Consider the following 167,127-nt stretch of genomic DNA (forward strand, 5'->3'; position numbering starts at 1 on the left):
CTATGCAGAAGCTATTTACCAATTGGCTGGTGAATAGTACCAGTGAATTTAAGCTCCACCTCCTTGGAATTCTCCAGAGAGGTGGAGCTTTTTTAGTTAGGTTGGGGTGTTTTCGGCCATAAGGAGAGAAAGTAGAGTGCTCATGGCTGTTTGGATAAGCGTGTTCGGCCACGAGGCAGGAAATTCAGACTCTCATGGCCGACAGCTCGGGCATATCCGTCCATGAAGGGGCATCTAAAACAGCTGATGGCCGAAAAGCAGTTGATTTTTGCTTGATCTATAAGAGGGAAAGACAATTACCCAAAAGCATCTTCACTAAAGATTTTTATACGCTAAATCTCATTTCATTTGCGTATCTTATAGATGAAGATAGTTAAATTTGTGAGGTGCTGGGATGATCAATAAAAAGAGGGGAAAGCCGTATGATTTACTAGTGTTAGAGGCGCTCAAGAAGCGAATGACTTTAGAACAAAAATATCACGTCCGCTATATGAATTTGTCAAAAGGGTATGGTGGTGAATGTTGTTTAGACGGCATAACGGATAAAATGAAACATTGCATAGTGCTTAAAGATTTGTCCTTCACAATTGGAGGCGTTGATGTTCAATTAGATACGATGATCATCACCAGCAAAACGGTTGTTTTATGTGAGGTGAAAAATTATGAAGGAGAGTATCTTTATAGAGAAGAGTGCCTATACAAACTAGATTCTAAAATAGAAATTTATAACCCCCTGCTGAGACTTCCGCGCAGCAAACTATTACTGAAACAGTTGTTCAAAGAACTCAATTTTGGTCATATACCGGTTGAAGCTGTTCTTGTATATGTAAATCCAAGTTTTTCTTTGTATGAAGCTCCTTACTTTTCTCATCTTGTTTTACCGACAAATATAAAGAGCTACTTCGAACAAGTAGAAAAAAATTTAGAACCGTTGACTCATGCGCATACGATACTCGCAAATAAACTATACAGTTTAAACCAACCTAAAAAGTACGAAGACAACTTGCCTCAGTACCGATACGAAAAGTTGAAAAAAGGAATGATTTGTTTAAACTGCAATTCATTTATTGAGTCGTTGGCACCTAGACATCAATCGATCTGCTGTGAGCAGTGCGGACACAAAGAAAGGGTTCAAGAAGCAATCAAGCGTCATGTGAAAGAGTATCAAATCTTGTTTCCCGAACGTAAAGTAGCTGTTTCTGCTATAAAAGTATGGTGTGGTGGGATGATTCCGGAAAAGAGAATACGACAAGTCTTAAAAAATAAATGACTTAAAATTGACGACTTTTGAAAAGAATATCGGAAAAAGATCAAGCTGAAAGCAGGCTCACAAATCGCCTGCTTTCAGCTTGATCTTTTTAATGTGGTTTATATTGAAGAGCAGGCCGTTTTTCAGCCATGAAGAGAGTAAATAAAGTGCTGATGGCCGAAGTGAACTAGCCTTTCAGCCATGAGCCAACAAAATAACTGGCTCATGGCACATTAATGTTGGTTTTCGGTCATGAGCAGACCAACTACCATGCTCCTGGCTGAAAATTAATACGACACCATCAAAAAAGCCCTCCAATAAGTGGAGGGCTCCCAAAAAACTTAGTCGTTCATAACTTCTTCCAATGCTTCTAAACCAACTTTTCTTAAAGTTTCAGCGGAGTGAGACATTTTGTTTAGTTCAGAGCCGTTTAATGGAATTTCTACGACTTTACGGATTCCTTGACGGTTGATGATGGCTGGAACACCGATGTAAACATCTGATTGGCCATACTCGCCGTCTAAATAAGCAGAAACCGGCAATACGGCGTTCTCATTGTCCAAAATAGCTTTAGTGATACGCGTCATCGCTACGGCAATACCATAGAATGTGGCTCCTTTTTTCTCGATAATGTCGTAAGCTGCGTCACGAACTTTGAAGAACACATCTACTAAAGCTTGTTCGTCTACGCCAGGATTTTCTTTGATCCATTCGTAAATCTGTAAGCCGGCAACGTTAGCATGTGACCAAACAGGAAACTCAGTGTCTCCGTGTTCGCCTAAGATATAGCCATGAACGTTACGCGCATCAACGTCCAGTAGAGTAGCGATCTCTTGACGGAAACGAGCACTGTCTAGAGATGTACCAGTTCCAATAACGCGGTGCTTTGGAAGACCTGAGAATTTCCATGTTGCATAAGTCAAGATGTCTACTGGGTTTGTAGCCACTAAGAAAATACCGTCAAATCCGCTGTCCATGATTTGGCCGATGATGTCTTTAAAAATGCGCATATTTTTCTTTACTAAGTCCAGACGAGTTTCGCCGGGTTTTTGTGCTGCTCCTGCAGTGATGACGACGATATCTGCATCGTGGCAGTCGCTGTAGCTAGCAGAGTAGATTTTTTTTGGAGAAGTAAAAGCTAAAGCATGAGATAAGTCTAATGCGTCACCTTCCGTTTTTGCTTTGTCGATGTCGATAATCCCTAATTCTTGAGCAATATTTTGTGTGACCAGAGCAAATGCGTAACTAGAACCTACTGCTCCGTCTCCCACCAAAATAATTTTTTGATTGTCGTTGTTTTTTTTAGTCTCCATGTTCAATTCCCCCATAATCTTTGTAAGTATGTTAGATCCTCTTTGAACTACTTTCAGTATACTTGAAAAGAAATCTTTTTTACAGAGTTAACTATTAATTAAAACGCTATCATGTGAAAAGTTTCATAAACTTTTTAAATCAAGCATTCTATTCCTTTTGTGATTTGAATTGTGCTATACTAGTTGAAAGTAAAAAAAGAGTGGTACTGGGCGGAAGTTGTTTCGTGCAGCGCTTTTTTGCGTCCATTAACTATCAAATTGGAGAGTGCACAATGAAGATGATTGTAGGCCTAGGGAACCCTGGGAAAAAATATCAAGACACAAAACACAATATTGGTTTTATTACATTAGATGAATTAGCTTATCAACACAAATTCACTTTTAACAAATCAAAATTTGAAGCAGATATAGCAGAAGGCTGGGTGTGCAGAGAAAAAACCTTGTTCATTAAACCACAAACTTTCATGAATGAATCTGGAAGAGCTGTTCGACCCTTAATGGATTATTACAATGTAGATGTAGAAGATTTACTAGTGATCTATGATGATTTAGATTTGCCGGTCGGAAAAGTTCGCTTGCGTCAAAAAGGAAGTGCTGGCGGACACAACGGAATCAAGAGCATCATCCAACACATTGGAACGCAAAATTTCAACCGTATCCGAATCGGAATCGATCGTCCGTATCCTAATCAAACAGTGGTTCAGCATGTGTTGAGCGGATTTTCAAAAGAAGTGCACGAAGACATGTTGAATGCTGTCAGAAAAAGTGCTGAAGCAACGAACTATTGGCTGGAAGGTCATGAATTTATTGATACGATGAATCATTTTAACTAATGCAGAAGATGCAAACGGAGGAAATTTAATATGGGAGATGTAGTACAGTTACTGGCTGGTATGGATAATGTCAAAGCAGTCATCGATCCTATTGGTAAGAAGCAATCACAACTGATTACCGGTTTGTCTGGTTCAGCGAGAACTTTAGTTATAGCTGCCATCTTAGAGCAAAAGCAAAAGCCGATCGTTGTGATCGCGCATAATTTATTTCATGCCAATCAATTGATGGAAGATTTCAGCGGAATGGTTGATGAAAATCAGTTGCACATTTTCCCGGTAGATGAAATGGTGTATGCAGAAATGGCCATTGCATCACCAGAAGCCCGCAGCGAACGTATTGCGGCTATGGATTTTTTGTTGTCAGGAAAACCCGGGATCGTACTAGTTCCAGTAGCAGGTGTGCGCAAATTATTACCGTCTGTGGAATTATGGAAAGAGAATTCATTTGAAGTAGAAATGGGCGGCGAACTAGACCCTGGTCAGCTGGCACAGAAGCTGGTCGATATGGGGTATGTGCGCCAGCAATTAGTCGGAAATCATGGAGAGTTCAGTATTCGTGGAGGAATTATCGACATTTATCCTCTAACGGAAGAGAATCCGGTTCGTATTGACTTATTTGATACCGAGGTCGATTCGATGCGGTTCTTTGATGTCGGTTCGCAGCGTTCTGTGAACTCGATCGAATCCATCAAAATCTTGCCGGCGAGCGATACGATTTATACGAAAGAGCTGCTGCAGCAAAATGCTGGTGCTTTCAACGATGCGGTAGAACGCAATAAAAGCTTGATCACAGATGATGCCGATAAACAGTTGTTTGCTAAGAACCTGGCACCGATTTTGGATGCTTTCAATTATGGAGAGCCAATCAATGAATTGGTGATGTACACTGATTATATTTACAACGAAAAAAATAGTATCTTAGATTACATGTCTAGAGACAGTGTGATCATTATGGACGATTACCCGCGTATTTTGGAAGCGGAACGCCATGCAGAAACGGAAGAAGCCGAGTGGGTCGTTAACAAATTAGGCGCTCGTCAAATTTTGCAGAACCAAAAGTTTTCGCATGATTTTAAAACTGTTATTAAAGAAACGGAGACAGACCGCTTGTATTTCGTCTTGTTCCAAAAAGGTATGGGGAACGTGCGATTTGATGCGATACATGCTTTCCAATACCGCAACATGCAGCAATTCTTCGGTCAAATGCCGTTGTTGAAAACAGAGATGACACGTTGGGAAAAACAGCACCATACGGTTTTAGTGACCGTTCCGACCAACGAACGAGCGCAAAAAGTGCATCAGACATTTGAAGACTTTGAGATCCATAGTAAGATCGTCGATGCAGATGCTGTAGAAACCGGACAAGTCCAAATCGTGATCGGAAATTTCCGTAATGGATTTGAGCTGCCGACAGAGAAATTTGTCTTGCTGACAGAGCGCGAATTGTTCAATAAAGTAGCGAAGAAAAAGCCGACTCGCCGTCAAACAATGACCAACGCGGAACGGATCAAAAGCTACAGCGAGCTGAACCCTGGCGACTTTGTTGTTCACGTAAACCATGGTATCGGGAAATATGTCGGAATGGAAACTTTGGAGATCAATGGGGTCCATCAAGATTACATGTCCATCATCTATAAAGACGATGCCAAATTGTTCATCCCGGTCACGCAGTTGAATTTGCTGCAAAAATACGTATCTTCTGAATCTAAGAAACCTAAAGTCAACAAACTTGGCGGAACAGAATGGACTAAAACGAAGAATAAAGTAGCCAGTAAAGTAGAAGATATTGCTGATGAATTGATCCAGCTGTATGCAGCACGCGATCAAGAAGTTGGGTATGCATTTGGGCCAGACACGGAATACCAAAAAGAATTCGAAGATGCCTTCCCTTATTCAGAAACGGAAGACCAGTTGAGAAGTACGGAAGAGATCAAACGCGACATGGAACGGAAAAAACCGATGGATCGCTTATTGGTCGGAGACGTTGGGTACGGTAAAACGGAAGTCGCTCTAAGAGCTGTCTTTAAAGCCGTTCAAGAAGGCAAGCAAGCCGCCTTTTTAGTGCCGACAACGATCTTAGCGCAGCAACATTACGAAACAATGGTGGAACGATTTGCTGATTTTCCGGTCAACGTTTCGATCATGAGTCGTTTCCGAACTAAAAAACAACAAGCGGAAACAATGAAAGGCATCAAAAATGGGCAGATAGATGTGGTCGTGGGAACACACCGCTTGCTGTCGAATGACTTGGAGTTCAGTGATCTGGGGCTATTGATCATTGATGAAGAGCAGCGATTTGGTGTAAAACACAAAGAAAAATTGAAAGCTCTAAAAGAACAAGTCGATGTATTGACATTGACAGCTACGCCTATCCCGAGAACATTGCATATGTCGATGCTGGGAGTGCGTGACTTGTCAGTTATCGAGACTCCGCCGTCCAGTCGTTACCCTGTCCAAACGTATGTCATGGAACAAAATCCAGGTGCCATAAGAGAAGCTGTCGAGCGTGAAATGGCTCGTGGCGGGCAAGCATTCTATCTTTACAACCGAGTAGAAACGATTGAAAGACGAGTGAGTGAACTGGAAGCGTTGATTCCAGACGCGCGTATCGCTTATGCGCATGGGCAAATGACAGAATCTCAACTGGAAAACGTGTTGTATGAATTTGTAGATGGCCAACATGATGTGCTGGTCACTACGACGATCATTGAGACTGGGGTAGATATGCCGAATGTCAACACGCTGTTTGTCGAAAACGCGGACCACATGGGCTTATCGCAGTTGTATCAATTGAGAGGGCGAGTGGGCCGAAGCAACCGAGTGGCTTATGCTTACTTGATGTACCAGCAAGATAAAGTCTTGAATGAAGTCAGCGAAAAACGTCTGCAAGCAATCAAAGACTTTACAGAGTTAGGTTCAGGATTCAAGATCGCGATGCGCGACTTGTCGATCCGTGGAGCCGGAAACTTGCTTGGGAAACAACAGCATGGATTTATCGATTCAGTCGGATTTGATTTGTACTCTGAAATGCTGAGCGAAGCTGTTGTGCGTAAACGCGGCATAGAAGAAAAAGAGAAGAAAACCAAGGTGGAAATCGACTTGGGCATCAATGCATACTTGCCGAATGAATACATCTCGGATCAACGTCAAAAAATCGAGATCTACAAACGGATTCGCGAGCTGGACAGTCACGAGGAATATGTGCAGCTGCAAGATGACTTGATCGACCGCTTCGGCAACTTCCCTGATGAAGTAGCGGATCTGTTGACGATCGGTCTCATCAAATACTACGGAGAATATGCGCTGGTCGAAAACATCCGACGCAAAGACGACGAAGTGGAGATCACCTTCTCAAAAGAAGGCACGAAGACTCTTCCAGGAGAAGAAACGTTCCGTGCGTTAAGCGAAGTACCGTTGAAAGCTAATGTAGCAGCTGCAAAAGATCAGCTGAAAGTAACTTTGCGCTTAGAAAAAGATTACCTCAAATCCATTTACAAATGGCTAGGGCACATTGAGAAATTTGTGCAGCAGATTGCGGAATATCGCATCAAAGAAAAAGAGAAAAATAACTAATCTAACGAGAAAGCGGGAAATGTATGGGAAACCAGCAGCTGAAAAAAACGATGAATGGTGCGGTCATTTTAACGATCGCTGCTTTTATAGCAAAAGTCCTTAGTGCCGTTTATCGAGTCCCCTTCCAAAATTTGGTCGGCAATACGGGCTTTTACGTCTACCAACAAATTTACCCGCTGTATGGGTTAGGGATGACGCTGGCTCTGAACGGTTTGCCGGTCTTCTTGTCCAAAATCATTGCAGAAACTCCTGCAAGTCTGCAGCAAAAAATCCAACAACGGTTGTTTATCCTGTTAGCGGGTTTTTCCCTTGGGATCTTTCTAGCCTTGTATCTTGGCGCAGGCAGGATCGCAGACGGGATGGGAGACCGTCAACTCAGCGGCATCATCCAAGCCGTGTCATGGCAATTTCTGCTGGTGCCTTTCTTATCGGTGTCCCGCGGTTATTTCCAAGGCACTTTTCAAATGATTCCTACTGCAGTCTCTCAAGTCGTTGAACAAGTGGTGCGAGTAGCCGTGATTTTACTGGTGGCGTATACTTATACAACCAGCAAAGATTCCGTTTATCAAATGGGCGCTGATGCCATGAGCAGCGCATGGATCGCAGGGATGGCTGCAACGGTGACGATGGTGGCGTTTATGGCATCTCATCACAGAAAGAGTCCATTTTCTGGTGTCATGTATACAGACTCAATTCCCATACCGACATACCGAACACTATTGAAACGATTGGGAACAGAAGGATTAGTGCTGTGCTTATTGAGTGCGATGCTGATCTTGCTGCAATTGATCGACTCGTTCACGTTGTATAACGGATTAGTCCAATCGGGAATCAGCCCAGCTGCTGCGCGGAGCATCAAAGGGGTTTACGACAGAGGGCAGCCGCTTGTTCAATTAGGGATGGTCGTAGCCACAGCCTTTTCTTCTAGTTTACTGCCGACATTAACGACCAGTGTGATCGAACGAAAGACGAACGACTTTAACCATATCGCGAAGTCTTTCTTGCGCATCACGACTACGATCGCTGCAGCTGCAACTGTCGGGATGATCGTTTTGACGCCTTACTTGAACCACACGCTGTTTGGTGATAAAGAAGGCAATGTAACGATCGCTATTTATGTAGTGTCTGTATTTGCAGCCTCTTTGATTGGAGCAGTGAACGCTATTTTCCAAAGCCGCAATCAGCACCGCTTGGCTTTTGTTGGTTTGCTGCTGGGGCTAGTGGTCAAAAGCGTCCTCAACACTCCATTAGTGGTATTATTAGGAACAGCAGGTTCTAGTCTGGGAACCGTTTTGGCGCTGTTGTCTACGTTGGCTTTCAGCTGGTGGAAACTGACGGACTCAATCAAAATAGCGGTCTTTGCAAAAGGATTCGGCTGGAAGTTAGCCGCCAGTTCGTTCATTATGGGAGCAGCTGTTCTAGCGACTGTTAGTCTAGTCAGCTTAACTGGTTTGAACGCTGACCGTCTGGGTTCGTTTGTATTCGTTCTGTTGGGAGTAGCGGCAGGTGCGGCAGTTTTCGTTAAAGCCATTATTTCATTCAAACTCTTGACGCTGCGGGAATGGTTATCACTCCCATTTGGCAAAAGAGTATTGAGAAAGTAGGGAAGCATATGAAATTATCTGTACTAGAAGCTGTTTTTACGGCAGTTGAACAAGATGCCTCAGCTGGATTTCAGTGGATTCCGGTGAACAAGCTGGACGGTGACCAAGTTGTTTTGGGCCAATCCGTGATCATTGACGGTATCTATGAAGTACCGGCGCTAGGATTAGTGGCGTCTATCCTGGACAAAAAGTACCCTTCGACTCACCGGATAGCTTTTGTTGAAAACCCCGGAACCGAAGAAGAACACGTAGAATGGTTCGCATTGAATGAAGAACCCTCTTTCCAAATGTATTCCAACTCAGGCGTGTTGTTTATACCGGCCTTAAAGCAAGACGAGCGCACTAAGTCGTTTCAAACGCTGCAATTTTATTTGGATGAGATCACCGGAGAAGGCGGCGACATCTGGATCAAGCAGCAGACACATGAAACGCTGATCCCGTTCTTGCATGAGGAAGTGGACGAGTTCGTAGAAGCCATCTACAACAATGATTCTCGCAATATGGCGGAGGAATTGGGCGACTTATTGTGCCACATCTTATATCAAACGAGTTACGCAGAATCAAAAGGAACTTTTACTTTGGAAGATGTTCTAGAAGCCATCAATACCAAATTACGGCGCCGGCATCCGCATGTATTTGACGGGGTCGAAGCCAACACAGTTGAAGAAGTAGATGCCATCTGGCAAAAAATCAAAGCAAAAGAAAAGGAGCTAGGTTTATGAGATTAGATAAATTCCTAAAAGTTTCTCGCATCATCAAACGCCGTACCGTTGCTAAAGAAGTTGCCGACAAAGGCCGCATCCAAATCAATGGAGCTGTTGCAAAATCATCTTCTACAGTCAAAGAAGGCGACGAGTTAACGATTGCTTTCGGAAACCGCACACTTGTCATCCGCATCGACAAGCTGGTCGAAACGACTAAAAAAGATGAAGCAGCCGAAATGTATACTATCTTAAGCAATACAGAAAAATAACCGGTTCTCTACATTATGACATTGGTACAGAAATTTCTTCCAGAAATGTTAAAAGTTAGTATTAGCCTAGCCATTTAGATTTTAACCATAGCTAGATGGTGTAGAACAAAAAAATTGTATGCTTAGGGGAGCGCTCTGATAAAGTGCGCTCCTTTTTTAGTCTCTAAATCTTTAAAAGTGCGCGCAAATTTAATCAAGATACTTTTCGTACCCGAAAAGCTGAAATCCTATTAAATAAAAGAAGGCTTGAAGGTTTTTAATGAGGATGCAGTTGGGTAATAAGTGTTTCGATGTCTGCTGGTGAGCAGAAAACTGCTGAAAAGGCCATGAGCTCGAAGCAATTCCTCTTCATGGCCGAACAACTTCAAGTAAACAGCCATGAACGGGGAAATGACGAAGCTCATGGACCAAACATGCTTGTAAATCGGCCATGAGCAACCAAAACCAACATCTCAAGGCAGAAAGGATACTTTTCGTACCCGAAAAGCTGAAATCCTCATTAGACAAAAGAAAGCTTGAAGGTTTTTAATGAGGATGCAGTTGGGTAATAAGTGTTTCGGTGTCTGCTGGTGAACAGAAAAACTGCTGAAAAGGCCATGAGCTCGAAGCAATTCCTCTTCATGGCCGAGCCGCTTCAAGTAAACAGCCATGAACGGAGAAATAACAAAGCTCATGGATCAAACATGCTCGCAACTCGGCCATGAGCAACAAAAACCAACAGCCCAAGGCAGAAAGGATACTTTTCGTACCCGAAAAGCTGAAATCCTCATTAGATAAAAGAAAGCTTAAAGGTTTTAATGAGGATGCACTTGAGTAATAAGTGTTTAGATGTCTGCTGGTGAGCAGAAAAACTGCTGAAAAAGCCATAAGCTCGAATTCAAAACTCTTCATGGCCGAACCGCTTCAAGTAAACAGCCATGAACGGAGAAATAACGAAGCTCATGGACCAAACATGCTCGCAACTCGGCCATGAGCAACCAAAACCAAACGTTCAAGGCAGAAAGGATACTTTTCGTGCCCGAAAAGCTGAAACCTTATTAAGTAAAAGAAGGGTTCAAGGTTTTAATGAGGGTGCAGTTGGGTAATAAGTGTTTCGGTGTCTGCTTCTGAGCAGAAAAACTGCTAAAAAGTCCATGAGCTCATAATAACTCATCTTCATGGCCGAACGGCTTCAAGTAAACAGCCATGAGCGAGGAAGAGACCGAGCTCATGGACCAACCACGACCGCAACTCAGCCATGAGCAGACAAACGACCGAGCTTATGGCCGAAAAAAGCACCCAATAATCATACGTAAGCAAAAAAAGACTATCCATAGACAAAATATGCTGAAAATTTTTGAAAACCTGATAGAAATGTAAAGGCATACTTGGTATAATGTTGGCAGGATCAGATGGGTGGCGGTATCAGTCTTTTTCATGGCTTATCAGCTTTTTAGAGAATGAAGACGAAATCCATTTGCAGATAGAAAATACAATGTTGTTCAAAAAATCGTCTAACGAGATAAAAATAGCAAAAATTGTTACACTTAAAGAGTATGGTCAATCAGCCGATAAAAAATAATCGCGTATTGAGGTGTAAGGGATGAAAGAGAGAAAAAGAAGCAAGGTAACACAGTTAAGAAACGAGTATACTAAAACTAAAACGGTTCAAGCTCATCGTGAAAATAAGTTTAGAAAACAGCGGAAGCGACGTATAGCTAGTATCGCAGTCATAAGCGGCTTGTTTATCGCAGGCTTGTCTATGAATTTAGTGAAAAATACGAAGCTGATTTCCGACTTGGATGCACAAAAAGTAACAGCAGCTGAAGAGCTGGATCAAGTGGAGGCAACTCAAGAAAATCTTCAAAATGAAGTCAAAAAGCTTCAAGATGATGAATACATAGCTAAATTAGCTAGAAGCCAATATTACTTATCCAAGGAAGGCGAGATTATATTTAGTTTCCCTGAAGATAACGCGGCTAAAACTCAAAAAGAGGAAACACAAGAAGAGTCTGATTCCGCTAAAAGCGATGAAACAACAGAAACAGCTGATCAGAACTAAGATAGTTCATTTGCTGCAAAAAGCGGCAATAGCAACTGCTGCAGCAGTGAGTAAGAATAAAAAAGCTTTATGTGTAAACGAAGTCATGCTATAATGACGGTACTAGTATTCAAGGAGGAAATGAATTTTATATGTCAATTGAAGTCGGTAGTAAAGTTCCTGGAAAAGTAACAGGAATTACAAATTTTGGTGCGTTTATTGATTTGGGTAATGGAAAAACAGGGTTGGTTCATATTAGTGAGATATCTGACAGTTTCGTAAAAGATATCCATGATGTATTAAGTGTTGGAGATGAAGTAACGGTTAAAGTGTTAACAATCGGTACTGATGGTAAAATTGGTCTATCTATTCGTAAAGCAGTTGATCAACCAGAAACAGCAGCGCCAACAAGTGCACCAAGCGCAGCTACAAGCTCTAGACCAAGTTCAAGTTCAAGACCAAGCAGTAATTATCAACGAAGCAACGATAGAGGAAGTTCTCCTTCAAGAGGACAAGGTTACCAAAAAACGAATCGTTCTTCTTACGCACAAAAAGATAAGAGAGAAGACTTTGATACATTGATGAGTTCATTCTTAAAAGACAGTGACGATCGTCTGACGTCATTGAAACGCAACACTGAAGGCAAACGCGGCGGACGCGGCGGACGTCGTAACTAATTATTGCGTCATGCATTCATAGATAAATCTATAAACAAAAGAGGCTGGAAAATATTCCAGCCTCTTTTTTAAACTAGTACTACTTTTATCTGTGCGATCGGAAAACGAGCGTAAAGGTTATATACATTTTCCGGATTTTCTTCCGCATATCGTGCTAGATCCGGCTGGTTCAAGCAATCAAACAGCTGGACCGCTTTTTTGATCAGCCCCGGTTCAGAAAGATCTCCTATTTTAGTCATACACACTTCTTTACGAATCAGTGTGATCCCCCACAGGATAGGACATTCCAACATAATATTTGCTGCTTCCAATATATTTAAGTAAGTCAAAGCCTGCTCATACTTCTTATCCATCATCAACAAGTTAGTCACATGCAGCAAAAAGCTGTTGCGCAAAGTGACGGCCTCATCAAAATCTTTATATTTTGAAAGGATCTTCACCGCTCGGTCAGTAAATGCGACAGCAGTTTCACTATCAAATAAATATAAGATACTGTTGATGACATGCAATTCTGCTAAGTACCAGTTGTCCAGTGTTGCCATTCGTTCCCAAACTTTTTCAGCGTATTCTTTCGCTTTTTTTAAATCGTGTTCTTCCAGAAGTACTTTGTATCCCCGGCTGGCATTCAAAATATCCAACACTAGTTGGTCGTACCTCTCTCTAACCAGAGTCTCCCCTTTTTCAATAATCTCATCCAATAGCTCATGAGAAGGACATTCTTCCAATTTTTTAAACAAATGCAAAATGTGTTCTTTTTCTCCTAAACGATAATCATGCAAAATATACATGAACTCTTCGTGCGAAATATCCATATGGTCTATGATGGCTAGGTATTTAGGCAGAGTAGGACTGATGATGTCATTTTCAAATTTGGTGTAAGTCGATCGAGCCATCTTTTCGTCTGAGATTTGTTTTTGTGTATATCCCTTATTTTCTCGGATTTTTTTTAATGTTGTGCCAATTGGAATCGGTTGGTAGGACATATAGATTGCTCCTTTAATGTATTGTAGTTACTATTGTCACATTTTGTTCAGGTGATGATGCCAATAGGTATACTACTATATGAAGTGCTTATTATTCGACTCTAAAAATGTGGAAAGTTAATAAGATTTGGCAGATAAGAGTTTTTATAAGAAGGTAGGCGAATAACGATGTTAAGTGAACAGCAGCAAGGTACTACAGATAACTCGCAGCAGAAGTATTATTTTTACGTCATTATCGGTCAACATGAAACCATTCGCTTAAACGTAGACAATAGAGATGTCATTGTAAATGCGGACGGGATATTAGACTGCCCTTTTGATACGGTCTTACGAAAGAATCAGTACACTTTTGAACACTTGAACACTATCTTAGCTAGAGAAATCCAATTTATTGAGGTGACTGGGGACAAAGAGGCAATTTTACAGTCCATACCCTTAGATATGAATCTCTAAATAAGTTCAAGTTATTGTAGCACGAAACCGGATGAAAAAGAATATCCCAAAGATAAAAAAATAAAGTGCAAAAAGCACAGCAAAAATTGAGCTTGATCACACGCAGCAAAAGACTTCCTTTAATGAAGAGGAAGTCTTTTTTATGGACGCCAGCTCTTTTTTAAATAAAAGAACATGGTATACTGAAGTCAAACGAATTCAAAGGAGTCTCTATATGAAAGTAGCCATTATCGGTGCTTCATTTGCTGGCGTAACGGCAGCTTTAGAAGTGCGTAAACACCACCCGAACGCTGAGATCAGCTTGTTGGAGAAGCAGACTAAATTAGGCTACATCCCTAATGGACTGCATTTGTATTTGGATAAAAAAATCGACTCGCTGTCGCAAGCTTATTTCATTAAAGAAGCTGACTTGGAACAAAGACGTATCAAGATTTTGTTGGAGTCAACCGTCGAAAAAGTCGATACCGTGAACAAACACCTGACATACCGCTGTGATAATGAAGCTGTTACTATGGCTTATGACAAATTGATCATCGCGACCGGTTCGAGCCAGCTGTCGCACAAAATCGAAGGAAGCGGCTCAGACCGCGTACTGAAATACAAACGTCTAAAAGGGGCGGAAGATGCTCTGGAAAAATTACAAGCCAGCCAGCACGTTACCATCATCGGCGGCGGGCAGATCGGCGTAGAAGCAGCTGACTTGCTGACAAAAAACGGCAAGCAAGTGGCGTTAGTCGAAAATATGGACTATGTCTTGTTCAAATACTTCGACAAAGACATGATCCAGCCGATCCAAGAAGAAATGCAAGAAGCCGGTGTGGCGCTGTACATGAATCAAACAGTTTCTTCTATTAAAGAAGCAGGAGACAAACTGGAAATTCAATTGGGCAGCGGAAACATTGAAAGCGATACAGCCATTTTAGCGGTCAATGTCAGACCAGACTTGAGCTTTTTAGACGGTCAGATCGACTTGCACATGGACCACACGATCGCGGTAGACGAATACTTGCGGACTTCACATCCTGATGTACTGGCGGTAGGAGACTGTATCCAATTGCCTTCTTGTATGGGAGAAGAAGCGATGTACATTCCCCTAGTGAACAATGCCGTACGGACAGGAATCGTCGCGGCAGCTAATCTCGTCAGACCAGTGATGCCGTTCAAAGGATCATTGCGCACGATCGGCACGTCGGCGTTTGGCTACCATATCGCAAGCACAGGGATGACCGAATCTGACAGCTTATTTTCTGATCAGTCTATTGGTGTCAAACGACAGATCGTTCCTGCCAACAGTCTGCCATTTGCAGAAGAGGTACTGATCAAATACGTATATAATGAAGAAACGCGAGAGCTGTTGGGCGCTCAACTGGTCTCTAAAGCGGATGTACTGGAAAAAATCAACACACTTGCTCTTGCTATCCAGACAAATCAAACGTTGGAGGATCTAAGTCAAAAAGAATTCTTTTTCCATCCAACCTTTACCAATACTATTGAAACGACAAACTTAGTTGCTTGGCCAAACATAAGGCGGGATACGGATGAAAGTTGAAAATTTTCTTGAGAAGCATGAAATCAGAGAAGTGAATTTGATGAAAAAACTCGTGTTGAGCGGAGGAGAAGTCAGCCACAACGACATGGTCGACTATCTAGAAGTTTCTCGAGCTTCTTTAGACAAAGACTTGGCATCGTTGGCTTATCGCTTGGAGCCTTTCAAAGAAAGCGTCCGAGTGGATTTTGATGGACCGATGATCACCTTGTTCATGAGCAGCGAATTTTCTCTTGCTCAGATCTATCAAGTCTACTTAAAAGAATCGGTCAAAGTGAAAATCATCAGCTACTTGTATCGGCATCAAGAATTTTCAATCGTGCAATTGACGCAAAAACTCATGATCAGCGAATCTTCCCTGTTTCGAAAAATCAAAGAACTGAACGACTACTTAAAAGAGTTCCGCATCAAAATCCGAAATGGACGGTTGCAAGGAGAAGAGCTGCAGATTCGCCATTTCTACTATCAGTTTTACTTGTATGTCTCAGACAAAGAAATCAGTTCAGCGAAGAAAAACGACGAACAAGTCTCCAAATTGCTGCAAGCAACTACCAACTTTTTGGGCATCGACTTGGAGCCGGAAGGCAAAGAACGATTGAAAGTGTGGCTTCATATCAGCAAAAACCGCGTAAACAGCAAAAAGAAAGGTTACAAAGAGTTGCGCCGATTGATGGAACCCTATATGGAAGACCACTTTTATCAAAAAATGCGCTCGATGGTCTTGCGCTACTTCAGTCGGTACTCAATCGAAGTAGACGAAGAAGAAGCTATGCTGCATTTCGTTTTTATGTTGGCTTTTCCAGTATTGACCGAACACGATTTCCATGAATATACGTTGCTGCGGGCCAGACGCGCGCCAATTGCTACGATCGATACGTATGTAGTGGAGACGATCATCATCCATTACAACTTCCGCAGACTCCCTTATATGTTGGAAAGAGAGATGTTTTACTACTTATCTCAGATCCATGCGAAAATGTATTTCTTAAAAGGCGCTATCGAAGTGTACGAATATGACGCTATTTTATCGAAAGAAAAACAGTTCACCGGAAAAGACTTAATCTCATTCGCGGAACAACTGCGCATGATCAGTATGGGCAAATTCGAGATCGAAGAATCAATGGAAGACAGCTTGTTGAAAATGGAGCTGTTAAAATACGTCAGTTTATTATCCATCGTGACGTTTAATATGACAAAGATCAAAAAAGTCGGCATTGATCTGAAAATGGAAACCATCTACACAGAAGCTTTGAATCAACTGCTGATCTTGAATATGCGGCACATCAACGGCATTCATGTAGAGAAGTATCAGCCGAAAAAAGACTACGACTTGGTACTGACTAATGCGCCTGTCAAAGATAATTCGTCTTACGGAAAAGCCGAAGTCTATGTGCTATCCGAAATATTATCGTCTTTCGACATGAAAAACATCCAAAACATCATTCAAAATCTGACACTTTAAAAAGATGCTTTTCCAAAAAGGATGGCGTCTTTTTTGTGTGGTTAGTTTAATAGAAGTTTTAACAATTAAAATCATGTGAGTTGAGTGTATTCTTGTGAGATAGGAAGGCTTTAACTCACAAAAAGGATTGGATTTTTAGTAATCTTGTTAGTGAGGAGACTTCTCACTAACAAAACTAGTCAATATACCGCTATTCTTTTGAGACAGAACACTTCTCACTAACAAAACCGACCCTATTACTTCTATTCTTATGAGTGATAAGAGCTCTTATGCACAAAACGCATTCATCTTACTCTACTTTCATTAGTAAGTACTCATTCAAGTAAATTGTTCTAAACCCCCACAACCGCCACAATTATTCAAGACCAATCATTTGAATAAATATTGTAATCATTGTTGTATTAAGGTTAACAAAACAAAATCTATCTATACCAAACGCTGTTTTATTTGTAAGGGTATCCAAAAATGCCATTTATTTTGCTTATCCGCCAAAAACATGACATTTTTTTCGTGTGAAAACGTATTACAATAAATACATCAAGAAGGAATCGTTTGCATACACAAGGAGGAACTATTAAAATGACTGAGAAAAAATATATCATGTCTATTGACCAAGGAACAACTAGTTCAAGAGCTATCATCTTTGATAAAAAAGCTAACAACGTTGGAAGTTCACAAAAAGAGTTTACTCAGATTTTTCCTGAAAGCGGTTGGGTAGAACACAACCCTAACGAAATCTGGAATTCAGTGCAGTCTGTAATCGCAGGGGCATTTATCGAATCTGGTATCAAACCTGCTGAAATCGCAGGTATCGGAATCACAAACCAACGTGAAACAACTATCGTTTGGGAGAAAAAAACAGGACGTCCTATCTACAACGCTATCGTATGGCAATCACGCCAATCTGCACCAATCGCTGCTAAATTAGCCGAAGACGGACATGCAGATATGATCCACAAGAAAACAGGATTGATCATTGACTCATACTTCTCAGCAACTAAAATCCGTTGGATCTTAGACCACGTTGAAGGTGCTCAAGAACGCGCTGAAAAAGGCGAATTGTTATTCGGTACTGTTGACACTTGGTTGACTTGGAAATTAACTGGAGGAGACTCATTTGTAACAGACTACTCTAACGCAAGTCGTACAATGTTGTTCAACATCCATGAATTAGACTGGGATCAAGAAATCTTAGACCTATTGAACATTCCGCGCGCAATGATGCCGGAAGTAAAATCGAATTCTGAAGTTTACGGACACACAACTAACTACCACTTCTACGGAGCTTCAATTCCAATCGCTGGAATGGCAGGAGACCAACAAGCTGCTTTATTCGGCCAAATGGCATTCGAACCAGGAATGGTTAAAAACACTTACGGTACAGGCTCATTCATGGTAATGAACACTGGTGAAACACCACAATTATCAGATAATAACTTGTTGACGACAATTGGTTACGGAATCAACGGTAAAATCTACTACGCATTAGAAGGAAGTATCTTCGTAGCTGGATCAGCTGTTCAATGGTTGCGTGACGGATTGAAAATGTTAGAACACTCTTCTGACTCAGAAGACCTGGCAAAATCATCAGACAACAACAACGAAGTATTTGTTGTACCAGCCTTTACAGGACTAGGCGCACCTTACTGGGATTCTGAAGCACGTGGAGCAGTATTCGGCTTGACTCGCGGAACAACCAGAGAAGATTTCGTCAAAGCAACTTTACAAGCAATTGCTTACCAAGCACGCGACGTTATTGATACAATGAAGACAGACGCAGGAATCGACATTCCTCTATTAAAAGTAGACGGTGGAGCAGCTAACAATGACTGGTTATTGCAATTCCAAGCAGACATCATTGGAACAAAAGTACAACGCGCTCACAACTTAGAAACAACAGCACTAGGAGTGGCTTACATGGCTGGACTAGCAGTTGGATTCTGGGAAAGCATCGAAGAAATCAAAGACATGTACGAAGAAGGCGGCACATTCGAACCACAAATGACCGACGAAGAACGCGAAAAATTATACCAAAACTGGAAACTAGCCGTAAAAGCAACACAAGTATTCAAACCGTAGAAACAAACAGAGAGTGGAGCGTAGCGTCTAGCCTACCGGTTATAAGAAAATATCAACAGACAGGCGCTTTTTGCCTGGCAGTTGATATTGGCTTATAGACCGTGTAGGCTGCTACGCGCAACTCGTTTTAAAAGCAGAAACCAAATTAATGACCGTAGCCTCACGGCTACAAAAACTTATCAACAGGCTGCTATGTGCAGCTCGTTTAAAAGCACAAACCCTAAAACATTTTTAACCAACAAACACTAAATCCTTAAAGGGGGAAAAGAGTCATGGTTTTTTCAATTAAAAGAAGACAACAAGACATCAAAGCATTAAAAGAAGAAACGCTAGACGTCTTAATTATCGGTGGTGGAATCACAGGAGCCGGTACAGCGTTACAAGCTGCTGCTTCAGGTTTGAAGACTGGTCTTGTGGAAATGCAGGACTTTGCAGAAGGAACTTCTTCTCGTTCAACAAAATTGGTTCACGGTGGTTTACGCTACTTGAAGAACTTTGACGTAGAAGTTGTTGCTGATACCGTTCAAGAACGTGCTGTTGTTCAAGGTATCGCGCCTCACATCCCTAAAGCAGATCCAATGATTTTGCCAGTCTATGACGAACCTGGTTCTACTTTCTCAATGTTCTCATTAAAAGTAGCTATGGACTTGTATGACCGATTAGCTAATGTTACAGGAACAAAATACGAAAACTACACGTTGTCAAAAGACGAAGTTCTGGAACGCGAACCGCAACTGAAAAGCGAAGGCTTACAAGGTGCTGGAGTATACTTGGACTACCGTAACAACGATGCTCGTTTAGTAATCGAAAACATCAAACGTGCTGCTGAAGATGGTGGACACATGGTCAGCCGTACGAAAGTTGTCGGTATCTTACACGATGAAAATAATAAAGTATGCGGAGCAACTGTTGAAGACTTATTAACAGGCGAAACATATGATATCAAAGCTCGTATTGTATTAAACACAACCGGTCCTTGGTCTGACACGATCCGTCAAATGGATGCTAAATCAGACGCCGCTCCTCAAATGCGCCCAACAAAAGGGGTTCACTTGGTAGTAGACCGTGAAAAATTACAAGTTCCACAACCAACTTACTTCGACACAGGCAAAAACGACGGCCGTATGGTATTCGTGATTCCTCGTGAAGAAAAAACATACTTTGGAACAACGGATACAGATTACAAAGGCGATTTCTCAAAACCAAAAGTAGAACAAGAAGATGTAGACTACTTGTTGGAAGTTGTAAACAACCGTTACCCATCAGCTGGAATTACAATCAACGATATCGAATCTAGCTGGGCAGGATTACGTCCATTGATTTCTACAAATGGCGGATCTGACTACAATGGTGGAAACAGCCAACCAATTACAGATGAAAGTTTTGACAATGTAATCTCTACGATTGAAAAATACCAACAAGGTGAAGTAGATCGTATTACTGTAGAAGACGCATTAAAAGACATTCAAACTAGCAACTCTGAATCAGAAGCTAACCCTTCAGCGATTTCTCGTGGAAGTGCATTAGACATTGACGAAGATGGATTGATCACTATAGCTGGTGGTAAGATTACGGATTACCGTAAAATGGCTCTTGGAGCAATGAGAACTGTTGTTGAAATCTTGAAAAACGACTTCAACAAAACTTACGAGTTGATCGACTCTTCTAAATACCCTGTATCAGGTGGAGACATCAACGCGCAAGAAGTAGAAGAAGAAACTGAAAAATTAGCCCAAATGGGTGTTGAAAAAGGATTGAGCCAATCTGAAGCTTTATACTTGGCAAATCTTTACGGTTCAAATGCTCCTAAAGTGTTTGCTTTACTAGATGAAGTACAACAAATTGAGGGATTGACGTTAGCTGACTCATTGAGCTTGCGTTATGCGATGGACGAAGAAATGGCGTTGACGCCAAACGACTTTTTAATTCGCCGTACGAACCATATGTTATTCATGCGTGACACACTGGATGGTATTATTGAACCAGTAATCGCAGAAATGGCTCGTTACTATGATTGGACAGATGAAGCAAAAGCAAATTATACTAAACAATTAGAAACTGCGATTGCAGAATCTGATCTAAAAGAATTAAAAGGAGAGTAAACAAATGAGTGGAGATACACTAACGATTTTTAGTGAGTTCTTAGGAACAATGATTTTGGTATTATTGGGAGACGGCGTATGTGCTGCCGTCAACTTGAAGAAAAGTAAAGCAGAAGCAGCTGGTTGGGTTGCAATTGCTCTTGGATGGGGAGCTGCAGTAACAATTGCTGTTTACGTTTCAGGATTTATGGGACCAGCTCACTTAAACCCAGCTGTAACAGTTGGTATGGCGATGATTGGTAATATTGAATGGAGTTTAGTACTTCCATTTATCATAGCACAAGTTGCTGGAGGTATCGTAGGAGCTGTATTAGTATGGTTGACTTACTTGCCGCACTTCAAAGTAACAGAAGACCAAGGATTCATCTTAGGTACTTTTGCAACAGGACCAGCTATCCGCAACAACGTCAGCAACGTGATGACAGAAACAATCGGTACTTTTGTATTGGTATTTGCTTTAATGATGTTCGGACAAAACAGTTTTGCTGAAGGATTGAATCCTTTAGTAGTAGGAGTATTGATTCTTTCAATCGGTCTATCTTTAGGTGGATCAACTGGATACGCGATCAACCCTGCACGTGACTTAGGTCCGCGTATTGCTCACCAAGTTTTGCCAATTGCAAACAAAGGAAACTCTGAATGGGATTACTCTTGGATTCCAGTAGTAGGACCAATCTTAGGGGCAGTACTTGCAGCAGTGCTGTATATGGTGATTTTATAGAAAACAACCTAAGATTTATGAATTGAACCTCATGTTCGTGCTAGCCCTCTAGTACGAACATGAGGTTTTTTTTGATTTGTAAAAGCATAACAATGGGCTTTTCGATGCTTATTACACGAAGGATAGTTATATCGAATAAAATGCTTAATTTAACATTTTATTCATATTATAATGTTTAAAGTATGTTATAGTAAAGACGAATGTTGTTAAAATCTGGTGTAAATTGTAATAACATTTAAGAGACCTTGGCTGCTTAGCCATATAGGAGGAAACCATGGAAGAAGTAATTAGTTTAGTTGAGTTTTTTGAAATCATGAAAAAACGGATGAGTATGATTGTGAGTCTTGGTTTAGTTGGATTAATTATGGCCTCAGCTTTCACCTTTTTCATTGCCACCCCACAGTATAGTGCAACCACTCAGATACTTGTCAACCACACTCAAACAGGCGAAGTCATTCAGCAAAGTGATATCAATACAAATGTACAATTAATTAATACATATAAGGATATTATTAAAGGACCTGTAATTCTAGATGATGTTCGTGAAACCTTAAAGTTTGATATATCACACGGTCAACTATCTAACAAGATCCAAATTGGAAGTCAAGATAACTCACAAGTTTTTTCATTAACAGTCACAGACGATAGTCCATTTGATGCAGCTGCAATTGCTAATACTGTAGCCGTTACATTCCAAGAAAATATTGGAGAAATAATGAATGTAGACAACGTGACCATTATTTCAGAAGCGGTAGCTAATATTAGTCCTGTTTCGCCAAATACAATATTGAATTTAATTGTCGGATTGTTAATAGGGCTTTTAATAGGCATGATTTTATCTTTTATTTATGATTACATGGACAACACTGTTAAGGATGAAAAATTTATTATCGAAGAATTAGGATGGACAAACCTTGGAAAAGTATCAGAAATGTCCGAAGAAGAACTGAAATCAGAACAATATGGTTCTGAACACCACACAGAATCGCGTAGCGCGCGAAGCCGTGTGTAAGGAGGAGAAAAAAATGTTTGGATTGAAAAAGAAGTCCCCAATAACGAAAGATCGTCCAGGGCTAATTGTTGCAAGTAAACCCAATTCAGTAATTTCAGAACAATTCCGTACTATTCGAACAAATATCCAATTTTCAATGGTAGATGAGAATCTAAAAAGTATTGTTATAACTTCAGCGGGACCTGGTTCGGGAAAATCAATTATTTCAGCAAATTTAGCAGCAACAATTGCATCAGAAGAAAAGCGTGTTCTTTTAGTGGACGCAGATTTACGTAAGCCGACAGTGCATAAAACTTTCCGTGTTCGGAACAATGATGGGTTAACGACATTGTTAACTGATAGGGGAGCCCGAATAGAAGATCTGATTTACCGTACTCATGTTGAAGGTCTATATGCTTTGACGAGTGGAGCTATTCCTCCAAACCCTGCAGAATTACTAGCGTCTAAACGAATGAACGAGTTGATGCAAGAAATTGAAGAGAGATTTGACTTGGTTGTCTATGATATGCCACCAATTATTGCAGTAACGGATGCACAAATTATGGCTAGTAAAGTAGATGGAACTATTTTTGTATTACCCAAAGGGCAAGCATCCAAAGAAGAAGTACTCAAATCTAAAGAATTGTTAGAAATGGTTAATGCTAATGTTCTAGGAGCAGTCTTTAACCGTGTTGAAAAAGCTAGTGACAGTTACTACTATTACTATGGCGAAGAAGAGCAATAAGACTCTACTAGTGGTGGACAATTAATTGATAGTGTTTCCAATTGGATTTTTTAATGAAGGGAGAAACTTAATGATAAACCGCAAAACTAAGCGGAGAATTCTTCTGGGGTTTGATGTATTCGCTGTACTTATGTCTAGTACTCTTTCTTACGTATTTTTAAGCCCTTATGTTTCTTTACCCAGAAATGATTTTTTGACTGCAGTTGGATTTAGTGTTCTTTTTTATCTATTATTTGCACTCAGATTTCAATTGTTTTTTAAAATTAATCGCTATACAAGTATTCGTGAAACAATAGTACATATGGGAGCTGTCACATTAGCTTTCCTAGGATCCTCTGTTTTAACTGTGTTGATTGTGGGAGCCGTCAGTTTCCGTTTTATGTTATTAACTTATTTGTTTTCTGTAGTCATTATCCCAGGGAGCCGAATCATATGGCGAATTTATCACGAACATCACCAAAAGCTGAAAGAATTATCTGAAAATGGGACTATCGCTATAAAAGTCCGCACTCTAATTATTGGTGCTGGCGCAGGCGGAAGTCTATTTGTTAAAAGTTTGCAACGCCATGACTTTGAAGTTGAGTTAATTGGTATTATAGATGATGATCCTGCTAAACAACGTATGACTCTTTTTGGAGTGCCAGTTATTGGTAGAGTTGAAGATATTCCAGAGTTGGTGAAATTGCATGCTATTGAACAAATCACAGTTGCAATCCCATCTTTACCTGCTAAAGAACTAGGGGAAATTGTAGAACTATGTGCAAACACAAGTGCTAAAATTAACCAAATGCCTTCTGTGGAAGAAGTAGTCTTAGGGAAATATCAAGTTAATAAATTTAAAGAAATTGAAGTTGTAGATTTATTAGGTCGAGAAGAAGTGAAACTCGATATGGAACAAATTGCTGAACAACTTTCAGGACAAACGGTTCTAGTCAGTGGAGCAGGTGGTTCTATAGGTTCAGAAGTCTGTCGGCAAATAATTCGCTTCTCTCCAGAACGTATTTTATTGTTAGGCCATGGGGAAAACTCTATCTATTTAATTAATAAAGAATTAAATAATTTGAATACTGACACAGAAATTGTTCCTATTGTTGCTGATATTCAAGATCGCGAGCGAATCTTCAATGTTATGGAACAATATAAACCTGATCGCGTTTACCACGCGGCAGCGCATAAACATGTTCCGCTAATGGAATACAATCCAACGGAAGCAGTGAAAAACAACATTTATGGTACGAAAAATATGGCGGAAGCTGCAAAAGCAGCTGATGTCCAGAGCTTTGTTATGATTTCTACGGATAAAGCAGTTAATCCGCCGAATGTCATGGGAGCTACGAAACGTGTAGCAGAAATGATTGTGACCGGTTTGAACGAAAAAGGGAAAACAAATTTTGTAGCGGTTCGTTTTGGAAATGTATTAGGAAGCCGGGGAAGCGTAATTCCACTATTTAAAGAACAAATTCAAAAAGGTGGACCTGTTACTGTAACCGATTTTCGAATGACACGTTATTTCATGACTATTCCTGAAGCTAGTCGTTTGGTTCTTCAAGCAGGTGCGCTTGCTCAAGGTGGAGAAATTTTTGTACTAGATATGGGTAAACCAGTTAGAATTTTAGATTTAGCTAAAAAAATGGTGAAATTATCTGGGTACACGGAAAAAGAAATTCCAATTGAGGAATCCGGTATACGTCCAGGTGAAAAGCTGTATGAAGAATTGATTGCTTCTAGTGAACATACCAATCGGAAAGTGTATGATAAAATTTTCGTTGGTAAAGTGAATAATGAACCCATCGAAGATGTCATGAATTTTATTCATAAAGTCGAACAGTATACAAATGAAGATTTAAAATCTGCTCTGGTGTCATTTGCCGGTGGCCAACAAAACAAGCCAAAGACTAATGACTCTGTTGTAGAAAAAGTAATCCCAAAAGATTCTAATATTGCTTTTACTAATGGGTAAAAAAATAATTTACAGGGCTTTGAAGAGGCTCTTCTCTTCAAGGCCCCTATTTTCATCATTATCCCTAATTTTTAAATCTGAACTAATCGATAAAACATACTAATCTTAGTTAGAAGTTATTTGTATGTTTTATTACACAGGAGGAGTTATAGATATGGTTTATATGAAAATCAAGAGGTTAATTGATATAGTACTATCTTTAGTGGGACTTGTTATCTTATCTCCTATCTTCTTGGTACTTATTATTGCCATCAAATTAGATTCTAAAGGGCCGGTGTTTTTCAAACAGAAACGTGTAGGACTTCATAAGAGTCATTTTAATATTTTGAAGTTCAGAACTATGAATATAGATACACCAAATGATATGCCGACACATCTTCTTAAAGATCCGGATCAATGGATTACAAGAGTTGGTAAGTTCTTAAGAAAAACCTCGCTAGATGAACTGCCTCAAATTATTAATATCTTTAAAGGTGAGATGAGTACTATTGGTCCGAGACCAGCCCTATGGAATCAATATGATCTTATTGAAGAACGAGATAAATATGGTGCTAATGATGTGCCAGCTGGTATTACTGGGTGGGCACAAATCAATGGTAGAGATGAGTTAGAAATTGAATTTAAAGCTAAATTGGATGGAGAATATGTAGAAAAAATTGGATTCTTAATGGACACTAAATGTTTCTTTGGCACTATTGTTAGTGTATTAAGATCAGATGGCGTTGTTGAAGGTGGTACTGGATCAAATGCTGATGACAAGAAAAGTTCTAAGGAGACCGTCACGAGATGAAAAATGTATTAATCACAGGTAAAAATAGTTACATAGGGACGTCTCTAAAAAATTGGCTTGCGATAGAACCAGGGAAATATAAAGTAGATACTATTAGTGTTAGAGGCAATTCATGGAAAAATAAGGACTTTAGCAAATATGACACTATAGTTCATGTTGCTGGGATTGCTCATCAAGATACGAAAGCTAGTCACGAAGAGTTGTATTTTAAAGTTAACAAGGATTTAACCATTGAAGTTGCAACTAAGGCAAAAAAAGATGGAGTAAAACAATTCATTTTTCTGAGCAGCATGATTGTGTATGGTGTTAGTGGGAAAATAGGACAAGAAAAAATGATTACTATGGATACAATTCCTAATCCTGCTAATTTTTATGGTAGAAGCAAGCTAGAAGCAGAGGAGGGAATAAAACTGTTGCAAGATGCTCATTTCAATGTTGCTGTCATACGTCCACCTATGATTTATGGAAAAGGCTCTAAAGGTAATTATCCTCTTTTGGCTAAATTTGCAAAGGTATCACCAGTATTTCCAAATATCAAAAATAAAAGAAGTATGTTATATATCGAAAATTTGACACAGTTTATCAAATTAATTATTACTAATAATGACTTTGGTATATTTTGCCCACAAAATGAAGAGTATGTTTCTACTTCTCAAATGGTCAAAACAATCAGACAAGTTTACAAAAAAAAGATGTATTTAACACCTATATTTAATTTTATGCTTGTTAGAGCAAATTCTAAAGTAAATGTTATTAACAAGATATTTGGAGATTCTTGTTATGATCGAAAGATGAGTAAATACAAGCAAAGCTACAATATATACAGTTTCGAGGAATCAATTATAAAAACAGAAGACTCTACAATACGATAATTTGGTCTGGAGGTGAATGGTATGAGTAGTTCTTATGAAAAATACACAGAATGGTTAACTTATGATGAAGATACTAAAATCGAACTGTCGGAAATCGATAGTGAAAAAGAAATTGAAGATCGATTTTATCAGGAATTAACATTTGGTACTGGGGGACTAAGAGGTCTGATGGGTGCTGGAACAAATCGATTGAATCAGTACACGATTAAGAAAACAAGTTACGGCGTAGGTAAGATGCTAGTAGATAAAAAAGAAAATCCTAAAATAGCCATAGCATATGACACTCGTAACGGGTCACTTGAATTTGCCAATTACGCAGCAGATGTCTTTACTTTTTTAGGAATAAAAACATTTCTTTTTGAAGAATGCATGCCTACTCCGATTTTGTCTTTTGCTGTTCGCTTGCTAGAGTGTGACGCGGGAATAGTCATTACTGCAAGTCACAATCCTAAAGAATACAATGGATATAAAGTTTATAATAACCAAGGTGGACAATTAGTTCCAGAAGAAGCAGCAGAAGTTATGAACTATATGAAATTGTATCCTGACTTTGACCTAATCAAAAACATTCAAAGAGATGAAAGCCTATTTGAATCCATTGGCAATCAAATGGTCGATCAATTTATCCAAGCTATACCAAGAAAAAGCAGTAAAGAAAGTAAGCTGAAAGTTGTTTACTCAGCCTTACATGGGACTGGTGGCAAGCCAATCCACAAAATATTAGAATCATTTGATGTTTTTGTAGTTGAAGAACAAGAATTGCCAGATGGTGATTTTAGTACAGTGTCTTCTCCGAATCCAGAAAATCGAGAATCTTTAAGCTTGGCAATTAGAAAAGCTAAAGAAGTAGATGCTGATGTGGTATTAGCAACAGATCCCGACTGTGACCGCCTAGGCGTAGCAGTGAAACATCGTGGGAAGTATGAAATTTTAACAGGAAATCAATTAGGAGCGTTATTCGTTGATTATCTTACTGCTAACCATTCGCTAGGTCCTGCCAAGATGATTATAAAAACTATTGTTACTAGTGAATTAGGCGCAAATATTGCTAAAAAACGTGATTTTCATAGTATGGATACATTAACAGGATTTAAATACATTGGCGAAAAAATCAATCTTCTTGAGAAAGAAAGCCGAGAGAATAAATTTTTGTTTGGCTATGAAGAGAGTTACGGCTTTTTGTTTGGAACACATACACGTGATAAAGATGCCGTTTCAGCTGCATGGCTGTTCTGTGAAATAGCAGCACTTTATGCTGAAAAAGGGTTAACTATGTTAGATCAATTAAACGAACTTTATAATGAATTTGGTTTTTATCTAGATGATTTAGATTCTATAACTATTCAGGGAAAAGAAGGCGTAAGCCAAATTTATTCTCTAATGGAGAAAGCCAGAACTTGGGGCAATGAATTAGTATCTGAGATTGATGAAGTGAAAGACTATCTGCTTGGAATGGATAAACTCCCTAGCGAGAACGTTTTGAAATTTATTTTGAAGGATGGTTCTTGGTTTGCAATACGACCATCGGGAACCGAGCCAAAAGTGAAATTTTATTATTCCATACAGGCAATAAATCAAAATGCAGCGTCAGTGAAATTAGATAAATTGAAAAAAGAATTGGAAGTTCAGTTGAATATTCAATTACCAAATCAAGCGTAAGGTAGGTGTTTTTATGAAGATTGTATTGTTATCTGGAGGATCAGGCCAGCGATTATGGCCATTATCGAATGATGTCCGATCAAAACAGTTTCTAAAACTTCTTAGAAATGAAAATCAAGAACCAGAATCAATGGTTCAAAGAGTATACAGACAACTGAGACAATCGGGTGTGGATTCAGAAATTGTGATTGCTACAGGTAAGAACCAAGAAAATTCCATTCGCAATCATTTAGGAAATTTAGTAGATGTTGTTCTTGAGCCGGAGAGAAGGGATACTTTTCCCGCAATAGCATTGGCAACATCTTATCTTTATTACGTAAAAAATGCCCAACTTGATGAAACAATTGCTATTATGCCAGTTGATTCATTTGCAGACGTATCTTTTTTCAGGAAGTTATTCGATTTAGACGAGATGATACAAAGTAATGAAGCTAATCTTGGTTTATTAGGTATTAAACCAACTTATGCTTCCGCAAAATATGGGTACATATTGAAAAATAAGAATCAAGTAACAGGGTTTGTAGAGAAGCCGTCAGAGTCTGTAGCTTCTGAGATTATAGCAGAAGGAGCTATGTGGAATGGTGGTATTTTTGTCTTTAAACCGAGATATATATTAGATATTTTGAGAAAATATATTGACGTTTCTTCGTTTGAAGATGTTGTAAGTCAGTATTCGATTCTTCCTAAGAATAGTTTTGACTATGAAGTTACTGAAAAAGAAACTAAGATAGCTATGGTAGAATATGATGGATTTTGGAAAGATTTAGGCACTTGGAATACACTTACTGAAGTGATGGATAACAACAATATCGGTAAAGTAATTACTTCAGATAATACAGTAAACACTCATGTAATCAATGAATTGGATGTTCCAATAACGGTTATCGGAGCAAGTAACATGGTTGTAGTAGCAAGTCCGGATGGGATTCTTGTCTCAGACAAAATCCAAAGTTCAAATTTAAAAGAATATATAGGCGGACTATCCAGACTACCTAGGTATGAAGAAACATCGTGGGGTCATTCAAAAATTTTAGAATATAGTCAAAGTGACGATAATAGCGTTTCTGTAACAAGAAGCATCTTTTTAAACAAAGGAAAGTCACTGGATTACGAAAGTCATACGCTTCGGGATGAAACGATGACCATTATTTCTGGATCAGGTTGTCTAGTAATAGAAAATGAAAGAAGAAGTATTGAAAAAGGAGATGTAGTCCATATAAAAAGAGGGGAAAAACACTCTTTACTGGCTCTAACAGACCTTAAATTAATTGAAGTTGGAATTGGGGAAGAAATATCTTCTGACGATGTCCAAAAATTTGATTATATTGATAAATCAGATAGAAAACAAAAAGGTTATATAAAAGAACAATGATTTGATACTATGACGGTTAAAATAGCTAGCTATTAATAATTCTAAATTGTGGTTTTCTATAAATGTTTATTTCGTATAAATAGTAACTATTTTTATTAAAAATATTAATTTTAGTTAGTTCTAAAATAAAGTATAAGTAACCTTTAAAGGAGATCATGATGTTGAATGATACATGCTTAATTTCAATAGTTATTACAACTTGCAATAGGAGTCTATTACTTGATAGAGCGATTAAGAGCATTATATCTCAAAATTATCAAAAGATTGAGATAATTGTTATTGACGATAATTCATCAGACAATACAAGAAATATTTTAATGAGATATCAAAAAGAATCGTTGGTACCATTTCAATATATTATTAATGATAGTAATAAAGGACCTAGCATAAATAGAAAGGTAGGCTTAAATTTAGCAAAAGGCAAATATATAGTTTTTATGGATGATGATGATTATTACTGCAACTCAGAGTCGTTTAAAAATGCTATAGCTATATTTGGGAAATATAAGAATCTTTCTTTTGTCTCTGGAAACTCGTACATACAGTTTGAAGAAAGCAATCAACTTGAGTTCAATAAATTAAACGTACAAGGATATATTTCATCAAATGATTATTTAAAAGAAATGCAGATAACATTAGATAAACCTTTTTCGACATATAGTACTATTTTTTTACGAGAAAAGCTTTTTGAGTCTGAAGCAGATAGAATGGAGATGTTTAATGATTCTTCAATTTATTTGAGAGCATTGTTAGTCGGGGACGCGTATGTTGATCAAAATATATGGGGAGTTTATTACATACACGAGAATAATATCTCCAAAAGTATATCTTGTAGTTTTATTGTCCAAAATTTAGAAGAAAAGAATAAAATATATTTATTATTGGCTAAAAAGAATGTTATTTCTTCAAAATGGTTGATTGCTCATTTTAAAATGACAATTAAATATTTCTTTAGTGGAGATAATGTAAGAGATTTAGATTTATTATTTTCGTGGATTAAGAAAAAGGATGATATCCAATTAAGGATTTTAATGAATTGCATATTAAGAAAAGAGTTACTAAAAAGAAAAATTAAAAATAAAGTTAGCTGGCGATTGGATGGCTAAGTATACTGTTGGAAAATATAAGAGAAAAGTTTTTTTTAATATGTCCAGCGGGATAATAACTCAAGTTATTATGATGATTTTAGGATTAGTTTATCCCAGATTATTTATCGAACAATTCGGGTCAAATGTAAATGGATTTGTATCAAGTATTAATCAGATGTATTCTTATTTGATATTACTTGAATCTGGTGTGGGTATTGCCTCTCTGCAGGCTTTATATAGTCCGGTGAAGGACAACGATACTAATAAAATAAATGGCATTTTAGCTGCATCTAATAACTTTTATAAAAGTAGTAGTAAGTTTTATTTAATTGCTGTAATAGTTGTGTCAGTAGTGTATCCTTTAACGGTAGGTGGGGAGTTACCTTTAACACAAAAAGCTTATTTGACTTTAATTACTGGTTTAACAGGATTGTTAAGATTTAGGATCAGTCCAGTTAGAATAAATTTAATAAAAGCAGAAGGTAAAGAATATATTGTCAGCTATTTCACTAGTGTGACAACAATCTTAATACTAGTTGTTAAAATTATCTTGCTTAATTTCAACTTGAACATAATGATTATACAATCTACAGAGTTTTTTATAACATTGATACAATTAATAGCATTAATGATTTTTTTTAAGAGGAGATATAAAGCAATAAGCTTTAAATCTAAGCCATTACTAGAATCATTAAGTCAAAAAAACTCAGTATTGGTACATCAAATTTCAAGCTTAATATTTAGTAGCACTGATATACTTGTATTAACATATTTCACAAACTTTACAGTTGTTAGTGTGTATGCAATTTTTAATACTATTTCAAATTCAGTTACTTTAATTAACACTCAAATTTCAAATGCTTTTACTTTTATATTAGGTCAAAGTATTGATGATAAAGGAAATAACATTTCTAAAATCTATGATTTGTATGAACAAATATTTGTGAGTTTTTCTTTTGCGATAACTATAACGATGTATTTATTGTTTTTACCATTTTTAGAACTCTATACTATAAATTTTGAGAACAACGCAATGTATCTAGATAATAGTTTTGCACTCCTCTTTTCTATTAAATTAGCATTAATTGTAGGAAGAACTCCGGCAAGACAATTAATTGATACTGCTGGTTTTTTTAGAGGTACTCAAAGACAATCAGTTGTTGAATCAGTTGTTAATATAATTTCTTCATTAATATTTGTTAATATATATGGTGCGTACGGTGTTTTATTAGGTACAATTATTGCTTTAGTTTATAGAACTACAGATATGATAATTTTTAGCAATAAACAAATATTAAAGAGAAGTCCAGTTAAGCATTTAATAAAATGGGGAATACATTTAGCGGTTTTTACTATTATAGTTGTGGTACAAGAATCCTTAAATGTTTTTACTATAAGTATAGATAATATTATAGAATTCTTTATATATGCATTTGTTATTTTTATTTCCTTATTTCTTTTAAATGTACTTGTAGATTATGTGTTTTTTCCAAAGTATATTTTAGAACTAAAGAGATATATCAAACAATTTTTTTGATTTTTATGTAACAACTTTAAGCTGTTTTGTGAGAAGTTAAATTTTTAAAGTGTAAGATATTTCGAATAGAACTGTAATTATTTTTAAATATAAACTAGAGGAGATTTGATGATGAAGAAAGCTCTCATATATTCTTCGGTAGCCTCCATGATAGATCAATTTAATAGAGAAAATATTCAAATTTTAAAAAAATTAGGATATCAGGTTGAAGTCGCATGCAATTTTGAAAAAGGGAATACGATTAGTAGGGAACAAATTAATAAATTAAAAAGAGATTTAGAAAATTCTGGGGTAAAGTGGCACCATATTTCAATTCCTCGAAATTTAAATTCTTTAAAAGAGATTTTGGGTTCTTATTCTTTGTCAAAAAAAATTATAAATGATGGTAATTTTGATCTTATTCATTTTCATTCTCCAATTGGTGCGGCTATTGGAAGGATGGCAGCACGGAAGTGTCGAAAAAAAGGAACAAAATTAATATATACAGCTCATGGTTTTCATTTCTTTAAAGGTAGTTCAATTATTAATTGGTTGATGTATTATCCTCTAGAATTCTGGTTATCTAGGTACACGGATGCTTTGATTACAATCAATCAAGAAGACTATCAACGTGCAAAATCATTTAAAGCTAAAAAAGTTAATTATGTTCCTGGTATTGGGATTGATACCAAGAAAATTAGACAGGTAGAAGTTAGTACAAATAAGAAACGAAGCGAGCTTGGGATTCAAAATGAACTTCTTCTTTTATCTATCGGGGAACTAAATGAAAATAAAAATCACAAAATGGTCTTATCTGCATTATCCTCCATAAACCAACCATTTAGATATGTAATTTGTGGGCAAGGAGCTGAACTTTCTAATTTAACTGCCTTAGCTCAAAAACTTAATCTGAGAGATAAGGTCCAGTTTCTTGGGTATCGAAAAGATGTCGAAGAGATATTAAAAATTGCAGATATTTATTGTTTTCCTTCTAAAAGAGAAGGACTGTCCGTTGCATTGATGGAAGCGATGGCTGCCGGGTTGCCATGCTTAGTGAGTAACATACGAGGGAATAAGGATTTAATTGATGAAAAGGGAGGTCTTTTATTTGATTTAGATAGTCAAACAAAAATAGAACAAGACCTTGTTCATTTAATGAAAGATGAAAGTGAAAGAAAAGCAATGGGCGAATACAATATGAAAAAAATTGAGAACTTTGATAAAGAAATAGTCAATAAAGAAATGGAACGAATATACTCTCTCACTTAACTAATAGAATGGAGTAAGTATGTATGAAGAAAGTTTGTTTAATCAATTACACTGGAAGTAAAGGTGGGGGAGCGCAGTATACGTATGAACTGACTTTAGGTTTAGTCAACCAAGGAGTTCCTACAGTTGCCGTTATTTCAGCTTTAAATGAAGATTTAAATCAATGGAAAAAGATGAAATTAGAAAAACTGATTATCTTGGACACGTATGCTAATTCCAGAGAACTCATCATAAACTCTCTCTGGTGGAGTAAGCATCGTAAGCAAATCAAAGCAGAACTGACCGGTTATGAAGTAACTCAGATTATTGTTCCAATGATTACTTTTTGGACAAAAAGAATTAACCGACTATTTAGAGACGCTCAAAAGATCGTTGCATTGCATGATCCAATTGCTCATAGTGGAGATAAAAACAAGAGAGCTCTTCAATTATTCGGAGAGACATCTATTTTGAATAACGCGGATTACATAATTGTTTTAAGCAACATGTTTATTGATTTTGTTGAGCAAAAATACAATAAAAATGGGAAAGTGATACATATTCCTATGGGCACCACTAACATCTATACTGATTTGCCGAACAAAATTAATACCCTTATTTACGATGAATCAAAAATCAATTTTCTGTTTTTCGGAACGATTTCTAAGTATAAAGGGATAGAAGTTCTTGCTGACGCTTATCGTATGGTTACTGAAAAGGTGCAAAATGTTACTTTAACCATAGCTGGTTCGGGAGATTTTTCTCTCTATACTAAAGCTTTTGAAAATTTACCTCATGTAGAAGTTCACAATCGTTGGATCGTAAACGAAGAGGTAGAAAGTTTCTTCAACAATGAAACGGTAGTTGCGGTCTTGCCGTATCTAGATGCTACGCAATCAGGTGTCATACCTGTCTGCGTTTCATATGGGGTCCCCATTATTGCTTCTAATGCAGGTGGAATCATGGAGCAATTGAATGACTATGATACTGGGGTTTTAATTGAGACAGGGAATGCAACAGCATTAGCAGATGCTATGTTGCGGTTGGTGGAAGATACCAAGCTACGAAAAAAACAAAGACAAAGCGCTAATGAGAATGCTAAAAAATTTAATTGGAATAATATTGCTAAGAAATTTCTTTCTCTGTTTAATTAGTGAAGAGGAGATTAACCATGTATAACTTAACTATAGTAACACCTACTTATAATAGAGCAGAATTTTTAACCCGCGTGTATCAATCCTTAAGTAATCAGACTACACAAACTTTTCAGTGGCTGATTATTGATGATGGAAGCACCGATGAAACAGAATTAATAGTATCTGATTTACGAAAAAAGCACACAGCTCCCTTTAAAATTACCTATCAAAAGAAAAGTAATGGTGGCAAACACTCTGCTCTTAATCATTCACATCCATTTATTGAGTCAAATTATATTGTTGTACTGGACAGTGATGATTATATGCAAAAAGATGGTGTTCAACACATTATTGAAGCATATAAAAAAATAAATGCAACAGATCAAATTGGATGGATAGCATTTTTAAGAGGATTTTCAGACGATTTAACTAAGGATCCTTTGTATAAAAAAAATGGAGAAGTAACCAATTATATTCAATATTTGAATGAGGGAAGAAAAGGGGAATCTTGTGATGTATACGTAACGGAAGTATTCAAAGCTTTTCCGTACCCTGAAATTTCTGGTGAGAGATTTGTATCAGAAAGTTATCTTAATATTCAAGCTGCTGTTTATGGAAAACATAATATGATGACAATTAACCAGATTATTCAAATAACAGAATATTTAGATGAAGGACTAACTAGCCAAGGAAGAAGTCTGCAGCTTAAAAACCCTAAAGGACATGCAGAACTTTGGCGACATGTAGCGAAACCTCCCTTTACTTTGAAATTAAGATTAAAAGGTACATGGCTTTACATAGCATATTCTTTTTTTGCAAAAAAAAACACAAGTACTATAGTTAATAATAGTCTCGGAAAAGCCTTTACTTTTTTTAATATCCCCTTTGGCTATGCTATTTATAATATTTGGAAAAAAAAATATTTATAAAAGAATTGTGAGATGGAAAATGGAAAAAATCTTAAATGTTATTGGTAGTTTAAATATTGGCGGAGCAGAGATTAATGCAATGAATATTCTAAGAAATATTGATCTTAAAAAATATCAATATGAATTTTTAGTATTTGATCAAGACCCAGGAGATTTCGAAGGAGAAGCAATACGTTTAGGAGCAAAGATTGTTCGGATACAAGAACCTAAATTGGATTATAAAAAATTTTTAGCAACATTTGATACCTTATTAAATGTTGAAAAGTATGATGTTATACATGTGAATACACTTTGGAATAGTGGTCTATTGTTGAAAATAGCTAAGAAAAATGGAATTTCAGTTCGGATTTGCCACTCTCATAGTACGGAGAGTAGTGTACATGAAAATCTTAAATACAAGATATACAAACGTTTCATGCGATATTTTATTTTATCTAACGCGACTCATTATATCGGTTGTGGTCAGGATGCAGGAAATTATTTATATGGACAAAAAAAATTCCAACAAAAAGGAGAAATAATCTACAATGGAATCAACATTGAAGACTTTCGGTTTAACCCAGATGTGAGAAAAAGAGTGAGAGATAGTTTGAATATTGCCTCTGAAGAAGTGGTAATCGGACATATTGGACGCTTAGCTCCTGTAAAGAACCATTCATTTATGATAGAGCTTTTAGAGCAACTCATAACAGAGGCAAAAGCAAAAAATGTTAAAATGATTTTTGTTGGAGATGGCCCAGATTATGAAAAAATTCAACAAGAATTAGTAAAGAGAAGTTTAGAAAAAAAATGTATTTTATTGGGTAGTAGAAAAGACGTCAATGAAATTTTACAAGCCTTTGATATTTTACTATTTCCGTCATTTTTTGAAGGATTTCCTGTCAGTCTCGTTGAAGCTCAAGCAAGTGGATTACCTTGTATTATATCAGCCAATGTTACAGAAGAAACAATATTAACTGACTATTGTACTCGAATTAACTTAGAGGAAGAAGATAGTTGGAAAAAACGGATATTAGAATATATTTCTATGCTAGTTGATAGAAGTTTAGTAAATATAGAATTAATAGAAAGAAATTTTGATAGTAAGTATACTGCTAAAAAATGGGAAAAAATTTATGGTAGCTCTACTACAAGTAAATGATTATTATAAATTTATAAATTAATTTAGTAGAAAGAATTATCTGTAATTAATTAGATACAGACAATAGCAGCTAAATAAAAAAACAGACTTTTAAGTATTTAACTAAGTTAGGTGGTAGGTCAAGTGCATATTGTTTATAAAATTTTATATAAAGTGATTGGTCTAAAACTTCCAGTTTCTGATGGTAAATTTTCTTTTGGTGCAAAAAAAATTAGAGCCTTTTTAGCTAAAGGAATATTAGCGTCAGCTGGAAAAAATATAAATATTGAAAAAGGAGCAACTTTTGATTCCACAGTTGAAATTGGTAATAATTCTGGGATAGGCATAAATTGTAAACTATATGGAAAAATTACTATCGGTGATAATGTAATGATGGGACCAGATGTTAATATTTATACAACCAATCATAATTTTAAAGATATTACAGTTCCAATGCGAGAACAAGGATTTGAAAAAGAGAGACCGGTTATAATTGGTAACGATGTTTGGATAGGTAGCAGAGTAACTATTTTACCAGGAGTGAAAATTGGTAATAGTTCCATTATAGGAACAGGTGCAGTAGTGACTAAAGATGTTGCTGATTATAATATTGTGGGTGGAAATCCTGCAAAAGTGATTAGTAACAGAATAAAGTATTAAGTTGTGATGTAAGAAAAAATTATAGTATCTATTAAGTAACGGAGAGTTGAAAATGATAAAAATAAACCATAAATATGCTTTAATCACTTGTGTATATACATTAATTAGTCTTATCCTCTACTTTTGTCTGAATATTGTTAGTAAAATGGAATATCAAACAGCGATTGAAGTAATTGGTTATTTTGTTATTTTCCAAGTGTTGCTTACTTTTGTAGCTTATAGATTAACAAAAATTGAAATGTTCAGTTTGTCTGGTGCGTTTACATGGTTAAACTACTTATTTCATTTAGGACAACCTGTGATTAAAGCATTAACATCAAATTATCAGTTTGATTATGACGTTTCTTTAATTATAGTTTCTGATGCTTTCATGGAATCCCTAATATTTTCTTATCTAATGATAGTAATGGTATCTGCAGGAATTTTATTGACAAAATCGGTTGAAAGAGAAAAAGTCATACACAAAAAACGTAAGTTTTCTGAAATAAGTGCAAAGAATCTATTCAAAATTGGAAGTATTATTACAGTTTTAACATTTCCAATTGAAATGTACATTCAAATCACTAAAATTTTTGTTGCTCGTAACAGTGGTTACTTAGCGACTTTTGATGTGGAAGTAAGTGGCGTAATTGGGTTCATTTCTACGTTTAGTTTAGTTGGAGTAATTATCATGATTTTGGGATCAAAAAATCATTTTAAAAGAGGAACTATTATTCTTGGGCTGTATTCTGTTTTTTATGTTATCACAATGTTCTCTGGAGGAAGAATGTGGCAAGTAATTAAGCTGCTTCTTGTCCTCTATTATTATATAAAAACATACGATATAAAAATAACTAAAAAAAATATTGTGATTCTATTATTACTTGCTTATTTTGGTGCAGGATTTATGAGTGCAGTAGCCGATTTCCGTTCTTATGATGTGCAGAGTAATGATTATGTTTTCCAAGTTATTACGGATGTTTTTGTGGAGAATCCAATATTAAAAATAGTTGAAGAGTTTGGAGGTACTATATACACAGTAGGCCTTACTGTTCAGAAGACTCCATTTGTTATTCCATTTTCCATGGGTTCTCAATTCATAACCAACTTTGTAAGTATTCTTCCAAATGTAAATGATTCGATAGCTACGATTAACAATAATTCTAACTTTACATTACTTTTAGATACACCAAATATAGGCGGTTCTTTTGTAGGAGAGATGTATTATAGTTTTCACTATTTTGCTTTTATTCCTGCTATTTTAATTGGTATTCTAGTGCAAATTATTACAAAAAAAATTGAAAATAGTCTTGAAGATGAAAACTATCGTTTTATTATTTATTCACTTATGTTTCAATACTCTTTTATTTCTTGGATAAGAGGCGCCTCGTCAATTCTTTATAGAAACCATATTTTTGCAGTTATTTTTATCTATATTCTTAGTAGCATTTTTATTAGAAAAAAGAATGCTGATGAAGTAAAAACAAACAGACAATACCCTATTATCAACAGAAATTTAAGGAGGAAGAAAAATGGATAAACTAGTTTCAGTTATTGTCCCAGTTTATAACGCAGATAAATATGTTAATGGAACAATAGATTCTATTTTAAATCAAACCTATCCAAACCTTGAATTGATACTAATTGACGATGGTTCCACCGATTGCAGCTTGGAAATTTGTAGAAAAAAAGAAAAACTAGATAAAAGAATAAAGGTTATCCAAAAAACAAATGCTGGTGTTTCAGTAGCCCGTAATACAGGAATTAATATTGCAAAAGGGGAATTTATTCTCTTTGTTGATAGCGATGATTATGTTGAAATGGATTTAATTGAAATACTGCTAAGCCACTTTAAAAACAAAGATGAGTTAATTATTTATGGTAACTACATACACGATCTAGAGAGCGATAATATAAAAACAGTTAATTCTGGAAAAGAAGGTGATAAAGAATTAACTGTTTTTGAATTAGCTTCTAATTTTTGGCACTATTATGAAACTGGTCTTACAAATCCGCCATGGAATAAATTGTATGTTACTTCTGTTATTAGACAGAATAATATTTACTTTCCTGAGGGAGTACGTATGGGAGAGGATATTCTATTTAATTTAAATTATTTCCGTCAAGTTACTCAATTTAAAATTATTGATAGTAATCTTTATCATTATGTTTTGTATCCTAATCAAGCTACTAGAAAAGCAAACTTAAAAATAAAAGATGACATGGTTTTGTTTTTGAAAGAAGTCGAACAATTTATTCAACGAAATGTTGGGATTGGGCAACCAGAAGAAACCTGGGAGCAGCATAACTATCAAATATATCAGCATTTATTGACAGCATTGAGGATGGCTTATCGAACAGATGAACTCACGGATCAAGAACGATTGAAATACGTTATTCAGACAATTAATATTTTTAAAGAAGTATTTCCGAAGTGTAATTTTTCCTCTCAAAATATATTTGATAAGTTTATGGTTTACTCGCTAAGAACAAATAAATATAAACTAATACATATTACACTTAAGACTATTGAAACATCGAAGCGCCGTGCTAAACTGTTAATAAAACGAACGTGAACTAAGGAGAGAAAGTATGAATATTCTTTTAGATATTTATTTAGAAAAAAATCTAGGTGATGATTTATTTTTAGAATCCATATTAACACGGTACCCTGAACACCATTTTTATATTTTTTCACAATTGGATTATGCTATTTTTGAAAAAAAGTATTTTAATCTTCATATTGTGAAGTTGAATAAATACGTTAATTATTTTCAGGCAAAATTGAACAAAAAAAACACTTTTAAACAGAAATTCATTCAGAAACAAAATATAGAAGCGCTCGTATGTGTGGGTGGATCTATTTTTATTGAATTTGATGGTTGGGAAAAACTTTATTCTGAAAGACTTTCTTTATGGCAATACATGAAAGAACAGCAGAAACAAGTCTTTGTCATTGGCTCTAATTTTGGTCCGTATACTTCAGATACTTTTTTTGAACAATACGACCAAGCTTTTAAATTTGTAGAAGATATTTGTTTTCGAGACACTTATTCATATGATTTATTTAAAAATCGTACGAATGTTCGCCAAGAGGCAGATGTTATTATGAGTTATCAGATAAACTCTTATGTTTCTAACGAAGAAGAAGATTCCGTTGGTATCTCGGTTATAAATCTGGCAAATAGAAAAAAATTAGCTACTTACCAAGGTGAGTACATAAGTAAAATAGTTAGTATTGTAAATGATTTTACTCTCAAAGGGAAAACGGTTCATTTGCTTTCGTTCTGTGAAAGAGAAGGGGATGAAGAAGTTAGTGAATTGATTCTAAATCAGGTAACAGAAAGAAAAGAACAGATTGAAAAGCTGTATTACAAGGGGAATATAGATGAATTTTTGAAGCGATTTGCGACGATTAAACAAATCATTACTTGCAGGTTCCATTCAATAATTTTGTCTGTTCTGTTTGATAAAGAATTTTATTCACTCATTTACAGTGATAAATCATCAAATTTTATAAATGATTATCACCTTAATTCAAACATGAAATCCATTGAGGAAGTAGATTCTTTGACGTCAGAACTGATTACAGAATCTTTTTCTGTAGCAAGAGATAAGAGTGCATTAGTTACTTCGGGTGAAAAACAATATTTTGCATTGGATAAATTTTTATTAAGTTAAAAAAGATGATTGTTTTTGATTTTTAGATACTTCTTATTATCACTAATTGTAAAATTAATTTAAATAAATATGCCTTTCGTTATAAACTCAAAATCTATTTCCGTTTAAAGAAAATATAGAAGCAATCACTAATTAACTGTTGATAATAGAGTCTTACTGCTACCAAAATATAAGGTTGCTAAAATAACTATGTACTTAAAATAATTTCGTACACCAGTTTATACCGTCATTAAATTCCTAAAGTAAGACCATACTACTCTTAATTACTACCAATAGTATAAGAAAAATATGGAATTGTGGAATAGATGCAAAATCGTCTTGCCAAAAGAACAATGGACATAAATCAAAGAAAAAATTCCGCAGGTTAAAAATCATCATGAATCATTGGTTTAGAGCCATTCCGAGGCATTTGTTTAAATCGTATAAGTTTGATTGCAGAAAAATAATTTTTCCAGAAAAATCACTAGTATTGCATAAATATAGTTAAAATGTTCTAGATTTTTTTTGAAAAACTAAAGAAAAAATTCTTACGCAAAGGATGACCATTTCTAAAAAAATTGTGCTTATTTAGCTGATTTTATTACCAGCAGCAATAATATTCTATTGTAGTCATATTGGTATTAAAAGTTCAACCCATTTCTCAGTTGGTTGAAATAGGCGATATTGAAAAAGTTATTTAATTTTGAAAATAGAACGTCTCGTCTTTGTTCTTAACTCAATTAAATAAGTCAATAAACTGGCAATCATGGCTAGATCAATTGATTCATGAGTCCACATTCGCTTCTTGAAAAGAACTTTTTGATAGACATATGTTGTTTAATGTGTTTAAAGAACAGTTCTATTTGCCAATGAGCTTTATACGTCTCTGCAATTTCAGCAGATGAGCATTCAAAAAGATTTGTGATGAATTGAAGTATTTCCCATTTTGATTTTGGATAGTCATTAAGGGAAGACGAGACGTTATATAGTTTTGAGTACCTAATGCGACCATGTGGTCGCTGATAATAAGTTCATCTTTTAATGCCGTTAGTGTTTCCAAAACATGTGTATTTGTATTCTTTTTGATTCTTGTCCAAAAGAAGTAACTATCCCAATGTGATTTTGTCCATTCGTTTAAAGGCTAGATAACCAATACCAAATATATATGTTGTTTCAGGTTGATTAACTAAGGCTACCAACTGACTTGTATCATGTTCAATACTATTTGTTATCGTAAAATCATCAGGTAAAAGTGCTTATTGTCCATAAAGTAGAGCTTTAAGTGAAGCTTGACTCCTGAATTTTTTTACGAAAGTTAGCCATTTGAGAAAGATCTCGATCAAGGGAAAAGCTTGAAAAGTCAATTTGATAAAGACTATTTCGTTTTTCAAAAGACATTTTCTTTTGGGCTTAACTGATAAGCTGACAAAAAATAGCTATAAGAATCTCTGAATCCATTTTGGGAAGAACTCTGGAAAGTTAAAAATAACTGATACTATCAATCCTAATCTCTTTTTGAATTTCTTTAGAAACAAAAGTGGTATCGATATCTCTAAGACTTTCTTTCTCTTCATTGATTGCATGAAGAAACATTTGAAGAGCTTGAAAGAAACTAAGCTTTTTATAGTATTTATCAAAAGTAGAATTTTGTTTATACTTATCCATATGTTGGGTCCTTTTTATTGGTCTTGAATAAGTCGTTTAAGTTCAGCATAAAGGACGTTTTTGTATATTGGAATAGATTTATAATCTTGTGAAACGTAATGTGTTTAACGCAAAACTAATGACTCAAAACATTATATATTGATGATTGCAAAGGAGGAACGAATGAGAAATCGGATAAAGCAGATGGATTTATTAAGAGGAATAGGTATTATATTTGTAGTTTTGATACACATAACAAATTTTTACTTGAATGGGAATTCGTTAGATAACTTTACTGGCGTATTTGTTAATCAATTATCACGAGTAGCGGTCCCCATTTTCTTGATTCTTTCAGGTTTGGGATTAACCATGTCTCATAAGTTAAAAAATGGTTATTTCAAATTTTTGATAAATCAAGTATGGAAGATTATACCGATGTATTTAATTTGGAGTGTAGTTTACTACTTTTATCAATTTATCTTGTTTGGTGATGAAAGTTTTAATGCAATAAAATTACTAACACGCGTATTACTTGGAACAAACAGAACACATTTGTATTATGTTCCCATTACAGTAGCTTTGTATATTATTTACCCGCTTCTTTACTACTTGGCTATACGAAAATTTGGTTTATTAATAGCGTTATTGATAACTTTAATTAGCCAAGGAGTTTACTTTATTACTGGTATCGAATTATTGAATATAGAACAAAATATATTCAGTTGGTTGTTTTACTTCGTCTTTGGTATATGGTTAGCGATTGATTTTGATAATAAACTTAGCATCATTAAACAAAACCAAAAAAAAATAAGTCTTATTCTAATAATTTCGGCTTTAATAGTGGTAACAGAATCGGTTGTTTCAGAGGTTAGTACGTCACTTAGGCCTTCTGTTATTCTATATTCTATAGCATTTTTCACATTTGTACTAAGCTTTAACGTGAAAAATAGTAAATTCCAAAATATAATAATCAAATTAGGAAATTTTTCTTACGGAATATACTTAATACATCCATTAGTTTTAGATGGATATAGATTATTTGCAGGTTATTTATCATTTGGTTCTATACCACTTTTTTATATTTCTTTAGGATTAGTTGTAGTAATGATAATCTCAACTAATATTACTAGATTTTTTATAAAGCCTATATTATAGAAACATATCAATGATGTGAGATACTGTTGAACCAAAGTACGCGTTAAATGAAAATAAAGAAAGCTGCTGATAATCTATAGTTATAAAAAAATTGTGTCTATTTGTTTAAACTGTACCATTTTTTTATTTTTGAAAATTTTATGAATAAAGATTGAATCAATTGAATGGTTCAGTCTTTTTTATTTTCTATTTTATAAAATGAATAGATACAAGATAAACTTAAACAATGAAATAAAACGTATTCATAAAATGCAATGATATGGGGAAGCGAGTATGCGATCAAAAATGATTTATAGTGTGCCTATCGGGGTAACAATGATTATTTTGTACCCTAAAGAATTCGTTATCCGTTATAAGAGTGAACTTTTAAATAGGATATTGTATAAATTTACTACATATAAAGAAACACTAGATGCTTATGAACTTTGTCTGAATTTGATGGAACACTTTAAGACGAAACGGAAGTTTAAGGGTATTGAGATAGCATTCAAAAAAATGATAGAGTTGAAATTGGAAGATTTAAAACATTGATCGTGAGCGCGTGCAAAGTTTGTTAGTATAAGAAAGAAACCGGAGCCTTTATAATAACGTTTGGTTTTTTTGTTCATTTGCGGAGGAGTAAGATGTTTATCCACATGGCGGCAAAGATGCTATTGAACATCTTCAATAGCTCTTCTTAAAGTTCTAACAGTTTAGCACTTGCGGCTACGGTATCAGGCGGATAGCAACAAGCTCCTGAAGTATATGAGTATTTGAAAGTTTCTAATGGGAAGACATATGGACAAGTCAAAAATACTGATCACTTTAAACTGATTACTGTCCAAGAAGCATCAAACTATAGTCTGCTGAAGAGGCTATTGTTAGAATTTTTTTCTGATAAAAAAGTATTTAGTAAGTATTAGCTGTAACAGACAAATTTATTGCAAAGGTTAAATCAGTTGAAAACGGATAAATTTATCCGCCGAGTGAAGTTTGATAAGAAAAAGATGGACTTTAGTCAATCAATTGAAAAAAGCTACATGTTGCGGGTTTGTGCTTGTCGGAAAGAAAGTCATAAATAATTTGAAGTGAAATGTCTCATTATATGTGTATTTATCTAAAAAGTAAACTAAGCTGCTTTGTCTCTAAACTTCCTATAAAAAGAAATTTCAAAAGCTTTTTTACTACTTTTTGTTCTTTGTCGGATTTGTGGGAGTGCAGTATTCTACAAGTGTACAAGGCCTTGTAACACCACTTGAAGGATATGACAAAGATGATAAGAAAATTGACGGAAGACAAGGAACGGGATTTTTTTGATCAGTATTCAGGAATGGTTCATGGAGCGTTGAAACGATTAGGAATGTGGCGTATGCATCCGGATTACGAAGATTTTGTGCAGCAAGGCCTCATAAAATTAGTGGAAGCTTACGAAACATACCCACAAGACTTGGAACAAGAGGAGTATTTGAAGCAATTTGGTGGATATGCTTATCAAAGGGTGTACTGGCATATGATTGACTTGCTGCGTAAGCAGAGACGGAAATGGGAAAGCGAGATGGCTTGGCCGGAAGACTTAGAAGGACAACAGCCAGATCAGCATGCTTCTATTGAGCAGGGATATCAAGAAATAGATCTGCTGGCACAGATGCTGCCGTTATTGACCTTGAAGGAGCAGTCTTATTTAGTCGATGTGGTTGTCAATCGGTTGACAATGACAGAGATTGCACAAAAGCAAGGAGTTAGTCGAAAAACGGTTTATGCATGGAAGAAAAAGGTGGCAGAAAAATTAAAACACTTTTTAGCTATATTGAAAGAGGTGTAGAAATAGAAATAAGCTTATGCCATGAAAGTGGTATAAGCTTTTTTGGCTATTATTTGGAATGTTTATCTTCTTTGTCGTCATTGAATAAATCTGCTCTAGATTCGTCAATGTAAGGATTTTTTTCACCAAATGTTTTTTCCATCCATTCACTGAGGCGATAGTGCGACATAAAATGGGTGAACTCTTTTAGCGTGAAGCATGTGGAAACAAAACCAGGGTCCATCAAGCGCTTTTCTATGATATTCAACTCATCAGCTCGATGAGAGGTTTGAGTATTGTTGAAGAGACTGAATGTTTCAGTTGCTAACTTATACTGCACGTGCGAAAGAGTCGTAGCACGATCAATTTGCTCTTTAAAACTATGAGGCGAAATGTCCAAGAGTAAATCATGATGCTGGCGGAAAAAAACTCTCATCTGGTTAGTCTTTTTTAATTCAACCACATATAAAATATGATGAGCCGCATACCAACTGGTTGAGTTATTTGTGGAGCCTTTTTCAGGAATAAAAATTTCATGTCCAGATACAAAAGGACAGCGTTGATGGAAACCAAAACTCTTTCCAAGGGATTGAATAAATGCATAACATAAAGGCTTCTGATCAAAATAACGTTCCATAACCACTTTTGAAACTTCTCTAGTCACTAAAGGCGGTTCGGTTAAACTAAAGACAATGGTATTAAAAGGAGTATCTTTTCGGTCACGGATATCTTTAACGTAATATGTAGATGAATCAATTAGAATATGGCTCTTTTCTTGACTGATAGATAAGAGGAAAGGCAGGTTATCTTCTTCAATCAGCAACGGTTTTCTTGTATTTGGTTGAAGATGGGCCTCATAAGCATATCTTAGCCCAGGTAATTCGTTGAGAAAATTGTTTGGCAATTCTTTTTGGGCATCGTAACTCTTTTTCCAATTCGTAAAGTATTCTTGATGTTGTTCATGTTCAAAGTCTGATTTCATCCTTTCGTCCTCGTTCCATTAGGGATTAGCAACATTTCGTACACCTCTATTGTAAGCGTTACCAAATAAAAATGCACTAGTTTTTTTTATTTATTTAACGAATAAAAAGAGTATTGGCGTATAATCTCGTCAATACTCTAAATAGCAGCATTAACTCTCATTTGAAAGGATCAAAATCCCTAATAAGAGCTTAATTATCGTGGTACAAGTCTCTCGTGTACACTTTATCTTCAACATCAGCTAGTTCTTCTGTGAAACGATTGGTTACGATCACATCTGAGATTTTCTTGAACTCTTCTAAGTCGCGAATAACTTTTGAACGATAGAACTCGTCTTCTTTTAGAACAGGTTCGTAAACCACTACTTCGATACCTTTAGCTTTGATGCGCTTCATAATTCCTTGAATAGAAGAAGCTCTAAAGTTGTCTGAGTTGGTTTTCATCGTCAAACGATAGATTCCTACTACTTCTGGATCTTTAGCCACAACTTGTCCAGCTAAGAAATCTTTTCTCGTTCTGTTCGCATCCACAATAGCGCCAATAATATTGTTCGGCACCTCTTCATAATTAGCCAGTAATTGTTTTGTATCTTTCGGCAGACAGTATCCGCCATAACCGAATGATGGGTTATTGTAGTGAGTTCCAATACGCGGATCCAATCCAACGCCATCAATAATTGATTTCGTGTCTAATCCTCTAACTTCCGCATAAGTATCTAATTCGTTGATGTAGGCTACACGTAAAGCTAAGTAAGTATTAGAGAACAGTTTAACGGCTTCAGCTTCTGTCGATTTCATAAATAATACATCGATGTTTTCTTTAAGTGCTCCTTGAACCATCAAGTCCGCAAATGATTTAGCTTTATCCGTTTGAGCACCGACAATGATTCTCGACGGGTATAAGTTATCATATAAGGCATTTCCTTCTCGCAGGAATTCTGGAGAGAAGATGATGTTTTCTGTTTGGTATTTTTCATTAGTCGCTTTTGTATACCCAACAGGAATCGTTGATTTGATGATCATTGTAGCATCAGGTGCATAGTTTAGAACGTCTTCAATAACTACTTCTACAGCAGAAGTATCAAAATAGTTCATTTTGTCATCGTAATTTGTAGGTGCAGCGATGACAACTAATTCTGTACCTTCGTATGCGAATGCTTTATCGGTTGTAGCTGTTAAATCTAGTTCTTTTGTAGTTAAGTACTCTTCGATATCTTTGTCTACGATAGGAGATTTTTATTTGTTGATCATGTCCACTTTTTCAGAGACAATTTCTAATGCACGCACACGATTGTGCTGAGCTAAAAGAACGGCATTAGATAAACCAACATACCCCAATCCTACTACTGTAATCTTCATTCAAGTGCACTTCCTCTTTTTTATGTATATAACGTTTTAATCGTATCAAAAAAAGCCCGCTAAAACAATTATTTCTTTGATATACCAATGTTAAATAAAGGGATTTGGTGATTAATCGAGGTGGGGAGGAAATAATTACTAATGCGACACCTGTAAAGATGTAAATAACATCTAATAATAGTAGAAAAGTCTTTCAATAATAAAATAAATTGTGGTTTAACATTCTAGATGAGAAGCTTGATTTTGGTTATCAGATGAATTTCTAATTGACAGATGAATTTCTAATTGACAGCTGGATTTCTTAAAAAATCAAGCCGCTATTTTTCTATTATGGATCATAATTTAAAAAACTACATCCCAAACTATGACAAATTTTCAGATGATGTGCGACAAAAGCTGTTTCGAAAACGATTTCAAAACAGGCTTTTGTCTATGTATAATTAAGGCATCAGGAGGAGATAAAATGTTTCTAGATAAACGCAGTTTAGACATTGTTAAAACTTTGATCAAAAATCCTCAGATAAAAAGCAAAGAGTTGGAAGAATCAATGAATTTAACAAGGAGGCAGATAAATTATTCTATAAAGAAAATCAATGAATCCTTAATAACTCTTGAATTACCTAAAATTGACAGAAGTCGAAATGGACACTTTATAGTAAAAAAGCAAATTATAGATTATCTGACTAAATCAGAACCGTTTGTTAGCAAAAAGACTACTTATTACATTCCTACTGAAAATGAAAGAGTACTCTTTTTGATTTTATATCTTATTGCTAAAACGGAAGATGTTTCCCTAGCTCATATTGCTGAAATACTTGAAGTAAGTAAAAATACTGTGATAAATGATTTAAAGTTGGCAAATGAAATGTTAGAGAATGACAATTTGAAAATCAGTTACTCAAGAATCACTGGATATAACATTGTAGGAATGGAAATCAATGTTCGAAAACTCATTCGAGTCATCATTTCAAAACTATTAAAAGTGTATCAAGGAGACGAAGCGATTTCTCGAATCACAAAAATAAAAATAGATAATGCACATGACAAAATTAAAAGTATAGAAAAACAACTCAATTTATATTATACAGATCAAAGCTTTGAGGCTATGGCATACGTTATTTTATTAAATGAAAGACGTATTGAGCAAGGGCATCTAATTGAAGCTGATTTCCATAATGGTTTCTTGGAAATGAATGGTACAAAAGAATATCGGATTACTTGTGAGATGTTAGAAGAGTACAGTTATTGGCCAAAACAAGAAAAAGAATGGTTAGTACTTCAGTTTCTTACGGCAAGTCTGCAATATACAGAAGTAGAACATATGGAAGATGACACTTTAGTGACTGCAATTAATGAGATGGTCAAATCGTTTGAAGAAAAATCTTATATCACTATTGAAGATAAAAAGTCATTTATCAATAGACTTTTACTTCATTTACGACCAGCTTACTATCGACTCAAATATCATTTAACATTTGACTCTGACACTTATCATAATTTTATCAAAGGAAATGAAAATTATTCGCTGCTGTTTGATTTAGTAAAGGAAACTGTGTATCCAATAGAAAAGTTGATTCATGAAAAAATACCTAAGAATGAACTTAGCTTGATCTCTTTCTTTTTTGGAGCTGAGTTGATGAGGCAAGGGATTGATTTGGATAACAAGATATACGCAGTAGTTGTTTGCACAAATGGAATTTCCATTTCAAAGCTCCTAAGGTTGACGCTAAGTAAGTTGTTTCCTGACTTTATCTTTTTACCAGCTTTGTCTATCCGTGAATTTAAAAAATACCATAAGAAATACGACATTGTTTTTACTACGGTCCCTTTAAATTCAGACAAACCAGTGTTTTTAGTTAATGCGTTGTTAACAGAAAGCGAAAAAAATAGTCTGAGTATTCAAGTATTAAATGAGTTGGGGCTAAGGAGTAACGGCTTTTCGACTGAAGAGGTACTGAAAGTAGTGAGTCATTATGCATCTATTACAGATGAATCAGGGTTAAAACATGCCTTAAGGCAATTGATAGAGAAGGATTCACCTTCGAAGAGTCGTTCAATAAGCAGAGAAGAAGGTTTACCTGGGTTAGACTTTTACCTTTCAGAAAAGACGATTCAAGTAGTAGATGAAGTAAAAGATTGGAAAACTGCTATTCGACTGGCATGCCAACCATTGCTAGAAAAAAAAGCGATCACCCCAGACTATGTCGAAGCGTTGATTGAACAAAATGATACTGAAGAAACGTACAGCTTTTTAGGCTGCAGCATGGCTATCCCTCATGCTTCTTCTGAAAGAGGAGTTATCTCAGATGCATTTGCGATGCTGATTTTAAAACAACCAGTGACTTTCAGAAATAACAAAAAAATAAGTCTGATCACTCCTTTAGCTATTTATAACCAAACCCTTCATTTGAAAGCGGTTAATCAATTGGCGTGTTTAGCGGAGGACAAAGAAAAAATAGCTAAGCTGATGTCTTTGAGTGACCCAGCAGAAGTTTTGCACTGCATTATAAATAAAACTGAGGAGTTGATGAAATGAAAAAGAAAGAATTCCCCAAAGTGACCGTTATCCTGCGAGGATATGATTATGATCAAGTGAATAGTGTGATGGAAGTGTTGGCTGATAAAGGAGAACACTTTGCTGTTGAAGTTACACTAAATTCACCTGATGTTTTTGAAACTATCAAAAGAGTTGCTGATCAATTTGGAGAGTCACTCTTCATAGGAGCAGGTACTGTCTTGGATTTGGAAGATGCGAAAAAAGCTATTGAAGCAGGAGCACAATTTATCTTATCACCTATTATGTTGGAGAAGGAGACTTTTGATTACTGTAAGGAAAGAGGGATTAAGACGATTCCAGCAGGAATGACGCCTACAGAGGTCTATCAACTATTTCAAAATGGAGCAGATATTGTCAAACTTTTTCCAGCAACGTCCATGGAGCTGTCTCATTTCAAAGCTATGAAGGGTCCGTTGGGAGAGTTGCCGCTTATGGCAGTTGGAGGAGTCAACAGCCATAACACAAATGATTTCTTAGATGGCGGAGCAAGTTATGTCGGTATCGCTTCAGGAATCTTTAATAAAGAAGACATCTTATCAAAAAACAAATCAGCATTAACAAAATCTCTGGAAGCATTTGAAGAGAGAGTTTTCCATGATAGAAAGGCGGTTTCTCAATGAGTTTGGATTTGGATTTTAATGAAGAACTGATTTTCGTAGATTTGGTATTCGACGATAAGAAAGAAGTTTTAAACTTTCTGACGGATGAATTGATCCAACGAGGATATGTTCAAAAAGAATTTAAAGAAGCAGTATTAGAAAGAGAAGAGGTTTATCCAACAGGACTACCGTCTATAGGAGCAAAAATTGCTATCCCGCATGCTAATTATCAATTGGTAGAAAAGACGACGATTGCTATTGGTATATTACGAAAGCCAGTTACGTTTTTTTCAATGGAAGATAGCAGCACACCTTTAGATATTGAAATTGTTATTATGTTGGCAATCAGTGAACCACATGGTCAGATTGAAATGCTGCAGCGCGTGGTCTCAATTATTCAAGATGAAAAATTAACTAGAAAAATAGTCGATAGCAAATCTAAATCAGATATTTTGGAAATGGTCATACCATATTTTTATGAACCTCAAAACCAATAAAAAAGGAGATTTTATATTATGAAAAGAGTACTAGTAGCTTGTGGAAATGGAATTGCAACATCAACAGTGGTGGCTTCAAAAATTAGAGATTACGCTGAAGAACAAGGGGTAAGCATTTCAACGAATCAATGTAAATTGATGGAAGTACCTGGAAAAGCAGAAGACTATGATTTGATCGTAACAACAGGTCAATTTGATGGAAACATTGGAACTCCAATTGTTAGAGCATTATCTCTATTAACAGGTATCGGACAAGAAGAAACGTTAGAAGAAATTGTAGGGTATTTAAAATAATTTTTTAAAAGGAGAATAAACTATGTGGGATGTTATCATGACAGCTTTTAATTGGCTGATAGATGCTGGGGCAACCGTTATGTTGCCCGTCATCATTACGGTTATTGGGTTGATTTTTGGTTTAAAACTCTCTAAAGCTTTTAAATCAGGTTTGACATTAGGAATTGGTTTTGCAGGTATTCGCTTGATATTAGATTATATGACATCTAATATTGGTCCGGCTGCTAAAGCAATGGTTGAAAATATCGGAGTTGAATTAGATGTACTTGATGTAGGTTGGGGATCAATCGCAGCTGTTACTTGGTCATCTCCTATCATCGCTATCTTGATTTTCGGTATATTAGCGACAAACATTCTGATGTTGATTTTCAAATGGACTGATACATTAGATGTAGATATTTGGAACTATCATCATATGGCAATCGTAGGAATTATGGTTCATTACATTACAGGGAATGTTGCCTTAGGAATAGCAGCGTCTATTGTTATGGCTATTACAACGTTTAAAATTGCAGATTGGTCTCAACCAATGATTGAAAAGTTCTTTGGGATCCCAGGAGTTTCATTACCAACTGTATCAGCAACATCCTCACTATTAATTGCTTGGCCGCTGAACTGGTTAATGGACAGAATTCCCGGAGTAAATAAAATCAACTTCTCATTGAAAGATACACAGAAATATTTAGGATTCTTCGGAGACCAAATGATTATGGGATTGATCTTAGGATCAGCTATCGGAGCTTTAGCTGGTTATGATCTAACAGCTATTCTTCAATTAGGTGTGAGCATGTCAGCAGTATTAGTATTAATTCCAAAAATGACTTCTATGTTTATGGAAGGGTTGATGCCTATTTCAGGAGCAGCACAAAAATGGAGTCAAAAGAAATTTAAAAACAGAAAACTATTCATTGGCTTGGATGCAGCAGTCGTTGTTGGAAATCAAGATGTTATTACTACAGCTTTGATTATCATCCCATTAACAATCGCTTTAGCAGTTATCTTACCAGGAAACAGAATGTTGCCTTTTGCCGATTTGGCGATTATTCCTTTCCGTGTAGCTTTAGTCGTAGCTTTAACAAAAGGAAATTTATTCAAAAACTTAGTTATTGGTTTAGCAACGACTACTGCATTACTATACGCAGGCTCTATTACAGCACCTGCTCTAACAGCTATCGCTGAAAATGTTGGTATCGATATTGCTATAGCTGGTGGGGCATTATTGATTTCATCATTTGCAGCAACGAGTTTGACTCATAGTTTCTTAGTATTCTTAGCCTTCACAGGAAATCTATTTGTGACGATGCCGATCATGGTAGTTGTCATTGCTGCTTCTTGGTATTACTTTGAAGTGATTAAACCTAAACAACAAGAGCGCAATGCAGCGAACGTTGAAGGTGATACTGGAGATATTTCAGTCGAACAAACCAATTAACACAGCTTGATGTAGAAAAGAATAAAACAGGAGGCACAACATGAAAATCACAGATATAAAAGTATATAAGATAAAGCCAAGATGGATCTTTATCAAGATCAGTACGGACGAAGGTATTGATGGTTGGGGAGAAATGATTTCTGGAACAAAAACAGAAACTGTTGTAGCTGGGGCTTATGAAATGGGAAGACGGATTATTGGACGCAACCCATTTGAAATTGAACGTATTTGGCAAGAGTTGCATCGTTCATTCTTCCGTGGCGGTCCTATAAATAGTACAATTGTTTCAGGAATTGAAATGGCCTTATGGGATATTAAAGGAAAGTTTTTCAATACTCCTGTTTATGAACTTCTAGGTGGGGCTGTTCGAGACAATATCAAAGTCTATTCTTGGATTGGCGGGGACCGTCCAAATGAAGTAGTAGAACAAGCAATGGATAGAAAAAATAGAGGCTTTAATGCGATTAAAATGAATGGGACAGAAGAATTGCATTATATTGACTCATACAAAAAAATTGAAGCCGTTATCGAACGAGTAGGTTCTATTAGAGATAAACTTGGTTTTGACATGGAAATAGCTGTTGATTTCCACGGTCGTGTTCATAAGCCTATGGCCAAAGTGTTAGCAAAAGAACTGGAGCAGTTTAAACCGATGTTCTTAGAAGAAGTGGTATTGCCAGAAAATGAAGAAGCATTCGCAGAGGTTGCCCAACATGTAGCTACACCATTAGCGACAGGGGAACGATTGAATTCGAGATGGCAATTCAAGAATATTTTCAAAGCGGGTGTGATTGATATTATTCAACCTGACGTTGCTCTTGTAGGCGGGATTCTAGAAACGAGAAAAATAGCCGCTATGGCGGAAGCTTATGATATGGCTGTTGCTCCTCATGCGCCATATGGACCTATTGCCTTAGCAGCGACGTTGCAAGTAGATGCTTGTACTCCAAATGTGTTCATTCAAGAACAAAGTCTAGGGATTCATTACAATAAAGGTTTTGATTTATTAGACTTCGTACACAATAAAGAGGTTTTCCAATATAAAGATGGTTTCGTAGATCTGCCAACCAAACCAGGACTAGGTCTTGAATTGAATGAAGAGCTGATTGAAGAAATCTCTCAGGAAGGACTAATTTGGACGAATCCTCAATGGAAAAACTATGATGGAACGATAGCTGAATGGTAAAATAAGCAACTATTTTAAAAGGTAGCATAGAAAAAGCTCTGATTCTCTCCATGTCGAGAGGAATCAGAGCTTTTTTGGTATATATGGGTTATGCGTAATTAGTTAGATAGTAGTTGCTGAAACAGGGCGTTTTTATGTATGGCACCTTTATATGCTTCGATAGGTCGCTAATTCAATAATGTCCTGTTGACTGATTAATTCTTTGATTGAAGGTCGGGTCAGCAAGTCCAGTTCTTCTGTTCTAGGATAAGTATACGACGAACTTGCCAATAAAAACTTGTCTAAAAAAGCAGGGTGGCACATGATCTCGACCGAATTGTGTGTTGCAAATAACTGGTTTAAAGACCCTTCTGATTGTAGAGCAGTTTCCATAGTATACACGAATCCATCTGTAGTTCTTCTTGTTGAATCTTGGTTGTTAAAGTTGTTTCTAACCGGCAAGTTGTATTCGTCAGCCAGCTTGAAATAGATGTCGTTAAAGTTACCAAAAAGGTTCGCATGATGATGCGTATCGAGATGAGTAGGCTGGACACCAGCAGCTAAGATTTTTTCAATTTGTGCTTTCCATTCGTCATAAACTTCTGTCTGATCAATGATGAAAGAGCCTTTGTAATACGCTTGGTTGCGGAAGTTTCCTTCTGTATCTATGATAGTTTTCAAGTGGTGTAAAACTGGAGTGCCTGTAGTCAGGGTCAAGTGAACGCCGATACCAAGGTTAGGGTGCTGCTGTTGTAACTCCAACGCGTGCTCAAATCCGGGCATGTTGGCCATCATAGTGGTAGAAGTGAGGATACCTTCTTTATAGGCCTCAATGATGCCGTAATTTACACCTTTACAATATCCGAAATCGTCAGCGTTGATGATTAGTTTCTTCATAACTAGGTTACAGCTCCTTTTAGATTTTGGTTTTTGAAATAATATTTTATATTTTAAATAATTAAATTGAAATAATATTCCGTTTAAGATATACTCATTTTGAAAGGGGATACATTATCAGTATATCAGAATTTTAAGGAGGATAGAGAGAAGTCATAAAAGAATAATAAATTGTTTACAAGTATCCTTTATTTTAATCTATTTTATTCGAGGAGGAAGAAAATGAAAGTAATAATGGTTTGTTCAGGTGGAATGTCTAGTGCGATTGTCGTAAAAGCTATCAAGGCAGAAGCTGCAAAACAAAATGTTGATTTAGATATGATTGCGGTTGGATCTGGAGCTGTAGAAGATGAATTGAAAAATGGGGACTACAAGTTGCTTTTGGTGGCTCCACAAGTGAAACACCAATTTGATACTTTTAAGCAATATGCAAATGAAAGCGGTGTACCGATAGAGAAAGTTGAGCCGATGGGGTATACCCCGATAGGCGCTCCAAAAACATTGGAAGTTATCAAAAAATATCAGTAATTTTTCACTTAAAAAAGCTTTGGTTTTTACTATTCAATACAAAGGAGAGTAAATATGACGAACTTTTTAAACTGGCTGGAAACAAAATTCATGCCGCCTTTAGCTAAACTTTCAGAACAAAAACATTTAAAAGCTATTCGTGATGGAGTTATTTCGACATTATCTTTAATTATTATCGGTTGTTTCTTTTTAGTAATTGGTAATCCTCCAATTGCCTCTTGGGCAGAGGCGATTGCGCCATACGCTGCTCAAATCGCAATTCCATTTCGTATTACAACAGGATTGATGTCTTTATACGCGGCTTATGGTATGGGATACAGCTTATCTAAATCTTATAAATTGGACGGTGTTACTGGAGGAGTTCTCTCTTTAGCGACATTCTTAATGCTGACGATTCCAGTAAACGTTGATGCAATGCTGCCTGAAGGCGACGCTATTGGATGGGTCTTACCAATGGGAAACCTTGGTGGTGCAGGGATGTTCTCAGCAATCTTAGCGATGATTTTTGCTGTTGAAGTACTGCGTTTATTTAAACAAAAGAACTTAATGATCAAAATGCCAGAGCAAGTACCTGATTCAGTAGCGCGAAGTTTTGAAGCACTGATTCCTGGTACATTTGTTATTGTGGTCGTTTGGATTATTCGAGTTTTGCTTGGGTTTGATATCAATTCAATGTTGATTGGAATCTTCACACCATTAAACAATATTTTAGGAAATAATTTATTAGGCGTTTTACTTCCAGTTATCTTAATCACTTTATTATGGGCAGCTGGAGTACATGGGGTCAGTGTAATTGGATCGATCGTCCGTCCAATGTGGCTAGTCATGTTAGAAGCTAATGGACAGGCAATGGTCAGTGGAGTGCCTGCAAATAAACTTCCTTACATCGCACCGGAACAATTCTATCAATGGTTAGTCTGGGTCGGCGGATCTGGGGCAACCTTATCCTTATGTTTGATGCTGCTGTTTACAAAATCAGCCTATCTAAAACAAGTAGGGCGTTTTTCAATCATCCCTTCAATCTTCAACATCAATGAACCACTAATTTTTGGGGCGCCAATCGTAATGAATCCAATATTGGCGATTCCTTTTGTCGTTGCACCATCTGTGACAACAACAATCAGTTATTTTGCAGTTAAGTTTGGAATGATCAACGGTTTTTCTGTTAATGCTCCTTGGACTTTACCAGCGCCTATAGGGGCGTTCTTATCCGCTGGAAACGACTGGAAAGCAGCTGCTTTAGTACTCATTAATATTACAATCGCAGCATTAATCTATTATCCATTTGTAAAAGTATACGATAAGAAGATGTTAGAGGAAGAACATGCAGAAATGGCAGAAAAAAATAATGTGCAAGCAGACACAGTAGCAGGATAAATCAGATAGGCTGTTTAGTGGATACTATTCAGCCTGTTCTTATTAATTTTTTAAAAGGAGGAAAAAGAAGTGAGACTAGGCATCATATTAGTGCTAATTGTATTTGTGTTAACAGGGGTTAAGTCTGTTGGTTGGCTGCAGAAAAAAGGCATCTTTGTCAATCGTTGGATTTTTGGGTTTTCAGCCTTTTTGATCGTGCTGATTCCAAGTGTTATTTTCCCGACTATCCCGGCAAGTGTTAGCAGTACTTTATACTTACTATCCGGTTTATTTGCTATCATGTTTTTTGAAACAGGTCGTCGAATGATTGAAAAAGGGGAAATCAAAGGGATGGTCCGTGCTGATCAATTTCCTAAAAAGGGAAATAAATAAATCGAACAAGCCATTGAAAATTTTAGGGAGGTAGAAAAGGATTGGAATACCGCAATGTAAAAAAAAATGAGATCGATCAAGTTATAAAAATCAAAGACTATTGCTTTCTAAATGCTTATTCTGGAAAAAGACTTGAGGATTTTAAGTATTGGGCCGAAGTCAGTACGATTATTGGAGCTTTTGATCGAGACGCTTTAGCAGGTCAAATAGTGATTCTTCCTTTAGCGATGAATATACACGGTCAACAGTATCAGATGGGCGGAATCGGATTTGTAGCAACTTATCCGGAATACCGCAATGCAGGTATTGTGAAACAACTAATCAAAATCAGCTTGGAGAGAATGAGGGAACAAAAGCAATGGGTTTCTATATTAGGACCATTCTCTGTCTCATTCTATCGGTATTTTGGATGGGAATTGTTTTTTGATAAAGTACAGTATGAAGTGTCGATGTACCAGCTGCCTTTAAAAGAAGAAAATATAGGACGAGTTCTTCGCTTTGACTATAATGACAAACGTGAATATCTCGATCAAGTCAAAAAGCTTTACCAGGATTATGCTCTCCATACCAATGGTGTGATGCTGAGAGATGAGGCTTGGTGGAAAAGGTTGGAAATGAGAGATCCAGACGCATCATTTGCGATGAGTATAGATTCAAAAGGTAATCTTCAAGGTTATATTCGATATGTAAGAAAAGGACAAAGCTTGATAGTATTGGACCAGGTTACATTAAATGTAGAAGCCGAGCGGTCACTATGGGAGTTTATTAAAACACACCGATCTAATTTTACTACCGTAACAGGTTTAGCAGCGGCTCAAGATTCATTTGGGACATTGTGGGATGAACCGCAATTCAAGCAAGAGCTGCTGCATGATAAGATGATTCGAATCGTAGATGTAGAACAATTCTTAACTATGTATCCCTTCAAAGAACACACTGAAAAACTGTATTTGAATGTAACAGATGTATTTGCACCTTGGAATCAAGGCTTTTATGAGATCAGTTCTCACCGAGTAAAGAAAGTAACTAAAGATAAAATCCCAACTGGAAAGTGTTTGAAAATAGATATTTCAAGTTTGTCTTCTTATTTATCAGGCTATCAGTACCTTAAATGGTATCATTATCATGGAAAAGCTGAAGGTAACGAACAAATACTAAAGGATTGGGATCAAGCAGTTCCAAAAGAACGACCACAATTTTACGAGCATTTTTAATGAAAAGAAATGAGGAAGAAAGATATGAGACGATTAGGTATTTCGGTTTATCCTAACCATAGTTCTGTACAAGAAATTAGAGACTATGTTGATTTAGCAGCTCAATACAACTTTAAACGGGTGTTTACATGTTTATTGTCTGTGGAAGGAGATAAAGACGCAATTGTAAAAGAGTTTACTGAGGTGATCACTCATGCTAAAGAAAAAGGAATGGAAGTGATTGCTGATGTCAGTCCGAAAATTTTTGATGAGTTGGGCATCAGTTACAAGGATCTCACCTTTTTTAAAGATATCGGAGCAGACGGCATTCGTCTGGACATGGGCTTTACTGGAAATGAAGAGTCAATCATGACATTTAACCCCCAAGACTTGAAAATTGAATTGAATATCAGCAGCGGTACAAAATACTTAGACAATATATTCAGTTATCAAGCGAATATGGCTAACTTGATGGGATGTCACAATTTTTATCCGCATCGTTACACTGGATTAAATTACGAGCACTTCATCGAAACAAGCAAGGATTATAAAAAACATGGAATCGTCACAGCGGCATTTGTCAATTCACCATCTGCACACATTGGTCCTTGGCCGGTAAATGAAGGATTGTGCACCCTTGAGATGCACCGCAAGTTGCCGATTGAAGTCCAAGCGAAACACTTGTGGGCAACAGAAGTAATTGATGACGTGATTATTGCGAATGCATTTGCCAGTGAAGAAGAATTGAAAGCTTTAAGTGAGATTAATCCTTACCAGCTGACTTTGAACTGTGAACTAGTAGAGGATATTCCTGAATTGGAAGAAAAAATCGTGATGGAAGAATTCCATTTCAATCGTGGAGATATTTCAGATTATGTCATTCGTTCAACGCAAAGCCGAGTAAAATACAAAGGCCATGAGTTTGTACCCTTCCACACACCAGATATGGAAAAAGGGGATATCATTGTTGAATCTTCCTTGTATGCTCATTATGCTGGGGAGCTGCAAATAGCTCTGCAACCAATGAAAAATTCAGGCAAGTCTAATGTAGTTGGTCGAGTAGTAGAGGAAGAACGCTTTTTACTAGACTACATAAAACCTTGGCAAAAATTTCAGTTTAACTTAAAATAAGCCCTTAAAGGAGTCGAAACGAAATGGAAGAATTGGAAACGATTATATTTGAGATCATTGGTCATGGTGGAAATGCACGAGCTTTGGCATATGAATCGCTTGAAAAAGCGCGTGAAACCGATTATGAAGAGAGTGACCGCTTGTTGGAAGAATGCAAACAAGAAATGAATTTGGCACACAATACACAGACTAAACTAGTTCAAGATGAAATTCGAGGAACAGACATCAAGATTAGTTTATTGCTGATACACGCGCAAGATCAATTGATGACTTCTATGGCAGAACAAGCTTTGATCAAACAAATGATTGAAATGCAGAAAGAATTAAATGCTTTAAAAACTGTTAAAGGGTGATTAGATGACTTTAGCAGTAGGATTAATGTTGGGGACATTTTTAGATGGCGTAGATGCAGCATTGGTGGATATTCAAGAGTCATGATTAGAGACGAGCATACTGGCTAATCAAACGAATGTGTTAAGAAAACCCTCAAGTGTGGACAAAGCAACAAAACCTGATATTTTAGGTAAAATACCGTATTATCATTAGATTGATTTCTAGTCAGAATTCCTGTATCTTTTGATTATACGAGGTGAAAAACATGGTTGGAAATAATATTTTGGGACGAATTAGAAGCGTGCTCGATGACCTTCCTAATTCTGAAAAAAAGATTGGCGAGTATATTCTAACGAATCCTGAAGAGACCATTAAAATGACGACCGCACAACTTGGAGAAGCCGCTGATTCCAATTCAACAGCTGTCATTCGTTTGTGCAACCGCATAGGTATCAATGGATTTACAAAACTAAAAGTTAATTTATCAGCTGAAATCGTTTCAGTAGATGAGGCTGGGTACGCAGAAATCAAGCCAGAGGAAAATACCCATACAATAAAGAATAAATTATTAGGCAATGCGTTTAAGTCAATGGAAGAAACAATGGCTTTGATGGACGAAGATGATATAGAACGAATCACTGAACTGATTTATAATGCAAGTATTGTTTATGTATATGGAGTAGGTGCATCTAGATTAGTAGCCGAAAATATTGTTCAAAAATGGAGTCGAATCGGAAAAATCATGATTTGTCCCACAGATGATCATCAATTAGTGGCTTTGTTAACCGCAGCACCCAAAAATGCATTGTTTTTTAGTATATCTAACTCCGGAGAAACAAAAGAAATTATCACACTGATTAAAATAGCTGAAAAAAACCATGTTAAGACGATTGGTCTGACTCAGTTCGGGCATAACACATTAGCTCAAAAAGTCAGTTATCATTTACAGACAGTAAAAACACAAGATGCATCTGCGAGCAGCATCGTCACTAATTCATTGCATGCCCAAATTATTGCAGTAGATGTCTTGTTTTATACTTACGCTTCAAAAGACTTTGATAATGTCTCAGAGAAAATCAAACGATCTCGAGAAGAGATAGTTCAATATAATAGTAATATTTAGTTAAGAAGGTAAAAAACCACTCATTATAGATAGAGAAATAATCTATCTATAATGAGTGGTTTTTTGAGTTATATTAAATATCTAGGAATGAGCACAATCCAGAAAAGGTTTCAGTCTGGTAAGTTGTGCCCAATACCCATTTTTTAGAAAACGTTTTCTGATAAACTTAACTTAGAAAGGAGATAAAGATGTTAACAAATGAATCGATTTTATTCATACGTTCTTTGTTTGAAAATAACAATAGAGAGGTTTCTCAAATTTCAGGAATACTTCATATTTCAAAGAAAAAATTTTGGCAGGAATTGGAAAAAGTAAATTCAGAGTTTAGATATTTAAAAATTCCTGAAATTATTTTAGATAATGGGAAAATCAGAGTATCTAATGAAACTATTGAAGCTTGGGAAAAAGAATCCAAACTGATTCAAACGAGAGACTTATTACTGCATGATGAAAGAATTTATTTGATTATCCTTTACACTTTTATAAAAAGAGAGCCTATCTCAAATAATCACTATCAAGAAATTTTACAACTTAGCAAAAACTCAGTACTTCTTGACTTGAAAAAAGTTCGTAAGTTGTGTGAGAGCTATAATCTTCAGCTGATTTATACAAGACAAGATGGTTATGATTTTGTTGGACAGGAATATGATGTCAGAAATTTAGCTTCGTATTCTATTGAAAAACTTCTTTCTTTAACCATTGGTGAATGGTTATTAGATTATATTCAGCATCAATGGAAGTTGGATAGCCACCGTGAAAGAATTAGTAAAGAAATTTTAGAAACGTCAAAAGAATTTGGAGTTGCTTTTGCTTATGACAGGCTAAAAGAAGTGATTTTCTTTTTCGACTTTTTAGAAAAAAGAGAAACTTCTCTAAAATTATCGTTGAAAGAAAGAGATAGTGATTATATTGAAAATCATCCGATTTATTTCATGGGAGAGAAAGTTGCCTCTACCTTATCTATTGAAAATAACAAACTAGAAAATTGCTACATTACTATTAGGCTTCTTGGCGTATTACAAGGCAACAAAGAATTCTATAAAGATAAAAAGTTTGAATGGTTGGCAGATCAAATAATTAATAGAGTACAAGCCATTATTGGGGTTCAATTTCAAGATAGAGAATGTTTGAATAATCAGTTATTTGAGCATCTTATCCCAGCGTATTTCAGAATCAAATATGGTATCAGATCTAATAATCCTTACACTAAACAAATAAAAAAAGAATACAATGACCTCTATTACCTCGTGGAAAAAGGCTTACTGCCACTCGAAATAGAGGTAAGGAAACCTATCCCTGTTGATGAAGTTGCTTATTTCACTATCCATTTCGGAGGAAGTCTGGCTACTCAACCCAATGATATAAGCAGTTATAAAGCTTTATCCATTTGTCCAAACGGTGTTAGCTCTTCACTTATTATGCAAGCTCAACTAAAAGATCTTTTCCCAAATATCCATTTTAGTAGTATCCACAGTCTAGTGGAAGCTCAAAAAATTGATTTGAAGGAATATGATATGGTATTTTCCACTACTTATTTCGAAACAGAAAAGCCGGTATTTTTAACTAAACCATTTCTAAATAAAGTTGAAAAAGAGATTTTGACATCTCAAGTAAAAGAAAGTTTTAATATTGAAACGAGTATCCAGCATCAAGAACTTACTAAAATTATTAATGTAATAGATGAATTTACTGTTATAAAAAACAGGAAAGAGCTCTATAATCGAATTTCTGCCATTCTTCATAAAACTGAAGTGGAAGAAAATAATAAAGGAGAAAAGGATTTGACTGATCTACTACAGAAAAAATTTATTCAATTTACAGAAGCAGAGTTGAGTTGGGAAGAGGCTATTAGTCTAGCTGCAAAACCTTTGTTAGAAGAAGATTACATTACCGGGAAGTATATTGCTGCTATGGTGGATACAGTTAAAAAGCTAGGAGCTTATATAGTTTTGGCTCCGCATGTAGCAGTCCCTCATGCTCGTCCAGAAGACGGTGTCAAACAATTAGGAATTAGTTTATTACACAGTAAAAATCCGATTGACTTTAACATTGACGTAAAAGAATCTGATGAAGACAGAGAGGTGCATTTAATTTTTATTTTGGCAGCTATAGATAGTACAGGGCATTTAAAAGCATTACAACAATTAACTCAAATTCTTGAGGAAGAGGAGAACATCGATGAACTAATTCAGACTAAAAGTGAAGAAGAAATATACAACAAAATAAAAAACATTATCCAAGTTTAATAGGAGGAGATCGCTATGTTGAAAGTAATCACTGTTTGTGGAAATGGGATTGGAAGCAGCTTAATGCTGAAAATGAAAGTTGAAGAATTAGCGAAAGAAAATGGGATCTCCATAGATGCTGAATCAATTGATTCTAACGCGGCTGTTGGAAAAGATGCTGATTTATTCGTTACAGTCAAAGAGTTCGCTGGAATTTTTGAGAAAGATCAAAAGGTGGCGATAACAAGGAGCTATATGAATAAGAAAAAAATAAAGGAGGATGTACTGCCGATATTATTAGAATTATCTAAAAACAATTAGAGATGAGGGAATAGTAATGGCTATATTAAACTTTTTTAGAGATATTTTAAGAGAACCTGCGTTTCTTATGGGGTTAATCGCCATGTTTGGGTTAATTGCATTAAAATCTCCGTCCCATAAGATTTTGACGGGAACTTTAGGACCAATATTAGGATATATTATGCTTTCAGCCGGTGCAGACGTCATTTCAAGTAACTTAACACCGTTGTCTCAAATGATAGAGTTTGGATTCAATATCCGTGGCGTAGTGCCTAACAATGAGGCCATAACGTCAGTGGCACAAACCATTTTAGGTGTCGAGACGATGAGTATACTAATTCTAGGTCTTATTTTTAACGTTTTAATTGCTCGATTTACAAGATACAAATACATTTTCTTAACAGGACATCATAGTTTCTTCATGGCTTGTCTTTTGTCAGCGGTTTTAGGGGCTATTGGATTTGAAGGATGGACACTTATTTTGATCGGTGGATTCTTCTTAGGAGCTTGGAGTTCTATTTCTCCTGCAATCGGACAAAAATATACGTTACTAGCAACTGACGGAGATGAAGTTGCTATGGGGCATTTCGGGAGTATAGGTTATTATATTTCAGCAGCAATTGGTAGTTTAGTTGGCAAAAACAGTAAAAGTACTGAAGACATTAAAGTTCCAGAACAATGGAGTTTCTTAAGAAATACTACCATATCTACTGCTTTAACGATGGTCATCTTTTATTTAGTAGCTGCTATTGCAGCAGGACCAGAATTCGTATCGACTTTATCAGCAGATACATCTCCATACATTTATGCAATTATGTCTGGGTTGCGGTTTGCTGTAGGAGTAGCGATTGTTTATGCAGGGGTTCGTATGATTTTAGCAGACTTAATTCCTGCTTTCCAAGGTATTGCAACAAAAATCATTCCTAATGCTGTTCCAGCGGTGGACTGTGCGGTATTCTTCCCGTACGCACCAACAGCGGTTATCATAGGATTTATTAGTAGTTTCGCTGGCGGACTTATCGGGATGTTTGTCCTTGGTTTTGCAGGAAGTATTCTGATTATTCCTGGATTAGTACCTCACTTTTTCTGTGGAGCTACAGCGGGAGTATATGGTAATGCAACAGGCGGAAGAAGAGGAGCGATCATTGGGGCATTTGTTAATGGGTTAGGACTAGCATTCATTCCAGCTTTATTGTTACCAGTACTTGGTGATTTAGGTTTTGGTGATACAACTTTTGGAGATTTGGATTTTGGAGTTATAGGTATTCTTTTAGGTAAGGCCGGTGAGTGGCTAGGTAATATTGGAATTTATATCATTATTGTTGTCCTGGTAGTAGTACTTATCTTGCCAAGTATTTTAAGACCCTCTGCAATAGCGTTGAACAATGTTGAGATGGAAGAGTAATAAAAAAGAAATTAAGGGAGAACTGATAATATGAAGTCTTTATCTATTGATATTTATTCAGATGGTGCCGATATTGGAAAAATGAAAGAATCTTATAAGAGTGGAAAGGTTTCTGGTTTTACAACAAATCCATCATTAATGAAAAAAGCAGGGATCAGTAGTTACACTGAATTTGCTCAAGAAGTAGTAACAGAATTTCCAGACGTACCTATTTCTTTTGAAGTTTTTAGTGACGATTTTGACGTGATGAGGGAAGAAGCGTTAAAAATTTCAAAATATGGAAATAACGTATTTGTAAAGATTCCTATCACAAATACAAAAGGAGAGTCTTCTATCCCCTTGATCCGCGATTTGTCCAAAGAGGGATTGTCTCTAAACGTGACAGCTATTTTGACAATTGATCAAGTAAAAGAAACGGTAGATGTATTTGCAGAAGGAACAACTAATATTGTATCCGTTTTTGCAGGTCGTATTGCGGATACTGGAGTTGACCCTATACCTACAATGAAAGAATCGGTAAAAATTTGTCGAAAAAAAACAGGTACTAAACTACTCTGGGCGAGCTCAAGAGAAGTTCTAAACATTTTTCAAGCAGAGGAAGTAGGCGCTGATATTATTACGTGTACCCCAGATTTGATTGCAAAGCTTAAAAATGTTGGTAAAGACTTAGAAGAACTTTCTCTAGATACAGTAAAAATGTTTAATACAGATATTAAATCGTTAGGATATAGTATTCTTTAAATCTATAGATATAAGCTCATGTTTTTTATTGCTGACTTGTTTAGTCACGATAAAAAACATGAGCCTTTTTATATATTCTATCTATAAGAATCTAAATTTATATAAAAAGAAAGTATTTTTATATAAATTCTTCAGGAAAATAATTATCAAAGTTAGATAAATAAGAATGTGTGAGTTTATCTGGTGGAGAAGCTAATTTTTCTGCAAAGTTCAACATGGTTTTAATTTTGGCAGGTGACGATTCGCAAATCAATACATAGGCAGCAGCGAACTCCTGCTTAGGAACTACGAGGGCAGTTGCATTGGCCATGTTTACGACCCGGACCAATCCTTTTTTACCTAGTCTTTGTTGTAGAGATGCTTCTTCTCCCATATGGCCTATTATCGTATCCCCCAGACCACGGTAATCTATAGGACCTTCTTCAGAAATCAAGAAATCACAATTTGTTAAATGAGAGTTTAAAAAAGAAATCAACGGTTCACGAGGTCCTAATAAATCAGGATGAGTCACTGAAATGATTTCGCCATACTGTATCTTTTCAGCAATTTCATGTCTATTGTTCTGCGTATGTAAATTGAAAATAGTAAGATCATTGTTATTAGAGTCTATGTTCTCCCACTCAGGGAAAGTTGCATATATAGCTTGCTGCATCTCTTTAAATGTACGAGTCATATACCCAATAGAAACGGTAAAAGAGATTTTGTCTGTCGATTGGTTAATAAATTGCTTTACATGATCTTCTTCAATAAGATTACTGATAAAACCAAAAATATTTACTGCCATTGCAGGTGCTAAAACAGAGCCGCCACCATCAGTACCAATGCCTAAATCATTTATGCCAATCAAAACATTGATAGCTGTTCCGCTTGAAGAACCAGTCATTGGTCTTCCGCTAATGGGGTTTTTCAAAGAAATATCAATAGCTCTTCCGCCTAAACTGTAAGCATCAACTGTATGGAGAAGGTAATTTCCATTTTCTTTTAATTTATCTAAAAGAGAACGAGGGATATGTTTTTTATTTTTTACTCCTACATAGTGATAATCAATAGAGTCACTGTCAAAATAACTTATTATTTCTGGAAAAGCTTTAATGACAGAGCGATAAGGATTTTTTAGTGCAATAAAACTTTTTTTTGCTGCATTGATAACTAAATTGTTGTTCATATGATATGCTCCTTTCTAAACTGTAAACTTATATTACCGTTAAAAATAAAATAAGCAATAAAAAAATAAATCTTGTTTCTTTTTATGAAGTCCGTTATACTCTTTCTAAAGAGAACGCTTTCTCTTTCAATATACAAAAAAATGTATATTGAAAAAACGCAAAAGGGGAGATAATGATGAAAAAAATTGTTGTAGGTGGACAAATCGATAAAAAAGAAGTAGCAGAATTAGTAGAAAAATATGGAGACGGAAAGTTTGAGATAGAAACTAAAAGCGACTTAGAAGCAGCAATGGCTTTGAAAAGCGGAGCAGCTGATTACTATCTGGGTGCTTGCAACACAGGTGGCGGAGGCGCACTTGCTATGGCAATTGCCCTAGTGGGAAGAGATGCTACAGTGACTGTCTCTATGCCGGGAAATATAATGCCGGAAGAAAAAATAAGAGAAAACATTCAAAATGGGAAAAAAGCTTTTGGATTTACTGCTCAACACAAAGACACAGTTGTACCAACAATTATGGATGAATTAAAAAAAATAAATTAGGCATTGAGAAGGAGAAAACAAGATGGATATTATTCAATTAGTAGTTGTAGGCGCTTTAGGTGCGCTGGCGGCCATGATGGCCAACAAAGGAATCGCAGTTTTTAATGATGGATTGCGACCTGTTATACCTGAATATTTAGATAAAGTAATTGGGAAGAAAGAACTAGCTGCGACAAGTTTTGCTGTTAGTTTTGGTTTAGTTATTGGTTTCGGCATTCCTGTTTCACTTGGAGCAAGCGTTATTTTAGTACATAGTATTCTTTTGATGACAGACATTATTGGAACATGGACTCCTGAAGGAAAAAAAGGAACGATCATTGCAGGTATTATTGGAGCACTGTGGGGAATCGGAATTACCATAGGGTTACAAGTAGTTGTTGATATGTTTGCATTGATGCCTGTTAACTTCTTAGATGCTTTAGGGTTAGTTGGAACTCCAATTGTAGTTGGCTTTGCTGTTTTCCCAGCATTAGCTATTGCTTATCAACATGGTTTCAAAAAGGGAGCTCTGACTTTAGGTCTTAGTACATTAGCTCTAGTATTAGTTAAAAGATTTGGTACGATTACTTTAGCAAGCGGAACTAGCTTTACATTAAGTGCTGAAGGTATGTCATTACTAGTCGGCATGGTTCTGATGGTTGGTTTTGCGGTACGTGTAAAAGGTGAAGGTACAGATAATCAAAACCTTGTAAGTATTTTTGTTGAACGAGTAACAAGAATCAAAAAGAACGCCGTTTTGTTATCGCTTACTGGTGGATTAGTAGCAGCTGCAACAAGTTTAGTTATCATTGCAGGAGATCCTATTTCATTAAACTTAATGAGTGAAGGGAAATTTGGAGAGGCAGCATTAGCTGCATTTGCACGTGGTATTGGATTCATTCCCTTAGTATTCTCAACTGCTATTGTAACGGGTGTATACAGTCCATCAGGTACAACTTTTGTCTTTGTGATTGGTCTCTTATTACAAGGTCATCCAATCTTTGCTTTCATTGCCGGAGCAGCGGTTATGTTTGTTGAAATCATGTTGTTAAATAGTGCTGCTAAAGGCTTAGACCGTTTCCCAGGAGTAAGAGAAATGGGAGAACACATCCGTACAGCAATGAATCGTGTGCTTGAAATTGCTTTATTGATTGGTGGAGCATTAGCTAGTGAGCAAATTGCCCCTGGAATCGGGTATTTTTGGCTGATTGGAGTTTACTTATTAAATCAAACAGCTAAAAAACCATTAGTAAATATGGCTGTTGGACCTGTAGCAGCAATTGTATTGGGTATCATTGTAAATATCTTATATCTTTTAGGACTTTGGGCACCAGTAGTAGCGGGCTAATGATTTAACAGTGGTGCTAAATTAGGTTCTTAGTTTAGCACCCTTATCTTTGGATGATAAAAGGGAGAGATAGTATGCCTTTAGTAGAAGGAATAACCTATGCTCATGAACATACAACGATTGATTTGTCTTCTTTGAAAAAGACTGATGATACCAATTTAAATTGTTTTGATGAGACGATTGAGGAATATAAAGAATTATATACAAAAGGGGTTCGAAATATAATTGATGTCACAGTTATGGGTATGAATCGAAATCCTGATTATGTAAAAAAAGTTGCTGAGCTGTCAGGTATGAACATCATCCAATCAACTGGGTGGTATCAAGATAAGTTTATTCCTTCTTTTGTAGATGACCACACGATAGAAGAAATGGCGGAAGTCATGATAAGAGACATTACTATCGGTATAGATGGAACAGACAATAGAGCTGAATTAATAGGTGAGATCGCTACAAGTAAAAACCAAATGACTGATCGTGAATATAAAGTATTTAAAGCAGCTGTGATCGCGCATAATCAAACAGGAGTGCCAATAACCACACACACCACCTTAGGCACTTACGGAAAAGAGCAAATACAGTTCTTCAAAGAACATACTATCGATTTATCAAAAGTCGTGATAGGTCATGTTGATCTTACAGGTGATACGGACTATGTACTGTCTTTACTGAGCGAAGGGGTTTATGTGGAATTTGATACTGTAGGAAAAGAAAACTACATGCCGGATGAAAAGCGGTTAGAAATGTTGATGGCTATAGAAGATGCAGGATATACAGACAAAGTTTTCTTATCCATGGATATAACGAGAAAATCTAATTTGAAATATAAAAATGGAATCGGGTACTCCTATTTGCTGGATACATTTGTGCCGATGATTTTAGAAGGCGGCGTTTCAAAAGAATTTGTTGAAAAAATGCTAGTGGAAAATCCCAAACGATTTTATATGTAAAGTACTGATAGAAAAGGTGAAAAAAATGAAAACATATCCTCTTAAAAGTCTCAGTGTAGGAGAGGCAACAAATAAACAATTTGAATTGATTGATGAAATCACTAAGGTTTTTAGAGGCAGTGAGATATTGACTCGAGGAGACCTAGGGGTAGTTCCTGGATTAAATCAACCTAAGACCACCAATAAAGTTGAAAAAGTGCTAGGCAATTACTTTAATGCGGAAGCAGCTATGCTTGTCAGAGGCGCAGGGACAATGGCTATTCGAATGGCTTTACATGCTACAATGAATATCGGAGATACTCTTTTAGTGCATGATGCACCTATTTATCCAACAACAAAAGTATCTATAGATACTATGGGGTTAAAAACAATAGCAACCGATTTTAATCAGTTAGAACTATTGAAAAAAGTATTAGAAAATGAAGATATTGGTGGTGTGTTGGTTCAAATTACCCGACAGAAACCAGATGATTCTTATAGTGCTAAAGAAGTAATAGAAAGTATTCGTCAAGATTTTCCAACTCTTCCAATCATAACAGACGACAACTATGCAGTTTTAAAAACTCCGGAAATTGGATCACAGATGGGAGCAACTCTAGCTTGTTTCTCCACTTTTAAATTACTAGGTCCTGAAGGAATTGGCTGTATTGTAGGAGATAAAAAGGCTATCGATAAATTAAAGAAAGAAAATTATTCCGGTGGTTTACAAGTCCAAGGTCATGAAGCAATTGATGTTTTGAGAGGCATGATATATGCGCCGGTTTCTTTAGCACTTTCAGCACAAGTCTTAGAAGAAGTACAAGAAAGGTTAAATGCTGGAGAAGTGGAAGGTGTAAAAAAAGCTTACATTGCTAATGCGCAATCAAAAGTTATTCTGGTTGAATTAACTGATCCAATTGCCAATGCTGTGTTGGAAGAAGCCGAAAAGTTAGGTGCTGCACCTAATCCAGTTGGTGCAGAGTCACAGTATGAATTTGTACCAATGTTTTATCGTTTGTCAGGCACTTTCAGAGCAGCTGATCCAGATTCAACAAAAACAATGATTCGGATCAACCCAATGCGTGCAGGCAGTGGAACGGTTATAAGAATTTTACAACAGTCCATCGCAGCCGTATCATAAAATATATGTATCAACATGATGGTGAAGGGATTGTAAGTTTATGAAAGAAACATTTTACCAAAAAAAAGGGTTAGCTATTGAACTGATAGCAGCAGAATTATTTTTATTATCAAAAAATGACAAACTACCTATTATCAGCGAGCTGCAAGAAAAATATGAATTATCCAGAGGAACTGTACAGAATGCACTTTCGTTTCTTAAGGAAGTAAAGGCTATTGAAACAGAGAGCAAGGGGCATCTAGGAACCTATATAAAAGAAATAGATTATCAAGTACTACAGTCTTATGTTGTGAAAAATCAATTGACTGCAACAATGCCTTTACCGTATTCAAAACTATATGAAGGTTTTGCTACAGGACTTTATTTAGCTTTTAAAGAAGGCGATATTAAACTCAATATGGTTTACATTCGTGGTTCAGAAGACCGAATCGATGCTGTTAAAAAAGGTTTATACGATATGGCTGTTGTATCTAGATTTGCTGCAGAACACGAGATCAAAATAAATAAAACAATTGATATTGCTTTAAAATTCGGACCAAAATCTTATCTTTCAGAGCATGTGTTATTGCTGGCTTCAAAAGAACATGAGTCTATTACCGATGGTATGAGAGTTGGGATCGATAGGGACTCATTAGATCATTTGATGCTGACAAATGAGCACATTAAAGGGAAAAAAGTTGAATTAGTTGAAGTTCCTGCTAACCAATTGATTTATGCCCTGCGTGAAAATCAAATTGATGCTGGTATATGGAACTACGATGAAATCGTAGATAAAAATTATGAAGATTTAAATGTTCAGTTTATACCTTTGAAAGAAGAACACAAAGCTATGAATGAAGCAGTTATAATATGTCGAAAAGAAAATTTGGTTATTGAATCCATTTGTAAAAAAAATATCGTTATTCAAAAAATGCTGGATATTCAAAATAAAATTAAAAATGGTCAAATGACCCCTCGTTACTAAAAGGAGAGAACTCTGTGATTCAAGAAAAATTAATGATTTTAAAAGAGAATAATGTGATCACTGATGTAGTGTACGACTACACACAAGAAGTACTGTTATATCTAAAAGATCAAAATATTGTTAAAACTGAAGATCAAGCAGATGTCTTTATCACTCATTTGGCAATGGCTACGGCAAGACAATACACCGATGAAAATGTTAATTCAGTAGACCCATTGATTTATGATGAAATTAAAGCAAATGTGAGATATGAAGAGGCTGTTCATTATTGGAAGAACATTTCTGCGTTGGCACCTATTACGTTTCGAGAGAATGAAACGGGATATTTTTATCTTCATTTGGTAGCCCTATTAAATAATGAATAAAGGTTTAGGAGGAAATAAATATGTTTATGGAAAGTGTAAAACAAAGAAATCCTAAACTTATCCAAGCATCCATAGAACTGCACCAGTCTGGAAGTATTCTTCCGGATACATACGTGCTTGATTTAGATACAATCAAAGAAAATGCTATAAAAATAGCAGAAGAAGCAGAGAAAAATCAGATTGAATTATTTTTTATGTTGAAACAAATTGGCAGAAATCCAGCAGTAGCAAAAATGCTGATTGAATCAGGAATAAAACAAGCTGTAGTAGTTGATTTTAAAGAAGCGCAAGTGATGATGGACAATAATGTTCCACTGGGAAATGTTGGGCATCTCGTGCAAGTTCCTGAATCGTTATTGAAAAAAATTATGGTCTATGGCTCAAAATATATGACTGTTTATACAGTAGAAAAACTGCAATCTATCAATGCGATTGCAAAAGAATTAGGCATAAAACAAAAAGTATTATTACGAATAGTAGATGAAGAGGATGAGCTTTATCCTGGACAATACGGAGGGTTTACCATCGATGAATTACCTTCGTTGATGTGTCATTTTAAAAAGCTGGAAAACATCGAAATATCAGGAATTACTTCTTTTCCTTGTTTTTTATATGACTCTAAAGAAGGATGTCTAAAGCCAACGCATAATGTTGAAACGGTTCACGAAGCTAAAAAGATGCTGGAACGAGAAGGATTCCCAATAAAAGAATTAAATATGCCTTCTGCCACTTCCGTTTATACGCTTCCTTTTCTAAAAGAAATTGGCGGCACTCAAGGCGAACCTGGGCATGCTTTGACAGGAACGACACCCATGCATGCAAAAGAAAATTTAGCTGAAAAGCCTGCAATGCTTTATGTAAGTGAAGTTTCTCATAATTTCAAAGAAAAAGCATATGTATATGGTGGAGGTTTTTATAGAAGGGGACATTTAGAGAATGTTTTAATTGATCAGAATGGGAAACAAACTGAGTCCAGAATTAATCCGTTAGCTGATGAAAATATTGACTATTATTTAGAAGCAGACATGACTTTACCAGTTGGTGCTACTGCTGTAATGGCTTTTCGGACACAAGTTTTTGTTACAAGGAGCGAAGTTGCTCTTGTAAGTGGTATCCAGGATGGGGTGCCAAAATTAGAAGGTATATATGACAGTCAAGGAAAGTACTTGAGAGGGTGAAAGAATGGGGAAATTTATCGTCATCGTATTGGACAGCTTTGGTGTAGGGTACATGAATGACGTAGCCGAAGTTCGACCTGAAGATATTGGAAGCAATACAGCTTATCATATCATTGAGAGAATACCAAAAATTCAGTTAAAAAACTTAGTAGGAATGGGATTAATGAATGCTATAGGAAAAGAAACAGAAGCATTGAAATTCTCACAAAAAGCTAATTGGGGAGTTTCTAATTTGGCTCATCAAGGAGCAGATTCATTTCTTGGACACCAAGAAATCATGGGAACAACACCTCCTATTCCATTTAATATGCCTTTTAATAAAGTAATCGATGAAGTTGAGGAACACCTGAAACAAAAAGGGTATGCCGTTCGGCGTGAAGGAAAAGAAACGGAGCCTCAAATCCTAGTTATCAATGAATGCGCCACGGTTGGCGATAATTTAGAAACCGATTTGGGACAAGTATATAATGTATCTTCTTGTTTAGACCTTATGCCTTTTCAAGATGTAAAAGCGTTAGGAAGAGCAGTACGTGAAGTTGTAAAAGTATCTCGTGTTATCACCTTTGGCGGAGAAAATATTGTGTTAAACAATTTGTTGAATGCTCGAAAAGTAAAAGAAGGCAAGTTCGCTGGCGTAGATGCTCCTGAATCAGGAGTATACGATAAAGGATACCAAGTGATTCATTTGGGATATGGAATAGATCCAGAAGTACAAATTCCAACAATATTAGATCATCATGATATTCCAGTCGCATTAATCGGTAAAGCAGCTGATATTATTCAAACATCCAGCACACGTCTGTATCCTGGTGTAGATACTCAGCAATTGTTCAATCACTTGCTGAAAGAAGTTAAAGACATGGATAACGGGTTTATCTGTCTAAATATTCAAGAAACGGATCTAGCTGGACATGGGGAAGATGTTGAGAAGTATGGGGACAGATTAGAAGTGAGTGATGAAAACATTGGGCATGTCATCGAATTGTTAAATGAAGAAGATATCCTAATCGTAATGGCGGATCATGGGAATGATCCTACTATTGGTCATAGTCAACATACAAGAGAGCAAGTGCCTTTACTAATCTATCGAAAAGGGCTAGAAGGAAAAGAAATAGGCGAAAGAGATACAATGGCGGACATTGCAGCAACAGCTGCAGAGTATTTTGACGTTGAAACTCCTCAACATGGGCAATCTTTTCTTGAGAAAATCAGAATAAGGTAATCAACAACTATAAGATAAAGACATCTGTAGAAAAGGGGATCTCATCCTTTTTAATACAGATGTCTTTTTGTAATATTCTCTACCAAAAAAATATGATCTTCAATAATCTGTTTATTCTTCGGAACCATTTAGAAGTGAGATGTAAGACAATATAAATACTATGTCTTATTCTTTTTAATTTTTATTCATCTACTACTAACCCTTTTTTAAGAGAATAAATAAATCAAACAGAAAAGTAAATCGTCATTAAAATCATGTGCGGAGCTTCGAAAATTCCCCAGGAGTAATACCTTCCTGTTTTTTAAAGGTCCGAATAAAGGAATTAACATTTTTATAGCCGACTAAGTTACTAACTTCAGAAACATTGTAACGGCCTTCTAATAGTAGTTTTTTTGCTTGGCTGATTTTCAGGTCGTTTATATAGGGTTTAAAGTGAATGTTTGCTTTTTTCGTAAGCAATTTGCTGACATAGCTTTCCGTTAAATTAAACTGTTCTGCGATATCTGTCAATGAGATATCTTGAGTATAATTGGATTTGATGTAATTAATGATATTTAATATTAATGGATTATATGAATCGTTATTCTGGGGCATAACAGTATCATATAAATATTTAAATATTTCCGTTAGAAGCCTATATACTTCTTGTGAGTCATTACTTTCTAATTGTTTGAAGATTTTGCTGTGCTGCTGAGAAAACTCTTTAAAGGATTTATTGTAGTAGTTTAAAACTCTTTTGATAGTGTTCAATATAACGTATTTAAATTTTATGATATTTACGACATCCAGATTCATTTGATGAAGATTTTTTGTTAAAATCTCATCTACGTTTTGTTCAGCTTTTTTTCGATCATTATCGATAATGGCATTCATTAAAAACCGTTCATTATCTAACGAATAGGAATAATGATCATCATGCACGATTGGAAGGCTGGTAGGTAGAATGATCTGAGTATCCAGATAGGCGTACTTCTTCTTATTTAATAAAAGAGCTTCATTAAAAGCAACAGGAAAATCAAATATAGAGTGAACAGGGGCAGACACAGAAAAAGTCAGATCAATAGACAATTCCAATTCGACATATGAACTCATCTTGCTTAATTGATCATAGATGGTATCTCGATTTTTTTCAGAAAAAATAAAGCAAAATTTATTATAATCTAAAGGAAACTGGATAAAAAAGAGATCATTATCGAGATTGATAATGGTTCTTAAAATCTTACTACGCATAATCAATAAATTGTTTTCTGAAAATTCTTCTTCTTCCTTAGAAATTCCTTCAGTAGATAATATAACGATAGTACCTCCAGACTCTAATTCAGTAATCTTCAGCTCCTGCAATTTAGACGCAATGTCTGCTTTACTTAGATCGCCATATAGAACGGATACAATAAACTCATTTTGCAGTGCGTCTAAAGAGTCATCCATTCTTTTTTGTAATTCTTGGTTTTTTATGGTCATGTGATCTATATTATCGAGAATATAATCCAGTTCACTATACTGTTTTAGTTCTTGAGGGCTTGGAAATGCATGTACGTTATGATTATTTATACTGAGAAGAATATTTTCTATTGGGTTGTAACTTTTTTTAGTGGAATAATAAATGATAATACCGCCTACAATGAGCAGTGGGAACAGGTAAAAGAATGAAGCGGTCAAATAATTTAATAAATAAGGTGCAAAACTACTTTTTTTTACCGAATAGAGGTACTGAATATTTTTAAACGTTAATGAAGGATGTGCGTATACATTGGTATCAGTATTCGTATGTAATATGGATATATTTGTGTAGTACTCGCTTTGTGTTTTTTCTACGTCTAAATAATCAGAAATTAAATGGATTGAACGGTTTTTAGGAAAATGAGAAATAGCAGTATCACCTATTATAGAAAAATCACCATTGTTAACGAGGTTTGTTTGCGGCAATAAGCTTTCGTTTGGAAAAGTAATCATTACTAATAGATACTGATCAATCTCCGGATAGTATTGCTTACTAATAAAAGTGGTCTTGTCTTTATTAATTTTATCTTTATCTTCTATAAAGTAAAGGTTATTCATTTCATCTTCTGCAAAAAGTGACGATGAATCCAAAAAATCTGGGTCAATACCTAAGTAATCAAGGTAATCAGTAAACAAAAAATATCCATCCTGAGAAACAATTGTGTTATCGGATAGTTTCTTGATACCGATAGCTAAATCCATCTGGTCCATTGAGGTCAAACCGCTGACAATATCATCATAGATATCAGGATAAAAGAATAGTGGTTTTTTTGTGCTGTTCAAATACTCTTGAATACTATTATTTTCAGTGATGAGAGAAGAATACTGGACAGCAGCGTTCAGTTTATGGTCGATTGTCTGACTGGATTCTTCTAGAAAGATTTGATTGTTGTAGTTTGTTTCTTCTGTTGTTTTAGTGTAGTTGAAGAAGGAGAGGATAAAAATAATTACAGTAGTGTATAACGCTACTACAGTCAAAGAAATAAAGAAATATTTTTTCAATATACTTTTTTTCATGCTTATTAAAGGCTCCTTTCAGCGAGAACACTTTTGAATACGCTATCAAATGTATAGATAAGAGTCTTTCTTGTTTTATTCATCATAGCATAGTTTAGATATTCAAAATAGGTTTTCTTCTACAAAATCAGTTCAAAAGACTAGAAAAAGTAGATGAGTGCAGATTTTGGTGATAGTTTTATATAAATGTAAGCGCTATATTTAATTTGTAAAAGAAATGGTGTTAACGAATTAAGTTTTATGCTTGGTGGTTAGAATGTTAATTAAATGAATCCAGCGGGAAGGAGGATTTTAAACTCGCCATTTATATATTAGAAATACTTTACGAGATTATTTTATAAATTTTTATCAATTTGAGAGGAATGATGATATGAAAAAGAGAAGTATTTTTGCAGCAACGTTATTTTTTAGTGCTTTAATTTTAGGGTCATGTGGAACAGAAGGCGAAGATGGGCAGGCAACTGATTCAAATGGTTCTGAAGGAGATAAAACGCCTATTGAGATTACTTGGCGCGGTACTGGTGAGTCAGATAATATTAGACGGTATTTAGAAGGGTTTGAAACTGATTTTGAGAGTGACAATCCAGATATTGATATTGTTCTTGCACCTATTATGGCTAGTGAAGGAGATTACTTTTCTAAAGTTGCTCTAACCATGCAGTCTCCTGATACAGCTCCGGATATTGTTTCTGAAGATACCTTTATGTTGAGTTCAGATGCTAACGCAGGCTATTTAGCTTCATTAGATGAGTACGTTGAATCTTGGGAAGACTGGGACATGTTTATTGAAAATATCAAAACAGGTACGACTGGTGAAGACGGAAGTATATATGGAATTCCGACCACTACTGATTCCCGTGGTATTTGGTACAATAAACAAGTTTTCGCTGATGCTGGATTACCTGAAGATTGGCAACCAAGCAGCTGGGAAGATGTTTATGCAGCTGGGGAAGCTATAAAAAATTCCGGTTCTGATGCTGTTCCTTTTTCAATGAACGTAGCTAAGGCAAATGGTGAAGCCGTATCCATGCAGACCTTTGAAATGCTTCTTTATGGTACAGGGGAAACATTGTATGACAGTGATACACAGAAGTGGAATGTAAATGGGCAAGGCTTGGTTGATTCTTTAGAATTTGTAGATGAAATCATGAACCAGCGAGAATTAGGTCCTTCATTATCTATTGCTTTAAATTCCAGTTATGGATCAGTTATGACTCAAGACTTACTCCCAAATGGTGGAGTTGGCATGGTCTTGGATGGAAACTGGAACATTGGTAATTATTTAGAAGGTGGAGCTGCTCCACTGGATAATGTAGATGAGATTCTTGGATTTGCTACATTCCCGACACAAAATGGTGAAGATCCAGGCTTTGTAACGATGGCAGGAGGCTGGTCATGGGCAATTCCAGAAAACGCTCAAAATCAAGAAGCCTCATGGAGAGTCATAGAAGCTATGAGTTCAAAAGAATCACAGGCAGATCGTGCTGTTATTGAAGGAACTTTAACGGTTCGGAAAGATTCAGCTGAAGATTCAAGATATTTAGAACGTCCATTAATTGAACCAGCTACTAAGGCTTTAGAAAATGCTCAATTCAGACCAAAAAACGATCTTTACCCAAATGTCTCTATCGAAATTCAAAATGCAGTAGAGGCAGTTGCCAGTGGATCAATGACACCAGAGGAAGCTGCAGCTAGTTATAAAGAAGCAGTCACTGGAATCGTAGGAGAAGAGAATACGTATTAACCTGTCGAAATAAGAGAAGATTAAGAAATGAGGATTGAAATTAGTCATTCTTCATTTCTTAATGCTTTTAGGAGGAAAAGCATGGAAAATAGTAATTTAATAACTGACACTTCAAAAAAGAAAAAAATATCCGACAACGTCAAATCATCTATCTTTCTATCGCCAGCATGGATACTGTTATTGGTTTTCTTCCTTACGCCAATGGTATTAACAATCGTTTTTTCATTTACGAATTTAGCACTTACAGGAGCACAGGCACAAAATCTTAGTTTTATAGGATTTGATAACTTTATCAAAATGTTCAATGATGTCAGCCTGTATAACAGTATAGCTAAAACATTAATTTTTGTTTTATTTTCTGCTATCTTAGGTCAATGCTTTTTAGGGTTTTTAATCGCTTTTTTAATGAAAGGAAAAAACGCGACATTCCGCAGAATTATTGGCATCGCCGTCATAGCAGCTTGGGTAACCCCAGAAGTTGTTGTGGCTTTTAGCTGGGTCGCTTTTTTGGGAGACAGCGGGACGTTAAATAGTATGATCACTTCCATTTCAGGAGTAGAACCGATTGCATTTCTCTTTGAATATCCTATGGTCAGTGTGGTAGTTGCCAATATCTGGAGAGGAACAGCATTTTCTATGATGGCTTTTCAGACTGCACTTGATGATATACCTGTAGAGGTTGAAGAAGCCGCTATTATGGATGGGGCAACGAGATGGAAAATTATCAGGAATATTACCATCCCTATGGTTAAAGGGACGATAACAACCAATCTGATGCTGGTAACCTTGCAGACTTTAGGGGTATTTACTTTAATTTATACAATGACAGGTGGAGGGCCAGGGAATGATACGATGACTTTACCGGTTTATATGTATCAGCAAGCCTTTGTCAGTTATCAATTGGGTTACGGTACTGCTATTTCATTAGTTATTTTAACTATTGGGGCAATCTTTAGTATTCTGTATATGAAGTTTTTAAAAGTTAAAGTATAAGAGAGGAGAATAAACACATGAAAATTGGAAGAACTGAGAAATTTGTCCATCACGCGATTTTAAGTTTTATGGCAATTTTGTTTGTTTTGCCTCTATTATGGATGTTAGTGGCTTCTGTAGATACATCAGCTATTCAATCATTAAAAATTCCAGAAGCACTTACTTTAGACAATTACAGATCGGTTCTGGCAGATCCTTCGATTATTCGTTCCTTTGTAGTAGGTCTCTTTTTATCAGGGGGGCAAGCTATTATCGTCGTTTTCGTCAGTGTATTAGCAGCATATCCATTATCAAGGTATAGAGCTACGTATAAAAAACCATTTTTATATACCATTTTATTTTTAACGTCATTGCCAATGACAGCTGTTATCGTACCTGTATTTCAACTGTTTTTACTACTTAACTTTGTGGACAGCTTGTGGGCAGTCATGCTGTTCTTATCAGGAACATCCTTACCGTATGCAATATGGATGATGAAAAACTTTATGGATTCAGTTCCAGTCGAATTGGAAGAATCAGCATGGATTGATGGGGCTTCTGTTTGGCAAGGCATCCAGAAAGTAGTTTCTCCTTTAATGATTCCTGGCATATTTACTGTATTGATCTTTACGTATACGGGAAGCTGGGGGAATTTCTTTGTCCCATATATATTGATTCAATCTCCAGATAAAATGCCTGCTTCTGTAACAATCTTCCAGTTTTTTGGTAATTATGGATTAGTCAACTATGGTCAATTGGCTGCATTTTCTGTGCTTTATTCAGCTCCTGTTGTCTTGCTGTATTACTTGTCACAAAGATATATGTCAAAAGGCTTCAGCTTTGGTGGAGCATCAAAAGGGTAACATAAAATAAGGATAATGAAACGGAGAGGTGTATATGAAGTTCTTTACTGAAGAAAAATTGGAAATTCGCATTGACCAGTTACAAGAGTTAAGATATATCAACCGACAAGAAATTAAAGACTGGAGAATAAAAGAAGATAGTACTAAAGAAGAAAAATACCCATCAGCTAGTGACGAATCATGGAATGCGATTGAAAAAGGAACCTCTTGGGAAGGGAGAGATCGTTATTTTTGGTTGGTAACAGACGTTACAGTTCCAAATCTTGATAATCAATACGAAAGTGTTCTTCTATTTAAATTTGGCAAATCAGTTCCTGGGAATACTTCTGGATTTGAAGCCTTATGTTTTATCAATGGAGAACCATACCAAGGAGTAGATGGAAACCATACGGAGGTATTTATTGATAAGAAATATCAAGGACAAACTATAACGGTCGCTTTAAAATTGTGGGGCGGACTAGAAGGTGGAGGAGCTGCAACTGAGATCTTCCATCAATTTAAATATGCCGATTTAGCCACACTATCTGAAGATACAGATGATATCTACTATACTTCAAAAGTTATGCTGGAGACAGTGAAAGTGTTAGGAGAAAATGATCCTACTAAGTACAACTTGTTAAATGCATTGAATAAAGCCTTTAAGCTGCTAGACTGGTCTTATCCTGGAAGCAAGTTGTTTTATGATAGCGTTCATAATTCCAGAACATTATTAAATATAGAAGTAGATACATTTGAAAAAAACACACCAGTTACGGTCACGGCCATCGGGCATACTCACATCGATGTTGCCTGGCTATGGCGCTTGAAGCATACCAGAGAGAAATCAGTTCGTTCCTTTTCAACAGTACTACGTTTAATGGAGGAATACCCTGAATATGTGTTTTTACAAACGCAACCGCAATTGTATGAATACATCAAAAATGATTATCCTGAGCTGTTTAACCGAATCAAGGAAAAAGTAGCTGAAGGAAGATGGGAAGTAGATGGAGCGATGTGGCTAGAGTCAGATGCCAATCTACCTTCAGGAGAGTCTTTGGTCAGACAAATCTTATTTGGCAGCCGTTTTATCAAAGAAGAGTTCAATGAGGATATTCATTACTTATGGTTACCTGATGTCTTTGGTTATTCTTGGGCATTACCGCAAATCCTTAAAAAGTCTGGCATTGATATGTTTATGACAACAAAAATCAGCTGGAACCAATTCAACAGAATGCCTAATGACACGTTTAAATGGAAAGGGATAGATGGGAGTGAAGTACTCACGCATTTTATCACTACTCCGGATCCAAATAATGAACAAGGACCTTTCTTTTATACGTATAATGGCTTACTTGAACCCTACACAGTCAAAGGTATTTACGATGGATACCAAGACAAAGACATCAATAACAATCTGCTATTAGCATACGGTTATGGCGATGGAGGCGGGGGAGTCAATAGAGAGATGCTGGAAAAAGGGCGAAGAATCAAGAAAATGCCTGGACTACCGAATCTAAAAATGGGTCGAGCTAGAGAATTTTTTGAAGAACTAAAAGGAACCATCAACGAAACAGAAAATTATGTTCACACTTGGGACGGCGAATTGTATTTAGAATACCATAGAGGAACCTATACTTCTCAAGCAAAAAATAAGAAAGACAATCGGGAGCTTGAATTGGCTTATCGCGAAAGTGAATTTTTACATTCATGGATGATGAAAATTGCTGACTTATCTTATCCATCTGAACAAATAAATGAAGGATGGAAAATTATTTTACGCAACCAGTTTCACGATATTATTCCAGGATCTTCGATAAAAGAAGTTTACGAAGACTCAGATGCGGAATATTCTGAAGCTAGAGATATTATTAATGGACTAAATGAGACTCTTAAATCACGTATTACGGTGAATGATAACGTATGGACTATTTTCAATAGTGCAGGATGGGAAAGAAATGAATTAGTTCATATTTATAGATCAAATAATATACCAGGATATTTTCTAGATGAATTTGGGAAAGAACTGAAGTCAGAAAAAGTAGATTATGGCTATGTAGTTCAAGTTACAGCTATACCTGCATTAGGAAATAAACAAATTAAATTTGTAGAAGAAGACAGCAATAAAAATGATTCTCCATTTGAAGTAACAGATAATAGTGTGGAAACTCCGTATTATAAAATTTTGTGGGATTCTAATGGCAAATTAAATCAGATCTTAGACAAGAAAGCTCAGCGAAATGTTTTAAAAGAAGGTGGATTTGGAAATGTTCTTCAATTGTTTGAAGATAAACCAATGAATTGGGACGCTTGGGATATCGATATTTTTTATAATGAAAAGAAAAAAGAACTGGCGGCAACAAAGATAGAAGTCATCGAGGTGAATTCTTTATTTGCAGCAGTCCAATTTGTATATGAATTTGGAAAATCAACCGTAACTCAAATCATGACAGTGTACAGTGATTCTAAAAGAATTGATTTTAAGACAACTGTGAATTGGCAAGAAAGACAACAATTATTGAAAGCAGCATTTGAAGTGGATATTCGATCAACTGAAGCTAGATATGATATTCAATATGGAAATGTTAAACGTCCGACCCATTGGAATACAAGTTGGGATATGGCACGATTTGAATCAGTCGGTCATCAATGGGCAGATTTATCAGAAACAGGATATGGTGTAAGTCTATTAAATGACAGCAAATATGGATATGACATTAAAGACAACACCATGCGTATTTCACTTCTTAAAGGTGCGGTTTATCCTGATCCAGAAGCAGATATGGGCGAACATGAATTTACGTATAGCTTGTTGCCTCATGAAGGAGATTTTTTAGAAGGTAAAACGGCAGAAGAGGCATGGAGCCTGAATAACCCAATAAAAGCTTTTGAAGGGAACTTAAATGGAGATAGAGAATTTATCAAAGTTGAGAGTTTATCTAATGTCATGATTGATGCAGTTAAAAAGGCTGAGGACGGTGAAGGCTTAATCATCCGACTACATGATCACACTGGCGGCAAGAGAAATATCACTCTGAAACCTCAATTCAACTGTACAGAGTGGATAGAAACAAACCTGATGGAAAAAGAACTTACAAATGAATATAGTCCAATTTCAGAAGGCATTCAATTTGAATTAAACCCCTTTGAGATTAAGACATTCTTGATCAAATAGAAAAAAATGAAATAATAAACTCGTGAAGCTAAATAAAATGGGCAATAAAGCCAACAATTAGTAAAGAATTGGATACGAAGTATAAGCTTAATGCGTATTAACGTGTTGATTTTAGTACTAAATCGAATAATCAATCCAGAAAATAAAAGTGATTAAGAAAGAACTTATGTTTAATGATATGACAATATTCTGTAATAAAAGTTGCTCCTTGTAATGAACAAGGAGCAACTTTTTAATTCAAGTTTCTATATTTCATAATAGATTAAAAGAACAGCAATTATATATATACTTTTGTTTTTAAAAAGATGAGTCAAATAAAGTTTTCTATTCTTTTTTAATCTTGACTGTGCTATATTTATATCCAATAAAAGCAATTCATCAGTTCGCTTTCTTCTATTATCACCAATGAATTCCCACTAAAGAATTCTCTTCATAGATTGAACATATTCTTCACGTCCCACCACCATGATTGTCATCTATTTTTCTAATTTGAACTAATCCATTAAAATAATTACTGTAAATGCGGTAACACATAATTGACCACGATTTTTAGGGGGGGAACGGCATGATAAAAGTGTTGTTTTTTGTGTATTCACTGGACGGCGGCGGGGCTGAGAAAGCATTGATCGATCTGGTAGAAAATCTGGACAAAAGCAAATACGATATCACGATATACGCTTTTAAAGATGAAGGCATCTATAGGGACTCGATTCCGGATGGAGTGAAGTATCGGTCTTTGCTGCGGTTTAAACACTCGTTTTCCAGAAAAGTTACTAGCAAGCTGTTGATTAAATTGATTCATCCAGAGTTGATTTATCGATTAGCTGTAAGAGAGCACTATGATTGTGAGGTGGCATTTGTAGAGGGGATCGCAACACGGATCATCGCAAATTCAATCAATCCAAACTCCAAAAAAATTGCTTGGGTGCATTGCGACATGAGCCAACTGACGTATGCGCTGAAGGATTATAATGACGCCAAAGAACAAATCGGGGCTTATAAGCGGTTTGATCAGGTTGTGACGGTGTCTGATAATGCGGTGGAAGGATTCAAAAAAGGAGTCGCGCCTGAATTTGATCCAATAGTCGTTCCTAATTTGCTGAATGTCTCAAAGATACGACAAGCTGGCTTAGAACCAGCAGATGTACTTACGGATAACGACACGGTGGAATTGGTGACTGTTGGTAGATTGGAAGAAAGCAAAGGTTTTGACGTGTTGCTGCGAGTGGTTAAGCGATTGCGAGATGATGGGCTTAAGGTTCATTTGTCGATCATTGGCGAGGGAACTGAAAGGAGGAGTCTTGAAGACTACGTCACACATCATCACTTGAACAACGATGTAGCGCTTTTAGGGTTCCAAAAGAATCCTTACAAATTCGTGAGTAAAGCGGACATCTTCGTCTGTTCTTCATTGTCAGAAGGGTATAGTTTGGCGGTCGCAGAAGCGTTGATTTTTGGAAAAGCGATCGTGAGTACTCGGTGCGCTGGACCTGTAGAATTGCTGAAGAATGGGGAATACGGGATGCTGGTCGATATCAATGAAGAGGAGTTGTATCGAGGAGTAAAGAAAATGATCGTGGAAACCCACACCAGAGAATACTTTGCCTGCAAAGCCCATGAGCGGAGCCGGATATTTGATTTAGAATTGCAACTGAAAGAAGTAGAACAACTATTGGTCCCGCCTGTATTTGAGGAAGTCGTGAATGAATTGAACGTCAAATCGTAAACGTGGTTTTCGGGGGACTTGTTACGCCAGCTTTTCACTCTATGGATAAGAGGAAGTCGAACTTTATGGAAAATAAAACTGTTTCAATCATTATGCCGATTTACAATGCAGAAAGATATTTGGAACAAGGGATCCAGTCGATTATCAAGCAGACGTACAAACAGCTGGAAATCATTTTAGTCGATGATGGGTCAACAGATAAATCAAGAGAGCTCATAGAGGCATCAGAACAGAAAGATTCGCGAATCAGCTCTATTTTCCAAGCGCAGCAAGGAGCACCAACAGCTAGAAATGCCGGGTGTGAAGCATCTGTTGGAGAGTTCCTTTATTTCATGGATTCAGATGACTATTTGCCTGAAACGGCCATCGAAAAAATGGTATCAGCGAGTCTGCGGTACGACAGCGATTTAGTCATCGGACAATACCAGTTTATAAGTGAGGCAGGAAAATGGATCGGTGAGAGCAGTTTTATTGAGGAATTGAGTATTTCTTTGGATGGTAAAGCTACTAAGCAACAGTTATCATTGATCCCGCCTTTTCCAGGGAATAAACTGTATCGAGCAAGTATAATTAAGGGAAATGGAATCCAATTTGCGGATGTGAGAGTGGCTCAAGACTTGAATTTTTACTTAAAAGCGCTGCTTTTTGCGGCGAATCCGATCGTGGTTAAAGATTGGGCCTATTACTATCGGGTGCGTTCTGGAAGCATCAGCCACTCTTATGGTTCAAAAATGCTGGATGTGATAATAAGTCTGGAAGATGCCGAAATGTTCTACCAGCAAAATGGACAGTATGACCGCTCTTTTTTCAGCAATATCAAGTTTTTGCATTATTATTACCAGCTCATCAAAGTCCCGCAAATTCAAAACTACTTAGAACGCACTGAAACTTTTTTAAGCTTCAAAAAAGAATTTGCAAAGATCAAAAAAGCAGACCTCACAAAAGAACTCATCAATACTTTTTACTACAAATCAAAACTGAAACTCCGTTTTAGAAGACTTTATACGGGCTATTTTAACAGCAAAAGGCAGAAGAAAAAGATGGGAGTATAAACAATAAAACCGGTCAGGGCTACTCAATGGTGAGTGGGATTGACCGATTTTGTTGGTTAGAAGAAGGTTCCAGTAATTTTTGATCATAGAAAATAAGATAAAGAATTTTGTATAATTAAGTATGCGGCAGTTTTTCATTCGATTTGTCGGATATAAAAAAATATAAACGTTATCATCAATCGTGTACTAAATAGAAGATCGGGAGAGTTAAAATAGAGCAAAAAGTAAAATGAAGAGTGAATATTAACATGAAAAAACGTGAGTGTGTAGTTCAAGATGTATTAAGTAAAGTCTATCAAGATCATTATACAGATGGAAAGTTGCCTACTCAAAGAAGCTCAGCAGACCAGTATGAAGTTTCGTGGTACATCATAAGTGAGAAAATGATTAAAATCGCATTTTTTTGTTTACGTTTACATTTTGATGTGGTAAATTATTTATAACTTAAACAGGCATGTGACTGGTAGTGCAGGCAGGACCTAAATAAGTTGAATAACAATGTATGCGTTTTATTACGTATTTTCTTTGTTATCAATTTATTTAGATTCTGCCTGTTTTTGTGTTGAGGATGGCCACTTCGACTCAAAAATTCATCACTCAAAAAAGAAAAGAGGGAAACGTCATGAATTACAGACAAACAGCAGAAGAAGTTGTGCAATACATTGGAGGGAAAGAAAATGTCTCTCATCTAGAGCACTGCTCAACTCGTTTACGTTTTACATTAAAAGACAACAGCAAAGTGAACATGAGTCAGTTAGAAAAAGTGGATGGTGTTATCGGTGTTCGACAAAATGTTCAATGCCAAGTGATTATTGGAAATGATGTTGTGGAAGTTTACAATGAAGTAAAAGCTTTATTAGGTGACAGCCTTTCATATACTGGTGATGGTCCTAAACAAAAACAAAAATTAGGGTCAATTTTATTAGATTTTGTCATTTCTATTTTCCAGCCTTTAATTCCTGCTATTGCAGGTGGAGGAGTACTGAAATCATTATTGCTGCTGGCATCTATTTTAGGCTTGATCAGTGACCAATCCCAAACCTATCAAATTTTAAATCTTATAGGTGGAGCACCTCTTTATTTCTTGCCTATTCTGGTAGCAATGACTACAGCTAATAAACTGAAAGTCAGTCAATTGGTGGCGGTATCTGCAGTTGGTGCATTAATACTTCCTGAAATGACAACCATGCTGGCTGAAGGAGCTACGTTCCTTTCATTTGGACTCAACAATATAGCTTATGCTTCTCAAGTATTCCCAGCAATTCTAACAGTTTTATTTTATGCACAAGTAGAAAAATGGTTTACAAAAGTTTCACCAAAACCTATCCGTATTTTCTTTGTACCAATGATGAGTTTGTTAATATCAGTTCCGATTGCTTTATTATTATTAGGCCCTCTAGGCTATAATGTGGGTACAGCGTTCTCATCCATTATTGTTTCTCTATACAATCAGTTCGGATGGGTAGCCACTGGAGCATTAGCAGCAGTGCTGCCATTAATGGTTGTGACTGGAATGCATAAAGCCATGATTCCTTATGCTGTTTCATCCATGAGCGAATTAGGAGCAGAACTACTGTATCTTCCAGCGTCATTAGCGCATAATATCTCAGAAGCTGGAGCCTGTTTTGCGGTCAGTATCAAAACAAAAGATAAAAGACTGAAGTCTACAGCTGTTTCTGCAGGTATATCCGCGCTATTCGGAATTACCGAACCAGCTCTTTATGGGGTGACCATTCTGCATAAACGTGTCCTGTATGCTGTTATGTTTTCTAGTCTAATTGGTGGAGCATTTGCAGGAATTGTGGCACTTCAAGCATTCGCACTTGTTGGGCCAGGAATCGCGAGTATCACGATGTTTGCTGACAAAGCCAATTCAATGAATTTAGTATGGGCATTTGCTACTTTGGGTATTTCATTTGTTGTTGCATTTGCTGCAACTTTAGTTATTTATAAAGACAAAGCAACGATTGAAAATGAGGAAACTTTAGTAGAACCAACGATTATTTCAGATTCTATTCTTTCAAGTCCAGTGAATGGAAAAGTCATTTCTCTGTCTGAAGTGAAAGATGATGTTTTTTCAAGCGGCATGGTAGGTGAAGGGGTGGCCATTATTCCTGAAGAAGGGGTATTAGTAGCTCCAGAAGATGGAGAAATCACGATGGTATTTGAAACGAATCATGCTGTTGGACTAAAAACAAAAAATGGAGCGGAACTTCTTTTTCATATTGGTATTGATACTGTCAAATTAGAGGGGAAAAGTTTTGAGGCGTTTGTACAAACGGGGGAAAAAGTAGTAAAAGGACAAAAACTGATCACGTTTGACATTAATAGTATCAAAGAAGCAGGATTTGATCCGACAGTCATCTGTGTCGTAACAAATAAGGATAATTATACTATCAATTCATTTAATATAGAAAAATTAGTAACCAATGAAAATGATATTTTAACCATCAGTCCATTAGTTTAAGAAAATGGGATAAGGGAAAAAATAGAAATAGAATGTTTTAAAAATAAAGGAGACTAAATTCATGACAAATTCAATGACTTTTCCAAAAGGATTTTTATGGGGCGGCGCGCTCGCTGCAAATCAAGTAGAAGGAGCTTGGAATGTAGACGGTAAGGGTCTATCTGTGGCAGATGTCGCTACCTATAAACCAAATGTAGACAATAAAGATTATTCCGCGCATATGCATGTAACACTGCAATCTATTGAAGAAGCAATAGAAGCGAAAACTGATAAATGGTATCCAAAAAGAAGAGGTATCGACTTTTACCACCATTACAAGGAAGACTTAGCTTTATTTGCTGAAATGGGCTTTAAAACGCTTCGTCTCTCTATTGCTTGGACGCGTCTATTTCCTACTGGAGAAGAAATGGAACCTAACGAAAAAGGTATTGCTTTTTATGAGAATGTCTTCAAAGAAATGAAGCGTCTAAAAATTGAGCCAATTGTTACATTGTCTCACTATGAAATGCCTTTATCTTTAGCTGTGAAATACAATGGTTGGGTTAGTCGTCGAGTAGTGGATGATTTTGTTCGTTTCTCTAATGTATGTTTTGATCGATTTGGAAAGTATGTGAAATATTGGCTTACATTTAATGAAGTCGATAGTATTCATCGCCATCCTTTTACAACAGCTGGTATCATTAATGAAAAAAGTGCTAAAGGACAAGAAGAACAAGATGTGTACCAAGCATTACATCATCAATTTGTTGCCAGTGCATTGGTGACGAAAGATGCTCATGAAAAAATACCTGGGAGCCAAGTAGGGTGTATGTTAACAAAATTGATGACATATCCATTGACTTGTTCACCAGAAGACGTTGAGTTGACATTGAAAAAAAACTTAGAAAACAATTTTTACGCAGATGTTCAAGTCAAAGGAAATTATCCTGCCAGAATCGAAAAAGATTTGGAAAATCGAGGGATACAGATTAAAATGGAAGAAGGGGACCGAGAGATTTTAAAGAAATATACAGTAGACTTTCTTTCTTTCAGTTATTACATGTCTATGGCAGAATCTGCCGATCCAAATGCAGAACGGACACCAGGAAATACTGTTTTAGGAGTGAAAAACCCTTATCTACCATCAACAGATTGGGGATGGCAAATTGATCCCAAAGGGTTGAAAATTTCATTGATAGAACTATACGACCGTTACCAAGTACCTTTGATGATCGTGGAAAATGGGATGGGAGCGGTTGATAAGATAGATAATGGTGAAATTCATGATTCTTATCGTATTGATTATTTCAAAGCACACTTCCAACAAATGAAAGAAGCAATCGATGAAGGGGTAGATTTGATTGCCTATACAAGTTGGGGACCAATCGATTTAGTCAGCGCGGGTACTTCTCAAATGTCTAAACGATATGGATTTATTTACGTGGATGCAGATGATGAAGGCAATGGAACATATCGACGCTTGAAAAAAGATTCGTTTAACTGGTACAAGGAAGTCATTGAAACTAACGGTGCATCTTTGTTTAAGTAGTCCCGTTCTTTTTAGCCTAACGTTAGGGGGATAATGAGTGATTTCAATAAAAAAAGTCTTGAATTCAAGTGTGGTATTGGTTGAAGAAAATGGCAAAGAAATGATTGTTTTAGGTAAAGGCATAGGCTTTGGCAGGAAAACTGGTGATGTAATATCAGGGGATAAAGTGGATAAAACATTTCTGCCTTTTGAGGAAAAGAAATCTGCGCAAATATTAGAGCTAGTAGAAGAAATACCCATTGAATTCTTTGAAATTACTCGGATTATTGTTTCTGAAGCAGAAAAAGAACTAGGGAAAAAATTAAATCCGGGCGTATATTTAACGTTGACTGACCATGTGCATTTTGCAGTTGAGCGTGCTCAAAAGGGAGTAAATATAGCAAATCGATTATACTGGGAAATAAAAAGTTACTACCCTAAAGAATTTCAAATTGGGAAACATGCTCTTGTTATTTTAAACGATCAATACGGGATTGATCTTCCTAAAGAGGAAGCTTCAAACATTGCATTCCATTTGATTAATGCACAATCTGAAGATCCTGACAGTGGCGTTGGATTCAAGTACGCAAAAATGATTGGCGGAATCGTTAATATGGTTAGATACTCTTTGCAGAAAGATATTGATACAAATTCGATTCATTATGCTCGGTTTATTACCCATGTGCGGTTCTTTGTAGAAAGATATTTTTCTAATTCTTTATTGGACGATGGTGAAGAAGAGTTCTATAACCAAATGTGGATTTTATATCCAGCTGCAATGGAAAATGCAGTAAAGATCAAAGCTTATATTGAAAAAGTATATCATACAACAATACCAAATGATGAAGTTGTATACTTAGGTGTTCACATCAATCGGTTGATGAAGCATGCTAATGGGTGAGACCTTGCCCGCAAAAAAGAGATTGCTTTCAACCAAAGATTTTTATTTGAAAGCAAACGGAGAAAAACTTATTAATTAAAAGAAATTAACACCAAGGCTTTAGTCAGATTTTAGACTAAAGCCTTGTTTGAGTAGAGAGAGCTGATATTTGATGCATTAATTCATGTTAATGATTCTATTTCGGCTAAAACAGCTATTGCTTTATCATATTCTGAATTTGGACTGCCATCTAAATTTTTATCCGTTATTTCAAAGCCTAATGTTTGGTATAAACGGATAGCTGGATGGCTCCAAGTTTGCGTGTGCAAATAAATAGGAGAAGTAGTTTCTAGATTTTGCAGCAGCTTGAGAGTCTGAGTCATCATCGCTTTTGCGATACCTTTTCCTTGATAATCAGGTTTTACAGCGACCCAGTGGACCAACGGATAACGGCTTCCATCAGGCGTTTCTTTCCACCAAGCAGAACAAGTGCCGACTTTTTCTTCCGAAGGATCTATGACAAACAACATTCGCTGTTTCAACTCCTGAGGGTATGGCGCAAACTTTTCATTAAAATAGTCCATCGCTTTTTTCTCATCGTCAAACTCCGACACAGCTGTTTCAATAGCTGCCCATTCCAGTTCATCACCTTCTTGGTAAAGCTTAAAGTGAAACCCTTCAGGCAGAGTTTTTTCAACGACTGGAAGTTCTCGCTCGCGATACATCCAAATTTCTGCGTAAGGAATTGATTTATCTAACATAGGAGCACCTCGTTTTCTTATTGAGTATATTTACTGCTTAAAAAGTTTATACCAGTACAAAGTGGCATCTATTTGTGGATTAGAAGATTGTTTTAAGGTGTCGACTCCTCCTAATACGAATCCCTGTTTCACGTAAAATCTGCAAGCCCCTAAATTATCATCTTGGGCCTCTAGAGATATTCCAATAAGGTTTCTTTCTTTTGCCCATTCTTCTGCTTTAGTTAGGAGTAAACTTCCGATGCCGTGCCCTCTAAAGTCTTCTTTCGTAGCGATATTTTCGATATAACAGAAGCGATTCCAATCTTTAATGATTCTAATTTGTCCAATGCAATCATCGTTTTTATAAGCTAAAAAAAGAGCTTTATCTTCACTGTCTATATACTCGATCCAATCAAGTTCATCATCTGGGAATTGAATATCTTTAGTTTCATCAAATAACTTTTCTTCAAAGGACCACTTTCCTGATTGAAAACTAGGTATAACTTTACCAAACACTTTAAAAGAGTCATTTGTTTTATTAATGTCTTCAATTAATCCTTCTTTTAGTGGAGAAATGACGATTTCATCTACAATATTCATTTTAACACCTTCCTATTCCGAAAAGAATTTTACTAGCACAAGTTTAAATAGCTGTCCTATTTAATAATAGCGTACTATATTCTTAAATAAGATAATTCTCATTTTATCATAAAATTCTATATCGGTTGCGTCTTAATTCAACTTACTATTCACATTGTTATTTTATATGTAGTTTGTTACAATTTTAATTAGTACAATTAAGACGCTACTGGTCTTTAAAAAGATAACGAATATAGAGTTTAGAAAGGGAGAGACAAGGTTAGTTAAGTCATTACATAATTATTTATCTAGAATGAAAATACACAGGGACGTAAGTGGAGGAATAGAACATGAATCAAGATATCGAAATAAAGCAGTCTAAGAAATTTCCAGTTGGAGCAGCTGTGCTTTTTGCGGTGGTTTCTTTACTATCAGGAGTTTACACTACTCTTGCATTAGAAGAAGAGTTAGGTTCAGATCCAGAAATACTAGCAATAGCTGGTACTGTCGGGATTGTTTCAAGTTTACTATTTGCGTTTATTGGAGCTGGGTTAAAGTACATATTTACAAAATTTCCGATTCAGTGGATCTCGAAAGAAACAGAAGTTTATAAATACGACATTTGGTCTGCTGTTTTTTATACGAATACCATTACTGTAGGCTTGAATTTGCTGGTACAACAATTTGGTTTCCAAGGGAACTTTATCTTCAGCATGCTGATCAGTGTTTTGACGGCGGTATTGTTTCTTTTCTTCTACTTTTCAGGTGAGGAAAAGAACAAATCTGTAAAAAAAGCGGCTATTATTGTACAAATAGTGTTTTTGGTTTTAAACATTATTTTGAGTGTTGCTGCTCTAAGGTTTGTTAACGGTTTATGAGTCTATTAGAAAGTGGGATAAATAATATTGAAAAAGACAAACAAAGAAAAAACGAATCGTTCATTTTTACAGCGTATCGGAGATAAAAGAGCTCTTTTAACCATAGGCATCATTGTAATTATCGCCATGATTATTTTGATAGCTCAATTTTTTCAAAGGTCAAAAAATGGAAGCGAATCTGAACTATCTTATTCGGTTCATATTGTAAGAGAAGAAGATCCTATTTTATTTGATGGGAAAGTTCAAGCTGCTGAAGTTCAAGAAGAATATTACGATGCTTCAAAGGGTCTGATCGCTGAGATTCTTGTTGAAAATGGTCAAGAAGTAGAAGAAGGGACAGAACTATTTACTTATCGAAATGAAGAAAACCAGCAGCTGTTGGATGAGCAAAATCGTCAGTATGATCGTTTAACTCAGAGATACGCTGAAGCAGAAACAGAATTGGCAAATGCAAAGAAAGCATTGGCTACAGCAAATGGGAATATTGAAGAAAGCAATCGACAAACTCAGGCTTCCAACGATGTTAGTGAAGAAGAGTTGATGCTCAGTCCTGAAGCCGAAAAAGCTCAAAATCAATTGATGGAAGCTGAAGCCGATAAAGCGGAGGCAGAAGCTGCGATTGAAGGGGCAGAAATGGCGATGGATGAATTAGAAATACAAATGGAAGATATCGCCTATGAAGTTGAGAAACTAAAAAAAGAAATTTCTACAACTATTCAAGCAGACTTTAAAGGTGTCGTTGAATTGAGCGGAGTTGATCCGAGCAAGATGCAATCAAGCGAACAACCTATTGTACGTTTGATGTCGAACAACTTGAAAATCGAATCGTCCGTTTCAGAGTATGACTACAATAAGCTTTCAGTAGATAGCCCTGTCGATATCTATTTACTGAATTCTGACCGTGAGTTGAAAGGGAAAATTTCAAAAATCGATTCATTGCCAATGCAGGCGGAAGCTGAAGGAACCTCTTCTTCTCGCTACCATTTTACAGTCCTTCCAGAAGAATCCATTCAGTATGGTTTTTCGGTTCAAATCGGATACAGTGAAGGGGTAATGTATCTTCCGCAAAATGCAGTAATCGAAGAAGAAGGTAAAGCAATGGTTTACCTAAACAAAGATGGAATTGTTGAAAAACGAGAAGTAGTCGTTACAGAGAAAAGCAATCTCTATGTCATAGAATCTGGACTTGAAGCTGACGAAGAAGTCTTAATAAACCCTGATCCTGCTCTTTTAGATGGTGACGAAATTATGGTGATGTATGATTAAGCTGGAAAAAATCAGAAAAGCTTATAAAGCAGATAATGAATGGATACCTGTTTTGAAAAATATTGATTTAGAAGTCCACAAAGGAGATTTTCTCGCTATAATGGGACCGTCCGGCTCAGGAAAATCAACCTTGCTGAACTTGATCGGATTCGTTGATCGCAAGTATTTGGGCAACTATTATTTAGAAAACGAGATCATTACGTCTAAATCAGATAATGATTTGTCAAAACTGAGGAATCAACGTGTGGGATTCGTCTTTCAGCAGTTCAATTTGATTGAAACCTTGACGATCCGAGAAAACGTTGAGTTGCCGCTGCTTTATGACGGATGGAATTACCGTCAAACAAAGAAAAGAGTCGATGAACTACTAGAGAAACTAGGCATCGGGGATAAAGGAAATAAATTGCCTAAGCAATTATCAGGTGGCCAGCAGCAAAGAGCAGCCATTGCCAGAGCGATCATCAACAATCCCGATTTTATCATTGCTGATGAGCCGACCGGTGCGTTAGATACCAAAACGTCCAATGACATCATGAACGTTTTTAAGCAATTGAACCAAGAAGAAGGTGTGACCATTATTTTGGTGACACATGATCCGGAAACAGTGCATTTTTGTAATCGAGTGGTTCATATGCATGATGGCAAATTGAACGAAAAAGTGAGGTGAGTACATGAATCCATTAGTGTTTTTTAAAGGTTCTTGGAACTCCTTATGGAAAAATAAAAAAAGAAGTTTCTTAACGATGATTGGAATCATCATTGGGATTGCTGCCGTTAGTACCATCATGTCTATTGGGCGAGGATTTGAAAACTATGTGGTAAAGTCTCTAAACCCAGATGAAGGGGAATTATTGACGGTCGATGTTCAATTTTCAGCAGAAGATATGGATTGGATGTTCGAGACGAATGATCCGTTCTTTTCTGAAATGGATTTGCAGATGGTACAGAATATTCCAGGTGTTCAAGAAGCAGAGGTCCAAAAAGAGGATATGAGTTTTGCTTCCGTAACGACTATATTAGAAGGCGAAGAAACGTACTTAGATGTGGTCATGACAGAAGACACAGGAAGACCTGTTATTGCTGGAAGGCCAATTGATAGGCTAGACAACCTAAATGAAAGCCGTGTAGTGGTTATTCCCTTTTCTTTGGTAGAAGATCAATTTGAAACAGAAGCGGAAGCCGTTGGGCGAGGAATTGACTTAAGTGGTCAATTGTATACGATCGTTGGAGTTTATGAAAGTGAATTGGATTCATCAGGGCTGTTAGGAGGATTTCTTTCAGAAGAGATTGAGCTTCCGTCTAACAGCTATAAGCGTTATCATAATGAAGAGATGATGAACAATACTATGGTCGTAACGTTAGAAAGAGGTGCTCTGCCTTCAGATGTAGCTGATGAAACGGTTATGCTGCTTGAAGAAGAAGGAACGATGAGGACTATGGGAACATATGAGTATTTTGATATGTCAGCTCTGGATGATGGTATTTCAGAAGTTTTAGGCGGGATCACGTTATTTATTGCTAGTGTAGCGGGTATTTCTTTATTTATTGCGGGAATTGGTGTAATGAATATGATGTACATATCCGTTTCTGAGCGTACGAAAGAAATTGGGATTCGACGTGCCTTAGGTGCTTCTCAAAGCAGTATCCGGGCTCAGTTCGTATTAGAAGGCGTATTAATGACAAGTATCGGCGGAGTAATCGGCTACTTATTAGGCCTGTTATTTTCTTCTATCGCGGCAGCGTTATTGCCGTTTTCTGTTGGAGTCGATTTAGCGACTGTATTGATTTCGTTAGGTGTTTCTTCATTAGTCGGATTAGTGTTCAGTTATGCACCCGCTAATGCAGCCAGTAAGAAGGAAATCATTGATATTATCTAGTTGGTAAAACAGTAGAACCACTAGAAAAGAAACACCCCTATTTGAGACAGTTTGTTGTCATCAAATAGGGGTGTTCTGTTATTTATAGATCTTTAATCCTCAAACTTCAAACCCTTCAATGCATCAAACAATCCATTATCTTCAGGTTCTTCTTTCGTTTGTTTCTTCAAGTATTTCTGAACGGTTCGTTTGTCGGCTTTTCCAGATCCGGATTGGTCGCGGCGTTTCTTGAACGCGGACAATTTTTCGCGGTATCCGCATGAACAGGTAAAGATTTGACCGTCTCCTTCGCCGCTGAGTGACATTTTTTTCATACAATTCGGGCAACGGGCATTCGATTGACGAGAAACGTTTTTGCGGTAGCCGCATTCGCGGTCTTGGCAGACCAGCATTTTGCCTTTTTTGCCGTTAACTTCCAACATTGGTTTGCCGCAGTCAGGACAAGTTTTGGTCGACAGATTTTCGTGTCGGAATTTGCCGTCGGTTTGTTTGATCTCAGTGACCAATTCTTTAGTGAATTTTTTGATGTCTTCCACGAATTGTTCCTTCTTCAAGTTTCCTTTGGCAATAGCTTCTAACTTTTGTTCCCATTCGCCTGTCAGTTCTGGTGATCTAAGATCTGCTGGAACTAACTCTAATAGCTGTTTTCCTTTTGACGTGACATGGATGTTGTTGCCTTTTTTCTCGATCAAGAACGACTTGAACAATTTGTCAATGATGTCTGCTCGAGTCGCAACCGTTCCAAGTCCGCCTGTGGCTTTCAAGGTTTGAGTCAATGCTTTGTCTTTATGATCCATGTATTGACCAGGGTTTTCCATGGCTGTCAGCAAAGTAGCTTCGTTGAAGTAAGCTGGTGCTTTTGTTTGACCAGTGGTTTCATTGACGTAAGAAATGTTCAATGTGTCGCCAACTTTAATAGAAGACAAGGATTCGCCTGAACTGTCTTCTTTAGCGTCCGCACTCATGGTCGCTTCTTTCCACCCCATTTTGGTAACTGTTTTTCCTTTTGCTGTAAAGCGTTCTTCTCCTATCGTCGCGGTCAACGTAAACTGTTCGTATTCGTGAGCAGGCAACAAGACAGCGAAGAATCGTTTCACGACCAAATTATAGATGTGGCGTTCTTTTGCAGATAGTTTTTGCAATGGAACGACTTGTTCGGTCGGGATGATTGCATGGTGATCCGAAACTTTTTGATCGTTCACGAATGAAACTTGAGCTTTTATCGGCTGGTTCAATAGCGTTTTAGCGATTGCTTTGTATTCTCCGTGAGCACTGACTTTGATCCGATCTTTCAACGTAGGAACAATGTCACTCGTCAAATAACGCGAGTCAGTCCTTGGATAAGTCAGAATTTTGTATTGTTCATATAAGGTCTGCATGATGTTTAAGGTTTCTTTCGCAGAATACCCGAAAGCTTGATACGCATCACGTTGCAATTCCGTTAAATCGTATAATGCAGGTGAAAAAGTCTTCTTCGGTTTTTTCACTACATCGGTCACCACAGCGTTTTTGCCTTCAGTATGCTTCACAACTTGTTGGATCTTTTGTTGATCAAATGTTTTTGTATCATTAGATTGTGCGTCTTGCCAAATGAGTTTCAATGAGTGATCTGTAGCAGCTTCCGCCCCATAGAACGTCTTTGGTTTGAACTGGTTGATCTCTTCCTCGCGCTGCGCAATAATCTGCACAACAGGCGTTTGTACGCGTCCGCAATTCAGTTGGGCATTGTATTTGGTCGTCAACGCACGGCTGGCATTCAATCCGATGTACCAGTCTGCTTCTGAACGAGCCACAGCTGCTTGGAACAGGTTCTCGTAATTTTTAGCCGGCTTCAAATTCTTGAAACCTTCTTTGATCGCCTTGTCGGTGATAGACGAAATCCACAAACGCTTCATCGGCTTGTTGACATTGGCTTTCTCGATGATCCAGCGCGCCACCAATTCTCCTTCACGTCCAGCATCTGTAGCGATAATGATTTCCGACACGTCTTTACGCTTCAATTGAGATTTGACTGCATTGAACTGGCTTCCGGAATTACGGATGACCGTCAACTTCATGTCGTTCGGCAACATCGGCAAATCGTTCAAATTCCACGTTTTGTACTTTTGGTCATAGGTCTCAGGGTCAGCTAAGGTCACCAAATGTCCCAGCGCCCAAGTCACAATGTATTGATCTCCTTCAAAGTAGCCTTTCCCTTTTTTGGTACTGCCAAGCACACGAGCAATGTCGCGTCCCACAGACGGCTTCTCTGCTAAAACTAAACTTTTCATGTTAGAACTCCTTTGGTATTTTACTTATTTACCTAGTATAGCATAATCGGTGAATAGGGTATTGGATTCAAAGGCGTGTTTAATCTTAAATATATTCTATCAAAAAAAGCCTATTAGTGGTGACTAGGCTTCCTTTCGAAATTAAATTCTTATACGTTACATGGTTTGTTGTTTTACAGCGCTTCGAGTATTTTTAAGGTAAGCGATGACTGTTTTAATGACAGCAAAAGCTGGAACTCCAAAAATGATTCCAACAATTCCCAGCATCTTTCCTGCTACTAATAAAATGATAATAATCGTTAAGGGGTGAATAGCTAAAGATTTTCCGACAAACTTTGGTGTCAGTAAATTAGCATCTAATTGTTGAACAATGAGTATGAGCAAGGTTGTTAAGATAGCTGCTGTCGGAGAAATAGTTAAGGCCACAATGACTGCAGGCACACCACCGATAAAAGGACCAACATAAGGAATAAGATTGGTGAACCCATTAATAATAGCTAATAATAACGTGTAAGGAACTCCAATGAGTAAAAAGCCAAAATAGAGTAATACAGCAACGACGATACTTGCTAATCCTTTTCCACTGATATAAGCGGTAATCACCTCATTTGTCAGATGCAACAATTCAAAAACATGTTTTTGATACTTATCAGGAAATAGGTGGGTAACAGATAGTTGTAATTTTTTACCGTCATGGAACATATAAAACAAAATAATTGGGATTGTAATCAAGACAATGGTTAGGTTAGCCAGTTTTCCAATTATCGAACTGATGCTGGATGTGATATTAAATAAAAATGATTTGGATAAAGCGTTCAAAGAAATGTTTAATTGATTCAAAGATTCTTCTACATTAACATTGTCCAATGAAGATAAAAAGGCAAGGTCTTTAGTTTGAGCTTCAATATCAGAAATAATAGTAGGGATATTATCAATTAGGTCGGATAGCTGATTCATAAGTAGAGGAACCATGCTGATGATAAAAATAGCAGCTCCACTAAGAAATAAAACCATGACTAAGAGAATAGCGAAACTGCGTTTGATTTTTAATTTTTCAATGAGATTGATTAAAGGATTCAACAAGTAAAATAAAAATCCTGCACTTAAAACTGGGATAAACAATGTCGAAAACAAAACAAATATGGGTTGGAAAACAAAGCTTATTTGAGTTGCGTAGTAAACAATTAGAACAACGGCTAAAATCCACAGTGTCCAAAATAGTAATTTTGAAGATTTAAAAGTATTCATAAAATAGTGCTCCTTCTTAAGATAGTGTTATTAAGTATAATCTTGTGTGAATTAAGTCATAATTGAATCTGATAAGAATTAAACAGTGATTATTCAATTATCTAGAAGAATAAGGGGATTGTCCTGCTAGATCAATATAGAGCTGGTTTTTTTGAATGAGCAGCAGATAATTAATCAAAGAATTCATTTGATAACTCTATTATAAGTTATTCAATCTACAATGTATCCAATAATTTCAGTTATTTCAATACGCTCTGACATTGTTTATCCTGCTTCTGTTCTTCTTTAGAACATCTTGGTTTTTCAAGAGCTCTGATTTTCATCCTTTATTATTTGATTGTTCAATCAGTTGCTTGATGTGAACCTTTTGTTTAATATAAGATTCAACTTAAAATACTTATTTGAGGAGAACTGAATGAAAAAAAGAAGAATCTTTATAAGTATTATCCTGTTTATTTGCCTGGGTCTTGGTGTGAGTTATCCGATTATTCTAAATAAACTTATTGTTGATGAGAAGCCTGCACTGTCGGACGTGATTATTGTACCAGAGGGGCAAGAATATATCAGAGCGAATAAGGCTTCTGAGCTGTTACACGAAGGCTATAGCCGTTCCAATAAAATTATTATTTCACCTATGGTAGACACTAATGCAGAAATCTATGAAGAATTTGGTGTTGAACTTGAGCAAATTATTCCTGAGACTGAAGCTACCAGCACGTATGAAAATGCGGTTCATACGCTAGAAATCATGGAGGAAAGCGGATTTGATTCGGCTATTGTCACGTCTTCGGATTATCACATGCTGCGCACGAAAATGATTTATGAACGCGTCAATCGTGACTATGACTTTGAGCTGACTTTTGTGGCGGCTTATCAAGTTGTTGATGGTCAGCTTGTTCCATGGGATGAAGCAGGCGAGGAATTAAAAGAAGTTGCTAAGAAAGAGTTTTGGAAATATTGGGGCTATTTATTGGGATTGTATCATTTTATTGATGTGTAATTTTCTGGTGTTGACCGGGATTACATGTTGATGAGATGATGCAATTTTTTATTTTTGAAATGGATTAGCATCAGTTTACAAAAAAAACTGTCTCCTAAAGTAGAAGACAGTTTTTTATATATAATAAAAAATTTTATTTTTAAACACCTAGTTTTTCTTTTAACGCTTCTGTAAGAGTTAATGAAAAATTGATACCTTGTTCATTACCGAGTTCATTTAGGTAGTTAGGAATTGTGAGAGTTTTTTTGACGACTTTATTATCATGCTGTGCTTTATATTTTTTGAAATTTATATCCACTAGAGTTTTTATTTGAGCATCATTTTTATTATATTTAAGTTGATCTGGTAGTGGAAGTGGTTCTCCATTTTCTAATTTGTCAACACCTGCAAAGCCGATATAATCTCGAGCCATTGTGATAGCTTCTGCTAAGTCTTTGCCCTGCGTATAGCCTTCCATATCAGGTATTTCAACAAAATAGGGGAATTCTTGTTCACTATCAATTGTTATATAAATAGGATAAATATATGTTTTATTATCTATCATTTTTTTCACCTTTCTTTCAATGAAGCAATGGGCTATTTAAGCCCATGCTTCTTAATGAGTGCTTTTGCAAGACGTTCATTGGTTTCTTTGTGGCGAACAATTTGTTCTTTTGCTTTGCCATTTGTATAAATATCATGGTTACTACCATGTTTTACAAACCACCAACCGTTTTCCTCGAAAAGCTTGATTAAATCTCGCGTCTTCACATTTTCCTAAACTCCTTTCTACAGATTAATTATACGTGTTTAATACGTACTAATCAATAAGTAAGTAATAGAAAAATAAATAATTTTTATTAAAGGAGTAAACTGGTTGGTTATCCAGCTAGGGTATACTAAATTCTTATCAAGCTAAATCCTAGCAGTATCAACATTCCTGCGTTACTATAGTAGAGAAGATTTGAATTGGAGGAAATTAGTTTGTCGAAGAAGAATGTGTTTAGAGTTTCACTATTTTTGAATGTGGCTGTTATTATAGCCGGAATGATTATTTTTTTAAATCAAGGTGGTTGGGTGTATTTGGCAAATGGACCAAGTAAAGTCTCAGCGGATCAGCCTAAAGTAGACCCAATCGTTGAAATCAAGCAAGACAATTTTGAGCTTGGAGACAAGCAATCTAAAGAAGTGGTGTTTGCTGGAGATAGTCAGACGGATTACTTCGAATGGGGCGAGTATTTTGAAGGCATAACGGTCGCCAATAGAGGGGTCAGCGGCGATACATCAGGCGGTTTATTGAAACGAATCGATCAAGTGACCGAATTGAATCCCAAAAAAGTGTTTTTGTTGATTGGCATCAATGATATCCAACAAGATATTCCTGTAGAGACCATTGAGAAAAATTATCAAGAGATTATCGCTGCTATAAAAGAAGCGAACCCAGAAACACAGATTTATGTGCAAAGCGTCTTTCCTGTAGCTGGAGATTTGTATGAGAACAATCAATACAAACGAAGCAAACCGATCAATGAGACTGTAGCCAAGTTGAATAAAAATTTGGTTCAATTAGAAGGTGTGACTTTCTTGAATGTTGCAGAACAGTTTGGCAACGAATTGGCTGAAGAGTATTCCGTTGATGGATTGCATTTGAGCAAAGAAGGCTACGAGGTTTGGTTGAGTGAGATTGAGGAGTATGTAAAAGACTAAGTAAAGAATGGCCTCAAGACTTTTTGATAAAGATTCTGAGGCCTTTTTATTTAGTGTAGAAAGTGAGGTCAGGTAGATGAACATTGTGATTGCACCAGATTCATTCAAAGAAAGTTTAACGGCGATGGAAGCGGCCAGAGCTATTGAAGAAGGTTTTGCTTCAGTCTTGCCACATGAAAGTTATTATAAAATCCCCATGGCAGACGGAGGGGAAGGGACTGTCCAGTCTATTGTAGATGCGACTGGCGGTTCGATCAAATCTGTAACGGTAACCGGTCCTTTGTACGAGCCGGTGGAAGCTTTTTACGGATTGTCGGGAGATAAAAAAATAGCGGTGATTGAAATGGCTGCGGCTTCCGGGTTAGACAAGGTCCCTATGGAAAAACGCAATCTTTTAGTGACAACGACATATGGTTTTGGAGAACTAATTTGCGATGCGCTTGAAGAAGGCGTGGAAGAGATTTTATTAGGTATCGGAGGAAGTGCGACCAATGATGGCGGGGCCGGAATGGTCATGAGTATGGGCGGAAAGCTGTTAGATGAAAATAATGCCTCGATTTCAGCTGACGGACAGGGTCTGGGCAAATTGAAAAGTATCGATATTTCGGGATTGCACCCTCGCCTTAAAGAAGTTGTGATCAAAGTGGCTTGCGACGTCGACAATCCGTTGATCGGGAAAAATGGTGCTTCGCATATTTATGGACCGCAAAAAGGCGGAACACCAGAGCAAATTAAATTGTTAGACAGCCATTTAGCTCATTACGCGCAAGTGATTAAGAGATCGCTTGGAAAAGACATTGATCAAGTCCCGGGAGCAGGTGCAGCGGGTGGTCTGGGGGCAGGTCTGTTGGCTTTTATGGATGCTGATTTGGAACGTGGCGGCGATTTGCTGGTGGAGATGCTGGGATTGGAAGAGCAGATCAAACAGGCTGACTTGGTAATTACTGGAGAAGGCGGCATCAATCATCAGACGATTTTTGGGAAAACACCGGTTGCCGTTTCAAGAATTGCTAAAAAACATGGCGTTCCTGTGATTGCTATAGCTGGGATGCTCTCGAAAGGATACGAAAGCGTCCATGAAGAGGGAATCGATGCGGTATTTAGTATCCTGACTGAATTGAGTTCTCTTGATGAGGTTCTTGAAAAAGGGTATGAAAATTTGAAAGCAACAGCGGCTAATATAGCAAGTGTCATCAAAATAAGCAGAACTGCTGAAAAACCATCAAGGGAGCATTAACCTTGATGGTTTTTCAGTTTTATTCCGAACTAAATCAAAGAAATAAATAATAAAATAGTTTCTTTTTTATTCTTAAACAGACTTGTGCTATATTAAAACTACATCAATGCATTACCCACTTTCCTTCATTTGTAAAACTCACCGAGTACCACCCAGTATCATTCAAATTATCAAAAACACTACCAACACTTCTAATCATCCGCTTAAAACATTCATACCACAAACTATACTCTTAGAATACAAACAGGTCACATTTGTAAAGGAGGCGCGCTATGGAACAGAAAAGAACCTTCATTGGATTTGCAAACGGCTTTTTGATCTCCATTGTTTTATGGATATTGATCGGTTTGCTGATCAAATACTTATTTCTTTAGTTGATTTTTTTGACCGTAACGACTTTCTGTAATTCACGAGCATTATTGATATCGAAAGTTGAACTGTCGTTGTATTGTACATGATCGGCTGCGCACGCACTGGCTAGAGACAAGCATTCTGTCAGCGGTTGGTTAAGAGAAAGACTGCCTAAAAATGTTCCGACAAAGCAATCACCGGCGCCTGTATCGTTGACCAGTTCCACTGGAGGAGTGCTGACCTCATAAATTTCACCAGCATGACTGCAAATACTGCCGTCTTTTCCAAGAGACACGATCAAATAATCAATTTTTTCAGACAGCTCTTTGATATGATCTAAAAAGTTGTCGTCAGAAGGAACTAATTCTTGGACTTCAAATCGATTCGGTTTGATGAAATCGACACCTGCTTCAACAGCTTTCTTCAAAGCTTCCCCCGAAAGATCGCACGCAATAAAACACCCAATTTTCTTTAACCGCTCCAGCAACTCTTCTAAATCGCTCAAATCAAATCCGGGAGGGATAGAACCAGCAATCAAGACCATGTCATCTTGTTGGACTTTTTGCTCGACTTTTTCGTACAGCAATTCGATATCGTAATCCGTAACAGTAAAGCCTCTTTCTGTAATCAAGATGCTGCCGCCGATTCCTTCTTCGAGAATGACGTAGCTTTCTCGAGTAGCCTTGCCGTATACTTCCACAAAATCGTAGTCTATGCCTTTGTCCAATAGAATGTTTTCCAATTTTCCGGCATTGGTGGTTCCTGAAAATCCGAGCGCTTGATTCTTGACACCTAGCTGGTTCATGGCGTTAGAACCATGATGTCCTTTGCCGCCAATATCGTAAGTCACTTTGCGCAGACGATTATTTTTTCCTTTGGTGAGAGTGCCTTCGAGAAATAACAACCGATCAATGGTGGGATTCAAGGTAATAGTATAAATCATGTGGATAGCCCCTTTCATATGGATGTTTCTGCAGTTATTGTAGCACTTATCCTACTTCTATCCAGTATGATATGTCCTCCACGACCGAAAGCTTGAAAGATAAGGCTTTCATCAAGCAAAGTCCATCATTTTTTATTTACTTGATGGGCAGTTTGGTATATGATGGTTCAGGTTGATTTAGGAAAAAGAGCTGTTTCATGTGCAATAATGGCAGCTTAGATATTGGAGGATTACGATGAAAAATAAGATTACTTCCTATTTTGAACTTGAAGCGTTACATACGACAGTCAGAAGGGAAATATTAGCAGGATTTACGACCTTTATTTCAATGGCATATATTTTATTTGTGAACCCGAGTGTTTTGGGTGCAGCAGGTATGGATGAAGGAGCTGTGTTTACAGCTACGGCTTTAGCGAGTGCTATAGGGTGTATTTTGATGGGTGTGTTGGCACGTTACCCGATTGCCACAGCGCCAGCGCTTGGGATCAATGCATTCTTCTCTTATTCTGTGAGTGTAGGAATGGGCATTCCCTGGCAAACGACTTTAGCTGCAGTATTTGTGGCGTCGTTGATTTTTATGCTGATTACTTTTCTCAAATTGCGTGAACGGATCATTGAAGCGATACCGGCTGATTTGAAATACGCGATTTCTGGCGGTATCGGTTTGTTTATTGCCTTTATTGGATTAAGCGAAGGCGGACTGATCGTTTCAAATGAATCTACGCTCGTAGGTATGGGTTCATTGACTGTAGGCTCTACTTGGTTAACGATTTTTGGTTTAGTCGTAACGGCTGTGTTGATGATCAGAAAGACGCCAGGCGGTATTTTTATCGGAATGATTGCTACGATTCTTTTAGGATTAACAACAGACTTGATTCAAGCTCCTGATCAATTGGTTTCAGCAGCACCAAGCATTTCTTCAACGTTCTTAGTAGCGTTAGATCACGTCGGCGATATCAATTCGATCCAATTGTGGGTCGTTGTTTTGACGTTCTTACTGGTTACTTTCTTTGATACAGCTGGAACACTGGTTGGATTAGCAAATCAAGCTGGCTTCATGAAAGGCAACAAGATGCCGCGTGTCGGAAGAGCATTAGCGGCTGACTCAACAGCTATGTTGGCAGGTTCTTTATTGGGTACATCTCCTGTTGGAGCATATGTCGAATCTTCTGCTGGAATCGCTGTTGGAGGTCGCTCAGGACTGACAGCTGTTACAACGGGCATCTTCTTTATCTTTGGATTGTTCTTTTCACCGTTGTTGTCTGTGGTGACTCCGCAAGTAACTGCACCTGCTTTGATTCTAGTCGGTGTGTTGATGACTCATTCGTTGAGTCAAATCGAATGGAGCAAATTGGAGATCGCGATTCCAGCATTTTTGATTCTAATCGGCATGCCGTTGACATATAGTATTGCAGACGGTATCGCAATGGGCTGTATTTTCTATCCGATCACAATGATCGCTGCAAAACGCGGAAAAGAAGTTTCACCGGTCATGTATGCATTGTTCTTTGTGTTCATTGGATTTATGTGGATCTTGAACGTATAAGAGTAAAAATAGCGAGCAAATGGTTCACGAGACCAGTTCTCGCTTTTTTTGCGTTACCTTTAAGAGAGAAAATTTTGAAAAAGGGCATGCAAATGGAACTTCGGATCCCTAGCATCCAAGAACTGGGGATGCAATAGTAGGTAGGCTACCTATAATACTAAATGGAATAAGATATAAGGCGGGATAAAGTGATCAAGGCAGTTGGGTTGGATTTAGATGATACATTGTATGACAGGAATCAAGTATATGAGAAAACTCTTCATGCAATGGAGCAAGATGTAGTTACAACAGGAGTTTCCTTTCAAGAGTTCAATGAAGTTTTTCAAGAGGAATCTCAAAACGAGTTCCAAAAGTTTACTCAAGGATTAAAAGGAGAAACAATGTTTAAAGTCGATCGGGTTTTATCAACGTATGAAAGATTGAATCATTCAATCAAATACGAACAAGCGCTCAAGTTCAATGAGTTGTATTTAAAGTATAAAGAACAAATCGAATTGAGACCTGGAATGGAAAAATTACTAAACCACCTTCTTAATACCGATATGGAGTTGTTTGTTTTAACAAATGGAGCTAAAGAAACCCAAGCCAGCAAGATGGACTATTTAGGTATCGACAAATGGGTTTCATTTGAAAAAAGGTTTATCTCAGATGAAGTGGGTATGGCTAAACCAGATAAAGGTGTGTTCGACTTAGTAGAGGCGGCTCTGGGACTAGTTGGCGATGAGATTTTGTACATTGGAGATCACTACGAAAATGACATTCTTGGCAGTTTGAAGAATGATTGGACAGCGGTGCATTATGATGTGAATAATGAACGTGCAGGAGTTGAAGGCATCGCACAATTTTCTACGGATCTGGAAGTTTATGAATACGTCAAAAATTTACTTGTATAATTTAGATGATTATATTGGCCATCAAAAAAGGCATTCCTGTAAATTTACAGGAATGCCTTTTTCAGTTGCACAACATAGAATAGTATCTATTAGCCAGGAAATTTGTCTTATCCGCCCAATACAAATCCCACTAAATAAGCGACAAGAGCTGCGAGTCCGCCAACCGTCAACATTTCTAATCCAGATCTCAGCCAATTGGATTGAGTGATACGGGACTTCACAGCACCTAAAGTAAATAGCGTGGTACCAGTCAAAACAGAAGCTAGCAGAAATGCGTTTTCCAGCATGAATGGGATAAATGTTGAAAGGATGTAGGCTAACAAAGGAACCAAACCAAAAATAAAGAAAGAAAAGAATGTTACCAAAGCATTTTTTATCGGTTCTTCTTCTTTTTGGTTATTTCCGTATGCTTGACTTGATAACTGGTTCACAAAAGGGGTTTCGTATTTAGCTAAAGTCGCAGCAATAGCTTCCGCATCTTCTTTGGAGAGCCCTTCCGATTCATAGGCTTGCGTCATTTTTTGGACTTCTTCCTGGTAGTTGCTTTTAATAGCTAATTTCGTTTGGTGGGTTATGCCTTCTTGGTATTCTTTTTCCGACTTGCTGGACAAATAGTCTCCAACTGCCATTGAGAAACCATCCGCTAATAGGTTTGAAAAACCTAAAATAATAACGATTTTGAGGGATAAGGAAGCTCCCGCAACGCCTGATACGACAGCGAAAGTAGTGATAATCCCGTCCAAACCACCGTAGACCATACTTTTGATGTATTCGCCGCCTTGAAATTGTTTGGCTTTGCTTTTCATAAGAGTCACTTCTTTCATTGTTTTGTCAATTACACTATAAAACTCATCTATTCAAAATACAAGGGTTTTTTTGTGTAAAATTGAGCAATGCAGTGATTAAGAAGTACTATTAATCAAATGAGGAGAGAAGAATCACTCACTTGATCAATAGAAGTGGTCTATTAGTCAAGTGGTGACTCAAAAAGGTTTCATTTGATCAATAGAAGTTGTCTATTGATCAAATGAAATCTTCCTAAACCGTCAATTGACTAATAGAGCCGACCCCATAAAGAAATCGCGGTCCACTTTTCTGTATTCCTCCTGAAAAATGTGGCAAAATGAGAGAAACTATGGAAAAGTAATGAAATATGTAATTAAAAGGATGGATGGCAGTGAGTATTGGGTATGCTTGTTTGGTCGTGGGAGTTCCGGACACGAACATGCGCAGCGTGATCAAAAAGAACGCGACAGAAGAAAAAATGATGGAAGTAATCCAACACAATTTAGCGGCACTTGAAAAAATGGTCGATTACAATATTAAAGAAGGTATTATGTTGTACCGAATCAGTTCAGACTTGATCCCGTTTGGCTCGAGTCCGGTTAACAGCTTGCCATGGTGGGAGTTGTTTAAAGAGGATTTTGAACGAATCGGGCAAAAAATCATCAACAGCGGGATGCGTGTGTCTTTTCATCCAGGTCAATACACGGTGTTGAATTCGCCGGATGAAGGTGTGGTGGAGCGTGCAATCGAGGATCTGCGGTACCACAATTTGATCATGGAATGTCTTGGGGTGAATTACAGCCATAAAATGGTCTTGCATGTTGGTGGAGTTTATGGTGATAAAGAGACGGCTATGGAACGTTTTGTGCGGAATTTTGCTCGTTTGGATGAACCGATTCAAAAACGCTTGATTATCGAAAATGATGACCGATTATATACGGTGGAAGATGTATTGAAAATCTCTCAGCAGACTGGAAGTCCGGTTGTCTACGATAATCTGCACCATGCGATCAATCCGCCGGAAGAAGCTCGAGACGACTATTACTGGATCCACGAAACGGCGAAAACGTGGAAGCCGGAAGATGGTCGCCAAAAAATGCATTACTCGCAGCAAGATCCCGGGAAACGTGACGGCGCACATACGAAGACGATTTACTTAGACACATTTATCGAGTTTTACCGCAAATTAGAAGACCCAACGATTGATATTATGCTGGAAGTAAAAGACAAGAATGTATCTACTGTGAAATGCATCAACGCGACTCAACCCGAAAGAGGGATTGGTGCTTTGGAGAAAGAATGGGCGCGCTACAAGTATTCGATCTTGGAACGCTCGCAGCCGATATACCAGCAAATCAGAAATCTCTTGAAAGACAAAGATGCTTATCCGGTAGAGAAATTCTACCAGTTGATCGAAGAAGCTTTGGAAGAAGAAATCGACAAAGGCGATGCCATCAATGCAGCGCAACACGTATGGGGTTACTTTAGAGACCAAGCAGAATTGAAAGACATGACAGCCTTTAAACGCAATTTAAACAAATTCGAGGAAGGTACGGCGACACTTGCTACTCTGAAACGACAATTGAAAAGATTCACCGATAAATACGACCAAACGTATTTGAAACATTCGTTGTATTTTGATTTATAATAACTAATTAAAAGACGAGAGTGGGAAAAAAGGCGTTAGCCCCGAATCACTGGAGCGAATAAGCACAGGATGGTCGTAGACCATTCGAGCATTATTCGTGAAGTGGACGTCGGGGCTGCCTTTTTGAGCACGTTTACGAAACCAATATTCGTAAAAAAAGGAGCTGGGAATTATTCCCCAGCTCCTTCTTTTTTGTATTTAATCTGCTGGAAGATTTTGGAAATATTCTCTGACTTCATTCCAGTTGTTGACGCGGTTAGGGTGGACAAGATGCTGATTGTGATGAGCGGTAAACAACAAGCCGGTTCCTGAAAAACGAGTGAAATGACCAATGTGGTCGTCAATCAAGTAATCAGCGTGAATGATGCTTTTGTTTCCGCAAAACACAATGTTTTCTTTTTGGATAAAAGGGAATTTTTCTTGCAGCCAATAAAATTTGTCATCAAAACTATTTGGAAAATCCATTGCTGCTGTAGTAATAAAGATTTCATGCTCTTTCATCAATTCTTGAATGACCGTCTGCGCATTTTCAATGACGGGAAGGTCTTTGAAGAAGCCTTTTGTGCTCCTGATGAACTTCATGATCTTATCCGATTCTGGGTAAAGTTCACTGACGTACTGGTTGTTTAAATCTTCAATCGTTAACTTTTGATCGTACAAATCGTTGTACATCTGCAGATCTTTATAGTAAAAGTCCGCAATTACTTCATCCATGTCAATCGCAATTCTTGCCACTTACATTCCTCCTAAAATCGTTTCATTGTTTATTCCGCAGAAGTAGATAATTCGAACTTATAGTAATCCCATTTTTTATAGCTGAAAACGAGTTCGGCAATCGTTCCGTCTTTGAGCGTTGTTGTTTTTTCTTGGTAAACAGTGGGTTCGTGTTCGTCCATCTGCAAAATTCCTGCTATATCGCTATCGGTTGGAAAACAGATCGAGTTGATTTCTTTTGATGCCTCATCATACATATAAATTCCGAAGTCTTTCCTGAATCGATTATAAATCGAATCATAAAAGTCTAAACTAGGATAATCCTTTTGGATAAACTTAGCTGGTATATACGAAAAATGAACGATGAAAGGAACGTCATCTACTTTTCTCAGACGTGTGATTTTATAATAAGGGTCTTTTTTGCGCAGCTTCATTTGTTTCTTTATTGCCTCATCGTTTCCTTCTTCGATACTCAATACTTCAACGGTCTCTGATTTGCCGGCGAAGACTTCTATATCTGAGAACTCAACTAATTTTCTTTTCCGAGAGCGAGAAACATAAGTGCCTTTTCCTTGGTAGCGAACGAGGTAACCATCATTTGCTAAATCTTGGATAGCACGGATAACAGTGATTGAACTAACGTTGTATAATCTAACTAATTCTGCTTCACTATAAAATCGGTCTCCATGCTCAAATTCACCAGCCTGGATTTTTTTGAGTAGATCTTCCTTGATTTGTTGATACTTTGGAATGCCCATTGTGGTCTCCTTTCAAAAAAATAAAATGTATTTTTGTAATTGGTACTTAATATATTAACTCAAATAGTCGCATCTTTCCATTAAAAAATGTTTCTAAAAAGAATTGACACTCTCAACTTAATATATTAACATACTAACTGTAAACGCTTTTAATAAGGAGGCAGAAAATTGAAGAAGTTTGAAATAAAAGAAGAATTCCTTTTAAATGGCGAACCGTTCAAAATATTGTCGGGCGCTGTTCACTACTTTAGAGTTCTTCCAGAGGATTGGCACCACTCATTATATAATTTAAAAGCCCTAGGATTTAATACAGTTGAAACATATATTCCATGGAATATTCATGAACCAAAAGAAGGACAATACGACTTTTCAGGAAGGTATGATTTGAAAAAGTTTGTTCAAACAGCCAAAGAATTAGGGTTGTTCGTGATTTTGAGACCTACTCCTTATATTTGTGCAGAGTGGGAGTTTGGCGGATTGCCAGCTTGGCTTCTACCGTATAAAAATATGCGCATTCGTTCGTCGGACCCAGCTTTTCTGGAAAAAGTAACTCATTATTATGAAAAACTATTTGAAGTTATCACACCATTGCAAATTGACCAAGGCGGTCCGGTATTGATGATGCAAGTAGAAAACGAATATGGATCATATGGTGAAGACAAAGAGTATTTAACTGCTTTATATGAACTGATGCTGGCTCAAGGGGTAACCGTTCCGATTTTTACATCAGATGGAGCTTGGAGAGCAACACAAGAAGCGGGGACATTAACAGAAGCTGATATCTTCACGACTGGAAACTTTGGATCTCGTTCCAAAGAGAACTTTAAAGATCTGAAAGACTTCCATACCGAAAAAGGCAAAAATTGGCCATTGATGTGTATGGAATTTTGGGATGGCTGGTTCAACCGCTGGAACGACCCGATCATTAAACGGGATGCTCAAGATTTAGCTCATGATGTCAAAGAAGCTATTGAATTAGGCAGCATCAATCTTTATATGTTTCATGGAGGAACCAATTTCGGGTTTATGAATGGTTGTTCTGCTCGAGGTCGAATCGATCTGCCTCAAGTGACTTCTTATGATTACGATGCACCATTAGATGAACAAGGGAATCCAACAGAAAAATATTTTGCATTGCAGAATATGATGAAAGAACTTTTCCCTAAAGTGGAGCAACAAGAACCGCTTGTAAAAGACAGTATGGAATTGACTGAGATTCCTCTAGCTGGAAAAGTTAGTTTATTCTCTGTACTAGACAGTATTGCTGAAAAACAAACGTCTAAATATCCTAAGACGATGGAGCAGTTAGGCCAAGAATACGGATATACCTTATACCGAACTCAAGTACAAAAACACAAAGAAGAAGAAATGTATCGTGTCATTGACGCTCGCGACCGAATTCAATTTTTCTTAAACGAACAAAAAATAGCGACTCAGTACCAAGAAGAAATCGGAGAAAAAATCTTCACACCGCTTCACGAAGAATCCAATCAAATCGATGTCTTGGTAGAGAATATGGGCCGAGTGAATTACGGACACAAGTTACTAGCAGATACCCAGCAAAAAGGGATTCGTACAGGTGTTATGTCGGATCTGCATTTCATTTTGAACTGGGAGCAGTACAGTTTAGATTTCACAAAACCAATGACGTTGGACTTTGATAAAGAATGGGCAGAAAATACGCCAAGCTTTTACCGTTACACGCCGACGATTGAAACTCTGGAAGATACTTTCATCAATATGGAGTCATTTGGAAAAGGATTTGTCATGATCAACGGATTCAATATCGGTCGTTTCTGGAATGTAGGGCCTACGTTGTCTCTATATGTTCCGAAGGGATTATTGAAACAAGGGGAAAACGAAATCATTGTCTTTGAAACTGAAGGCGTGTTTTCAGAAAAAATCAGCTTAGAAAAAGAACCAAAATTCAAACAAATGGAGGAGAATTAATATGAGTATTGTAGCTGCAAGAATAGATGGAAGATTGATTCACGGACAAGTGGCAAACCTATGGTCATCAAAATTGAATGTAGGGCGTATTATGGTCATCGATGATGAAGTATCACAAAATGCAATTGAAAAAAGCGGGTTGAAATTAGCAACTCCAGCAGGGGTGAAATTAAGTGTTTTGCCTGTTGAGAAAGCTGCTGCTAACATTTTAGCTGGAAAATACGACTCTCAACGTGTATTAGTCATTGCTAAACGTCCAGATCGTTTCTTGAAATTAGTCGAAGCGGGTGTGACTTTAGAAGAAATCAATGTAGGAAATATGTCTCAATCAGATGAATCAAGATCTGTTACTCGTTCAATTAATGTGGTGGACAAAGATATTGAAGACTTCAATCAATTAGATAAAAAAGGTGTCCGATTAGTTTCACAAATGGTGCCAAGTGATCGTCAAGAAGATTTTATGCGTTTACTAAATGTAAAAAACTAGATTAATAGAGGAGGAAAAAAAATGGCAGTAGCATGGTGGCAGATATTATTATTAACACTTTACGCAGGGTACCAAATCTTAGATGAATTACAAGTTTATACAGGGCTTGCTCAACCGGTATTCGCAGGATTGGTAGCAGGTTTGATCATGGGAGATATTACAACAGGTCTTATTATTGGTGGTAGCATGCAGTTGACGGTTTTAGGGATCGGAACATTTGGGGGATCATCTAAAATCGATGCCAACTCAGGTACCGTATTAGCAACAGCCTTTTCAGTAGGGATCGGCATGGAACCGGAGCAAGCAATTGCAGCAATCGCTGTTCCAGTAGCTAGCTTGATGATCCAAATGGACATCTTAGGTCGTTTCGCCAACACATTTTTCGCACATCGTATCGATGCAAAAATTGAAGAGATGGACTACAAAGGAATCGAACGCAATTATTTAATGGGAGCTTTATCTTGGTCATTATCTAGAGCAGTACCTGTGTTCTTAGCACTAAGCTTTGGTGGAAGTTTTGTCAATTCGATTGTAAACGTTTTAAACAATCAATTGCAATGGTTAGGAGATGGACTATCTGTAGCTGGAGCAGTTCTTCCTGCTGTAGGGTTTGCTATTTTACTTAGATACTTACCAGTTAAGAAACATATGCCTTACTTGATCTTAGGATTTGTTATTACAGCATTATTGACAACTGTTTTCACAAGCATCCGTACTCTTGGAGATACTGTATCTGGAGTAGCTGAAGGATTTACGAATACATTTACAAGTATGCCGATGTTAGCTATCGCAATGATTGGTTTTGCATTAGCGTTTAGAGAATACAAACGGACAAGTGAAGCACCAAAACCAGCAGCTCATAACGCTTCAGGACTAGAAGAAGGAGAGATCGATGATGATGAAATCTAATTACAAATTGACTAAAAAAGATTTTAATCAAATCAACAGAAGAAGTTTGTTCGGATTCCAATTAGGTTGGAACTACGAACGGATGCAAGGATCAGGTTACTTATATACGATTCTGCCTCAATTACGAAAATTGTATGGAGACGGAACTCCTGAATTAAAATCTATGATGAAAACTCACGTTCAATTCTTTAATACCAGCAACTTTTTAAACACAATTGTTACAGGTATCGACATGGCGATTGAAGAAAAAGAAGGAATCGACGGGCAAGATACCGTTGCAGGGATCAAAGCTGGTTTGATGGGTCCATTTGCGGCTATTGGAGACTCAATCTTTGGAGCATTGCTGCCAACGATCTTTGGAGCTTTAGCAGCAAATATGGCTGTAAACGGGAATCCTTTAGGAGCATTCATCTGGATGCTGGTCAACTTTGCAGTCATGTTCTTCCGTTGGAAACAATTGGAAGTAGCGTATAAAGAAGGAATCTCTCTAGTAACAACTATGCAAGGTCGTCTGACAGCTATTACAGACGCAGCAACATTGTTAGGTGTCTTCATGGTTGGAGCTTTAGTAGCAACAATGGTCAACGTTCGATTGGCTTGGACACCTTCAGTAGGCGGATTGATGATCGACGTTCAAAACAATGTCGACATGATCATGCCAAGATTGGTGCCTGCAGCAATCGTTGGAATCGTTTACTGGTTATTAGGTAAGAAAAATATTACGTCAACAAAAGCTATCTTTATCGTGTTGGTCGTATCCATTGCGCTTTCAGCACTAGGCGTAATTTCAAAATAAAGTTGATATAAAGGAATGAACAACATGAAAAACCTGATTTTAGTCAGCCATGGAAACTTCTGCGTAGAATTGAAAAAAAGCGCAGAAATGATTTTAGGTCCATTAGACAATATCCATACCGTTTCTCTATTGCCTCATGAAGGAGAAACTGAATTTACGGAGAAATTCGATGCTATTACGAATTCATTAGAAGGCGATTATACTGTTTTTGCCGATTTGATGGGAGGCACACCATGCAATATCGCTTCTAAAAAAATCATGACGGGAGCTGATTTTGAGTTGTATGCAGGCATGAACATGCCGATGATCATCAGCTTTATCAACTCTTCATTGATCGGAAACGATATGGCAATAGTGAGCGAAGGTCAGCAAAGCATCATCAAAGTAAATGATCTGTTGGTAGACATGTACGACGAAGACGACGAATAAAAAAGAATGGAGCGGATATCGGTGCAACTATTTAAAAAGTCACAATCTGAACTAAGCGATTTAGGCGCAGTTATTACAGCTAATGAAATCAAGCAACAACCAGAGCTGTGGAATGAAGCGTGGGAAACGTATCAAGAAAAGAAAGAAACGATTGATGCTTTTCTTTTGGACCTCCAGCAAAAAGCGACAGGAAAAGTGCGTGTAATTTTTACTGGGGCTGGAACTTCAGCATATGTAGGCGATACGATCGTTCCTTACTTGAACAAAACCGGGAATATTAAAAACTTTACTTTTGAGAGCAGTGCCACGACTGACATCGTGGCTTCTCCTTTAGATTATTTGAATGAAGAAGATTGGACGATTTTAGTTTCATTTGCCCGCAGCGGAAATAGTCCAGAAAGTATTGCAGCTGTCGATGTGGCGAATAAAGTGGTTAAAAATATCCGTCACATCACAATTACTTGTGCTGCTGACGGTTCATTAGCAAAAGCAGCCGCAACTGATAGCGAAAATCTATTGCTGTTGATGCCTAAACGCTCTAACGATCAAGGTTTTGCTATGACAGGGAGCTTCAGTTGTATGACGTTGTCAGCGCTGCTGATGTTTGACGAAGCATCTGTTAAGGAAAAGAAACAATTTGTTGAAACGATGATCTCTATGGGGAATGAAGTTATTGATCAAGAAGAACAATTGCAGACGATTTTAAAAGCTCCTTATGGACGAATCGTTTATCTTGGATCAGGCAGTTTAGCAAGTTTGACTCGAGAAGCACAATTGAAAGTATTGGAACTGACAGCCGGAAAAGTGGCTACGATGTTCGACTCTTCGATGGGATTCAGACATGGTCCGAAATCATTTGTTGACGACCAAACGATCGTATTTGTTTTTGTCAATAACGATCCGTACACACGTCAATACGATACTGATATTTTAGAAGAAATCCGCCACGACCAAATTGCTGCTCAAACGATTGCGATCACGCAATCTACGAAAGACACAGCATTTTCAGGTACATCGTTTGGTTTCAGCAAACAAGAAGTATCGTTGCCTGAAGCTTACTTGGCGTTGCCTTTTGTGATAGTCGCTCAAACGATTTCTTTGATTTCATCAGTAAAAGTTGGCAATACGCCAGATACTCCGTCAGCTACAGGAACGGTCAACCGCGTGGTTAAGGGAGTTACGATTCACACTTACGAAGTTTAGACATTAAACGAAGAGAGATGACGAATTGGAAACTTATTATATACATGCAAGCCGTTTTTTCTTACCTGAAGGAGTAAAGGCACAAGGGTATTTGCCTGTAGTCAATGGGAAATTCGGCGCATTTACAACAGAATTGCCTGCTGGTGAAAGCAACGTCTTGGACTATACGGGCAAATGGATCGCTCCTGGTCTAGTCGATACTCACATTCATGGGTATCAAGGCTATGATGTCATGGATAACGATGTAGAGGGATTGAAGGCCATCTCCAAAGGGTTATTAAGCTGCGGAGTAACGTCTTTTCTGCCCACTACATTGACGTCTGACAGGGAGACATTAAATGCCGTAAGCAAGACCATCAGCGAACACTATAAGGAGATGCCGGGTGCCAAGATTCAAGGGATCTTTTTGGAAGGACCTTTCTTCACAGAAGAACACAAAGGCGCTCAAAATTCTGATTTTTTTGCTGATCCGAACTTGGAAACATTCCAACAGTGGCAAGAATCAGCTGGTGGGTTGATCAAAAAGATTGCTCTTGCTCCTGAAAGAGAAGGCGCAACAGAATTTATCAAAGAGCTTTCTGATCAAGGGGTCACAGTTGCTCTAGCTCATAGTTCAGCTACCTACGATCAAGCAAGAGAAGCCGTCTCAGCTGGTGCTTCTGTTTTCGTTCATACGTATAACGGAATGAGCGGTCTGAGTCATCGCGAACCAGGAATGGTTGGTGCAGCTATGAATACTGCCGATACTTTTTCTGAGTTGATTTGTGATGGTCATCATGTTCATCCCGCAGCTGCGGAGATATTGATGAACGTTAAAGGAAGAGACCATGTCGCATTGATTACAGATTGCATGCGAGCAGGAGGGATGCCAGATGGGAAATATCAATTAGGAGACTTTCCTGTTGAAGTATCCTCTGGAGCTGCTCGTTTGAAAACAGGCGGAAGTCTAGCAGGAAGTGTTTTAAAACTGATGGATGCTGTCAAAAATGTCCACGATTGGAACATTGCAACGATTGATGAAAGTATCCGAATGGCTTCTATCGTTCCAGCTGAAAGCTGTGGGATTGAAGACAAGTGCGGAAGTATAAAAGCAGGACATGATGCAGATTTTATAGTAATAGATTCTCAGCTCAATCTAAAAGAAACGTATTTGAATGGTGAGCGAGTGTACAAAAAAGAGATTAAAGGGTGAACTGTATGTTGAAATTATCAAAAGCAAAAAAAGAAGCTATGGATCGGTTGTCTACACCGGAAGGTTTGATTGGTGCTTTAGCGATCGATCAACGTGGAGCTTTGAAAAAAATGATCCAGGCTGAAGGACAAGAACCAACGAACGACATGATCACTCATTTTAAAACATTAGTATCAGAACAGTTGACACCTTTTGCGTCATCAATTTTACTGGATCCAGAATATGGTCTGGAAGCTTCACAAGCTCGTGATTCAAAAGCCGGCTTGTTGTTAGCGTATGAAAAAACTGGTTACGATGCTACTGTTCCAGGTCGCTTGCCTGATTTATTAAACAATTGGTCAGTTAAGCAATTAAAAGAACAAGGTGCAGACGCTATCAAGTTCTTACTGTACTACGATGTGGATGAAGAAGCTTCTATCAACCATCAAAAACACGTATTCATAGAACGTTTGGGAAGCGAATGTTTAGGAGAAGACATTCCTTTCTATTTGGAACTGTTGTCTTACGATCAAAACATCGAAAGCAATGCTTCTAAAGAGTTTGCTGCAGTAAAACCGCATAAAGTCATCGAAATGATGAAAGAATTCTCTAAACCTCAATACAATGTAGATGTGTTGAAAGTAGAAGTGCCGGTAGATATGAATTATGTAGAAGGATATGGAGAAGAAGTTCTGTATTCGAAACAAGAAGCTGCTGCATTCTTTAAAGCACAAAGCGAAGCAACTCGTTTACCGTTTATTTTCTTGAGTGCAGGAGTATCTGCAGCCTTGTTCCAAGAAACGCTTCAATTTGCTAAAGAGTCGGGCTCTACATTCAATGGCGTGCTTTGCGGCAGAGCTACTTGGAAAAACGGTGTCCATCACTATGTAGCAAATGGGGAAGATTCTGCTGTAGAGTGGCTTCAAAGCGAAGGAAGAGAAAACATTGAAGCTTTAAACAAAGTGGTCGCACAAACAGCGTCTTCTTGGCACCACAAAGCAGAAATCGTAAGCTAAAGGAGCTGAAGAAGTGATACTGACGGTTACAATGAATCCTTCCGTAGACATCTCTTATCCGCTCGAAACGTTGACTGTAGATTCGGTCAATCGAGTAAAAACGGTTTCTAAAACAGCAGGCGGAAAAGGATTGAACGTCACGCGCGTCATCCACGAGTTGGGCGGAAAAGTCACTGCTACGGGAGTTTTAGGAGGACATCTTGGACGCTTTATCATGGAACAATTGGATCACGCGAATATACCAAACCATTTTTTCTCGATTGTTGAAGAGACAAGAAATTCGATTGCTCTTTTACATGATAAAGGGCAGCAAACAGAAATTCTTGAAGCTGGTCCAACCATTACACAAGAGGAGAGGGCTGGTTTTCTAGCTGAATTTGAGCGGGTGCTTTCAACAGCTGAATGGCTCACGATATCCGGCAGCTTGTCGAAAGGTTTGGACTCTGGATTTTATAGTCACTTGATCCGATCCGCAAACGAAAACAAGATTCCTTCTTTACTGGATACTTCAGGTGCTGCTCTAGAAGCGGCGTTGGAATCTGAACACAAACCAACTTTGATCAAACCGAACTTATCAGAAATCAATGAATTGCTGGGAATCGAGTTGGATAGTGATCAGCCAAATGACGTGAAAGCAGCGTTGAGTGATTCGTTATTTCAAGGAGTAGAATGGATCGTCGTCACCCTTGGAGGAGAAGGCGCTATTGTGAAAAAAGGCAATCAGTTTTACAAAGCCATTATCCCGAAAGTGGAAGTCGTCAATCCGGTCGGTTCAGGAGATGCTACTATTGCAGGGCTGGCCTATGCATTCAGCCAAGGCAGTTCAACGGAAGAGATCATCAAAACAGGTATGACTACAGGAATCTTGAATGCTCTAGAGTCTACGACTGGTCATATTGATACAACACGTTTTTATGATATTTATGAGCAAATAGAAATTAGTTCTTATGAATGACAGCATTATCTAATCAAAAAGCATTTCATTCCTTTTTTATTAAGGGTGAAGTGCTTTTTTGCTTGTTTTCTCAGTTTTTAAGAGTATTTTTTGATACAATAGTTAGGTTGGAAAAAAATGAGGAAAGGAGGAATTCAGTCAAATGCTTGTTTTTATCTTATTATTCATCCCTCTATTTATCTTTTACACGAATTATAAGGAATATAATCGGTCAAGGTACCGAAAAATCAGCAATCATACATATTGGGAAACCTTTTTTGATAAAGGAAACAGCGGAGAATATTATATTTACCGAAGATTAGAACAACTAAAGATCTCGAAATTGCTTTTAACCAATCTCTATATTCCTAAAAAGGATGGAAGCACTACAGAGATCGATTTATTGATGATCACTAAATACGGATTTTTTGTGGTTGAATCCAAAAATTATCAAGGATGGATTTTCGGTGATGAAAAACACCGGCAATGGACCCAAACTTTTCCAAATAAGAAAAAGTTTAAATTTTTCAATCCCATTTGGCAAAATAAAGGGCATATTTCGGCTTTAAAAGAAGTGCTGGGCGTTACAGAAGACTCGCTAATCCAATCATTGATCGTTTTCAGCGATGATTGTGAGTTGAAAAAAATTACAGTAACTAGTGACAATGTGCATGTATTAAAGAAAAATAGATTGAACAATACTATTAAACAAATCTTAACAAGATCTAGTACAAAGTTTACTGCTGAAGATATAAAGAACTATTATCACATACTTAGACCATATATACGAGCCAGCAAAGAAGTTCAAGAAATGCATATCCAAAAAATCAATGAGAAGTTGCAACGAAAGGGTTGATTCTAGTAAACAATATTGAACATTATACATATGGATATCTACTTTGAAAGCAGGTAATTGGCCTAAATTAAAGCCCAAGTAGTTAAATGTGTGAAACAATTGTGAACCAAAAACGAAAAAATAGTCATTTGCGTACCCGAAGACTGATGTTGATCTTAATGACATCAGTTTTTTTGCTATAGTAAGTTAAATAACAGGTTTATAAGGAAAGGGGAAGGCATTTAAAGAAAAGAATGATTACATAAGAATCGTGTTGCAGACATAGGTCAGGAAAGAGTTACAGGAGGAAAATCATGAATTTGGTAAAAAATAAAAAAGTTGTTTTAGGAATAGTTTTGGGACTATTTCTTCTATTGGTAATTGCGTCTGGTGTGTTTTTAGAAGGTGTGTATCTTATTGGAGTGTTCACGATACTTGTGGGATTAGTACGTTTGGTATATACGCTTATTAGACGTAGAGATAAACGAAAAGCTATTGGGATATTGTTTGCAGGAGTCATCATGTTTGCTTTTGCAAATGAATATGGGGATTTTGATAGCCCGTCACCAACCGTGGAAGTGAAACCGTCTGCTGCTGAACAAGAAATCGAAGCTAAAGAAAAAGCCGAGCAACTTGCTCTTCAAAAAGAACAGGAAGAGCAGGAAAAGAAAGAAGAAGCTGAAAAACAAGCGCGACAGCTGAAAGATATCGAAAGTGCTTTAGAATTAGCTGAAAGCGAACCAACAAGAGAAAATTACGATAAAGCCTTTACGTTGATCAGCAGCTTAACTCAAGAAAACGAATCGTTTGCTGATCGCTTAACTAAAGTAGAAGAAACTGTAAAAATTGAAGAAGAAAAAATCCTGGCTGTAGAAGTTGCGCTCGAAAAAGCTGAACAGGAAGAAACAAGATCTGCTGTTGAAGAAGCAGAAGTTCTAACAGCTGGATTAGTGGTTCAAAATGACGCATTGAATTCACGTTTGCAACAAACAAAAACTGTTGTTGAAGAAAAAGAGCGCGTTGCTGCTGAAGAAGAACGCAAAGCCGAAGAAACACGAAAAGCTGAGATTGCTTCTCAAAAAGCAGAAGAAGAAAAACAGGCTCTAATTGCAGCTGAAAAGAAAAAAGAAGAAAAACAAGCTGTCAAAAAATCAGAAGAATCAAAAGCAGCTCAAAAATCTCAAGCTCAAACTCAACCGAAACAATCAGAAAAAGTTTCCAATGTGGTATACGTTGCACCTGACAGCGGAACGAAATATCATTACAGTGCTAATTGCAGAGGATTAAATAATGCCAATTCAGTGGTAGAGATGTCACTCAGCAATGCACAATCCCAAGGGTATGATCTGTGCGGATGGGAAGACTAGATTTTACTAGGTACTATGGCTAGCAGTAAATGAAAATAAGAGTCTGGTTTCTTTATAAAAGAAACCAGACTCTTATTTTTTTATGAGGTTCCGTCGTAAATTATGAAAACAAGATGATTGAGTAGGGAAAATAAGTCACTTTTATAGAATGGTATCCAATACTTAATAATTTATACAAAAAGAATTGTGCTGAATCGAGACTTGCTGCTTATATTTATTCTTTAAAACAATGTTAAATATTTGTTTGACAAAAGGATGATGCATTGTTATATTAGATTAAATTAATTTTTATGAGAAATAGATGAATAAACACTGAGAAAAGAAGAGTACATTTTAAGGGGAGCTTATAGAGAGCCTGGGTTGGTGAAAAAGGGCAGTGGAACTGAAATGGAAGATGGTCTTGGAGTGGAACGGTCGAGGGTTTGAGGACTTTAGACGGTTACGGTCACACCCGTTAACGTGTCACAGTATCAGTAGGCTATTTGTAGTCCGAACGCACTGGATGAGGTAATCGCTGTAAAGCCGTTACGAATCAAGGTGGTATCACGAGAGAAATGAACTTTCCCGTCCTTGCACAATTGTTATTTGTGCAGGGCGGTTTTTTTATTGTCCAAATGAAAGAGATGGAGTGATGAGTGTATGGCATTAGTCGTGAGAACTGGACCGCAAGAGTATGAATGTAAAGAAGGTGTGCTGGATACCTTAACAGAAAAATTGAAAGCAAGAACTATTCATCAAGTCATCTTGGTGCATGGAACGGATTCATGGCAAAAAGCTCTCCCTTACTTAACGCCGCTATTAGAAAGCGGTATTGAAGTAAAACAAGTAGAGTTTGCAGGGGAATGTACATATGAAGAAGTAGAACGCCTTTCCAGTATCGCTGAACAGTTCGAGGCGGATGCGATCATTGGTGTTGGTGGTGGGAAAATCATGGATGCAGTGAAATATGCTGCCGCAAAAACTGCTGGGACGGAAGCAATATTGGTTCCGACATTGGCCAGCAATTGTGCTCCTTGGACTCCGTTGAGTGTGATGTATTCAACGGATGGAATTTGTCTGGGATTTGATATGCATACGAAACAAGTAGGTCTGCTGGTGGTTGAACCGTTACTGCTGCTGGATTCTCCGGTGAACTATTTTATTGCAGGTATAGCGGATACGCTAGCGAAATGGTACGAATCAGACATGATATTGTCTCAGCCTGAGCATCAAACAAATGCCTTTTTATTGATGGCAAGGTCAGCTGCTCTTAATTGCAAAGTGAACATCTCTCAATACGGAAGACAAGCTGTAAAAGCGATTGAGAACCATACGTTAACAACTGCATTCGTCCAAGTCTGTGAAACGATCATCTCTATCAGCGGATTAGTCGGCGGTTTTGGAGACTCTTACGCTCGTACAACCATCGCCCACGCTGTGCATGACAAGATTACGGTCTTTCCTGAGACACATGCATTTTTACATGGAGAAAAAGTAGCATACGGCATTTTGGTCCAATTGGCTGTGGAAGAAAAATGGACTGAAGTAGGTGGACTGCTGGACTTTTACAACGAATTACATTTGCCGAAATCACTTATGGATCTTGGATTGAACCGCTTGACTATAGAGCAAATAGCCGCTTTTTCAAATGAAGTAGCTGCGGATGGGAATTTGCTGAAATCCGCATATGTGGTGTCTAATCAAACAATTCAAGAAGCCATTTCAGAATTAGAAACATATGTCACACAAACCATTAACTAGAACGAACGGGAGGAAATACTATGGTCCATTTTGAACCATCTGAAACATTAAAAAGGCTGCCTAGACAATATTTTACTTACTTAGCTGAAAAGAAAGCACGGTTAGCAAATGAAGAATGGGATATGATCGATCTTGGGATCGGGAATCCAGATTTGCCGACACCTAAATTCATTGTGGAAGAATTGAAAGAAGCTGCCGATGATAGTGTGAACGATCAATATGGACCGGACAGAGGGTACGATTATTTGAGGGAAGCTGTAGTGAATTATTATTGGCGTGAATATGGAGTTGAATTGGATCCTCAAACGGAAGTAGCGATCCTTCATGGGTCAAAAGCAGGTATTGTTGAAATCAGTCAATGCTTGTTGAATGTTGGCGATACTGTGTTGCTGCCGAATCCATGTTACCCGGATTATTTCTCTGGAATTGCCATGGCCGATGCAGTGATTGAGCCTTTGCCGTTATTGGCGGAAAATCATTTCTTACCAAAGTACGATTTGCTCAGTAAAGAAGTATTAGACCAAACAAAATTGATGTTTCTAAACTATCCCAATAATCCTACATCAGCTGTAGCGACACCAGAATTTTTTAGGGATACTGTCGAATTTGCGCAAAAGAACCACATTTGTGTGGCGCATGATTTTGCTTATGGAACGATTGGTTTTGATGGGGAAAAACCGTTGAGCTTTTTACAAACACCAGGCGCTAAAGAAGTAGGAGTAGAATTCTTTACCTTGTCTAAATCGCACAACATGGCAGGCTGGAGAATGGGATTTGCAGTTGGAAATGCGTCGGTGATTGGAGCGATCAATTTGCTGCAAGACCACACAGAATGCGGCTTCTACGGCGGGATTCAAAGAGCGGCAGCAAAAGCCTTGAACGGGGATCAAGCCTCGGCCAGAGAGTTGACTGCGATTTATGAAAGACGCCGCGATTTGTTTCTAGCTGAAATGGCAGGGACAGGATTGGAGATGTACAAACCAAAAGGGTCGTTTTATATTTGGATGAAAGTTCCTGCTGGTTTTACATCAGAAAGTTTTTGGGACTATTTAGCTCATGAAGCGCATGTTTTTGTAGCGCCGGGAGATGGATTTGGCGAATTGGGCGAAGGGTATGTCCGAATCGGATTATCCCAACCTGACGAACGTCTTGTAGAAGCAGCCAGAAGAATCTCAAGATTAGCACCATTTCAAATTGAAACGGCAACAATTGTGAAAGCAAGTGTGGAGTAAAATAAGGGGGAATTGAAAATGAAAAGAAAAATCAGTTTATTGACGACAGCAGCAATCGGGGCTATTTTAGTAGGGTGTTCAGGGGAAACGGCAGCATCAAAAGAAGGAACGGGATTATTGGATGATGGGGTACTGACTATTGGGGTAACTGCTGGGCCGCATGAAGATATTTTAAACGAAGTAAAAACTATTGCTGCTGAAGACGGCCTTGAAATCGAGATAGTAGCGTTCAATGATTTTGTCCAGCCGAATACAGCGTTGGCAGAAGGCGAATTGGATCTGAATTCTTTTCAAACTAGTCCATTCCTTGAAACAGTGATTGAAGAGAGCGGATATGAGCTGGAAAAGCTGGCTCCTACCATTTCCATTCCTATGGGCATTTATTCTGAAAAATATACAGATGTAGCGGACATAAAAGAAGGTGATGTCATTGGGATTCCAAATTCACCTACTCAAGAAGGGCGAGCATTGCAGTTGTTTGAAGACGCCGGCTTGATCACACTGCCGGAAGGTTCCGGGCAAGAGGTTACCACAAATGATATCCTAGACAATCCATTGGAGCTGGAATTTGTAACTTCTGAAGCCGCTCAATTACCAGCTCAACTGCAAGATTTAGGAGCTGCAGGTATCAACTCGAACTTTGCTTTAGATGCAGGGTTGAACCCGAAAGATTCCGGGCTGTTTATAGAAAATGTTGAAGACCTATCTCAGGCAAACTATATTGTTTCTCGAACAGAAGACAAAGAGGATGAAGTGATCGCACAATTCGTAGAATACTACCAATCCGATGAAATCAAACAATTTATTGAAGAAGAATTCCAAGGAGCGCTAGTGCCTGCTTGGTAAGAGAAAAGAACCCCTCCAGGATAAGTTTTGGAGGGGTTCTTTTGACAAAAAATCATTTTTTATATGCTTCTACGAGTTCAATCATTTTCTCATTGAACTCTTTTTGGAAGTAAGTAGCATTGCTAAGATTTTTATTGACGATTAGACTGATGTAGAATTTCGGCGCATTTTCGATTGGAACTCTAATCAAACCGGGCCTGTCTTTTACTAGAATATCACTCATGAAAGCCAGCATGTTAGTGGATGAAGCTATAGATAAAGCAGTTTGGATCTCTTTTGTATAAAGAGTTTGCGGCTGTTCGATGTTATTGCTTTTAGTCCATTCTTCAAAAATGCGTTCGTGGGTGTAGCCTTGGGTTAAAGAGACGAACAGTTCGTTTTGGATATCAATAGCAGTAACGACAGAGTTTTGTGCCAATGGGTTTTCAGGAGATACCCAGAGCGCCATTTCTTCTTGTTTCAAAGGAATCTGTAAGATGTTTCCGTCTTCAAAACTGGCTATATCGCTTCCGATAATGGCGAGAGGAACTTGTCCTTTTTGGACCAATTCATACATCACATCAGAACTTTCTTCTTCAATCAATTTCATGGAAGAGGAGAACTTTCCTAAACGGGGCATGAATTGAGTCATAAAGCGCCCACCTATAGTTGGTAAAAAGCCGAAATACACGATTTCATTTTTTAAATCATGAATTTCTTCAGTAATTGTATCAATTGTACTTAAAATTTGAGTAGAATGTTTGAGAAGGATTTCACCAGTTTCAGTCAGGTGCAAGTTCTTGTGAATCCTTTTTCTATCAATCAGGACGGTATCCAACTCTTTTTCCAAGCGTTTGAGTGCCATCGAAATAGAAGGTTGTGACACATAGAAGTGCTGTGCCGTTGCGGTAAAACTTAGGCTTTTAGCTAAGTGGTTAAAATACACTAAATCTTGTAAGTTCATTGAAGGCTCCTTTGGTCATTTGTGAAAGATACAACATAAACAAAACGTATAACTAATGAAGTATCTATAAATATTATTTATAATACCATAACAATACAGTATTTCATAACCGAAGAGTACCATGATATAGTTTATGTACTGAAGCGCTTACAAATTATTGGTGGAAGGTGTGGTCTTTTGAAAATAATCAAACAACTATCATGGATTTTCTTATTTTCCCTTATCGGAGAAGTTCTATCTATTTTGGTTGCTTCATTTATTGCAATCCCAGGAAGTGTTATCGGACTGGTCTTATTATTCCTAGCGTTACAATTGAATGTGTTGAAAGTGGAACAAGTAGATGAAGTCGGCACATGGCTGACGAGCAATATGGGAATCTTTTTCGTCCCAGCAGGTGTAGGATTGATGACGAACTTTGGTGTCTTAGTGGATACTTGGTGGCAGCTGTTAATCATTATGGTTGTGACAACGATACTGATGATGGTGTTTGTCGGAAAAGTAGTTCAAAGCGTCAAAGGATTGGTAATGAAAAATGCTGTAGTAAAGGAAGGAGAGAGCTCGCATGCTTGATAGTATATTAAACAGCCCCATGCTGTGGATTTCATTGACTGTCGGACTGTATTTGCTGGCAGGAAGGTTGAAAGAAGAGTGGCCTAAAAATCCTTTATTCACACCGTTAGTATTTGCAATCGTTATGATTATTATATTGTTGCTTGCAACTGATATTTCAATAGATACTTATAATACAGGTGGACGATTCTTCAGCCTGTTCGTTACACCGGCTACGGTAGCTTTAGCGATCAAATTGAAAAAGAATATTGTGTATTTGAAAAAATACTATGCAGCTATTTTATCAGGAATTGTTTCAGGAGTTATTTTCCATACGATTATGATTTACGCTTTTGCCTTACTGTTCCAATTTGACCACAATATGGGAGCGACGCTGATTCCGAAGTCGATTACTACAGCTATTGCGGTCGGGGTTTCGGATTCTTTAGGTGGTATTGTTTCTCTAACCGTTGCGGTCGTTGTGTTTACCGGCGTTATCGGGGCAGTTGTTGGGCAGACAGTTTTCAAGATTTTCAAAATTGATGATCCGGTAGCACAAGGTGTCGCTCTTGGAAGTTCATCTCATGCGATGGGAACGACGAAAGCCATTGAAATGGGCGAGGTGCAAGGCGCTATGTCAGGATTGTCGATTGTGGTGACAGGACTGATTGTGGTCGTTTTAGCCCCATTGACTATGCCGATCACAAATTTATTATTTTAAACTCAATTGAGTTATACTTAAAAAATAACAGCACTCAAAAAAGGATGGTTGAAAATTATGGCAGAACAAACAATCAAATATGATGCACCAACAGTAGAACAAGAAATCGAAGTAGTCAGCACATACCGTCTTGAAGACCAAGCGCGTGCAGTAGTTCCTAAGGGGGGATTCGACTACATCTCTGGAGCTTCTGGAGAAGAATACACGTTGAAACAAAACAATGAGTCCTGGAAAAACAAAGGAATCTTGCCTCGCGTATTAGCAGATGTGGAAAATCCTGATACTTCAACATCTATTTTAGGTCATGATATCAAAGTTCCATTCATCATGGCACCAATCGCAGCTCATGGGTTAGCTCATGAAACAAAAGAAGCAGGAACGGCTAGAGGGATTTCTGAATTCGGCGGAACGATCATGTCGATCAGTGCGTATTCTGGAGCTACATTTGAAGAAATCGAAAAAGGCTTGAATGGCAACCCTCGCTGGTTCCAAATCTACATGAGTAAAGACGATGACATGAACAAAAATATCTTGGATGAAGCGAAAGCTGATGGCGCGACTGCGATCATTCTAACGGCTGACGCGACGTTAAGTGGAAACCGTGAAAGAGATTTGCTGAACAAATTTGTGTACCCGTTCGGTATGCCAATCGTGTCTCGTTACTTGACTGGTTCAGGTAAAAATATGTCGTTAAACAATATTTATGCTCAGTCTAAGCAAAAAATCAATCCAGCTGACGTGAAGTTTATTGCGGAATACTCGGGATTGCCTGTATTTGTTAAAGGGATCCAAACTCCAGAAGATGCTGTTTTGGCAATCGGTGCCGGTGCATCGGGTGTCTGGGTTTCCAACCACGGTGGTCGTCAATTAGATGAAGCACCAGGTTCATTTGATACACTGGAAGACATTGCTAAAGCAGTCGCTGGTCGCGTGCCGATCGTATTCGATAGTGGTGTTCGTCGTGGAGAACATATTTTCAAAGCTCTAGCAAGCGGTGCGGACATTGTTGCTGTGGGTCGTCCGGTATTGTACGGACTGGCTTTAGGTGGTTGGAAAGGTGTTAAATCAGTCTTAGAATACTTCGAAACGGATTTGAAACGTGTTATGCAATTAGCTGGTACGCAAACGATCGAAGACGTGAAAAAAGCTCGTCTGTTCGATATGAAAAAATAATTAGTTCATTTTTAAAAGTGCCGGGTCTTCCGTTGTGGAGGACCCGGCGCTTTTTTTGTTGTTTCTCGAGCTTTTGAGCTGCAAATGTTAAGTAGGAGGTGTCTACTTGATAAGTTGACGTAAAAAAGGTGCTGAGATGTTAAGTAGAAGTTATCTACTTAACAAGTTGGCGCGAAAATAGCGTGAAGATGTAAAGTAGCTAGCGTCCTGGCGCCAGACAAACTAAATAAGCCAAAATTTGAAATGAACAAAAGAATAGTCATGTGCGATTAAATTTGTGCAAAATAAAAAAGGTAGTTCGCTGTTCATGCATATATTAATAGTAAGAAGAACAGTGAGGAATGTGAAGCGGATGGCTTTTAAAGAGCGGACAAAACCAAAACGTTTACGGGTGATGGAGTTATTGAGCAGACGAATGAATCTATCGAGAGATGAAAGAAACAAATTTCTTTATTGGGTAAAAGGATACAAAGGGGAAATTCAATTTGACGTCCTGACCCAAAAGCTGAAGTGTGATTTTCAGATTTTAAATGATTTATTTCTAAAGGTTAATGGGAAGCAATTTCAAATTGAGACCTTGATTATCACGGCTAAGGGCATTTATATCTATGAAGTGAAGAACTTTGAAGGGACTTATTATTATGAAGGAACTAAGATGTATAGTGGTCGCAGTCGAAAAGAAGTTTATGACCCTCTTGACCAAGTGAAACATGCGTCTACCTTATTGCGACAATTGATGCAGCAAATGGGGTACAGTTTGCCTATAAAAACAGTTATCGTTTTTATGAATCAAGATTTCGCGCTGTATCAAGCTCCTATGTTGGAGGAATTAATATTGTCTGGTGCATTGAAAGCCCACTTAGCAGAAGTCAGTGAGATTTCTGGTCAATTGAGTCAGACGCAGCGTAAGTTTGCTGAAGAAATAAAAGCATTGCATATAGAGGATGTATCGTTGCGTGAGGTACCTTATTACGAAGAGTCTTCCTTGAAGAAAGGCGTTATTTGTTGCGAGTGCGGAACTTTTGTAGAAGAGTATACCCAGAGTCTCTATAGTGTCTGTCCTATTTGTCATCATAAAGAACGAATCAAGGATACGGTGATTCGTCAGTTTGAGGAATATAAGCTCTTGTTTCCGGATCAAAAAGTAACTAAGACAGTTCTCCTCAAGTGGAGTGACGGTCGGCTGTCCGCTAATAGAATCGCTTATACATTGAAACAAACTTATAGAGCCGTGGGTACTGGAAGGTGGCGCTACTACGAGTAGTGAAAAAACAGTTGAATAATCACCAAAGAAAGATACAATAAAAGAAAAAGAAAGGGTGGTCGTTATGCCATTTGTCCATGTGGAGTTAGTTGAAGGGCGTACTGCGGAGCAAAAAGCAGGGCTGGTCAAAGATATCACTGAAGCAGTTGTGAAAAATGCAGAGGTTCCAGCGGAGCGCGTACACGTGATTATTAATGAAATGAAAAAAACGGATTATGCTGTCGGCGGGGAACTGCTCGGATAATCAAACAAAAAAAGGCTCTTCTACCTGGTCGAATGCCGGAGTAGAAGAGCTTATGTTTATGCAGTTTTTTTCTTTTGTTTGTAGAAATAGATCGGCAATCCAATAGCAGTCAGGAAAATGCCGAGAGCTGTGTTGACAGGCTGTGTCAGCAAGGTGTTCACTACGATGAAACAACCTCCAATGATTGCGATCAAAGGAATAATTGGATACAAAGGTGCTTTATACGGGCGGACAAGGTCAGGTTCTTTTTTGCGCAAAATGAAGACTGCGACAAAAACCAGCGTGTAGAAAATCCAGATGACGAAAATCAATAAATCGGTCAGCTGATTGTATTGTCCCGTAAAAATCATGATCACTGCGATCGATAACAGTAAAATCGCACTGTTAGCAGGTACTTGTTGGCGATTGAGTTTCTTCAACTGGTTGCTGAACGGCAATTCGTTGTTCAATGCCATAGCGTAAGGAACGCGAATCCCGGTCATCGTATACCCATTGATGGTTCCGAAAACGGAGATCAAAATTCCGATGGTAACCAATTTTCCACCTGCGTCACCGAATATCAAATGAGCTACGTCAGCAGCGGGAGTCGGTGTTGCGCCTAGAGCAGCAGCCGGCAACACTTGTAAATAAGCCAAATTGATCAAGATATAAATACCCATAACAGCTGTCAAACCAGCAATGATGGCTTTTGGCAAATCTTTTTTCGGGTCTTTCATTTCGCCGGCAATTGCGCCAACATTGATCCAGCCGTCATACGCGAATAAAGTGGCCACTAACCCGGTCCCTAATTTGGAAATAGTGGATGTCGGAGCTAGATTTTCCGGCAGCAGTTGGAATTGAACGTCTCCTTGGTACAGCAATCCAAAAACAATGATGACGAATAGCGGCACCATTTTAGCTACCGTCGCTACAGACTGTAAGCGCCCGGCTTGCTGCGTCCCCATCAAATTAGTAACGATAATCAAGACAGCTGCTGCGATAGCGATGGGAATCGTATATTGTGAATCTAAGCCGGTCAAGTTGATGGCTTGCGTAGCAAAAATGATGGATAATGCCGCGATATTGGCTGGAAAATAAACCACGGTTTGTGCCCAGCCCAATAAGTAACTCACCAACGGACCGTAAGCTCGGCGCAAATAAACGACCATACCGCCAGTTTCCGGAATAGCAGCGGACAGTTCTGCTGTCGTCAATCCTCCGCAGATTGTGATCAGCCCGCCCAATAACCAAGCTGCTAAGCCTAAACCAGCTGTTTCAGTGGCCTGGTACACAGCTTCAGGCTTGAAAAATACGCCTGATCCGATAACGGTCCCCATTACGATAGTCAAAGCTGTGAAAAAAGACAGCTCTTTTTTTAATCCTTTAGATGTTTCTTCCATATATTTATTCTCCACTCTATGTTCTTTCTTATAAATGCAGTCTTACATTTTTTTTAACATGCTCCATTGTACAATAATCTGTATCACGAAGAAAGAGATTAAGAACTTTGTTTCTAAACTCTTGATATCGGGTCTATAACCTTGTTATATCAACATTTACTTATCAAATAAACACCCAAAATCAGCTAGAAAGAAAAGAAAAATTTCAAAAAGAAAAAAGAAAGTGCTTGCATAGAATGTAAAAAGATGTTACATTCTATGTGTAACCGGTTTCACATTTTAACTTTTGAAAGTGAGGATTCGATATGACAACTATCAGAGAAGTAGCAAAATTAGCAGGAGTGTCCGTGGCTACTGTGTCCAGAACATTGAACAATAGCGGATATGTCAGCGAGTCCACTCGAAAAAAAGTTGAAAAAGCCGTTAAAGAACTAAATTTTTACCCTAATGAAGTAGCCAGATCACTGTTTCAGAAAAAATCGAAACTGATCGGATTGCTGCTGCCGGACATTACCAATCCATTTTTTCCGGCCGTCGCAAAGGGAGTAGAAGACGGAGTGAACCAAAGAGGGTACAGTTTGTTGCTTGGGAATGTGGAAGACGACGCAGAAAAAGAGAGCGATTATTTAAAGATATTTGAGCAAAACAATATTGCCGGCGTCATCTCAGCTGTTCAAGGAAACACTATCAAGTTAAACAACATGCCCTTGGTACTTCTGGACCGAGTAAACAGCCACCAAGAATACGCTGTTCATTCAGACGATTATTCAGGAGGGAAATTGGCTGCACGAGCTGTAGTGGAAAGAAACCCGAAAAAAGTCGTTATTATGGTTGGTCCAAAAACTGTTGCTGGTTCAGCGATGAGATTGGCTGGGAGCGAAAAAGTCTTGCAAGAAGCCCAAATTCCTTATGAAGTGTTCCAAACAGCCAGCTTCCAATTGAATTTGGCAGAAGAAACAGCCGAACGATTCTTTGAGCGACATCCGAATGTTGATAGTGTGATTGCATCTAATGATGTGTATGCATTGGCTGTCATGAAAGAAGCCATCAAAAGAGGGATGGACATTCCCGAAGATCTGCAAATTATTGGTTATGACGATATGCCGTTCAGCAGAATGATGTACCCAGGTTTATCAACGATTGCCCAACCCGCCTATCAGATAGGCTATCAAGGAGCAGAATTGTTGTGCAACATCCTTGAAAAAGGCTATGCACATGAAAATCATATTCAATTGCCTGTGACCTTGAAATTAAGAGAATCATTAAGAAAGAAGGATTTAGATGAATAAAATGATGGTTATTGGAAGTATTTCGACAGATTTTGTGGTTACAACAGATAAAAGACCGGAAGTAGGAGAAACGGTCACCGGAACAGGATTTGAAACGACATTTGGCGGAAAAGGAGCCAACCAGGCAGTAGCGAGTGCTCGACTGGGTGCCGATGTGTATATGGTCGGAACAGTAGGAAGCGATATTTTTGGAAAAGAACTGCTCCTGAATTTAACAACTAACAAGATTCATACAGACTATGTGGAACCCGTTACACATGAGCCATCTGGTTCAGCTCACATCACGATTGCGGACGGAGACAACAGTATCGTCTACATTCCGGGAGCGAATAACGAGATTGATACAAGTCGAATCCAATCGTTAAAAGATGCTATCCAATCCGCTCAAATGGTCGTTGTACAAAATGAGCTGCCTCAAGAAGTGGTGGATGAGATCATTGAGTTGTGCTTTGAGAGTGGTGTAAAAGTGATCTACAATCCGGCGCCGGCTCGTGAAGTACATCAAAGTACATTAGAAAAAGCGACTTATTTTACACCGAATGAAAGTGAGTTCCATCAGCTTTTCCCAGACATGACGATTTCTGAAGGGTTAGCAAAGTACCCGAATCAATTGATTTTGACAATGGGATCTAAAGGTGTTTATTACCATGATGGAGAAAGTGAAAAACAAATTCCTTCTTATAAAGTACAACCGATAGATACAACCGGAGCAGGAGATACATTCAATGGGGCATTTGCTGTAGCGATTTCTTCAGGAATGAGTATGGACGAAAGTATTCGTTTCGGAAATTTAGCTGCTTCATTATCGATTCAAAAATTTGGTGCTCAAGGTGGCATGCCTTCGTTAGCAGAGATGAAAGAGAGTGAACACTTTGAAAAAACTTGGAATATTAAATAGCGACATTGCAAAAGTACTGACAGATTTAGGACATACCGATAAAATCGCGATCGGAGATGCTGGATTGCCAATTCCAACAGGCGTTAAAAGAATTGATTTGGCGATTGCGTTATCCGATCCTTCTTTTATCAAAGTGTTAAAAGCAGTATTGAACGACATGAAAGTAGAAGAAGTGGTTTTAGCAGAAGAAATCAAAGAGCAAAATGCTTCTCAATTAGAAGCCATCGAAGCTGAACTCATGGAAGAAGAGCGCATCACTTATGTGAGCCATGAGGAATTCAAGCAACAATTGAGAGATGTAAAAGCAGTGATTCGTACAGGGGAAGCAACCCCGTATTCCAATATTATTTTGCAATCAGGCGTTTTATTTTAGGAGGTGTGTCCGATGGAAGTGAAAATGACTGGAATCAAGAAAAGTTTTGGCAGCAACTCTGTTCTTAGAGGAGTAGATTTTGATATTCGTGCTGGAGAAGTTCATGCTTTGATGGGAGAAAACGGAGCAGGTAAATCGACGTTGATGAATATTTTGACAGGATTGCATAAGGCAGATGCTGGAGAAATCGTAATCGACGGGAAACAACAACTTTTTGCCAATCCGAAAGAAGCGGAAGATTATGGCGTAAGTTTTATCCATCAAGAGATGAACACGTGGCCGGAAATGACGGTTTTAGAGAATTTGTTTATCGGAAAAGAAATCAAAAACAAAATCGGATTGATTCAAACGAAAAAAATGAAAGAGTTGGCCAATCAAACGTTCAGCGATTTGGGTGTGCAATTGGATTTGGACAAAGACGTGAAAGACCTTTCTGTAGGACAGCAGCAAATGATCGAGATCGCTAAATCATTGATGACGAACGCACAAGTCATCATCATGGATGAGCCGACAGCCGCTTTAACGGAACGCGAGATCGATGTCTTGTTCAAAACGATTCATACATTGACTAAAAAAAATGTATCGATCATTTACATCTCTCACCGCATGGAAGAGATTTTCAAAATCAGTGACCGCATCACTGTCATGCGTGACGGCGTATCGATTGATACAACCATGACAAAAGAGACGACGAATGATGAAGTCGTGCGCAAAATGGTTGGGCGAGATCTAGAAGATTACTATCCGACTAAACATTCGAAAATCGGAGAGGTTGCATTTGAAGCAAAAGGGCTGACACAAAAGGGCCGCTTCAAAGACATTACGTTCAATGTGAAATCCGGAGAGATCGTTGGTTTTTCAGGATTGATGGGAGCCGGTCGAACAGAGATTATGCGCAGTATTTTTGGGATGGATCCTCTAGACGAAGGAGAAATGATTTTAGAAGGTAAGAAATTGACGATCAAAAATCCAAGTGCAGCGATCAAAGAAGGTATCGGATTCTTAACAGAGAACCGAAAAGAAGAAGGTTTGGTACTGGATTACTCGTTGCGAGACAATATCAGCTTGCCATCGATCGACGGCTTCAGCAAATACGGGCTGATTGATACCAAATCAGAAAGCGATTTCTCGACAATGTTGATGAAACGCTTGAATGTCAAAGCGGTTGATGAATTTGATCCTGCATCTAGTTTGTCTGGCGGGAATCAGCAAAAAGTTGTTTTAGCCAAATGGATCGGGATCGGTTCAAAAGTCCTGATTTTGGACGAACCTACTCGAGGCGTTGACGTCGGGGCTAAGCGAGAAATCTATCAATTGATGAATGAATTAGCGGACAGAGGAGTTGCGATCATTATGGTATCGAGCGACCTTCCGGAAATATTAGGAGTCAGCGACCGAGTAATCGTAGTACACGAAGGAAATATCGCTGGCGAATTGTCAAAACAAGAAGCGACAGAAGAAAAAATTATGAAACTTGCAACGGGAGGGTATTAATATGATTGATACAAAACAAATGAAAGAAAACAAAAACACACGCATCTCAAAAGATTTCTTCGGCAAACTAGGACCGCTATTGGCATTGATCGTCTTAATTTTATTGGTAACGATCATGAACCCTGGGTTTATTGCTCCTACAAACGTATTGAACTTATTGAGACAAGTATCGACTAATGCATTGATTGCTTTTGGGATGACATTTGTCATCATTACAGGCGGGATAGATTTATCGGTTGGTTCTACATTGGCATTGAGCAGTGCGTTGATGGCAGGAACGATTGCTGCTGGAGTGGATCCTTTACTGGCTATGTTATTGAGCTTGATTTTAGGAACTGTACTTGGTGCTGTCAATGGGTTGTTGATCACAAAAGGTAGAATGGCTCCATTTATTGCTACGTTAGCAACGATGACGATCTATCGTGGATTGACACTTGTGTACACGGACGGAAACCCGATTACAGGAATCGGCGACAGCTTTATTTTCAAATTTGCTGGACGTGGCTACTTATTTGGCATTCCTTTCCCAGTTATTTTGATGGTGATCAGTTTCCTTCTATTATTTGTCTTATTACACAAAATGACATTTGGACGGAAAACTTTTGCGATTGGTGGAAATGAAAAAGCATCTTTCATCGCAGGAATCAAAAATGACAAAATAAAAATCGGTGTTTACGCATTATCTGGTTTGATGGCTTCACTTGCAGGAATCATTATCACTTCAAGACTAAACTCAGCTCAACCAACAGCTGGAACATCTTACGAGATGGATGCAATTGCTTCAGTGGTTCTTGGCGGAACCAGCTTATCAGGCGGACGGGGAAGAATCGTTGGAACATTGATCGGTGCATTGATCATTGGAACATTGAACAACGGAATGAACTTGTTGGGAATATCAAGTTTCTACCAACAAGTCGTTAAAGGAATCGTTATTATTATTGCTGTATTACTGGACAGAAAAAATAAAAAATAATCGTGGAGGAATGACCAGCATGAAAAAATTATTGAGTTTAGCAACAGCAGCGATTTTATTTTTAGCAGGGTGTGGGGCAGCAACATTGGAAGGTGAAAATGCCACACTGGATGAGGTAGTGGAAAAAGACCCTTCAGAATTAGTTGTAGGGGTTTCGATTTCAACATTGAACAATCCGTTTTTTATTTCTTTAGATCAAGGTATCTCAAAATTGGCTGAAGAAAATGGAACAACAGTAAAAAGTGTAGACGCTCAAAATGATACAGCTAAGCAAACAAATGATGTAGATGATTTGATCCAACAAGGGGTAGACATTTTGCTGATCAACCCAGTTGATTCATCAGCGATCACACCAGCAGTTGAATCAGCTAATGCTTCTGGAATCCCGGTCATTACGATCGACCGCTCAAGTGAAGGCGGACAAGTCGTTACCTTAGTAGCTTCAGACAATGTTGAAGGTGGAGAAATGGCTGCTGAGTATATTGAACAAATTTCAGGAAAAGATGTTACAACCGTTCAACTAGAAGGTACGCCGGGGGCATCGGCTACTCGTGAGCGTGGTAAAGGGTTTATGAATGTTGCTGAGGAATCTTTAAACGTAATCGACAGCCAAACAGCCAACTTTGACCGCGCTGAAGGATTAACAGTTATGGAAAATTTGCTTCAAGCCAACCCTGATATCAAAGCAGTCTTTGCTCAAAATGATGAAATGGCTTTAGGAGCTATCGAAGCAATCCAAGCGGCAGGACTCACAGAAGAGATCCAAGTCGTTGGATTTGACGGAACAGAAGACGGCATCAAGGCTGTAGAAGCAGGCACATTGAGTGCGACAGTGGCTCAAAAACCAGAAGAGATGGGTAAACTTGCGATGCAAGCTGCCATTGATTACTTTGCTGGTGAAACGCTGGAAGAATACATCGCTTCTCCATTAGAATTGGTAACAAATGAAGATTAAGAGTTAATAAACAGGAGAGCGCCGACAGCCAATTGGGTCTGTCGGTGCTTTTTTGGGTTGAGGTTGTTTGAATTGGTTGATCTGGGCGGGTTTTCGGCCATGATTACTTAAAATTAGTCTCTTATGGCCATTCCGGTCGCCCAGTTTTTCCATGAGCACTGAAAAATTACCGCTCATGGCCGGGAAAGAATAAAAAGTCGGCCATGAGCTCCCACAATCTCTGCGTCATGGCTGGAGAACTGCCCTCGCCAAGCCATCCTAGCTACCGTCCACTGCTAAAAAACAAAAAGCAGTAATGATGACAGCTTCATTCTATTCAAGTAGGCAAAATTTTATGAATCGAAGCGAGATTTCAGCCATGGGCACTGAAGATTAGTCTCTCATGGCCGTTCCGGTTGTCCAGTTTTTCCATGAGCACTGAAATGCTACCGCTCATGGCCGGAAAAAACAAATATTCGGCCATAAGCACCCGCAATCTCTGTGTCATGGCTGAAGAACTGCCCACAACACGCCAACATCGCTACCGTCTACCTCTAAAAATCCGAAAAACAGGAAAGCCGACAGACGTATTCTGTCGGCTTTCCTGTTTTTAATTGTCTGCAGGTATGATATCTTTAGGGGTTTTAGCGCAAATGACAGCTTCCGGTTATCCTGCAGCTGAAATCTGGATCAAGATCATCGTCTTTTGTTTCATCGCGTCTGCTGTTTTAACAGGGGTCATTTCTGAATTGTTTAGAAAATTCGGCTGGATTCAACACGGCGACTTGAAATTGCATTTGGAAAATATGTAAAGGAAATCTTCTTTTTAGAAATAAACCACTAATGAAATGCGAAAATGAATAGGCTCTGTTCTTCAACGTAAGAATAGAACCTACTCATTTTTTTGTTGTCAAAAATTAAGAAGCAAGCCGTTTAAAGAAACATTCTTGAACTTTTACAAAATGTTCTTTATACTTTTAACGAACAAGTGTTCGTATTTTTTCGAAAAAAGGTTGTTTATTTGAGTTTATTTCGCTTTTTATAGATGTAGCCAATAAAAAAGAAAATGAGGGAGTGGGATGAACAGAAAAGAAAAACACCTAGAAGAGCAATTGAAGAAAAAATTTCTAAAAGAAGCAAAGTACCAGAAAATCTATAAGAATTATCAGGAAACTAATGAATCAAAGCTGCTCGAGCAATTAAACGGCGACTATTCCGACTTTGTGAATTACACTATACTGCTTTCTCTTATCCAAACGAATATCAAATACACAAGCTTACATGTACGAGAACGTCTGCAAAAAGAGTATTCTGAGATCGTTTCCGAGGAATCTTTAGAATACGCAGTCAATCAAAACCAATCTACTGAACTAGGTTTGCCGCCAAAGAGATGGGAATTCATTATGGAAGATGAAGCTCTTATTGAAGCGGTCTCTTCTTTAACGAAAAGAGAAGAACAAGTAATCTGGTTATTATTTGTAGAAGATAAAACAAATACGGACATCACAACTATTTTAGGCGTCTCTCAACAGTCTATTTCCAAAACAAAAAAACGTGCATTAAAGAAATTAGAATCTTTTCTAGAAAAGGACGGATAAAAAATTGAACAACATAAATGACAAGCTGCTTCAGGCATTTAAAGAACAAAATCTAGAGGTCATTGTAGACGAATTGACCCCTCTTTTTTATAAGTACATGAAAGGAGTACCATCTTCCATGCGCGAAGATGTCTTTCAAGAACTAAGGCTAAATTGTATTCAGGTTGTTGCCAAATATGACTTCTCCAAGGAATACAAGATCTAACTTATTAGAGGGAGAAAGGAGGGAATTTAAATGGAAGAATGGATAGAGTTTATAGAAAACGTCGGATTTCCTATTTTTATAACGGTTTATTTATTGATGCGACTAGAGAAAATCATCAACAAAATGACTGAAGCTTTAACAGAATTGAAGAAATCCTTTTTTAAAGAGTAATTAAAAGAGGAGTGTAACATCGAATGCAAGGTACGTAGTAATAAGTTTTGTAAGCGAGATGTCCACGGGATTCAGTGGAAATTTAGGTTTTCCTTTACCAGACAATTGGGCATTTGACCAAATCTCTACGATTACTTTAGGTAGTGGGGATAGACAAATTGAAATTGATAACAATATCAAATCTGGAAGAGACAACGGCGTTAGTAAAGTGATCAGAACGGATGAATATATCATCGAACTGGATGGTGAAAGCCATGTAATCAGCGTTAACTTATACTACAGATTAGAATATAAAGCTTCAACTGAGTTAGAATTTGGGAAAGGCAATCCAGGGAATACGATTGCTATATCAAATGATGGAAGACTTATGATGACCTCGTCATAATTAAGTGAAATAGCTGCAGGTGAATCTATTGCTAATGATTTAGAATTGGACCTAGATACTAAAAGTCTTATCTATAAGTTTGGAGCCAACATTGGCAGTTCTGGTTTAATTTCAACGTATATATCGATATCTTCAAATATAAAAGCAGAGTATAATTATGAGATCACAAAGCCAGTGGATTTATTGAGTAGGACAACCATTGTGCTAAAATCATTTTTACCGTGGTTTTAAAAAATCCTAATAATCCCACGAGTCCAAATTTAGTTCCAGTAGGAATATCTGTTGTGCTAGTTGCGTTAGCAGCTATTGGAGTTAGTACTCTTTCTGGAGGGGTAGGGGAAAGTGTGTCAGCTGCTTTTCTGCTGCTGGACTATTTATAACTACCATGTTAATTAGCAATAATTAAAGTATTTTAAACAAGAAAAGTAAAGATGATATGAGTTTAAGTTAAACCATATCATCTTTATCTTTTTTAGAATCAAACCATGTTTTTGGAAGAGAAGTTGATGTAAAAGCAGAATATAGTAGAAAATAAAACCGTATTTTAGTTCTCTGTTTGAATATAAGTAAGACTATACACGGTGACTATCTCACTAACTTTTGTAATCAAATCAAAGCCTAAATCGCTAAACTTAAGTATTACTTCTTTTCGTAGGCTATAATAATTACTTCTATATTCTTTTTTAGCTCTATAACTTAAAACAAAGAATATGATCGGAAGTATAACAAAAAGGATCAGCACAGCAGAAATGATAATATTTAGAAGTAACGACTTTTGGCAAACGGTATAGATTTATTCGTGCAAGTAATAATTCATTTAGAAACGCCATCTCAAATAAAACAAATAATCGTGTATAGATAAAAAGACCACAAGTTAAGATAAATATACTAGCCTTTGAACGTGAACCTTATTAAGTTTAAAAGTACAAACTAGTTTAATTCCTTATAAGGATACTAGTAAATATTTTGTTTATTCAATAGTTGAGATAATTGAATAAACATTAAATACCAGTAGAAGTTACAAATTAATAAAGACACGAGTTACATAATTCTATTAAGAAAATAAGATTACTGTAGCAAGCGCAGTTGCAAAATTTATTGAATCTTGATAGATATAGTTTTATAACAAACTATAGAACATTTTCTTATCGGAAACCATAATCTCTAAAAAAGACAAAACTCTCTAGCTGTTTAGAGAGTTTTGTCTTTTTTAGAGATTATTTTTTAAAATGTATATGCTATTTCTTCATATTCAGTGTTAAATCACGTTTAAAGAATAGTGCTGCCTTTTTGATTAATTAATATGGGTAGAGCCCTTAAGCCTATGTTGTAACTAAGAACTTCTTCTGGATTATCTAAATCTATTTCACAAAATTTAGTAATTTTATTAATACGATAACGCATGGTTTTAGGATGAACATACAAAAATTCGGCACTTTTAGTCAGATTTTTATTATGATCAAGATAAGCATGCAAAGTCTCTACTAAATCTGGTTCTTTTTTGTAAAGCATCAATAATTTTAGAGGAACTAGCTCCTTTAATTTAGAAGCATCGGTAATTTCGGAAAGAAAGCGATAAAAACCTAAGTCTTGATAATTCATTATAAAAGAATCTGCTTTGAATCTGCCCACATGTTGTACGATTTTCAAAGCTTGAAGAGAAAAGTGATGAAATTCTTCAATAGTTGTTTCATTGCTAATTCCCACTCGATAAACAGGCAGCTGAGTTTCCATTTTGTGTAAAATCAATAAGAAATTTCTTTCGAACTCTTGTTTAAATTCTTCATCAGTCTGGTTATTTGCACTCATGATAAAAATGATTCGATTAGATCTTATTCGGTATACGAGATCATTCCAATAGTTTTGGCAAAGTTTGATAAAACGTTTATTTTGTTGTTGATCCAATGTCGCCTCACCAATATTTAAAGTGGGATTCTCTATCGAATGAATCAACTGAGTTACGACGATTCGATACTTTTTATCTGGTTGAAGATGCAAAACACTAGCTGATTCGTACATGCTTTCCTTAGAGGAAAACTTATTTGACATTAAATCATCAATGATGTCATTCCGAAAGTTTTGTTGCACTTCTGAGATAGCAAACTTTTTTATCAATTCCATTTGCAAGAAGCTGACGGCATTTTCGATTGCCATGATATCAAGATCGTTCAAATTTTTATCGAGCTCGTTGACAACCAAATAATGAAAATCATTTCCAATATTTGAAATTTTAACAATCAGTTGAGTAAAGACTTTTTCTGGATTTGAAAAAAACCTTACAGATTGACGATCATAATCATAATTCATATATGACTCTTTTTTTACAGGGATACTAGTGATTACTGTGAAATTTGTACAGCTCTCTTTTGTAGCGAAAATACTTTGTTTATCATAATTTAATAATGAAATAGGACAATGAATCATTTCCTCTAACGTATATGCTATATCTTCTAGCGATGGTTGCTCTAAAGCCAATCTCGTGAATTTATGATGAATGTCATGATAATAGTCAAGTAATCGGACTTTTTCATTAAATAAAATCTGCATTACTTCTAAAATAATTGCACTGTAAGGCGTACTCTTTGAAATCTGTATAAGCGGAAGATCATACTCATCACAAGCCTCTAAAACACCATCTGGAATTTTTTCAATAAATCGGTCCTTTTTAATGATCAAAGCACTAGTTTGATAGGTAGCCAATTTTTCTATAAAACTGGTTAAATTCTCGGGAGACTCATGTTGCAGACTATAAAAACTGGATAGGAGTACTTGTCCAGGAGTAAGCCATTTTTCTATGTCGGGTGCTTCCATGACCATAATATTACTTATTTCTTTACTTAATCCGTTCTTACCACTAATAAGTGTAGCATCCATCATGGATGGAATATCCAACATGTCCTTTATTGTAAATGGCACAAGCTACTCCTCCTAAAGTTCTATAATTTAATTTTTCTTCACAATACCATAACCAAAATAAATAAAAAAGGCATTTTTTATCCTCGTGAGATAAAAAAATAAAAAAAATTATCTTTTGAAGCGAATGTATACGCTTTTATAAGTAGGTATAATAAAGATATAGAAAATGAGATAAGAAAAATAAGTCTATAAATAAACGAAATTCCTTAATAATTAGTTTTGTAGACAATCTTATCTTTATTTTCTTTGTACTCTCATTTTATAGATAACGAAAGTAGTATATTTTACTAGGATTTTGAATGAATGATCTTTTAGTCTACATACTTAGAATAAATAAAGGAAAGACGAAATGTAGACCCGCTTACAAAGTTTAGAATAAGATAACGATCTCCAGTTAGGAACTCTGCTTTGAGAAATACTGCAAAGAATGCTGTGAATTCAGTAGGAATTATTTTTTTAGTTAGTGGATGCGTTTTTTATATCGTAATTTCTATTTTTAATGATCGCTTTGAAATTTATAGAGCATGGGAGGTGTGAGTACAATTTAGATGTATTCAAACTTAGTAGTAGTAATCTAGTTTTAATTGAGGCTGAGAATAAGAGTACAATCATCTACGAAAAAATTAAACAAATGAGGTGTTAGAAGAAAGAAGGGGGAAAAATGAATAAGATAAAAAAAACAAGTTTAACTTTTCAAATCATGATCATGACCTTTTTAGGAGTGGTTTTCGGAGCTTTATTTGGGCAATATTTAGATTTTTTAGAAGTATTGGGACAAATTTTTTTGCGGCTAATCCAAATGTCTATCGTTATTCTAATTATGGGACAAATTATTGAAGCTGTCGGAAATTTGAACCCTAAAGGATTAGGTAAGATTGGTTTAAAGACATTTGCTTTATTTATTATTTCTTCATTAATAGCAGCGGTAATTGGAGTTGCAGCAGGTGTTTTATTTAATCCGGGATCTGGGATGAATGCTAGTTTATTAGAAAGCTCAGCAGAGAGTATTGAGGCAGCCTCTGCAGGATCCGTTTCAGAATTAATTTTGAACTTTTTTCCTACAAATATATTTAGTTCAATGGCAGAAGGATCTATTGTCCAAGTAATTGTTTTTTCTCTGATTTTTGGTATAGCGTTAAGTTTCGTAAGAAATGAACAAGAAAATCACGGAATTTTAAAGTGGATCAAGCAATTCAATGTAGTTGTTCTAAAAATGATTGGATTGATTATGAAGACAGCTCCTATAGGAATATTTGCTATTATTGCTTCCACAATCAGTAAAGTAGGGTTGAGTGTCATCTTACCAATGGGGAAATATTTAGCTGTCTATGCTTTGGCTACATTTTTATATTTAGTGATTTGGTTTGTCATTACATCTTTATATTTAAAGGTCTCTATGGGGAAACTTATAAGAAACTTGTTCCAGATGTCGCTAATGGCATTGGCTACGACTTCTTCTGCAATAACTTTACCCACAGCTTTGAATGATTCGAAAGAGAAACTAGGCATAAGTGATCGAATAGCCAAATTGGTTCTTCCACTAGGAATGTCGTTGAACAGCAACGGATCTGCTATGCATATGGCAATCACGATTGTTACGATCGCACAGATTTTCGGAGTAACGTACGATACAGGAAATTACATTTATATTGTTGTCCTTTCTACGATGGCCTCTTTGGCAAATGCCGTAGTTCCAGGTGCAGGTTTAGTATCCCTGTCAATTGTAATTCCGAGTATGGGTTTACCTATTGAAAGTATTGCATTATTTGCCGGAGTAGATTGGTTTGTCGGAATGTTGAGAACGATTCTAAATGTAGATTCTGACACAACTACTGCTTTGATTGTGGCGAAGAGTGAAAATGAGTTGGATTACACTATATTCAACCGCTAATGAGAGGAACAAAGAATGGGTAAAAGGAATAGGGGGTGAGTAATAAAATATTAAATAGGCAAGGATGATAACGCGATATAGATTTATACTATATTAAACTTGAGGAGAATTGTTATGAAAAATAAATGGACACGGAGTTTTTGGCTCTTATTGATGGGTATTGTTATATTATTTATTCCAACAGCTGTATCTGCAACAGGTATTGAAGCAGTAGATATCCCTACAGGTTGGATGGGGGTACTGACATTAGTTCCTTTGATTATCGTATTGACATTACTGTTTTTGAAAGTCGATATGATCATCGCAGGATTAGTCGGTGGGATCATTGCTATGATTCTTGGAGGAATCGGACTAGCAGAGGCCAACACAAAAGTTTTGGAAGCTATTCCTACGATGTTAAGTATTACTGTGCCTATTATTAACTCAGCTATTGCAATGGCCGTATTTAAATCCGGTGGTTATACTGCCGCTTTGACACTGGCTAGTCGTATAACGAAAGGAAAAGTAGAATACATTTCTGCATTTATCGTTATCTTATTAGCAGCTGCTACCTACATGTCTGGTATTGGTGGAGGAAGTGCAATGGTAATCGCACCCTTAGCATTTGCTGCAGTAGGTGTTGTTCCAGAATTGATTGCAGCTATGTCTTTAGCAGCAGCAGTTTCCTTTACTACATCTCCTGCTTCTTTAGAATCGAGTATCGTTTCTGAACTAGGAGGCTTTGAAGTTACTGAATATGTAGCAACTATGCGTCCGTACTGGATAATATTTGTTGCATTGGCCATTTTGCTAGCTTATTTTGGAACTAAGAGAAGAAAAATCGGATTTAAAGAGGATGCTTCCAGTGAATATAGAGACATGAGCAATGGAGAACTATTCAAATATACATTGCCAGCTATCTTCTTGCTATTCGCAGTGATTTTTGGACCGTTGATCAACGGACTAGTAGGTATAGCAATTTTTACACCACTTGTTTATATGGTCATAACATTAGCTTTAATCTACGTGTGCACGAAGTTCAAATTGAACCAAACTGTAGAAGCTATGATTGATGGATCATCGTACATTTTGACTCGATTATTCCAAGTAGGTATCTTTCTAGGATTCATCAATATTATCGCTGAAACAGGAACATTTGGAGTGATTGCCGGTGTTGCCAATTTAGCACCAGCGTTCATAGTTGTTCCAGTAGCAGTTCTAACCGGTATATTGATAGGTATCCCAGCCGGAGCTTACGTGGGATCTGTTTTAGCATTAGTCCTTCCAGTAGGGATATCATTAGGATTTTCACCGCTGGCTTTAGGACTTGTGACTATGGGGGTCGGTATGGGAAGTCAAATGAGTTTTGTAAACATTACGATGCAAGCTTTATCTTCTGGATTCCAATTACCAATTTTAGACATTGTTAAAGGTAATGTAAAATGGATCAGTATTGCTTCCGTAATCCTATTGATAATAGCGTTTGTAGCTGCGTAAAATTTTGATGAGAGGATAGATGAAAAATGGATATTTTATTAAGACAAGTACGTTTGAATGATGGAGAAGATTTAAAAGATGTAGGAATTAAAAATGGAGAGATTGTTGCCATTGAAAGAGAAATTAAAGAAAAAGCCGATAAAGTAATTGATGCAGAAGGACGAGTATTGGTGCCGGGATTTGTAGAAAGTCATATTCATTTGGACAAAGCGTTGATTGCCAGTCGAAAACCCAACAAATCTGGTACTTTACAAGAAGCCATCAAAGTAACTGCTGATCTTAAGCCGACTTTCTCAAAAGAAGATATTTACGACCGCGCAAAACAAGCATTGGAAATGATTATTCCACGCGGAGTTACGGCTATCAGAACGCATTCTGAATTTGATCCAACACAAGGGTTTACTGGGTTTGAAACTATTTTGCAATTAAAAGAGGAGTACAAACATTTAGTTGATATACAAGTAGTTGCATTCCCGCAAGAAGGTATTTTTAAAGCTCCGGGTACGGAAAAAATGATGTATAAAGCTATGGAAATGGGAGCAGATGTTGTAGGCGGGATTCCCTATAACGATGCACCAGCCAATGAACACATTGATTTAATCTTTGAGATCGCTAAAAAATACGACAAACCAATCGATTTACACCAAGACTTCAGTGATGAAGCTGACAACATGTCGATTGAGTATTTATGCCGAAAAACGATCGAAGAAGGCTACCATGGAAGAGTCTCTGTAGGACATTTGACAGCATTACATGCTTTGTCAAAAGATCAGTTGAATCCAATCATTCAATTAATGGTAGAAGCGCAAATCAATGTGATGGCTTTACCAGCAACTGATTTGCACTTAGGAGCTCGTAACGATGAATACAATGTCAGACGCGCGGTAACTCCAATTCGTAAATTGAGAGATGCTGGTGTGAACATGTGTATCGCATCTAATAATATTCGTAACGCATTTACTCCTTATGGAAATGGAGATATTTTGCAAACAGCCATGTTAGCTATCCCAGTGGGCCATTTAGGTGGAGCAGATGACTTGCATACTGTATTGCCGATGATTACAGAGAACCCAGCAAAAGCTATCGGGTTGACCAAGTATGGTATCAAAGTAGGCAACAAAGCAGATGTAGTCTTGCTGGACACAATGGTTAAGGAAAATGCGATCATTGACATTCCCGAAAGATTGTACGTTATAAAAAATGGAAAAATTACAGTTGAAAACCATAAAGAAACTATAGTTTACCGATAATCATTAAACAAATCACTCAAGAAAAAAAGATCTCGCTGCCTCCAAAATCAGGAAGTGCATGGGATCTTTTATTTACTTTACTTGTCCATCCAATCAAACAGCTGGTGATAAGCTTCTTTGGCTTTTTCATTTGAGGGGTCACGATCAAAATCGTGTTCCAAACCCTCGACTGAAAAAAAGTATGAATCAGGAATAGATGAGTGCAATGTCTTTCCTATTGCATATGGGATATCTTGATCAATCGTACTTTGAGCGATAAAAACAGGAGGCAAGGCTTGCAAGTCCTCTAATGTTAAAGAAAAAATTTGAATATCTTCTTGACTAGCCTGTAAAAATTCTATCCACTTGCCGGTTTGTCTAGCATACAAATACAATGCATATCGTGTTTGAAGCGGCCCTTTAGCAATAGGGGATGATGAACTAATCAATTTGCGGATTACTTTTTCAGGTACCAATGGATACTTTTTGTAGTAAACACTCGGTTTATGGAAACTCGCCTCATTAAGTGAATAGTAACCATAAAAACTGATTAATTTGACAGGACTTGGAAGTTCGGGGTCGTTTGCCAGCAACAGAGACAAGTAAGCTCCTGCAGAACGACCAAATAAAATAAATGTATCGCTTGTAATACCTAGAGTAGAGGAATATTCTTCGATGAACCATTGAATCCCTTTTCTAGTTTCGGTATAAATATCCTTCAATGGTGCTTCAGGTGCTAAAGGATAGTCGAAAGCCAAAAAATGATATCCTGCTTGTAAAAAATTTTGAATGTAAACTTCTGGCAAATCGTTACGCTGACCGTACACTAATCCTCCGCCATGGATATAAATAATAGTCTGCTCTTTAGATGCGGAATCGGCTTTGTAAAAAGTTGCTTCCAACACCAATGATTGATAATGGGTGTAAGAGTGTGTTGTCGATGGAAGTACCATGCTGATCCTCCTTTCATTTTATAAAAGCTCTGTTTATCTTCTTAGATTAGCACATAAACTATTTATTAAAAAAGAAAGGGGATAGAAAATCTTTTTTTATCCCTAGGAGGTAAAAGTAATGCTATATTTTGTCTTTTCACGCAAATGTATACGCTATCAATAGGTACTATAATAAAAGATGTAAATAAAGAATGGAGGTAAGAAAATTGGTTTATACAAAGATAAAAGAGAATAGTTATCAAGATTCAATCAACTTGATGTTGCTGACCAATGCAGTGAGTACAATCGATGGGGTCAAAAAAGCTCAAGTTATGATGGGAACAGATGCGAATAAAGATATTTTAAAGGAAGCTGGATTATACAACGATGAAGTCCAAAAAGCTCAGCCGAGTGATATGGTGGTGGCGGTAGATTCGCAAGATGAAGCCGTTCTTTCTGCTGTAATGGATGAAGTGGAAAACTTTTTAGGCGACTTATCGGTCAAAAAAGAAAGCAGCCAAGTGAAAGATGCACGTAATTGGGATGAAGCACTAGAAGCTCAACCAGATGCTAATCTAGCATTGATCTCTGTACCTGGAATTTATGCTGCTGACGAAATCGAAACAGCATTAGACAACAATCTTCATGCTTTTGTCTTTAGTGATAATGTCTCTAAAGAAGATGAGGTTCGTTTGAAGAAAAAAGCTCATGAAAAAGGTCTGTTGGTTATGGGACCTGACTGTGGAACGGGAATCATCTCAAACGTACCAATGGCTTTTTCCAACGTAGTGAAACCTGGGAATATCGGGATCGTGGGAGCGTCAGGTACGGGGATTCAAGAAGTAACGACGATCATTGACCGATTAGGCGGGGGAGTTAGCCATGCAATCGGAACCGGCGGACGCGACTTGTCGAATGAAGTTGGCGCAATCACGATGAAAGATGCACTTGTTGGGTTAGCAGAACACGAACCGACAGACGTAATCGTCGTCATTTCTAAGCCGCCTGCACCAGAGGTTCGCGATGAAGTAGTACGCTTATTGCATGATCTTCCTAAACCAGTAGTAGCGATTTTCCTTGGAGAAAACCCTGAGCATCATGAAGGAGACGTTTATCTAGCACATACGCTAGAAGAAACAGCTCATATCGCAGTTGACTTAGCAAATGGCAAAGAAGTGAAAGACCGTTATCAAGAACAACCGCATCATTTAGGCGGCGAAAAAGTAGGAACAGATAAAACGGTTAAAGGACTTTATTCAGGCGGAACGTTGGCTTCTGAAGCAGCGATGCTGATTTCTGAAGCATTAGAATTGGGTGGCTTGATCAAGGAAGAAGGCTACATTTTAAAAGCTAACGGATTTGAAGTGATGGACCTTGGAGATGACATTTACACACAAGGGAAACCTCACCCAATGATCGATCCTGAAGTTCGGAAAAAGAAAATTGAAGAATACGCCGCAGACGAAAATACCGGCGTCATCTTGTTGGATATTGTTTTAGGATACGGTTCGCATCCAGATATGGCTGGAGTCTTAGCGCCTGTGATCAAGGAAGCGTTAGAAACAGCTAAAACTGAAAACCGCGAGCTTTCTTTCATCGGAACCGTTTGTGGAACCCAACAAGACCCTCAAGATTATGAAGAAGCTAAACATACGTTGGAAGAAGCGGGTGTCTTAGTGGAAGACAGTAATGCAAAAGCTGTCAGATTAGCCTTGAATTTGATGGGCAAAGACGTAGAAGATGCACCAAAAGAAGTTAAAAGCTACGATCAAGAAAAACGTGCATTGCCAGCAGTGAGTGAAGCCGTAACAGACTTACTAAATACGAAACCAAGAGTGATCAATATAGGGATTGAAAGCTTCAGCGAGGTTGTTCGCGAACACGGCGGGCAAGCGGTTCAATACAATTGGAAACCAGTAGCGGGCGGAAATCGCAAATTGATCAAGATCTTGAACCAATTGAAACAAAGGGATGAGATCAACAAACAAAATGAAAAAGTCATCGGACGTTTCAAAGATGCACAGCCATTCCTAGTGGATGTTGTACCAGCGCATACGGTTATTCCTGAATTGAAAGAAAAAGTCTTGCTGCATGCTGGTCCGCCAATCGCTTATGAAGATATGACTGGACCAATGCAAGGTTCATGTGTGGGAGCTACCTTATATGAAGGATGGGCTGAAACAGAAGAAGAAGCAAGAAGAATGTTAGAAAACGGCGAGTTTACCTTTATTCCGTGTCACCATGTGAATGCTGTTGGACCGATGGGCGGGATCACATCTATGCACATGCCGGTCTTAGTAGTAGAAAACCGCTTAACGAACAACACAGCTTACTGTATTTTGAATGAAGGAATCGGTAAAGTATTGCGTTTCGGAGCCTTCTCTCAAGAAGTTGTGGATCGTTTGACATGGATCCAAGATGTATTAGCACCTGTTTTAAGTAAAGCTTTGCGCAAATTAGATGGCGGATTGAACGTGAATGTGTTGGCTGCTAAAGCGATAACTATGGGGGATGAGTTCCACCAAAGAAATATCGCAGCCAGCTTGTTGTTCTTGAAAGAAATCTCACCAACAATTCTGTCGTTAGACGATGTAGACAACGCGATGAAACAGGAAGTGATCCAATTCTTAGCAGATACAGATCAATTCTTCTTAAACATCATGATGGCAACAGGTAAAGCTATCGTTGATGGAGCACGCCAAATCACCGAAGGAACCATCGTTACCACAATGACTCGTAACGGAAAAGATTTCGGTGTTCGTGTCAGTGCTTTAGGAGATCAATGGTTTACTGCACCCGTTAATACACCAAAAGGATTATACTTTACTGGTTTCAGTGAAGAAGACGGTAACCCTGATATCGGAGACAGTGCGATCACGGAAACCATCGGTGTTGGTGGTATGGCAATGATTGCAGCTCCAGGGGTTACTCGATTTGTCGGAGCTGGCGGTTTTGAAGATGCTTTACGCGTCAGCAATGAGATGAGTGAAATCTGTGTGGGACATAACCCGAACTACAGTATCCCAACATGGGACTTCAAAGGAGCTTGTCTTGGAATCGACATTCGTAAAGTTGTCGAAACTGGAATCACACCGTTGATCAATACCGGAATCGCTCATAAACAAGCAGGACTTGGTCAAGTAGGTGCCGGAACGGTACGTGCTCCGTTGGCTTGTTTCGAAAAAGCTTTGGTAGCTTATGCTGAATCTGTTGGAATTGAAGTAGAGGAAGACTAATGAATGCCATCCAAAGAGAAATAAAAAGCAATTTTTTGTCTCTCTATTTTAAAGATTCGCTGCAAATGGGGAGCATCCATACGTTATTTGAAAACAGTATGAATGTTCAATTTCCATTCGGTTTGTTTCATATTGGACAGATTGGGATGCCTTTATCTCCATACGGCTGCGTGATCAGTACGCAACTGTATCGTCGGCTGCACGAGCAATGCCGACCAGGAGATTTGGTGCGTTTCAAACAAGGAAAGCTGTATTTCTATACGCAAAAAGACATCATCGACATCGACTTGCACATGTTTGAAGAAGTTGACTTGTCTGTTCCAGAATTAGGTTTAAGAAGCGTTGATTTAGAAAAAACGGTGTTCTACCAAGTATTTAAAGAAGAGATGTTTTCCTTATCTATTGAGACTGGATTGCCATTGAATGCCGCGATCAAAGATGGACTCAAATCTTTGGCTGAACCAGATGAAGGCAAAAAGTTGCTGGCAGATGAAGACATGATGCGGATGTTAATCGGGAGAGGAATCGGATTGACGCCAAGTGGAGACGATATCTTGATCGGGTACACATTTGCGCGGATGTTGTTTCAAGAAGCAGCAGGTTGGAAAGAGAAAGTCGCTGCAGCGCTGAAAGAAAAAAAGACGACAGCTATCAGTGAAGCTTATTTTAAAGCGTTGCTAAAAGGTTACGTCAACGAGAATTTCTTGTATTTGGCGAAATTAGTGACGGAAAAAGATTTTGAGAAAATAGCCGATACGATTCAAAGCTTGAAACGTTTCGGCCACACTTCAGGAACGGATACGTTATATGGCTTTGCATTAGGATTGAGATACGTGCAAAAGAAGGAGAGATAAACGAGTGAAGAAAAAAATTGTAGTAGCATTAGGCGGAAATGCGATTTTATCAACAGAGGCCAGTGCAGAAGCGCAAGAACGAGCTTTAGCAGAAACAGCTGAAAAATTGGCTGTTTTAGTAGAACAAGGAAATGAATTGATTATTTCACACGGAAATGGTCCTCAAGTAGGGAACTTATTATTGCAGCAAGCAGCTGCTGATTCCGAAAAAAATCCCGCTATGCCGTTGGATACTTGTGTGGCAATGACGCAAGGGAGCATCGGGTATTGGATGCAAAAAGCGATGAGACAAGCATTGAAAGATCGCGGAATCGCTAAAGACGTGGCAACAGTATTAACAGAAGTTGTCGTTGATGTGAATGATCCTGCTTTTGAGAATCCGACAAAACCTGTTGGACCATTCTTTACCGAGGAAGAAGTAAGATCATTATCTTCAGAAGCGGTATACAAAGAAGATTCAGGACGCGGATGGCGGAAAGTTGTTCCGTCTCCTAAACCAGTTAATATCACAGAAGCTCCGATCGTTGAGCAATTGATCAAACAAGGTGTCATCACGATCTCAACAGGTGGAGGCGGTATTCCAGTCGTTGAAAAAGACGGCAAAGTTGTTGGAGTGGAAGCTGTTATCGACAAGGATTTCGCTTCTGAAAAATTAGCTGAACTGGTTGATGCAGACTTATTCATCATCTTGACAGGTGTCGATAATGTTTACATCAACTACAACAAGCCGGACCAAAAGAAACTAGAAGTTGTTTCTACTGACGAATTGAAACATTACATCAGTGAGGACCAATTTGCTCCAGGCAGTATGCTGCCGAAAGTTGAAGCAGCGATTCTTTTTGCTGAACAATCTCAAAAAGGCGGCGAAACAGTGATTACTTCATTGGAGAACTTGTCAAATGTCATCAATGAAAACGGTGGGACGAGAGTCGTTAAGAAATAAAACTTTTATTTGAAGATACACGTTTAAATGAGCTGAATTGAGCCGTTTATGCGTGTATTTTTCAGGATTGGATAAGAGATTATAGAGAGTAAAAGGGATTTTAGGCCATGAAAGACAAAAATAAAGGGCTCATGGCGGACTATAAATAAAGATCGGCCATGATGCTATAAAATGAGTCGTTGATGGCCGAAATGGGTTAAACATTCGGCCGTGAGAGAAAAAAGAAACAAGCTCATGGCTGAGGTAAGCAATAACTTAGTCACTTTTGCTGAAATCATAAAAAAATTATCGTTATCATAAAACAGAAGAGATAATCAAAATAGTTGAAGTATTTTTAGGAATATTGTTACTCTGTAGGCAGAAAGAGCATTGCAGAGGAGGAAAGATAGATGAGTGAAGAAACGATTTTGATTACAGGTGCAGGTACTGGGTTCGGGAAAGACATCGCATTTAGATTAGCTGAGATGGGGAAAAACGTCATTGCCAGTGTTGAAGCGATGTCTCAAGTTTCAGCTTTAGAAAAAGAAGCTCGAGAAAAAGGTGTCTCGATGCAAATTGAAAAGTTGGACATTACGAACGAAAAAGACCGAGAAAAAGCTTGGGAATGGGATATCGATGTACTGGTGAACAACGCGGCTATCAAAGAAGGTGGTTCGCTTGTGGACATTCCTGAAGAAAACTTGCGCAGACAATTTGACGTGAACGCTATTAGTCAAATTCTGTTGACGCAAAAATTTGCACGAAAAATGATTCAAAAGAAACAAGGACGAATCGTCTTTACTTCTTCGGTATCCGGTTTGATGGTGAATCCATTTTCCGGTCCGTATGCTGGGTCGAAATATGCACTGGAAGCTTTCGCCGACACATTAAGCAGAGAGCTGCAGGAATTCAATGTTGAAGTAGCAACGATCAATCCGGGACCCTATCTGACTGGTTTTAACGACCGAGAATTCGAAACATGGAAGGATTGGCCTGACGATCCGGAACGTGTTTTCGATATGGAAGAGATCTCGTTTCCATTTGAACAGTACGACCCGGAAGAAGTGGTGGAACCGGCGATTAAAGTGATTTTAGGAGAAACTAAGCAATACCGTAATGTGGTTCCTGAAAGCATGATCCAGCAAGTGAAAGAGCAAGCAGAAAGTTTGTGGACTAAACAGACCGATGAAGGATTGGGACAACGCAATGAAATGGTCCAAAAAGCTTATGATATCGACCCTGCTGCAAAAGCAGAAGATTATTAACTAATAGATTGAAAAGAGGAACTTGACGATTTCAAGTTCCTCTTTTTGAATAAAAACAGAGACTGAACTCCATTTTTTAGAAAATAAAGCCTGATATCTTAATTTATTTTAAAATTCTGACTTTTGTTCTTAAATTCTTCGTATTCTATGGGTATAATAGAAACAAGATTATCTTTTAAAGGAGCTAGTTCCATGGATTTGTTTAGAGAATTTTTGCAACTTTGTCAAAAACAATTTTATTGGAAGAAAAGTTCCCGAATTTTACTAGCTGTTTCTGGCGGTGTCGATTCGATGGTGCTGCTGGATTTGATGAAGCGGCTGCCAAAAGAGTTGAAACCATGGTTCGCAGTGGTCCATGTCAATCATCAGCTAAGGGAAGCTTCTGTTCATGAAGCAGCTTTCTTAGAACAATTTTGCCGGCAAGCTGAGATCCCTTTTTTTATGACTAAATGGGAAACAAATCAGCACCCCAAAGCTTCTACTGAAGAAGCTGCACGTGAATTCCGGTATGCTTTTTTTAAAAAGGTATTTACTGAGCAGCAGGCCACCCATTTGTTGACAGCTCATCATGGAGACGATCAGATTGAGACGATTTTGATGCGGTTGGTACGCGGTGGGGCATTAGAAAGTATGGCGGGAATCAAAACTGTTCGACCTTTTTCATTTGGTTTATTGGTAAGGCCAATATTGCCTTATACGAAAGAGCAACTGTACCAGTACAGTGAAGAACAACAGTTGCGTTATTTTGAAGATGAGACTAACCAAAGTTCGGATTACACCCGCAATCGTTATCGCAATCTAGTTATTCCGCTATTGAAAGAAGAAAATCCTCAACTAGTCCCGCATTTTTTTGACTTTTCAACTGATCTGCAAGACGTGTTAGCTGTGGCTCAAATAGAAGTCCAACGCCAATTGAAACGCATCAGCAAGAAAGCGGCTGATGGAGGTTTTCAGCTAGATCGAAAAGAGTATCTTGAGTTGGATAAGAGTCTACAAGGATTGGTCGTACAAGAATTGCTGGTGAAGGTTTATCAACATAAAGACCAACTGTTCCAACGGCAGCATATCAAAGCTGTCCATGACTTATTGATCAGCCCGCATCCAAATGGTCAAATTGACTTGCCGGGTCAGTGGGTAGCAAAACGAAGATATGATACACTTTTTTTTGTCATATCTGAGCCAGTCGAAGTTTCAATGGAAGAAGCTAAAGAATTACGTTTAGGAGAATGGATCCATTTGCCGCAAGGAGGAAAAGTAGGGTTATTTTCACCCGCTACCTTTTTAGACAGGGGTCATCAACAAGTGATGTGGATGAATGCCGACAGTGTCGAGCTGCCACTGGTGATTCGTCGGCGTAAGCCTGGAGACCGGATAACGTTGAAGGGTACAGGAGGAACCAAAAAAATCAAAGATGTACTGATTGATCAAAAGGTTCCGCTCGAGAAGCGAGATGAATTGAGAGTCGTATGTGATGCCCAGGGGAGAGTACTTTGTTTTCTTGGATACAAAGATTCAAGATTGTCTATTGAGCGGGAAACTGATACAATACAGTACATACTAATTTATAGCCAAAACGGCAATGAGAGCTAAAAGGAGAACTTACTATTATGCAAAACGATATCGAAAAAATTCTAGTGTCTGAAAAAGAAATACAGAAGAGAACACGAGAGTTGGGAGAAGAATTGAGCGCAGAATACAAAGACAAAAATCCTCTTGTAGTTGGGATCTTAAAAGGCGCAATCCCGTTTTTATCTGATTTGACGAAAGCAATGGACGTAAAATTGGAGATGGATTTCATGGATGTCTCTAGTTATGGAAGCGCAATGGTTTCTTCTGGAGAGGTCAAAATCTTGAAAGACTTGGATACAAATGTAGAAGGACGCAATATTTTAATCGTAGAAGACATCATCGATAGCGGACGTACGTTATCTTACATCATCGATATGTTCAAATACCGCAAAGCAAAATCTATCAAAATAGTCACTTTATTAGACAAGCCAGAGGGCCGTGTAGTGTCGTTGGAAGCTGATTACGTAGGTTTCTTGGTGCCGAACGAATTTGTAGTAGGATACGGTTTAGATTTTATCGAGCATTACCGCAACCTTCCTTATATTGGTGTGTTAAAACCGGAGATTTATGAGTAAAAATATTTGGTCAAGTATGGTCAAATATGATATGATAAAGTAGATTCAGTCACAATAAATAGGGAAATAATGAAAAAATGGAATGAAAGTAAGGGAGGTCGACTGTGTGAAAAAAGGATTCTTGAAAAATGGGATTTTTTACGCCATAGTGTTTATCGGAATCATCGGAATCGTATCTTGGGCAACTGGAGGAAACTCCAATGAACAAAGCCAAAGTATTTCCGCAAGTGAATTTATAACACAATTGGAAAGTAACGAAATCAAATCATTTACCATGCAACCAACTGCTGGGGTTTATACCATCACAGGGTCATACCGTGAAGAACAGCCAGTAGAGGAATCAGAACAAAGTGATGTTCCGATTCTTGGAACAAGCGATTCAGAAGTATCGAACTTTACGACAACTGTTTTACAAAATGATCCGATGGTCTCAGAAATCTGGGATCTGTCAAAAGAAAACAATATTGAAGTGACTCCGATACAAGAAGAGTCATCTGGTATATGGGTAACGTTATTGATATCCGTATTGCCTCTAGTTATTTTTATCTTCTTCATTTATATGATGATGGGACAAAGCGGACAAGGCGGCGGAGGACAAGGCGGCCGAGGCGTCATGAACTTTGGGAAGTCAAAAGCTAAAGAAGCCGATACTAAAGCAAGTAAAGTACGCTTTTCAGATGTAGCTGGAGCGGAAGAAGAAAAAGAAGAATTAGTAGAAGTAGTCGAATTCTTAAAAGACCCAAGACGTTTTGCTAATTTAGGCGCACGTATTCCTGCAGGGGTATTATTAGAAGGACCTCCAGGTACGGGTAAAACATTGCTTGCTAAAGCCGTTGCCGGTGAAGCAGGAGTTCCTTTCTACTCGATTTCAGGTTCTGAATTCGTAGAAATGTTCGTTGGGGTCGGAGCAAGTCGTGTACGTGACTTGTTTGAAAATGCTAAGAAAAATGCACCATCCATCATCTTTATTGATGAGATCGATGCAGTAGGTCGACAACGTGGAGCCGGTATGGGTGGCGGACACGATGAACGTGAACAAACACTGAACCAATTGCTTGTTGAAATGGATGGTTTCTCTGGAAATGAAGGAATCATCGTTATTGCAGCAACAAACCGTGCAGATGTATTAGACCCAGCTTTACTTCGTCCAGGCCGTTTTGACCGTCAAATTATGGTTGGTCGTCCAGACGTTAAAGAACGTGAAGCTATACTAAAAGTACATGCGAAAAACAAACCTTTGGCTGCTGATGTGGATCTAGGTGTCGTTGCAAGACAAACACCAGGATTTGCCGGAGCAGATTTGGAAAACTTGTTGAACGAAGCAGCTTTAGTAGCTGCTCGTCGAAATAAAAAAGCTATCGATGCATTAGACATTGATGAAGCGCAAGACCGTGTTATTGCTGGTCCTGCTAAGAAAGACCGTGTCATCAGTAAAACTGAACGCTCTATGGTTGCTTACCATGAAGCGGGACATACTATCGTTGGTATGGTATTGAATGATGCTCGTGTCGTTCATAAAGTTACGATCGTACCACGTGGGCGTGCTGGCGGATATGCTATCATGTTACCTAAAGAAGATCGCTTCTTGATGACGAAAAAAGAAATGACAGAACAAATTGTTGGATTGCTTGGAGGTCGTGTAGCTGAAGAAATGATCTTTAATTCTAAGTCTTCCGGAGCAAGTAATGACTTCCAACAAGCTACTCAATTGGCTCGTAGTATGGTAACGGAATATGGTATGAGTGATAAATTGGGTACAGTACAATATGAAGGAAACAACCAAGTATTCTTGGGACGTGACTACGGAAGTACGAAAGGCTACTCTGAACAAATTGCTTACCTAATTGATCAAGAAGTGTTAGCTATCATGAACGAAGCGCACGTTGAAGCACGCAGAATTCTTGAAGAGCATGCACAAGAATTGAAATTGATCGCTGAAAAACTGCTTGAATTGGAAACATTAGATGAACGCACAATCAAGAGTCTATTTGAAACAGGAGAAATGCCTCCAGTAACAGAAGACGAAGAGTTCCCACGTGAAAAACGTGAAGGAGAAGGTTTATCTTTTGAAGAAATCAAGAGAGCTCGCGAACAAAAAGAAAAAGAAAAAGAACGTGAACAAGAAGCTAGAACTCAAGGAAAAGAAGTAAAAGAAGATCCTGAGCAAATAGTTGAAGAAGCTAAAAAAGAATTAGGTGAAGACAACAAAGAGGAATCTTCACAAGGAGATGACACTGCGTTGACAACTCAAGGCAATGACGTTCCTAATGAAGAGGACAAGCAAGATTCTCCTAAAGAGTAGACAAAGCATAAACTAGGGTGTTATACTGTCCTTACAAAAAGGAAGAGGGTTGCGGGAAATTCCGTAACCCTCTTTCATACTGTATGAGAATGCAAACGAATAGAAAGTAGGGAAATGAATGTCAGATTATTTATTAAAGAGTGTATGTTATGATGGCCAAATTCGTGTATTTACAATCGATGCTACTGAAACAGTTGCAGAAGCTCAACGTCGTCATGAAACGTGGAGTGCTTCTTCAGCAGCTTTAGGTCGTACGATGGTTGGAGCACTTTTATTAGGAGCAACAGTAAAAGGCGATGAAAAATTAACGGTTAAAATTGAAGGTAATGGTCCCACTGGACATATTGTTGCAGATAGTAATGGAAAAGGAACGGTAAAAGGATATATTGCTAATCCTAAAGTAAGCCTTCCATTGAATGAAAAAGGAAAAATCGATGTACGAGGTGCTGTAGGTACTGAAGGGACATTGACGATCACAAAAGATTTAGGATTAAAAGAACCGTTTTCTGGACAAGTTCCATTGATAAGCGGTGAATTAGCTGAAGACTTTACGTACTATATGGCGACAAGCGAACAAACGCCGTCAGCATTCGGGTTGAGTGTGTTAGTAGATACTGATGAGTCAATCAAAGCAGCTGGAGGGTTTATGATTCAAGTTATGCCTGGAGCTACAGATGAAACAATCACAGCTATCGAAAAAGCTATCGAAAACATTCCGATGGTGTCTCGTTTGATGGAAAAAGGGGAAACTCCTGAAGCGATTCTAGATCGTTTAGTAGGTGAAGGAAACGCAAAAGTGTTGGATAAAATGCCAATTGCTTTTGAATGTGACTGTTCTAAAGACCGTTTTGCCGGAGCAATCGTTTCTTTAGGTAGAAAAGAAATCGATGACATGATTACTGAAGACCATGGTGCTGAAGCTGTATGCCACTTCTGTGGAAACAAATATCACTATTCAGAACAAGAGTTGGAAGAATTAAAAGCGAACGCTTAAAAATAAGCACCCTATAAACTGTTGAAAAGTCCCTTAATGATGAGGGCTTTTCAGCAGTTTTTTTGTTTTTAGGGGAATTGGTGAGGCGCAGGGTGATTTGCGTACCCGAATTGGAGGCAATTTGGAGAAAAGGGAACGCAGCGAACATTTACGTTCCCTTTTGAAAAATAGCAGCTCAATTTCGTCACACGAAAGGAAATTTAGGCGGCGCTTTTAGTGAATTGTAAATGTTTGCATTTAAAAAATAAAAGCGTTAAACTTAACGGGAGAACCCTACAAAAAGTAAGAAGAACGCAAATTTTAGGAGGCCTTAGCATATGGTAAAAGTAGTTCATTCAATTTCAGATTTAATTGGAGAAACACCGATTTTAAGATTAACAAAGGTAGTACCACCTGATGCTGCAGAAGTATACGTGAAATTAGAATCATTCAACCCAGGCGGAAGTGTAAAAGATAGAATCGCACTGAACATGATCGAGGTAGCTGAGCAAGAAGGTAAATTGAAAAAAGGCGACACGATCATTGAACCGACAAGCGGAAACACTGGCGTAGGTTTGTCTATGATTGCTACGGCTAAAGGCTATAAAGTGTTGATTGTTATGCCGGAAACGATGAGTATGGAACGACGTCAATTGGCGCAAGCTTATGGAGCTGAGCTGATGCTGACTCCAGGTGCTGATGGCATCAAAGGTTCAATCGCTAAGGCAAAAGAGCTGGCAGAGCAAGATGGCTACTTTATGCCAATGCAGTTTGATAATCTAGCAAACCCCGCAGTTCATGCTGCGACAACGGGTCCTGAAATCTTAGAGGCCTTCAATGGAGAAGCGCCTGATGCTTTTGTAGTAGGAGTGGGTACTGGAGGAACATTAACTGGAGCTGGTAAGGTCTTGAAAAACGTTGATCCGGAAATCACGATTTATGCAGTTGAGCCAGCAGAATCAGCAATTCTAAGCGGTGGAAATCCAGGGTCACATAAAATCCAAGGTATTGGTACAGGTTTTGTGCCAAACGTATTGGACACTATTTTGTACGACAAAGTCATAAAAGTAACTAGTGAAGAGGCAGCTGATATGGCGAGACGTCTTGCAAAAGAAGAAGGATTATTAGTTGGTCCATCTTCTGGTGCAGCTATCAAAGCAGCCATTGATGTAGCTAAAACAATGAAAAGCAGTCAACGTGTTGTAACTGTTGCTCCTGATAATGGCGAGCGTTACTTGTCTACTGGAGTTTTTAATGTAGAGCAATAAAAGTGTAGAAAGGGCGAGGCCATCTGGTCTTGTCTTTTTTTATTATAAACTAAGAGCTTATGCGACACACATTCTTCGAAATAACGGTTCTTTTCAAACGGTATGAAAATATGTTATCATATAGCGTATGAAAATCGTTGGGCATGTCAGATGAAAAAGTTAGGGTGTTAGGGATTTTAGTCGCTAATTGCCTTGCTTTTTTTGCGCACTCTTGGCATGATAAAGATAGAGCTGAGAAGCTAAAAAGAATGGAGAGAAACTAATGAGCAATGAAAATTCGCATTTAGAAGATTTGAATGATCAATTGCAAGTTCGCCGTGAGAAACTACAAACGTTGCGTGACCGCAATATTGATCCATTTGGTGGCAAATTTAATCGTACGCATTTATCCACAGAATTACACGAAACTTATGATGCCTTATCTAAAGAAGAGATTGAAGAGCAAGAAATCGAAGTAACTGTTGCTGGTCGTATCATGACAAAACGTGGTAAAGGTAAAGTAGGGTTTGCTCACTTGCAAGACCGCAAAGGCCAAATACAAGTTTATGTACGTAAAGACACTGTTGGCGAAGAGGACTATGAAACGTTTCTAAGTGCTGACTTAGGAGACTTTGTAGGCGTTACAGGTATATTGATGAAAACCAATACTGGTGAAGTAACGGTCAAGCCGACTTCATTGACTCAATTATCTAAAGCGTTGCGTCCGTTACCTGATAAATATCATGGTTTAACGAACGTAGAACAACGTTACCGTCAACGGTATTTAGACTTGATCAGTAATCCAGAAAGTTATGACCGCTTTGTAAAACGTAGCCAAATCATTGCTGAAGTTCGTAAATATTTGAATAACCAAGACTACATCGAAGTAGAAACACCAACTCTTCATAACATTCCTGGTGGAGCATCGGCTCGTCCGTTCATTACACACCACAATGCGTTGGATATGGAATTGTATTTGCGTATCGCTTTAGAATTGCATTTGAAACGATTGGTTGTTGGGGGAATGGAACGTGTTTATGAAATAGGACGCGTATTCCGTAATGAAGGTGTGGACACAACCCACAACCCAGAATTTACTATGTTAGAAGTTTATACAGCGTACACAGATTATGAAGACGTAATGGACTTAACAGAAGGCATGATCCGTACAGTTGCTCAAAATGTTCTAGGTACTGGGAAATTCACTTACAATGAAATCGAAATCGACTTAGAGTCTACATGGAAGAGAGTTCACATGGTTGATGCAATCAAAGAACAAACAGGCGTTGACTTTTGGCAAGAAATGACCGATGAAGAAGCACGCGAAATTGCTAAAAAACACAATGTCCAAGTTGAACCACACAGCCAATTTGGCCATGTGGTAAATGAATTCTTCGAAGAATTTGTAGAAGAAACTTTGGTGCAGCCAACATTTGTTTACGGACATCCTGTTGAAATCTCTCCATTAGCAAAGAAAAACACTGAAGATCCACGTTTCACAGATCGTTTCGAAGTATTCATCGTTGGAAATGAATATGGAAATGCGTTTAGTGAATTGAACGATCCAATCGATCAAAGAGAACGATTTGAACAACAAATGAAAGAGCGCGAACAAGGAAACGACGAAGCTCATCAAATCGATGAAGACTTTATCGAATCATTAGAATACGGCATGCCTCCAACAGGTGGACTTGGAATAGGAATTGACCGTTTAGTCATGTTATTGACAAATGCACAATCTATTCGAGACGTACTATTGTTCCCAACAATGCGTAATATATAATGAAATGACTAAGGCCAAGACAATTTTGTCTTGGTCTTTTTTTACTATCACAAGTATAAGGTGATTTATTCACAGATTAGAAAGAAAAATAGTATAATGCATTTAAAGGAGATTTACTTAATGAAGGTATATAAACGTCATAGGTATAAAAGTACTTACATAACAATGATAAAATCAAAAATGGAAGCATTGTGTGAGCCTGTTTCAAAAAGAGCAGGTGAAGACTGTTACGCTTCTTCAAGAACTCTCCTTTTTAGTAAAAAATAGAAATAAAATACAAGGAGTGTATAGGCCATGAAAGATTCAAAGTATATTTCTTTTCTAGGTGGAAAAAACCTGCTATTTACATTAGGTTTAGTCATTATGATTGGGATCACAATTTTTATTTATGATCAAATAGCTTTTGTTTTTGAACCGCTGCTTGTTTTCTTTTCTTCTATAGTAGCGCCGGTTATTTTAGCGGTGTTGACTTATTTTCTATTTAACCCGCTAATTGATTGGTTGGAAAAGCATCGTTTAAAACGAGTGTGGGGAGTTATTCTCCTGTTTTTAGTATTGATAGGTGCTTTAGTAGGTTTGGTATTCTTGGTGGTGCCTTATATCAGTGAACAAGTGACGCAATTTGTAGTAGCTTTCCCAGAATATGTGGACAACATCGGTGCAACTATTATGGGATGGACAGATAATTCCGTTTTTGAAGATACAGCTAACAATGTGATTGAGTGGTTTAACGGATGGGTTGGAGAATTACCAAGCAACATTGTTGATTATCTGACAACTGCTGTTTCGGGTATATCCACTGTAGTTTCTACGGTTTCGAACTTTGTTGTGATTATGGTAACATTTCCAATTATTTTATTCTTCTTATTGAAAGACGATAAAAAATTCTTCAGTTATGTAATGAAAGTAATTCCGCCAAAATTCCGTAAAGATATTCGAGATTTAGGTGTGATCATTGCAGATCAAGTAGGATCTTATGTCAAAGGACAATTAACGATTTCTCTGTTTTTAGGTATCATGATGTTTATTGGTTTTACTATTATTGGTTTGGACTATGCAGGAATATTAGCCATTGTAGCCAGTGTCACGAGCGTAATACCTTATATCGGTGCTACATTGGCCATGGTGCCCGCAATTATTATTGCGCTGACTACTTCATGGTTCATGTTAGTCAAATTGATCATTGTTTGGCTGGTCGTTCAATTTGTAGACGGAAATTTCGTCGAACCGAACGTCATGGGGAAAAATTTGAAAATCCATCCATTGAGCATTATCATTGTTTTGCTTGTTTTAGGTGAACTCTTAGGGTTAGTCGGCTTGATACTGGGAGTTCCAATTTATGCGATCAGCAGGGTCATCGTTACATTCATATTCCGCAAATTCAAACAACGATACAATCGTTACTATGCTGATGAAGCTGGCGAATATGAAAACGTAGAATTCTCTCCAGATACTTATCAAGAAGATGAGAATGAATAAGATTTGAAAAGATGTTTTACCGCAGAAGAATATAATGCAGAAGGAGCAGCTGAGGCTGTTCCTTTTTTCTATATAGAAGTTGATTAATATGATTGAGTAAAAATACAAAGTATTGGATAGATAAACAAATTATGCATTATTCGCGACTTAAACTATATAGACGAATGTTGAGTTATGACGAGATGTTATCATTCGCTTTAAATAAAATAAAAAGAGGTAAAAAATAGAAATTCAAATTTAATGTTCATGAATCTGAAAAAAGTGAAAAAAACTAAAGAAATTGTTTGACGAACCCCGAGTAGGGTGGTATATTAATACATGTCGTTGAGACAGAATGACAAATTCTACTAGAGCATTTTTAAAAAAAGTGTAAAAAGTTGTTGACGGACAGTTAAACATCTGGTATTATTTAGAAGTTGTCAAAACGACAGCGAAACA

Annotated in this window: 145 protein-coding genes and 2 pseudogenes (1 of these 147 running past the window's edge); 125 read left to right on the forward strand and 22 right to left on the reverse strand. The window is 37.5% G+C overall.

The window, feature by feature from the left end; genetic code table 11:
- Together ACE025_RS00790 and ACE025_RS00795 are read left to right on the forward strand one after the other, a co-directional pair.
- Window positions 1-37, forward strand: partial view of a M20 family metallopeptidase gene (locus ACE025_RS00790; protein ID WP_485936469.1) — the final stretch only. 1,301 nt of this gene lie to the left of the window's left edge; the window shows 37 of its 1,338 coding nt (coding positions 1,302-1,338); the start codon falls outside the window, past its left edge; the stop codon is at window positions 35-37.
- Window positions 38-394: 357 nt separating this feature from the next.
- The gene (locus tag ACE025_RS00795) at window positions 395-1,270 is read left to right on the forward strand and encodes a nuclease-related domain-containing protein (RefSeq protein ID WP_485936471.1); all 876 of its coding nucleotides are present in this window, start codon (window positions 395-397) and stop codon (window positions 1,268-1,270) included.
- A gap of 320 nt (window positions 1,271-1,590) precedes the next feature.
- On the opposite strand, the gene ACE025_RS00800 is transcribed toward ACE025_RS00795, so the two are convergent.
- Window positions 1,591-2,562 carry an L-lactate dehydrogenase gene (locus ACE025_RS00800; protein ID WP_485936473.1) on the reverse strand — a complete coding sequence of 324 codons (972 nt, stop codon included), beginning with the start codon at window positions 2,560-2,562 and terminating at the stop codon, window positions 1,591-1,593.
- A gap of 272 nt (window positions 2,563-2,834) precedes the next feature.
- Between ACE025_RS00800 and pth the strand changes: the two genes are divergently transcribed.
- From pth to ACE025_RS00840, 8 genes are all read left to right on the forward strand, one after another.
- A complete protein-coding gene (gene pth, locus ACE025_RS00805) occupies window positions 2,835-3,395 on the forward strand; it encodes an aminoacyl-tRNA hydrolase (RefSeq protein WP_485936475.1) in 561 nt (186 codons plus the stop codon).
- Between the two features lie 30 nt (window positions 3,396-3,425).
- Window positions 3,426-6,968: a transcription-repair coupling factor gene (gene mfd, locus ACE025_RS00810; RefSeq protein WP_485936477.1), complete on the forward strand. Its 3,543-nt coding sequence runs from the start codon at window positions 3,426-3,428 to the stop codon at window positions 6,966-6,968.
- A gap of 23 nt (window positions 6,969-6,991) precedes the next feature.
- Complete coding sequence (locus tag ACE025_RS00815) at window positions 6,992-8,572, forward strand: putative polysaccharide biosynthesis protein (protein WP_485936479.1); 1,581 nt, start codon at window positions 6,992-6,994, stop codon at window positions 8,570-8,572.
- 8 nt (window positions 8,573-8,580) lie between these two features.
- Window positions 8,581-9,294: a MazG nucleotide pyrophosphohydrolase domain-containing protein gene (locus ACE025_RS00820; RefSeq protein ID WP_485936481.1), complete on the forward strand. Its 714-nt coding sequence runs from the start codon at window positions 8,581-8,583 to the stop codon at window positions 9,292-9,294.
- Complete coding sequence (locus ACE025_RS00825; protein WP_284030004.1) at window positions 9,291-9,545, forward strand: RNA-binding S4 domain-containing protein; 255 nt, start codon at window positions 9,291-9,293, stop codon at window positions 9,543-9,545. Before ACE025_RS00820 ends, ACE025_RS00825 begins: the two co-directional genes overlap by 4 nt.
- 1,375 nt (window positions 9,546-10,920) lie before the next feature.
- A complete protein-coding gene (locus ACE025_RS00830) occupies window positions 10,921-11,106 on the forward strand; it encodes a hypothetical protein (RefSeq protein ID WP_485936484.1) in 186 nt (61 codons plus the stop codon).
- Between the two features lie 21 nt (window positions 11,107-11,127).
- Window positions 11,128-11,586, forward strand: a complete 459-nt coding sequence (locus tag ACE025_RS00835; RefSeq protein ID WP_485936486.1) for an FtsB family cell division protein — start codon at window positions 11,128-11,130, stop codon at window positions 11,584-11,586.
- A gap of 131 nt (window positions 11,587-11,717) precedes the next feature.
- Window positions 11,718-12,242 carry a S1 domain-containing RNA-binding protein gene (locus ACE025_RS00840; protein WP_485936488.1) on the forward strand — a complete coding sequence of 175 codons (525 nt, stop codon included), beginning with the start codon at window positions 11,718-11,720 and terminating at the stop codon, window positions 12,240-12,242.
- Window positions 12,243-12,310: 68 nt separating this feature from the next.
- Here ACE025_RS00840 and ACE025_RS00845 read toward each other — a convergent pair whose 3' ends face one another.
- Window positions 12,311-13,225, reverse strand: coding sequence for a helix-turn-helix domain-containing protein (locus ACE025_RS00845; RefSeq protein WP_485936490.1), 915 nt, complete (start codon window positions 13,223-13,225; stop codon window positions 12,311-12,313).
- 168 nt (window positions 13,226-13,393) lie between these two features.
- Between ACE025_RS00845 and ACE025_RS00850 the strand changes: the two genes are divergently transcribed.
- The 23 genes from ACE025_RS00850 to ACE025_RS00960 all read left to right on the forward strand — a co-directional run bounded on the left by ACE025_RS00850 (window position 13,394) and on the right by ACE025_RS00960 (window position 41,334).
- Window positions 13,394-13,678 carry a hypothetical protein gene (locus tag ACE025_RS00850; protein ID WP_485936492.1) on the forward strand — a complete coding sequence of 95 codons (285 nt, stop codon included), beginning with the start codon at window positions 13,394-13,396 and terminating at the stop codon, window positions 13,676-13,678.
- Window positions 13,679-13,892: 214 nt separating this feature from the next.
- A complete protein-coding gene (locus ACE025_RS00855) occupies window positions 13,893-15,227 on the forward strand; it encodes an FAD-dependent oxidoreductase (protein WP_485936494.1) in 1,335 nt (444 codons plus the stop codon).
- On the forward strand, window positions 15,217-16,686 hold the full coding sequence (locus ACE025_RS00860) for an AcpB/EbpR/MafR family transcriptional regulator (RefSeq protein ID WP_485936496.1): 1,470 nt from the start codon (window positions 15,217-15,219) through the stop codon (window positions 16,684-16,686). The genes ACE025_RS00855 and ACE025_RS00860 overlap by 11 nt, the downstream gene beginning before the upstream one ends.
- A 579-nt stretch (window positions 16,687-17,265) precedes the next feature.
- A complete protein-coding gene (gene glpK, locus ACE025_RS00865) occupies window positions 17,266-18,765 on the forward strand; it encodes a glycerol kinase GlpK (protein ID WP_485936498.1) in 1,500 nt (499 codons plus the stop codon).
- A 272-nt stretch (window positions 18,766-19,037) separates the two neighbouring features.
- Window positions 19,038-20,867, forward strand: coding sequence for a type 1 glycerol-3-phosphate oxidase (gene glpO / locus ACE025_RS00870; RefSeq protein ID WP_485936500.1), 1,830 nt, complete (start codon window positions 19,038-19,040; stop codon window positions 20,865-20,867).
- Window positions 20,868-20,871: 4 nt separating this feature from the next.
- Window positions 20,872-21,588 carry an MIP/aquaporin family protein gene (locus ACE025_RS00875; RefSeq protein ID WP_485936502.1) on the forward strand — a complete coding sequence of 239 codons (717 nt, stop codon included), beginning with the start codon at window positions 20,872-20,874 and terminating at the stop codon, window positions 21,586-21,588.
- Between the two features lie 274 nt (window positions 21,589-21,862).
- A complete protein-coding gene (locus ACE025_RS00880; RefSeq protein ID WP_485936504.1) occupies window positions 21,863-22,600 on the forward strand; it encodes a YveK family protein in 738 nt (245 codons plus the stop codon).
- 13 nt (window positions 22,601-22,613) lie between these two features.
- Window positions 22,614-23,324, forward strand: coding sequence for a CpsD/CapB family tyrosine-protein kinase (locus tag ACE025_RS00885; protein ID WP_485936506.1), 711 nt, complete (start codon window positions 22,614-22,616; stop codon window positions 23,322-23,324).
- A gap of 70 nt (window positions 23,325-23,394) precedes the next feature.
- Entirely contained in the window at window positions 23,395-25,284 is a 1,890-nt protein-coding gene (locus ACE025_RS00890) for a polysaccharide biosynthesis protein (protein ID WP_485936508.1), read from the forward strand.
- 154 nt (window positions 25,285-25,438) lie between these two features.
- Entirely contained in the window at window positions 25,439-26,074 is a 636-nt protein-coding gene (locus ACE025_RS00895; protein WP_485936510.1) for a sugar transferase, read from the forward strand.
- Window positions 26,071-26,946 (forward strand): NAD-dependent epimerase/dehydratase family protein, encoded by an 876-nt coding sequence (locus ACE025_RS00900; protein ID WP_485936512.1) that lies wholly within the window; start codon window positions 26,071-26,073, stop codon window positions 26,944-26,946. The genes ACE025_RS00895 and ACE025_RS00900 overlap by 4 nt, the downstream gene beginning before the upstream one ends.
- 21 nt (window positions 26,947-26,967) lie before the next feature.
- Window positions 26,968-28,605 (forward strand): phospho-sugar mutase, encoded by a 1,638-nt coding sequence (locus ACE025_RS00905; protein ID WP_485936514.1) that lies wholly within the window; start codon window positions 26,968-26,970, stop codon window positions 28,603-28,605.
- A gap of 13 nt (window positions 28,606-28,618) precedes the next feature.
- Window positions 28,619-29,977, forward strand: a complete 1,359-nt coding sequence (locus tag ACE025_RS00910) for a sugar phosphate nucleotidyltransferase (RefSeq protein WP_485936516.1) — start codon at window positions 28,619-28,621, stop codon at window positions 29,975-29,977.
- Between the two features lie 158 nt (window positions 29,978-30,135).
- Entirely contained in the window at window positions 30,136-31,083 is a 948-nt protein-coding gene (locus ACE025_RS00915) for a glycosyltransferase family 2 protein (RefSeq protein WP_485936518.1), read from the forward strand.
- Complete coding sequence (locus tag ACE025_RS00920) at window positions 31,076-32,602, forward strand: MATE family efflux transporter (protein WP_485936520.1); 1,527 nt, start codon at window positions 31,076-31,078, stop codon at window positions 32,600-32,602. Before ACE025_RS00915 ends, ACE025_RS00920 begins: the two co-directional genes overlap by 8 nt.
- A gap of 111 nt (window positions 32,603-32,713) precedes the next feature.
- Complete coding sequence (locus tag ACE025_RS00925; protein WP_485936522.1) at window positions 32,714-33,850, forward strand: glycosyltransferase family 4 protein; 1,137 nt, start codon at window positions 32,714-32,716, stop codon at window positions 33,848-33,850.
- Between the two features lie 23 nt (window positions 33,851-33,873).
- Complete coding sequence (locus tag ACE025_RS00930) at window positions 33,874-34,983, forward strand: glycosyltransferase family 4 protein (protein WP_485936524.1); 1,110 nt, start codon at window positions 33,874-33,876, stop codon at window positions 34,981-34,983.
- A 17-nt stretch (window positions 34,984-35,000) separates the two neighbouring features.
- Entirely contained in the window at window positions 35,001-35,894 is an 894-nt protein-coding gene (locus ACE025_RS00935; RefSeq protein ID WP_485936526.1) for a glycosyltransferase family A protein, read from the forward strand.
- A gap of 19 nt (window positions 35,895-35,913) precedes the next feature.
- Window positions 35,914-37,035, forward strand: coding sequence for a glycosyltransferase family 1 protein (locus tag ACE025_RS00940; protein ID WP_485936528.1), 1,122 nt, complete (start codon window positions 35,914-35,916; stop codon window positions 37,033-37,035).
- Between the two features lie 111 nt (window positions 37,036-37,146).
- The gene (locus ACE025_RS00945; RefSeq protein ID WP_485936530.1) at window positions 37,147-37,674 is read left to right on the forward strand and encodes a DapH/DapD/GlmU-related protein; all 528 of its coding nucleotides are present in this window, start codon (window positions 37,147-37,149) and stop codon (window positions 37,672-37,674) included.
- Window positions 37,675-37,726: 52 nt separating this feature from the next.
- Complete coding sequence (gene wzy / locus ACE025_RS00950) at window positions 37,727-39,193, forward strand: O-antigen polysaccharide polymerase Wzy (RefSeq protein WP_485936532.1); 1,467 nt, start codon at window positions 37,727-37,729, stop codon at window positions 39,191-39,193.
- Window positions 39,186-40,229: a glycosyltransferase family 2 protein gene (locus ACE025_RS00955; protein WP_485936534.1), complete on the forward strand. Its 1,044-nt coding sequence runs from the start codon at window positions 39,186-39,188 to the stop codon at window positions 40,227-40,229. Before wzy ends, ACE025_RS00955 begins: the two co-directional genes overlap by 8 nt.
- Window positions 40,230-40,245: 16 nt before the next feature.
- Window positions 40,246-41,334, forward strand: a complete 1,089-nt coding sequence (locus ACE025_RS00960; RefSeq protein WP_485936536.1) for a polysaccharide pyruvyl transferase family protein — start codon at window positions 40,246-40,248, stop codon at window positions 41,332-41,334.
- 609 nt (window positions 41,335-41,943) lie between these two features.
- Here the strand turns inward: ACE025_RS00960 and ACE025_RS00965 are convergent.
- Window positions 41,944-42,978: pseudogene (locus ACE025_RS00965) on the reverse strand (IS4 family transposase).
- A 183-nt stretch (window positions 42,979-43,161) separates the two neighbouring features.
- On the opposite strand from ACE025_RS00965, the gene ACE025_RS00970 reads away from it, so the two are divergent.
- The 3 genes from ACE025_RS00970 (at window position 43,162) to ACE025_RS00980 (ending at window position 45,913) form a co-directional block, all read left to right on the forward strand.
- On the forward strand, window positions 43,162-44,112 hold the full coding sequence (locus ACE025_RS00970) for an acyltransferase (RefSeq protein ID WP_485936538.1): 951 nt from the start codon (window positions 43,162-43,164) through the stop codon (window positions 44,110-44,112).
- 273 nt (window positions 44,113-44,385) lie between these two features.
- On the forward strand, window positions 44,386-44,643 hold the full coding sequence (locus tag ACE025_RS00975; protein ID WP_485936540.1) for a hypothetical protein: 258 nt from the start codon (window positions 44,386-44,388) through the stop codon (window positions 44,641-44,643).
- A 712-nt stretch (window positions 44,644-45,355) separates the two neighbouring features.
- Window positions 45,356-45,913, forward strand: a complete 558-nt coding sequence (locus ACE025_RS00980; protein WP_485936542.1) for a sigma-70 family RNA polymerase sigma factor — start codon at window positions 45,356-45,358, stop codon at window positions 45,911-45,913.
- Window positions 45,914-45,962: 49 nt separating this feature from the next.
- Here the strand turns inward: ACE025_RS00980 and ACE025_RS00985 are convergent, their stop codons facing one another.
- On the reverse strand, window positions 45,963-46,874 hold the full coding sequence (locus ACE025_RS00985) for a competence protein ComK (RefSeq protein ID WP_485936544.1): 912 nt from the start codon (window positions 46,872-46,874) through the stop codon (window positions 45,963-45,965).
- Between the two features lie 190 nt (window positions 46,875-47,064).
- A pseudogene (locus ACE025_RS00990) lies at window positions 47,065-48,231 on the reverse strand (nucleotide sugar dehydrogenase).
- 463 nt (window positions 48,232-48,694) lie between these two features.
- Here ACE025_RS00990 and ACE025_RS00995 point away from each other — a divergent pair.
- Genes ACE025_RS00995 through dgoD form a run of 6 tightly spaced genes read left to right on the forward strand, consistent with a single transcriptional unit; the run spans window position 48,695 to window position 54,796 of the window.
- The gene (locus ACE025_RS00995) at window positions 48,695-50,767 is read left to right on the forward strand and encodes a BglG family transcription antiterminator (RefSeq protein WP_485936546.1); all 2,073 of its coding nucleotides are present in this window, start codon (window positions 48,695-48,697) and stop codon (window positions 50,765-50,767) included.
- Complete coding sequence (locus ACE025_RS01000) at window positions 50,764-51,408, forward strand: bifunctional 4-hydroxy-2-oxoglutarate aldolase/2-dehydro-3-deoxy-phosphogluconate aldolase (RefSeq protein ID WP_485936548.1); 645 nt, start codon at window positions 50,764-50,766, stop codon at window positions 51,406-51,408. The genes ACE025_RS00995 and ACE025_RS01000 overlap by 4 nt, the downstream gene beginning before the upstream one ends.
- Before the next feature lie 2 nt (window positions 51,409-51,410).
- Window positions 51,411-51,884 carry a PTS sugar transporter subunit IIA gene (locus ACE025_RS01005; RefSeq protein WP_485936766.1) on the forward strand — a complete coding sequence of 158 codons (474 nt, stop codon included), beginning with the start codon at window positions 51,411-51,413 and terminating at the stop codon, window positions 51,882-51,884.
- A gap of 18 nt (window positions 51,885-51,902) precedes the next feature.
- Window positions 51,903-52,178 carry a PTS sugar transporter subunit IIB gene (locus ACE025_RS01010; protein ID WP_188204299.1) on the forward strand — a complete coding sequence of 92 codons (276 nt, stop codon included), beginning with the start codon at window positions 51,903-51,905 and terminating at the stop codon, window positions 52,176-52,178.
- Window positions 52,179-52,200: 22 nt separating this feature from the next.
- Window positions 52,201-53,610, forward strand: coding sequence for a PTS galactitol transporter subunit IIC (locus ACE025_RS01015; protein ID WP_485936551.1), 1,410 nt, complete (start codon window positions 52,201-52,203; stop codon window positions 53,608-53,610).
- A gap of 40 nt (window positions 53,611-53,650) precedes the next feature.
- Window positions 53,651-54,796, forward strand: coding sequence for a galactonate dehydratase (dgoD, locus tag ACE025_RS01020; RefSeq protein WP_485936553.1), 1,146 nt, complete (start codon window positions 53,651-53,653; stop codon window positions 54,794-54,796).
- A 147-nt stretch (window positions 54,797-54,943) separates the two neighbouring features.
- On the opposite strand, the gene chbG is transcribed toward dgoD, so the two are convergent.
- Window positions 54,944-55,672: a chitin disaccharide deacetylase gene (chbG, locus tag ACE025_RS01025; RefSeq protein ID WP_485936555.1), complete on the reverse strand. Its 729-nt coding sequence runs from the start codon at window positions 55,670-55,672 to the stop codon at window positions 54,944-54,946.
- 222 nt (window positions 55,673-55,894) lie between these two features.
- Here chbG and ACE025_RS01030 point away from each other — a divergent pair, with 222 nt between their 5' ends.
- The 11 genes from ACE025_RS01030 to ACE025_RS01080 all read left to right on the forward strand — a co-directional run bounded on the left by ACE025_RS01030 (window position 55,895) and on the right by ACE025_RS01080 (window position 66,400).
- Window positions 55,895-56,200, forward strand: coding sequence for a PTS sugar transporter subunit IIB (locus tag ACE025_RS01030; RefSeq protein WP_485936557.1), 306 nt, complete (start codon window positions 55,895-55,897; stop codon window positions 56,198-56,200).
- 54 nt (window positions 56,201-56,254) lie between these two features.
- Window positions 56,255-57,577 carry a PTS sugar transporter subunit IIC gene (locus tag ACE025_RS01035; RefSeq protein ID WP_485936559.1) on the forward strand — a complete coding sequence of 441 codons (1,323 nt, stop codon included), beginning with the start codon at window positions 56,255-56,257 and terminating at the stop codon, window positions 57,575-57,577.
- A 69-nt stretch (window positions 57,578-57,646) separates the two neighbouring features.
- Complete coding sequence (locus ACE025_RS01040; RefSeq protein ID WP_485936561.1) at window positions 57,647-57,949, forward strand: hypothetical protein; 303 nt, start codon at window positions 57,647-57,649, stop codon at window positions 57,947-57,949.
- Between the two features lie 41 nt (window positions 57,950-57,990).
- Window positions 57,991-59,163: a GNAT family N-acetyltransferase gene (locus ACE025_RS01045; RefSeq protein ID WP_485936563.1), complete on the forward strand. Its 1,173-nt coding sequence runs from the start codon at window positions 57,991-57,993 to the stop codon at window positions 59,161-59,163.
- 24 nt (window positions 59,164-59,187) lie between these two features.
- The gene (locus ACE025_RS01050) at window positions 59,188-60,273 is read left to right on the forward strand and encodes a DUF871 domain-containing protein (RefSeq protein WP_485936565.1); all 1,086 of its coding nucleotides are present in this window, start codon (window positions 59,188-59,190) and stop codon (window positions 60,271-60,273) included.
- A gap of 23 nt (window positions 60,274-60,296) precedes the next feature.
- A complete protein-coding gene (locus tag ACE025_RS01055; RefSeq protein ID WP_485936567.1) occupies window positions 60,297-60,626 on the forward strand; it encodes a PTS lactose/cellobiose transporter subunit IIA in 330 nt (109 codons plus the stop codon).
- 245 nt (window positions 60,627-60,871) lie between these two features.
- Window positions 60,872-61,729 carry a MurR/RpiR family transcriptional regulator gene (locus tag ACE025_RS01060; protein WP_485936569.1) on the forward strand — a complete coding sequence of 286 codons (858 nt, stop codon included), beginning with the start codon at window positions 60,872-60,874 and terminating at the stop codon, window positions 61,727-61,729.
- A gap of 188 nt (window positions 61,730-61,917) precedes the next feature.
- Entirely contained in the window at window positions 61,918-63,975 is a 2,058-nt protein-coding gene (locus ACE025_RS01065; RefSeq protein ID WP_485936571.1) for a BglG family transcription antiterminator, read from the forward strand.
- Between the two features lie 15 nt (window positions 63,976-63,990).
- On the forward strand, window positions 63,991-64,275 hold the full coding sequence (locus ACE025_RS01070; protein WP_485936573.1) for a PTS sugar transporter subunit IIB: 285 nt from the start codon (window positions 63,991-63,993) through the stop codon (window positions 64,273-64,275).
- 16 nt (window positions 64,276-64,291) lie between these two features.
- A complete protein-coding gene (gene ulaA / locus ACE025_RS01075) occupies window positions 64,292-65,659 on the forward strand; it encodes a PTS ascorbate transporter subunit IIC (protein ID WP_485936575.1) in 1,368 nt (455 codons plus the stop codon).
- 30 nt (window positions 65,660-65,689) lie between these two features.
- Window positions 65,690-66,400 carry a transaldolase gene (locus ACE025_RS01080; RefSeq protein ID WP_485936577.1) on the forward strand — a complete coding sequence of 237 codons (711 nt, stop codon included), beginning with the start codon at window positions 65,690-65,692 and terminating at the stop codon, window positions 66,398-66,400.
- Between the two features lie 118 nt (window positions 66,401-66,518).
- Here ACE025_RS01080 and ACE025_RS01085 read toward each other — a convergent pair whose 3' ends face one another.
- Window positions 66,519-67,565 (reverse strand): amidase family protein, encoded by a 1,047-nt coding sequence (locus tag ACE025_RS01085; RefSeq protein WP_485936579.1) that lies wholly within the window; start codon window positions 67,563-67,565, stop codon window positions 66,519-66,521.
- A gap of 176 nt (window positions 67,566-67,741) precedes the next feature.
- On the opposite strand from ACE025_RS01085, the gene ACE025_RS01090 reads away from it, so the two are divergent.
- The 8 genes from ACE025_RS01090 to ACE025_RS01125 all read left to right on the forward strand — a co-directional run bounded on the left by ACE025_RS01090 (window position 67,742) and on the right by ACE025_RS01125 (window position 75,233).
- Window positions 67,742-68,107, forward strand: coding sequence for a DUF2620 domain-containing protein (locus ACE025_RS01090; RefSeq protein ID WP_485936581.1), 366 nt, complete (start codon window positions 67,742-67,744; stop codon window positions 68,105-68,107).
- A gap of 22 nt (window positions 68,108-68,129) precedes the next feature.
- Window positions 68,130-69,434: a YhfT family protein gene (locus ACE025_RS01095; RefSeq protein ID WP_485936583.1), complete on the forward strand. Its 1,305-nt coding sequence runs from the start codon at window positions 68,130-68,132 to the stop codon at window positions 69,432-69,434.
- 74 nt (window positions 69,435-69,508) lie between these two features.
- A complete protein-coding gene (locus ACE025_RS01100; RefSeq protein ID WP_485936585.1) occupies window positions 69,509-70,384 on the forward strand; it encodes a phosphotriesterase family protein in 876 nt (291 codons plus the stop codon).
- A gap of 25 nt (window positions 70,385-70,409) precedes the next feature.
- Entirely contained in the window at window positions 70,410-71,504 is a 1,095-nt protein-coding gene (locus ACE025_RS01105; RefSeq protein ID WP_485936587.1) for an aminotransferase class V-fold PLP-dependent enzyme, read from the forward strand.
- A gap of 40 nt (window positions 71,505-71,544) precedes the next feature.
- Window positions 71,545-72,468 carry a GntR family transcriptional regulator YhfZ gene (gene yhfZ / locus ACE025_RS01110; protein ID WP_485936589.1) on the forward strand — a complete coding sequence of 308 codons (924 nt, stop codon included), beginning with the start codon at window positions 71,545-71,547 and terminating at the stop codon, window positions 72,466-72,468.
- Between the two features lie 14 nt (window positions 72,469-72,482).
- Entirely contained in the window at window positions 72,483-72,833 is a 351-nt protein-coding gene (locus ACE025_RS01115; protein WP_485936591.1) for a PRD domain-containing protein, read from the forward strand.
- 20 nt (window positions 72,834-72,853) lie between these two features.
- Window positions 72,854-74,011: a YhfX family PLP-dependent enzyme gene (locus tag ACE025_RS01120; RefSeq protein WP_485936593.1), complete on the forward strand. Its 1,158-nt coding sequence runs from the start codon at window positions 72,854-72,856 to the stop codon at window positions 74,009-74,011.
- A gap of 4 nt (window positions 74,012-74,015) precedes the next feature.
- Window positions 74,016-75,233, forward strand: coding sequence for a phosphopentomutase (locus ACE025_RS01125; protein WP_485936595.1), 1,218 nt, complete (start codon window positions 74,016-74,018; stop codon window positions 75,231-75,233).
- Window positions 75,234-75,485: 252 nt separating this feature from the next.
- Here the strand turns inward: ACE025_RS01125 and ACE025_RS01130 are convergent, their stop codons facing one another.
- On the reverse strand, window positions 75,486-77,750 hold the full coding sequence (locus ACE025_RS01130) for a helix-turn-helix transcriptional regulator (protein ID WP_485936597.1): 2,265 nt from the start codon (window positions 77,748-77,750) through the stop codon (window positions 75,486-75,488).
- Window positions 77,751-78,120: 370 nt separating this feature from the next.
- On the opposite strand from ACE025_RS01130, the gene ACE025_RS01135 reads away from it, so the two are divergent.
- The 10 genes from ACE025_RS01135 to licT all read left to right on the forward strand — a co-directional run bounded on the left by ACE025_RS01135 (window position 78,121) and on the right by licT (window position 92,133).
- Window positions 78,121-79,494, forward strand: coding sequence for an extracellular solute-binding protein (locus ACE025_RS01135; protein ID WP_485936599.1), 1,374 nt, complete (start codon window positions 78,121-78,123; stop codon window positions 79,492-79,494).
- An 81-nt stretch (window positions 79,495-79,575) separates the two neighbouring features.
- On the forward strand, window positions 79,576-80,487 hold the full coding sequence (locus ACE025_RS01140) for a carbohydrate ABC transporter permease (RefSeq protein ID WP_485936601.1): 912 nt from the start codon (window positions 79,576-79,578) through the stop codon (window positions 80,485-80,487).
- Between the two features lie 17 nt (window positions 80,488-80,504).
- A complete protein-coding gene (locus ACE025_RS01145; RefSeq protein ID WP_485936603.1) occupies window positions 80,505-81,329 on the forward strand; it encodes a carbohydrate ABC transporter permease in 825 nt (274 codons plus the stop codon).
- A 34-nt stretch (window positions 81,330-81,363) separates the two neighbouring features.
- Window positions 81,364-84,480, forward strand: a complete 3,117-nt coding sequence (locus tag ACE025_RS01150; protein WP_485936605.1) for an alpha-mannosidase — start codon at window positions 81,364-81,366, stop codon at window positions 84,478-84,480.
- A gap of 565 nt (window positions 84,481-85,045) precedes the next feature.
- Window positions 85,046-86,206 carry a glycosyltransferase gene (locus tag ACE025_RS01155; RefSeq protein WP_485936607.1) on the forward strand — a complete coding sequence of 387 codons (1,161 nt, stop codon included), beginning with the start codon at window positions 85,046-85,048 and terminating at the stop codon, window positions 86,204-86,206.
- A gap of 65 nt (window positions 86,207-86,271) precedes the next feature.
- The gene (locus ACE025_RS01160; RefSeq protein ID WP_485936609.1) at window positions 86,272-87,258 is read left to right on the forward strand and encodes a glycosyltransferase family 2 protein; all 987 of its coding nucleotides are present in this window, start codon (window positions 86,272-86,274) and stop codon (window positions 87,256-87,258) included.
- 236 nt (window positions 87,259-87,494) lie between these two features.
- Entirely contained in the window at window positions 87,495-87,701 is a 207-nt protein-coding gene (locus tag ACE025_RS01165; protein WP_485936611.1) for a hypothetical protein, read from the forward strand.
- Window positions 87,702-87,880: 179 nt separating this feature from the next.
- Window positions 87,881-89,725: a beta-glucoside-specific PTS transporter subunit IIABC gene (locus ACE025_RS01170; RefSeq protein WP_485936613.1), complete on the forward strand. Its 1,845-nt coding sequence runs from the start codon at window positions 87,881-87,883 to the stop codon at window positions 89,723-89,725.
- A 61-nt stretch (window positions 89,726-89,786) separates the two neighbouring features.
- The gene (locus ACE025_RS01175; RefSeq protein ID WP_485936615.1) at window positions 89,787-91,253 is read left to right on the forward strand and encodes a glycoside hydrolase family 1 protein; all 1,467 of its coding nucleotides are present in this window, start codon (window positions 89,787-89,789) and stop codon (window positions 91,251-91,253) included.
- 37 nt (window positions 91,254-91,290) lie between these two features.
- Complete coding sequence (licT, locus tag ACE025_RS01180) at window positions 91,291-92,133, forward strand: BglG family transcription antiterminator LicT (protein ID WP_485936617.1); 843 nt, start codon at window positions 91,291-91,293, stop codon at window positions 92,131-92,133.
- A 161-nt stretch (window positions 92,134-92,294) separates the two neighbouring features.
- Here the strand turns inward: licT and ACE025_RS01185 are convergent, their stop codons facing one another.
- Together ACE025_RS01185 and ACE025_RS01190 are read right to left on the reverse strand one after the other, a co-directional pair.
- Window positions 92,295-92,873, reverse strand: a complete 579-nt coding sequence (locus ACE025_RS01185) for a GNAT family N-acetyltransferase (protein WP_485936619.1) — start codon at window positions 92,871-92,873, stop codon at window positions 92,295-92,297.
- A gap of 30 nt (window positions 92,874-92,903) precedes the next feature.
- Window positions 92,904-93,452 (reverse strand): GNAT family N-acetyltransferase, encoded by a 549-nt coding sequence (locus tag ACE025_RS01190; RefSeq protein ID WP_485936621.1) that lies wholly within the window; start codon window positions 93,450-93,452, stop codon window positions 92,904-92,906.
- Between the two features lie 329 nt (window positions 93,453-93,781).
- On the opposite strand from ACE025_RS01190, the gene ACE025_RS01195 reads away from it, so the two are divergent.
- Genes ACE025_RS01195 through ACE025_RS01210 form a run of 4 tightly spaced genes read left to right on the forward strand, consistent with a single transcriptional unit; the run spans window position 93,782 to window position 97,452 of the window.
- Complete coding sequence (locus ACE025_RS01195) at window positions 93,782-94,309, forward strand: hypothetical protein (RefSeq protein ID WP_485936623.1); 528 nt, start codon at window positions 93,782-93,784, stop codon at window positions 94,307-94,309.
- Window positions 94,310-94,336: 27 nt separating this feature from the next.
- Window positions 94,337-95,575: an efflux RND transporter periplasmic adaptor subunit gene (locus ACE025_RS01200; RefSeq protein WP_485936625.1), complete on the forward strand. Its 1,239-nt coding sequence runs from the start codon at window positions 94,337-94,339 to the stop codon at window positions 95,573-95,575.
- A complete protein-coding gene (locus tag ACE025_RS01205; protein ID WP_485936627.1) occupies window positions 95,568-96,242 on the forward strand; it encodes an ABC transporter ATP-binding protein in 675 nt (224 codons plus the stop codon). The genes ACE025_RS01200 and ACE025_RS01205 overlap by 8 nt, the downstream gene beginning before the upstream one ends.
- 4 nt (window positions 96,243-96,246) lie before the next feature.
- A complete protein-coding gene (locus ACE025_RS01210; RefSeq protein WP_485936629.1) occupies window positions 96,247-97,452 on the forward strand; it encodes an ABC transporter permease in 1,206 nt (401 codons plus the stop codon).
- Between the two features lie 92 nt (window positions 97,453-97,544).
- On the opposite strand, the gene ACE025_RS01215 is transcribed toward ACE025_RS01210, so the two are convergent.
- Both ACE025_RS01215 and ACE025_RS01220 read right to left on the reverse strand, forming a co-directional pair.
- A complete protein-coding gene (locus ACE025_RS01215) occupies window positions 97,545-99,722 on the reverse strand; it encodes a DNA topoisomerase III (protein WP_485936631.1) in 2,178 nt (725 codons plus the stop codon).
- A gap of 156 nt (window positions 99,723-99,878) precedes the next feature.
- Window positions 99,879-100,970: an AI-2E family transporter gene (locus tag ACE025_RS01220; RefSeq protein WP_485936633.1), complete on the reverse strand. Its 1,092-nt coding sequence runs from the start codon at window positions 100,968-100,970 to the stop codon at window positions 99,879-99,881.
- Window positions 100,971-101,502: 532 nt separating this feature from the next.
- Here ACE025_RS01220 and ACE025_RS01225 point away from each other — a divergent pair.
- A complete protein-coding gene (locus tag ACE025_RS01225) occupies window positions 101,503-101,970 on the forward strand; it encodes a YdcF family protein (RefSeq protein ID WP_485936635.1) in 468 nt (155 codons plus the stop codon).
- 139 nt (window positions 101,971-102,109) lie between these two features.
- Here ACE025_RS01225 and ACE025_RS01230 read toward each other — a convergent pair whose 3' ends face one another.
- Window positions 102,110-102,514 carry a type II toxin-antitoxin system HicB family antitoxin gene (locus tag ACE025_RS01230; RefSeq protein WP_485936637.1) on the reverse strand — a complete coding sequence of 135 codons (405 nt, stop codon included), beginning with the start codon at window positions 102,512-102,514 and terminating at the stop codon, window positions 102,110-102,112.
- Window positions 102,515-102,546: 32 nt separating this feature from the next.
- Window positions 102,547-102,720 carry a type II toxin-antitoxin system HicA family toxin gene (locus ACE025_RS01235; RefSeq protein WP_485936639.1) on the reverse strand — a complete coding sequence of 58 codons (174 nt, stop codon included), beginning with the start codon at window positions 102,718-102,720 and terminating at the stop codon, window positions 102,547-102,549.
- Window positions 102,721-102,933: 213 nt separating this feature from the next.
- Here ACE025_RS01235 and ACE025_RS01240 point away from each other — a divergent pair, with 213 nt between their 5' ends.
- Window positions 102,934-103,656 carry a GDSL-type esterase/lipase family protein gene (locus tag ACE025_RS01240; RefSeq protein WP_485936641.1) on the forward strand — a complete coding sequence of 241 codons (723 nt, stop codon included), beginning with the start codon at window positions 102,934-102,936 and terminating at the stop codon, window positions 103,654-103,656.
- Window positions 103,657-103,732: 76 nt separating this feature from the next.
- Complete coding sequence (locus ACE025_RS01245) at window positions 103,733-104,893, forward strand: glycerate kinase (protein ID WP_485936643.1); 1,161 nt, start codon at window positions 103,733-103,735, stop codon at window positions 104,891-104,893.
- Between the two features lie 370 nt (window positions 104,894-105,263).
- Here the strand turns inward: ACE025_RS01245 and ACE025_RS01250 are convergent, their stop codons facing one another.
- Window positions 105,264-106,187 carry a 1-phosphofructokinase family hexose kinase gene (locus tag ACE025_RS01250; RefSeq protein WP_485936644.1) on the reverse strand — a complete coding sequence of 308 codons (924 nt, stop codon included), beginning with the start codon at window positions 106,185-106,187 and terminating at the stop codon, window positions 105,264-105,266.
- A 235-nt stretch (window positions 106,188-106,422) separates the two neighbouring features.
- Here ACE025_RS01250 and ACE025_RS01255 point away from each other — a divergent pair, with 235 nt between their 5' ends.
- Both ACE025_RS01255 and ACE025_RS01260 read left to right on the forward strand, forming a co-directional pair.
- On the forward strand, window positions 106,423-107,733 hold the full coding sequence (locus ACE025_RS01255; RefSeq protein WP_485936646.1) for an NCS2 family permease: 1,311 nt from the start codon (window positions 106,423-106,425) through the stop codon (window positions 107,731-107,733).
- 188 nt (window positions 107,734-107,921) lie between these two features.
- Window positions 107,922-108,626, forward strand: coding sequence for an HAD family hydrolase (locus ACE025_RS01260; protein ID WP_485936648.1), 705 nt, complete (start codon window positions 107,922-107,924; stop codon window positions 108,624-108,626).
- Between the two features lie 107 nt (window positions 108,627-108,733).
- Here ACE025_RS01260 and ACE025_RS01265 read toward each other — a convergent pair whose 3' ends face one another.
- Window positions 108,734-109,432 (reverse strand): VIT1/CCC1 transporter family protein, encoded by a 699-nt coding sequence (locus tag ACE025_RS01265; RefSeq protein ID WP_485936650.1) that lies wholly within the window; start codon window positions 109,430-109,432, stop codon window positions 108,734-108,736.
- Between the two features lie 365 nt (window positions 109,433-109,797).
- Here ACE025_RS01265 and uvsE point away from each other — a divergent pair, with 365 nt between their 5' ends.
- The gene (uvsE, locus tag ACE025_RS01270) at window positions 109,798-111,060 is read left to right on the forward strand and encodes a UV DNA damage repair endonuclease UvsE (protein WP_485936652.1); all 1,263 of its coding nucleotides are present in this window, start codon (window positions 109,798-109,800) and stop codon (window positions 111,058-111,060) included.
- A gap of 198 nt (window positions 111,061-111,258) precedes the next feature.
- On the opposite strand, the gene ACE025_RS01275 is transcribed toward uvsE, so the two are convergent.
- Both ACE025_RS01275 and ACE025_RS01280 read right to left on the reverse strand, forming a co-directional pair.
- A complete protein-coding gene (locus tag ACE025_RS01275; RefSeq protein ID WP_485936654.1) occupies window positions 111,259-111,795 on the reverse strand; it encodes a 5' nucleotidase, NT5C type in 537 nt (178 codons plus the stop codon).
- Between the two features lie 29 nt (window positions 111,796-111,824).
- Window positions 111,825-112,532 carry a GntR family transcriptional regulator gene (locus ACE025_RS01280; RefSeq protein ID WP_485936656.1) on the reverse strand — a complete coding sequence of 236 codons (708 nt, stop codon included), beginning with the start codon at window positions 112,530-112,532 and terminating at the stop codon, window positions 111,825-111,827.
- 168 nt (window positions 112,533-112,700) lie between these two features.
- On the opposite strand from ACE025_RS01280, the gene ACE025_RS01285 reads away from it, so the two are divergent.
- The 14 genes from ACE025_RS01285 (at window position 112,701) to ACE025_RS01350 (ending at window position 127,447) form a co-directional block, all read left to right on the forward strand.
- Entirely contained in the window at window positions 112,701-114,482 is a 1,782-nt protein-coding gene (locus tag ACE025_RS01285) for a glycoside hydrolase family 35 protein (RefSeq protein WP_485936658.1), read from the forward strand.
- 1 nt (window position 114,483) lies between these two features.
- Window positions 114,484-114,969, forward strand: coding sequence for a PTS sugar transporter subunit IIB (locus tag ACE025_RS01290; protein ID WP_485936660.1), 486 nt, complete (start codon window positions 114,484-114,486; stop codon window positions 114,967-114,969).
- 21 nt (window positions 114,970-114,990) lie between these two features.
- Window positions 114,991-115,878, forward strand: coding sequence for a PTS mannose/fructose/sorbose/N-acetylgalactosamine transporter subunit IIC (locus ACE025_RS01295; RefSeq protein ID WP_485936662.1), 888 nt, complete (start codon window positions 114,991-114,993; stop codon window positions 115,876-115,878).
- Entirely contained in the window at window positions 115,865-116,674 is an 810-nt protein-coding gene (locus ACE025_RS01300; RefSeq protein WP_485936664.1) for a PTS system mannose/fructose/sorbose family transporter subunit IID, read from the forward strand. Before ACE025_RS01295 ends, ACE025_RS01300 begins: the two co-directional genes overlap by 14 nt.
- A gap of 24 nt (window positions 116,675-116,698) precedes the next feature.
- Window positions 116,699-117,103 (forward strand): PTS sugar transporter subunit IIA, encoded by a 405-nt coding sequence (locus tag ACE025_RS01305; protein ID WP_485936666.1) that lies wholly within the window; start codon window positions 116,699-116,701, stop codon window positions 117,101-117,103.
- Between the two features lie 6 nt (window positions 117,104-117,109).
- Window positions 117,110-118,306, forward strand: coding sequence for an SIS domain-containing protein (locus tag ACE025_RS01310; protein WP_485936668.1), 1,197 nt, complete (start codon window positions 117,110-117,112; stop codon window positions 118,304-118,306).
- Between the two features lie 25 nt (window positions 118,307-118,331).
- Complete coding sequence (gene nagA / locus ACE025_RS01315; RefSeq protein WP_485936670.1) at window positions 118,332-119,498, forward strand: N-acetylglucosamine-6-phosphate deacetylase; 1,167 nt, start codon at window positions 118,332-118,334, stop codon at window positions 119,496-119,498.
- Window positions 119,499-119,503: 5 nt separating this feature from the next.
- Complete coding sequence (gene lacD, locus ACE025_RS01320; RefSeq protein WP_485936672.1) at window positions 119,504-120,493, forward strand: tagatose-bisphosphate aldolase; 990 nt, start codon at window positions 119,504-119,506, stop codon at window positions 120,491-120,493.
- Between the two features lie 13 nt (window positions 120,494-120,506).
- Window positions 120,507-121,448, forward strand: coding sequence for a hexose kinase (locus tag ACE025_RS01325; protein ID WP_485936674.1), 942 nt, complete (start codon window positions 120,507-120,509; stop codon window positions 121,446-121,448).
- Between the two features lie 142 nt (window positions 121,449-121,590).
- Window positions 121,591-122,283, forward strand: a complete 693-nt coding sequence (locus ACE025_RS01330; RefSeq protein ID WP_485936676.1) for a nuclease-related domain-containing protein — start codon at window positions 121,591-121,593, stop codon at window positions 122,281-122,283.
- Between the two features lie 293 nt (window positions 122,284-122,576).
- Window positions 122,577-123,629 (forward strand): DUF308 domain-containing protein, encoded by a 1,053-nt coding sequence (locus ACE025_RS01335; RefSeq protein ID WP_485936678.1) that lies wholly within the window; start codon window positions 122,577-122,579, stop codon window positions 123,627-123,629.
- A 639-nt stretch (window positions 123,630-124,268) separates the two neighbouring features.
- The gene (locus tag ACE025_RS01340) at window positions 124,269-125,369 is read left to right on the forward strand and encodes an iron-containing alcohol dehydrogenase family protein (protein ID WP_485936680.1); all 1,101 of its coding nucleotides are present in this window, start codon (window positions 124,269-124,271) and stop codon (window positions 125,367-125,369) included.
- A 20-nt stretch (window positions 125,370-125,389) separates the two neighbouring features.
- The gene (locus ACE025_RS01345) at window positions 125,390-126,601 is read left to right on the forward strand and encodes an aminotransferase class I/II-fold pyridoxal phosphate-dependent enzyme (protein ID WP_485936682.1); all 1,212 of its coding nucleotides are present in this window, start codon (window positions 125,390-125,392) and stop codon (window positions 126,599-126,601) included.
- 18 nt (window positions 126,602-126,619) lie between these two features.
- A complete protein-coding gene (locus tag ACE025_RS01350; protein WP_485936684.1) occupies window positions 126,620-127,447 on the forward strand; it encodes a MetQ/NlpA family ABC transporter substrate-binding protein in 828 nt (275 codons plus the stop codon).
- Window positions 127,448-127,499: 52 nt separating this feature from the next.
- Here ACE025_RS01350 and ACE025_RS01355 read toward each other — a convergent pair whose 3' ends face one another.
- A complete protein-coding gene (locus ACE025_RS01355) occupies window positions 127,500-128,390 on the reverse strand; it encodes a LysR family transcriptional regulator (protein ID WP_485936686.1) in 891 nt (296 codons plus the stop codon).
- Window positions 128,391-128,567: 177 nt separating this feature from the next.
- On the opposite strand from ACE025_RS01355, the gene ACE025_RS01360 reads away from it, so the two are divergent.
- From ACE025_RS01360 to ACE025_RS01380, 5 genes are all read left to right on the forward strand, one after another.
- On the forward strand, window positions 128,568-128,960 hold the full coding sequence (locus ACE025_RS01360) for a CidA/LrgA family protein (RefSeq protein WP_485936688.1): 393 nt from the start codon (window positions 128,568-128,570) through the stop codon (window positions 128,958-128,960).
- Complete coding sequence (locus tag ACE025_RS01365) at window positions 128,953-129,660, forward strand: LrgB family protein (protein ID WP_485936690.1); 708 nt, start codon at window positions 128,953-128,955, stop codon at window positions 129,658-129,660. Before ACE025_RS01360 ends, ACE025_RS01365 begins: the two co-directional genes overlap by 8 nt.
- A 57-nt stretch (window positions 129,661-129,717) precedes the next feature.
- On the forward strand, window positions 129,718-130,833 hold the full coding sequence (locus ACE025_RS01370) for a lactate oxidase (protein ID WP_485936692.1): 1,116 nt from the start codon (window positions 129,718-129,720) through the stop codon (window positions 130,831-130,833).
- A 352-nt stretch (window positions 130,834-131,185) separates the two neighbouring features.
- On the forward strand, window positions 131,186-132,097 hold the full coding sequence (locus ACE025_RS01375) for a nuclease-related domain-containing protein (RefSeq protein WP_485936694.1): 912 nt from the start codon (window positions 131,186-131,188) through the stop codon (window positions 132,095-132,097).
- A gap of 55 nt (window positions 132,098-132,152) precedes the next feature.
- Window positions 132,153-132,341 carry a 2-hydroxymuconate tautomerase gene (locus tag ACE025_RS01380; RefSeq protein ID WP_485936696.1) on the forward strand — a complete coding sequence of 63 codons (189 nt, stop codon included), beginning with the start codon at window positions 132,153-132,155 and terminating at the stop codon, window positions 132,339-132,341.
- Window positions 132,342-132,397: 56 nt separating this feature from the next.
- Here ACE025_RS01380 and ACE025_RS01385 read toward each other — a convergent pair whose 3' ends face one another.
- A complete protein-coding gene (locus ACE025_RS01385; RefSeq protein WP_485936698.1) occupies window positions 132,398-133,720 on the reverse strand; it encodes an APC family permease in 1,323 nt (440 codons plus the stop codon).
- A 305-nt stretch (window positions 133,721-134,025) separates the two neighbouring features.
- On the opposite strand from ACE025_RS01385, the gene ACE025_RS01390 reads away from it, so the two are divergent.
- The 11 genes from ACE025_RS01390 to ACE025_RS01440 all read left to right on the forward strand — a co-directional run bounded on the left by ACE025_RS01390 (window position 134,026) and on the right by ACE025_RS01440 (window position 142,420).
- Window positions 134,026-135,009, forward strand: a complete 984-nt coding sequence (locus ACE025_RS01390) for a LacI family DNA-binding transcriptional regulator (RefSeq protein ID WP_485936700.1) — start codon at window positions 134,026-134,028, stop codon at window positions 135,007-135,009.
- Window positions 135,002-135,907, forward strand: coding sequence for a ribokinase (gene rbsK / locus ACE025_RS01395; RefSeq protein WP_485936702.1), 906 nt, complete (start codon window positions 135,002-135,004; stop codon window positions 135,905-135,907). The genes ACE025_RS01390 and rbsK overlap by 8 nt, the downstream gene beginning before the upstream one ends.
- Window positions 135,882-136,280 carry a D-ribose pyranase gene (gene rbsD, locus ACE025_RS01400; RefSeq protein ID WP_485936704.1) on the forward strand — a complete coding sequence of 133 codons (399 nt, stop codon included), beginning with the start codon at window positions 135,882-135,884 and terminating at the stop codon, window positions 136,278-136,280. The genes rbsK and rbsD overlap by 26 nt, the downstream gene beginning before the upstream one ends.
- A gap of 12 nt (window positions 136,281-136,292) precedes the next feature.
- Window positions 136,293-137,774: a sugar ABC transporter ATP-binding protein gene (locus ACE025_RS01405; protein ID WP_485936706.1), complete on the forward strand. Its 1,482-nt coding sequence runs from the start codon at window positions 136,293-136,295 to the stop codon at window positions 137,772-137,774.
- A gap of 1 nt (window position 137,775) precedes the next feature.
- Window positions 137,776-138,747, forward strand: coding sequence for an ABC transporter permease (locus tag ACE025_RS01410; RefSeq protein ID WP_485936708.1), 972 nt, complete (start codon window positions 137,776-137,778; stop codon window positions 138,745-138,747).
- 19 nt (window positions 138,748-138,766) lie between these two features.
- Window positions 138,767-139,702 (forward strand): D-ribose ABC transporter substrate-binding protein, encoded by a 936-nt coding sequence (locus ACE025_RS01415; protein ID WP_485936710.1) that lies wholly within the window; start codon window positions 138,767-138,769, stop codon window positions 139,700-139,702.
- Window positions 139,703-140,334: 632 nt separating this feature from the next.
- Entirely contained in the window at window positions 140,335-140,493 is a 159-nt protein-coding gene (locus ACE025_RS01420) for a hypothetical protein (protein WP_485936712.1), read from the forward strand.
- Window positions 140,494-140,760: 267 nt separating this feature from the next.
- On the forward strand, window positions 140,761-141,279 hold the full coding sequence (locus ACE025_RS01425; RefSeq protein ID WP_485936714.1) for a sigma-70 family RNA polymerase sigma factor: 519 nt from the start codon (window positions 140,761-140,763) through the stop codon (window positions 141,277-141,279).
- 235 nt (window positions 141,280-141,514) lie between these two features.
- Window positions 141,515-141,655, forward strand: coding sequence for a YvrJ family protein (locus tag ACE025_RS01430; protein ID WP_485936716.1), 141 nt, complete (start codon window positions 141,515-141,517; stop codon window positions 141,653-141,655).
- A gap of 40 nt (window positions 141,656-141,695) precedes the next feature.
- Entirely contained in the window at window positions 141,696-142,040 is a 345-nt protein-coding gene (locus tag ACE025_RS01435) for a hypothetical protein (protein WP_485936769.1), read from the forward strand.
- 221 nt (window positions 142,041-142,261) lie between these two features.
- Complete coding sequence (locus ACE025_RS01440; RefSeq protein WP_485936718.1) at window positions 142,262-142,420, forward strand: hypothetical protein; 159 nt, start codon at window positions 142,262-142,264, stop codon at window positions 142,418-142,420.
- Window positions 142,421-143,309: 889 nt separating this feature from the next.
- Here the strand turns inward: ACE025_RS01440 and ACE025_RS01445 are convergent.
- Complete coding sequence (locus ACE025_RS01445) at window positions 143,310-144,956, reverse strand: PucR family transcriptional regulator (protein ID WP_485936720.1); 1,647 nt, start codon at window positions 144,954-144,956, stop codon at window positions 143,310-143,312.
- A gap of 661 nt (window positions 144,957-145,617) precedes the next feature.
- Here ACE025_RS01445 and ACE025_RS01450 point away from each other — a divergent pair.
- The 3 genes from ACE025_RS01450 (at window position 145,618) to ACE025_RS01460 (ending at window position 149,573) form a co-directional block, all read left to right on the forward strand.
- Entirely contained in the window at window positions 145,618-146,847 is a 1,230-nt protein-coding gene (locus ACE025_RS01450; protein ID WP_485936722.1) for a dicarboxylate/amino acid:cation symporter, read from the forward strand.
- Window positions 146,848-146,961: 114 nt separating this feature from the next.
- Complete coding sequence (locus ACE025_RS01455) at window positions 146,962-148,323, forward strand: citrate transporter (RefSeq protein ID WP_485936724.1); 1,362 nt, start codon at window positions 146,962-146,964, stop codon at window positions 148,321-148,323.
- Window positions 148,324-148,349: 26 nt separating this feature from the next.
- Window positions 148,350-149,573 (forward strand): amidohydrolase family protein, encoded by a 1,224-nt coding sequence (locus ACE025_RS01460; protein WP_485936726.1) that lies wholly within the window; start codon window positions 148,350-148,352, stop codon window positions 149,571-149,573.
- Window positions 149,574-149,650: 77 nt separating this feature from the next.
- On the opposite strand, the gene ACE025_RS01465 is transcribed toward ACE025_RS01460, so the two are convergent.
- On the reverse strand, window positions 149,651-150,505 hold the full coding sequence (locus tag ACE025_RS01465) for an alpha/beta hydrolase (protein WP_485936728.1): 855 nt from the start codon (window positions 150,503-150,505) through the stop codon (window positions 149,651-149,653).
- Window positions 150,506-150,711: 206 nt separating this feature from the next.
- Between ACE025_RS01465 and ACE025_RS01470 the strand changes: the two genes are divergently transcribed.
- The 11 genes from ACE025_RS01470 (at window position 150,712) to ACE025_RS01520 (ending at window position 166,689) form a co-directional block, all read left to right on the forward strand.
- Window positions 150,712-153,720: a bifunctional FdrA/YlbE family protein gene (locus ACE025_RS01470; protein WP_485936730.1), complete on the forward strand. Its 3,009-nt coding sequence runs from the start codon at window positions 150,712-150,714 to the stop codon at window positions 153,718-153,720.
- On the forward strand, window positions 153,720-154,574 hold the full coding sequence (locus ACE025_RS01475) for an oxamate carbamoyltransferase subunit AllH family protein (protein ID WP_485936732.1): 855 nt from the start codon (window positions 153,720-153,722) through the stop codon (window positions 154,572-154,574). The genes ACE025_RS01470 and ACE025_RS01475 overlap by 1 nt, the downstream gene beginning before the upstream one ends.
- Before the next feature lie 4 nt (window positions 154,575-154,578).
- Complete coding sequence (gene arcC / locus ACE025_RS01480) at window positions 154,579-155,517, forward strand: carbamate kinase (protein WP_485936734.1); 939 nt, start codon at window positions 154,579-154,581, stop codon at window positions 155,515-155,517.
- 389 nt (window positions 155,518-155,906) lie between these two features.
- The gene (locus ACE025_RS01485; protein WP_485936736.1) at window positions 155,907-156,761 is read left to right on the forward strand and encodes an SDR family oxidoreductase; all 855 of its coding nucleotides are present in this window, start codon (window positions 155,907-155,909) and stop codon (window positions 156,759-156,761) included.
- A 192-nt stretch (window positions 156,762-156,953) separates the two neighbouring features.
- Complete coding sequence (gene tilS, locus ACE025_RS01490; protein WP_485936738.1) at window positions 156,954-158,351, forward strand: tRNA lysidine(34) synthetase TilS; 1,398 nt, start codon at window positions 156,954-156,956, stop codon at window positions 158,349-158,351.
- A gap of 14 nt (window positions 158,352-158,365) precedes the next feature.
- Window positions 158,366-158,905: a hypoxanthine phosphoribosyltransferase gene (hpt, locus tag ACE025_RS01495; protein WP_485936771.1), complete on the forward strand. Its 540-nt coding sequence runs from the start codon at window positions 158,366-158,368 to the stop codon at window positions 158,903-158,905.
- 106 nt (window positions 158,906-159,011) lie between these two features.
- Window positions 159,012-161,207, forward strand: coding sequence for an ATP-dependent zinc metalloprotease FtsH (ftsH, locus tag ACE025_RS01500; RefSeq protein WP_485936740.1), 2,196 nt, complete (start codon window positions 159,012-159,014; stop codon window positions 161,205-161,207).
- Between the two features lie 118 nt (window positions 161,208-161,325).
- Window positions 161,326-162,201 (forward strand): Hsp33 family molecular chaperone HslO, encoded by an 876-nt coding sequence (gene hslO, locus ACE025_RS01505; RefSeq protein WP_485936742.1) that lies wholly within the window; start codon window positions 161,326-161,328, stop codon window positions 162,199-162,201.
- A 317-nt stretch (window positions 162,202-162,518) separates the two neighbouring features.
- A complete protein-coding gene (cysK, locus tag ACE025_RS01510; RefSeq protein WP_485936744.1) occupies window positions 162,519-163,448 on the forward strand; it encodes a cysteine synthase A in 930 nt (309 codons plus the stop codon).
- Window positions 163,449-163,710: 262 nt separating this feature from the next.
- Window positions 163,711-165,210, forward strand: coding sequence for a lysine--tRNA ligase (gene lysS, locus ACE025_RS01515; protein ID WP_485936746.1), 1,500 nt, complete (start codon window positions 163,711-163,713; stop codon window positions 165,208-165,210).
- Between the two features lie 294 nt (window positions 165,211-165,504).
- Window positions 165,505-166,689, forward strand: coding sequence for an AI-2E family transporter (locus ACE025_RS01520; protein WP_485936748.1), 1,185 nt, complete (start codon window positions 165,505-165,507; stop codon window positions 166,687-166,689).
- Window positions 166,690-167,127 lie beyond the last annotated feature (438 nt).

Source organism: Desemzia sp. AGC72, assembly GCF_057334175.1.

Bases quoted from the DNA above. Each gene is read 5' to 3' on its own strand.
- ACE025_RS00795 (WP_485936471.1), top strand. From the start codon at position 395: ATGATCAATAAAAAGAGGGGAAAGCCGTATGATTTACTAGTGTTAGAG.
- ACE025_RS00800 (WP_485936473.1), bottom strand. From the start codon at position 2,562: ATGGAGACTAAAAAAAACAACGACAATCAAAAAATTATTTTGGTGGGA.
- pth (WP_485936475.1), top strand. From the start codon at position 2,835: ATGAAGATGATTGTAGGCCTAGGGAACCCTGGGAAAAAATATCAAGAC.
- mfd (WP_485936477.1), top strand. From the start codon at position 3,426: ATGGGAGATGTAGTACAGTTACTGGCTGGTATGGATAATGTCAAAGCA.
- ACE025_RS00815 (WP_485936479.1), top strand. From the start codon at position 6,992: ATGGGAAACCAGCAGCTGAAAAAAACGATGAATGGTGCGGTCATTTTA.
- ACE025_RS00820 (WP_485936481.1), top strand. From the start codon at position 8,581: ATGAAATTATCTGTACTAGAAGCTGTTTTTACGGCAGTTGAACAAGAT.
- ACE025_RS00825 (WP_284030004.1), top strand. From the start codon at position 9,291: ATGAGATTAGATAAATTCCTAAAAGTTTCTCGCATCATCAAACGCCGT.
- ACE025_RS00830 (WP_485936484.1), top strand. From the start codon at position 10,921: ATGTTGGCAGGATCAGATGGGTGGCGGTATCAGTCTTTTTCATGGCTT.
- ACE025_RS00835 (WP_485936486.1), top strand. From the start codon at position 11,128: ATGAAAGAGAGAAAAAGAAGCAAGGTAACACAGTTAAGAAACGAGTAT.
- ACE025_RS00840 (WP_485936488.1), top strand. From the start codon at position 11,718: ATGTCAATTGAAGTCGGTAGTAAAGTTCCTGGAAAAGTAACAGGAATT.
- ACE025_RS00845 (WP_485936490.1), bottom strand. From the start codon at position 13,225: ATGTCCTACCAACCGATTCCAATTGGCACAACATTAAAAAAAATCCGA.
- ACE025_RS00850 (WP_485936492.1), top strand. From the start codon at position 13,394: ATGTTAAGTGAACAGCAGCAAGGTACTACAGATAACTCGCAGCAGAAG.
- ACE025_RS00855 (WP_485936494.1), top strand. From the start codon at position 13,893: ATGAAAGTAGCCATTATCGGTGCTTCATTTGCTGGCGTAACGGCAGCT.
- ACE025_RS00860 (WP_485936496.1), top strand. From the start codon at position 15,217: ATGAAAGTTGAAAATTTTCTTGAGAAGCATGAAATCAGAGAAGTGAAT.
- glpK (WP_485936498.1), top strand. From the start codon at position 17,266: ATGACTGAGAAAAAATATATCATGTCTATTGACCAAGGAACAACTAGT.
- glpO (WP_485936500.1), top strand. From the start codon at position 19,038: ATGGTTTTTTCAATTAAAAGAAGACAACAAGACATCAAAGCATTAAAA.
- ACE025_RS00875 (WP_485936502.1), top strand. From the start codon at position 20,872: ATGAGTGGAGATACACTAACGATTTTTAGTGAGTTCTTAGGAACAATG.
- ACE025_RS00880 (WP_485936504.1), top strand. From the start codon at position 21,863: ATGGAAGAAGTAATTAGTTTAGTTGAGTTTTTTGAAATCATGAAAAAA.
- ACE025_RS00885 (WP_485936506.1), top strand. From the start codon at position 22,614: ATGTTTGGATTGAAAAAGAAGTCCCCAATAACGAAAGATCGTCCAGGG.
- ACE025_RS00890 (WP_485936508.1), top strand. From the start codon at position 23,395: ATGATAAACCGCAAAACTAAGCGGAGAATTCTTCTGGGGTTTGATGTA.
- ACE025_RS00895 (WP_485936510.1), top strand. From the start codon at position 25,439: ATGGTTTATATGAAAATCAAGAGGTTAATTGATATAGTACTATCTTTA.
- ACE025_RS00900 (WP_485936512.1), top strand. From the start codon at position 26,071: ATGAAAAATGTATTAATCACAGGTAAAAATAGTTACATAGGGACGTCT.
- ACE025_RS00905 (WP_485936514.1), top strand. From the start codon at position 26,968: ATGAGTAGTTCTTATGAAAAATACACAGAATGGTTAACTTATGATGAA.
- ACE025_RS00910 (WP_485936516.1), top strand. From the start codon at position 28,619: ATGAAGATTGTATTGTTATCTGGAGGATCAGGCCAGCGATTATGGCCA.
- ACE025_RS00915 (WP_485936518.1), top strand. From the start codon at position 30,136: ATGTTGAATGATACATGCTTAATTTCAATAGTTATTACAACTTGCAAT.
- ACE025_RS00920 (WP_485936520.1), top strand. From the start codon at position 31,076: ATGGCTAAGTATACTGTTGGAAAATATAAGAGAAAAGTTTTTTTTAAT.
- ACE025_RS00925 (WP_485936522.1), top strand. From the start codon at position 32,714: ATGAAGAAAGCTCTCATATATTCTTCGGTAGCCTCCATGATAGATCAA.
- ACE025_RS00930 (WP_485936524.1), top strand. From the start codon at position 33,874: ATGAAGAAAGTTTGTTTAATCAATTACACTGGAAGTAAAGGTGGGGGA.
- ACE025_RS00935 (WP_485936526.1), top strand. From the start codon at position 35,001: ATGTATAACTTAACTATAGTAACACCTACTTATAATAGAGCAGAATTT.
- ACE025_RS00940 (WP_485936528.1), top strand. From the start codon at position 35,914: ATGGAAAAAATCTTAAATGTTATTGGTAGTTTAAATATTGGCGGAGCA.
- wzy (WP_485936532.1), top strand. From the start codon at position 37,727: ATGATAAAAATAAACCATAAATATGCTTTAATCACTTGTGTATATACA.
- ACE025_RS00955 (WP_485936534.1), top strand. From the start codon at position 39,186: ATGGATAAACTAGTTTCAGTTATTGTCCCAGTTTATAACGCAGATAAA.
- ACE025_RS00960 (WP_485936536.1), top strand. From the start codon at position 40,246: ATGAATATTCTTTTAGATATTTATTTAGAAAAAAATCTAGGTGATGAT.
- ACE025_RS00970 (WP_485936538.1), top strand. From the start codon at position 43,162: ATGGATTTATTAAGAGGAATAGGTATTATATTTGTAGTTTTGATACAC.
- ACE025_RS00975 (WP_485936540.1), top strand. From the start codon at position 44,386: ATGCGATCAAAAATGATTTATAGTGTGCCTATCGGGGTAACAATGATT.
- ACE025_RS00980 (WP_485936542.1), top strand. From the start codon at position 45,356: ATGACAAAGATGATAAGAAAATTGACGGAAGACAAGGAACGGGATTTT.
- ACE025_RS00985 (WP_485936544.1), bottom strand. From the start codon at position 46,874: ATGAAATCAGACTTTGAACATGAACAACATCAAGAATACTTTACGAAT.
- ACE025_RS00995 (WP_485936546.1), top strand. From the start codon at position 48,695: ATGTTTCTAGATAAACGCAGTTTAGACATTGTTAAAACTTTGATCAAA.
- ACE025_RS01000 (WP_485936548.1), top strand. From the start codon at position 50,764: ATGAAAAAGAAAGAATTCCCCAAAGTGACCGTTATCCTGCGAGGATAT.
- ACE025_RS01010 (WP_188204299.1), top strand. From the start codon at position 51,903: ATGAAAAGAGTACTAGTAGCTTGTGGAAATGGAATTGCAACATCAACA.
- ACE025_RS01015 (WP_485936551.1), top strand. From the start codon at position 52,201: ATGTGGGATGTTATCATGACAGCTTTTAATTGGCTGATAGATGCTGGG.
- dgoD (WP_485936553.1), top strand. From the start codon at position 53,651: ATGAAAATCACAGATATAAAAGTATATAAGATAAAGCCAAGATGGATC.
- chbG (WP_485936555.1), bottom strand. From the start codon at position 55,672: ATGAAGAAACTAATCATCAACGCTGACGATTTCGGATATTGTAAAGGT.
- ACE025_RS01030 (WP_485936557.1), top strand. From the start codon at position 55,895: ATGAAAGTAATAATGGTTTGTTCAGGTGGAATGTCTAGTGCGATTGTC.
- ACE025_RS01035 (WP_485936559.1), top strand. From the start codon at position 56,255: ATGACGAACTTTTTAAACTGGCTGGAAACAAAATTCATGCCGCCTTTA.
- ACE025_RS01050 (WP_485936565.1), top strand. From the start codon at position 59,188: ATGAGACGATTAGGTATTTCGGTTTATCCTAACCATAGTTCTGTACAA.
- ACE025_RS01055 (WP_485936567.1), top strand. From the start codon at position 60,297: ATGGAAGAATTGGAAACGATTATATTTGAGATCATTGGTCATGGTGGA.
- ACE025_RS01060 (WP_485936569.1), top strand. From the start codon at position 60,872: ATGGTTGGAAATAATATTTTGGGACGAATTAGAAGCGTGCTCGATGAC.
- ACE025_RS01065 (WP_485936571.1), top strand. From the start codon at position 61,918: ATGTTAACAAATGAATCGATTTTATTCATACGTTCTTTGTTTGAAAAT.
- ACE025_RS01070 (WP_485936573.1), top strand. From the start codon at position 63,991: ATGTTGAAAGTAATCACTGTTTGTGGAAATGGGATTGGAAGCAGCTTA.
- ulaA (WP_485936575.1), top strand. From the start codon at position 64,292: ATGGCTATATTAAACTTTTTTAGAGATATTTTAAGAGAACCTGCGTTT.
- ACE025_RS01080 (WP_485936577.1), top strand. From the start codon at position 65,690: ATGAAGTCTTTATCTATTGATATTTATTCAGATGGTGCCGATATTGGA.
- ACE025_RS01085 (WP_485936579.1), bottom strand. From the start codon at position 67,565: ATGAACAACAATTTAGTTATCAATGCAGCAAAAAAAAGTTTTATTGCA.
- ACE025_RS01090 (WP_485936581.1), top strand. From the start codon at position 67,742: ATGAAAAAAATTGTTGTAGGTGGACAAATCGATAAAAAAGAAGTAGCA.
- ACE025_RS01095 (WP_485936583.1), top strand. From the start codon at position 68,130: ATGGATATTATTCAATTAGTAGTTGTAGGCGCTTTAGGTGCGCTGGCG.
- ACE025_RS01100 (WP_485936585.1), top strand. From the start codon at position 69,509: ATGCCTTTAGTAGAAGGAATAACCTATGCTCATGAACATACAACGATT.
- ACE025_RS01105 (WP_485936587.1), top strand. From the start codon at position 70,410: ATGAAAACATATCCTCTTAAAAGTCTCAGTGTAGGAGAGGCAACAAAT.
- yhfZ (WP_485936589.1), top strand. From the start codon at position 71,545: ATGAAAGAAACATTTTACCAAAAAAAAGGGTTAGCTATTGAACTGATA.
- ACE025_RS01120 (WP_485936593.1), top strand. From the start codon at position 72,854: ATGTTTATGGAAAGTGTAAAACAAAGAAATCCTAAACTTATCCAAGCA.
- ACE025_RS01125 (WP_485936595.1), top strand. From the start codon at position 74,016: ATGGGGAAATTTATCGTCATCGTATTGGACAGCTTTGGTGTAGGGTAC.
- ACE025_RS01130 (WP_485936597.1), bottom strand. From the start codon at position 77,750: ATGAAAAAAAGTATATTGAAAAAATATTTCTTTATTTCTTTGACTGTA.
- ACE025_RS01135 (WP_485936599.1), top strand. From the start codon at position 78,121: ATGAAAAAGAGAAGTATTTTTGCAGCAACGTTATTTTTTAGTGCTTTA.
- ACE025_RS01140 (WP_485936601.1), top strand. From the start codon at position 79,576: ATGGAAAATAGTAATTTAATAACTGACACTTCAAAAAAGAAAAAAATA.
- ACE025_RS01145 (WP_485936603.1), top strand. From the start codon at position 80,505: ATGAAAATTGGAAGAACTGAGAAATTTGTCCATCACGCGATTTTAAGT.
- ACE025_RS01150 (WP_485936605.1), top strand. From the start codon at position 81,364: ATGAAGTTCTTTACTGAAGAAAAATTGGAAATTCGCATTGACCAGTTA.
- ACE025_RS01155 (WP_485936607.1), top strand. From the start codon at position 85,046: ATGATAAAAGTGTTGTTTTTTGTGTATTCACTGGACGGCGGCGGGGCT.
- ACE025_RS01160 (WP_485936609.1), top strand. From the start codon at position 86,272: ATGGAAAATAAAACTGTTTCAATCATTATGCCGATTTACAATGCAGAA.
- ACE025_RS01170 (WP_485936613.1), top strand. From the start codon at position 87,881: ATGAATTACAGACAAACAGCAGAAGAAGTTGTGCAATACATTGGAGGG.
- ACE025_RS01175 (WP_485936615.1), top strand. From the start codon at position 89,787: ATGACAAATTCAATGACTTTTCCAAAAGGATTTTTATGGGGCGGCGCG.
- ACE025_RS01185 (WP_485936619.1), bottom strand. From the start codon at position 92,873: ATGTTAGATAAATCAATTCCTTACGCAGAAATTTGGATGTATCGCGAG.
- ACE025_RS01190 (WP_485936621.1), bottom strand. From the start codon at position 93,452: ATGAATATTGTAGATGAAATCGTCATTTCTCCACTAAAAGAAGGATTA.
- ACE025_RS01195 (WP_485936623.1), top strand. From the start codon at position 93,782: ATGAATCAAGATATCGAAATAAAGCAGTCTAAGAAATTTCCAGTTGGA.
- ACE025_RS01205 (WP_485936627.1), top strand. From the start codon at position 95,568: ATGATTAAGCTGGAAAAAATCAGAAAAGCTTATAAAGCAGATAATGAA.
- ACE025_RS01210 (WP_485936629.1), top strand. From the start codon at position 96,247: ATGAATCCATTAGTGTTTTTTAAAGGTTCTTGGAACTCCTTATGGAAA.
- ACE025_RS01215 (WP_485936631.1), bottom strand. From the start codon at position 99,722: ATGAAAAGTTTAGTTTTAGCAGAGAAGCCGTCTGTGGGACGCGACATT.
- ACE025_RS01220 (WP_485936633.1), bottom strand. From the start codon at position 100,970: ATGAATACTTTTAAATCTTCAAAATTACTATTTTGGACACTGTGGATT.
- ACE025_RS01230 (WP_485936637.1), bottom strand. From the start codon at position 102,514: ATGATAGATAATAAAACATATATTTATCCTATTTATATAACAATTGAT.
- ACE025_RS01245 (WP_485936643.1), top strand. From the start codon at position 103,733: ATGAACATTGTGATTGCACCAGATTCATTCAAAGAAAGTTTAACGGCG.
- ACE025_RS01250 (WP_485936644.1), bottom strand. From the start codon at position 106,187: ATGATTTATACTATTACCTTGAATCCCACCATTGATCGGTTGTTATTT.
- ACE025_RS01255 (WP_485936646.1), top strand. From the start codon at position 106,423: ATGAAAAATAAGATTACTTCCTATTTTGAACTTGAAGCGTTACATACG.
- ACE025_RS01265 (WP_485936650.1), bottom strand. From the start codon at position 109,432: ATGAAAAGCAAAGCCAAACAATTTCAAGGCGGCGAATACATCAAAAGT.
- uvsE (WP_485936652.1), top strand. From the start codon at position 109,798: ATGGCAGTGAGTATTGGGTATGCTTGTTTGGTCGTGGGAGTTCCGGAC.
- ACE025_RS01280 (WP_485936656.1), bottom strand. From the start codon at position 112,532: ATGGGCATTCCAAAGTATCAACAAATCAAGGAAGATCTACTCAAAAAA.
- ACE025_RS01290 (WP_485936660.1), top strand. From the start codon at position 114,484: ATGAGTATTGTAGCTGCAAGAATAGATGGAAGATTGATTCACGGACAA.
- ACE025_RS01295 (WP_485936662.1), top strand. From the start codon at position 114,991: ATGGCAGTAGCATGGTGGCAGATATTATTATTAACACTTTACGCAGGG.
- ACE025_RS01300 (WP_485936664.1), top strand. From the start codon at position 115,865: ATGATGAAATCTAATTACAAATTGACTAAAAAAGATTTTAATCAAATC.
- ACE025_RS01305 (WP_485936666.1), top strand. From the start codon at position 116,699: ATGAAAAACCTGATTTTAGTCAGCCATGGAAACTTCTGCGTAGAATTG.
- ACE025_RS01310 (WP_485936668.1), top strand. From the start codon at position 117,110: ATGGAGCGGATATCGGTGCAACTATTTAAAAAGTCACAATCTGAACTA.
- lacD (WP_485936672.1), top strand. From the start codon at position 119,504: ATGTTGAAATTATCAAAAGCAAAAAAAGAAGCTATGGATCGGTTGTCT.
- ACE025_RS01330 (WP_485936676.1), top strand. From the start codon at position 121,591: ATGCTTGTTTTTATCTTATTATTCATCCCTCTATTTATCTTTTACACG.
- ACE025_RS01335 (WP_485936678.1), top strand. From the start codon at position 122,577: ATGAATTTGGTAAAAAATAAAAAAGTTGTTTTAGGAATAGTTTTGGGA.
- ACE025_RS01340 (WP_485936680.1), top strand. From the start codon at position 124,269: ATGGCATTAGTCGTGAGAACTGGACCGCAAGAGTATGAATGTAAAGAA.
- ACE025_RS01345 (WP_485936682.1), top strand. From the start codon at position 125,390: ATGGTCCATTTTGAACCATCTGAAACATTAAAAAGGCTGCCTAGACAA.
- ACE025_RS01350 (WP_485936684.1), top strand. From the start codon at position 126,620: ATGAAAAGAAAAATCAGTTTATTGACGACAGCAGCAATCGGGGCTATT.
- ACE025_RS01355 (WP_485936686.1), bottom strand. From the start codon at position 128,390: ATGAACTTACAAGATTTAGTGTATTTTAACCACTTAGCTAAAAGCCTA.
- ACE025_RS01365 (WP_485936690.1), top strand. From the start codon at position 128,953: ATGCTTGATAGTATATTAAACAGCCCCATGCTGTGGATTTCATTGACT.
- ACE025_RS01370 (WP_485936692.1), top strand. From the start codon at position 129,718: ATGGCAGAACAAACAATCAAATATGATGCACCAACAGTAGAACAAGAA.
- ACE025_RS01375 (WP_485936694.1), top strand. From the start codon at position 131,186: ATGGCTTTTAAAGAGCGGACAAAACCAAAACGTTTACGGGTGATGGAG.
- ACE025_RS01385 (WP_485936698.1), bottom strand. From the start codon at position 133,720: ATGGAAGAAACATCTAAAGGATTAAAAAAAGAGCTGTCTTTTTTCACA.
- ACE025_RS01390 (WP_485936700.1), top strand. From the start codon at position 134,026: ATGACAACTATCAGAGAAGTAGCAAAATTAGCAGGAGTGTCCGTGGCT.
- rbsK (WP_485936702.1), top strand. From the start codon at position 135,002: ATGAATAAAATGATGGTTATTGGAAGTATTTCGACAGATTTTGTGGTT.
- ACE025_RS01405 (WP_485936706.1), top strand. From the start codon at position 136,293: ATGGAAGTGAAAATGACTGGAATCAAGAAAAGTTTTGGCAGCAACTCT.
- ACE025_RS01410 (WP_485936708.1), top strand. From the start codon at position 137,776: ATGATTGATACAAAACAAATGAAAGAAAACAAAAACACACGCATCTCA.
- ACE025_RS01415 (WP_485936710.1), top strand. From the start codon at position 138,767: ATGAAAAAATTATTGAGTTTAGCAACAGCAGCGATTTTATTTTTAGCA.
- ACE025_RS01420 (WP_485936712.1), top strand. From the start codon at position 140,335: ATGACAGCTTCCGGTTATCCTGCAGCTGAAATCTGGATCAAGATCATC.
- ACE025_RS01425 (WP_485936714.1), top strand. From the start codon at position 140,761: ATGAACAGAAAAGAAAAACACCTAGAAGAGCAATTGAAGAAAAAATTT.
- ACE025_RS01430 (WP_485936716.1), top strand. From the start codon at position 141,515: ATGGAAGAATGGATAGAGTTTATAGAAAACGTCGGATTTCCTATTTTT.
- ACE025_RS01450 (WP_485936722.1), top strand. From the start codon at position 145,618: ATGAATAAGATAAAAAAAACAAGTTTAACTTTTCAAATCATGATCATG.
- ACE025_RS01455 (WP_485936724.1), top strand. From the start codon at position 146,962: ATGAAAAATAAATGGACACGGAGTTTTTGGCTCTTATTGATGGGTATT.
- ACE025_RS01460 (WP_485936726.1), top strand. From the start codon at position 148,350: ATGGATATTTTATTAAGACAAGTACGTTTGAATGATGGAGAAGATTTA.
- ACE025_RS01465 (WP_485936728.1), bottom strand. From the start codon at position 150,505: ATGGTACTTCCATCGACAACACACTCTTACACCCATTATCAATCATTG.
- ACE025_RS01475 (WP_485936732.1), top strand. From the start codon at position 153,720: ATGAATGCCATCCAAAGAGAAATAAAAAGCAATTTTTTGTCTCTCTAT.
- ACE025_RS01485 (WP_485936736.1), top strand. From the start codon at position 155,907: ATGAGTGAAGAAACGATTTTGATTACAGGTGCAGGTACTGGGTTCGGG.
- tilS (WP_485936738.1), top strand. From the start codon at position 156,954: ATGGATTTGTTTAGAGAATTTTTGCAACTTTGTCAAAAACAATTTTAT.
- hslO (WP_485936742.1), top strand. From the start codon at position 161,326: ATGTCAGATTATTTATTAAAGAGTGTATGTTATGATGGCCAAATTCGT.
- cysK (WP_485936744.1), top strand. From the start codon at position 162,519: ATGGTAAAAGTAGTTCATTCAATTTCAGATTTAATTGGAGAAACACCG.
- lysS (WP_485936746.1), top strand. From the start codon at position 163,711: ATGAGCAATGAAAATTCGCATTTAGAAGATTTGAATGATCAATTGCAA.
- ACE025_RS01520 (WP_485936748.1), top strand. From the start codon at position 165,505: ATGAAAGATTCAAAGTATATTTCTTTTCTAGGTGGAAAAAACCTGCTA.